This is a genomic window from Paenarthrobacter sp. NPDC057355 (genome assembly GCF_042667405.1).
GTDB lineage: Bacteria > Actinomycetota > Actinomycetes > Actinomycetales > Micrococcaceae > Arthrobacter.
The window spans coordinates 1-230686 of sequence record NZ_JBHVAL010000002.1; the positions used below are offsets into that span (position 1 = coordinate 1).

At 61.9% G+C, this 230686-nt stretch carries 203 protein-coding genes, 4 tRNA genes, 1 other RNA gene, 1 pseudogene and 1 riboswitch (1 of these 210 cut by a window edge); of the genes and pseudogenes, 90 read left to right on the plus strand and 119 right to left on the minus strand.

What is annotated here, in order from left to right; translation table 11 throughout:
• Positions 1-2: 2 nt before the first annotated feature.
• Positions 3-78 (plus strand) — tRNA-Lys (locus ACFUOZ_RS03915).
• Positions 79-248: 170 nt separating this feature from the next.
• A tRNA-Lys gene (locus ACFUOZ_RS03920) sits at positions 249-321 on the plus strand.
• Between the two features lie 99 nt (positions 322-420).
• Here ACFUOZ_RS03920 and ACFUOZ_RS03925 read toward each other — a convergent pair.
• A complete protein-coding gene (locus tag ACFUOZ_RS03925; protein WP_377544991.1) occupies positions 421-888 on the minus strand; it encodes a MarR family winged helix-turn-helix transcriptional regulator in 468 nt (155 codons plus the stop codon).
• A gap of 85 nt (positions 889-973) precedes the next feature.
• Between ACFUOZ_RS03925 and bcp the strand changes: the two genes are divergently transcribed.
• From bcp to ACFUOZ_RS03960, 7 genes are all read left to right on the plus strand, one after another.
• Positions 974-1447 (plus strand): thioredoxin-dependent thiol peroxidase, encoded by a 474-nt coding sequence (gene bcp / locus ACFUOZ_RS03930; RefSeq protein ID WP_377544993.1) that lies wholly within the window; start codon positions 974-976, stop codon positions 1445-1447.
• Between the two features lie 53 nt (positions 1448-1500).
• Positions 1501-1582: transfer RNA gene (locus ACFUOZ_RS03935), tRNA-Leu, on the plus strand.
• A 208-nt stretch (positions 1583-1790) separates the two neighbouring features.
• Positions 1791-3452, plus strand: coding sequence for an ABC transporter substrate-binding protein (locus ACFUOZ_RS03940; RefSeq protein ID WP_377545533.1), 1662 nt, complete (start codon positions 1791-1793; stop codon positions 3450-3452).
• Between the two features lie 79 nt (positions 3453-3531).
• Positions 3532-5037, plus strand: a complete 1506-nt coding sequence (locus ACFUOZ_RS03945) for a malate:quinone oxidoreductase (protein WP_377544995.1) — start codon at positions 3532-3534, stop codon at positions 5035-5037.
• Between the two features lie 66 nt (positions 5038-5103).
• Entirely contained in the window at positions 5104-8319 is a 3216-nt protein-coding gene (locus ACFUOZ_RS03950; RefSeq protein WP_377544997.1) for an efflux RND transporter permease subunit, read from the plus strand.
• A gap of 140 nt (positions 8320-8459) precedes the next feature.
• Positions 8460-9584: an LLM class flavin-dependent oxidoreductase gene (locus ACFUOZ_RS03955; RefSeq protein ID WP_144659928.1), complete on the plus strand. Its 1125-nt coding sequence runs from the start codon at positions 8460-8462 to the stop codon at positions 9582-9584.
• Positions 9584-10045 (plus strand): MarR family winged helix-turn-helix transcriptional regulator, encoded by a 462-nt coding sequence (locus ACFUOZ_RS03960; protein WP_262275304.1) that lies wholly within the window; start codon positions 9584-9586, stop codon positions 10043-10045. The genes ACFUOZ_RS03955 and ACFUOZ_RS03960 overlap by 1 nt, the downstream gene beginning before the upstream one ends.
• On the opposite strand, the gene ACFUOZ_RS03965 is transcribed toward ACFUOZ_RS03960, so the two are convergent.
• Both ACFUOZ_RS03965 and ACFUOZ_RS03970 read right to left on the minus strand, forming a co-directional pair.
• On the minus strand, positions 10042-10848 hold the full coding sequence (locus ACFUOZ_RS03965; RefSeq protein ID WP_377545000.1) for a transglutaminase family protein: 807 nt from the start codon (positions 10846-10848) through the stop codon (positions 10042-10044). The two genes, ACFUOZ_RS03960 and ACFUOZ_RS03965, sit on opposite strands and share 4 nt — an antisense overlap.
• A 72-nt stretch (positions 10849-10920) precedes the next feature.
• Positions 10921-11787, minus strand: coding sequence for a hypothetical protein (locus ACFUOZ_RS03970; RefSeq protein WP_377545002.1), 867 nt, complete (start codon positions 11785-11787; stop codon positions 10921-10923).
• Between the two features lie 54 nt (positions 11788-11841).
• Between ACFUOZ_RS03970 and ACFUOZ_RS03975 the strand changes: the two genes are divergently transcribed.
• Positions 11842-12510, plus strand: a complete 669-nt coding sequence (locus ACFUOZ_RS03975) for a DUF1684 domain-containing protein (RefSeq protein WP_377545004.1) — start codon at positions 11842-11844, stop codon at positions 12508-12510.
• On the opposite strand, the gene ACFUOZ_RS03980 is transcribed toward ACFUOZ_RS03975, so the two are convergent.
• Positions 12507-13700, minus strand: coding sequence for an SLC13 family permease (locus ACFUOZ_RS03980; RefSeq protein ID WP_377545006.1), 1194 nt, complete (start codon positions 13698-13700; stop codon positions 12507-12509). The two genes, ACFUOZ_RS03975 and ACFUOZ_RS03980, sit on opposite strands and share 4 nt — an antisense overlap.
• Before the next feature lie 115 nt (positions 13701-13815).
• Here ACFUOZ_RS03980 and ACFUOZ_RS03985 point away from each other — a divergent pair, with 115 nt between their 5' ends.
• The 3 genes from ACFUOZ_RS03985 (at position 13816) to ACFUOZ_RS03995 (ending at position 15845) form a co-directional block, all read left to right on the plus strand.
• Positions 13816-14403: a DM13 domain-containing protein gene (locus ACFUOZ_RS03985; protein ID WP_377545008.1), complete on the plus strand. Its 588-nt coding sequence runs from the start codon at positions 13816-13818 to the stop codon at positions 14401-14403.
• Between the two features lie 89 nt (positions 14404-14492).
• Positions 14493-15341, plus strand: a complete 849-nt coding sequence (locus ACFUOZ_RS03990) for a fumarylacetoacetate hydrolase family protein (protein ID WP_377545010.1) — start codon at positions 14493-14495, stop codon at positions 15339-15341.
• Positions 15342-15359: 18 nt separating this feature from the next.
• Positions 15360-15845: a GtrA family protein gene (locus ACFUOZ_RS03995; RefSeq protein ID WP_377545012.1), complete on the plus strand. Its 486-nt coding sequence runs from the start codon at positions 15360-15362 to the stop codon at positions 15843-15845.
• A gap of 9 nt (positions 15846-15854) precedes the next feature.
• Here ACFUOZ_RS03995 and ACFUOZ_RS04000 read toward each other — a convergent pair whose 3' ends face one another.
• The 6 genes from ACFUOZ_RS04000 to ACFUOZ_RS04025 all read right to left on the minus strand — a co-directional run bounded on the left by ACFUOZ_RS04000 (position 15855) and on the right by ACFUOZ_RS04025 (position 22225).
• Positions 15855-17021 carry a cysteine desulfurase family protein gene (locus tag ACFUOZ_RS04000; protein ID WP_377545014.1) on the minus strand — a complete coding sequence of 389 codons (1167 nt, stop codon included), beginning with the start codon at positions 17019-17021 and terminating at the stop codon, positions 15855-15857.
• Positions 17022-17036: 15 nt separating this feature from the next.
• A complete protein-coding gene (nadC, locus tag ACFUOZ_RS04005) occupies positions 17037-17915 on the minus strand; it encodes a carboxylating nicotinate-nucleotide diphosphorylase (protein ID WP_377545016.1) in 879 nt (292 codons plus the stop codon).
• Positions 17908-19578 (minus strand): L-aspartate oxidase, encoded by a 1671-nt coding sequence (gene nadB / locus ACFUOZ_RS04010; RefSeq protein WP_377545018.1) that lies wholly within the window; start codon positions 19576-19578, stop codon positions 17908-17910. The genes nadC and nadB overlap by 8 nt, the downstream gene beginning before the upstream one ends.
• A 37-nt stretch (positions 19579-19615) precedes the next feature.
• The gene (gene nadA / locus ACFUOZ_RS04015; protein WP_377545020.1) at positions 19616-20923 is read right to left on the minus strand and encodes a quinolinate synthase NadA; all 1308 of its coding nucleotides are present in this window, start codon (positions 20921-20923) and stop codon (positions 19616-19618) included.
• Positions 20920-21639, minus strand: coding sequence for an NUDIX domain-containing protein (locus ACFUOZ_RS04020; protein ID WP_377545022.1), 720 nt, complete (start codon positions 21637-21639; stop codon positions 20920-20922). Before ACFUOZ_RS04020 ends, nadA begins: the two co-directional genes overlap by 4 nt.
• A 112-nt stretch (positions 21640-21751) precedes the next feature.
• Positions 21752-22225, minus strand: coding sequence for an Lrp/AsnC family transcriptional regulator (locus ACFUOZ_RS04025; protein ID WP_377545024.1), 474 nt, complete (start codon positions 22223-22225; stop codon positions 21752-21754).
• A gap of 174 nt (positions 22226-22399) precedes the next feature.
• On the opposite strand from ACFUOZ_RS04025, the gene ACFUOZ_RS04030 reads away from it, so the two are divergent.
• From ACFUOZ_RS04030 to ACFUOZ_RS04050, 5 genes are all read left to right on the plus strand, one after another.
• The gene (locus tag ACFUOZ_RS04030; protein WP_377545026.1) at positions 22400-23785 is read left to right on the plus strand and encodes an amino acid permease; all 1386 of its coding nucleotides are present in this window, start codon (positions 22400-22402) and stop codon (positions 23783-23785) included.
• A 138-nt stretch (positions 23786-23923) separates the two neighbouring features.
• A complete protein-coding gene (locus ACFUOZ_RS04035) occupies positions 23924-24973 on the plus strand; it encodes a thiamine pyrophosphate-dependent enzyme (RefSeq protein ID WP_377545028.1) in 1050 nt (349 codons plus the stop codon).
• On the plus strand, positions 24966-26000 hold the full coding sequence (locus ACFUOZ_RS04040) for an alpha-ketoacid dehydrogenase subunit beta (protein ID WP_377545030.1): 1035 nt from the start codon (positions 24966-24968) through the stop codon (positions 25998-26000). Before ACFUOZ_RS04035 ends, ACFUOZ_RS04040 begins: the two co-directional genes overlap by 8 nt.
• A complete protein-coding gene (locus ACFUOZ_RS04045) occupies positions 25993-26322 on the plus strand; it encodes a biotin/lipoyl-containing protein (RefSeq protein ID WP_018776287.1) in 330 nt (109 codons plus the stop codon). Before ACFUOZ_RS04040 ends, ACFUOZ_RS04045 begins: the two co-directional genes overlap by 8 nt.
• Position 26323: 1 nt before the next feature.
• Positions 26324-27154, plus strand: a complete 831-nt coding sequence (locus ACFUOZ_RS04050) for an alpha/beta fold hydrolase (protein WP_377545033.1) — start codon at positions 26324-26326, stop codon at positions 27152-27154.
• Between the two features lie 27 nt (positions 27155-27181).
• On the opposite strand, the gene ACFUOZ_RS04055 is transcribed toward ACFUOZ_RS04050, so the two are convergent.
• Positions 27182-27595 carry a MarR family transcriptional regulator gene (locus ACFUOZ_RS04055; RefSeq protein ID WP_377545035.1) on the minus strand — a complete coding sequence of 138 codons (414 nt, stop codon included), beginning with the start codon at positions 27593-27595 and terminating at the stop codon, positions 27182-27184.
• 71 nt (positions 27596-27666) lie between these two features.
• Here ACFUOZ_RS04055 and ACFUOZ_RS04060 point away from each other — a divergent pair, with 71 nt between their 5' ends.
• Complete coding sequence (locus tag ACFUOZ_RS04060; protein WP_377545037.1) at positions 27667-28350, plus strand: phosphoribosyltransferase; 684 nt, start codon at positions 27667-27669, stop codon at positions 28348-28350.
• Positions 28351-28433: 83 nt separating this feature from the next.
• Here the strand turns inward: ACFUOZ_RS04060 and ACFUOZ_RS04065 are convergent, their stop codons facing one another.
• Positions 28434-29768, minus strand: coding sequence for an MFS transporter (locus ACFUOZ_RS04065; protein WP_377545039.1), 1335 nt, complete (start codon positions 29766-29768; stop codon positions 28434-28436).
• Between the two features lie 124 nt (positions 29769-29892).
• On the opposite strand from ACFUOZ_RS04065, the gene ACFUOZ_RS04070 reads away from it, so the two are divergent.
• Positions 29893-30636, plus strand: coding sequence for an IclR family transcriptional regulator (locus ACFUOZ_RS04070; protein WP_377545041.1), 744 nt, complete (start codon positions 29893-29895; stop codon positions 30634-30636).
• Between the two features lie 13 nt (positions 30637-30649).
• On the opposite strand, the gene ACFUOZ_RS04075 is transcribed toward ACFUOZ_RS04070, so the two are convergent.
• Positions 30650-32140: an APC family permease gene (locus ACFUOZ_RS04075; RefSeq protein WP_377545043.1), complete on the minus strand. Its 1491-nt coding sequence runs from the start codon at positions 32138-32140 to the stop codon at positions 30650-30652.
• Positions 32141-32326: 186 nt separating this feature from the next.
• Between ACFUOZ_RS04075 and ACFUOZ_RS04080 the strand changes: the two genes are divergently transcribed.
• Positions 32327-33286 carry a helix-turn-helix domain-containing protein gene (locus tag ACFUOZ_RS04080; RefSeq protein ID WP_377545045.1) on the plus strand — a complete coding sequence of 320 codons (960 nt, stop codon included), beginning with the start codon at positions 32327-32329 and terminating at the stop codon, positions 33284-33286.
• Between the two features lie 30 nt (positions 33287-33316).
• Here the strand turns inward: ACFUOZ_RS04080 and ACFUOZ_RS04085 are convergent, their stop codons facing one another.
• From ACFUOZ_RS04085 to ACFUOZ_RS04110, 6 genes are all read right to left on the minus strand, one after another.
• Positions 33317-34672 carry an MFS transporter gene (locus ACFUOZ_RS04085; protein WP_377545047.1) on the minus strand — a complete coding sequence of 452 codons (1356 nt, stop codon included), beginning with the start codon at positions 34670-34672 and terminating at the stop codon, positions 33317-33319.
• Between the two features lie 86 nt (positions 34673-34758).
• Complete coding sequence (locus ACFUOZ_RS04090) at positions 34759-37779, minus strand: AAA family ATPase (RefSeq protein WP_377545049.1); 3021 nt, start codon at positions 37777-37779, stop codon at positions 34759-34761.
• Positions 37776-38951, minus strand: coding sequence for an exonuclease SbcCD subunit D (locus ACFUOZ_RS04095; protein ID WP_377545051.1), 1176 nt, complete (start codon positions 38949-38951; stop codon positions 37776-37778). Before ACFUOZ_RS04095 ends, ACFUOZ_RS04090 begins: the two co-directional genes overlap by 4 nt.
• Positions 38952-39022: 71 nt before the next feature.
• Positions 39023-39928 carry an MIP/aquaporin family protein gene (locus ACFUOZ_RS04100; RefSeq protein ID WP_377545053.1) on the minus strand — a complete coding sequence of 302 codons (906 nt, stop codon included), beginning with the start codon at positions 39926-39928 and terminating at the stop codon, positions 39023-39025.
• 165 nt (positions 39929-40093) lie between these two features.
• Positions 40094-40456: a DUF202 domain-containing protein gene (locus ACFUOZ_RS04105; protein ID WP_377545055.1), complete on the minus strand. Its 363-nt coding sequence runs from the start codon at positions 40454-40456 to the stop codon at positions 40094-40096.
• A gap of 13 nt (positions 40457-40469) precedes the next feature.
• Positions 40470-40772: a YidH family protein gene (locus ACFUOZ_RS04110; RefSeq protein WP_377545057.1), complete on the minus strand. Its 303-nt coding sequence runs from the start codon at positions 40770-40772 to the stop codon at positions 40470-40472.
• A gap of 135 nt (positions 40773-40907) precedes the next feature.
• Here ACFUOZ_RS04110 and ACFUOZ_RS04115 point away from each other — a divergent pair, with 135 nt between their 5' ends.
• Positions 40908-41978 (plus strand): ADP-ribosylglycohydrolase family protein, encoded by a 1071-nt coding sequence (locus ACFUOZ_RS04115; protein ID WP_377545059.1) that lies wholly within the window; start codon positions 40908-40910, stop codon positions 41976-41978.
• A gap of 6 nt (positions 41979-41984) precedes the next feature.
• On the opposite strand, the gene ACFUOZ_RS04120 is transcribed toward ACFUOZ_RS04115, so the two are convergent.
• The 5 genes from ACFUOZ_RS04120 to ACFUOZ_RS04140 all read right to left on the minus strand — a co-directional run bounded on the left by ACFUOZ_RS04120 (position 41985) and on the right by ACFUOZ_RS04140 (position 45943).
• Entirely contained in the window at positions 41985-42536 is a 552-nt protein-coding gene (locus ACFUOZ_RS04120; protein WP_377545061.1) for a DUF4395 domain-containing protein, read from the minus strand.
• A gap of 288 nt (positions 42537-42824) precedes the next feature.
• Positions 42825-43832, minus strand: a complete 1008-nt coding sequence (locus ACFUOZ_RS04125; RefSeq protein ID WP_377545063.1) for an exonuclease domain-containing protein — start codon at positions 43830-43832, stop codon at positions 42825-42827.
• Between the two features lie 97 nt (positions 43833-43929).
• Entirely contained in the window at positions 43930-44616 is a 687-nt protein-coding gene (locus ACFUOZ_RS04130; RefSeq protein WP_377545065.1) for a hypothetical protein, read from the minus strand.
• Positions 44613-45545, minus strand: a complete 933-nt coding sequence (locus tag ACFUOZ_RS04135) for an ABC transporter ATP-binding protein (protein ID WP_377545067.1) — start codon at positions 45543-45545, stop codon at positions 44613-44615. The genes ACFUOZ_RS04130 and ACFUOZ_RS04135 overlap by 4 nt, the downstream gene beginning before the upstream one ends.
• A complete protein-coding gene (locus ACFUOZ_RS04140) occupies positions 45542-45943 on the minus strand; it encodes a GntR family transcriptional regulator (RefSeq protein WP_377545069.1) in 402 nt (133 codons plus the stop codon). The genes ACFUOZ_RS04135 and ACFUOZ_RS04140 overlap by 4 nt, the downstream gene beginning before the upstream one ends.
• A 131-nt stretch (positions 45944-46074) precedes the next feature.
• Here ACFUOZ_RS04140 and ACFUOZ_RS04145 point away from each other — a divergent pair, with 131 nt between their 5' ends.
• Positions 46075-46836, plus strand: a complete 762-nt coding sequence (locus ACFUOZ_RS04145; protein WP_377545535.1) for a DedA family protein — start codon at positions 46075-46077, stop codon at positions 46834-46836.
• 93 nt (positions 46837-46929) lie between these two features.
• Here the strand turns inward: ACFUOZ_RS04145 and rdgB are convergent, their stop codons facing one another.
• The 6 genes from rdgB to clpS form a co-directional block, all read right to left on the minus strand.
• On the minus strand, positions 46930-47598 hold the full coding sequence (gene rdgB / locus ACFUOZ_RS04150; protein ID WP_377545071.1) for an RdgB/HAM1 family non-canonical purine NTP pyrophosphatase: 669 nt from the start codon (positions 47596-47598) through the stop codon (positions 46930-46932).
• Positions 47595-48353: a ribonuclease PH gene (gene rph, locus ACFUOZ_RS04155; RefSeq protein WP_011775233.1), complete on the minus strand. Its 759-nt coding sequence runs from the start codon at positions 48351-48353 to the stop codon at positions 47595-47597. The genes rdgB and rph overlap by 4 nt, the downstream gene beginning before the upstream one ends.
• A 46-nt stretch (positions 48354-48399) precedes the next feature.
• Positions 48400-49197: an MBL fold metallo-hydrolase gene (locus ACFUOZ_RS04160; RefSeq protein ID WP_377545073.1), complete on the minus strand. Its 798-nt coding sequence runs from the start codon at positions 49195-49197 to the stop codon at positions 48400-48402.
• On the minus strand, positions 49194-50252 hold the full coding sequence (gene murI / locus ACFUOZ_RS04165; protein WP_377545075.1) for a glutamate racemase: 1059 nt from the start codon (positions 50250-50252) through the stop codon (positions 49194-49196). The genes ACFUOZ_RS04160 and murI overlap by 4 nt, the downstream gene beginning before the upstream one ends.
• Before the next feature lie 64 nt (positions 50253-50316).
• Entirely contained in the window at positions 50317-50883 is a 567-nt protein-coding gene (locus ACFUOZ_RS04170; RefSeq protein ID WP_377545077.1) for a DUF2017 domain-containing protein, read from the minus strand.
• Positions 50876-51238 carry an ATP-dependent Clp protease adapter ClpS gene (gene clpS, locus ACFUOZ_RS04175; RefSeq protein ID WP_018776321.1) on the minus strand — a complete coding sequence of 121 codons (363 nt, stop codon included), beginning with the start codon at positions 51236-51238 and terminating at the stop codon, positions 50876-50878. Before clpS ends, ACFUOZ_RS04170 begins: the two co-directional genes overlap by 8 nt.
• A gap of 37 nt (positions 51239-51275) precedes the next feature.
• Between clpS and ACFUOZ_RS04180 the strand changes: the two genes are divergently transcribed.
• Positions 51276-52604 (plus strand): nicotinate phosphoribosyltransferase, encoded by a 1329-nt coding sequence (locus tag ACFUOZ_RS04180; protein WP_377545080.1) that lies wholly within the window; start codon positions 51276-51278, stop codon positions 52602-52604.
• Positions 52604-53230 (plus strand): isochorismatase family protein, encoded by a 627-nt coding sequence (locus ACFUOZ_RS04185; RefSeq protein ID WP_377545082.1) that lies wholly within the window; start codon positions 52604-52606, stop codon positions 53228-53230. The genes ACFUOZ_RS04180 and ACFUOZ_RS04185 overlap by 1 nt, the downstream gene beginning before the upstream one ends.
• A gap of 76 nt (positions 53231-53306) precedes the next feature.
• Here the strand turns inward: ACFUOZ_RS04185 and ACFUOZ_RS04190 are convergent, their stop codons facing one another.
• The 8 genes from ACFUOZ_RS04190 to ACFUOZ_RS04225 form a co-directional block, all read right to left on the minus strand.
• On the minus strand, positions 53307-55082 hold the full coding sequence (locus ACFUOZ_RS04190) for a DEAD/DEAH box helicase (RefSeq protein ID WP_377545084.1): 1776 nt from the start codon (positions 55080-55082) through the stop codon (positions 53307-53309).
• Between the two features lie 112 nt (positions 55083-55194).
• Positions 55195-55533 carry a DUF3039 domain-containing protein gene (locus ACFUOZ_RS04195; RefSeq protein ID WP_377545086.1) on the minus strand — a complete coding sequence of 113 codons (339 nt, stop codon included), beginning with the start codon at positions 55531-55533 and terminating at the stop codon, positions 55195-55197.
• Positions 55534-55541: 8 nt separating this feature from the next.
• Positions 55542-56324, minus strand: a complete 783-nt coding sequence (gene nagB / locus ACFUOZ_RS04200) for a glucosamine-6-phosphate deaminase (RefSeq protein WP_377545537.1) — start codon at positions 56322-56324, stop codon at positions 55542-55544.
• A gap of 92 nt (positions 56325-56416) precedes the next feature.
• A complete protein-coding gene (locus ACFUOZ_RS04205) occupies positions 56417-57988 on the minus strand; it encodes a transporter (RefSeq protein ID WP_377545088.1) in 1572 nt (523 codons plus the stop codon).
• Positions 57970-58851: an ABC transporter ATP-binding protein gene (locus ACFUOZ_RS04210; RefSeq protein ID WP_377545090.1), complete on the minus strand. Its 882-nt coding sequence runs from the start codon at positions 58849-58851 to the stop codon at positions 57970-57972. Before ACFUOZ_RS04210 ends, ACFUOZ_RS04205 begins: the two co-directional genes overlap by 19 nt.
• 40 nt (positions 58852-58891) lie before the next feature.
• Positions 58892-59992: an NADH:flavin oxidoreductase/NADH oxidase gene (locus ACFUOZ_RS04215; protein ID WP_377545092.1), complete on the minus strand. Its 1101-nt coding sequence runs from the start codon at positions 59990-59992 to the stop codon at positions 58892-58894.
• Entirely contained in the window at positions 59992-60975 is a 984-nt protein-coding gene (locus ACFUOZ_RS04220) for a tetratricopeptide repeat protein (protein WP_377545094.1), read from the minus strand. The genes ACFUOZ_RS04215 and ACFUOZ_RS04220 overlap by 1 nt, the downstream gene beginning before the upstream one ends.
• 29 nt (positions 60976-61004) lie before the next feature.
• Positions 61005-62762: a hypothetical protein gene (locus ACFUOZ_RS04225; RefSeq protein ID WP_377545096.1), complete on the minus strand. Its 1758-nt coding sequence runs from the start codon at positions 62760-62762 to the stop codon at positions 61005-61007.
• Between the two features lie 202 nt (positions 62763-62964).
• Here ACFUOZ_RS04225 and ACFUOZ_RS04230 point away from each other — a divergent pair, with 202 nt between their 5' ends.
• Complete coding sequence (locus ACFUOZ_RS04230) at positions 62965-64269, plus strand: AI-2E family transporter (RefSeq protein ID WP_377545098.1); 1305 nt, start codon at positions 62965-62967, stop codon at positions 64267-64269.
• Between the two features lie 30 nt (positions 64270-64299).
• On the opposite strand, the gene ACFUOZ_RS04235 is transcribed toward ACFUOZ_RS04230, so the two are convergent.
• Positions 64300-65094: an alpha/beta hydrolase gene (locus ACFUOZ_RS04235; RefSeq protein WP_377545100.1), complete on the minus strand. Its 795-nt coding sequence runs from the start codon at positions 65092-65094 to the stop codon at positions 64300-64302.
• A 19-nt stretch (positions 65095-65113) separates the two neighbouring features.
• Positions 65114-65458 (minus strand): ATP/GTP-binding protein, encoded by a 345-nt coding sequence (locus ACFUOZ_RS04240; RefSeq protein ID WP_377545102.1) that lies wholly within the window; start codon positions 65456-65458, stop codon positions 65114-65116.
• A 49-nt stretch (positions 65459-65507) separates the two neighbouring features.
• Here ACFUOZ_RS04240 and nucS point away from each other — a divergent pair, with 49 nt between their 5' ends.
• From nucS to ACFUOZ_RS04255, 3 genes are all read left to right on the plus strand, one after another.
• The gene (gene nucS, locus ACFUOZ_RS04245; RefSeq protein WP_377545104.1) at positions 65508-66203 is read left to right on the plus strand and encodes an endonuclease NucS; all 696 of its coding nucleotides are present in this window, start codon (positions 65508-65510) and stop codon (positions 66201-66203) included.
• A 43-nt stretch (positions 66204-66246) separates the two neighbouring features.
• Positions 66247-67494 carry an N-acetylglucosamine-6-phosphate deacetylase gene (locus ACFUOZ_RS04250; RefSeq protein ID WP_377545106.1) on the plus strand — a complete coding sequence of 416 codons (1248 nt, stop codon included), beginning with the start codon at positions 66247-66249 and terminating at the stop codon, positions 67492-67494.
• A gap of 276 nt (positions 67495-67770) precedes the next feature.
• Positions 67771-67974 (plus strand): cold-shock protein, encoded by a 204-nt coding sequence (locus ACFUOZ_RS04255; protein ID WP_018776337.1) that lies wholly within the window; start codon positions 67771-67773, stop codon positions 67972-67974.
• A 185-nt stretch (positions 67975-68159) separates the two neighbouring features.
• Here ACFUOZ_RS04255 and ACFUOZ_RS04260 read toward each other — a convergent pair whose 3' ends face one another.
• From ACFUOZ_RS04260 to argS, 25 genes are all read right to left on the minus strand, one after another.
• The gene (locus ACFUOZ_RS04260) at positions 68160-70676 is read right to left on the minus strand and encodes a bifunctional lysylphosphatidylglycerol flippase/synthetase MprF (protein WP_377545109.1); all 2517 of its coding nucleotides are present in this window, start codon (positions 70674-70676) and stop codon (positions 68160-68162) included.
• Positions 70658-71956: an alpha/beta hydrolase gene (locus ACFUOZ_RS04265; RefSeq protein WP_377545111.1), complete on the minus strand. Its 1299-nt coding sequence runs from the start codon at positions 71954-71956 to the stop codon at positions 70658-70660. The genes ACFUOZ_RS04260 and ACFUOZ_RS04265 overlap by 19 nt, the downstream gene beginning before the upstream one ends.
• Before the next feature lie 5 nt (positions 71957-71961).
• Complete coding sequence (locus tag ACFUOZ_RS04270) at positions 71962-72393, minus strand: DUF2550 domain-containing protein (protein WP_377545113.1); 432 nt, start codon at positions 72391-72393, stop codon at positions 71962-71964.
• A gap of 10 nt (positions 72394-72403) precedes the next feature.
• Entirely contained in the window at positions 72404-72688 is a 285-nt protein-coding gene (locus ACFUOZ_RS04275) for a F0F1 ATP synthase subunit epsilon (RefSeq protein ID WP_018776341.1), read from the minus strand.
• A 1-nt stretch (position 72689) separates the two neighbouring features.
• On the minus strand, positions 72690-74141 hold the full coding sequence (gene atpD, locus ACFUOZ_RS04280) for a F0F1 ATP synthase subunit beta (protein ID WP_144659871.1): 1452 nt from the start codon (positions 74139-74141) through the stop codon (positions 72690-72692).
• Between the two features lie 84 nt (positions 74142-74225).
• On the minus strand, positions 74226-75116 hold the full coding sequence (locus ACFUOZ_RS04285) for a F0F1 ATP synthase subunit gamma (protein ID WP_262275353.1): 891 nt from the start codon (positions 75114-75116) through the stop codon (positions 74226-74228).
• A gap of 76 nt (positions 75117-75192) precedes the next feature.
• A complete protein-coding gene (gene atpA, locus ACFUOZ_RS04290) occupies positions 75193-76830 on the minus strand; it encodes a F0F1 ATP synthase subunit alpha (RefSeq protein ID WP_377545539.1) in 1638 nt (545 codons plus the stop codon).
• Between the two features lie 84 nt (positions 76831-76914).
• Positions 76915-77742, minus strand: a complete 828-nt coding sequence (locus ACFUOZ_RS04295; RefSeq protein ID WP_144659869.1) for a F0F1 ATP synthase subunit delta — start codon at positions 77740-77742, stop codon at positions 76915-76917.
• Positions 77742-78299 (minus strand): F0F1 ATP synthase subunit B, encoded by a 558-nt coding sequence (locus ACFUOZ_RS04300; protein WP_262275355.1) that lies wholly within the window; start codon positions 78297-78299, stop codon positions 77742-77744. Before ACFUOZ_RS04300 ends, ACFUOZ_RS04295 begins: the two co-directional genes overlap by 1 nt.
• A 49-nt stretch (positions 78300-78348) precedes the next feature.
• Positions 78349-78567 carry an ATP synthase F0 subunit C gene (gene atpE, locus ACFUOZ_RS04305; RefSeq protein ID WP_011775261.1) on the minus strand — a complete coding sequence of 73 codons (219 nt, stop codon included), beginning with the start codon at positions 78565-78567 and terminating at the stop codon, positions 78349-78351.
• An 80-nt stretch (positions 78568-78647) separates the two neighbouring features.
• Positions 78648-79448, minus strand: a complete 801-nt coding sequence (gene atpB / locus ACFUOZ_RS04310; RefSeq protein WP_144659867.1) for a F0F1 ATP synthase subunit A — start codon at positions 79446-79448, stop codon at positions 78648-78650.
• An 81-nt stretch (positions 79449-79529) separates the two neighbouring features.
• Positions 79530-79865, minus strand: coding sequence for a hypothetical protein (locus ACFUOZ_RS04315; RefSeq protein WP_377545117.1), 336 nt, complete (start codon positions 79863-79865; stop codon positions 79530-79532).
• Positions 79852-80343 carry a hypothetical protein gene (locus ACFUOZ_RS04320; protein ID WP_377545119.1) on the minus strand — a complete coding sequence of 164 codons (492 nt, stop codon included), beginning with the start codon at positions 80341-80343 and terminating at the stop codon, positions 79852-79854. Before ACFUOZ_RS04320 ends, ACFUOZ_RS04315 begins: the two co-directional genes overlap by 14 nt.
• A gap of 117 nt (positions 80344-80460) precedes the next feature.
• Positions 80461-81576, minus strand: a complete 1116-nt coding sequence (locus tag ACFUOZ_RS04325) for an MraY family glycosyltransferase (RefSeq protein WP_377545121.1) — start codon at positions 81574-81576, stop codon at positions 80461-80463.
• A 281-nt stretch (positions 81577-81857) separates the two neighbouring features.
• Positions 81858-82814, minus strand: a complete 957-nt coding sequence (locus ACFUOZ_RS04330; RefSeq protein WP_377545123.1) for a glycosyltransferase — start codon at positions 82812-82814, stop codon at positions 81858-81860.
• Positions 82815-83600: a WecB/TagA/CpsF family glycosyltransferase gene (locus ACFUOZ_RS04335; protein ID WP_377545125.1), complete on the minus strand. Its 786-nt coding sequence runs from the start codon at positions 83598-83600 to the stop codon at positions 82815-82817.
• Positions 83597-84394 (minus strand): L-threonylcarbamoyladenylate synthase, encoded by a 798-nt coding sequence (locus tag ACFUOZ_RS04340; RefSeq protein ID WP_377545127.1) that lies wholly within the window; start codon positions 84392-84394, stop codon positions 83597-83599. Before ACFUOZ_RS04340 ends, ACFUOZ_RS04335 begins: the two co-directional genes overlap by 4 nt.
• A 12-nt stretch (positions 84395-84406) precedes the next feature.
• Positions 84407-85279: a peptide chain release factor N(5)-glutamine methyltransferase gene (prmC, locus tag ACFUOZ_RS04345; RefSeq protein WP_377545129.1), complete on the minus strand. Its 873-nt coding sequence runs from the start codon at positions 85277-85279 to the stop codon at positions 84407-84409.
• 42 nt (positions 85280-85321) lie between these two features.
• Positions 85322-86395, minus strand: a complete 1074-nt coding sequence (gene prfA / locus ACFUOZ_RS04350; protein ID WP_377545131.1) for a peptide chain release factor 1 — start codon at positions 86393-86395, stop codon at positions 85322-85324.
• Between the two features lie 238 nt (positions 86396-86633).
• The gene (rho, locus tag ACFUOZ_RS04355; protein ID WP_377545133.1) at positions 86634-88769 is read right to left on the minus strand and encodes a transcription termination factor Rho; all 2136 of its coding nucleotides are present in this window, start codon (positions 88767-88769) and stop codon (positions 86634-86636) included.
• Positions 88770-89071: 302 nt separating this feature from the next.
• Positions 89072-90046 carry a homoserine kinase gene (gene thrB, locus ACFUOZ_RS04360; RefSeq protein WP_377545135.1) on the minus strand — a complete coding sequence of 325 codons (975 nt, stop codon included), beginning with the start codon at positions 90044-90046 and terminating at the stop codon, positions 89072-89074.
• 2 nt (positions 90047-90048) lie between these two features.
• Positions 90049-91152: a threonine synthase gene (thrC, locus tag ACFUOZ_RS04365; RefSeq protein WP_377545137.1), complete on the minus strand. Its 1104-nt coding sequence runs from the start codon at positions 91150-91152 to the stop codon at positions 90049-90051.
• Positions 91153-92469, minus strand: a complete 1317-nt coding sequence (locus ACFUOZ_RS04370) for a homoserine dehydrogenase (RefSeq protein WP_377545139.1) — start codon at positions 92467-92469, stop codon at positions 91153-91155.
• The gene (lysA, locus tag ACFUOZ_RS04375) at positions 92462-93934 is read right to left on the minus strand and encodes a diaminopimelate decarboxylase (protein WP_377545141.1); all 1473 of its coding nucleotides are present in this window, start codon (positions 93932-93934) and stop codon (positions 92462-92464) included. The genes ACFUOZ_RS04370 and lysA overlap by 8 nt, the downstream gene beginning before the upstream one ends.
• 4 nt (positions 93935-93938) lie before the next feature.
• The gene (gene argS, locus ACFUOZ_RS04380; protein WP_377545143.1) at positions 93939-95588 is read right to left on the minus strand and encodes an arginine--tRNA ligase; all 1650 of its coding nucleotides are present in this window, start codon (positions 95586-95588) and stop codon (positions 93939-93941) included.
• 246 nt (positions 95589-95834) lie between these two features.
• On the opposite strand from argS, the gene ACFUOZ_RS04385 reads away from it, so the two are divergent.
• From ACFUOZ_RS04385 to ACFUOZ_RS04410, 6 genes are all read left to right on the plus strand, one after another.
• Positions 95835-96326 (plus strand): hypothetical protein, encoded by a 492-nt coding sequence (locus tag ACFUOZ_RS04385; RefSeq protein WP_377545145.1) that lies wholly within the window; start codon positions 95835-95837, stop codon positions 96324-96326.
• A 5-nt stretch (positions 96327-96331) separates the two neighbouring features.
• Positions 96332-97204 (plus strand): FAD:protein FMN transferase, encoded by an 873-nt coding sequence (locus ACFUOZ_RS04390; RefSeq protein ID WP_377545146.1) that lies wholly within the window; start codon positions 96332-96334, stop codon positions 97202-97204.
• A complete protein-coding gene (locus ACFUOZ_RS04395) occupies positions 97201-98703 on the plus strand; it encodes an FAD-dependent oxidoreductase (protein ID WP_377545148.1) in 1503 nt (500 codons plus the stop codon). The genes ACFUOZ_RS04390 and ACFUOZ_RS04395 overlap by 4 nt, the downstream gene beginning before the upstream one ends.
• Before the next feature lie 95 nt (positions 98704-98798).
• Positions 98799-98871: transfer RNA gene (locus ACFUOZ_RS04400), tRNA-Arg, on the plus strand.
• Positions 98872-99027: 156 nt separating this feature from the next.
• Positions 99028-100068 carry a M4 family metallopeptidase gene (locus ACFUOZ_RS04405; protein WP_377545541.1) on the plus strand — a complete coding sequence of 347 codons (1041 nt, stop codon included), beginning with the start codon at positions 99028-99030 and terminating at the stop codon, positions 100066-100068.
• 86 nt (positions 100069-100154) lie between these two features.
• Complete coding sequence (locus tag ACFUOZ_RS04410) at positions 100155-100457, plus strand: protealysin inhibitor emfourin (RefSeq protein WP_377545150.1); 303 nt, start codon at positions 100155-100157, stop codon at positions 100455-100457.
• Between the two features lie 23 nt (positions 100458-100480).
• Here the strand turns inward: ACFUOZ_RS04410 and ACFUOZ_RS04415 are convergent, their stop codons facing one another.
• Positions 100481-101449, minus strand: a complete 969-nt coding sequence (locus ACFUOZ_RS04415; RefSeq protein ID WP_377545152.1) for a GlxA family transcriptional regulator — start codon at positions 101447-101449, stop codon at positions 100481-100483.
• An 81-nt stretch (positions 101450-101530) separates the two neighbouring features.
• Here ACFUOZ_RS04415 and ACFUOZ_RS04420 point away from each other — a divergent pair, with 81 nt between their 5' ends.
• From ACFUOZ_RS04420 to hrpA, 3 genes are all read left to right on the plus strand, one after another.
• Positions 101531-101701, plus strand: coding sequence for a hypothetical protein (locus ACFUOZ_RS04420; RefSeq protein ID WP_377545154.1), 171 nt, complete (start codon positions 101531-101533; stop codon positions 101699-101701).
• A gap of 147 nt (positions 101702-101848) precedes the next feature.
• Positions 101849-102829, plus strand: a complete 981-nt coding sequence (locus ACFUOZ_RS04425) for a helix-turn-helix transcriptional regulator (RefSeq protein WP_377545156.1) — start codon at positions 101849-101851, stop codon at positions 102827-102829.
• Entirely contained in the window at positions 102826-106785 is a 3960-nt protein-coding gene (gene hrpA / locus ACFUOZ_RS04430; RefSeq protein WP_377545158.1) for an ATP-dependent RNA helicase HrpA, read from the plus strand. The genes ACFUOZ_RS04425 and hrpA overlap by 4 nt, the downstream gene beginning before the upstream one ends.
• Positions 106786-106855: 70 nt before the next feature.
• Here hrpA and ACFUOZ_RS04435 read toward each other — a convergent pair whose 3' ends face one another.
• Genes ACFUOZ_RS04435 through ACFUOZ_RS04445 form a run of 3 tightly spaced genes read right to left on the minus strand, consistent with a single transcriptional unit; the run spans position 106856 to position 109325 of the window.
• On the minus strand, positions 106856-107284 hold the full coding sequence (locus ACFUOZ_RS04435) for an HIT family protein (RefSeq protein WP_377545160.1): 429 nt from the start codon (positions 107282-107284) through the stop codon (positions 106856-106858).
• Positions 107281-108429 (minus strand): NAD(P)-dependent alcohol dehydrogenase, encoded by a 1149-nt coding sequence (locus ACFUOZ_RS04440; RefSeq protein ID WP_377545162.1) that lies wholly within the window; start codon positions 108427-108429, stop codon positions 107281-107283. Before ACFUOZ_RS04440 ends, ACFUOZ_RS04435 begins: the two co-directional genes overlap by 4 nt.
• Complete coding sequence (locus tag ACFUOZ_RS04445; protein WP_377545164.1) at positions 108426-109325, minus strand: sulfurtransferase; 900 nt, start codon at positions 109323-109325, stop codon at positions 108426-108428. Before ACFUOZ_RS04445 ends, ACFUOZ_RS04440 begins: the two co-directional genes overlap by 4 nt.
• A 69-nt stretch (positions 109326-109394) precedes the next feature.
• Here ACFUOZ_RS04445 and ACFUOZ_RS04450 point away from each other — a divergent pair, with 69 nt between their 5' ends.
• The gene (locus ACFUOZ_RS04450) at positions 109395-110477 is read left to right on the plus strand and encodes a PLP-dependent cysteine synthase family protein (protein WP_377545166.1); all 1083 of its coding nucleotides are present in this window, start codon (positions 109395-109397) and stop codon (positions 110475-110477) included.
• On the opposite strand, the gene ACFUOZ_RS04455 is transcribed toward ACFUOZ_RS04450, so the two are convergent.
• Positions 110474-111127 carry an MBL fold metallo-hydrolase gene (locus ACFUOZ_RS04455; protein WP_377545168.1) on the minus strand — a complete coding sequence of 218 codons (654 nt, stop codon included), beginning with the start codon at positions 111125-111127 and terminating at the stop codon, positions 110474-110476. The two genes, ACFUOZ_RS04450 and ACFUOZ_RS04455, sit on opposite strands and share 4 nt — an antisense overlap.
• Positions 111128-111221: 94 nt before the next feature.
• On the opposite strand from ACFUOZ_RS04455, the gene ACFUOZ_RS04460 reads away from it, so the two are divergent.
• Complete coding sequence (locus tag ACFUOZ_RS04460) at positions 111222-111698, plus strand: Fur family transcriptional regulator (protein ID WP_377545543.1); 477 nt, start codon at positions 111222-111224, stop codon at positions 111696-111698.
• Here the strand turns inward: ACFUOZ_RS04460 and ACFUOZ_RS04465 are convergent.
• The 5 genes from ACFUOZ_RS04465 to ACFUOZ_RS04485 form a co-directional block, all read right to left on the minus strand.
• Positions 111695-112585 (minus strand): metal ABC transporter permease, encoded by an 891-nt coding sequence (locus tag ACFUOZ_RS04465; protein ID WP_377545170.1) that lies wholly within the window; start codon positions 112583-112585, stop codon positions 111695-111697. The two genes, ACFUOZ_RS04460 and ACFUOZ_RS04465, sit on opposite strands and share 4 nt — an antisense overlap.
• A complete protein-coding gene (locus ACFUOZ_RS04470) occupies positions 112586-113419 on the minus strand; it encodes a metal ABC transporter ATP-binding protein (RefSeq protein ID WP_377545172.1) in 834 nt (277 codons plus the stop codon).
• A gap of 155 nt (positions 113420-113574) precedes the next feature.
• Positions 113575-114576 (minus strand): metal ABC transporter solute-binding protein, Zn/Mn family, encoded by a 1002-nt coding sequence (locus ACFUOZ_RS04475; protein WP_377545174.1) that lies wholly within the window; start codon positions 114574-114576, stop codon positions 113575-113577.
• 117 nt (positions 114577-114693) lie between these two features.
• Positions 114694-115761, minus strand: a complete 1068-nt coding sequence (locus ACFUOZ_RS04480; protein ID WP_377545176.1) for a hemolysin family protein — start codon at positions 115759-115761, stop codon at positions 114694-114696.
• Entirely contained in the window at positions 115758-117107 is a 1350-nt protein-coding gene (locus ACFUOZ_RS04485) for a hemolysin family protein (RefSeq protein WP_377545178.1), read from the minus strand. The genes ACFUOZ_RS04480 and ACFUOZ_RS04485 overlap by 4 nt, the downstream gene beginning before the upstream one ends.
• A 490-nt stretch (positions 117108-117597) precedes the next feature.
• Between ACFUOZ_RS04485 and ACFUOZ_RS04490 the strand changes: the two genes are divergently transcribed.
• From ACFUOZ_RS04490 to ACFUOZ_RS04515, 6 genes are all read left to right on the plus strand, one after another.
• Positions 117598-121401: a multifunctional oxoglutarate decarboxylase/oxoglutarate dehydrogenase thiamine pyrophosphate-binding subunit/dihydrolipoyllysine-residue succinyltransferase subunit gene (locus ACFUOZ_RS04490; protein ID WP_377545180.1), complete on the plus strand. Its 3804-nt coding sequence runs from the start codon at positions 117598-117600 to the stop codon at positions 121399-121401.
• Positions 121402-121492: 91 nt separating this feature from the next.
• A complete protein-coding gene (locus ACFUOZ_RS04495) occupies positions 121493-122140 on the plus strand; it encodes a GDSL-type esterase/lipase family protein (RefSeq protein WP_144659834.1) in 648 nt (215 codons plus the stop codon).
• 2 nt (positions 122141-122142) lie between these two features.
• Complete coding sequence (locus ACFUOZ_RS04500) at positions 122143-123396, plus strand: serine hydrolase domain-containing protein (protein WP_377545182.1); 1254 nt, start codon at positions 122143-122145, stop codon at positions 123394-123396.
• A 79-nt stretch (positions 123397-123475) separates the two neighbouring features.
• Entirely contained in the window at positions 123476-124324 is an 849-nt protein-coding gene (locus ACFUOZ_RS04505) for a DUF4097 domain-containing protein (protein WP_377545184.1), read from the plus strand.
• Positions 124324-124938 carry a PadR family transcriptional regulator gene (locus ACFUOZ_RS04510; protein ID WP_377545186.1) on the plus strand — a complete coding sequence of 205 codons (615 nt, stop codon included), beginning with the start codon at positions 124324-124326 and terminating at the stop codon, positions 124936-124938. Before ACFUOZ_RS04505 ends, ACFUOZ_RS04510 begins: the two co-directional genes overlap by 1 nt.
• A 79-nt stretch (positions 124939-125017) precedes the next feature.
• Positions 125018-125092 carry a 50S ribosomal protein bL37 gene (locus tag ACFUOZ_RS04515; protein ID WP_369299106.1) on the plus strand — a complete coding sequence of 25 codons (75 nt, stop codon included), beginning with the start codon at positions 125018-125020 and terminating at the stop codon, positions 125090-125092.
• A 113-nt stretch (positions 125093-125205) separates the two neighbouring features.
• Here the strand turns inward: ACFUOZ_RS04515 and rsrA are convergent, their stop codons facing one another.
• Both rsrA and ACFUOZ_RS04525 read right to left on the minus strand, forming a co-directional pair.
• Complete coding sequence (gene rsrA, locus ACFUOZ_RS04520; RefSeq protein WP_377545188.1) at positions 125206-125466, minus strand: mycothiol system anti-sigma-R factor; 261 nt, start codon at positions 125464-125466, stop codon at positions 125206-125208.
• Entirely contained in the window at positions 125463-126266 is an 804-nt protein-coding gene (locus ACFUOZ_RS04525) for a sigma-70 family RNA polymerase sigma factor (RefSeq protein WP_377545190.1), read from the minus strand. Before ACFUOZ_RS04525 ends, rsrA begins: the two co-directional genes overlap by 4 nt.
• A gap of 180 nt (positions 126267-126446) precedes the next feature.
• On the opposite strand from ACFUOZ_RS04525, the gene ACFUOZ_RS04530 reads away from it, so the two are divergent.
• The 7 genes from ACFUOZ_RS04530 (at position 126447) to ACFUOZ_RS04560 (ending at position 133699) form a co-directional block, all read left to right on the plus strand.
• A complete protein-coding gene (locus tag ACFUOZ_RS04530) occupies positions 126447-126962 on the plus strand; it encodes a DoxX family membrane protein (protein WP_377545192.1) in 516 nt (171 codons plus the stop codon).
• A gap of 6 nt (positions 126963-126968) precedes the next feature.
• Positions 126969-128336: a 3-phosphoshikimate 1-carboxyvinyltransferase gene (gene aroA / locus ACFUOZ_RS04535; RefSeq protein WP_377545194.1), complete on the plus strand. Its 1368-nt coding sequence runs from the start codon at positions 126969-126971 to the stop codon at positions 128334-128336.
• Positions 128337-128338: 2 nt separating this feature from the next.
• Entirely contained in the window at positions 128339-129454 is a 1116-nt protein-coding gene (locus tag ACFUOZ_RS04540) for a ribosome small subunit-dependent GTPase A (protein WP_377545196.1), read from the plus strand.
• 54 nt (positions 129455-129508) lie between these two features.
• Positions 129509-130333 (plus strand): histidinol-phosphatase, encoded by an 825-nt coding sequence (hisN, locus tag ACFUOZ_RS04545; protein WP_144659826.1) that lies wholly within the window; start codon positions 129509-129511, stop codon positions 130331-130333.
• A gap of 170 nt (positions 130334-130503) precedes the next feature.
• Positions 130504-130617: riboswitch (SAM riboswitch) on the plus strand.
• Between the two features lie 32 nt (positions 130618-130649).
• Positions 130650-132053 (plus strand): aminotransferase class V-fold PLP-dependent enzyme, encoded by a 1404-nt coding sequence (locus tag ACFUOZ_RS04550; RefSeq protein WP_377545198.1) that lies wholly within the window; start codon positions 130650-130652, stop codon positions 132051-132053.
• A gap of 101 nt (positions 132054-132154) precedes the next feature.
• Positions 132155-132976, plus strand: coding sequence for a class I SAM-dependent methyltransferase (locus ACFUOZ_RS04555; RefSeq protein ID WP_377545200.1), 822 nt, complete (start codon positions 132155-132157; stop codon positions 132974-132976).
• 9 nt (positions 132977-132985) lie between these two features.
• Positions 132986-133699 (plus strand): metal-dependent transcriptional regulator, encoded by a 714-nt coding sequence (locus tag ACFUOZ_RS04560; RefSeq protein ID WP_377545202.1) that lies wholly within the window; start codon positions 132986-132988, stop codon positions 133697-133699.
• A gap of 18 nt (positions 133700-133717) precedes the next feature.
• On the opposite strand, the gene ACFUOZ_RS04565 is transcribed toward ACFUOZ_RS04560, so the two are convergent.
• Complete coding sequence (locus tag ACFUOZ_RS04565; protein ID WP_377545204.1) at positions 133718-135172, minus strand: MFS transporter; 1455 nt, start codon at positions 135170-135172, stop codon at positions 133718-133720.
• Between the two features lie 76 nt (positions 135173-135248).
• Here ACFUOZ_RS04565 and ACFUOZ_RS04570 point away from each other — a divergent pair, with 76 nt between their 5' ends.
• A complete protein-coding gene (locus tag ACFUOZ_RS04570) occupies positions 135249-135578 on the plus strand; it encodes a hypothetical protein (protein WP_377545545.1) in 330 nt (109 codons plus the stop codon).
• A 7-nt stretch (positions 135579-135585) separates the two neighbouring features.
• Here ACFUOZ_RS04570 and ACFUOZ_RS04575 read toward each other — a convergent pair whose 3' ends face one another.
• From ACFUOZ_RS04575 to ACFUOZ_RS04620, 10 genes are all read right to left on the minus strand, one after another.
• On the minus strand, positions 135586-136566 hold the full coding sequence (locus ACFUOZ_RS04575) for a S1C family serine protease (protein ID WP_377545206.1): 981 nt from the start codon (positions 136564-136566) through the stop codon (positions 135586-135588).
• Positions 136567-136754: 188 nt separating this feature from the next.
• Positions 136755-137123, minus strand: a transfer-messenger RNA (tmRNA) gene (gene ssrA / locus ACFUOZ_RS04580).
• A 105-nt stretch (positions 137124-137228) separates the two neighbouring features.
• A complete protein-coding gene (smpB, locus tag ACFUOZ_RS04585) occupies positions 137229-137699 on the minus strand; it encodes an SsrA-binding protein SmpB (protein ID WP_262275400.1) in 471 nt (156 codons plus the stop codon).
• Between the two features lie 65 nt (positions 137700-137764).
• Positions 137765-139180 carry a peptidoglycan DD-metalloendopeptidase family protein gene (locus tag ACFUOZ_RS04590; protein WP_377545209.1) on the minus strand — a complete coding sequence of 472 codons (1416 nt, stop codon included), beginning with the start codon at positions 139178-139180 and terminating at the stop codon, positions 137765-137767.
• A gap of 52 nt (positions 139181-139232) precedes the next feature.
• Positions 139233-140147, minus strand: coding sequence for a permease-like cell division protein FtsX (gene ftsX / locus ACFUOZ_RS04595; protein ID WP_377545211.1), 915 nt, complete (start codon positions 140145-140147; stop codon positions 139233-139235).
• Entirely contained in the window at positions 140144-140908 is a 765-nt protein-coding gene (gene ftsE / locus ACFUOZ_RS04600; RefSeq protein ID WP_144659817.1) for a cell division ATP-binding protein FtsE, read from the minus strand. Before ftsE ends, ftsX begins: the two co-directional genes overlap by 4 nt.
• Before the next feature lie 186 nt (positions 140909-141094).
• A complete protein-coding gene (gene prfB, locus ACFUOZ_RS04605) occupies positions 141095-142216 on the minus strand; it encodes a peptide chain release factor 2 (protein ID WP_377545213.1) in 1122 nt (373 codons plus the stop codon).
• A gap of 82 nt (positions 142217-142298) precedes the next feature.
• The gene (locus tag ACFUOZ_RS04610; protein ID WP_377545547.1) at positions 142299-142709 is read right to left on the minus strand and encodes a pilus assembly protein TadG-related protein; all 411 of its coding nucleotides are present in this window, start codon (positions 142707-142709) and stop codon (positions 142299-142301) included.
• 113 nt (positions 142710-142822) lie between these two features.
• A complete protein-coding gene (locus ACFUOZ_RS04615) occupies positions 142823-143356 on the minus strand; it encodes a hypothetical protein (RefSeq protein ID WP_377545218.1) in 534 nt (177 codons plus the stop codon).
• Positions 143337-143732 (minus strand): TadE/TadG family type IV pilus assembly protein, encoded by a 396-nt coding sequence (locus ACFUOZ_RS04620; RefSeq protein ID WP_377545549.1) that lies wholly within the window; start codon positions 143730-143732, stop codon positions 143337-143339. The genes ACFUOZ_RS04615 and ACFUOZ_RS04620 overlap by 20 nt, the downstream gene beginning before the upstream one ends.
• A gap of 227 nt (positions 143733-143959) precedes the next feature.
• Here ACFUOZ_RS04620 and ACFUOZ_RS04625 point away from each other — a divergent pair, with 227 nt between their 5' ends.
• From ACFUOZ_RS04625 to ACFUOZ_RS04695, 15 genes are all read left to right on the plus strand, one after another.
• Entirely contained in the window at positions 143960-145462 is a 1503-nt protein-coding gene (locus ACFUOZ_RS04625; protein ID WP_377545220.1) for a recombinase family protein, read from the plus strand.
• A 688-nt stretch (positions 145463-146150) separates the two neighbouring features.
• Positions 146151-147803 carry a phage/plasmid primase, P4 family gene (locus ACFUOZ_RS04630; protein ID WP_377545222.1) on the plus strand — a complete coding sequence of 551 codons (1653 nt, stop codon included), beginning with the start codon at positions 146151-146153 and terminating at the stop codon, positions 147801-147803.
• Between the two features lie 216 nt (positions 147804-148019).
• A complete protein-coding gene (locus ACFUOZ_RS04635) occupies positions 148020-148259 on the plus strand; it encodes a hypothetical protein (RefSeq protein ID WP_377545224.1) in 240 nt (79 codons plus the stop codon).
• Positions 148260-149417: 1158 nt separating this feature from the next.
• Positions 149418-150731, plus strand: a complete 1314-nt coding sequence (locus ACFUOZ_RS04640) for a hypothetical protein (RefSeq protein ID WP_377545226.1) — start codon at positions 149418-149420, stop codon at positions 150729-150731.
• 200 nt (positions 150732-150931) lie between these two features.
• Complete coding sequence (locus tag ACFUOZ_RS04645; RefSeq protein ID WP_377545228.1) at positions 150932-151975, plus strand: phage portal protein; 1044 nt, start codon at positions 150932-150934, stop codon at positions 151973-151975.
• Positions 151968-153473, plus strand: coding sequence for a hypothetical protein (locus ACFUOZ_RS04650; protein WP_377545230.1), 1506 nt, complete (start codon positions 151968-151970; stop codon positions 153471-153473). The genes ACFUOZ_RS04645 and ACFUOZ_RS04650 overlap by 8 nt, the downstream gene beginning before the upstream one ends.
• Positions 153474-153527: 54 nt before the next feature.
• Positions 153528-153854: a hypothetical protein gene (locus ACFUOZ_RS04655; RefSeq protein ID WP_377545232.1), complete on the plus strand. Its 327-nt coding sequence runs from the start codon at positions 153528-153530 to the stop codon at positions 153852-153854.
• The gene (locus ACFUOZ_RS04660; RefSeq protein ID WP_377545234.1) at positions 153851-154240 is read left to right on the plus strand and encodes a hypothetical protein; all 390 of its coding nucleotides are present in this window, start codon (positions 153851-153853) and stop codon (positions 154238-154240) included. Before ACFUOZ_RS04655 ends, ACFUOZ_RS04660 begins: the two co-directional genes overlap by 4 nt.
• Positions 154241-154252: 12 nt before the next feature.
• A complete protein-coding gene (locus ACFUOZ_RS04665; RefSeq protein ID WP_377545236.1) occupies positions 154253-154687 on the plus strand; it encodes a hypothetical protein in 435 nt (144 codons plus the stop codon).
• The gene (locus ACFUOZ_RS04670) at positions 154687-155193 is read left to right on the plus strand and encodes a hypothetical protein (RefSeq protein WP_377545238.1); all 507 of its coding nucleotides are present in this window, start codon (positions 154687-154689) and stop codon (positions 155191-155193) included. The genes ACFUOZ_RS04665 and ACFUOZ_RS04670 overlap by 1 nt, the downstream gene beginning before the upstream one ends.
• A gap of 2 nt (positions 155194-155195) precedes the next feature.
• The gene (locus ACFUOZ_RS04675) at positions 155196-156737 is read left to right on the plus strand and encodes a hypothetical protein (protein ID WP_377545240.1); all 1542 of its coding nucleotides are present in this window, start codon (positions 155196-155198) and stop codon (positions 156735-156737) included.
• Positions 156738-156740: 3 nt separating this feature from the next.
• Positions 156741-157496, plus strand: a complete 756-nt coding sequence (locus ACFUOZ_RS04680; RefSeq protein WP_377545242.1) for a hypothetical protein — start codon at positions 156741-156743, stop codon at positions 157494-157496.
• Between the two features lie 70 nt (positions 157497-157566).
• The gene (locus tag ACFUOZ_RS04685; protein WP_377545244.1) at positions 157567-158634 is read left to right on the plus strand and encodes a hypothetical protein; all 1068 of its coding nucleotides are present in this window, start codon (positions 157567-157569) and stop codon (positions 158632-158634) included.
• A gap of 9 nt (positions 158635-158643) precedes the next feature.
• Positions 158644-159129, plus strand: coding sequence for a hypothetical protein (locus tag ACFUOZ_RS04690; RefSeq protein WP_377545246.1), 486 nt, complete (start codon positions 158644-158646; stop codon positions 159127-159129).
• Positions 159130-159966: 837 nt separating this feature from the next.
• A complete protein-coding gene (locus tag ACFUOZ_RS04695; protein WP_377545248.1) occupies positions 159967-160434 on the plus strand; it encodes a hypothetical protein in 468 nt (155 codons plus the stop codon).
• 263 nt (positions 160435-160697) lie between these two features.
• On the opposite strand, the gene ACFUOZ_RS04700 is transcribed toward ACFUOZ_RS04695, so the two are convergent.
• Genes ACFUOZ_RS04700 through ACFUOZ_RS04710 form a run of 3 tightly spaced genes read right to left on the minus strand, consistent with a single transcriptional unit; the run spans position 160698 to position 163713 of the window.
• Positions 160698-161639, minus strand: coding sequence for a type II secretion system F family protein (locus tag ACFUOZ_RS04700; RefSeq protein ID WP_377545250.1), 942 nt, complete (start codon positions 161637-161639; stop codon positions 160698-160700).
• A complete protein-coding gene (locus ACFUOZ_RS04705; RefSeq protein WP_377545252.1) occupies positions 161636-162490 on the minus strand; it encodes a type II secretion system F family protein in 855 nt (284 codons plus the stop codon). The genes ACFUOZ_RS04700 and ACFUOZ_RS04705 overlap by 4 nt, the downstream gene beginning before the upstream one ends.
• Positions 162490-163713, minus strand: coding sequence for a CpaF family protein (locus ACFUOZ_RS04710; RefSeq protein WP_377545254.1), 1224 nt, complete (start codon positions 163711-163713; stop codon positions 162490-162492). The genes ACFUOZ_RS04705 and ACFUOZ_RS04710 overlap by 1 nt, the downstream gene beginning before the upstream one ends.
• A gap of 517 nt (positions 163714-164230) precedes the next feature.
• Here ACFUOZ_RS04710 and ACFUOZ_RS04715 point away from each other — a divergent pair.
• The 8 genes from ACFUOZ_RS04715 to ACFUOZ_RS04750 all read left to right on the plus strand — a co-directional run bounded on the left by ACFUOZ_RS04715 (position 164231) and on the right by ACFUOZ_RS04750 (position 177355).
• Positions 164231-166735, plus strand: coding sequence for a GH25 family lysozyme (locus tag ACFUOZ_RS04715; RefSeq protein ID WP_377545256.1), 2505 nt, complete (start codon positions 164231-164233; stop codon positions 166733-166735).
• Positions 166736-166997: 262 nt separating this feature from the next.
• The gene (locus ACFUOZ_RS04720) at positions 166998-168344 is read left to right on the plus strand and encodes a hypothetical protein (protein WP_377545258.1); all 1347 of its coding nucleotides are present in this window, start codon (positions 166998-167000) and stop codon (positions 168342-168344) included.
• Between the two features lie 159 nt (positions 168345-168503).
• A complete protein-coding gene (locus ACFUOZ_RS04725; RefSeq protein WP_377545260.1) occupies positions 168504-169310 on the plus strand; it encodes a hypothetical protein in 807 nt (268 codons plus the stop codon).
• 288 nt (positions 169311-169598) lie between these two features.
• The gene (locus ACFUOZ_RS04730) at positions 169599-169922 is read left to right on the plus strand and encodes a hypothetical protein (RefSeq protein WP_377545262.1); all 324 of its coding nucleotides are present in this window, start codon (positions 169599-169601) and stop codon (positions 169920-169922) included.
• Complete coding sequence (locus ACFUOZ_RS04735; RefSeq protein WP_377545551.1) at positions 169922-173017, plus strand: chitobiase/beta-hexosaminidase C-terminal domain-containing protein; 3096 nt, start codon at positions 169922-169924, stop codon at positions 173015-173017. Before ACFUOZ_RS04730 ends, ACFUOZ_RS04735 begins: the two co-directional genes overlap by 1 nt.
• 213 nt (positions 173018-173230) lie before the next feature.
• On the plus strand, positions 173231-173986 hold the full coding sequence (locus ACFUOZ_RS04740; RefSeq protein ID WP_377545264.1) for a glycosyltransferase: 756 nt from the start codon (positions 173231-173233) through the stop codon (positions 173984-173986).
• A complete protein-coding gene (locus tag ACFUOZ_RS04745; protein ID WP_377545266.1) occupies positions 173983-175011 on the plus strand; it encodes a UPF0104 family protein in 1029 nt (342 codons plus the stop codon). The genes ACFUOZ_RS04740 and ACFUOZ_RS04745 overlap by 4 nt, the downstream gene beginning before the upstream one ends.
• Before the next feature lie 100 nt (positions 175012-175111).
• Positions 175112-177355 carry a hypothetical protein gene (locus ACFUOZ_RS04750; protein WP_377545268.1) on the plus strand — a complete coding sequence of 748 codons (2244 nt, stop codon included), beginning with the start codon at positions 175112-175114 and terminating at the stop codon, positions 177353-177355.
• 218 nt (positions 177356-177573) lie between these two features.
• Here ACFUOZ_RS04750 and ACFUOZ_RS04755 read toward each other — a convergent pair whose 3' ends face one another.
• The 7 genes from ACFUOZ_RS04755 to ACFUOZ_RS04785 all read right to left on the minus strand — a co-directional run bounded on the left by ACFUOZ_RS04755 (position 177574) and on the right by ACFUOZ_RS04785 (position 185229).
• A complete protein-coding gene (locus ACFUOZ_RS04755) occupies positions 177574-178302 on the minus strand; it encodes an ABC transporter ATP-binding protein (RefSeq protein ID WP_377545270.1) in 729 nt (242 codons plus the stop codon).
• On the minus strand, positions 178303-179160 hold the full coding sequence (locus tag ACFUOZ_RS04760; protein ID WP_377545272.1) for an ABC transporter permease: 858 nt from the start codon (positions 179158-179160) through the stop codon (positions 178303-178305). It lies immediately after the preceding gene.
• A 2-nt stretch (positions 179161-179162) separates the two neighbouring features.
• Entirely contained in the window at positions 179163-181172 is a 2010-nt protein-coding gene (locus ACFUOZ_RS04765) for a glycosyltransferase (RefSeq protein WP_377545274.1), read from the minus strand.
• Complete coding sequence (gene glf, locus ACFUOZ_RS04770; protein WP_377545276.1) at positions 181169-182353, minus strand: UDP-galactopyranose mutase; 1185 nt, start codon at positions 182351-182353, stop codon at positions 181169-181171. Before glf ends, ACFUOZ_RS04765 begins: the two co-directional genes overlap by 4 nt.
• 184 nt (positions 182354-182537) lie before the next feature.
• Positions 182538-183524, minus strand: coding sequence for a Gfo/Idh/MocA family oxidoreductase (locus ACFUOZ_RS04775; protein WP_377545278.1), 987 nt, complete (start codon positions 183522-183524; stop codon positions 182538-182540).
• Positions 183524-184615: a DegT/DnrJ/EryC1/StrS family aminotransferase gene (locus ACFUOZ_RS04780; protein WP_377545280.1), complete on the minus strand. Its 1092-nt coding sequence runs from the start codon at positions 184613-184615 to the stop codon at positions 183524-183526. Before ACFUOZ_RS04780 ends, ACFUOZ_RS04775 begins: the two co-directional genes overlap by 1 nt.
• Positions 184612-185229: an acyltransferase gene (locus ACFUOZ_RS04785; protein ID WP_373458764.1), complete on the minus strand. Its 618-nt coding sequence runs from the start codon at positions 185227-185229 to the stop codon at positions 184612-184614. Before ACFUOZ_RS04785 ends, ACFUOZ_RS04780 begins: the two co-directional genes overlap by 4 nt.
• 420 nt (positions 185230-185649) lie before the next feature.
• On the opposite strand from ACFUOZ_RS04785, the pseudogene ACFUOZ_RS04790 reads away from it, so the two are divergent.
• Positions 185650-187656, plus strand: a pseudogene (locus tag ACFUOZ_RS04790) (FtsK/SpoIIIE domain-containing protein); the annotation flags it as partial.
• A gap of 1959 nt (positions 187657-189615) precedes the next feature.
• Here the strand turns inward: ACFUOZ_RS04790 and ACFUOZ_RS04795 are convergent.
• Positions 189616-190104 (minus strand): hypothetical protein, encoded by a 489-nt coding sequence (locus ACFUOZ_RS04795; protein ID WP_377545283.1) that lies wholly within the window; start codon positions 190102-190104, stop codon positions 189616-189618.
• 238 nt (positions 190105-190342) lie between these two features.
• Here ACFUOZ_RS04795 and ACFUOZ_RS04800 point away from each other — a divergent pair, with 238 nt between their 5' ends.
• Entirely contained in the window at positions 190343-190591 is a 249-nt protein-coding gene (locus ACFUOZ_RS04800) for a WhiB family transcriptional regulator (protein ID WP_003804966.1), read from the plus strand.
• 74 nt (positions 190592-190665) lie between these two features.
• Here the strand turns inward: ACFUOZ_RS04800 and ACFUOZ_RS04805 are convergent, their stop codons facing one another.
• The 4 genes from ACFUOZ_RS04805 to ACFUOZ_RS04820 are packed head-to-tail and all read right to left on the minus strand — an operon-like array spanning position 190666 to position 199031.
• Entirely contained in the window at positions 190666-192135 is a 1470-nt protein-coding gene (locus tag ACFUOZ_RS04805; protein WP_144659795.1) for a sensor histidine kinase, read from the minus strand.
• A 30-nt stretch (positions 192136-192165) separates the two neighbouring features.
• Complete coding sequence (locus ACFUOZ_RS04810) at positions 192166-197022, minus strand: NAD-glutamate dehydrogenase (protein WP_377545285.1); 4857 nt, start codon at positions 197020-197022, stop codon at positions 192166-192168.
• Between the two features lie 57 nt (positions 197023-197079).
• The gene (locus ACFUOZ_RS04815; protein WP_377545287.1) at positions 197080-198390 is read right to left on the minus strand and encodes a CpaE family protein; all 1311 of its coding nucleotides are present in this window, start codon (positions 198388-198390) and stop codon (positions 197080-197082) included.
• Positions 198387-199031, minus strand: a complete 645-nt coding sequence (locus tag ACFUOZ_RS04820) for an SAF domain-containing protein (RefSeq protein ID WP_377545289.1) — start codon at positions 199029-199031, stop codon at positions 198387-198389. Before ACFUOZ_RS04820 ends, ACFUOZ_RS04815 begins: the two co-directional genes overlap by 4 nt.
• Positions 199032-199188: 157 nt before the next feature.
• Here ACFUOZ_RS04820 and ACFUOZ_RS04825 point away from each other — a divergent pair, with 157 nt between their 5' ends.
• Positions 199189-199404: a helix-turn-helix domain-containing protein gene (locus ACFUOZ_RS04825; protein WP_377545291.1), complete on the plus strand. Its 216-nt coding sequence runs from the start codon at positions 199189-199191 to the stop codon at positions 199402-199404.
• A gap of 19 nt (positions 199405-199423) precedes the next feature.
• Here ACFUOZ_RS04825 and ACFUOZ_RS04830 read toward each other — a convergent pair whose 3' ends face one another.
• Positions 199424-199996 (minus strand): hypothetical protein, encoded by a 573-nt coding sequence (locus ACFUOZ_RS04830; protein ID WP_377545293.1) that lies wholly within the window; start codon positions 199994-199996, stop codon positions 199424-199426.
• A gap of 141 nt (positions 199997-200137) precedes the next feature.
• Here ACFUOZ_RS04830 and ACFUOZ_RS04835 point away from each other — a divergent pair, with 141 nt between their 5' ends.
• Together ACFUOZ_RS04835 and ACFUOZ_RS04840 are read left to right on the plus strand one after the other, a co-directional pair.
• Positions 200138-200899 (plus strand): LysM peptidoglycan-binding domain-containing protein, encoded by a 762-nt coding sequence (locus tag ACFUOZ_RS04835; RefSeq protein WP_377545295.1) that lies wholly within the window; start codon positions 200138-200140, stop codon positions 200897-200899.
• Between the two features lie 177 nt (positions 200900-201076).
• Positions 201077-201499, plus strand: a complete 423-nt coding sequence (locus ACFUOZ_RS04840) for an Rv3235 family protein (protein ID WP_377545297.1) — start codon at positions 201077-201079, stop codon at positions 201497-201499.
• Positions 201500-201620: 121 nt separating this feature from the next.
• Here ACFUOZ_RS04840 and secA read toward each other — a convergent pair whose 3' ends face one another.
• The 7 genes from secA to mtrA form a co-directional block, all read right to left on the minus strand.
• Positions 201621-204362, minus strand: a complete 2742-nt coding sequence (gene secA, locus ACFUOZ_RS04845) for a preprotein translocase subunit SecA (protein ID WP_377545299.1) — start codon at positions 204360-204362, stop codon at positions 201621-201623.
• 42 nt (positions 204363-204404) lie between these two features.
• Positions 204405-205694, minus strand: coding sequence for a winged helix-turn-helix domain-containing protein (locus ACFUOZ_RS04850; protein WP_377545301.1), 1290 nt, complete (start codon positions 205692-205694; stop codon positions 204405-204407).
• Between the two features lie 26 nt (positions 205695-205720).
• A complete protein-coding gene (gene hpf / locus ACFUOZ_RS04855; RefSeq protein WP_377545303.1) occupies positions 205721-206449 on the minus strand; it encodes a ribosome hibernation-promoting factor, HPF/YfiA family in 729 nt (242 codons plus the stop codon).
• Between the two features lie 189 nt (positions 206450-206638).
• Positions 206639-207301, minus strand: a complete 663-nt coding sequence (locus ACFUOZ_RS04860; protein WP_377545553.1) for a ComF family protein — start codon at positions 207299-207301, stop codon at positions 206639-206641.
• Between the two features lie 413 nt (positions 207302-207714).
• On the minus strand, positions 207715-209433 hold the full coding sequence (locus tag ACFUOZ_RS04865) for an LpqB family beta-propeller domain-containing protein (protein WP_377545305.1): 1719 nt from the start codon (positions 209431-209433) through the stop codon (positions 207715-207717).
• The gene (mtrB, locus tag ACFUOZ_RS04870) at positions 209430-211346 is read right to left on the minus strand and encodes an MtrAB system histidine kinase MtrB (RefSeq protein WP_377545307.1); all 1917 of its coding nucleotides are present in this window, start codon (positions 211344-211346) and stop codon (positions 209430-209432) included. Before mtrB ends, ACFUOZ_RS04865 begins: the two co-directional genes overlap by 4 nt.
• A gap of 67 nt (positions 211347-211413) precedes the next feature.
• Complete coding sequence (gene mtrA, locus ACFUOZ_RS04875; RefSeq protein WP_377545310.1) at positions 211414-212088, minus strand: MtrAB system response regulator MtrA; 675 nt, start codon at positions 212086-212088, stop codon at positions 211414-211416.
• Positions 212089-212309: 221 nt separating this feature from the next.
• Between mtrA and ACFUOZ_RS04880 the strand changes: the two genes are divergently transcribed.
• The 6 genes from ACFUOZ_RS04880 to ACFUOZ_RS04905 are packed head-to-tail and all read left to right on the plus strand — an operon-like array spanning position 212310 to position 218599.
• The gene (locus ACFUOZ_RS04880; protein ID WP_377545312.1) at positions 212310-213539 is read left to right on the plus strand and encodes a hypothetical protein; all 1230 of its coding nucleotides are present in this window, start codon (positions 212310-212312) and stop codon (positions 213537-213539) included.
• Complete coding sequence (locus ACFUOZ_RS04885; protein WP_377545314.1) at positions 213536-214228, plus strand: DUF4129 domain-containing protein; 693 nt, start codon at positions 213536-213538, stop codon at positions 214226-214228. Before ACFUOZ_RS04880 ends, ACFUOZ_RS04885 begins: the two co-directional genes overlap by 4 nt.
• Entirely contained in the window at positions 214225-215424 is a 1200-nt protein-coding gene (locus ACFUOZ_RS04890; RefSeq protein ID WP_377545316.1) for a DUF4350 domain-containing protein, read from the plus strand. Before ACFUOZ_RS04885 ends, ACFUOZ_RS04890 begins: the two co-directional genes overlap by 4 nt.
• Positions 215421-216533 carry an AAA family ATPase gene (locus ACFUOZ_RS04895; RefSeq protein ID WP_377545318.1) on the plus strand — a complete coding sequence of 371 codons (1113 nt, stop codon included), beginning with the start codon at positions 215421-215423 and terminating at the stop codon, positions 216531-216533. Before ACFUOZ_RS04890 ends, ACFUOZ_RS04895 begins: the two co-directional genes overlap by 4 nt.
• A 29-nt stretch (positions 216534-216562) precedes the next feature.
• Positions 216563-217855: a DUF58 domain-containing protein gene (locus tag ACFUOZ_RS04900; RefSeq protein ID WP_377545320.1), complete on the plus strand. Its 1293-nt coding sequence runs from the start codon at positions 216563-216565 to the stop codon at positions 217853-217855.
• Between the two features lie 24 nt (positions 217856-217879).
• Complete coding sequence (locus ACFUOZ_RS04905; protein WP_377545322.1) at positions 217880-218599, plus strand: DUF4166 domain-containing protein; 720 nt, start codon at positions 217880-217882, stop codon at positions 218597-218599.
• Between the two features lie 14 nt (positions 218600-218613).
• Here ACFUOZ_RS04905 and ACFUOZ_RS04910 read toward each other — a convergent pair whose 3' ends face one another.
• The 6 genes from ACFUOZ_RS04910 to ACFUOZ_RS04935 all read right to left on the minus strand — a co-directional run bounded on the left by ACFUOZ_RS04910 (position 218614) and on the right by ACFUOZ_RS04935 (position 225803).
• On the minus strand, positions 218614-219648 hold the full coding sequence (locus tag ACFUOZ_RS04910; protein ID WP_377545324.1) for a hypothetical protein: 1035 nt from the start codon (positions 219646-219648) through the stop codon (positions 218614-218616).
• Positions 219649-219651: 3 nt separating this feature from the next.
• Positions 219652-220041: a chorismate mutase gene (locus tag ACFUOZ_RS04915; RefSeq protein ID WP_377545326.1), complete on the minus strand. Its 390-nt coding sequence runs from the start codon at positions 220039-220041 to the stop codon at positions 219652-219654.
• A gap of 187 nt (positions 220042-220228) precedes the next feature.
• Positions 220229-221935, minus strand: coding sequence for a dipeptide ABC transporter ATP-binding protein (locus ACFUOZ_RS04920; RefSeq protein WP_377545328.1), 1707 nt, complete (start codon positions 221933-221935; stop codon positions 220229-220231).
• Entirely contained in the window at positions 221932-222939 is a 1008-nt protein-coding gene (locus ACFUOZ_RS04925; RefSeq protein WP_377545330.1) for an ABC transporter permease, read from the minus strand. Before ACFUOZ_RS04925 ends, ACFUOZ_RS04920 begins: the two co-directional genes overlap by 4 nt.
• 2 nt (positions 222940-222941) lie before the next feature.
• Complete coding sequence (locus ACFUOZ_RS04930) at positions 222942-224033, minus strand: ABC transporter permease (RefSeq protein WP_377545332.1); 1092 nt, start codon at positions 224031-224033, stop codon at positions 222942-222944.
• Between the two features lie 141 nt (positions 224034-224174).
• On the minus strand, positions 224175-225803 hold the full coding sequence (locus ACFUOZ_RS04935; RefSeq protein ID WP_377545334.1) for an ABC transporter substrate-binding protein: 1629 nt from the start codon (positions 225801-225803) through the stop codon (positions 224175-224177).
• A 246-nt stretch (positions 225804-226049) separates the two neighbouring features.
• Between ACFUOZ_RS04935 and ACFUOZ_RS04940 the strand changes: the two genes are divergently transcribed.
• A complete protein-coding gene (locus ACFUOZ_RS04940) occupies positions 226050-226877 on the plus strand; it encodes a caspase domain-containing protein (RefSeq protein ID WP_377545336.1) in 828 nt (275 codons plus the stop codon).
• Between the two features lie 11 nt (positions 226878-226888).
• Here ACFUOZ_RS04940 and ACFUOZ_RS04945 read toward each other — a convergent pair whose 3' ends face one another.
• Together ACFUOZ_RS04945 and mnmA are read right to left on the minus strand one after the other, a co-directional pair.
• Entirely contained in the window at positions 226889-228514 is a 1626-nt protein-coding gene (locus tag ACFUOZ_RS04945) for a hypothetical protein (protein ID WP_377545338.1), read from the minus strand.
• Between the two features lie 93 nt (positions 228515-228607).
• Positions 228608-229729: a tRNA 2-thiouridine(34) synthase MnmA gene (gene mnmA, locus ACFUOZ_RS04950; RefSeq protein ID WP_377545555.1), complete on the minus strand. Its 1122-nt coding sequence runs from the start codon at positions 229727-229729 to the stop codon at positions 228608-228610.
• 177 nt (positions 229730-229906) lie between these two features.
• Between mnmA and ACFUOZ_RS04955 the strand changes: the two genes are divergently transcribed.
• On the plus strand, positions 229907-230686 hold the 5' portion of the coding sequence (locus ACFUOZ_RS04955) for an NAD(P)/FAD-dependent oxidoreductase (protein WP_377545340.1). It continues 468 nt past the right edge of the window; the window shows 780 of its 1248 coding nt (coding positions 1-780); the start codon lies at positions 229907-229909; its stop codon lies off the right edge, out of view.

The following is a 230686-nucleotide window of genomic DNA, read 5'->3' on the forward strand; positions in this document are numbered from 1 at the left end:
CAGCACCTCTAGCTCAACTGGCAGAGCAATTGACTCTTAATCAATGGGTTCCGGGTTCGAGTCCCGGGGGGTGCACCAAAGAAAGACCCTGGAGTGTTCGCACTCCAGGGTCTTTTGTTTATCCCGGGGAATGCAATCACCGGCTTCCTGGGCCTGGTTTTGACACAGCGAATTGTGGTGTAGAGTTATTTGTCGTTGCGGAGGTCGACAAGGAATGCGAATTCCTCGGAAGCCACCAAACAATAGCTGCACCTCTAGCTCAACTGGCAGAGCAATTGACTCTTAATCAATGGGTTCCGGGTTCGAGTCCCGGGGGGTGCACTAACGCAAAAGGCCCCGGATCGTGATGAACGATCCGGGGCCTTTTCTTTTGCCTGGCAGGAATTCCCGGAACGGGAACCTGCCAGGCTGCTTTCTACATCACGCTTGCGGAATGTCGGTTTCGAGTCCAGAGGATTCCTGCTCCGGGGCGGGCAAGCCTGCAAGCCCGCGGACAACAATCCTGAGTTCTTCCCGCAACCTGGCCGTGTCCACTGCGACGGGCGACAACACTTCCTGCTCAAGCTTCACAGCTTCTGCAAGGGCTGCACTGCCTGCTTCCGTCAAGGTAACAACGTGGCTCCTGCGATCGGAGTCGCTGCGCTGGCGGGTGACATGCCCGTGCAGCTCAAGCCTTGCAAGGGTGGTTCCCATGGTCTGGGCCTTGACCCGCGCAACCTCGGCCAAAGCCGCCTGGGTAATTGCACCCTTGGCTGCAAGTACTTGCATGGCAATGACACCGGCGTGGGTAAGGCCGATGGACTTCAATTTTTCGTTCCACGAGATTTCCACCAGGCGCGCAGCTGTCGAAAGCAATCGGGTAGTGGGCCATCTCTCCATATCTGGCATGCCGACAGTATATGCGCGCAAGGGCCGGAGACGCGGCTTTTGCGGTCTAAAATGGGAAATCGCGACCCAAACCAAGGAGCATATTTTGGCCGAACGACTTATCCCGGGCGAGGCGGCACCGGACTTCACCCTGCAGGACGCCACGGGCAAAAGCGTCAGCTTGTCCGACTTCCGCGGCCGCAAAACCATCGTCTATTTCTACCCGGCAGCTTCGACACCCGGATGCACGAAGGAAGCATGCGACTTCCGCGACACGTTGGGATCCCTTCAGGCCGCCGGCTATGAGGTTGTAGGGATCTCGCCCGATCCCGTTAAGGCCCTGGCCAAGTTTGCCGCTGAGGAGCAACTCACCTTCCCGCTGTTGTCCGACGAGGAACATGCCGTGGCCGATGCCTACGGGGCATGGGGGGAAAAGAAGAACTACGGCCGAACCTACGAAGGACTCATCCGCTCCACCGTTGTGGTGGACCCTGACGGCAAGGTCTCCTTGGCCCAGTACAACGTCCGCGCAACCGGCCATGTGGCCAAGCTCCGCCGCGACCTGAAGCTGGACAAGTAGCGGGTACACTGGAGGCCGTACGGCACCCGGCTGGATAAGCCGCGTGCCAGTCAGCGCGAGTGGTGAAATTGGCAGACACGCAGGATTTAGGTTCCTGTGCCTTCGGGCGTGGGGGTTCAAGTCCCCCCTTGCGCACACTGTGGAACACCGTGGCTGCAAGCCACGCAGAGCCCCCGGCTGCACACCTGCAGATCGGGGGTTTTCCGTGTCGGCAACAATCCTGGTTGGCTGGAAAAGCGCTGGGAGGCGCATTCAGGACGTTCAACTAGACTGGAACGCGGTCTGGCCTAAGCCGGCCACGGCATTCACACCGGCTGAGGGGACAAGAGTGGCAAGCAGCAAAATGCGGAGCCTGACCGTGCAGTTGCTCAAGGCGGGTTCTGTCTTTGCCGTTTTGGCGTTGACGGCCTGCACCGGAGCGCCTGGTCCTGCTCCGTCGTCGTCGGCCAGCAGCACCGCGGCTGCCGAGCCCACTGCCACGTTCAACTTCGGCACCGGCTCGATGCCTTTGGGCCTTGACCCGGCCATGACAGCCGACTCCGAGTCCGCCCGCGTTACTCGCCAGGTCCTTGAAGGGCTCGTGGGTGTTGACGGATCTACAGGGGAAACGACTCCCCTGCTGGCCACTGAGTGGAAGGACAGCAACAACGGGCTGAGCTATGACTTCACTCTCCGCTCCAAGGTGACCTTCCACGACGGAACGCCCTTCGACTCCGCCGCAGTCTGCGCCAACTTCAACCGCTGGTTCACCTTCCCCGCCGAGCTCCGCAAGCAGGCGCCGGGGATCTCGTTCCAGAGCGTTTTCAAGGCGTATTCGGATGAACCGGTTTTTTCCATCTTCAAGGACTGCAAAGTGATCTCGGCCACCGATGTGCAGATCAACCTGACACGGCCCTTCACGGGATTCCTGCAGGCCCTGACACTCCCGGCCTTCGCCATTTCCTCGCCCGCCGCCCTCGAGTCGCAGCGCGCCAACGTCCTGGACCAAACACGGAACGGCCTGGCCGTCTCCGCCTACGCCGGCCACCCGGTTGGGACCGGCCCGTACCAGTTTGGAACCTGGGACGAAAACAAGATCACCCTTCAAAGCTACAAAGGATACTGGGGCAACAGGGGCCAGATAGCCACCATCAACTTCATTCCCTACGACCACGCCGAGACGCGGCAGCAGGCCCTCTTGGATGGAAAGATCGACGCCTATGACCTGGTGACGCCAGCTACGTTCGATCAGCTGGTCAAGAAGGGCGTCCAGATCATCCAGCGGGATCCGTTCTCGGTCATGTACTTGGGTATCAACCAGGCAGTTGCTCCCTTGGACAAGCTTGAGGTCCGCCAAGCGATAGAGATGGCCGTGGACAAGGAATCGTTGATCCGCAAGTTCTTCATCGACAACACTGCCCAGGCTTCCCAGTTCGTGCCACCGAAACTCAGCGGCTTCAACAACAACGCACCCTCACTGGGCTACAACCCGGAAAAAGCCAAGCAACTGCTTGAAAAGGCCGGGTACAAAGGCGAGGAACTGAAGTTCTACTACCCGCTGAACGCCACTCGGGCCTACATGCCCACTCCGGAGAAAATTTACGCCGAAATCAGCCGCCAGCTTGTAGCAGTGGGCCTCAACATCAAACCAGTGCCCATCGACTGGGAAAACGGCTACCTGCAAAAGGTCCAGTCAGCCGGTGACCGTGGCCTGCACCTGCTCGGATGGAACGGCTCCTATGCCGATGCCGACAACTTCCTGGGGCCGCTGTTCGGCGAAACCCGGGCCGAGTTCGGCTATACGGACTCTGAGGTGTTCCACAAAATCGAGCGGGCCCGTGCCATGCCCAACGGCGATGAGCGCAATGCCCAGTACCAGGCCATCAATGCCGAGATCGCGGCCTCCGTCCCGGCCGTCCCCATTGCCTTCCCCATCTCGGCATTGGCGTTGTCCAACAAGGTGGAAAGGTACCCGGCCTCACCGGTCCTCAACGAAGTTTTCACGAACGTCCGCTTAAAGTCTTGACGAACCCCCACAATTTCAGTATTGGGTCTGCGCGGGGATATTCTGTGACAGCCAGTGCCGCCGCTAACGGAGATTGATCGTGACCTTCATTTCCAAGACTCAACATGCCGACGTCGTCCTTATTGGCGGCGGAATCATGAGTGCCACCCTTGGTGCGTTCATCAAGCAACTTGAACCCACCTGGACCATCTCCCTGTTCGAACGACTCGACGAAGCAGGGCTCGAGAGCTCTGGACCGTGGAACAACGCCGGCACCGGACACGCTGCCCTGTGTGAGCTTAACTACTCCCCCGCAGCCAAGGACGGCTCCGTGGACCCGGCCAAGGCGCTCCACATCAACGAGCAGTTTCAGCTCTCCCGCCAGTTCTGGTCCCACTTGGTGGACACGAATGTGATCGGCTCCCCCAAGGGCTTCATCAACACCGTTCCGCACATGAGCTTCGTCATTGGCGATGACCACGCCACATTCCTCAAAACCCGCTACGAGGCCCTCAAGCCCAACACGCTCTTCCGCAGCATGGAGTACACCGAGGACCAGGACCAGATCGCCAAATGGGCACCCCTGATCGTCAAGGGCCGCGACCGTAAGCAGCGTGTAGCCGCCACCCGCGCAGCAGAAGGCACCGACGTCGACTTCGGAGCCCTGACCCGTGAACTGACCGGCTACCTGCAGAGCAGCGGCGCCGAGGTCAACTACGGCCACGACGTCACCAACATCAACCGTGCAGCAGGCGGCGGCTGGGATCTGTCCATCAAGCACGCCAAGTCGGGTGAGCACGGGCGCATCCACGCCAAGTTCGTTTTCGTTGGCGCCGGCGGCGGAGCGCTCCACCTCCTGCAGGCTTCAGGCATCCCGGAAAGCAAGGGCTACGGAGGCTTCCCGGTTTCGGGCCAGTTCTTCCGCTGCACGGACGAAGCCATCACAACCCAGCACAGTGCCAAGGTATATGGTCAGGCCTCGGTGGGCGCTCCTCCCATGTCCGTCCCCCACCTGGACACCAGGTTCGTTGACGGCAAGCGTTCGCTCCTGTTCGGCCCGTACGCCGGCTTCTCCACCAACTTCTTGAAGACCTCCAGCTATCTGGACCTTCCGCTGTCCATCCGGCCGAGCAACATCATCCCCATGCTGGCAGTAGCCAAGGACAACATGGACCTCACGGCCTACCTCATCAAAGAGGTCGCCAAGCGGCACGAGGCCAAGGTGGAATCCCTGCGTGAGTACTACCCCGAGGCCGTCGGCAGCAACTGGGAACTGATTACTGCCGGCCAGCGTGTGCAGATCATCAAGAAGCATCCGCAAAAGGGCGGAATCCTGCAGTTCGGCACCGAAGTCATCGCCTCCCGCGACGGCTCCATCGGCGCCCTGCTGGGTGCTTCGCCAGGTGCTTCCACGGCTGTGCCGATCATGATCGAGCTCCTGCAGAAGTCCTTCCCCAAGAACTTCAAGGGCTGGCAGTCCAAGCTCAAGGACATGATGCCCGGCTACGGCGTCAAGCTCAACGACAACCCCGACCTCGCCGCCGAACTCGAGGCCAGCACGGCCAGGTCCCTTCAACTGGAAGTGGCCAGCGCCGTCCAGAGCTAGGCCACACCGGGGCTGCGGCCGGTTCCCGTCAGACGAATCGTTTCGTAGACCACAGGAGTCGATGCAATGTTCCGCCTGGCCAAGCTGTCCCTGGGGAACCGGGCCCTGATCGCGCTGATCACCGTCTTTGCGGCGGTGTTCGGCGTGATCACCATGGGCTCGCTTAAGCAGGAACTCATTCCGTCCATCGAGTTCCCCCAGATCACTGTTGTCACCTCCATGCCAGGCGCCTCCCCCGAGGTGGTGGACAAACAGCTGAGCCGGCCGCTTGAGACCGCACTGAACAGCGTTGAAGGACTTGAATCAACCTCGTCCACTTCACGCAATGGCGTTTCGCAGATCACCATGGTGTTCACCTATGGTTCCAACCTTGACCGGGCACGCAACCAGATCGACCGGGCCATTTCCAACGCAAAACGCCTGCTGCCTGCCAACGTCGAACCACAGTCCATCGCGGGAAACATCAGTGACTTCCCGATCGTCTACCTGGCCGTTTCCTCGGACAAACCCCTGAGCGAACTCAACGCTGACCTCCTGCGCCTCAGCGTTCCGCGCCTCCAGAAGATCGACGGCGTTCGCGGCGCCGATGTGACCGGCGGTGCCAGCCAGCACATCCTCATCAAGCCCCGGCAGGCGGATCTCGCGGCCACGGGCGCCTCCGTCCAATCCATTAGCTCCGCACTGAAGAACAACGGGACCCTGGTTCCGGTCGGCACCATCGAGGACCAAGGCAAGACGTTGTCCCTGCAGCTCGGCAGTCCCGTGGACTCCCTGGATGTCATCAAGGGACTGCCTCTGGCGGGAACCAGCAAGGCCGCCACCATTGGAGCCGTGGCCGAGGTCAGCATCGAAGACGATGCCGCTACTTCCATTACACGCACCAATGGAAAGCCGACGCTGGCGCTGTCCGTGACCAAGAAACCCGACGGCGATACCGTCGCGATCTCGCACGCTGTCCGTGATGCCATCGGAGCGATGCAGGACGAGCTGGGCAACGACGCCACGTTTACGCCTGTTTTCGACCAGGCCCCCTTCATTGAGAAATCCATCAAGGACCTCACCACCGAAGGGCTCCTGGGCTTGGGCTTCGCGGTGGCCGTCATCCTGGTTTTCCTGCTGTCCGTCCGCTCTACTTTGGTCACGGCCGTGTCCATTCCGCTGTCCCTGCTGATAACGTTCATCGGCATTTATGCCACCGGGTACTCGCTGAACATCCTTACCCTGGGCGCCCTCACCATAGCCATCGGCCGCGTGGTTGACGATTCCATCGTGGTCATCGAGAACATCAAAAGGCACCTCAGTTATGGCGAAGCCAAACTTACTGCAATCCTGACGTCCATCCGTGAGGTCGCCGGGGCAATTACGGCCTCGACGCTTACAACCGTGGCCGTGTTCCTCCCGATCGCGTTCGTTGGCGACCTCGCAGGTGAGCTCTTCCGTCCGTTCGCACTGACGGTGACCATCGCGCTGCTGTCCTCGCTCCTGGTTTCCCTGACCATCGTCCCGGTCCTGGCCTACTGGTTCCTGTCATCCCCCGCCAAGGGTGCTGATCCGGCCTCCAGCAAGGAAGCCGCGGATAAGGCACGCGAAGCCGAGCAACGGAGCCGGCTCCAGCGCGGCTACCTTCCCATCCTGACCAAGACCCAAAAGCACCCGGTCATCACCTTGTCCGCAGCTGCGGTAATCCTGGTGGCCACCGTCGCCGTGGCACCGCTGCTGAACACGGACCTGCTTGGCCGCTCCGGTGAGAACAGCATGACCGTCCGGCAGGTACTTCCTGCCGGCACGAGTCTGCAGGCCACCAGCGACGAGGCAGCAAAGGTGGAGGATTCCCTCAAGGGAATCCAGGGCATCAAGGATGTCCAGGTCACCTCCGGCAACGCCCAGACAGGCTTTGCCGCCCTGACATCGACGGGGGCATCAAACTCCACCTTCACGATCGTCACCGATGAGAAGGTCAACCAGGGCAAGCTCCAGGACGAAGTCCGCAGCAAGTTGGCAGGGGCTGCCGGCAAGATCACGGTTGGCTCCCAGCAAGGCGGCTTCGGGACGTCCTCCACAGTGGACATCACCATCAAGGCCGCCACCTCGTCCGACCTGAAGACAGCCAGCGATGCGATGGTCAAGGCCATGGACGGTGTTCCCGGCAGCTCGGAGGTTGCGACGAATCTGGCCTCCACGCAGTCCGTGGTCCAGGTCCGTGTGGACCGCGCCAAGGCTGTGGCCGCAGGCCTGACGGAAGAGCAGGTGGGTGCCTTCCTGGCCTCCACCGTCAGCCCAATCCCGGCCGGTACCGTCCGCATAGACACCGACGACTACCCTGTCCAGATCGGCGAAGGAACGCGTTTCACCAGCATCGCGGCCGTCAAAGCACTCCAGCTCCCCACGGCCCGTGGCGGGATCGCGCTCGAGACCATTGCCGCCGTCGAACAAGTGGACGTTCCTGTATCCATCACCAGCAGCAACGGTCAACGGACAGCGCGCGTGACCGTCACGCCGTCGGGCTCCAACCTCGGCAGCGTCAGCAGCGCCGTGCAGGAGCGGCTGAAGTCCGTGCAGCTGCCTGCGGGCGTCACGGCCACCATCGGCGGCGCCACCACCCAACAGGCCGAGTCCTTCCGCCAGCTGGGCCTGGCCCTCCTGGCGGCGATCGCCATTGTCTACGTGATCATGGTGGCCGCGTTCAAGTCCCTCATCCAACCCCTGATCCTGTTGGTTTCGGTACCGTTCGCGGCCACAGGCGCCGTCGGACTCCTCCTGCTGACCGGCGTCCCGCTTGGCCTGCCATCCCTGATTGGCATGCTGATGCTGGTGGGTATCGTCGTCACCAACGCAATCGTCCTGATCGACCTCATCAACCAATACCGGAAGCCGCATGACGGCCGCCCGGGGATGAGCGTGGCTGATGCCATCACGCACGGCGCCCGGCAGCGTCTGCGCCCCATCCTGATGACCGCCCTGGCCACAGTATTTGCCTTGACGCCCATGGCGTTGGGCCTGACCGGCGGCGGGGGCTTCATCTCCCAGCCACTGGCGATAGTGGTGATTGGCGGGCTGGTTTCCTCCACTGCCCTGACGTTGGTGCTGGTTCCCGTGCTCTACAAGCTCGTGGAAGGGCGCCGGGAAAAGAAGCAACTGCTGAAGGACTTGCAGGCGAAGCCAACACCGGGTCCTGGAAGCAATGGCCGGGGATCCAGTGGAACGGATGAGTTCCAGGACTGGACCACAGGCATGATTCCCCGGGTCAAGGGCCGGCGCGCCGCCCATAATCCGGGCGAGTAGGCAGAAGACAAAACCTCTAAGCAGGGCCGGGAACATTTCCCGGCCCTGCTCTGTTACAGGCACTGATACATGCAAATGCATCTAGTTTGAGGTACACTGTTTACAGAGCCCGGCACCACGGGCAGGGAGAAAGGCACATCATGCAGATCGGCGTATTCAGCGTCAGCGACATCACGACTGACCCCACAACGGGCCGCACGCCCACCGAAAACGAACGCATCAAGGCGTCCGTTGCCATCGCCAAGAAGGTCGAAGAGATCGGCATGGACGTCTACGCCCTGGGCGAGCACCACAACCGGCCGTTCTTCTCCTCCTCCCCCACCACCACGTTGGCTTACATCGCGGCACAGACCGAGCGCATCACGCTCTCCACAGCCACCACGCTGATCACCACCAACGACCCCGTGAAGATCGCCGAAGACTTCGCCATGCTTCAGCACCTCTCCGACGGCCGCGTTGACCTGGTCCTCGGACGCGGCAACACCGCTCCCGTCTACCCCTGGTTCGGCAAGAACATCCAGGACGGCATCGAACTGGCGATCGAAAACTACAGCCTGCTCCGCAAGCTGTGGGACGAGGACACCGTCAACTGGTCCGGCAAGTTCCGCACGCCGCTGCAGAACTTCACCTCCACGCCGAGGCCGCTCGACGACGTCGCCCCCTTTGTCTGGCACGGTTCCATCCGTACTCCCCAGATCGCCGAAGTGGCTGCCTACTACGGTGACGGCTTCTTCGCCAACAACATCTTCTGGCCGAAGGAGCACTACCAGCAGCTGATCGGCCTTTACCGTGAGCGCTACGAGCACTACGGGCACGGCAAGGCCGACCAGGCGATCGTGGGCCTCGGTGGCCAGTTCTTCATGAGGAAGAACTCACAGGACGCCGTGAAGGAATTCCGCCCCTACTTCGACAACGCCCCGGTGTACGGCCACGGCCCGTCGCTTGAGGACTTCACGTCCCAGACGCCACTGACCGTAGGCAGCCCGCAGGAGGTCATCGAGAAGACGCTCACCTTCCGTGAGTTCTTTGGCGACTACCAGCGCCAGCTGTTCCTGATCGACCACGCCGGACTTCCCCTGAAGACGGTTCTGGAGCAGCTGGACCTCTTTGGCGAGGAAGTCCTGCCCGTCCTGCGCAAGGAGTACGCAGCCATGAAGCCCGCCCACGTGCCGGACGCCCCCACGCACGCTTCCCGCGTGGCAGCCGCGCTCGAGGCCAAGGTCAGCGAATCAGCAGCGGCAGGTGCTGCGGGGCAGGACGCCTGATGTCCACGCCCCCGGCATCATCTGCCGTCCGCCTCGCCGCCGAAACCTGGGAGTCCTTGTTCCGCTCCCAGGTGGCGGTGATGCGGAAACTCCAGTCCGGGCCGGCCTTCAAGGCACTGCCCGTCAAGGAGTACGACGTCCTGTTCACCTTGTCCCGGTGCCCTTCGGGACAGCTTCGCCTGAACGAAATCAACGACAAGGTACTGCTCAGCCAATCCAGCTTGAGCCGTTTGGTTGACCGTTTGGAGAAGCGCGGGCTGGTGGAGCGTACAACCGCCCCCGACGACGGCCGCGGGGTCCTGCTGGCCCTCACCGAAGCCGGGCGCGAACTACAGAAGACGATCGGGCGCGAACACGTGCGCGACATCGCCACATTGGTGGCGCCCGCGCTCACGGCCGACGAGCAGCGGGAGCTGCTGCGCCTGACGGAGAAGCTCCGCGCCTCCGTAGCCGGGCACTAGCGCAGGGTGAGAAGCTCCCGGTGGTTTTCCGCCGGGAGCTCTCCATTGACTGAAGCACTGACCTTGAGGGTCTTCAGCGACAGGCTGCCGCCCACCGTGGAGAGGAATGCAGTATCGGAGGAATCCCGCCCGGCGGTAATGCGGACCATGGATTCGCGGGGGGCCAGGCCGGTGGGGTCGATGATCCGCCATGAACCGTCAACATACGCCTCCGCAACGGCATGGAAGTCCATGGGAGTCAGTCCAGGTGCATAGACGGCAGCCAGGCGTGCAGGCACATCCTTGGACCTCAACAGCGCAATGGCCAGGTGGGCAAAGTCCCTGCACACTCCCTTGCGGTGCAGCAGCGTTTCGACAGCTCCGTCCGTTCCCCGTGAGGAACCGCTGACGTAGCGGAGTTCACCGTGGACCCAGTCACGGACTGCATGGAGCAGTTCTTCGCCCTTCAGGCTGCCGAACTCTGCGTAGGAGGTGGGCAGCAGACGGTCGGATTCGGCGTAGCGGCTGGGCCTGACATAGCGGATAAGTTCCATCGGGGTGGACGTATCGGGCAGCGCTTGGCCCTGGACCGTTGCCGCGTACTCCACGGTCACCTCACTGGGCTCGGCCAACTCAAGATAGTGGAACCGGCCTCCGTGGTGGTCGCTGAGTTCAGCAACGGGAAGTTCCTCCCCCGCCACTGTGACCGACAGGTTTTCGGTGACGGAGTCATAGCCGGGGTTGTTGGCTACGGCAATGGCCATGGCCACCTTGGTGTTGGCTGCGGTCTTGAAAACGAGCGTGGCAGAAACGTTGCGTTCCATTGATCTCCGACAGTGGGTTTGCGGCGGGCAGCCCCCATCGCCGCCGAATGTTTGAGTCAGCCAATCCGAGGACTACAGATTGACCTTCAGAGACAGTAGCATCCGCTGGACGTTGGCGAATTCAGAATCGTGGGCCACATACTTTGCAGCGAGGTCCAAAGTGTCGAAGGACTTTGCCGGGGCGACCTTCTCGTCTGCGGCGAAGGCATGCAGGGCTAGGACGTCCCCAAAAGAAAAATCGCCCTTTCCTGTCGGCCCCTGCACGCGGTTTGCCAGTTCACACGACTGGCCGTCAGTACCAGCCACCTTGTTGGTGATGCCGTAGGAGCCGAAGAACTTATAGCCCTGGACTACACGGAAGACGACGCGCGGATCGATGGTGTCAGGTCCGTCGGAGTGCGGTACGTCCAAGGGCGTGCTGCTGATCACCACGTAGGGCTTTCCTTGTCCGGCCGGGCAAGGAGCCGCAGTGGCGGGCGCCAATCCTGTCTGGAGCGTGGCGATGTACTTCCCTGCCCCGTCCTTGACTTCCACCTTCACTGCCCCGGCCAAAGAACCGGCGTCCGGGGCGGCAGACTGGGCAATCCAGTCCTTGGGAAGCTCGAAGCTGACGCTCTTGGCCGGATCCGTATAGGTTTTCCACGAAAGGGCGGTGGGGACCGGTTCCGGCCCCGCACTTGCAGATCCCGAAGGCGCGTCCGTGCCGCTCGAAGCAGCCGAAGATGAAGGCTGGCCAGCGTCGCTGCCGGGACTCGTCGTCGTGCTTTCCGCGGTGCCTGTCCCCGATTCGGAACTGTTGGGGCTCGACGATACCGTGGAGGTCACTTGGGGACCCTTGTTCTGCGATGAGCATGAGGTCGCACCGGCCACCAGGCAACCTGCCAGGGCTGCCGCAGCAAGTTTCAGCGGAATACCTTTGAGGTTCCTCGTGCCAGTCATGAGCACAGCCTAGCTGCGGGCGAGCCACGACACGCACAGGGCTAGGCTGGGTCCATGGCTCCCACCGAGAACGACGAATTTGAGGACACCCTCCCGACGATGTCCGCGGTAGATATCGCGGACTGGCGCCTGAAGACCTTCGCCCTCTACGACAAAGTGCGTCAACTCGCGGACAAAAATCCGCGGGAGGCCCACGACTACTGGCGCCAGGAGCGGGACCTGATGTTCGCCTCGCATCCTGCCTCCGCCCTGACACAGGAAATGAAGGCTTCCTTTTCGGGACTGCGGACCGCCGGGTACGATCCCGCCTACCGCTTCCACGCCGTACTTCTCCCCGAGGGTGTGGGCCAGGAGATGAACGTCCAGACCGGGACGGACGGCGTTGTTCCGTTCACCCGGATCGGCACCTTCGAACTGGCCGGGTTGGGTTCCCTGGCGGTGTGGCGGTTGAGAAGCTACGGCGGCGGAATCTTCGTGCCGTTCCGTGACGCGACCGCCGGGAAACCCGGCGGCAGCTACGGGGCGGGCCGCTACTTGCTGGATACCGTCAAAGGCTCCTTCCATGGCACCAGGGAAACGGAGGCCGGGCAGGAGTTCATCCTGGACTTCAACTTCGCCTACAACCCGTCCTGCGCTTACAACGAAGCCTGGGCCTGCCCGCTTGCAGGTCCAGCCAACAGGTTGGCGTCAGAGGTGCCCGTCGGCGAGTTGTACGCTGGCTAGCCGAACACCCCACCCGGTCCAAACACAGCGAGCGCCCCGATGGCTGCGATGATGGTAAGTGGTGCCACCAGCAGACCCATTACCGCGTAGCCCTGCCATTTCACCAGCACGTTCATGCGCATCAGCCGGTCATGCCAAAGCAAAGTGGCCAGTGATGCCCACGGCGCAATCAATGGGCCGGCATTGACGCCCACCAGCAGAGCCGCCATCCTTTCCGGCGTTCCCGCCAGAGGTTCAGCCAGGAGATAGGCCGGCAGGTTGTTGACGATGTTCGAACCCAGGGCGCCGGTCAAAGCCAGCCTCAGCAGCTCAAGGAAGCCATCCCCTTGGCCTGCCACCTGGCCGAGCAACGCCGACGCGCCCAGGTATTGGGTCGCCTCGACCACCAGGAAAAGCCCACAGGTGAACAGCAAAAGGGACCAGGGAATGAGCGTGATTTTCAGGACGGTCGGCCGGCGGATGATGAACAGGATGGCCAGGACCACCGCGGCCACTGCAGCGGGAATCCAGATGGCGACTCCAGAGACCAATGCCGGCAGGAGCAGCACCAGGACCGCCCCACTGCCTGCCAGCAGCAACCGGTCGGGAGCCTTTGCCGTGGAAACGGCTGGCGGTCTCGAAGCATCCAGGCCGTAGCTCTTCCTGAGCTCGCGCCGGAACACCACCGCAATGAAGGCCAACGGCACAAGGATGGCCGCCAGCGAAGGCGCCCACATCAGTTGCGCAAACTGCGCCGGAGTAATGCCACCAAGGTTGTGCTGGGCAAGGAGGTTGGTGAGGTTGGAGATCGGGAGCAGCAGACTGGCTGTGTTGGCCAGCCATACCGTTGTCAGGGCAAAGGGCAGGACCGGGAGCCCTGCCTGACGGGCCACGGTGACAACCACCGGTGTGAGCAGGACCGCCGTCGTGTCCAGGGAGAGGAAAATCGTGCTCAGGGTCGCAAACAATGCCAGCAGCAACCACAGCAGGACGCTTCGCCCGCGCCCCCACCGGCGCAAGCGCCGTGCGATCCACTGAAACGTGCCGGCTTCACTGACGAGTTCGGTCACCACGGTCATGGCAACGACAAAGGCCAAAATTGGGGCGACCCGGTCCACGAGCACCATGACTTCGTGCCACGGAAGCACACCCGTAGCCACGGTCACCCCACCCGCTACGAGGAGAATCAATCCAATTATCGCCAGACGCATGAGCAGGATTCTAAGCCCCACTCCTGAGGGGACTCCTGCGCACCGCGGGAACAGCGTCACGGTATCGTAAGCAATAAGGCTCCCAACCGGTTCCCGCGATGCCTAGCCTTGAATCATGAACAGAATCCGGAGGTCGATCCGGTCCCACAAGGCCCTGGCATCCGCTGCGGGAGTGGTGGTCCTCGTCTTTCTTGTGCTCGGGGCCTTCCTGTTTCAGCCGTGGAGGCTCTTCACCAGCAGCAGCCTGAATGAGGCCCTGCCGGTTGCCACAGCGTCCGGGGTTACCACGCCGGAGCATGCATCGCCGGATGCAACCCCGCCGGACGCAACCCCACCGGACAGCGGTCCAGCCACGGTGGCCGGACCGATTGTTGTGCGAACGGGCATGTTCGGGTCGCAGGAACACCAGACCACCGGTACAGCACAGGTGCTCCAACTCCCCGACGGAAGCCAGGTGCTCCGCTTGGAAGATCTGGCCAGCAGTGACGGTCCCGACGTCAAAGTGTGGCTGAGCAGCCTGGAGGCAGGAGGCGATTGGTACAAGTACCGCTCCGGACGATACGTGGACTTGGGGGCCGTGAAGGCCACACACGGCAACCAGAACTATGCCATCCCGGCCGGAACTGACCTCTCGGGCCTGGTTTCGGTGGTCCTGTGGTGTGATCGCTTCAGCGTGGCGTTCGGCTCTGCCCCACTCGCCTAGCGCTTTGCGAGGCCTGCTCTGCGCGTCATGGACGACTCTTGGGACGTAAAGCGGGCCTCGCAACGGATGGGAGGACGTAGGATGTCATCATGACTTCCCCACTTCCGCGTCGTATCGCCCGCGTCCGCCCCCTTGATCCAACCTCCCCGGACGAGCACTTCTTCGTCGCGAACGACGCAACGGACTTCACCTCGGACGAAGGAAAGTCGTGGACAGTCATCGACTCCCCTTTCCCATCCTCGCGGGCCAACGCCGCCAGCCCTGGGCGCCCGGGCTGGGAGCGGGCTGCAACCAACACCGAAGACGCCTTCACGTTCCTTGCGCCCTCGGCGCCGGTCAATGTCCTTGGCATGGCTCACAACACCGGCCAACCGGGCCGCGATCTTCCCCCGCAGGCGTTCCACAAAGCGGCCTCCAGCGTGGTGGGTCCAGGCGAGGCGATCCAACTCCCGGCGAACGTTGGACACGTGGATCCGGAGGCTGAACTGACGATCGTCATAGGCCGTGCGGCGCGTGCGTTAACCCTGGAAACGGCGGGCTCGGCGATTCTCGGCTACACGATAGGCAATGACGTCTCGGCGCGGGACCTCCAAAAAACCGATGAACTCTGGATAAGTGCCAAGAGCCAGGACACCTTCACCCCGGCAGGACCTTGGATAGTCACCCAGTTGGACCCAACGGACCTGGAAATCGGGATCGCCCACAACGGCCGCAAGCTCAAGCCTGCCGGTTCTGCGGACCTCGGCTGGAAGGTCGACGAGATCCTGGTGTACCTCACGTCGTTCATGACCCTCCAGCCCGGCGATCTGGTCCTCACCGGGTTCCCGGCAGAGACCGCACGCATCCAGCCCGGCGACACCGTGACGTGCCGTGTGGAGGGAATCGGCGAACTCACCAACCCCGTGCGCGGCGCTTCGTGGGAGGACCTGCCTGCGTAGTGTGTCAGGCTTAAGACCATGGAGATAGCTGCGGACGCCACACGCCTACTGCCATCTCCCCCTCATAAATCTCCCCGCAAACGGCATCGCGGCATCCTCAAGTACCCTGTGGTGCGGCAATTGATCCGCTTCACCGGCGTCGGAGTCATCTGCACGGGAAGCTCGCTGGCCATCTACGCGCTGCTCCGTCCCTTGATCGATCCCCAGTTGGCCAACGCGGTGGCATTGATTCTGACCTCGTTGATGAACACAGCATTGAATCGGCGCCTGACGTTCAAGATCACCGGCAGCAGGAAACGTGCCCGCGACCACTTCAGTGGAGTGATCGTTATCGGTATCGCACTGCTCATCACCGGCGGCAGCCTGGGTGTGCTGCATCTGTTCAAGCCCGACGCCAGCGTGGCTAAGGAGCTGTGGACCACAACGTTGTCCGGTTTCGTGGCCACGGCCGTGCGCTTCACCCTGCTCCGCCACTGGATTTTCCGCCGCGCCCGGCACGTTTAGCCCGGCCGGTCAGCCGGCTTGCGGCGCGGCAAGGCGTTTGACAAGCCCGACGGCGGTTTCCACGGCAGCGGCGGCAGCCTCCAGGTCGACGTCGGAGATGGTGGAGGTGAAACTGAAACGGACGGCCGTCTGGGCCGTTTCGGGGGCAATGCCCAAGGCAAGCAAGACCGGTGACGGCGCGTCGGAGCCGGCAGCGCACGCCGATCCGCTGGAACACACAACGCCCAACCGCTCCAGTTCGAGCAACACAGATTCACCGCTTGTTCCAGGGAAGCAGAAGGACGCAACAGAGGGCAGGCGTTGGCTTCGGTGGCCGGTAAGGGAAGCATCCGGCACCGTATCCAGAACCCGGTCAATGAAGCGGTCCCGCAGCTGTGCGACGCGCTGCGCCTGTGCCGGCTGTTCAGCATCGGCGAGCGCCAAGGCCGTTGACAACGCCACGGCTCCGGCCACGTTCTCGGTTCCGGAGCGCTTACCGCGTTCCTGCCCACCCCCGTGGATGAGCGGCTCCACACGCAGCCGTCCTTTGGTGAAAAGGGCACCGGATCCTTTGGGGGCGCCCAGCTTATGTGCCGAAATGCTCATGGCGTCGATGCCAAGGGCTTTGACATCCAGCGGACACCACCCGGCGGCCTGGACCGCGTCGGTGTGGAAAGGGATCCCCGCGGCGCGGGCCACTGCAGCGAGCTCGGCAATGGGCTGAACAGTGCCGATTTCGTTGTTGGCATACATGATGCTCACCAGGGCCGTCTCCGGCCGCAGGACGCGGCGCAGCGCGTCCACGGTGACCAGTCCGTCGCCGTCGACCGGGACGATGTCCACAGCGAAGCCGTGGACCCGTTCGAGGTAGCGGGCTGATTCTTCAACGGCAGGATGCTCGACGGCGCCGATCACCACGCGGTTGAGCGCCGGATCCGCAGCCTGCCGCGCAAGGGCGATGCCCTTGACGGCCATGTTGTCGGACTCTGTGCCGCCCGAGGTGAACGTCACCTCGCCAGCACGGCAATTGAACACTTTCGCGACGCCGGTACGCGCCTCTGCGAGCGCCGCCGCGGCTGCTTCACCAAGGGTGTGATGGCTGGAGGGGTTGCCGAACTCACCGCTCAAGTAGGGCCACATTGCCTCCAGTACCTCACGGCGCACGGGTGTGGTGGCCGCAGCATCCAGGAAGATCATCTCAGGACACGGCTTTCAGTTCAGGCCTGGAGTGAGTTCGATGTCCAGGCCGAGGTCCAGCGCGTTCACGCTGTGGGTCAGCCCGCCGATTGAGATTACATCGACTCCTGCTGCGGCGATGCCGGTGACGGTGTCGAGGTTGACGTTGCCGCTTGCTTCCACGATCGCCCTCCCGTCCACCTGCTTGACTCCGGCTCGCAGTTCCTCCAGGGAGAAGTTGTCCAGCATGATGGTGTCCACCCCCGCAGCCAGTACGGGTTCGATTTGTTCGGCACTGTCCACTTCGACCTCGAAGTGCGTGGTGTGGCCAAGCTGGGCTTTGGCTGCGATGAGCAGTTCGGTCAGCTTGCTGGCGTCACCACCAGTCATGACGGCCAGATGATTGTCCTTGGCCAGTACGGCGTCGGAAAGACTGTAGCGGTGGTTTGCGCCCCCGCCGCAGCGCACAGCGTAGCGTTCCAGCACGCGCAGCCCTGGAGTGGTCTTGCGCGTATCAGTAATTCGCGCACGCGTTCCTTCCACCAAGCGGACGAACTCTGCGGTCTTCGTGGCAATCGCGCTCATGCGCTGCACCAGGTTCAGGCCCACCCGTTCGGCCATCAGTACCGACCGTGCGCTGCCGCTGACGCGCGCGAGGTGCGTTCCGGCGTCGAAGGTTTCACCGTCGGCGAGCAGCAATTCGACCTCGGTGTCGGAGTCAACGATCTTCATGGCGTCGCGGAAAACAGTGCCGCCGCTGAAGACGCCCGGCACCCGGGCGTTGAGGACGGCGACTGCCCGCGCCTCGGCCGGGATGAGCAGCTGGGATGTGATGTCGCCGCTGGGCGCGTCCTCAGCAAAGGCCCGCTCCAGGATGTCCCGCACGGGTGCGGCAGGAAGGGTCAGGTTAGTCATGGACGAGGCTCGCTTTCCGGCTCATGGTGTAACTCTTGTCAAAATCGACGACGGCGGCTGTTTGGGTCAGGTTGTCGCTGCGGTAGTGCGCCCCCAGCGACTCCCGCCGCTCCCGGGCGGCACGCACAAGCAGCTGGGCTGCCAGCAACAGATTGGCATCCTCATGCTCCCGCACTTCCAGGGAACCAGGAACATCCAAGGGCAGCACGTCCTCAGCCCACGCCTCAAGCGCAGCCTCAGCCTCGGCAAGCAACACCCCACTCCGAAGCACCCCGGCCTTGGCAGTCATAAGCCGCCGCAACGCACCCCTGGAGAACCCATCATGAGCACCCGGCCCAGCGGACAGGTCCTCCACCGCACCGAGCGCAGGCGCCAAGGGGGCTGTGGCGCTGCGGTCGTCACCAAGGAACGCTTCCACAGCCCGCCGCCCGAACACGAGTCCCTCAAGCAACGAGTTACTGGCCAACCGGTTGGCCCCCTGCACGCCGGTGCACGCAACCTCGCCCGCCGCGTACAGGCCAGGAACACTGGTCCGGCCATGGAGGTCGGTCACCACGCCGCCCATCCAGTAGTGCGCGGCCGGCGCCACGGGCACAAGTTCCTTGGTCCAGTCCACGCCTGCCTGCCGGGTGTGACGGCTTAGTGTCGGGAAGCGCTTCTCCAGGAAGCCCGCACCGCGCAGTTCCTCAATGACCGTGGCATCAAGATAGACATGGCCGTTGGGGTCACCCAGCGCGGCAAGGTGCAGGGCGATACTGCGGGAGACGACGTCCCGGGGCGCCAGTTCGGCGTCGGGGTGGTAGCCGGGCATGAAACGGTAGCCGTTGGCGTCAACAAGGAGTGCACCTTCACCGCGGACGGCCTCGGAAATAAGCAGGGGGTGCGCATCGCCGCCGGCTGCGCCTGCTTCCGGCCCGGAGACCATGCAGGTGGGGTGGAACTGGAAGAATTCGAGATCGGCCACGGCAGCTCCGACCCGCCACGCAAGTGCCAGGCCGTCCGCCGTCGCGACGGAGGGGTTGGTGGTTTGGGCGAACAGTTGGCCGGCACCACCGGTGGCGAGGAGCACGGCGTCGCCGCGGAGGCTTTGGGGGCGTCCTTCGTGAAGGAAGTCGACGCCGGCCACGCGACCGGCGTTGGAAGCAAGGGAAGTGACCTGGGCGTGCCCGACCACCGTGATCCTGCCCTGTGCCTGGAAATCCAGCACGGAGGAGATCAATGCCGCCGCCACTCCCGCACCGGTGGCGTCCCCTCCCGTGTGGAGAATACGTGGAGCTGAATGCGCCGCTTCGAGCCCCAGCGCCGTGCCGCCGTCGTCGTCGAGGTCGAAACGAACGCCGAACCGCTCAAGCCCCGCGATGTCCATCCGCGCTTCCGAGCACAGCACCCGCACCGCTTCTTCATTGCAGTGCCCGGCGCCTGCACGCAGGGTGTCAGCGACGTGGGCGGCCACGGTGTCACCGGGTGCAGGTTCGTCCAGTACGGCTGAAATCCCGCCCTGAGCGTAGTAGGTGTTGCTGTCCGCGAGCGCACCTTTGGTCAGCAGCACCACCTCCGCGCCGGCCTCAGCGGCGAGCAGGGCAGAGTACAGGCCGGCGATGCCGCTTCCGACGACGATCAAGCGTCCGGGGGCGGGCCTTGCGGCCGGGCTCTCTGTAGTCATGTGGGGCTCGATTCGAACTAGGTGGGGTGCCTTGTGGCTATGCCGGCTTGGCGGCCAGCATGCGCTCCAGGGCAATCTTGGCGTTGTCCTGGACGGTGTCGTCCACAGTGATGCGGTTGACGATGCGGCCCTCGACGAGCTCCTCAAGAACCCAGGCAAGGTAGCCAGGGTGGATGCGGTACATCGTGGAGCACGGGCAGATGACGGGATCCAGGCAGAAGATGGTGTGCTGCGGGTTCTCGGCGGCCAGCCTGTTCACCATGTTGATCTCGGTGCCGATGGCGAAGGTTGTGGGTTCGGTGGCCGCGGCAATCGCCTTCTTGATGAAATCGGTGGAGCCCGCCGAATCGGCGGCGTCCACTACCTCCATGGGGCACTCCGGGTGCACGATGACGTTGACGCCCGGGAAATCCTGGCGGGCTTTTTCGATCTGGCCCACGTTGAAGCGCTTGTGGACGGAGCAGAAGCCGTGCCAGAGGATGACCCGTGAATCCAGCAGCGCCTGTTCGTCGTTTCCGCCCAGTTCCTTGCGCGGGTTCCACATCGGCATCTGCTCCAACGGAACACCCAGAGCCTTTGCGGTGTTGCGGCCCAGGTGCTGGTCGGGGAAAAACAGGACGCGCTGGCCGCGTTCGAAGGCCCATTCGAGGACCACTTTGGCGTTGGACGAGGTGCAGACGATGCCGCCGTTGCGTCCGCAGAATGCCTTCAGCGCGGCGGAAGAGTTCATGTAGGTCACCGGGATGACCGGAACCCGGCCTGCCGCATCGGGTTCCGTGCCGAAGATTTCCTCAAGCTGCTCCCAGCACTCCTCCACGGAGTCCTCATCGGCCATGTCGGCCATTGAGCAGCCGGCGGCAAGGTTGGGCAGGATCACCGCCTGCTCCGGGGTGGAGAGGATGTCGGCGGTTTCGGCCATGAAGTGCACGCCGCAGAAGATGATCGCTTCGGCGTCAGGCTTGGTCAGCGCAGCGTTGGCCAGCTGGAACGAGTCACCCACGAAATCCGCGTACTGGATGACCTCGTCACGCTGGTAGAAGTGGCCGAGGATGACGGCACGGTCCCCGAGTGCCGCCTTGGCGGCCCGGATGCGGGCGTCAAGTTCGGCGTCGCTGGCCTTTTTGTACTCTTCCGGCAGCTGGCCTTGGCGCGGCGTTGCCGGCGGTGCGACGTCTTCGCTCGACGCGCCCGGACCGTAGGCGGGTGCTCCGGAGAGGGCTTCGGCGAGGTCGTACTCCCATGGGCCCCTTGCCAGGGCCGGGCTGCAGGTTGATCCCGCGCGGGAGAGGCCCTTCTCGGCTTCTTCGCGGGTGATCAGCTGGACGGCGGTGTTGACGCTGCTCATGGTGTACTCCTGTTGTCTGGCCCGAGGCCGGGTGTTCCGGTGAAGCGGTAGAGGCGTGGGGGACGGTGTTTTCCGCCCTGGAGATATTCACCGGTTTCTTCGATTTCCGGTGTGGCTTTGATGTGGCGGCGGAAGTTCGCGGGATCGAGCTGGCGGTCCAGGACCGCTTCATAGACTTCACGGACCTGCGCCAAAGTGAAGTACTCCCCCAGCAGGTGGTAGGCAATGGATCCGTAGGCCATCTTGTTGCGCAGGCGCCAGAGGGCGTAGTCCACGATCGCCTTGTGGTCGAAGGCGAGGTCTCCGACCTTGTCAGCCCGGAACCACCGCACATTCTCGGATTCGTCGGCGAGCGCCGCCTCGGTTGGCTGTACCAGGGCCCAATAGACGATTGAGACAACACGCTGGCTGGGCGAGCGATGCAGGCCACCGAAGGCGTAGAGCTGCTCCAGGTAGTGCGGCGTGAGGCCCGTGGTCTCGCGGAGGTTGCGGGAGGCTGCGTCCTGCAGTGACTCGTCGTGGGCCAAAGGGCCTCCGGGGAGGGCCCACATGTCTTTATAGGGTTCCCGGATCCGGCGGACCAACGGGAGCCAGAGGGTGGGCCTGCCGGATTTTTCGCTGGGGCGGAGGGCGAAAATCACCGTGGAAATAGCCAACGACGGCGGTGCGAGCCGCCTTTCGGCGACGTTGGCGGAGCTTGGATTCACGGCGTACACCTCGCTTCATCGCCGCTTGGAGCAGCCCCTGCGGTGCGGACTGCGCTAGTTAAAGTCATATTGACTAGAACTAATGGTACGACTCTGCGGTCCTCCAGCAAAATGCCATGCGTCACATGGACTTGGCGGCAGCCTCCATCAGCGGCAGGGTCCGGCCCTGGATGTGGCTGTTCAGCACTATCACCGAGGAGCACCGCACCACGGATTTGGTGGCGATCATGGCGTCCAGGACCCGCTGCATGTCGGGATTGGACCGTGCCGCGATCCGCACCATCAGGTCCGAATTGCCTGTCACGGTGTGCACTTCGATGATCTCGGGGATGGCGCTCAAGCTCTGGATAATGGCGTCATGGCCGATCTCCTGGGTGATGGTGACCGAGCAGAACGCAACCACCGGGAAGCCGAAGTTGGCCGGATCCGGCTGCGGAACCCAGGAACCAATGACTCCGTTTTCGATCATCCTGTCGATCCGGGACTGCACCGTGGCGCGCGCAACTTTGAGCACCCGGGATGCCTCCAGCACGGAAGATCGCGGCGAATCAGTGAAAAAACGTACAATTTTTGCATCAAGCGCATCGACCAGCATCAAAGTTCCTGTCCCCGGGGATCCCTACCCATCACATCGCCTAAGCAAAAAGTGATGTATCTTACAAACTGCGAGAATTATTCCACGGCTCTTGCTGCGTCGTCGACGCCCGCTTGCCCAGCCCACGAGGCGGGCACGCCAAACCCGTTTGCAATCCATAGAAGGTAGACACGTATGACAACGAAGTCCATCGCGGCTCCTGCCCCAACCTCAGGCCTTGGGCATTCGCTCAAACCGAGGCAACTGACCATGATGGGGCTCGGCAGCGCAATCGGCGCCGGCCTCTTCCTCGGTTCCGGCGCAGGCGTGCAGGCCGCGGGGCCGGCAGTCCTGATCTCGTATCTCATTGCCGGAACCTTGATCATCCTGGTGATGTGGGCCCTGGGCGAAATGGCGGCAGCCAACCCCAACAGCGGCGCCTTCTCGGTCTACGCAGAGAAGGCCATGGGCAAAACCGCAGGCGGAACCATCGGCTGGCTGTGGTGGCTGCAATTGGTGGTAGTCATTGCCGCCGAAGCCCTGGGAGCTGCGGGGCTGCTCTTCTCCGTATGGCCGGTCATCCCCGTGTGGATCCTTGCATTGGTCTTCATGGTGGTCTTCACCGGAATCAACCTGGTGGGAGTGCGGAACTTCGGCGAATTCGAATTCTGGTTCGCCATCCTCAAGGTCGCAGCGATCGTCATCTTCCTGCTCATCGGCGCCGCCCTGCTCTTCGGCTGGCTTCCGAACGTCCCCTCCCCCGGACTCTCCGCCTTCGGCGACTTCGCACCCCACGGCATCGGTGGCATGGCCGCCGCCCTGTTCGTCGTGATCTTCGCTTTCGGCGGCACGGAAATTGTCAGCGTCGCAGCAGCCGAAACAGAGAACCCCGCGCAGAGCGTGGGCAAGGCGATCCGCACGGTGGTGTGGCGCATCCTGGTCTTCTACATCGGTTCGGTCTTTGTTATCGCCGCCGTTCTGCCCGTGGGCTCGGATGGCCTGAAGTCCCCCTTCGCCGGAGTTCTCGACATCGCCGGAATTCCCGGCGCCGGAACCGCCATCACTCTGGTGGCCGTCGTAGCGCTGCTTTCGGCCTTGAACGCCAACCTTTACGGCGCGTCCCGCATGATCTTCTCCCTCTCCGAGCGCGGCGAAGCTCCACGGCTCCTGTCGAAGCTGAGCGGCGCCAAGGTGCCCGTAGCCGCCGTCGGAATCTCGGTGGCCTTCGGCTTCGTCGCCACGATCCTGGAATTGCTGTTCCCGGAGAAAATCCTGCCCGCCCTCCTGAACCTCGTCGGCTCGACCTGCCTGGTGGTGTGGGGCACCGCGCTGGTTTCACAGTTCATCCTGCGCCGCCGGGCAGACCGCGAAGGCGTTGAGCTGCCCCTGCGCATGAAGGGCTTCCCCTACCTCACCATCGTGGGACTGGTCCTGCTGGGCATCATCTTCGTCGTCGGCTTCGCCAACCCGGAGAGCGCCGGCCAGCTCATAGGCACGTTCCTCCTTATCCTGGTGATTGCCGCCGGATGCTTCCTCAACGCCAGGGCAAAAGCCGGCAAGGAAACGCACCGCGTCGGCTAGTCTTCTGTCAGCAACATCCTGGAAGCCCTGCACAGTTTGTACCGTGCAGGGCTTCTTTGCTTGTTCAACTTGTACAAAGTGTTTGCTTGACACTGAGCTTATTGCGAAGAGGCCATGTCGGTGACTAGGGTCACAGCCATGACGACCAAACCCACGCTGGCCGCCGTCGACGAGGACGCCGCCCCGCTCACCCACCACCAACTCCGCGAGCTCTACACGCTGATGGCAGTGGTCCGGCACCTGGACACCTCAGCGGTGGCATGGCAACGCCAAGGAATCATCCCCGGATACGCGCCCGAACTCGGGCAGGAAGCAGCCCAGGTGGGCAGCGGATACGCCGTGGACCGGAGCCGGGACTTCGTGTTCCCCACCTACCGTGAAATGGGTGTGGCTCGAGCCATGGAGCTCGACATGGTGGGCTATATGTCCACCCACAAGGCGACGTGGCACGGCGGGATGTACAACCCCATGGAGTCCAGGTTCGCGCCTATCCAGGCCGTCGTGGCCGGCTCGGTACTGCACGCCGTCGGCTGGGCCCACGGCCAGACGCTCTCCCGCCCTGACGGGGAATCGGGCGTGGCCATGACCTACTTCGGCGACGGCGCTTCCTCCCAGGGCGACGTACACGAAGCCATGAACTTCGCAGCTGTCATGAAGGCACCGGTGGTGTTCTTCATCCAGAACAACGGCTGGGCCATCTCTGTCCCCACCGAACGCCAGGTGGCAGGAGGATCCGTGGCAGCCCGGGCCGCCGGCTACGGCATTCCGGCACTGCAGGTCGATGGCAACGACGTCGTCGCCGTGTACGAGGCCACCCGGTCCGCCTTCGCCCACTGCCGGAACGGCAACGGTCCGGTGGTGATCGAGGCCATGACGTATCGGCGCGGACCACACTCCACCGCCGATGACCCCGGCCGCTACCGCAGCCTGGAGGAGGAACGCCTGGACGCCGGCGAGGACCCCCTGGCGCGGTTCAAGCAGCGGTTGCTCGGCGACGGCGTGGCAGACGAGGCCTTCTTTGCCGGGGCCCAACGCCAGGCAGAGGAAGAAGTGGAAACCATCCGCGCAGGAATCCAGGACCTCGGCCCCCGCCCGGGCGCCGAAATGTTCGGCCTGGTTTTCCAGGAGCCAACTCCCGCCCTTCAATCCCAGGCCACCGCGTGGCGCGAGGAGTCAGAACATGTCTGAGACCATCACCGCAATGCCCTCCACGAACACTGACGTGGCCGGCACCGAACAACTGTCCATGCAGCAGGCCCTGAACCTCGCCCTCGATGAGGTACTGGCCGATAACCCCAAGTCCCTCATCTTCGGCGAGGACTGCGGGCGCCTCGGGGGCGTCTTCCGTATCACGGACGGCCTCCAGGCCAAGCATGGCGAAGACCGCGTCTTTGACACCCCGCTCGCCGAATCGGGCATCCTGGGCATGTCCGTGGGGCTGGCCATGGCCGGTTTCCACCCCATTCCCGAGGTCCAGTTCGATGGCTTCGCCTATCCGGCCATCAACCAGATTGTTTGCCAGATCGCCCGGATGAACTACCGAAGCCGCGGCACCATGCCCATGCCCATCACCCTGCGCGTGCCCAGCTTCGGCGGTATCCGCGCTCCCGAGCACCACGGCGAGAGCCTGGAAGCCCTCTTTGCCCACGTACCAGGGCTCAAGGTGGTCTCACCTTCGAACCCGCACGACGCCTATCACCTGCTCAAGTACGCGGCCACGCGCCCGGATCCGGCCATCTTCATGGAACCAAAGTCCCGCTACTGGCAGAAGGGACCGGTGGATACGACGTCCGACGACGACCGGCTCACCGGAGCCCGCGTGGCGAGGGAAGGCCGGCACCTGACGCTCGTTGCCTGGGGCGCCATGGTGTCCCGCTGCCTCCAAGTGGCCGAGCTCGCCGCGGAGGACGGTATTGACGTCGAAGTCCTCGACCTGCGCTGGCTGAAGCCGATCGACACCGAGGCCTTGGCAAGGTCCGTGGGAAAGACGCGGCGCGCCGTCGTCGTGCATGAAGCGCCACTGACCTCAGGCCTTGGCGCCGAAGTCTCCCAGCTCATCACCCAACAGTGCTTCGACACGTTGAAGGCCCCGGTGGAACGGGTCACCGGCTTTGACGTGCCCTACCCCTCCGGCGACCTGGAGGACGAATACATTCCCAACATCGACCGCATCCTCTTTGGGATCCAACGAGTACTGGAGTACCGCCGTGGCTGAAATTTCCTTCCCTCTTCCGGATTTGGGCGAAGGCCTCATCGAGGCCACCGTGCTGGACTGGCTGGTGGAACCGGGACAGCAGGTGGAACGCAACCAACCCATCGTTGAGCTGGAAACAAGCAAGTCCGCACTCGAATTGCCGAGCCCCCAGGCGGGTAAAGTTGTCCGTATTCACGGAGCGCCCGGGGAAACCATCAACGTGGGCGCTCCGCTGATCGTGTTCGAGGTTCCGGACGATACCGCCGGAATCGTGGGCACTGTTCCGAAGGACGAAGCACCCAAGCGCCGGGTCCGCCTGAGCGCCGTACTCGATGAGGACTGACATGATGACCGGCAGGCACACCGTGGAACAGCACAGACACACCGTGGAAGGTACGGATCCCGGACTGTTCGTGGAAGTTCATGAGCCGGCTGCCGACGCCGGGCTCCGACCCGTCCTGCTGATTCATGGCTTCTCCTCCTCCAGCAAACTGAACTGGGCAGACAGCGGCTGGATCACCACTCTTCAGGAGGCCGGGCGCCGGATCATCACCGTGGACCTTCCTGGACACGGCCGGAGCCACTCCCCCGAAGACCTGGATTCCTACACGCCAAGCCGGATCCGTGCGGACCTCCTGCAAATAGTGACCGACGCCGGAGCCCGGCCCCTGCGGGACGGCGACCCCTCCACCGGGCTGGATGTCATCGGCTACTCGCTGGGATCCCGGCTGGCGTGGGAATTCGGTGCCACGCAGCCGGACCTCGTCCACAGGGTCGTCCTGGGCGGTCCAAGCTCAGCTGACCCCTTGGCCGCTTTCGACCTGGCTGCCGCCCAACGGCACCTCGCTGACGGCACTCCCATCGAGGACGAATCCACCAACGGGCTGTTGAAGATGGCCCAGCTGCTGCCCAGCAACAACCTGTTCGCCATGTTGTCCCTCATTGAGGCCATCAAGGGCGAGCCGTTCGATCCTGCCGAGGCAGCCCCGCACATGCCGCTTCTGCTGGTCGCCGGTGAAAAGGACGAACGGGCAGCAACCATGCCTGAGCTTGCCTCGCTGGCCGCCAAACGCGGTGGGATGGTCGAATCCCTGGTCATTCCGGGGCGCACCCACACCAACGTGATCACCAGCAGGGCCTTCAAGGAGGCCGCCATCGAATTCCTGGGAGTTTAGGCCTCAAACTGCCGATCGGCTGGTCCCTTAGCGGGCCAGCCGTTCGGCGTTAATGCTCATGCGCTCCAGGACACTGACGGCCATGGCGTATTCGTCGATGCCGATTCCCATCGAGAGATCCTGGCGTGCATCTTCCACCAGCTGCTGCGCCTGGTGGTACCTTTCCCGCCCACGCTCACTCAGTGCCAGGCGGTCATCGATCATGGTGATCATTCCGTGCCCCACCAAAGCAGCCAGTTCACGCTCACGCAGGCGGTCATCGCCACCCCACAAAGGCTTCAGCACTTCTTCGAGCTGGTCCGGAATCATGGCACCATCTGCCAGGGCGGCCAGGGTCTGCCATTGACGGCGGGTGAGCCTGATCCGCGCCAGCGTGCGATCCAACTGGACCTCCAGTGCAGCGTCCAGCCTCTTGATCCAATATCCGATGGGCTTGTTCACAAGGCCATGCTTTCAGTGGAGGGGGCGGTGGGCAAGGTGCGGAAGGTAGGCTTGGGAGAGCACTGGAAGACGTGGAAGTGGAGCAGATGGGCATGCGTTTCAAGGACCGGCCGGAAGCCGGTCGGCGCTTGGCTGAAGCACTCCCTCAGCTGAGGGAGCGTCCCGATACCATCGTCCTGGGGCTCGCCCGGGGAGGTGTCCCGGTGGCCGCCGCAGCAGCCGCTGAGCTCTACTTGCCCTTCGGCGCCGTGCTGGTGCGCAAACTGGGTATCCCGGGCAGGGATGAAACTGCTTTTGGCGCACTGGCGTGGGCCGGTGGCGACGTGCTCCGGATCATCAACAGGCCGCTCAAGGAGCTCATCCTCGCCCGCGGTATCCCGCAGTCCGCACTGGACTCCGTGGAAGCCCAGGAACGCTCGGAGCTGCTGCGCCGGGCCAAGGAGTACCCCGGCACAGACCACGATCTCCGCGGGAAGACAGTGGTCTTGGCAGACGATGGCCTCGCTACCGGAGCCACCATGCGTGCCGCCGTCGAAGCCGTCAGGGCCAGCGGTGCGAAGACCGTGATTGCTGCCGTTCCCGTTGCATCCTTGGAGGCGTCCTCATCGCTGGCGCGGGTGTGCGACGTCGTCATGGCCCTGCACACTCCGGGCAAGTTTCACGCGGTGGGTGCTTTCTACCAGCACTTCGAGCAGCTATCCGACGCCGATGTGGTGGTCCAGCTGCAAGGCGCCGGAGTCAGCAGCGGCAAGTAGCGCCGTCGGACCTTAGTCTTTGCAGGTGTTAAAACAGCAGCGGGTGCGGTCCGAACCGGACCGCACCCGCTGTTCTTATTCTTCTAGTGGTGGGCGCTGTAGCCCAGCGGCCGGCCCCGGGTTTCCTTGGCAAGGATAACGCCGACGGCGGAGATGACGCACAGGCCCATGATGTAGAGGCCCACGGACCCGGACCACTTGGTGGAATCCAGAAGTGCCTGGGCGATCAACGGCGCAAATGCACCACCCAGGATCGCACCCAGTGCGTAACCGATGGAGATTCCCGAGTAGCGCACCTGGGCCGGGAACATTTCGGCGTACATGGCGGACATCGGACCATAGGAAAGGCCGAGGCCGATGGTCAGCACGAACAGCGCGGTTCCATAGAGGAGGATGTCCTTGCTGTCGATCAGTACGAACATCGGGATCATCCACGCAAACACCAGGGCATAGCCAATCAGGAACGTCTTCACGCGGCCGATCTTGTCGGAGAGCCAGCCACCCACCATGGTGAAGATGAGCCAACCGAAGGACGCGATGGTGGTTGCCAGCAGAACCTGGGGTGCCGGCATCTTCAGTGCCTTCGTGGCGTAGGAGATGAAGAAGGCAATAAGCAGGTAGCCGGCGGCGTTGTTGGCGATGAAGATCAACGCAGCGAGGACAACTTCCTTCTTGTTCTTGCGGAAAAGCTCGCCCAGGGGCGCTTTGCTTTCAGCCTTGCGCTGCGCCAGTTCCTTGAAGACCGGGCTCTCACCAACCGCGCGACGGATCAGGTAGCCCACCACGATCAGGACCACGGACAGCAGGAACGGCACCCGCCAACCCCAGGCAGTGAAAGCCTCTTTCGACATACCCGACTGCAGGAAGAACAACAGCCCCGTGGCGAGGATCATGCCGATCGGCACGCCAATCTGGGGGTAGGCGCCAAAGAGCCCGCGCTTCTTGATGGGGGCGTGCTCCACGGCCATGAGGGCAGCCCCACCCCATTCGCCGCCGGCCGAGAAGCCCTGGACCACGCGGAGGAAAATCAGCAGCACCGGCGCCCAAAGACCAATCGTCTCGTACGTCGGAAGGACGCCGATCAGCGCAGTAGCCGCCCCCATCATCACCAAGGTCATGACCAGTACGGCCTTGCGTCCCATCTTGTCGCCCAAGTGGCCTGCCACGAACGCGCCGAGAGGGCGGAAAAGGAAGCTGATGCCGATGGTGGCAAAGGACAGAAGTTGGGCGACTCCCGGGTTGGACTTTTCCAGGGGAGACAGGAACAACGGTGCCAGCAGGGTGGCGGTGAGCTGGGCGAAGATGAAGAAGTCGTACCACTCGATGGTGGTGCCCACCAGGGTTCCCGCCAGAACCCGGCGCTCTTCGCGCTTGCTGCTTGGGCCCGTCGGCGAGTCGACAGTGGAAGTTGCGGTCATTGGAACTCCATTGGGGTGAAGGTGCGATGCGAGACGTGCATAAACCGACAGAACGGTCAGTTAGGAAACCATACTACAAGCTGTGACTCAAAGCACAGCCCTGTCAACACGCCGCCAACATAGGATGGGTCGCATGAATCCACGCAGCGGCGTCAACGGCCAGCCGACGGCGACCCAAGTCCCGCCGTCGCAAACACTCTCCCGGGGAATCCGCGCCCTGGAGATCCTCGCCGCAGCCGACCGGCCCCTCAGCATCGGAGAACTCACCGAAGCCCTGGGCGTGCACCGCTCTGTCGCCTACCGCATACTCAGGACCCTGGAGGACCATTCCCTGGTGGTCCGCGACGACTCCGGGCGGGTCCAGCCCGGCCCCGGCCTCTCAGTCCTGGCCAGCGGAGTCTCCAGGAACCTGCAAACCGCCGCCCTGCCCGAGCTCACTCAATTGGCAAACACGCTGCACATGACAGCCTTCATCGCTGTGTGGGACCACCAGGAATGCGTCACCCTGGTGACGGTTGAACCGCGCCACACAGGCGCGGCCCTCGCGCAACATCCCGGGAGCCGGCACCCCGTCAGCACCGGCGCCCCCGGCATTGCCATTCAATCAACCATGACCGAAGAACGTTGGCAGCAGGTGGGAGCAGGCAACCCGTACCGGCCTGAAGCCCATGAAGCCCGCCGGATCGGCTACGCCACCAGCCATGACGAAGTAGTCGCCGGATTGTCCTCCATTGCCGCCCCCATCAAGGTTCCCGGCGGTCGACCGGCCGCGATCGCCGTCGTCTATATCCGCCTGGACCAGGACGCCGACGAGGTGGGCCAGGCGTTGGCAGCCAGTGCCGCCCGCATCGAAAGCCAACTGGCCTGAGCCCGCGGCGCAGTCACTGATCCTGCCAGCCATTCTCCGAGCCGTGGCCAATCCGTGCATACAACGCCGGCTGCGAGCGCCGCAGGCGCAAGCCCCAGATGATGCCCGCAACCCCCGGAAGCAGGACCAACAGGGGCAGGACAAAGCTGGCAGCCGTGGACTCCGACTGGCCCAGCAACACGTTGAAGTTGGACACAATCAGCACCAGGACGAGGGTCAGCAGGGCGAAGCCCAAGCCCGGCGCAACCAACCGTACCCAGAGGCTTGCGCCGTGCCCGTTCTTTCGGAAGAAGCCGATCACGGCCACGGATACAACTGTCATCAGCAGCACCAGCCCCAGGGCACCGCTGTTGGTCAGCCACGTGAACATGGTCAGGACGGGGTACAGTTCGCCGAGTTCGGAACCGGAGCCCGCGATGGCAAAACCAACAGTCACGACGACGGCGATCACCGTCTGCGCGAGCGAACCCGCGAACGGCGCGCCGCTGTCCGCACGCACCTTGGCCAGCGCTCCCGGAAGTACACGTTCGCGGCCAAGGGAGAAGAAGTACCGCGCCACCGCGTTATGGAAGCTCACGAGGGCCGCAAAAAGGCTGGTGACAAAAAGGAGTTGGGCGATGTCGCTCAGGAGCAACCCACCGTGTTCGCCGAGGAAGGCGAAAATCATGTCCGGGCCGCTGTTGGCAGCGGTCTCGACCACCGCGGAGGGGCCCGTTCCCACAGTCATGGCCCAGGCTGAAACGGCATAGAAAACAGCGATAATGCCCACCGCCGCAAAGGTGGCCCGGGCGACGGTGCGCTGGGGGTCTTTGGACTCTTCGCCGTAAATTGCGGCGGATTCAAATCCCATGAAGGCGGCAATGCCGAAGGACAGGACCGCCCCAACACCTGGAACGAACAGAGTTTCCGGGCTGAAGGTCGCTGCGCTGACACCTTCGGGAGCCACTGCCAGGCTCATGACGTCGTAAACAATGACCACCAGGAACTCCAGGGCTACCAGGACGCCAAGGACCTTCGCAGACAGATCCACCCTGTTGACCCCGAGCCACCCCACGATGGCGATGCACACCAGCACCGGGATCCACCACGGCACGCTGATGCCAAGCCGCGCCGACAACAGGGATGAGACCGTGAAGCCGAACAACCCGTAGATGCCTACCTGCATCAGGTTGTACGCCATCAGGGCTATCAACGAAGCCCCGACACCGGCCGGCCGCGAAATGCCTTGGGCGATGTAGGCGTAGAAGGCGCCCGCGTTGGTGACGTAGCGGCTCATGGCCGCATACCCCACGGCGAACAGCGCCAGGATCCCGCCCAACACCAGGAACGACAACGGCACGCCGGTCACTGCGGTCACGCCGAATGTGGTGGTCACTCCCCCCGCCAGAACGGTCAGCGGCGCAGAGGCCGCGATAATCATGAAGGTCACTGCCGGTACGCCCAGCCGCCGCTCTGTGCTGACGGTGCCAGCGGTCCTGCCTTTGACGGGGTTGTCCACGCTCATAGTGTGCTCCTGCTCCTGCCTTGGTGCCGCGGGAGAAGGGCGCGGCACGTGGTGTTTCCGCAATCTTCCACCGCAGGAACACTGCGTGACTTGTCTCACACGGCAGGGTATTTGTCGGAGCACGCACGCCGCTTCCGGCAGGGGTGACCGGTGTAGAATCGTGGGCAAGCTCACGAAGGGAGTCCGATGACCATCGCAGCTCACACGGACCCCGCAACCGTTCAAACCATCGTCGCGGAGTCGTTCCAGGAGTGGAGCCGGGCCATCTCTGCGTCCTTCGTTCCCTTGGCTGCAACCGGCCCGAGGGACTCGGCTTTCCACGGCCTGATGCGGGCCCGGGTACTGGGCCAGATCTCGGTGGTGGAAGTTACCGCGGGACCGCATACTGTCCTGCGCACTCCGGAGTTGATCGCCGGATCCACGGGCCGCTTCTTCAAGCTCAGCATCCAACTGGCTGGCTCGGGCCGGCTGGTCCAGGACGAACGGGAGGCGGTGCTTCGCCCGGGCGATCTGTCCATCTACGACACCTCCCGCCCTTACCAGCTCACTTTCGACGACGACTTCCGCACCTTGGTGCTGATGTTCCCGCACGTGCTGCTCGACTTGCCGGCGGAGGCCATGGGGCACGTTACGGCGCTTCGGATACCGGGCGATCAAGGCCTGGGGGAACTCATCAGCCCGTTCCTGGTGAAGCTCGCTGACAACCTTGAGGCCCTCTCCGGCACCAATGGCCTGCGCCTGGTTCATAACGCCCTGGACCTGGTAACTACGCTTTTCAACGGCGAACTCGACCAACTCATCGAAACCGGCAGGGACCCGCATCTTCTGCTGCTGGGCCGCATCCACGACTACATCGAAGCCAATCTCGGAGATCCCGAACTCTCCCCCGGCACCATCGCCGCAGCGCACTATATCTCCACTCGGCACCTGCACGACCTCTTCCAGGAAATCGGCACCACCGTGGCATCGTCCATCCGGCAGCGGCGCCTTGAGCGGTGCAGGCGCGACCTGAGGGACCCGGTCCTCGCGGACCGTCCCGTCACCGCCATCGCTGCACGCTGGGGCTTCACCGACGCCGCCCACTTCAGCAGGATCTTCCGGGCGGCCTTCGGCAACTCCCCCACTGGCTACCGGAACAGCGCGTAGCATCAGTAGATCTGCCGGTTGTGGGTGCGGCTACGCCTGGGGCCGGCGCTTCATGACCAGCCACGTGACGGCACCCAGCAGCAGAAGACCAGCTGCGGCGCCCATGGAGACCGAGAACGCAGCCGCCGGCCCCTGGGTCTGAGCAAGTTGGCCCGACAGGTAGGACCCCAGGGCGGTGCCCGCCACGATCCCACTGGCCAGGGCCGTCATGACCGTCGCCATGCGACCAGCCGGCGCTACCACCCCTCCGATGCTGAAGACCGTGACCATCACCGGGCCCACGGGGATACCGAGGAGCAGCAGCACGAAGACCATCGGCCAGATGCCCGACGGCAGAAGCAGCAGCACCGACAGGCCCGTCATGGCCAGTGCGGCGGCAACCCACCGTGAGGCGAGGCTGAAACGCTGCGGCCAGAAAGCCACGGACAGGGCCGCAACGGCCGAGCTAAGGCCCATCACCGCGTACAGGAGTCCAGCGATCTCGGCCGTCGCGTACTGGGCGGAATAGGCGCTGAGCGCATTCTGGGTGGCACCGAAGAACGTGCCCATGCACACCATCGCCACCACGGGAACTGCCACCACGGCACCGGACCATCGGCGGCGGCGCGTAGGTGCCGTTCTCTGTTCTCCGGAACTTTCGACGCCGCCACCCGGTACCCGCGGTGCGGGCATCACAGCAAGCTGGCTGGGGTGCACGGCAAAGGCGGGAACCAGCGTGATGGTCATAACGGCCGCCAAGGCGAGCGGCAACCAAGGCGCTACGAGGCTTGCAAGCAGACCCACCAAAGCCGGTCCCAGGACAAAGGTGATTTCGTCGGCGGTGCCTTCATAGGACAGGGCCGTGTCCAGGTCGGCCCTGTTGGAGGCCACGCTTCTGCTGCCTCCGGTTGCGGCCGGTGAGAGGTTCCTGGTGGTCAATGCCATCCACCGGACACGGGCCATTGGACCGACCTGCGGGCAGCTGGCGCCGGCCAGGAAGGCCGCGATGAGCACTCCCACAGCGTCTGCCGGCGAGCCGTAAGCCGGGGTGAGGTAGGCCGTAGCCAAGAGGGCGGCCACGGCGAGGGTGTTGACCACTGCTGCGATAAGGAGCACTACTCGCTGGCCTGCGCGGTCTGCCAGTGAACCAAGGACCGGTGCTCCGAGGGCCGACCCGATGCCAACAGCTCCGGCGGCCATGCCACCGATAGCGTAGGAGTGGCTGACTGCCGTCACCAGGGTCAGGGTGCCCACGGTCAGCATGGCCAGAGGCAGGCGGGCGAACAGCCCCAAAGGCAGGAACCCCGGGCCTGCCAGTTCGGGAAGCCGGGCGAAGCGGCCTGGCAATCGTGAGCGCCGGGGGGTTGCGTGTGAAGCGGGCTCAGTGGCCACAGTAGATTTTTCCATTAATCCGGGTTCGCTAAAGTGTGCGCATCGTCCCTCCTCCCGATGCGCGCGACCCGGTGTAACGCAATAAGTCTATCGGACGAGGCTCAGGCGGGAACAGCTTCAGCGAACCGCACGCTGGAGCCGTTGCGTCCCTTGACCACCTGAAGTTGACTCGTGATGCGCTGCTTCATCTCCGCAACGTGGCTGACCAGACCAACCACCCTGCCGCCGTCGCGCAGTCCTTCCAAGGCGTCCATCACCTGTTCGAGCGCCTGCTCGTCAAGGCTACCGAAGCCCTCATCCACGAACAGGGTCTCGATGTCGACGCCGCCTGCCTCCTGTTGCACAACGTCGGCCAAGCCCAAGGCCAACGCCAACGACGCCATGAAGGACTCCCCTCCGGAGAGAGTGGACGTGTCACGACGCTGACCGGTCCATTCATCCACGACTTCCAGACCCAGGCCTGACTTCGCACCCCGGGCCGCCTTGGCGTCTGTGTGCTGCAGCGTGTAGCGGCCATCGCTCATGGATACGAGCCGTTCGGATGCAGCGAGGGCGACTTGCTCCAGTCGTGCTGCCAGGACGTAGGTGTTCAAGCTCATCCGGTACCCGTTGTCGCCGGATCCGCGGGCAGTATCGGCCAAGCCGGCCAGCATCAAGGCGCGCATCCGGGGTTCCTTGCCGGCTTCGGCGAGAGCCTCATAGTCTGTACGCACCCGACGGACGGTTTCGGCAGACTTTCCCGCAAGGCCTGCTGCCAGCGCCGCCGCCTGTGAATCCTCGGCCGCGACTGATGCCGCGCGCTGTGCCTCGGCAAGACCAGCTTCGGACAGGGGAAGGGTGCCAATACTGGCTTCCTTTGCGGCCAAGACAAGGTCCTCGTTGGCAAACAACTCATCCACCCGAGCGGTCTCTGCGTCGAAGTCAGCGATGTCCTTCTCAAGACCCACCACATCAGCGGCCGAGAGGATGTCGTGGCGGGCTTCCTCGGCAGAGGAAAATCCCGCTGCCAGGAGCGCCTTCTCCAACGATTCCTCGGCTTCGAGGCGCGCTTCTGTTGCACGGGCGAGCTCTGTCCCGGCGTCAGCGGCCGCCTGAAGCAGCGCACAATCGGCCGACGCAGCCCCCAAGCGATCGCGCAAGCTGGGGAAATCGGCCCGCAACGTGGCAAGCCCTGATTCCAGGAGTTCATGTTGTTCCTGGAGCAGCAGAACGCTCGATGATGCCTGCCCTTCGGCCTGCAAGCACTCTGCATGCTGCTGTTGCGCAGTGAGCAGCCGCTGGGCGACCTTTTCCTGGCGTGCCCGCAGTTCGTCCAGCAAAGCGGCGGCTTGCTTGGCGGCAGAAGCGGCAGCCTCGGCTTCGGCCAAACGATCCTCCGCTTCGGCCGGATCCGTTGATCCGCCTTGGGCTTGAAGACCGGCAACCATTTGGGCAGCGGCGGACAGTTTTTCTCCCAGCTTTCCCTGCGCTTCCTCACTGGCTTCGAAGCGGGCCTTGGCTTCTTCTTCTTCCTGGGCAAGGGACAGGGCTGTACGGACCGCCGAGGCAGGATTCGGGTGCTCCGTGCTCCCACACACGGCACAGGGTTCTCCGCTCTCCAACGCGGCAGCCAGTTCGCCCGCCGCATTCGCGAGCCGCTGTTCCCGCACGTCCAGCCACTTGTCCCTGAAATCCTGCGAGGTGGCCCGGGCTTCAAGGTGCCTGGCGGTGAGCTCCTCCAGCTCAGCGGCGGCCACTGAGTGGCGGGACACAACGCCCACCAGTTCTGCCGCTGCCAATGCTGCCTGTTCCGTCGCAGCCACGTCAGCGGCAACGGACACCAGGGGTTCCATCCGGGTCTCCAGCTGCGTGGCGTCCTCGCGCAGTTGCGTCAGGGCAGCAGCGAAGGACTCCGCCGCAAGCTGCTGACGGGCGACTTCCTTTTGCTGCGCGGCGAGCCGTGCGGCAACTTCCCCGAGGCGTTGCTCATCAGGGAGCTTCGCTTGAAGGACGGCAATCGAGGTCTTGACGCTCTCCAGCGCGGCTGCGGGATTTTCAGCGTTCAGGCCCGATACGGATAACTTCTCACGGAGCTGCGCCACCCGGGTCTCAGCAGAGGCGTATTTGCGCCCGGCAGCATCAACGGCGTCCAGTTGTCCGCTGAGCACAGCAGCACGGCGGTGCTTTTGGAGCAGCTCCTTGTTTTCCAGAGCACGCGGAGCAGCCAATTCAAGAAGGACTTTGCGTTGCATTGCTGCTCGCAGCCGCTGGTGCCGCAGCGTTTTCTCCTGCTCCTCCCGGAGCTCGCCAGTCAAACGGGTGGACAGGGCCTCAGCGGCTGTGGCCCGTTCCTGCCGCCGCTTCGCTTCGTCGTCTACCTGCACTTGGACTTCAGCGAGCCACAGTCCAGGATCAGCAGCGGTATCCAAGGGAGAACCGTCATCAGCGGTGCCGGCTTCCGTCAGACCAAGCTGATCGCGTTCGGAGGCTGCCTTGTCCAGGAGCATTTTGAGCTCGGCGGCATTCTCTTCCACGGCTTTGGCAGCTTCTGCGGCCTGGCGGGCCAGTTGCTGTTCCACTGCTTCAAAGCGCTGGGTGCCGAACAGTTTCTGGAGCAGATCAAGCCGGTCGCCGGCCTTGGACCTCAGGAAGGCCGCGAAGTCGCCCTGCGGCAGCATCACTACCCGGGTGAACTGGTCCCTGTCCATGCCAAGGACATCGGAAAGTTCGGCGCCAACTTCGTCATTCCTTGATGATTTTTCTTCCCACTGCCCGGCTACTCTCTCGCGCAGGAGCGTCTTTGCCTGCTGGGTGGTGAAGCCCTTGCGACCACGTGCGCTGGGGCGTTCCCACGCCGGTGAGCGGGTGACCTCGAAGCGCCTCCCGCGTGCGGAAAATTCGCAGACCACCCGAGGTTCGGCGCCGGGCAGGGCATGATCGCTGCGAAGCCGCTTGCCTTCCTGCCGGGCGCCGGGCACTGAACCGTACAGGGCAAAGCAGATGGCATCCAGGATGCTCGTTTTGCCTGCGCCGGTTGCGCCGTTGAGAAGGAACAAGCCCTGCGCGCTCAAAAGGTCAAAATTGATGTGCTGTGGGGTGGCGAAAGGCCCGAACGCTTCAATGTCCAGCCGGTGGATCCTCATAGTTCGGCTTCCTCCAAACGGACGGCCTCGAGTGCTTCGCACAGTGCCGCTGCCTCGGAGTCCGCCGGTCCCCTGCCCCGGACGTGCTCGAGGAAGCCACAACAAATGTCCAGGTCGCTTTCGGCCTCGGCGAGGCGGCTGCTGTAACTTGTCTGAGGCTTGGATTCGGCGCCTTCGGGATCAAAGGCAAGAACCAGCGTTTCGGGGAATCGCGTGCGCAACTTCTCCATGGCCTGGGGCGGACGTTCCGCATCCGTCAGGGTGACCTGGCAGTAGGCGCTCTCTGCCCAGGCGAACTCCTCGGAGGCCAGGAGATCACTCAGCTTTCCGCGCAGGACCGCCAGCGCCTTGGGCGGTTCCCAGTGGACTTCCTGAACGCTGGCTGCTCCGTCGGTTCCGATTTCCAGCAACCACGCGCCCTTGTGGTGCTTGGCCTCGGAGAAGGAGTAGGCCAACGGAGAACCTGAGTATCGGACGTTGGGTGCCAGCACCTGACGGCCGTGAAGATGGCCCAATGCCGTATACGTGAAGCCTTCAAACAGGTCCAGTGGAACCGCGCCCAGACCTCCGATGCTGATATCCCGCTCGCTTTCGGAGGTGATGCCTCCGCTGGCGAAAGTGTGCGCCAGGACGACGGGATGGACGGGGCCGGATTCGCGCCGGCGCTCAACGTCCCGTCGGATCCGGTCCAATGCCTCCTTTGTGACATCGAAGTGGTTGGCGTTATCGACTGCCAGCCGCTCTGCCACCAGCCGGGGCTCAAGGTAGGGAATCCCGTAGATGGCGACCTCGGCAGATGGATCCCCTCCGGGATCCAGCGGCAGGAGGACCGGGGCGTCAAGTTCCTCCACGCGCGTCCGGACGTGGACTCCGCCGCGCTCCAGAAGCCGGGCTGCGAAGCCCAACCTGATCGCGGAATCGTGATTGCCGCTGGTCAGGACGACGGCGGCTCCAGCCTGGGTAATGCGGAACAGGGCGTCATCGAGCAGCTTTACTACGTCCAACCCGGGCAGCGCACGGTCATAGACGTCTCCGGCAATGAGCACCGCGTCCACTGATTCGGCCTGGACGAAAGCCACCAGCTGGTCCACGAAGCCACGCTGGGCTTCCAGCATTCCTACGCCGTGGAATGACCGGCCCAAATGCCAATCCGATGTGTGGAGTAACCGCATATTTCCAAGCTAACCGCGGGCACCGACAAAAAAGCGCAGACAAGCCGTCCGCCGTCGGCCCTTACGGCTTGCTAGCCCTTCTTGTTGTCGAAAAAGTCCCGGGCGTCATCGTGTGCCGGCTTCACTGGAAGCGGCTGCGGAGCGGCCTCCGTTCCGGAGTCCAAAGCCTCCTCAGAGGTACCGGCATCAAATTCGTCGTTGATGGCATCCGAACGGCTTTGGGGTTCGGCAGCTGCGTCAGAGCCTGCGGACAGACCCTGGAAGCCACGGAAAGCCAGCCCCGTCAACGCCGCGCCCATGAGCGGAGCCACCCAGAACAGCCACAGGCCGTCCAAGGCCCATGAGGGGCCGAAGAATGCCTGGGCGGTTGCGCGTGCGGGGTTGAACGGGAGGTTGCCAAGAACCTGGCTGAACTGCAGAAGCACGGCTACCGAAAGGCCCACTGCGAAGGGGGCCAAGGACGGAAGAGCCCGGCGTCCGGCCGTGGCGCCGAGGAACACGGCAACGAGGAGGGCGGAACCAACAACTTCCACCAGCAGCACACCGGCCAGTTGGGTTTGTGCCGCTGCGTGCTCGCCGTAGCCGGCAACTACCGAGCCGAAAGCGGCCCGCGGATCCGTAATCACCGGCACAGTGGTCACCACTATGAAGACAAGCGCTGCACCGACCACGCTGCCGATGATCTGCGCCACAACGTACGCCAGCGCTGCAGCAGCCCGGATACGTCCGGCGATAAGGCTACCCAAGGTGATCACTGGGTTGAAATGGCCACTGGACACGTAGCCGAACGCCAGCATCGCGACGGTAACAGTCAGCCCCGTAGCCAAGGCTGACGGTAGTGGCTGCCCTGAACGGTCTGAGAAAATCAAAGTGGCCACAGCGACCAGGACGATGAACAACGATCCCAAGGCTTCGGCCCCCAACCTGGCCAGGAGTCCCGGTTGGGGTTCGGCAGTGGCCTGAACAGAAGAGGTCATGGGGAACGGGTCCTTACGATCGGGGTGGAAAGTGGTACGGGTGCCCAAGCACGTGGGGATCGAACGAGGCGACTCGTGGACGCCCCGGGACCCTTGAGCATTTTGCCAGCCGAATCTGGACAGTTGCTGGGTTAAGGCTGGTGGTGCTTCGGCCCACCCTCGAGCTTATCCGCCCAACGCAATGGCCGCGATCGCGGCGGCACCCAGTCCCATGACGGCCAGCGTGCTGGCCAGGATCAGCCGTGCCGAGGACGCTGCGATGCCGGCCTGCAGCTGCCGGGACCGGACCCACACAACGGAAGCGAGAACAACGGTGGCTGCTGCAGCCATGAGGGCGCAGATTCCTTGATAATCGAGTCCCGGCAGGCCGTTGATGAGACTGACCGGGGATGGCTCCGAGGTCAGCCAGCTGCGCCAAATGAACAGATCCACCACCACCAGGGAGATCAAGGTCCTGCGCCACGCCAGAGTGGTTCGTTCCGGCTGCAGCCCGGGATCCCGGGCAGCTTCCGGACCAAGGCTGGTCACAGGTCTTTCCCGCTCAACGGGCCACCAGGATCAACACTGCGAAGGCAAAAGCCGCCACGGCAACAACGATGGTCATGAACAACATCACACGGGAGAAGGGCAGGGCCTCGTCGTTGCGCATGGCTGCTTCCATCCGGCCCCACCTGCGGTAGGACAGGGCCGCAAGGCCGGCCCCCACAAGGGCGAGCAACACGCACAAAACCAGGCGGACCGGCGTCGGCGCGATATTTGGCGCCAGCTGATCGACGGCCACTGCGCCGGCAAGCAAAGCGAGCGAGGTTCGGATCCAGGCCAGGAAGGTCCGTTCATTGGCCATGGAAAACCTGTAGTCAGGAGTTTTGCCCGTTTGTCGCCAAGCAGGTTCACGCACGTTGTCTCTCCAAGTTTCTCAGCGCCGCACAGCCTCACCACCATATCAGCGGGGGCGTCCCGGGCACGGTAAGTTACTGGCATGAGTGCTGAAGCTACCTCCCTTGCCGTGCCTTCCTTCACCTCCCGCGTCCATGGCTCCCTGTTGGGCGGAGCCCTGGGCGATTCCCTGGGTTATGCCGTGGAGTTCGACTCCATTGCCGCGATCCGCGCGCACTACGGACCAGACGGCCTCACCTCCTTTGGACAGATCGACGGCGGCAGCCACTTTTCGGACGACACCCAGATGACGCTCTATACGGTGGATGGCCTGGTGGAGGCCCTGGAATGGGCGAACGACGGCGTCGCCGCCGATGAAATCGCCTGCCTCTGGCTCGCCTATCTGCGGTGGCTTGCAACGCAGGACGTGGAAATTTCTTCCTCTGCGCCCGTCCCACAGCCCCGGTGGATCGACGCCCAGGAGGTGCTCCGGCACCGGCGGGCCCCCGGCAACGCGTGCCTGAGCGGGCTCGCTTCGGGCGAGATGGGAACAGTGGCGCGTCCGGTCAACCCCGACTCCAAAGGCTGCGGCACGGTAATGCGCTCGGCACCGTTCGGCCTGATCCCCCACATTTCACCGGATGCGGTCTACAAGCTCAGCTCGGATGCGGCTTCGCTGACTCACGGCCACCCTTCGGCGCGGCTGAGCGCTGCGGCGTTCAGCCTGCTGATCCACAACATCGTCGCGGGAAGGAGCATCCGCGAGGCAGCGCAGGAGGCACTGGCCTACACGGACGGCGTATCCACCCAGGCGCCCGAGCTGCGTGAGCGGTTGCAGGCGGCGTTGCAACTGTCCGCCCGGAGCACTGTGTTGGGCCCGGAGGAGCTGACTGCAGCGCTCGGCGAGGGATGGGTCGCCGAGGAGGCCCTCGCCGTCGGGCTTTATGCCGTCCTGTCCACCACCGGAGAGGACCCCAAAGAGCATTTCCGCAGGGCCATCGCAGTTGCCATCAACCACAGCGGTGACAGCGACTCCACCGGATCCGTTGCCGGAAACATCCTGGGAGCCTACTACGGTGAGGAAGGCCTTCCCGCGGACTGGCTCGCTGCGCTGGAAGCCCCTGAAGTGATTCGTGGCATGGCGGAGCGGCTGATTGCCGTCACTGCGGGCTGAGGGTCCCTACGAGCGGCGAAGCGTGACGTTGTTGCAGGCTTCGCAGATATCCTCGGGAATCAGTCCGCGGCGCTGCAGGAGGCCGAAGATCGCGCAGCCAAGGCAGTAGCCAGCAAACGATTCCAAAGACGCAGCCGCGATCAGCAGGGCCAGTACGACCCACGCGGCCGGCTGGAGGCCGGTGAAATACAGAACGACGGCGGCACTCGTCATGGCGGCCCCCAGCCCCTGCGCGAATCGCTTGGGAGGACCGGCAACGAGCCTGGCATGTCCGATGCGGGGCGCCAGCACCTTGACCGACAGCAGCGCAAGCGGGGAGATGCGGGGACCAAACAGCACGCGGAGCCAGAATCCTGCTGCCAGGACCACCAAGCCCCAGCCCCAACCCGTCACCAAGGTCGCAACCGCCAGCAGCACCACCAGTCCGGCAGTAATACGGGCGGCATACTCGTTGACGGGGTTGGGGAACGCGAAGACAGCCCGCCAATCAACCGTGCGGTTCACACGCGCCCCCACTTTCTGACGCGCCGGCGCTGCAGGAACGGTTGGCTTTGTCATGCACCTAGGCTAGGAGCCGCGCTTGGCCAGCGGAAAGCAATGTTGCGGACTATGACTCCCACGCTCTCTCACTTCCCCCGCTCATTCCCCCAACCGTCAATCACATCCCACCACCAAAACAAAAACCCTCCCTCCCCTGCGGGTGGTAGATCTGCCCAAATGCCAATCCGGTGTCGCGACAGTCCTGCCAGCCCGCGGGAGGTGAGATAGCGTCGGGGAAAACGGGTGGAAATGTGAACGAGCGTATGCAGGAAACCCGCGGGATGTGGGAGAGCGCCAGGGACGCGCTCAGGCGCCGCCCACCATTTGCAGGAACTCGCCCTCTGATACGACTTCGATCTGCTGGCCCTTGGCGTGAAGTTCCAAGACGCGTTTTGCCTTGCCGGTGAGCCGTCCGGCGCGAAGGTCGCCTGCGACGAATCCGTCGCCAACGATCAAAACAGTCGTCCGTGCGGTGACGCGGCTTTCCGGGCGGGCTCCCAGATCAGCTGCCCGCGACTTGGCCTCAGGCCTGGTGATGGCAAGATCGCCCGTAAACACCACAGTCTGACCGAAGAGCGGATGCCCGGGTTCGGCTGCAGGGTTCGGCAAAGGATTGGGGCCTTCTTCGGGCCACGCAGACCAACCGGGGGCTTCCGCAGTCCGTGCAGGGCCGGCTGCGAATGCGCCGCCGGTCCGGGCCGCGAGGGCGGACATGGTGGCCTTTGACAAGCCATCGGCAGGATCGAATGCCGGCTGTTTGGGCAGGCTCAGGCCCAAGGAAAGGTAGAGTTCGGCGATGCTGTTGGCGTTGTTGCGCCGGGCAATATCCACCAGGATTCCGGCACAGGCACGGGCATCCTCCGCGGCATCGTGATGGTTCACCAGCGGAACACCGGCTTCTTCGGCCGCATAGGGCAGCGAGTTGGACACCAGCGAATAGCAGCGCCGGGAAAGCATCACGGTGCAGACGTAGTCGTAGGCCGGGCCGGGAAGCCCTGAGACTTCCAAACCGGACCTGATGACACCGAGGTCGAAGGCGGCGTTGTGGGCTGCGAGGATATCGTCACCGATGAAGGCGCCGATCTCCGGGAAAAGCTCCCCGAACCTGGGCTGTCCTGCGACATCCTCGGCCCTGATCCCGTGAATGCGGGTGTTGTGGAATTCGAAGTGGTCGTGGTTCTCCGGCGGGCGCATCAGCCATGAGGCTTCCTCCACGACGACTCCCCCACGGACCTTGCTCAGCCCCACCGAACACGGGGACCCCCTGAAGCCGTTGGCTGTTTCGAAGTCGATCGCCGTAAAGTCCAATGCCACTGGACAAGATTACAGCCGGGAAGGACCGCCCCTGGCCGATTTCGACGGCGGGGCGGCCCTTCCGGCCTGCATTGTGGGCAACGCTACATTTTCGATGTCACGGTGTTGCCCGCCGCAATGTTGCATAGGAGCCGGCCGCGAGCACTACGCACAACAAAGCCATCCACCCGCTGATGCTGAGGGGCGTTTGTTGGGCGGCCCAGCTTCCCACTGCGCCCCACCAGTCCAGCAGCGTAGCCAAGGCTGCAAGACCGATCAGGACAATGCCTGTTCCCAGGGTGGAGACCAGCGTTCCGCTGGTGCCCCAGCGCTTGAAGATAGTGGCGAACCAAAATCCGATGATGAACATCAACATCATCACCACGAAGAAGAATGCGGCAGTGGAATACCATGGGCCATCCGTTACCCAAGGGACTTTGAAGTAGTAGCCATATACGCCCCAACCGTTGGTGGCTCCTTCAATTGCACCGCCCAGCAAATAGAGCGCCGTCATGCCGAGGGCAATGAGGGAGAACAGTCCCAGCGTGCCAAGGTAGAAGGCTTTGCGGCTGATGCTCAGGCCCTGCGAAAACGGGAAAACCAGGGTCATGCTTTGGATTCCCAGGACCAGGAAGTACCACATGGGTGCCTGGCTTCCGCCGCCGTATTTGCCCTCGTTGACGGGGATGAGCGCGAAAATCGCGAGCGACATCAGGAAGGATGCCGCCAGGATGGTCAAAGGCCATCCGATGTATGTCCATTTGTTGATCAGTTGCATCCGGGCAACTGCTACCGTCCTGCTCATCGCCTTGCCTCCATCGTGTCATCGGCGAAGTCCGCACCGCCTGTTCCGCTGGCGCCCGACCCGGCCATGGTCTTGCGGACCACCAACTGCTGCAGGGACACAGGGGATAACTCGAGTCCCAGTTCCCGGGCCTCCGCCCGCTCCCTGCTGGTGAGTGCCTCGTCCACCGTCACCGAGGCCAGCGAGCCCAGCGTTTCCCGATGCAGGATCCTGCGGCCCGCCAGGAAGGCGTCCACTTTGTCGGCGGAACCGGACACGGTTACCGCCGAACCCCGGATGTCCTCCGCATCCGCGTCCATGATGATTCGGCCGCGATCAATGACCACCACGTGCTCCAGCAGGTTGGCAACCTCATCGATCAGGTGCGAGGAAAGGATGATGGTCCGCGGGTGCTCGGCGTAGTCCTCCACAAGGCGGTCATAGAACAGCTGGCGGGCCACGGCATCGAGGCCCAGATACGGCTCATCGAAGAACGTCAGTTCCGCCCGCGACGCGAGGCCGATAATGACTCCGACGGCGGACAGCTGGCCTCGGGAGAGTTTCTTGATCCGTCGTTTGACGGGAAGCTGGAAGTCTTCTGCCAGCCGGTCCGCGAAGCCCTGGTCCCAGTTCTTGTAAAAGAGCGCGGCGGACCGGAAGGCGTGCCGCGGCTGGAAGTCATCCGGATACTTCTGGGATTCGCGGATGAAACAGATCCGGGACAGCACTGACTCGTTCTCGTAGGCGCTGGCACCGAAGACGAGCGCCGCGCCCGAGCTGGCGAAGGCTTGCGCGGTGAGGATGGACATCAACGTGGTTTTGCCTGCGCCGTTACGTCCAAGCAGGCCGTAGATGCGGTTGGCCGACAGACTCAGGTTGACGTTGTCCAGCGCGTTGAGGTCTTTGTAATGCTTGAACAGGTTACGGGCCTCGACGATGGTGTCGTTCACAGGGCCGCGCTCCTTTCCTTGTCTGTTCCGGACTCCGTCGCGAGTGTGGAACTGCGTTCGATCATGGTGTTCAGCTGCTCCGCCGAGATACCCAGCTTCCGGGCCTCCAGAGCCAGCGGCTTGACGTACTGTTCGAAGAATTCCTCGGTGCGGCGCGCGATCAACTGGGCGCGGGCCCCTGTGGCGACGAACATCCCTATCCCCCTGCGTTTGTAGAGAATTCCTGAATCCACCAGCACATTGACGCCCTTGGCAGCAGTCGCCGGGTTGATGCGATGAAACGCCGCGAACTCATTGGTGGAGGGCACCTGGGACTCTTCGGCCATGCTGCCGTCCACAATTCCGTTCTCGATGAGTTCGGCGATCTGCATGAAGATCGGCTTGCTGTCATCGATCATGCGCACCACCGCCTTGTTGGTTCATTACTCATGTAACTAACCATATAACCCCCTCAAATTGAGTCAAGAGCCTGGCACAGGAATTTACGACGGCGGCGGTCCAGTAGGCTTGATGGGTGATCTTTTCTGCAATGAGCGACCTTGCCGTATCCACTTTTGGGGGCGCTGGCCCCGTGCAGCCGGCCATGGCGTCGTTCCTGCCGGACTGGCTGAACCCCGATGTCTTCCTCCGCGACTCACCGCTGGGACCGTGGGTGGTTCTCCTGGTGTGCGCCATCGTCTTCGCAGAGACCGGGTTGCTGGTGGGGTTCTTCCTGCCTGGCGACTCCATGCTCTTCACTGCCGGGCTGCTGGTCTCCACGGGGGCCATCGAGTTCAACCTGTGGGCCATGTGCGGCTTGATTATCGTCTCTGCCATCGTGGGCAACCAGACGGGCTACCTGATCGGCTCCAAAGCGGGACCTGCGATCTTCAACAAACCCGACTCCCGCCTCTTCAAGCGGGAGAACGTCGAAAGCGCCCACGCTTTCTTCGAGAAGCATGGCGGCAAGGCACTGATCCTTGCACGTTTCGTTCCCATCATCCGCACCTTCGTACCGGTCATCGTGGGCGTTGCACAGATGGACAAGCGCAAGTTCTTCCTCTACAACGTCATCGGCGCCGTCCTGTGGGGTGGCGGGGTCACCCTGCTTGGCGCCTGGCTTGGCCAGTTTGAGTGGGTGGGCAAGAACATCGACATCATCTTCATCGTGATCGTCCTGATCTCCGTCATTCCGATCATGGTCGAGGTCGCCCGTGGTTTCATGGCCAAGCGCAAGGCGGCAGCCCTAGGCACCGACCCCGTCGAGGAGTTCATCGAAGAGCACGAGGGCGGTAAGCACGGCGAGCACTAGGGCCCCAGAGCGCACATAGCCAAAAGTGCCACTGCAGAGAAAAGGCACCCCCGCATCGCGGGGGTGCCTTTTGCTTGGTCGTTGCGTGCCGGACTAGGACCGCTCTGAACCGTTACCGGAGAGCGCAGAGACTATGGCTGGAAGCAAGGCCCGGAACGCCTGGCCGCGGTGGCTGATGGCGTTCTTTTCCTCGGAACTCAACTCCGCACAGCTGCGGTCCATGCCGGCGGGCTGCAGTATGGGATCGTAACCGAAGCCGCCTTCGCCCCGGGGCTCACGCAGAAGCATCCCCTCAAGTTGGCCGTACTCCACGGTCTCGTGGGCAACGCCATCGGGTCCCGGCACAGCCAAGGCCGCGGCGCACACGAAGGCCGCCCCACGGAAGCCCTCCGGGACATCGGAGAGCTGGGCCAGCAGCAGGTTCAGGTTTGCTTCATCGTCGCCATGCCGTCCGGACCAACGGGCTGAGAAGATGCCCGGCGCACCGCCCAGAACATCAACCGCCAGCCCGGAGTCGTCGGCGATGGCCACCAAGCCTGTCGCCTCTGCCACTGCGCGGGCTTTGAGGAGTGAGTTCTCGGCAAAGGTGACTCCGGTTTCCGCGACGTCCGGGGCACCTGCCGCGGCGGCGTCAACTACCTGGGTATCGACGTCGAGACCGGGCACCTGGCCCCGGAGGAGTTCGCGGAGTTCCTTCAGTTTGCCCTTGTTGTGCGTGGCAAGAACCAGGCGTGGCGTGCCGGCTGCGGTCCCGGCGCTCACGGAGCTTCTGCCAGCGTTTCGCGCTGGATCGCGGACAGCTGGGTGGTACCCAGGAGAGCGAGGTCCAGCAGGGCGTTCAGTTCATCGCGGTCGAAGGGTGCGCCTTCGGCCGTGCCCTGCACCTCCACGAACTTGCCGGAACCTGTCACCACTACGTTCATGTCCGTCTCAGCACGGACGTCTTCGACGTAGGGCAGGTCAAGCATGGGAACGCCGTCGATGATGCCAACAGAGACCGCCGCGATGGTGTCCACCAGGGGCTCGGCATTGCGGGCGATGAGCTTGTTCTCGCGCGCAAAGCGGATGGCCTCGGCCAGCGCCACGTAGGCGCCCGTAATTGCAGCTGTGCGCGTGCCGCCGTCGGCCTGGAGGACGTCACAGTCCAGGACGATGGTGTTCTCGCCGAGCGCCTTGGTGTCGATGATCGAACGCAGGGAGCGGCCGATGAGGCGCGAAATTTCGTGGGTGCGTCCGCCGATCTTGCCCTTCACGGACTCACGGTCCGAGCGGGTGTTCGTTGCGCGGGGCAGCATGGCGTACTCGGCGGTTACCCAGCCGCGGCCTTCGCCTTTGAGCCAGCGGGGCACGCCCTCGGTCAGGGAAGCGGTGCACAGAACCCGGGTGTTTCCGAACTCGATCAATGCCGAGCCCTCTGCCTGCTTGGACCAGCCACGGGTGATGCTGATGGGTCGCAGTTGGTCGGGGGTCCGGCCATCGGCGCGGATGACGGGTGTTGCTGTAGCTTCAGAAGTCATGCTCCAAGCTTAGCCACGATGGTGGTCATGCCTGCGCCGGTCCTTGCTAGATGCTGTAGTGGACCCCGGCTACGGCAACAGCAACGTCTCCGGCGAAAACGGGTTTGGCCTCGGACATCACCTTCGTCTGGGAGGTCCAGACCGGGATGTGGGTCAGCAGCAACCGCTTTGCGCCGGCGTTCACCGCAGCCTCCGCGGCGCGTTTGCCCGTAAGGTGAACGTCTTTGATAGCGTCATCGCGGCCTTCCTCGAATGCCGCTTCGCAGAGGAATAGGTCTGCCCCCTGGGCGGCGTCTTCCAGGCCCTGGCAGGAGTCGGTGTCCCCGGAGTATGTCAGGACCCTGGTCACCGGCGCGCCGTCCTTGCCCGGCTCGGTTGCAGTCACGCGCAAGGCGTAGCACTCTTCTACCGGATGGTTGACGCCGTAGGGAGTAACGGTGAACGGTCCAACCGTGACAGGCTTCTGTTCCGCCCAGTTGGTGAAGTCGAATTCCTCATGCATCCCCGGATCCAGGTCCAGCCCATAGGCGGTGGCCATCCTGTCGGCAGTGGCCGCTGGACCCCACACGGGAATGCGGTCGCGTCCCCAGCCGCCGGGCTTCCAGCGCACTGCTACGTGAAGGCCACAGAGATCCATGCAGTGGTCCGGATGCAGGTGGGTGAGGAAAATCGCGTCGATGTCCTCCAGGTCCGTATACCGCTGGATCGCACCCAGGGCGCCGCTTCCGAGGTCCATGACGATCTTCCATTCGCGTTCGCCGTCATGCGCTGTTACCAGATAGCACGACGCCGGCGAACCCGGCCCGGGGAATGAACCCGTACAACCCACGATGGTCAGCTTCACAAGCCACGCCCCATGGCCGCATCCGCGGTATCGGCAGGGTTCACGAAGTACGAGCGCCGTGACAGGCCCGCCCCTGATTTAGCCGCTTCGAGCATTTCGGGGGTGATCCGGGCGAGGCTGCCGGTAGGATATTGCGCCGCGACATGGTCCACATGCTTCACGGACAGCACTTCCGGTCCCAGGAACCGGCGCGCCAGCGTTTCAAATTGGACGGCATCTCCCGTGGCGATGAATTCGTGGCTTGGAGCACCCGACCCGATCCGCTGGATGCCGTGGGTGGCCAGGGCACGGTAGACGTCCTTGGCTGTTTCTTCGGCACTGGAAACCAGCGTGACGTCTTCACCCATGACGTAGGAGATGACGCCTGTCAGCAGCGGGTAGTGCGTGCATCCGAGGACCACGGTGTCCACACCGGCTTCCTTGAGGGGGGCCAAGTACTCGTTGGCGGCCGCCAAAAGTTCGGGGCCAGTGGTGACACCGGCTTCGACAAAGCTCACGAAGGCTGGGCACGCTACGGACGTGATGGTGAGGTCCGGGGCTGCGGCAAAGGTGTCATCGTAGGCCCGCGAACCCACCGTGGCGGAGGTTCCAATGACCCCGATCCTGCCCGAGCGCGTCGCAGCAACGGCACGGCGGACAGCGGGTTGAATGACCTCGATCACCGGTATCCCGTACCTGGCCGTATATCTTTCCCGGGCGTCGCGGAGAACAGCGGCCGACGCCGAGTTGCAGGCTATGGTGAGGAGCTTGACGCCGGAGTCCACCAGTTCGTCCATCACACCGAGGGCATTGGCGCGCACTTCGGCGATGGGGAGGGGTCCGTAGGGGCCGTTGGCGGTGTCGCCCACATAGAGGATCGACTCGTTGGGCAGTTGGTCGATGATGGCCCGCGCCACTGTCAATCCGCCTACGCCGGAGTCGAAAATACCGATCGGGCGCGTTCCCACGATCTCCCCCGTGCTGATGGGGGCGCCACTGCCCGGAGCGCCGCTTGGTGAACCCGATGCTGATGTCATGATTATTCGAGAATAAGGCCTCCCGTGGGGTGCGGCCATCAGGTGTGTCCTCCGCCTCGTGTCTTATGTGTCACAAGGGCGGGGCGGCACAGGGCCCCCACGATCAGGATTTCGCCTGCCGGGCGGAGATCATTGCCTGGACCAGGGACTCCTGGAGCCAGGTGGTGAAGTTGTAGACCAACGCCAAATAGCTCTCCACGTCTTCGGCCTGGCTCCAATCCTGCATGCTGTGGATGTGCTCGGCGTCCGCTTCATCGCGGATGTCCAGCCGTTCGGCCAGGACCAACCTGACGTCATTGAGCGCCATGGACCAGCGGGCTGCTTCTTCCGGCGTCAGGACCAGGTCCTCCCGGTCCAAGCCCATTGCGGTGGCCCGGAGCGCCCCGATCTTGTTCTCCCGGACAGAGCGTTCGGTGAGCTGCCGGAACTCCAGCGAGCCGCCGTCGTTGTCCTTCAAAACGTTCGGCAACAGCCGCAGGAGGGCCCGGTCGCTTGGCTGCTTGACGTCCATGTCCAGGCCAATGAGGGCCGCCAGGGGGTCTTCGTTTTCCCGGACCTCGGGGTCGAGCATCGAGATGACGTCGTCCAGCAAACCGCGCAGGAGATCTCGTTCGGCCGGCTCAAGGAACCCTGTAATGCCTTTGAGTCCGTATTTGAATGCCTTAGCCACGCTGGCGGCCGCCCTTTCCGGGTGTTTCGTTGCCGCTTGCGGCCTTCTCCACGGTGGCCCACAGGCCGAAACCATGCATGGCCACAGCGTGCTGCTCCACTTGTTCCTTGCTTCCGAACGCCACGATGGAACGGCCTTTCTTGTGGACCTCCATCATCAACTTGTGCGCCTTCGACTCCGAGTAGCCGAAATAGCTCTGGAAAACGTAGCTCACATAGCTCATCAGGTTGACGGGATCGTTCCAGATCACCAGGTTCCAAGGGACATCGGGGGCCGTCAGGACATCGGTGGACGTCTGCTCTGCAGCTTCGGTCCGCTCGTCGATGTCCGTGCCAAACGCAACGCTAGGGCTCATCTGTCCATTCTATGGCGGCTCGCACTAGAGTGAATTCGTGAGTAGAGCCGCGTCGTGGGACCATCCCGCAACTTCCTTGTACACAGACCACTACGAACTGACCATGCTGCAGGCCGCCCTGCACTCGGGCGCCGCGCACCGGCGTTCGGTGTTTGAAGCCTTCGCCCGCCGGCTCCCGGACGGACGCCGGTACGGAGTCGTGGGCGGTACGGGACGCCTTCTCGAAGGCATCGCGGACTTCAGGTTTGGCGACGCCGAACTCGCCTTCCTGGAACAGAACAAGGTGGTCAACAAGGAGACCCTGGACTACCTCGCCGACTACAAGTTCAGCGGCGACATCTGGGGCTACGCCGAAGGGGACGCTTATTTCCCCAACTCCCCCATCCTGATTGTTGAGTCGACTTTCGCTGAGGCCTGCATCCTCGAGACGTTCATCCTCTCGGTCCTCAACCACGACAGCGCCATCGCTTCGGCCGCGTCCCGCATGACCTCGGCGGCGGGGAACCGCCCCTGCATCGAGATGGGCTCCCGGCGCACCCAGGAGGAATCAGCGACGGCGGCGGCCCGCGCCGCTGTCATCGCCGGCTTCGCCAGCACCTCCAATCTTGAGGCCGGCCGGCGCTACGGGATCAAGACCGTCGGCACGGCGGCACACTCCTTCACCCTTCTGCACGACACCGAACGCGAAGCGTTCGAAGCCCAGATTGCGGCCTTCGGCCCGGGGACTTCCCTGTTGGTGGACACCTACGACGTCGAAACGGCAGTGCGGACCGCCGTCGAACTCGCCGGCAACAAGCTCGGTGCGGTCCGTCTGGACTCCGGCGACCTCATCGCCCAGGCGCAGTGGGTCCGCCAGTTGCTCGATGACCTCGGCAATGTGGACACCCGGATCGTGGTGACATCGGACCTGGACGAGTTCGCCATCGCAGCCCTGCAGTCCGCGCCCGTGGATTCCTATGGCGTGGGGACCTCGCTGGTTACGGGCTCCGGCGCCCCGACGGCGAGCATGGTCTACAAACTGGTCAGTCGAACCAACGACGCCGGCGAATTCATCTCCGTCGCCAAGGCTGCCAAGAACAAGGCCAGTGTTGGTGGCCGCAAGTACGCCCTGCGCAAGCTCAATGAGCGCGGGCGGGCCACCCACGAAGTGGTGGGCATCGGACACCGTCCCGAAGACGACGGCAACGATCGCCCCCTGCTCCACCAGTTCGTCAAGAACGGTGAGGTCCTGCCGGGGTGGACCGGCCCCGAGGGTGTCATCCGGGCGAAGGAACGCCATGCGGCAACCATGGCCGAGCTGCCCCCTGTCGTGAACCGTTTGCAACGCGGCGAGGCCGCCATCCCCACCGTTTACGAGGAGAACTGATGTCCAGGGCCTTGATCATCGTTGATGTCCAGAACGATTTCTGCGAGGGCGGAACCTTGGCAGTCGAAGGAGGCGCCGATGTTGCCGGTGCCATCACCGAATACGTTGATGCCAACCAGCAGCACTTCGATCACATCGTGGCGACACAGGATTGGCACATTGAACCCGGAGACCATTTCTCCGACAACCCGGACATGGTGGATTCATGGCCGCCGCACTGCCGGGCCCGCACCAAAGGCGCTGAGCTGCATGAGGACCTGGACCCCGAGTACATCCAGGCCTACTTCCGCAAGGGACAGTACACGGCTGCCTACTCGGGTTTCGAAGGGGTCCTGGCGCCGGAAGATGACGTTCCTTCGGGAGATCTGAAAGCCGGCGCCACGGTAGCCGAGGTGATCGACGAGGACGCGATTGGACTCGATGACTGGCTCCAGAGCCATGATGTCGAAGATGTGGTGATCGTAGGCATTGCCACCGACTACTGCGTCAAAGCCACAGCACTGGATGCCGTCCAGGCCGGGTACAACACCACCGTGATTGCCGACCTCACCGCCGGGATCTCCGAAGACCTCAGCGATGTCTTCGACGACTTGGAAGCGGCCGGCGTCGAGGTCGAGCACGGCTGACCCCGCTTGAGACCAAACGCCACAGGGCGCCGCATTTGCGGCGCCCTGTGGCGTATCAGGCAGGGTCCAGGGCCGGTTACTTCCGGCCGATGAACCAATCCTGGAGCTTTCGAAGGCGTGCCTGCAGTTGCTCTTCGTTGGCTTGGGCCACGGCTGGACCACCGCAGACCTCGCGCAGCTTGGTGTGGACAACCCCGTGCGGGGTTCCCGTACGGGCAGCCCACGCGGCGACGTTCTTGGCGAGCTCGTTGCGCAGATCCATCAGCATGCGGTGGTCCGGAATCGCCGGGGACGCCGCGGCGGCCAAGGGCGACTGGCGCTTCTTTCGCGACTGCTGCTCGTGTTGCCGCTGCCGAAGCAGGGTACCCACCTGCTCGGCGTCCAGAAGTCCGGGGATACCGAGGAAGTCCAATTCCTCGTCCGAGCCGATGTCTGCTCCGGTACCGAACTCACCGCCGTCGAACAGGACACGGTCGAATGAGGCCTGGGAGTCCAGCGCTTCAAACTTGCCCTTTGTGAGCTCCTCTGATGCCTTGTCTTCCCGGTTGGCCTCGGCCATCAGGTTTTCCTCGGGGCTGAACAGCCCGTCGTCGTCCTTTTCGGGCCGGTCCAGCGCGTGGTCGCGCTCGGCTTCCATGGTGTTGGCGAGGATCATCAACGGCGGTACCGACGGCAGGAAGACCGACGCCGTCTCTCCCCTTTTGCGTGCACGCACGAAACGGCCAACGGCTTGGGCAAAGAACAAGGGTGTCGAGGTTGACGTGGCGTAGACACCCACCGACAGGCGGGGCACGTCGACACCTTCGGACACCATGCGCACGGCCACCATCCAGCGCTTATCCCCTGCCGAGAACTCCTCGATCTTGCTGGAGGCTTTAGAGTCGTCCGAGAGAATCACCGTGGGCGACTGACCAGTGATTTTCTTCAACTGTCCAGCATAGGCACGGGCGTCGTCGTGGTCGGTCGCGATCACCAGGCCACCGGCATCCGGCACCGTTCGGCGTACTTCACTGAGGCGTTTGTCCGCAGCTGCCAGAACAGCGGGGATCCACTCACCGGTGGGATTGAGCGCCGTCCGCCAAGCCTGGGAGGTGATGTCCTTGGTCACGGCGGCTTCGCCCAGGGACGCCGCCATTTCGTCACCTGCACTGGTGCGCCACCGCATTTGACCGGAATAGGCCATGAACAGCACGGGGCGAACTACGTGGTCCCGCAACGCGTTGCCGTAGCCGTAGGTGTAATCGGCCTTGGAACGGCGGATCCCGTCCCGGTCCTCAGCGTATTCAACGAAAGGAATGGGCGAGGTGTCCGACCGGAACGGAGTTCCCGTCAGGGACAGGCGACGCGCGGCAGGATCGAAAGCCTCCCGAAGACCATCACCCCAAGACAGCGCTTCACCACCGTGGTGGATCTCATCGAGAATCACCAGGGTCCGGGCTGCTTCGGTCTTGGCACGGTGCAGCATGGGCTTGCTGGCCACCTGTGCATAGGTGACGGCGACACCCACGAAGCCCCTGCCGTGCTGGCCATCCGAGTTCTTGAAGTTGGGGTCAATGGCGATGCCCACCTTGGCAGCAGCATCTGCCCACTGCCTTTTGAGGTGGTCGGTTGGTGCCACGATCGTGACGCGGTTGACCACCCCGCTGTCCAGCAGCGTGGTGGCAATACGCAGGGCGAAGGTGGTCTTACCGGCGCCGGGCGTTGCCACAGCGAGGAAGTCCTTCGGGTTGCGGGTCATGTAGAGGTCAAGTGCCTCCTGCTGCCAGGCACGCAGCTTGGGGGCAGTACCCCAGGCAGCGCGCTCCGGGTATGCGGGAGGCAGGGAGGGACCACCGAAAAGTGTTTCTGTCATGCTGACTCCCCCGGCCTGATGGCAGTTGCAGTTACGGCACTTTCTGCGCGCACGCCGAAGCGGACCGCGCAGCGGTGTCGAACAGAGGGGGCCTGTGTTCTCTTCCCACCCACTACTTGGAGTTGCCCGGACCGTCGCCGTTTCCACCGTCATTGCCTGGGCGGAGACCCTCATAGATCTCCTTGCACTCCGGGCAAACCGGGAACTTCTGGGGATCCCGGCCCGGGGTCCAGACTTTTCCACACAAAGCAATGACGGGCTCGCCTGTCATTGCCGATTCCATGATCTTTTCCTTGCGGACGTAGTGCGCAAACCGCTCACGGTCGCCGGGTTCCACGTCCTGGCGTGTTTCTTCACGCTCGATGGTGGAGGTGGACGTTCCGGCTCCGGAAAGTTCGCGCATGGGGTCGTTTTCGAATGGATCCGGAGGAAGCGTAGTCATGCCAAACATCTTACCGTCTACAGGCCCTGCCACTTCGGCTTGTTGTCGTAGGTGTGCCGGTAGTAGTCGGCCAGCTTCAGTGATGACGCGGCAGCTTCGTCCACCAGGATGGTGGCGTGGGGGTGCATCTGGAGGATGGATGCGGCACAGATGGCAGCCACTGGCCCTTCCACGAAATCCCGGACCGCCTGGGCCTTCTGCGCGCCCGTGGCCACAAGCACCACATGCTTTGCATCCATGATGGTGCCCAGCCCCTGGGTCACTACATGGTGCGGAACGTCGTCGATGCTGTCAAAGAAGCGGGCGTTGTCCTTGCGTGTTTGCTCAATCAAGGTTTTGATCCGCGTGCGGGAAGCCAGCGAGGAACCCGGTTCATTGAAGCCGATGTGCCCATCCGTCCCCACCCCCAGGATTTGGAGGTCCACACCACCTACGGCCTTGATGGCGTCCTCGTAGGCCTGGCAGGCTGCTTCCAGGTCTTCAGCAGCACCGTCAGGACCATGGACGTTTTCCGGCTTGATGTTGACCCGGTTGGTGAACTCCCGCCGGATGACTTCCCGGTAGGACTCCGGGTGACCGGCCGCCAGGCCGACATACTCATCCAAGGCGAAGCCGTGGGCCTGGCTGAAGTCCAGGCCCCCGGCTTCGTAACGACTCGCCAATTCATCGTAGATCGGCAGAGGGGAGGAACCCGTGGCGAGGCCCAGGACCGCATTGGGCTTGCGCCGCACCAATGCCTCGATGGCATCGGCTGCAAGCGCACCGATCTGCTTGGTGCCAGGGAGAATGACAACTTCCATCGTCACGGCCTTTCTTTCTGAGGATCATCTACTGTCAGAGAGGTTATCCCATGTCCCACCTGCAGGCCACGGTAATCACACTTGTTACGGAATCAGCGGTTCACACTGAGTTGGGCGAACATCTCAGGCCCACGCGCATCCAGCCACTTACCCCCGAGTCGAACGCCCACGATGAAGAGGACCCCGCCCAGCAGTGGACCAACAACCAGGTTGATCCATCCTGCTTCAGGCCCCCCGCTGAAGGCCTGAACAGCTACCAAAGCGAGTTCCGGAACCAACAGCAGGGCCAAAACAACCATTCCGACTCCCTGCACCGCGAGCGTTTGCGCTACGTTTCCCGGCGGCTTCTTGAAAGGGCTGTCGCCGGGCAAGGGTACGGCAATGTTATACCGGGCCGAGATCACCGAGGACAGGCCCAGTCCGGTAAAGAGTGTCCCGAGTGACAACCCCAGAAGATTGGGCAGCCATTGCCATTCCCCGGTGAGGAACAACGGTGCCACAGTGAAGACCAAGACCACCGGAAGTGATATCGCCAGGCAAGCCAAAGCCCGCCCCAAGCGGTCATCCATACCCCGGACACCGGCGGCGAGGTGTAGCGCAAAGGCCGTGTTGTCATAGGAAACATCAGCACAGATGGACCACGCCATGACGAATGCGGTGAGCGGTCCCAGGATCATGAATAGCCCGTAGCTGCCGCTTTGCGAACTGCTGAAGAAGAAAAGGACCGGGAACAGCGGGACGATGACCAACGACGCCGCATACCGCGGATCCTTTAGCCAATAGATCAGGGCCCGCGCCATCACGGCTCCCGCCGGGGTCCCAGGGAGACGGCCAAAGAGTCCGAGCTTCCCACCCTTCCTCGCCGAGCCGCCGGAATACGTGGGCGTCACCAGAGCCCGCCGCAGCAGCAGGTGCCAGCCCAGCAGCAGCGCGGCAATGCTTGCTGCCGCGATCAGGAACTTGAGACCGGCTGCGGCTACCTGCCCTGATTCCAGGTCCCCACCCAGCGACCACGCCGCTCCAAGCGGTGTCCAGGACAAGGTACGTGCCAGCCCGGGAAGGTAGTCGGCGCTGTTGCGGACCCCCTCCACGATTCCCATCATGATCGGCCCCAGCAGCACCAGGGGGATGAAGACAATGATGCTGCTGACATCCTTGAACCGCCGCGAGGCGGCAAGGCCGGCAGTCGCCGTCGTCACCACCTTGGACAACACAATGCAGGTCAGCGTCCCCAGGACGGCACCCACGAATGCGCCAAGAACCGATGGAACACTCCGCCACCACGTGCCAACGGTTCCCAAGGCCGCGATCAGCGTGGCGAGGCCGGGGATGCCGATGAGCCCGGCGAGCGCCAGGCCCGCGAGCAGTTGCTTGGGCGGGATCGCAAAGGTGGTGAAGCGGGCCGGATCCAACGTCATGTCGGCCGCCGACGCTACCAGGGGGATGATAGCCCATCCCAGAACAGTGGCCACTCCACCCAATACCACCACGGTGTGGGCGATCTCAGGATCAGCCCACCGCAGTGCTATGAGGCCTCCAACCAGGAGGACCAGCATTCCCAAGGCGTACAGCAATCCCAAGGCCATCCCAACCAATTGCCAAGGACTGCGTTTGAATCCGTTTAGAAGCAGTTGCCACTTCAGGCCTAGAAGGTGCGCAACCATTCCAGCCCCTCCGTCCGGTGTCCGCCGCCCACCAACTGCACGAAGCGCTCTTCAAGGGTGGAACCGTTCCGCACCTCGTCCACTGAGCCAGCAGCCAGGACCCGGCCGCCCGCAACAACGGCAACGTGGCTGCACATCCGCTGTACCAGGTCCATTACGTGGCTGGAGACGATAACCGTTCCTCCGGAGGCCACATAACTTTCCAGGATGCCCCGGATATTGGCTGCCGATACGGGATCCACCGATTCAAAGGGCTCATCCAGGACAAGGAGCCGCGGCGCATGGATCAGCGCTGATGCCAAGGCGATCTTCTTGGTCATGCCGGCGGAATAATCGACCACCAGGGATCCGGCGTCGCCTTCAAGGTCAAGGGCGGCCAGCAGCTCCGATACCCTTGAGCCCACAACGTCCCGGTCCATGCCGCGCAACAGCCCGGAATAGGTGACCAGTTGTTCACCGGTCAGGCGGTCGAACAGGCGGACGCCATCGGGCAGGACGCCCATGAGTTTCTTGGCGGCCAACGGCTCTGCCCAGACGTCGACACCATGGACCACGGCCGTTCCGAAGTCAGGACGCAGCAGGCCGGTGGCCATGGACAGGGTTGTGGTCTTTCCGGCACCGTTGGGTCCCACCATTCCGTAGAAGGAGCCGGCAGGCACTTCCAGGTTGATTCCGTCAACTGCGATCTTGTCGCCAAAACGCTTGGCCAGGCCGCGGATGGACAGCGCCGACAAGGGGACTTCAGCCGGTGGCTGCGGTGCCTGTTGCGGTGTTTGGGTGGCATCCGGAGCGGCCGACGGCGGGGACTCGGAAGCTTGTGTGGGAATGGATAAGGGCATGGATTCATGGCGTGGTTCCGTCATGGGACCAGCCTAGCCGCGCTGGCGCGGGCATGCGGGAGTTCTAGAATCCGTGGCGGGGCACGGCCCTCTGGTACTGCGGAACCCACGGCAAATCGTGGCCCAATTCGTAGGCCGCACGCAACCACCAATGCGGATCGCGCAAGGCGGCCCGGGCCATAAACACCGCATCGGCCCTGCCGTTGGCAACGATGTCCTCGACCTGGGCGGGACTGGTCAGCAGACCCACAGCGGCGGTGGGGACACCGGCGTCGCGCTTTACCTGCTCGGCGAACCCGGCCTGGTAACCGGGCACCGCCTTGATTTTTTGATGGGCCACAGCACCACCGCTGGAGACATCCACCAGATCGACGCCGAGGTCGGTGGCTGCGCGCGCCAACCTGGCGGAGGCGTCCACGTCCACACCCCCCTCTGCCCAGTCGGAGGCGGAGATCCGCAGCAACAGCGGCATGGAGTCGGGGATGACGGCCCTGACGGCCTCCACGACTGTGAGCATGAGCCGGTTCCGGCCTTCCTCGCTCCCGCCCCAGGCATCCGTGCGCGTATTGATGAGCGGGCTCTGGAACTGGTGCAAAAGATAACCGTGCGCGCCGTGGATCTCGACGGTGTCAAAGCCAACGTCCACGGCACGGGTCGCAGCTGCGGCGAAATCTGCCACCACGGCCTGGATATCCTCTTCACTCATGGCGGACGGCGCCGCGTAGCCGTCGAAGGGCTCCTCCGTAGGGCCAACGGTGGGCCAACCGCCGTCGGACTCCGGGACCGAACCCGAGTGGTCGGCGAATGGCCAGTAGGTGGAGGCCTTCCGCCCCGCATGCGCCAGTTGGGCGCCGATCCTGCAATCCACGGCGCCGTGCTGGTGGACGAAGTGCACAATGCGACCCCAAGCAGCGGCCTGTTCATCGGTGTAGAGTCCTGCGTCCCGCGGGCTGATGCGACCCTCCGGGTTCACCGCCGCGGCCTCACTCATGATCAGCGCGGCTCCTCCGGCGGCGAAAGAGCCCAGGTGCACGAGGTGCCAGTCGTTCGGGACGCCCTCCCCTGTTTCGGGCCGGCAACTGTACTGGCACATCGGCGAGACCCAACCCCGGTGCGGAATCGTGAGCGAACGAAGCTTCAGCGGGGAAAAGAGCGCCGACGCCACTAGAAGAGAACCCTTGCCAAACCCTGACGGGCCTTGGCTACGCGCTCGTCTTTGATGCCCACGACTTCGAAGAGCTCAAGGAGCCGCACACGGGCTGTCTCCCGCTCGGGACCGAAATTCCTGCCAATGAAGGCGATGATCCGGTTGAAGGCGTCCTCAATGTGTCCGCCCGAAACGTCGAGGTCGGCGACGCCCAATTGGGCCTGGAGATCATCGGGTTCCCTGGCGGCCACGTCTCGGAGAGCCTCAGCCTCGGGCGCTGTGAGCTTTTCCAGCCTGGCCATCAGTTCCACCTGGGCCAGTCCTGCTTTGGCCTCAGCGTCCGCGGGCTGCTCGAGAAGGGCCTGCTTATAAGCGGCCACCGCAGCGTCGTAGTCGCCGGCCTCGATCGCGTCCACGGCGGCTTGGTGCAGCGGCGGCAATGGTGCGGGCTCGGCGTCGTCCGCCTGTCCGGCATCGCCAATGCTTCCAGTGACGCCATTGGCGGCGGCCACCTTGAGGAGTTCTTCAATGAGGTTGCGGATCTGCGCGTCGTCGGCCGGGCCCTGGAACAGCGGCACGGGCTGGCCCTTGATCACTGCGACGGCGGTGGGCACGGCCTCTACCTGGAAGGCCTGGGCCAATTGGGGGAAGGCATCGACGTCGGCAGCGGCCAGCACGAGGCGGCCACCGTAGCTTTCAACGACGCGTTGTGCTGTATCAAGTACACCGGGAGATTCGGCCGCATACCGCGACCAAAGGAGGAACAGCACGGGAATCTGGGCGGACAACTGCACCAGGTCCTGGAAGTTTGTTTCCGTCGCATCCACACGAAGCGGCGCCTTGCCGGCGCCACCGCCTTGGGGTGCCTCTCCGTCCGCGGACACGGGAGCCGGTGGGCCCTGCGGCGGATTGGGGCGGCGCAACGACGAGAGGTCGACGGCGCCGCGCAGGTTGAGCTGGCTGGCAGCGGCTGGAGTGGGTCGGTATCCGGGCGAACTCATACCGTCCACTCTAGCCGCTGCCTGCCTGGCTACTTGAAGCTGGCCCCAACCAGGCCGCGGGTGGCTGCCACCAGCTTCATGGGATCGGACGATCCGGCGGGCGGGATGTACACGGCCACGGATTCAGCGAAGTTCAACACCATGCCAGTGGTTGTCTCCTTGCCGCCGGCAAAGACAGCGGAGTCATCCTCAAGGATGAGCTTGTCACCTGCCGCCTTCGGGGTTCCTTCAAAGGAGAAGTCCAGGCGTCCCACTACCAAAGCTCCGCCGTCGGCTGTCTTCAGCACAACAGTCTGGTTGGTTACCGGAGTGTGCGTGAATTTGAAGTTGGCGCTGGTTCCGTTCTTGACGGTATCGGCCTGGTAAGCGAGCGCCCCTGCAATGTACGGGGATGACTGGCCGTCGGCGAGCTTGCTCCGGTTGGGTGACTCCGGGTTGGTGAGCATTTCACTCAGGATCTCCAGCGCCTGGTTGCCGCTGTAGGCCAAGCCGTCCTTGTCGCTGGCAGCCACGGGTGTGGTGCCCTTGCGCGGGACCGGGAAGGACGGGAAGTTGGTGCCGGGCTGGAGCGGGGCGGTGCCCCACAGCTTGTAGTTTTCGCGGGGCGAAAGCTGCACGAGGGTCAGGACCTGCGGAACCACGTTTCCCTCACCCTGGGTCAAGGCGTAAACGGTCCTTGGCCAGTCCTTCTTGGTGCTGATAACGCTGCTCTGGAGCTTGGTTGCCCGGACCGGCATGCGCGGTTCGTAAGCCGAGACAGTCGACCGGATCTTGTAGTTCTGCGTCCGGATCTGAAGTTCCATCTTGTCCACGCGCGGGGCGAGCTTGGCTGCATCCTTCGCGGCGTCGGCTGCATCAACGGTGCTGGCTACCTGCTCCAGGATGCGTTGCAGCTGGGATTCGAGCATGACCGGTGTTCCGGCGTCGTCCCCGGCAGCCGCGGACGACGACGCAGAGGGGCTCGCGTCCGGAGACGACGTGGCCTGGGCAGCCACTGCCGTGCCGCCAACCATTACTGCTGCAAGCGCGGCAGCTACCGCAGTGACACGCAGCGCGGGACCCTCGGCTCCCCCGGTACGACGGCGGCCCTCATCACCCGCGGGCGACTGGACAGGCAGCGTTGTGGTTGCGTCGCCGTCGTGCGGGCCATCTCCCTCGCCGTCCTTGCGGCGGCTGCCCAATGCTTTGGCGATGAACGGAAGGGCCGCTCCCACCAGGATGATGATGATGCCCAGAACGATCAGCGGTACGGCCCAGGGCGTGGTCGCTTTGTTCGGGAAGGTCATGGATATCGCTGTCGGTGCGGGCTTGGTACCGTCGGCTGCCACGAGGAGTGACCATTCGCCGTCAGCGGGAGGGTTCCAGGTGTATTCGAAGTCGCCGCTGGCGTCCTCCGTGCTGACCCAGAGATCCGATCCGGCCGGGGACGGAGCTGTTGCTTCACCGTCGGCAGAGGCCACTTCGAGCGACTTCTGGTCTGCGGAGACGCCAGTCAGCGTGGTGTGGGCTGTTTTCCCCACCCAGGCATCGACATCGTCCGGGCGGCCGGTGGCAATGGTGTAGTTGCCCTCGCCCTGGATCTTGATCTTCACTGGTCCGTCATGGAGGTCAATCAGTTTTTGATCGATTACGGTCAGGGGGGAAGCTTTGGTATCGCCGGGAACTGAAGCCGTCACGGTTTCAGCGGGGGCCCAAAAAGTCAGCTGGCCAATGCCGGCCAGCATCGTCAGCAGGCCCAGCAGCACCAGCAAGGCTGCAGTCTTCAAACGCACAGGATCACCTATCATCAGCGGTCGTTGAACTTCAAGGGTAACCGTTTTGTTATCAAGGAGTCAGATCGTGGTGACGGCGGCGACACCCTGAAAAGCCTGCGGTGGCGCCGCCACGGCCCGATTCCGCCCTCCTGATAGTGTGGCGATGATCATGATATCCGGGCAGTAAAGAGCCTGAATTGACCCTGCACCACCAATGAAAAGGCTGTACAACCCCGTGAAAGACCACATGGAGTCCCATTCCGTCGATGAGCCCGGGTCAGCTTCCGGCTCGGCAGCGGTGGATGCCTCGTCGGAAGGGTCTGCCGCCGCTGTTCCTGTACGTACTGGAAGACTTGCCGCCATCAGCCGCCGGCTCAGGCAACCCATTCCGGGTGCCCGCAACCGCGTCCGCTTCGAGATGCCCCCGGAAGATGTCGGCGAAGGTGACCGGGATGGCTTCCGGCCCGAAGACGATCATGGTTTTGGCTCTCCCGGTCCCCGGATGTCATCCCAGCACCCCCTCTATGTCGGCTTCATGGGAACCGCAGGCGTGGGGGTGGCCCTGGCCGTGTTCTACATTGCCAGCAACACCACCCAGCTCATCCTGTGGATCGTGGCGGCCCTCTTCATTGCACTTGGACTCGATCCCGTAGTCCGCTGGCTCGAGGCACACAGGGTGCCGAGGCCTGCGGGCATCCTGATTTCCGTCTCGGCTCTGGTGCTGGCGGTGGCGGGCTTCTTTGCAACCCTGATACCGACCATCGTTGAACAGGTGTCGGAGATCGTTCGGCAAGCTCCGGACTGGATCCGCAACTTCCTCGACTCAGACTTCTTCCGCACCGTGGACAGCCAATTCGGCGTGCGCGACAGGATCACGACAGAGTTGGACAAGTTCGTCAAGGATCCTGAAACCATGGGTGGCATCTTTGGCGGTGTTGTCGGATTCGGTTCCACCGTGGCAAACGGCCTGTTCGGATCGCTGATTGTCCTTGTCCTGAGCCTTTACTTCCTGGCAGCGCTGCCTTCCATGAAGAAGTGGGCTTACCGGCTTGCTCCCCGTTCACGCCGGCCCAGGGTCGAAGCCCTGTCGGAGGCCATCACCGATTCCGTAGGCAACTACGTGATCGGCCAGGCGTGTGTAGCCCTGCTGAACGCTGTCTTCGCCTTCATCGTCATGACCATCCTGGGCATTCCGTTCAGCGTCCTGCTGGCCTTCGTCGTTGCATTGCTGGCCTTCATCCCCCTGGTGGGCGGAATGATCGCGGCAGTCGTCGTCATCCTGGTGGCACTCACAGCAGGCTGGCAGACCGCCGTCATCTACGCGATCGCATATTTCGCCTACCTCCAGTTCGAGGCGTACTTCATCTCGCCGCGCATCATGCAGCGTGCCGTGGCCGTGCCGGGTGCCGTAGCAGTTATCTCCGTCATTGCCGGCGGCAGCCTGCTGGGCGTGCTCGGTGCGCTGATAGCCATCCCGACCGCCGCTGCCATCATGTTGCTGATCAAGGAAGTCTTCATCGTCCGGCAGGACAGGCACTAGGACGTCCTCCCCTCCCTCGCCTACCCCGGGTCAGGCGCTCGCTACGGGTCCCGCCCACCGGCGTGGCAGGCCGTCGACGCCGGCACCTGCGGGAGTTACGTCGTCGACGATTTCGTCAAGGACCCGCGCGGCGTACTTCTCCCCCACCCAGAGGTGCTTCGCGCCGTCGACGCCGACAACCCGGGCCTGCGGGACCAGGCTGAAGCGCTTGGCGGCCTCGTCCGGCTGCAGGTAATCGTCATGTTCCGGGACCAAAACAGTCAACGGTTTGCCGGAAGCAGCCCACTCCTTGAGGTGGACGTCCGTTGCCCGGTGCAGCGGCGGGGACAGGAGCACGGCCCCTTCGATCTGGCTCGCTACCGGCTCCACAGCGCCGTACATCAGTGCAAGCTCGGTTCCAAAAGACCAACCCACCAGCCAGCGGTTGGGCAGGCCCCGCTCGACGGCGAACCGCACAGCTGCCTCGACGTCGTACCGCTCACCGATGCCCTCTTCGAACTCCCCCTCGCTGGTCCCTCGCGGAGATGACGTGCCCCTGGTGTTGAAGCGAAGGACGGCGACGCCGGAGAGCGCGGGAAGCCTGTAGGACGCCTTTCGGTAAACGTGGGAATCCATGAATCCACCGTGGGTCGGCAGGGGGTGGAGGGTAATCAGCGTTGCCGTGACCTCACCTGAATCGGGAAGCGCGAGCTCGCCCAGCAGGACCTTGCCGTCCTCCGTGATGATCTCCACATTTTCGCGTTTCGCTGGAAGGACCGTGGAAGCCCGGATCTCCGAGGGCGTGTCCTGCGGAGTGAAAACGAACGAGGCGGGGTCGAAAGTCATGCTTCCTAGCCTAAGCGCATCAGCGGTAGCGGTACGTCCGCGATGTCCAGCAGTTGGTGTGCCAGTGGCGGCGTTCTGCCAAGCCGGCGGCCTGGCCAAAGAGGTGGTTGTCGGACCACACCACCAAATGCGCGATGCCGGGCAGGATGGCCGTGGAGCAACCCGGGCAGATGTATTGTTTCTCAGCCTTCTTGGCCGTCATGGTGCGGACCATCCAGTCACCGTCCGGAGCGCTCTCCCGACGGGCAATTCCCGCCCGGGCCCGCTCAAGGTCAAGTTCGGGCACCGGTTCGGCCCACTTGCCTCCAGCGTTGCCTGAGCGTGCGCTGGACGCATTGCGGCGAGGACGGTTGGAGCGGGGCATACCTCCATTCTGCCCCAAACCACCGGACCCAGACGGTAATGTGGAGCGGGTGCGACTCGTGATAGCCCGTTGTTCTGTTGATTATGTTGGCCGCCTCAAGGCCCACCTCCCCCTCGCCACCAGACTACTGTTGGTCAAAGCGGACGGCTCTGTGCTGGTGCACTCCGATGGCGGCTCCTACAAGCCGCTGAACTGGATGAGTCCTCCTGCCACTTTGCGGGTGACCTCCCCGGAGGAGACCGACATCGAAGAAGGCGTGGTGGAGCAGTGGACGGTCCAGTCTGCCAAAACCGATGACCGCCTCATCATCAACATCTACGAACAACTCCACGACACCTCCCACGATCTCGGCGTCGACCCCGGCCTGATCAAAGATGGAGTGGAGGCGGACCTTCAGCGTCTTCTGGCCGAGCAGATCGAGACACTGGGCCCCGGCTACTCGCTGATCCGCCGCGAATACTTCACCGCCATCGGCCCCGTGGACATCCTGGCCCGCGACGCCAGCGGCGCCACTGTCGCCGTCGAACTCAAGCGCCGTGGTGACATCGACGGCGTCGAACAGCTCACCCGCTACCTGGAGTTGCTCAACCGCGACCCCCTGCTGGCTCCTGTACGTGGCATTTTCGCAGCACAGCAGATCAAGCCCCAAGCCAAAGTCCTGGCCAATGATCGCGGAATCGACTGTGTCACCTTGGATTATGACGCCATGCGCGGAGTGGATGACAGCGAGTCCCGCCTCTTCTGAGACAGCCACGGGCCAGTGTGCCGCAGGCCACTAGAATCAGATCATGACTGCCCCAACCCACTTTCCTTCCTCGTCCGCGCCAAGCCATCAGATCATCAAAGGAACGCTTGTCAGCGACGGCGAGGTGGTTGAAGACGGCTTGCTGGCAATCGAAGGCGACCGGATTGCCTACGCGGGGCCGGCAGGGGACTTCGACCCCGAAGCCTTTGATGGCTTCGAGGGGGCGATCCGCCTCGGCGTCCCCAGTGGAAGCTACCTGATTCCAGGCCTTGTGGACGTGCACTGCCACGGCGGCAACGGGGGCGATTTCCCAGGTGGTGAAGAGACGTCCGCGCGCAAGGCAGTTGAATTCCTGCACCGCTCAGGAACCACCACCTTCCTCGCCAGCATGGTCACTGCTCCTCGGGAAGACCTCCTCCGAGGCATACAGCTTTACGTGAAGCTGGTGGAAGAAGGACTCGTAGCCGGGATCCATCTTGAGGGACCGTTCCTCTCCCATGCGCGCTGCGGAGCGCAGAATCCGGAGTACCTGCTTGATCCGGATCTTGACCTCATGACCGAATTGGTCGGCGCTGCCGAGGGCAAGCTGGCCACCATGACATACGCACCCGAACTCCCGGGCGCCGCCGCCCTGGTGGACCTCATGACCTCGCATGGCGTAACGCCCTCGTTGGGCCACACCGACTGCGACGACGCTACAGCGGCGGCCTCGCTGGCAGCAGCCCGCGAAGGGCTGGAGTCAGCAGGGTTCGACGGCGTGAGCTCACTTCCGACCGTCACGCACCTTTTCAATGGGATGCCTCCGATGCACCACCGCGCACCTGGGCCCGTCGCCGCCTGCTTGCGCATGGCACAGGAAGGCAAGGCGGTAGTGGAACTCATCGCAGATGGGACACATCTGGCACCCAGCACTGTTGCCACCGTCTTCCAGTTGGTGGGTGCAAGCAACATCGTCCTGGTGACCGACTCCATGGCTGCGGCTGGCCTGTCCGACGGCAATTACATGCTGGGCCCTTCCCCAGTGACCGTCAGCAACGGTGTAGCGACACTGGATGCCACAGGATCGATCGCAGGCGGTACCGACACACTCTTGGATGTTGTCCGCAAAACAGTAGCGGCCGGCGTCGCACTTCCCGATGTCGTTTGTTCCGCAACTGCGGTTCCTGCCGCCGTTCTGGGCCTTTCCGACGAAATAGGCGGGCTTCGACGCGGACTCCGCGCCGACGTCGTTGTAACCAATGAAGACCTGGAGCTGACCGGCGTGATGCGCAATGGGCAATGGCTGTCCTAGGCAGGCACTTCAAGAGAATTCCGGCGGTGCCGCGTTACCTTCTTTTTACCTAAATTTTTCTCGAATTACCCAAAACACCGTTGACCTCCGGCAGAGCACATGAAAGTGTTGTAGCAGTCTTTGTGTAGGTGGTTTTCATGCTCGCAAGACGAGTTGCGAGCGTGAGGCTCCTGCGAATCCAGCCAGGCCATCTGGAAGGAATTCCAGGTCTTCCCGCGGAGTAACAAGGCCGGTACGAAGTGTATCGGACTGAAGTTCCATAATGAGGAGATATACATGGCACTGGGAACCGTAAAGTGGTTCAACGCTGAAAAGGGCTTCGGCTTCATTACCCCGGACGACTCGGATGGGGACGTCTTCGTTCACTACTCCGAGATCCAGACAGGTGGATTCAAGACCCTCGATGAGAACCAGCGCGTTCAGTTCGAGATCGGCCAGGGCGCCAAGGGCCCCCAGGCCACCGGCGTTACCGTCGTCTAGTCTTACCCGTTGATTCTGCGCTGATTCGACATGGCGCAGGAACGACAAACAGCTTGACCCCGGCCTGCGAGCCGGGGTCAAGCTGTTTAAGCTGCGAACAGCGTTTATGCGGTCCGTTCTGTCATATTCCGATTGTGACTGTTACTAAACGTGAAGAAATGCACGCTCATAAAAGGATTGACAATTCAACCAACCAAAGTCCGAAGCAGCCTGGCGGAATGACGAACTGACAACCCCGGGAGGTAAGCGCGGCTGAGGGCGCGCCCCATTGCCGGAAGATGCAGCGGGTCTTGGTAATACATGTACAACGTCCGGTACTCGGGTTGGAATCGCGACTTAAAGGACGCCAGGGACCTAAACCCATAAACAGGTTCCAGGGCCTGGCCCACCACGTCCAGCAGACCTGCCAGGCCTTTGGCTTGCTGTTCGATCTCGCCCTTCTCCTGGGCCAGCGGCGAACCCGAGAGTGATATCACCTCCACGGATTCCCGCAAATGGAGAACAGCTGAGGCAATAAGAAACTCCATCACCCCTGGGAACGCATCCCCACGCCGGCGCATGAAGTCCAGGGTCCAGCTGACCACCGTGCCGTCCTCGAAGACCGGCAGCCAACTGGTCACCCCATGGACGAAGCCGGAGTCATCCACTGCTACGCCGCACAACACCTCGTCATCCATCAGTTCATCCAGGCCACCCAGGGTAAAGCCCATCTCCGGAATCTCTTTCTGGGCTGCCCATTCCTCCGAAACCTCGCTGATCTGGGCACGGATTCCGTGCGGCATCCCGGAGAACGTGCCCCATCGAACTGTGACGCCCATCTTGGCAGCACGGTTCAGAGACGTTCGGACGTTTTGCCACTCCTTGCCCCTGAATTCCAGGCCACGGATGCGCAAGCGCGTCTCCTGGGCGACTGCCACGCGGCGGAAGCCCCGACCCTGCAGCATCGGCCAGAGTTCGTCCGTGCAGGAATACAAGCACGGGATCAACGCATGCTCGGAGCAGTACCCAAGAAAGCCTTCGGCGGTTGCCACATGATGCGCTGCCGGCCCGAAAGGACCCGCCATCGTCAGCGCCACATGCCCGTGCTGCTGGTATGCGATTCCCCCTGCCTGGTGGGGGGCGAACCAGTACTTGTTCGGCTCCCACAGCGCCATCCAGGACAGGGAGTCACCACCGGACTTCACCAGGCTGCGGGCACGCTCACGCGCCTGGTGATCCCTGCCGCCGGTGTGGTGACCGCGAACAAAAAGTATCCATACGCCCACCAACGCCACCAGCCAGAACACGGTGCCGGAGTAGGAGAACAGGAAGACTTCCAGAACATCGCGCTCCGCAAAGACCTTCCGGTAGGAACCCGGAAGCGGAACAGGAAGGTACTGCCGGGCAAGTTCCGCGGCGAGGCCGAGCAGCCCGCCGTCCCTGGACATTCCCCCGGAGGAGAACCAGACAATGCAGTAGCTGATGCCAAGACCTGCGCCCGTCAGGCCGACAAGCCAGAACACCCGGCGTCGGATATGATCCGAGGACACAACCCTGAAATGTCCTCGATAGACAAAAAGAAGTACCGCCAGGACCAAGGGAACCAGTACCAAGGGGATGAGGTGGACTACTGCCGAATTCATCATCCCCACATGCGAACGCCCCTGTGGCCTCGGGATGTTGGCAAAAAGACCAAGATAAATGGCCGAGAGCGCAACCACCACCAACTGCACGCCAATGGCAATCCCCAATGCGAGCCGGCGGCCTCGCCGCATTCCATCGGCACAAATCAAAAGAAGCACCACAGGCACCACGGCAAGCGCCAGGCCGAACGGGCCGGTATAGCCCTGCCGTCCAACCTCCAGGCAAGAAACGTCGATGCTGCCGCCGCAGTTGCTCTCAAGCTGGCCCAGCGTGGGGATTGGATTAAGAATGACGTCCCGCAGCAATGCCAGAGGACCGGATGGACTCTTTGCAGCGGCGGTCACAATGGGGCCTACTGCAAAAATTGCCATCGTCAGCGCCAGCAGATTCCGCACTTCCCTGCCCGTGGACCTGTGCAGACGCAGGTGCCCCTGGCTGCTTTGCATCCACCACCCGGCCGCCAAGCCGATCAACGCTCCCAGGAAGCCCACTACGGTTTCCGCATGGCCCACGTACAGCACCAGGAGCAAGGAAATCGACAGCGCCACTGTCCGCAGGCGTCGTTGCCACAACGTAGGAAGGAGTGCGCTGGCCGCCAAACACGTCGACAGGATTGCTGCGTAGGGCCCTATCAAGCGGGTTTCGGCCATCCGGGCCAGCCAGCCGTCGTCGGAAGCTTGCGCCACCTGGGTAACCAGCAGAAAGGCCGAAACGGCCGCAAACTGACTTCCGAACAGGACCGCAGCTGTCTTCAAGGACCCGAAGCGCCGCTCCGCAAGGCCCAGGAGAAACAAGATCATCAACACTGCGGTGACATATGCCAAGGGGTTGGTGGTGAAGAACAGCGACGTCCAAATCGACCACCAATCCCCCGATTTGAGGCCTGCCAGGCTGACACCAGCCACCCTCAGCCAACCATCGGGAGGGCCCGCGACAAAGCTCCCCGAGATGATCGACATGGCAACGAACAACCCCAGCACGCCGACTGTGAAGGGCGTGGCCCTTACGTGTTCTCCGGCTTGCCTTAATACCGGCAGGACGACGCCCTTGAGAGCAAGGCTCACTTGGGAAGCCCCCATCGACCAGCAAGGAAATCGAGGCCCGCCGGCATTCCCTTCACCACAGCATCCCAGGAGTGGCCGGCCTTCCGGATCGTGTGCTCTTCGGTCTGGAAGCCCGCGTTCCTGGCGGCTTCGCCGAGCTCATGCATGTAGCTAATGAACTCGTTGTCCGTTTCACCAGCCGCGAAATAGACACTGCTGCCGGCATAATTGCGGTCCCGCATCAACACCAGTGGCGTCCTTGATTCGAAAGCGGCGACATCCCCTTCGAACGAGTCCCCAATGGTCTTGTTTCTGTCTTTGGCCAGGGCAGGTTCCCGTTCCGCCGAAAAGGCGAGCACCGAAGAGTAGATGTCAGGGTGTGCAGTTCCCATCTGCAGGGCACACGTACCCCCGAAGGAGAATCCACCCACAGCCCACTGTTTGTGATCGGTTGAAACGTCCAGGGTGTCGGAGATCCACGCGGGAACATCCTGGGAAAGGTAGGTATCAGCCGGGGCGATCCGGCTGTCCATGCACAAAGTGTTGGCACTGCCGGATCCATTCGGATCAACTACCACAGTGACTGGCGCAAGACCTCCGTGGGCCTCAGCGAAGCGGTCCATTTGTGCGCGGAGTTGTCCTCCGGTCAACCAGTCAGCGGGAGCTCCAGGCTGCCCGGCGAAAAGCACCAGCACCGGCAGACTCGGCCGGAGCTCAGTCTGGTAGGCAGGGGGGAAGTAGACGAACGCATCCCGGGCGCTGAATCCGGATACAGTCCCGGGGATCGCTGCTTTGCGCAAAATGCCATGGGAAGGCATGGAATCGGGAGCTTTCCACGCCGATGGCAGGGGTCCGGGCGTGGGGTTTGCAGAGCGTTTGAGGCTCTGCTCAAGCGGCTGGATTCGTGCAACAGCCGTGCCCAGCAGGTCAGCTACGGTGTTGTTCAGTCCGAAGTACAGGTTTACCTGGACGACACTCAGCAGGATGACGCCCAGCATGGCCATAACACCAAGTACCCGCCCTTTGGCTGGAGTTCGGGGCAAGCGTGCAATGCAGAGCAGGATGGCCGCAACCGCCGGGACAGACCATGCCACGGTCTCGAACGGGAGGTTCTCCGAGAAGACGGCCATGAGGTCCACCAGGATCCAGTGCACCAGGGCAACCACGGCAATGGCTACCAGCACGGTGCCTGCTACCACTAGTAACCAGGACAGTCGTCGTCGCCAAATCAGGTACGCTCCCCCAACGATCCCGCAGGCAATACTGAACCAAAGGAACGGTCCAGCCACGAGGCTGACATCCAAAAGGAAGTCCATAACGCCTAACGCCAGGTACCGACGCCGATAACCGGGCCGGCCTCAAGCCAGGAGGAGAGCCCCGCGTAGGCATCGAAGTTCATGGCCAGCATAAACTTTCTGTCTTCGTATTGCAGTTCAACCACCACGACGCCGGGCTGCACCCTGACCAACTCTTCCTCTGTCGGTTGGCGGCGGCCCAGCAATTCCAGCGAGCTGCGTTTGAACTTGTACTTGGGAACAACGCTCAGGGACATCAGGCGAAACCACTCAAGATCATTGTCCTGATAACGACAAACCCCCATCTGCCAGCTGTTTCCAGCCGTGCAAATGGAGGCGTCGATCGTGCCGAGGGCGCGCCGCAGATTGAAACGGCGCACCCCCAGAAGGCACAGTGAAATGATCAGCAACGTGAACGCTGTTGCCAAGGCGATGAACGGAATAAGGGAATCGTCCATCAAGGTCGTGCTATCGGATCCCCGCTGTAGCCGCTTCGCCCAATTTGGCGTTGTCAGCAACAATGACCACGCGATCGTTGTCCACGGAGAAGAATCCACCATCAACAACTACTGCAATCCGGTCACCGGAAACCGGCTGGATTGCCAGCTCGCCTTCGGCCATGATGGCCAACAGGGGCGAGTGGCCCGGCAGGATTCCGATTTCACCATCGCTGGTGCGGGCCTTCACCATCTTGGCCGCTCCGGACCACACGAAGTGGTCCGCCGCGACAATCTCAACCTCGAGCTCAGCCATATTACTTGGTCTGTTCCTGGATCTTGGCCCAGTTGCGCTCGACGTCATCCAGGCCGCCGACGTTGAAGAACGCCTGCTCTGCGATGTGGTCCAGCTCGCCGTCGCAGATAGCGGTGAAGCCTTCAACGGTGTCCTTGATGGACACGGTGGAACCTTCGACGCCGGTGAACTGCTTTGCGGTGTAGGTGTTCTGGGAAAGGAACTGCTGGATACGACGTGCGCGCGACACGACGATCTTGTCCTCTTCAGAAAGTTCGTCAACACCGAGGATGGCGATGATGTCCTGGAGTTCCTTGTTCTTCTGCAGGATCTGCTTAACACGGACAGCCGTGTTGTAGTGGTCCTTGCCGATGTACTGGGGGTCCAGGATACGGGAGGTCGACGTCAGCGGGTCAACGGCCGGGTACAGACCACGGGAGGCGATTTCACGGGAAAGTTCCGTGGTCGCGTCGAGGTGTGCGAAGGTCGTGGCCGGAGCCGGGTCGGTGTAGTCATCAGCAGGCACGTAGATGGCCTGCATCGACGTGATGGAGTGACCCTTGGTGGAGGTGATGCGCTCCTGGAGCAGACCCATCTCGTCAGCCAGGTTGGGCTGGTAGCCCACGGCGGACGGCATACGGCCGAGCAGCGTGGAAACTTCCGAACCTGCCTGCGTGAAGCGGAAGATGTTGTCGATGAAGAGCAGCACGTCCTGGTTCTGGACATCGCGGAAGTACTCCGCCATGGTCAGTGCGGACAGTGCCACGCGCAGACGCGTTCCCGGCGGCTCATCCATCTGGCCGAAGACAAGGGCGGTGTCCTTCAGAACGCCGGCCTCTTCCATTTCAACCCAGAGGTCGTTACCTTCACGGGTACGCTCGCCAACACCGGCGAATACAGAAGTACCACCGAAGTTACGGGCAACACGGGTGATCATTTCCTGGATCAGAACGGTCTTGCCCACGCCGGCGCCGCCGAAGAGGCCGATCTTTCCACCCTTGATGTAGGGGGTGAGAAGGTCGATGACCTTGATGCCGGTCTCGAGCATCTCCGTGGAGCCCTCGAGGGAAGCAAAGTTCGGAGCCTTGCGGTGGATGGGCCAGTAGGCGTCAGCCTTGATCTCGGACTCTTCGACGTCCAGCGGCTTGCCGAGGACGTTGAAGATGTGGCCCTTGACGCCGTCGCCAACGGGCACGGAGATCGGAGCTCCGGTGTCCTGCACCGTGGTGCCGCGGACAAGTCCGTCAGTAGCCTGCAGGGAGATGGCGCGGACGAGGTTGTCACCCAGGTGCTGGGAGGTCTCGAACGTGATGGTCTTGGTCTGGCCATTGAGGGTGATCTCAGTGGTCAGTGCGTTGTAAATCGAGGGGATTGCGTCAGCCGGGAATTCGACGTCGACAACCGGACCAATAACACGGGCAATGCGGCCGGTGGCACCGGCCGTTGCTACGTGTTCGGTAGCAGTGGCAGTCATCTCTCTCACTTCACTCAGTAGATGGCGTGGGGTTAAGTTTATCTGTTTATTGCAGGTGCGGCTTGGAACCGACTCCGGTGCAGGCTAGGACGCGAGTGCGTCAGCGCCGGCAACGATTTCGGAAAGCTCCTGCGTAATCTCGGCCTGGCGGGCCGTGTTGCGAAGGCGCGTGTACTTCTTGATCAGTTCCGTAGCGTTGTCACCGGCCGACTTCATGGCACGCTGGCGTGCTGCGAGCTCGGAAGCAGCAGCCTGCAGCATCGCCGCGAAGATGCGGGACTCAATGTAACGCGGAAGCAGGGCGTCGAGGACCTGCTCCGTTTCCGGTTCGAATTCGTACAACGGCAGCAGCTCGGTTTCCGAGGCTGCTTCCTCTTCGACGACCTCGAGCGGGAGCAAACGGATCACCGTGGGCTCCTGCGTCACCATCGACTTGAAGCGGGTGTAAACAACATGGATTTCATCCACGCCACCCTCTTCGTAATCGGTGGAGAAGTCTTCAAGAAGAGCAGCTCCGACTTCCTGCGCGGTTTCGAATTCCGGTGCATCCGTGCCGCCGGTCCATACGCGGGCGTAGGACCGGTTGCGGAAATCGAAGTACGCCTGCGCCTTGCGGCCAACAAGGTACGCCTTGACTTCCTTGCCTTCTGCGTGAAGAAGCTCGGTGAGACCTTCAGCCTGCTTGAGCACACTGGCCGAGTAGGATCCTGCGAGGCCGCGGTCCGATGTGATGATCAGGACTGCGGCGCGACGGATCTGCTCCGGCTCGGTGGTCAGCGGGTGGTCGATTTCGCTCTGAGTTGCGACAGCAGAAACGGCGCGGGTAATCGCGTTCGCGTAGGGCAGTGAAGCTGCTACGCGGGCGCGGGCCTTACCAATGCGCGAGGTAGCGATCAGTTCCATCGCCTTGAAGATCTTGCGCATCGACGTCGTCGAGCTGATCTTCTGACGGTAGACCCGAATCTGGGCTCCCATACTTATCCTTTCCTAAGTTCCCGATGTGCTGCCCTGCCGGGGCCCTTGCGGACCCCGGCAGGGCAGGTTTTCGGAACTAGCGCTTCTGCTTGACGATCTTTTCCTGGTCGACGTCGCCGCCGGAGATCGCTGCGTGCTCTTCGTGGCCGGCTCCAACCAAACGGTTGTCGCCTTCGCCGAAGAAGCCCTTCTTGAAGGAAACGATGGCTTCCTTCAAGGCCGCAACGGTGTCGTCATCCAGGACGTTGGTCTGTGCCAGCGTGGTCAGGATGGAGGACTTGTGCGTGAGGTGCTCCAGGAACTCGGACTCGAAGCGGTTGATGTCCTCAACCGGAACGTCGTCCAGGTAACCGTTGGTGCCGGCCCAGATGGATACAACCTGGTTCTCGACCGGGAACGGCGAGTACTGGCCCTGCTTCAGCAGTTCCATCAGGCGCGCGCCACGGGTCAGCTGCTGACGGGAAGCAGCATCGAGGTCGGAAGCGAACATGGCGAAGGCCTGCATGTCGCGGTACTGGGCCAGGTCCAGCTTCAAGGTACCGGAGACCTTCTTCATGGACTTGACCTGTGCAGCACCACCAACGCGGGAGACGGACACACCAACGTCAACAGCGGGGCGCTGGTTGGCGTTGAAGAGGTCCGACTGGAGGAAGATCTGGCCATCGGTAATGGAGATCACGTTGGTCGGGATGTAGGCGGAAACGTCGTTTGCCTTGGTCTCGACGATCGGCAGACCGGTCATCGAACCTGCACCGAGCTCGTCGGAGAGCTTGGCACAACGCTCCAGCAGGCGGGAGTGCAAGTAGAAGACGTCACCCGGGTACGCTTCGCGTCCCGGCGGACGGCGCAGCAACAGGGACACGGCGCGGTAGGCTTCAGCCTGCTTGGACAGGTCATCGAAGATCACCAGAACGTGCTTGCCGCCGTACATCCAGTGCTGGCCGATGGCCGAACCGGCGTACGGTGCGAGGTACTTGAAGCCGGCGGGGTCAGAAGCCGGGGACGCCACGATGGTGGTGTACTCCAGTGCGCCGTGGTCCTCAAGGGTCTGACGGACGGCTGCGATGGTGGAAGCCTTCTGGCCAACACCGACGTAGACGCAACGTACCTGCTTGGTGACATCTCCCGAAGCCCAGTTGGCCTTCTGGTTGATGATGGTGTCGACGGCGATTGCCGTCTTACCGGTCTGACGGTCACCAATGATCAGCTGACGCTGGCCACGGCCGATCGGGATCATGGCGTCGATAGCCTTGAGGCCGGTCTGCATCGGTTCGTGGACCGACTTGCGTTCGGTAACGCCCGGAGCCTGGAGTTCCAGTGCACGGGTGGTTTCGGCCTTGATCTCGCCAAGGTCGTCGATGGGCTGGCCCAGGGGGTCAACAACGCGACCCAGGAAGGCGTCGCCCACCGGAACGGACAGGATCTCACCGGTGCGGTGAACTTCCTGGCCTTCTTCAATACCGGTGAAGTCACCGAGGATAATGACACCGATCTCGCGGACGTCAAGGTTCTGGGCAAGGCCCAGCGTGCCATCTTCGAAGCGAAGCAGCTCGTTCGCCATGACCGAGGGAAGACCCTCAACACGGGCGATGCCGTCACTTGCGGTGGTCACACGACCAACCTCTACGCGCTCTGCGTTACCGGGTTCGTAGGACGCCGCGAACTCGTTCAACGCATTACGGACGTCGTCGGCGTTGATGGTCAATTCGGCCATCTGCAGTCCCTGCTCTCCTGTTTCGTGATCATCGTTGCTCACGATGACCGGGTTTTATATCAGTTAAGTTGTGCTGTGTCTTCGCTAGCCGGCAAGCTGACGGCGGAGCTCGGTCAGGCGGGCGATAACCGAAGCATCGAGTACTTCGTCACCTACCTGGACGCGGATTCCACCGATCAATGCCGGGTCAACGTTGACATTGACCTTCAGCTCGCGACCGTACAGGGCGTCAAGCCCGGCCTGCAGACGGCTGGCCTGCGTTTCCGTCAACGGACGGGTAACGCTGACAGTTGCAATCCAGCGCTGCTGACGCTTGGCTGCAAGCTTGGCGAATGACTCGACGAGCTTGCTCGGCTTGACACCGCGCGGCTGCGTCACTGCCTGGCTGATGAGAATCTTGGCTTCCTCGCTGATGCCAGGAACCAGTTTCTCGGCCAGTGCAATCTTCGCCGCAGGGGACGCCTGCGGCTCGGACAAAGCACGTTGTACTTCGTGGCTGGAGGCGACGGCCTGATTGAAGGCAAACAGGTCGTTTTCCAGCTCTTCCAGCCCCGTGATACCGGAGGCAGAAACGGCCGACTTGTTTTCAGCTACGGCAATGACCACCGTTGCGGCAAGCGTCTCGAGTGCATCGCCGATATCGCGTGCCGAAGCCCAGCGTGAGCTGGCCAATCCGCCCGCAATTTCAGCTGCATCAGCGGAGACTTTCCCGCCAACCAGCTGCTTGACCAGCGCCGACTTCTCGTCTCCGGTACGGGACGGGTCAGTCAGGGCGCGGCGCAAGCCAGCCGAGCTGTCCACCGTTCCCAGGATTCCGAAGAGGTCCTTAGCCAACTGCAGCGAGGCCAGAGGAAGCTTGGCTTCCAGCTGCGCCAGTGCTGTGGTCAGCGATTCGCTCGATATACCTGCCATTACTTAGCTGCACCTGCGCTCTGGGTCTCCAGATCTGCCAGGAAACGGTCAACAACGCGGGCAGCGCGCTCGTCGTCGGTGAGTGCCTCGCCAACGATGCGGCCAGCCAGCGTGGTGGCCAGGGTACCGACCTCGGAACGAAGCGAGACAACAGCTGCCTGGCGCTCCGATTCGATGGCGGCATGTGCCTGCTCGGTGATGCGTGCAGACTCGGCTGCAGCCTTTGCCTTCAGGTCCGCGAGGATCTGGGCGCCTTCGGCGCGTGCTTCTTCACGGATGCGGTTGGCTTCGGCACGGGCATCGGTGAGCTGCTGCTTGTACTCTTCAAGAGCCGCAGAAGCTTCTGCCTGAGCCGCTTCGGCCTTTGCAATGCCACCTTCGATTGCTTCGGCACGCTCTGCGAAGGTCTTCTCGAACATCGGGACAACAAACTTGACCACGATGTACATGAGGACCGCAAAGCCGACGAGGACAACGCCCATTTCCCAAATATTGGGAACAAGCGGGTTCGCGGCCGCTTCGCCTTCAGTGGCGGCTGAGATGATCAGCTGATTCATATTTCACCCGTCCTATCTACTCGTGCTTGGATTCGCTTGGTTCTTAGGACTAGGAAAGAACGAAAGCGAAGACCAGGCCGAGGATGGCAAGAGCTTCAGTCAGTGCCAGACCAAGGAACGCGATCGGCTGCAGCACGCGCTGAGCTTCCGGCTGACGTGCAACACCGTTGATGTAAGCGGCGAACACGAGACCCACACCGATACCACCGCCGATGGCCGAAAGACCGTAGCCGATGAGGTTGAGGGAGCCGTTGATGGTGCCTTCCATTTTTTCTTCCTTTCAAGATGCCGCCCGTGCGGCAGGTTGTTTGGGTTGCTTCATCCCCGCGAGGGGAAGTGTTGGGAGCCTTAGTGGCTGTCGGCGTGCAGGGCGCCTTCGATGTAGATCGCGGTCAGCAGGGTGAACACGTATGCCTGCAGCGCCATGATCAGTGCTTCAAGCATGTACATGGCGATGGCGCCTACGAGGACCAGGACCGATGCGCCCTTGAGCAGAACGTTCTCCTGCATGACCAGGAACTCGATGCCGGAACCGGCGAGCATCACGATCAAGTGGCCGGCCAGCATGGTCGCGAACAGACGGAGGCTGTGCGTGACGGGGCGGACCAGGAAGTTGGAAATGATTTCGATCGGAACAACGATCGGGAGGATGTACCACGGCACGCCGGACGGAACCGTTGCGAGCTTGAAGTACTTGAGGCCGTTCTTCTTCAGACCGATCGCGATCCAGGTGACGTACACGATGCCTGCCATCACGTAGGCGCCGCCTACATGGGAGAAGCTCGGGAGCTGGATCAGCGGGATGGCACCGTAGATGTTGTTCACCAGAATGAAGAAGAACAGGCTGAACAACAGCGGAACGTACTTGATGAAGTCCTTGCCGCCGATGATGTCCTTGGCGATGCTGTTACGGACAAAGCCATAGGCCATCTCACCGGCGAACTGCAGCTTGCCGGGAACCAGCTGCTGCTTGCGTGCAGCGAGGATGAAGAATGTAGCGATAATGACGACCGAAAGGATCACCAGCAGCATCTGCTTGGAGAATCCGTCGTGCGCACCCCAAGGCAGGATTGCCGGCAGGTGCATTTCGTCGATTCCGGGTGGGGTGAAGGACCCCGAATCCTGGGCGGGGAGCGCAAGCGCGATCAACGCGTTTCCTCTCTGCTGTGTCCATCATTGGGCATTGGTTGAAATCCGGAAGCGCTGAACGCATCCACATTCCTTGTGAAATTATTTGGCATTACTGTCCCCGTCCGTGGACGGACCGCTGTCTGCGTTGCTCTCGCCAGAAGAGGAGCTTTGCCTGGTGAGGCCGTGCATATGGGAAAGATAGAACCCTCCTGCGGCTCCCAGCAGAGCGCCAAGGAGCACAATCCAGCGGGTCCCCCACAGATTATCCAGACCCCAGCCTATCAAACTCCAGACAATGATCCCGCCAATGATGTAGCTGAAGACTGCGATGCCGGCGTTGTAACCGCCGTCGTTTCCGGCTTCAGCGGGCTCATTGCGGTTGGCAGGTTGCTGAGCACCGAGGGACTGGCGCGAATAGCGCTTACGCGGAGACATCCGGACCACCCTTCGGCTCGGAAGGATCGTTGTAGATCTGGAGGCGCGCTTTGCTGAAACCGTAGATTTCAGCGGCTTGCCAGAAGACCACCGTGACGACTGCCCCGATGAGGAACCAGCGGGCATGCAGCCACTCCGGTGCTCCGAGCACGAACAGCACTACGGCGAAGCCAACGACCTTGATGAAGTATGTAGCCACAAAGAGGCCGACTGCGCCGGAGGGGTTGTTCCGGCCGACAAAGTGGCCGATCAGGAGGCTGATTCCAAAGAAGAGCATGACCAACGCGGCACCGAACGCGGCCGAGAGCGCGCCTTGCCCGCCGTTCATGAAGGCAGCGATCACGCAGGTAAGCGCCGTTGCAGCAGCAGCCGCGGCAGCGCTGAGGGCAAGCAGCCTTAGCCACAGAGAGGACTGGCCTCCCAAAGATCCAACAACACGTTTACCGGACGGGCGTCCGGAATCGGCGTTGGATGTCATGGGGATACCAATCCTCGTGGCACAGGTGCCAAATTCTCAAAGTGGGGTTACGGGCGAGTGACTGTCCGCAGTAAGAATTCTACATGAGATAGAACTGTGACGATAACCGGCTGTCATCTACTGTTCCCGTGGTCCTGAAGTTTTCCGCGTGAAGTATGGCCAGGCGGTTACCGCAGCCATGACCAGCGCGGCCGCGATGACCACAATCAGCACTACTTGCCAGGGGAAGACGGCGAAAGCGACGCCGCCGAAGGCCAGGATGCACGTCCAGACATACAACATCACGACGGCGGTGCGGTGCGAGTATCCGAGGTCCACCAGCTTGTGGTGGAGGTGCCCACGGTCAGCAGACCAGGGAGACTGGCCCCGCGCGGTCCGCCGGACGACGGCCATGCCCAAATCCAGAAGCGGTAGGGACAGCACAGCGAAGGGCAGCAGAATAGGAACGATGGTCGGGATGCCGTTGGCACGGTCGTAGAGTCCTGAACCGATTTGTCCTGTCGCTACGACACCTGCCGAGGCCATGAGCAATCCGATCAGCATTGCCCCTGAGTCTCCCATGAAGATCTTCGCGGGGAACCAGTTATGGGGCAGGAAGCCAATGCAGCTGCCCCCGAGGATGGCCATCAGGAGGGTTGCGAGGTCCGAGTTATCGGTGGACGGGTTGTTGCGGTGGACCCAGTAGGCAGTGAGGAAGAAGGCTCCCCCACCGATAATGGCCACCCCGGCCGCCAGACCGTCCAGGCCGTCGATGAAATTCACGGCATTCATGGTGGTCACGATCAACCCCGCCGTGAGCACGATCTGGACTACTTCAGAGTCAAGAACGATGGGCTCCGGGATGAACGGCACGACGGACATCCGCACGCCCCAGATCGCCACGATGAAGGCCGCTGTCCCCTGACCGAGGAGTTTGATCCACCACCGGATATCCAGGATGTCGTCGGCAACCCCCACCGCAACAATGACCACAGCACCGGCCAGTATGCCCCACGGGGCATCGTTATGCCTGAAGATGTCCTTCACAAAGAAGGAATTGGACGCCACGACGAGCGCAGCAAAAAAGCCCACGAAGATGCCCAATCCCCCGAGTTTGGAGATCAGGGCGGAGTGCATATCGCGGCTTCGGATGGGTTGGTACAGGCGAAGCTTGTTTCCAAGCACGCGCGCTCCCCACGTCCCGCCGTATGCCACTACGGCGGCCGTCAGCGCCATCAGCAGATACATGATCATGGGGCGACTCCCTGGACCGGCCGCTTGGCCGACGCCGGCACCGGAGCCGGTGCACGCCGCCCGGGCGCTGCAATGAGGGGCAACTCAGGGCAGCTCAGGGTGTGGAATTCTGTCAGTGGATAAATGGAACTACTCCGTCGCCATGCCTGCACCGGCTGTGCCAAATGATGCGGGATTTTTCGTGGACTCTAGTCACGATACTAATGCCAATGGGCGTGACCACCCTGTGACGCAGCCGCAGGGCCCCAGCTTGTTTTGGCCGGGCCCAGGCTGTCCGGCTGTTACCGGACAGGCGCCTTTACCTCTCTCAGGGCGTATATTCCGTGCAGTACTTGAGTGTTGGAACGTGGTGCTTTCAGGCTGTGGCGCAGGCCCTTGAGAAGCCCTCCCAGCAGGACTTTCCGGTTGGAGGAGGCAGCAATGGTCCGTGTCCAATTGCGCAGCGAAGCTCCCGTGAACAGGATCTTCTCCCAAGGAGCCAAAGCGTTCGAGCGGGTGTAGACCCAGAGCTTGTTCCGGACCTCGTAATAGAACCGGGGGCCCGGATCCGCCCCGGCGTCGCCAAAGACTTTCGTGTGATGGTTGGCCACGGATGCCTCGGTGGTCAGGGCTGTGCCGTCACGGGAAATCCTGGCTGTGTACTCCAGATCGTCGTTCCAAATGAAGTAGTCGGCGATCGGAAGCCCATGCTGCTTGATTTCTTCAGCGCGGATCAGCACGGACACGAATGAAGCGCTCCGGATCTGGGTGGCGCCGATCCTGGCAGCAGCGGTGCGTGCCGCCTCACTGGCCCCCATCCGCGGCCGCATCCGGTTCATCGGGTGGTCGCGGCCATCGGTCCAAACGACACGGCTGGCGATGAATGAAGGGGCCTTCCCTGTTTCCTGCCTGTAGGCCTCGGAAACGTCCAGGGCCTCGCGAAGTGCGGCTGGTTGCGGCTCTGTGTCATCGTCCATGATCCAAACATGGTCCGCCTTGTGGTCCAGGACGGCACGTTCCATGCCGACGACGAATCCCCCGGCACCGCCGACGTTGGTGTTCAAACGAACGACGTCGGTAGTCACCGGACCTTGGTATTGATCCAGGAATGCGGCGGTGTCATCGGTGGACGCGTTGTCCACGATGACGATGGCGTCCGGTATTCGGGTGCCGGCCGTGATGCCCGCCAAAGTGGTTTGGAGGAGTTCACGCCGGTTGAAGGTCACTACGACAGCGACCACGACAGCTTGCGACGTCATTTAATTGCCTTTGGTCTTGGATGGTCGGAAACGGCGCCTGAGCAGCAGGCCGGCCAGCTTCCACGGTTCTATGAAAACCCTGTAGGCGACCCTGCCCGGATGCAGCACCAGGCGCCAGGCCCATTCAAGTCCCAGGCGGCCCAACCAACGCGGTGCCAGCTTTTGGATGCCGGCAAGCTGTTCTATCGCTCCCCCGACGGCGCAGTAAACTGCGGGTGGGAATTGCTCGAGCCTGCGGTGCAGGACCGTCTCCTGAAGAGGCATTCCCAGTCCCAACAAAACGAGTTGGGGACGGAACGCGGCCAACCAGTCCACCACGGCGCTTTCCAGGGCTTCATCCCAGGCCTCGCCAGGCATGCCGTCCACGGTCGCACCTGGAACGATGGCCCGCAGGCTGACGACTGCCTTGTTATTGGCCTCGCGCCCGGCCCCAATGACGGCGATGCGCTGCAATCCGGGAAGCTTTCCCAGTCCCGGAATCCAGTCCATGGAACCAAGTCTGTAGGCCATGGTTCCCTCGCCGGCCGGCTGCAGTTCCCTCTTGTGCGCCACCCCCCACAACATTGCAACCGGAGCACCATCCAGAAGGACGATGGAGCTGTTTTCGTAGACCGAACGCACATCCGGGCGCGAATGCACCAAGGTGACGCTGTGGAGGTTGTGACCCACGACAGTGCTGGTGGTTCCGGCCTCAAGGAGGCCGGACATCGCATCAAGAAGCTCCTGGACGCGCATGGGAGTGGCATCCACGTCGAGGACGGGGATGCGTTGGCGTGCAGGAATCATTCGGGCTGGTTTTCGCTTGCGGGCTGGTTTTCGCTTGCGGGCAGGGTTTCGTCCGCCGGCTGGATTGGGTTCCCGCTTACGGCTTGGGGCTCCGTCGCTTCGGGAACGGCCTCCGGTTCGGCCGCAGCCGCTGTCTCGCCGATGCCGAGTATCGACGGCACGATTTCGCGGAGTCGCTCCAATTCGATGGCACCCTGGCGCACCACCCGGAAGGGAGTGGACGTGGCGTCAACGATCGTGGACGGAAGTGCTGCGGTCCCCTTGACCGGGCGGAAGCCGCCCTCCAGATAAACCTCAACTGATTCGGCCAGCTGAAGGCGGGCTTCCGACGCTGTCTGCGCCGCTTCCTGCCCCGTGCGGTTGGCCGAAGATACAGCCAACGGGCCTGTCATGCCCAAGAGGTCCAGGGCAAGGTGGTCATCAGGCATACGGAGGGCAACAGTGCCCTTGGTTTCCCCAAGATCCCAGTCAAGCGAAGGCTGGGCATGCAGGATCAATGTCAGCCCGCCAGGCCAAAACGCCTGCGCCAAGGCCCGTGCATCAGCTGGCACGTCAGTTGCCAGCCCGTCCAAGGCGTTGATCCGTGGAATCAACACCGGAGGGGGCATCTGCCGGCTGCGGCCCTTGGAAGCCAGCAACATCGTCACCGCAAGTGGCGAAAAGGCATCAGCAGCAATGCCGTAGACGGTGTCTGTGGGGATCACGATGCACTTCTTTTCACTGATGGCGCGCTGGGCATGCTGAAGTCCCTCAGCGCGCTGATCCTCGGAAGTGCAGTTGTAGGTTGTGGTCACAGCGCTATTCTTTCACTCATCAGGCGCGATGCTTGCCAGTATCGCGCTGGTTGCACGTTCTTTGCCGTTCAGGTCAAAGTGCGTGGTGATCTCTTTCCAACGTCCCATCCGCCGCAACATGCCGGCGATCCATTCTGCCTGGACTTCGGCGTGTTCCATCACGAAGTAGCCCCCCGGCTTCAAGAGCCGCGCCGCTGAGGCAGCGGCCGCCGTCGGGAGTTCCATCCCGTCCGCTCCCCCGCCGTACAACGCCTCCGGTGGATCGTGGAGCGCAACTTCGGGCTCGGAAGGAATTGCCTCGGCGGGAATGTAAGGCGGATTTGAGACGACGACGTCGAAAGTTCCGTTGTGCTCGGGCAGGGCATCCCGGAGGTCACCCTGGACCAGCGATACGCCGAGCGGTTCAAGGTTCCGCGCGGCCCAAGCATGGGCAAAGGTGCTGTATTCCACGGCATGGACCTCAGCGCCGGGCACCTCGTGGGCGATGGAGCCTGCAATGGCCCCGGAACCTGTTCCCAGGTCCACGACTTTGGGTTCATGCACTCCGGCCACATTGTCTATGACCAGCTGGACCACCGACTCGGTTTCCGGACGCGGGATAAACACGCCGGGGCCCACACGGAGTTCAAGATGACGGAAATACGCGATGCCTGTGATGTGCTGCAGAGGTACACGCTCCGCCCGTTCCCGCACCAGTTCTTCGTATCCGTCGGGAGCAGGAGCATCACCCAGCAGCATTGCGCGGAGCCGGCCCAGCCCGACACCCAGCAAGTGGTCGGCAAGGATTTCGGCATCCACCCGCGGACTTGGAACACCTGCGTTGGACAAAACGGCAGTAGCCTCGCGGACAGCGTCCGCGAGGCTTTGGCCGGGGTGAAACGTCATGGATTACCCTGCTTGCTGAAGGTGGAAATGCGTTGCTGGCGGCTATTCGCCAATAGCATCCAGGCGCGATTGCTCGTCCATCTCGATGGCCGACTGGATCACCGGCTCTAGATCCCCGTTCATCACGGCGTCAAGGTTGTAGGCCTTATAACCGGTTCGGTGATCCGCAATGCGGTTCTCCGGGAAGTTGTATGTGCGGATGCGCTCCGAGCGGTCCATGGTACGGATCTGCGACTTGCGCTGTTCTGAGTTGGCAGCGTCAATCTGTTCCTGCTGGTGCGCCAGAAGGCGGGCACGGAGGACGCGCATGCCGGCTTCACGGTTCTGCAGCTGCGACTTTTCGTTCTGCATCGCCACAACAATGCCCGTGGGCAAGTGGGTGATGCGGACGGCGGAGTCGGTGGTGTTCACGGACTGGCCGCCGGGACCGGATGAGCGGTAGACGTCGATCTTGAGATCGTTCTGGTTGATTTCCAGCTCTTCCGGCTCATCAACTTCGGGAAGCACCAGGACGCCGGCAGCCGAGGTGTGGATCCGGCCCTGCGACTCGGTCACGGGAACACGCTGCACGCGGTGTACGCCGCCTTCGAACTTCAACCGGGCAAAAACACCCTGTGCCGGGTCATTCGAGCTGCCCTTGATGGCCACGGAAACATCCTTGTAGCCGCCAAGGTCCGACTCCGTGGCAGAGATCATTTCGGTCTTCCAGCCGCGTGATTCGGCGTAGCGCATGTACATGCGCAGCAGGTCACCGGCGAACAAAGCAGCCTCATCGCCGCCTTCGCCACCCTTCACTTCAAGGATCACATTACGGGCATCGTCCGGATCACGCGGGATCAGCAAACGGCGCAAACGTTCCTGGGCCGCAGGGATCTGCTCCTCCAGTTGCTCCACCTCCGCGGCGAACTCCGGATCCTCGTCAGCCATTTCCTTGGCCGCTTCAAGGTCGTCATTGAGCCCGCGCCACTTGTTGTACGCCTCCACGATGCCCTGGAGCTCAGCGGAGCGCCGCCCCAACTTCCTGGCAGCAGACTGATCGGCATAAACAGCAGGATCACTCAACTGCGCCTGAATAGCAGCATGCTCATCAAGCAATCCCTGAACGGACTCAAACATTTAGAACAACCTTTCAACGCTGCGCTCAAGTTTAGTGGCGCAAACAGCGGAAGGTGACACGACCGCCGTCGAGTATTAACAACCGGCCCGCGAAGGCGAGCCGAAAACGGAACGAGCCGCTGATTCTGCTGCCCCGGGAGTGGCTTCGGGCCTGCCGGAGCGTGGTGGCAAAGTCCGTTAGGACTTGGCCACCACGCGTAGGGGCGGGGGCAGCAGAATCAGCGGCTCAGAAAAGCAGCTACTTGTCGTTGTCCGACTTTGCTCCAAGCGTCGTCTTCTGAACCTGCATGAGGAACTCGACGTTGCTTTGGGTTTCCCGGATCTTGTTGGTCAGCAGCTCAAGGCTCTGCTGCTGCTCCAGGCCGGAGAGGACGCGCCGCAGCTTCCACATGATCTTTACTTCTTCAGGCGAGAGCAGGTTTTCTTCGCGACGGGTACCCGAAGCGTTGACGTCCACGGCCGGGAAGATGCGCTTGTCTGCCAGCTGGCGGGACAGGCGGAGCTCCATGTTGCCGGTGCCCTTGAACTCTTCGAAGATGACTTCGTCCATCTTGGAGCCGGTCTCTACCAGAGCCGTTGCCAGGATGGTGAGCGAGCCACCGTTTTCGATGTTGCGGGCAGCACCGAAGAAGCGCTTGGGCGGGTACAGGGCTGCGGAGTCCACACCACCGGACAGGATGCGGCCCGAGGCCGGTGCTGCCAGGTTGTAGGCACGGCCCAGACGGGTCATGGAGTCAAGGAGGACCACCACGTCCATGCCCATTTCCACAAGACGCTTGGCGCGCTCGATGGAGAGCTCGGCAACCGTGGTGTGGTCATCTGCGGGACGGTCGAAGGTCGAGGCAATGACCTCGCCCTTGACCGTGCGCTGCATGTCCGTGACTTCTTCGGGGCGTTCGTCAACCAACACCATCATGAGGTGGACCTCAGGGTTGTTGGTGGTGATGGCGTTCGCGATGGACTGCAGGATGAGCGTCTTGCCTGCCTTCGGCGGGGAGACGATCAAACCACGCTGGCCCTTGCCGATCGGAGCCACGAGGTCGATGACACGGGGGCCGATCTTCTTGGGGTCGGTTTCCAGGCGGAGGCGCTCTGAGGGGTACAGCGGAACGAGCTTTGCGAACTCGACGCGGTCCTTGAGTTCCTCGGGGGTCTTGCCATTGACAGACGTGACCCGAACCAGCGCGTTGAACTTTTGGCGGGCCGACTGCTGTCCACGGTCCTCGCCTTCGCGCGGTGCGCGGATGGCACCTACGACGGCGTCGCCCTTGCGGAGGTTGTACTTCTTGACCTGGGCCAAGGAGACGTAAACGTCATTGGCGCCGGGGAGGTAACCGGAGGTGCGGATGAACGCGTAGTTCTCCAGGACATCGAGGATACCTGCCACGGGGAGCAGGACGTCATCCTCGGTGACCTCGACGTCGTCGACGTCCGGTCCTTGGGCGCGTCCACGACGACGTTCGTTGCGGTCACGGAAACGGTCGCTGCGGGAGTTTCCGTCACGGCTGTCCTGGCCGCCCCGGCGGTCGTTCCTGTCATTCTGGTCGTTGCGGTCACGACGGTTGCGGCGGTTGCGGCGGTTGCCGGTGTCGTCGCCGTCGTTGTTCTCTTCACGACGCCCGCGGTTGTTGTCGCGGCGTTCACGCTGCTGATCGCCCGAGTCGGACTGCTCGCGCTGCTCACGCTGTTCCGTACGTTCGGTGCGCTGCTCACGCTGCTCACGCTGTTCCGTACGTTCGGTGCGCTGCTCACGCTGTTCCGTACGCTGCTCGGCGGCCGGCGCTTCCGTTGCTTCAGCAGGAGCTGCGGCAGCTTCGCCGCGGCGGCGGTTGCGAGTACGCGGCTGGCGGCGCTCAGTACCGGCGTCTGTTGCTTCGGCTGCTGCCGGAGTTTCGACGGCGGGTGCTTCGGCAGCCTCTGCAGCAGGCGCAGCAGTGGCTGAGGCAGCCGTTGTTGCGGCTGCCTCAGCAGCTGCTACGACGCCATCGCTCGTTGCCCGGCGGCTGCGGCCACGGCCGCGGCCGCGGGGTGCTTCCTGGGCCGGGGCCTCTACGGCGGCCTCAACGGGCGCGCTCTTCTCCGGGGCCTTGGCCTCGGCAACCGGGGCTTCCTTGGCCACGGCAGGAGCCTTGGCCGCAGTGGCCTTGGCAGGAGCCTTGGTCGTGGAGGTGCCTGCGCGGTGGGCAGAGATGGCCGTGACCAAATCTCCCTTGCGCATGCGGGATCCCCCCGAAATACCCAGCTGGCTCGCGAGAGCCTGGAGCTGGGCGAGCTTGAGGCCGGCGAGGCCGCTGCTCTTGGTTGCTGCCGTTGACGACTCAGCAGCAGAAGATGATGTGTCCACAGCTGAAGCCAGCTCAGTGGTTTCTGTCACGAAGGATCCTTCCCCCTCGACGGCGTCCAGAGCGAGAGCTGGACGCGATGATTGTTCTGGGCTGCAGTTCAGATCTGCAACCGGTGAATTTGGCCGTGCCCGATGGTTATGGCCAACAGGGCCGGATACTGATCGCCTTCACTGGAACCGGTTACCCGGACAGCCAGCCTGAAATTCAGGAAACAGAGAGAGTTCTGCGGACCTGATGCAGGCCGGAAAGAGACGACACCACCAACGTTGGCACAGTTGACGAAAGGTACGGCGAAACACCGAAGTCCAAAATCAGGGAACTGCCCGCGGCTTTACCGGCGGTGCACTTCCACTCTAGCACCTTGAACGTCAACAGCCAGTGTCATCACGCGCCAACCAACGTGCGGTGTGTTGGCGGAGGTAAACGAATTGATGAAATCAACCACCGCCACGGCGTCATCCTCCCCGTCGGCGAGTACCAGCACCGTGGGTCCTGCACCCGAAACGACGGCCGCGTGCCCTGCTGAACGCAAAGCTCCGATGAGGTCGGCGCTGGGCCTCATGGCCTGCGCACGGTAGCTCTGGTGCAGATAGTCTTCGGTGCCAGGCAACAACAAAGCAGGTTCTGCAGTCAGTGCGTGAATCAGCAGGGCAGCCCGCCCGGAATTCATCGCCGCAGCGTGATGGCCAATCGATGCCGGGAGCAATCCGCGGGCAGTCTCGGTGGAGAGCTCGTAGTCCGGTACAGCCACGATGGGAATCACCGACGGTGACACCTCGGCCCGGGTGGTGCTGTACTGCTCGCTGTCCTGCCAGGACAGCGCCAGTCCGCCAAAAATCGCGGGTGCGACGTTGTCCGGGTGGCCTTCCATCTCACTGGTGAGCTGGAGAATCCACTGGCGATCCTGTTGGGCTTCCGCCGGCACCATGGCATTCGCAGCCGTAACTGCGGCAACCACTGCAGAGGCCGAAGATCCCAATCCCCGTCCGTGGGGATTGACATTCTCTGCGATGATCCGCAGTCCGCCGTGCTGGAAGCCGAGACGTTCCAAGGCGAGGTCGATTGCCCGCACCACCAGGTGGCTGGCATCGCGTGGAAGGGAGTCGGCGCCCTCACCGGAGAGCTCGAACTTGAGCTCTCCGGTACTGAGGGTTTCCACCGTCAAGGTGTCGTAAATGGACAGTGCCAGGCCCAGGCTGTCGTAGCCCGGGCCCAGGTTGGCACTTGTACCCGGGACCTTAACGGTCAGCCGTTGGCCTGCCGCGACGAGGACACGATCAGTCGCGGTGGGCTGTGTTGATTCCACTCTTAGTTTTCTTCCAGTCCCAGTTCTGCTGCAACGGTGACGACATCGTTCGGCACCTTGACGGGCTGCACATCGCTGCCGTCTTCGGTCCGGAGGGCCCACTGGGGGTCCTTGAGTCCGTGTCCGGTGACGGTGATGACGATGGTCTTACCCGAGGGAACCTGGCCGGCAGCGTGCTTCTTGATCAGTCCGGCGACGCCGGCAGCGGAGCCGGGTTCGACGAAGACGCCTTCCTTTGAAGACAGCCAACGGTGGGCGTCCAGGATTTCCTCGTCTGTGACCGCTTCGATCAGTCCACCCGATTCGTCCCGTGCTGCCACGGCAGTGTCCCACGACGCGGGGTTGCCGATGCGGATGGCGGTGGCGATGGTGTCGGGCTCGGTGATGGGGTGGCCGGCGACGAACGGTGCTGCGCCGGCAGCCTGGAAGCCCCACATGGTGGGAGTCTTGGTGGAAACGGCCGGAAGGGTGCCGTTGACGCTCTCGAACGGAGCAGCGTATTCCTTGTAGCCCTTCCAGTAAGCGCTGATGTTGCCGGCATTGCCGACGGGCAGGACGTGGATATCCGGGGCATCACCCAATGAATCGACAACTTCGAAAGCGCCAGTCTTCTGGCCCTGGATGCGTGCAGGGTTGACTGAGTTCACCAGGAACACCGGGTAGGACTCGCCAAGCTTGCGGGCAATGTCCAGGCAGTTGTCGAAGTTGCCGTCGACCTGCAGCAGGGTGGCGCCGTGGGCGATCGCCTGGCTCAACTTGCCCATGGAGATCTTGCCTTCAGGAACCAGCACTGCACACTTCAAACCTGCGGCCGTGGCATAAGCTGCGGCGGACGCGGAAGTGTTTCCCGTCGACGCGCAAACCACGGCCTTGGCGCCGGCCTCGACAGCTGCCGTCATGGCCATGGTCATGCCGCGGTCTTTGAAGGATCCCGTGGGGTTCATGCCTTCGACCTTGAGGTAAACCTCTGATCCGGTCAGCTCGGAAAGCTTCTGAGCGTGAACCAGCGGAGTGCCGCCCTCGCCGAGGGTGATGACCTTGGTGGCTTCCGTTACAGGCAAACGATCAGCATACTCGCGGATTACTCCGCGCCATTGGTGAGCCACTTAGACCCCTTCTACCCGCAGTACGGATGTGACGGAATTGATGACGTCAAGGCCCTTGACGGCCTCGACGGTTGCTGCGAGTGCAGCTTCGGATGCACGGTGCGTTACGATCTTCAGCTCCGCCGACTCAACCTTCGAGGCAGAGTCGCGGTGGATCGTTTGACGCATGATTTCGATGGAAACGCCGTTCTCCGCAAAGATGTGGGCGATACGGGCAAGAACCCCGGCCTGGTCAGCGACATCCAAGCCGATGTAATAGCTGGTGTTGGAGGCGTCGATGGTGAGTGCCGGCACGTGGCCGGTGGTGGTCTCGGTTCGGCCCGGTCCACCCAGGACCAAGCGGCGGGCGGCTGAGACGAGGTCACCGAGCACTGCGGACGCCGTAGGCGTTCCCCCTGCGCCCTGGCCGTAGAACATCAGCTCGCCGGCATTTTCTGCCTCGATGAACACCGCATTGAAGGCACCGCGGACCGCCGCGAGGGGGTGTTCACGCGGGAGCAAGGTGGGGTGCACCCGCACCGAGATGCCGTTGCCGTGGTCTTCGGAGTCAATCTTCTCCGCAATCGCCAGCAGTTTGATGACAAATCCGGCTTCCTTGGCAGAGGCAATGTCTGAGGCACTGACTTTGGTGATGCCCTCGCAATAGACATCGTCCAGGGAGAAGCGGGTGTGGAAGGACAGTGACGCGAGGATGGCGGCCTTGGCTGCGGCGTCGTGTCCTTCGACGTCAGCTGTCGGGTCGGCTTCGGCATAACCGAGGCGCTGGGCCTCTAGCAGTGCGTCAGCGAACTGCGCACCCGTGCTGTCCATTTGGTCGAGGATGAAATTGGTGGTGCCGTTGACGATACCCAGGACGCGCGTGATGCGATCGCCGGAAAGGCTGTCACGGATGGGACGCAGGATGGGGATGGCGCCAGCGACGGCGGCCTCGTAGGACAACTGCACCCCGGCCTTATCGGCCTCTTCGTACAGGGTAGGTCCGTCCTGTGCCAGCAGGGCCTTGTTGCCGGTGACGACGCACGCACCGTTCTGGATTGCGGTAAGGATCAACGACCGGGCAGGTTCGATACCGCCCATGAGTTCGATGACAAGGTCCGCACCCTTGACGAGAGTGTCGGCGTCCGTGGTGAACAGCTCGCGCGGCAGGTCGACGTCACGCGGGGAGTCGATGTTGCGGACCGCGATACCGGAGAGTTCAAGGCGGGCACCGCTGCGGGCGGCCAGTGCCTCGGCGTCGTCAATCAGAATCCGCGCGACCTGGGCCCCAACGTTGCCACAGCCCAGCAGGGCCACTTTCAAGGTTCGCACTTCAGACATTCGCCACTCCCATGTCGCGGTTCAAGAGATCTTCTTCGGTTTCCCCGCGGACAATAAGCCTGGCGGCTCCGTCGCGTACAGCGACAACGCCAGGCCGGGCCAGGTAGTTGTAATTGCTGGAGAGGGCCCAGCAGTAGGCGCCGGTACCCGGTACTGCGAGCAAATCACCGGCTGCCACGTCCGCGGGCAGATATACATCTCTAACAACTATGTCGCCGCTCTCGCAATGTTTGCCCACTACTCGGGACAGCTGTGGAGCGGCATCCGAATCACGGGAAGCCAAAATTGCCGAATAATCCGCGTCATACAGCACCGGACGGGCGTTATCGCTCATCCCTCCGTCCACCGACACATACCGGCGCGGATACGTAACGTTCTCCTGCCCTTCCGCTTCCCCGGGAGCATCAACCCGGACAGTCTTGAGGGTGCCGACTTCGTAGAGGGTAAACGTTGTGCTGCCAACGATCGCGCGGCCGGGCTCGATGGAGATGCGCGGCGCGGTGATCCCCAGTTCGTCGCAGGTGGAACGCACGACGGCGGCCATCGCCTGTGCCACTTCGGCCGGCGGACGCGGGGTGTCGACCGGGGTATAGGCGATACCGTAACCGCCGCCGAGGTCCAGTTCAGGGAGGACGATGGAGTACTTGCTCTGCATGGCTGCAAGGAAACGCAGAAGCTTCTCTCCTGCCACGGCGAAGCCGTCAGGCTCGAAGATCTGCGAACCGATGTGGCAGTGCAGGCCCAGGAGTTCAACGCTGGCATACGACGTCGCTGCTGCCACCGCTTCTTCGGCAGCGGACAGGCCGGCTTCCTCGGTCGAATCTTCAGCCATGGAGAGCCCAAATTTCTGGTCCTCATGGGCCGTGGCGATGAACTCATGCGTGTGCGCGTGGACACCGGGGGTCAGTCGGAGCATGACCTTGGCAATCTCTCCCCTGCCCGAGGCAATCTTGGCGACCCGCTCTAGTTCGTCGAGGCTGTCCACCACGATCCTGCCCACCTGCATGTCCAACGCACGATTGATTTCGGCGTCCGACTTGTTGTTTCCATGTAGGCCCAGGTTGGGCCCGGCAATGCCTGCGCGCGCTGCGACCGCGAGCTCGCCTCCGGAACACGTGTCGAGTCGGAGGCCTTCCTCTGCCACCCAGCTCGCAACCGCAGTGCACAAGAACGATTTACCGGCGTAGTAGACGTCCACTCCCCCGCAAATGTCCGCGAAAGCGGCGTCGAAGGAGTCCTTGAAGTCCCGGGCGCGTGAACGGAAGTCGGACTCACTCATGACGAAGAGTGGAGTACCAAACTGTTCCTTGAGGTCACTGACGGCAATGCCGTCAATGGTGAGAACACCTGCGTCGTTCTTCTCCACCCCGGCAGCCCACATGGGCGACTGCAAGGCATTGAGGTCATCCGGAAGGGCCAACCATTCCGGCGCGAGGGGAGAGACGTGATTGGCTTCTGTGGTCATTTCCCTACATCCGTTCCGGCGCCGAAACGCCGAGCAGTTCGAGTCCGTTGGCAAGTACCTGGCTGGTTGCATCGTTCAGCCACAAACGTGTCCGGTTCACGTCCTGGACAGGCTCGTCGCCCTGGGGCGACACGCGGCAGGCGTCATACCAGCGGTGGTAGGCCCCGGCGATGACCTCAAGGTGGCGCGCCACCCGGTGCGGCTCACGCAGTTCAGCGGCCTTGGCCACAATGGAGGGGTAACTGCCCAAGTAGGACAGCAGCTCGTTTTCAGTGGCGTGGTCCAGGAGCGCCGCGTCAAAGACCGAGCGGTCCACACCTGCCTCCGCTGCGTTGCGGGCCGTGCCGCGGGACCTGGCATGCGCGTACTGCACGTAGAACACCGGGTTCTCATTGCTGTTCTTCTTGAGCAGTTCAGGATCCAGCGTCAGCGGGGAGTCGGCAGGGAAGCGCGCCAGGGAATAGCGGACCGCATCCTTGCCGAGCCAGGAAATGAGGTCCTTCAGCTCGATGATGTTGCCGGCGCGCTTGGACAGCTTGGCACCGTTGACGGACACCAGCTGGCCGATGAGGACCTCGATATTGACCTCCGGGTCATCGCCGGCACATGCCGCAATGGCCTTGAGGCGGTTGATGTATCCGTGGTGGTCCGCGCCGAGCAGATAGATCTTCTCGGTAAATCCACGGTCCTTTTTGGACAGGTAGTACGCGGCGTCTGCGGCGAAGTAGGTGGGTTCACCGTTGGCGCGGATCATGACACGGTCCTTGTCGTCACCGAAGTCGGTGGTGCGCAGCCAGACCGCGCCGCCGTCGTCGAAGACGTGCCCTTGCTCGCGGAGGCGCGCAACAGCGGATTCAATGGCACCGGCGTCGTGAAGTTCCTTCTCCGAGAAGAAGACATCAAACTCCACGCCGAAGTCGGCCAGGGTGGCTTTGATGTCTGCCATCTGGGCCTCGTAGGCGGCAGCGCGGATCACCGGAAGGGCAGCCTCGTCGGTGAGTTCACGGATATCCGGATGCGCCTTCAGGACCTCGTCACCGAGTTCACGGATGTATTCGCCGGGGTAGCCGCCCTCCGGAACGCCCCTGCCGTGAAGGCGGGAGAGCACGGAGTTTGCGAAGACGTTCATCTGCGAGCCGGCATCGTTGATGTAGTACTCGGCAGTGACGTCCGCGCCGGAGGCACGCAGGACCCGGGCGATGGCATCGCCAAGTGCTGCCCAGCGGGTGTGGCCGATGTGCAGGGGCCCGGTGGGGTTTGCCGAAACGAATTCCATGTTGACCACACGGCCTGCGAGCGCCTGGTTGGTGCCATACGCCGCACCGGCCTCGACGATTGTCTTGGCCAGCGTCCCTGCGGTAGCTGCGTCCACGGTGATGTTGAGGAAGCCCGGTCCCGCGATTTCGACGCCGGTTACCCCGGGGATGCCCTGGAGATGGGTGCTCAGGATGCCGGCGAATTCACGCGGATTCATTCCGGCCTGCTTGGACAGCTGGAGGGCAATGTTGGTGGCCCAATCCCCATGGTCCCGGTTCTTGGGTCGCTCCACGCGCACGGCGTCGGGGACGGCAGATTCCGTCAAGGCGATTTCGCCAGTGGAGACAGCGTCCTTAAGGCAGGCGGATATGGCAGCAGAGAGTTCTTCGGGAGTCACGGATCTAGCCTACCGGTGGCCCGCAAAGACGCGGAATTCGAGGACCCGTATGTGGATAATTTGACCACAGCAGTTGCTCAGCTATGGCTGGCTGCCAGCACAGACTGAACCATTACGCTGATTTCAACGTTGTGAAGAACATGGGCACTGGCCGAATCCCTGACCGGGAGCTCGTCCAGGTCCCTGACGAACAAGCCCCAGACCACATACTCCAGTTGAACTTGTCCAGTTGAAACGAGCAGAACCATGACTACGCCACTTCGCAAGAGCATCTTTGTCGGCATCGCCGGCCTTTCCGTCGCCGGAACAGCCGCGGGATGCGCGCCCAGCACCCAGGCGCCCAGCACCCAGGCCCCCGCTACCCAGGAAGGCGGCCAGGCATCGACCGGCAGCCCGACGTCCTCAAGTCAGTCCTCTGCCCCGATCGCCTCTGCAGGATCCAGCACTTACAAGGACGGAACGTACAGTGCGGACGGAACGTACACCTCCCCCAATGGGCAGGAGACAGTGGGCGTTGAACTGACGCTTGCCGCCGACAAGGTCTCTGCGGTGAACATCACGGTGCATCCCTCCAACCCCAACACCAAGAAGTTCCAGGGTGAGTTTGCCAGTGGCATCGCGGCCCAGATTGTCGGGAAGGACGTGGACGAACTCAACGTCTCCAAGGTGGCAGGCTCTTCCCTGACGTCTGGAGGGTTCAACGACGCCCTCCAGCAGATCAAATCCCAGGCGAAGTAGCCATCATGGCCCTTCCTGGCTGGAGCACGTTCCGCTTCGAAGGGATCGGTACGAAGTGGGAAATCTCGACCCCTGGCCAGCTGGCTCCTGCACTTTCCACGGAGTTGCTCGATACCGTGGAGGCCTACGACCGGACGTGGTCGCGGTTCAGGGCCGACTCGCTGGTGTCGACCCTGTCCCGCGCCCCAGGCAGCATCACGCTGCCGGAGCACGCGGCCGGGCTCCAGGAGCTTTACTCGGCACTGCACCGCCTGAGCCAAGGGGCAGTGACCCCCCTCATCGGAAGCAGCCTCGAACAGCTGGGCTACGACGCCGAATACTCCCTTAGCCCTGTTGGAATGCCCCAAGCACCGCCCCGTTGGGAGGACGTTCTTGAGTGGACGGGCACGGCAATGATTGCCACGGAACCTTTGGTCCTGGACATCGGAGCGGCCGGGAAGGGCCAGCTGGTGGACCTTTTGGGGGGCGTCCTCCTTGCAGCAGGCCACGGTGACTTCCTGGTGGACGGCAGCGGAGACATGCTGCATTCCGGGAGCCACCCGATCACAGTTGCCCTGGAGCATCCTTACAATCCCAAGCAGGCCATTGGAACCGTGGAGCTGGATAACGCAGCATTGTGCGCTTCGGCGTCCAACCGCCGGGCATGGGGTGACGGGCTCCACCACGTTCTGGACGGGACCACCGGCAGGCCGATCCACACCACAGTGGCTACCTGGACCATGGCCGCGAGTGCACTGGTGGCGGACGGCCTGGCTACGGCCTTGTTCATGATGGAACCAGCGCCGCTTGAAGAGGAGTTCGATTTTTCGTGGCTCCGCGTATCCTCTGCGGGCACTGCCACGTTTTCGGCCGGTTTTGAGGGGAGACTGTTCACATGATTGCTGCCAAGTCCCGCATCGACACCTGGTTGGGCCGCTTCACCATGTACCGCTTGATCCTGTGGGTCCTGGGCGTGCTGGTGGTCTACAGCATGGTCCTCAACGTCCTGGGCTGGCTGACGTTTGGCCTGCCGGAGATGCTGGTGCACCTGACCCTCTGCCTCGGCGTCACCTATGGGTCGAACCGTTTGCTTGCCGCGGTTTTCGGCGTCAAGCCGCACACCGAATCCTCGCTCATCACGGCCCTGCTGCTGTATTTCCTGTTCTGGCCCACTTTTGGGCTTACCGATATGGCCGGTGTGGCGTTGGCTTGCGTGCTGGCGAGTGCATCCAAATACGCATTGGCCTTCAGGGGCAGGCACATTTTCAATCCGGCAGCTGCAGGGGCATTCATTACCGGTTTGACCGGGCTGAACATCGCCACTTGGTGGGCTGCCACTCCCGCGATGCTTTGGTTGCTTGTTCCGGGAGTGCTGCTGGTCCTCTACCGCACCCGCAAGTTGCTGATGGCCACCGTTTTCCTGGTGGTGGCAACCAGCATCATTACCCTGGAGCTGCTGAGCCGGAGCATGACCCTGGGGCAGGCTTTGTGGCAGACGCTGGCCCAACGCCCCCTGTTGTTCTTCGTCGGGTTCATGCTGTCCGAGCCGCTTACGCTTCCTCCCCGCCGCTGGCAGCAGCTGGCGCTTGCCGCCGTCGTTGGTTTTGTTTTCGCGGTTCCCTACAACTTTGGCTTCGTGGCCAATTCCCCGGAATTGGCGCTGCTTCTGGGTAATCTGATCGCTTTCTTCCTGGGCCAGCGGGGTGGGGTTGAGCTGACTTTCAAGGGTTCGCGTGCCCTGACGCCGCTGAGCACGGAATTCAGGTTCGAGCCAGCGCGACCCGTCCGCTTCGCTGCCGGCCAGTTCATGGAGCTCAACCTGCCGCACTCAGGCTCCGATGGAAAGGGCCGACGGCGGATTTTCAGCATCACCAGCCCTCCAGGGGCCGCCGAAGTGACTTTTGGTGTGGGAACAGCGGAGCCGTTGTCGACCGCCAAGAAGGCATTGCTCGCACTTCGGCCAGGCGATACTGTTTCCGCCACCGCCGTGGGCGGCGACTTTCTATTGCCGCACGACGCCGGCAAGCCGGTTTTGTTGATAGCGGCCGGCATCGGCATCACGCCGTTCCTGTCGCAGCTGGCAGCCGACGGCAGCTCACGCGACACCGTGGTGTTGTACCTGGCGAAAAGCCGTGGCGACATGGCGTGGCTGGACCAGCTGGAGGCCTCTGGCGCAACGGTGATTGCCCGGCTTGCGGACGGTTCCACTCCCCCGGACTTTATGCTCGACGCCGGAACTTCCCGAATCGATGGCGCCCGCCTTAGGGAATTGGTACCGGACATCGCGGACAGGGAGGTGTTCGTCTCCGGTTCACCGGCGAGCGTTGATTCCCTTCGTTCTGCGGCGCGTGGCGCTGGGGCCCGGCGTGTTCACGTGGATTCTTTCGCGGGCTACTGAGCCATTTGCACGGCATGGAGCAGCCGTTTTCCTTTGCGGCGTCACGGCTGCTAAGCTCTAGGACGTCCCACCGGCAACGGAGGGATACCCTGGATGCCCTCGTAGCTCAGGGGATAGAGCGTCTGCCTCCGGAGCAGAAGGCCGTAGGTTCGAATCCTATCGAGGGCACAACGAAGACCCCGCCAGCACTGCTGGCGGGGTCTTCTGCGTGCCGGCTACGGACTATCAGTTACGGGCTTGCCGGGACCACGCCGCAAAATTGTCTGCCCTTGCTTCTAGGCTGATTCCAGTTGGTCTTTCCGATAGCAAAAGGGGTTTGCCGTGATGTGTTCCATCGTCCCGCCGTACATGCTTCGCAGGATTGCCGCCCAGGACGAACCCCGGCTCCGCGCTGTCGCGCGTGCTGCCAAGGAGTCCCTCCTGCAGATCAAGGGCCTGCAGGCGATCCGAACGGCCACCCTCCCCGCAGCGCCGCCGAGTGCCCGCCAGGCCAAACCCGGGCCTCCCAAACGGACCATTTACGACGCCGGCTCGTTGGAGGATCTTCCGGGGCACCTTGTTCGCAAGGAAGGAGCAGCACCCGTGGGTGATGCCGCCGCCGATGAAGCCTATGACGGCCTCGGCGGTACGCACCGCTTGTATGGCGAAGTTTTCGGGCGGGATTCAATTGACGACGCCGGGCTGCCGCTGGATGCGACTGTTCACTACGGAAAGCTTTACGACAATGCCTTCTGGAATGGCAGCCAGATGGTCTTCGGTGACGGGGACGGACAGATCTTCCAGCGGTTCACCAAGTCCGTCAGCGTCATCGGCCACGAGCTGGCCCACGGTGTCACCCAGTACACAGCCAACCTGGCCTACCGCAACCAGGCCGGAGCGCTGAATGAATCGATGTCGGATGTGTTTGGCGTGCTGGTGGAGCAGTACACCAAACAGCAGACCGCGGAACAGGCCAGCTGGTTGATCGGGCAGGGCTTGTTCACTGACCAGGTGCAGGGTGAGGCACTGCGGTCCATGAAAGCACCGGGCACTGCCTACGATGACGACGTCCTGGGCAAGGATCCACAACCGGATTCGATGGACTCCTATGTCCGGACCAGCGCGGACAACGGCGGCGTCCACATCAACTCCGGCATTCCCAACAGGGCTTTCTATGTGGTCGCCGCTGAGCTTGGGGGCCACGCGTGGGAGGCTCCGGGCCAGATCTGGTACGGGACCCTGACCAGTGGAGCGCTCCCCACCACGTGCACTTTCGGCAAATTCGCCAGGACCACGCTGGCAACGGCCGAGGAACTGTTCGGGAGCGGTTCACCGGAGCATGACGCCGTCCGGAAGGCGTGGGACACTGTGAAGGTCAAGGTTTAGTCGCGCGGCGGGGCCTGTTGCCGGGCCACCTGCGCGCTGAGGCAACAGTGGCAGGACGAGAAGCAACGGCTCATGAAAATCGGCTCATGAAAATCACAGTCCAACGCAGTGGGGGTATCGCCGCGATGACGCGTGTTTGGAGCGTGGACGCGGTGTCCCCCGACGACAAGGAGCGTTGGCTCCCTATCGTCGAGGCCTGCCCCTGGGATGAAGCCAAGAACCAGGCCCGGGCAGTCAATGAGCCGGACCGGTTCATGTACTCCATCAGGGCGGGCCAGCGCAGGGCCACGCTTCCGGACCGTGCTGTCACCGGACCGTGGCAGGAACTGATCGAGTGCGCCAAGGCAGAAGGCTCCGAGTCCCGGGGAACTCCAGGCCGACGACGCTAAGCCTGCGCCCGGGCAGGCCAGACCTAGATGGCCTCGGCCAGTTGCCCTCGAAACGCCCGCCGGTAGCTTTGAGGACTGGTATCCAGCACTTTCGCGAAGTGGTGCCTGAGCAGGACCGAATGCCCAAATCCCGCCTCGCGGGCGATTTCGTCAATGTTCAGTTCGGTGGTCTCCAACAGCTCTTGTGCCCGCAGCACCCTCTGCGAGTTCAACCACGCAGCAGGAGTGGTACCCGTTTCCGCCCGGAAACGCCGGGCGAAGGTACGCGGTGACATGTGCAGCCGCGCGGCCAGTTCGTTCACGCTGTGTTCTTCGTCGAGGTGCTCCACCATCCACCGGAGCAGCGCCTCCATGGGCGCCGATCCACAGCTCGGCATCGGCCGATCAATGAACTGGGCCTGGCCGCCATCCCGATGCGGCGGCACCACCATGTCGCGGGCTATGGCAGCGGCTACGTTCGCGCCGAGCTCCACACGGACGAGGTGCAAGCAGGCATCTATTCCGGCAGCAGTGCCAGCGCTGGTGATGATGGTTCCATCCTGTACGTAGAGGACATTCTCATCAACGATGACCGAGGGATACCGGCTGGCCAGGTCCTGGGAGTAGTGCCAGTGGGTAGTGCAGCGCCGCCCGTCCAGCAATCCTGCGCGAGCCAACGCGTAGGCCCCTGAACAAATGGACATCACCCAGGCTCCCCTGGCATGCGCCGCACGCAGGGCTTCCAGGACGGACTCGGGGACATCTTTGTCCCGGCCAAACGGAGCCATGATGACGAGGTCGGCGTCCGCGGCGGCCTCAAGTCCGAGGTTCACGTGGAGGGAGAGCCCTGACTTCATGCGGATGTCTCCGGGCTCCGGGGTGACTACCCGGAAGTCGAAGGCCGGAACTCCGGCTCCACGGTCGGATCTGTCGATGCCGAAGACCTCAAAAGCCGTGCCGAACTCGAACACGGAGAAGTCCGGAACCACTATCACTGCCACTGATTTCAACATATCTCCAGTGTGGCAGAAAATTGTCTATATGGGGCATTTCTGCCACTGTTTCTTGGACCCGCCGGGGAGCAGTCTTGAGACATGGAAATCTTCGGAATCATCCTCTTCATCATCCTCATCACCGCCGTCGCAGCTACCGTCTCAGCACTCTTGAAGGACGGGCGGGGCCACAACCCGCCCGTAACCTCCAAAGAACCTTGGACCGCTTTCGAAGCGCCCAGCGGCCCGTACTGGAATCCCCGCATCTACTAGGGCATGCCGGGCCACTGCAAGGTCAGCACATTTCATCCAACCGACGCCCGCCGGTTCAGGGTTCACTGCAGGAATCCTTGAACCGGTGGGCGTCCTTCTGTGTCCTTGCCACTACCCCAGAACTGCTGATGGGCTAGATTCACATGCATGATTCAAACCTCCGCCCGGCTGCTGCAGCTGTTGTCGCTGTTGCAGGTCCGCCGGGAATGGACGGGCCCCGATCTCGCCCACCGCATGGGAGTGACCGAGCGGACGGTGCGCCGGGACATCCACAAACTGCGGAACCTTGGGTATCCCATTCACGCCTCCCCCGGCATCGCCGGCGGCTACCAGCTGGGTGCCGGCGCGCAATTGCCCCCGCTGCTCCTTGACGACAACGAAGCCCTAGCCGTGGCCTTGGGCCTGAACTCCGTGGCTGCAGGCCCTGTCGCGGGGATCGGCGAAGCCTCCGTCCGCGCCCTGGCCAAAGTGGAGCAGGTCCTCCCCTCCCGGCTCCGGCCCAGGTTCGCGATGCTCAAGGCAGCGGTCACCTCGCTTCCCAGCAATGCTGCAAACGTTGATCCCCAACAACTGACCGTGGTCTCAGCGGCGATATCGGATCGTCGCCAGATTTCCTTTGAGTACGTCAGGTCCGATGGCGATGCCTCCCGCCGCTTGGTGGAACCGTACCGGCTCGTGGACACGGGGCGACGCTGGTACCTCGTTGCCTGGGACGTCGATCGTGAGGACTGGCGAACGTTCAGGGCCGATAGGTTCGCTTCCCTCCCAACCGAACGAAAGAAGTACGCTCCCCGCCCGCTCCCAGCGGAGGACCTGGCGGCCTACGTCCAGCAGTCCATTACGCGCTCGCCCTACAAGTTCGACGTCGTGGTGCGGCTCCGCGCCCCACTCGCCGAGGTAGCCGCCGTCGTCAGTTCCCAGTACGCGACGCTGACCGCTGACGGACCGACAGCCACGATTCTGCGCTCCGGCTGGGATAACCTCGCCGCGCCAGCTGCCTACCTGGCGGCGCTGGACCTGGACTTCGAAATTCTTGAACCGGAGGAATTCCGCTCCTTCGCCCGGCACCTTTCGCACCGGCTCGACGCCGCCGCCGGTCCGGCCACAGTAGACTGGCAGCAGCCATGACACTTCACATTTCCTATCCCGCAGAGCTGCCGGTATCCGAGCGCCGCGAGGATCTGATGGCGGCCATTGCCGCGAACCAGGTAACCATCATCGCCGGTGAGACCGGTTCCGGTAAGACGACACAGATTCCCAAGATGTGCCTCGAACTGGGCCTTGGCGACAAAGGACTGATCGGGCACACCCAGCCGCGCCGCCTGGCAGCCCGCACCGTCGCCGAACGCATTGCCTCCGAGCTCGACGTGGAAATCGGCCAGGAGGTTGGCTTCCAGGTCCGTTTTACCGGTGAGGTCAGCGCCGCCACCAAGATCAAGCTCATGACGGACGGCATCCTGCTGGCGGAGATCCAGCGGGACAAACTTCTCCGGAAGTACAGCACCATCATCATCGACGAGGCCCATGAACGAAGCCTCAACATCGACTTCATCCTGGGCTACCTCAAACGGATCCTGCCGCAACGCCCCGACCTCAAGATCATCATCACCTCGGCCACCATCGATCCCGAGCGCTTTGCCAAGCACTTCGGCAGCGATGACGAGCCTGCGCCCATCATCGAGGTCTCCGGCCGTACGTATCCCGTGGAGATCAGGTACCGGCCTCTTTCGCAGCCCGTCGACCCCGACGATGAGGACTCCGACGACGAACTCGAGGAGGACCGCGATCCCCTCGACGCCGTCTGCGACGCAGTGGACGAGCTCGCTCAGGAGGTCCCGGGAGACATCCTCATCTTCTTCTCCGGCGAGCGTGAAATCCGCGACGCCGCAGAGGCCATCAACGGCCGCATCCAAAGCAACCGGCGCCTGGCAGGCACGGAAGTCCTTCCCCTCTTTGCCCGGTTGAGCCTCCAGGAGCAGCACCGCGTCTTCAACCCCGGAGGCAAGCGCCGCATCATCCTGGCCACCAACGTGGCGGAGACCTCGCTCACCGTTCCCGGCATCAAGTACGTCATCGACACCGGCACGGCCCGCATCTCCCGGTATTCGCACCGGACCAAAGTCCAGCGACTGCCCATTGAGCGGGTGTCACAGGCATCGGCCAACCAGCGTTCAGGGCGTTGCGGCCGCGTGTCGGAGGGCATCGCCATCCGCCTGTACTCGGAAGAGGACTTCGATTCACGCCCGCAGTTCACGGATCCGGAAATCCTGCGGACCAACCTCGCCGCGGTCATCCTGCAAATGACCGCCATGGGAGTGGCCCGCGGCCCCAAGGACGTGGAGAACTTCCCGTTCGTGGAACCTCCGGAAACCAGGGCCATCAACGACGGCGTGACGCTGCTCCGTGAACTCGGCGCCTTGAGCGCGCAAAAGTCGGCTGACGGCCGCGGCAACGGCCGCAGCGGCGGTGGACTGACCGCCGTCGGACAGAAACTCGCCCAACTTCCCGTCGATCCCCGGCTTGGCAGGATGATCGTCGAGGCAGGAAAGCGTGGATGCGTCCGGGAAGTCATGATCCTTGCCGCAGCATTGACCATCCAGGACCCCAGGGAACGCCCCACCGACAAGCAGCAGCTTGCCGCAGAAAAGCATGCACGATTCCGCGACGAAATCTCCGACTTCACCGGGTACCTCAACCTCTGGAACTACCTTCAGGAAAAGCAGCGCGAGCTCTCTTCCACGCAGTTCCGCAGGCTGTGCCGCAACGAATTCATCAACTACCTGCGCGTGCGGGAGTGGCAGGACCTGTTCACACAGCTCCGCCAACTGGCCAAGCCCTTGGGCATCAGCCTGGACAACAAACGCGAGGCCGACCCCGTAGGAAACTACGAGGGCATCCACATCAGCTTGTTGTCCGGCCTGCTCAGCCACATTGGCCTGCTGGACGAGCGCAAGCGCGAATACGCTGGTGCCCGTGGAAGCCGGTTCGCGATCTTCCCCGGTTCGGCATTGTTCAAGAAGTCACCTACGTACGTCATGGCCGCTGAGCTCGTGGAGACCAGCAGGCTGTGGGCCCGCGTGGCCGCAAAGTTCGATCCCCTCTGGGCAGAGCAAGTCGCCCCGGAGCTGGTGAAGCGTACCTACAGCGAACCCCATTGGTCATCGCGACAGGGCGCAGTACTGGCCCACGAGAAAGTCACCCTGTACGGCGTTCCCATCATTCCGAACCGTCGGGTGAATTACGGGCGCATCGACCCCGAGCTCTCCCGTGAGTTGTTCATCCGCCATGCGCTGGTGGAGGGTGAGTGGAGGACGCACCACAAGTTCTTCCATCGCAACCGGGCCCTGCTGCAGGAGATCGAGGAACTCGAAACCCGCATGCGTCGCCGGGACATCCTGGTTGACGACCAGACCCTGTTCGAATTCTACGATGCCCGCGTAGGCAAGGACGTGGTCTCCGAAAGGCACTTCGACAAGTGGTGGAAGGACGCGCGACAGTCGGACCCCCATCTGCTGGACTTCGACCAGTCGCTGCTGATGAGCGAAGACGCCGAGGCCCTGGACGACTCCGCGTACCCGAAGACCTGGGTCCATAAGGGCTTTGAACTGCCCCTGAGCTATGAATTCCACCCCGTGGCGCCGGGCTCGGCTCCCAATCCCTCCGATGGCGTGACTGCCGAGGTTCCGGTGCTTTTCCTGAACCAACTGGATGACGCCCCGTTCCGTTGGCAGATTCCGGGCCAGCGGGTGGACCTTGTCACTGCCCTGATCAAGTCGCTCCCCAAGCAGGTACGGAAGAACTTCGTGCCCGCGCCGGACGTCGCCAGGCAGGCTACCGAAGCGTTGGAAGCCGGCTTCGATCCCGAAGTGGATGAGCTGGAACCGTCCTTGGAGCTGGTGCTGCGGAGGCTTCGCGGGCACATCATCCCGCCAGGCTCGTGGAACTGGGAGGCAGTACCACCCCACTTGCGTGTCAGCTTCAAAGTGGTGGACAGCAAGGGCAAGGTCCTGGACGAAGGCAAGGACCTCGCCCAATTGCAGGAAAAACTTGCTCCGGCCATCCGCCGCGCCATTGCCGAGTCGTTGGGAGCAACACCCGCGACGACGTCCCGCGCCTCACGTGGGAACGGTACGGCTGCGCCGGGCGGCCAAGGGGCCCCGTCCGCTGGCACCGCCGCACCCACCGGCAACTCGACATCAGCCGAGGGCATTGTGGCAGAACGGACCGGCATCACAGAATGGGATTTCGGCACCGTGGAGCGCCAGGTCAGCAGGACCATCAAGGGCCACGCCGTCACAGGGTTTCCGGCCGTGATGGATGAGGGCAAGTCCGTGGCATTGCGGGTATTCCAGACCAAGGCCGAACAGGAATCAGCCATGCGTGGCGGCGTTATCCGGTTGCTGGCCTTGCGGATCCCATCTCCGGACCGCTATGTGCTGGAACACCTCAGCAACACCGAAAAACTGACCTTCAGCCAGAATCCCCATGGTTCGGTCAGCGCCCTGATCGCTGACTGTGCGTTGGCTGCGATCGACAAGCTGGTTCCCCAGGAACTGCCGTGGGACAGGGAGTCGTTTGATGCGCTCTACGAAGTAGTCAGGGCAGAACTGATCGATACCGTCTTCACGGTGACCGCCGTCGTCGAACGCATCCTGGCCAGTACCCGCCGCATCCATAAGGCGCTCAAGTCCAACGCAAGCCTGCCGCTGATCAGTGCGCTCAACGACATGAAGAGCCAACTGGAGCAGCTGGTCTTCCCGGGTTTTGTGGCACAAACGGGCTACGCCCAGCTCAGCCAGTTGCCCAGGTATCTGCAGGCCATGGAGAAGCGCTTGGAAAAGCTGCCCGGCAATGTGCAGCGTGACAGCCTCAACATGGGCATTGTCCAGGCCTTGGAAGATGACTACGACGACGCTGTGTCCGCGCTGCTCCCCGGACGTCGGGCGGGCACTGAGTTAACCCGGGTGCGCTGGATGATCGAGGAGCTGCGGGTCAGTCTCTTCGCAGTGGAACTCGGGACGGCATACTCCGTATCGGAGAAGCGGATCCGTACAGCACTGAACCAGGCGCTGGCTCCCGCCTAGCCGTATGGCTGGAGATGCAGAAAACCCGGCGATGCCTTTCACAGCATCGCCGGGTTAACACGCACGGAAATCAGTCTTCCGGGACAGCCTCGCCGTGTCCGGCCGCCCTCAGCGCCGCACGAAGCTTCACAGCCGTCGCATCCATCACGGCCGGGTCCGGGTTGTGGTCGACATTGTGGATCTCAAAATCCGCGGTGGAATACGCGGGCCACACATGCACATGGAGATGGTCCACCTCGAAGCCTTCCATCAGGACGCCCACGCGCTTGGCGGAGAACAACTCTTCCTGGACCTTGCCGATGCTTTGGGAGACGTCCATGACCTTGGCCAAGAGCTCCGGGGTGGCGTGCGTCCAGGAGTCGACTTCCTCCCTCGGGACCACAAGGGTATGGCCTTGGGTGATGGGGGCGATGGTCAGGAACGCCACCACGTCCGCGTCCTTCCACACAAAGCGGCCCGGGATCTCCCCGTTGATGATCCTGGTGAACAAGGTACTCATGCGTCTGCCCTTTCAGCTGGTTCCTGAAGTGTTGCGGTGTCCAGCACAAAACGGTACTTCACGTCGCCGGCCACCATGCGGTCATAAGCCTCGTTGAGCTGGTCCGCGCGGACAATTTCGATGTCGCTGGCTACCCCGTGCTCTGCACAGAAGTCCAGCATCTCCTGTGTCTCCTCAATGCCGCCGATCAACGAGCCCGCGTAGGCGAGGCGGCGGCGGATGAGCAGGCCCGGGCTGACCGGAGGCATGTCGTCGGCGGGAAGACCCAGCTGGAAGAGCGCCCCATCGAGCCGGAGGGTGCGGAAGTACGGGTTGAGGTCGTGGGGTGCGGCAACGGTATCGATGATGACGTCGATGCTACGGTTGGCGGCCTCCATCGCGTCGGCATCCTTGGAGAGCACCACGTGGTCCGCTCCGAGTTCACGGGCGGCATCGAATTTGGACTCGGAAGTAGTGAAGACCGTGACCTCCGCGCCCATGGCCTTGGCGATCTTGACGGCCATATGCCCCAGTCCGCCCAATCCCACCACTCCTACGGAGTCGCCCTCTTCGACATCGAAGTACCTCAACGGTGAGTAGGTGGTGATTCCCGCGCACAAAAGCGGTGCCGCTGCTGCCGGGTCCAGCGACTCGGGCACCCGCAGCACGAAGCCCTTGTCCACCACTACCGACGTCGAATAGCCGCCCTGGGTGATGGCATCGGCATGGCGGGGATCGGCAGCGCCGTAAGTACCGACGTTGCCACGCTCGCAATACTGTTCCAGGCCTTCAAGGCAGCTGTCGCACTCGCGGCACGAGTCAACCATGCATCCGACCCCCACACGGTCACCTACGGAGAAGGCCGAAACCGAGGCTCCCACGCGGGTTACGTGGCCAACAATTTCGTGGCCCGGCACCAGCGGATACGGGGGCACCCGCCACTCTCCCCGGGTCGCGTGGACATCCGAGTGGCACAAACCGCAGAATTCGATGGCGATCACCACGTCGTCCTCACCTGGCTCGCGGCGTGCCACTGTCAACGGCACCAGGCCGCTTTCGGGCGAGGTGGCGCCATACGCCGCTGCCAGCACTCCGGCGGAGGCTTCGGAGGTGTCGAGGGTGATGGTCTTCGCGAGGGGTGGGGGCACCGGGCGTCCAGGATTCATGCTTCGACGCTACTCCCGTCGGCGCGACTCATGCTACTTGGGCCTCCAGCACCGGCTTCGAACGGCGCGTCACCGACGGCGACGTCGTTCGCTGCGTTGTTCGACCACTGCGAAAAGGATCCGGGGTACAGGGCCGCCTTGAAGCCTGCGATCTCCAGTGCGGCAATCTCGTGGGAGGCCGTAACGCCGGAGCCGCAGTAGACGGCAACGTTGGAGTTTTCATCCAGGCCGAGGGCCACAAAACGGCGTCGCAGCTCCCCAGCCGGGAGGAAGGTACCGTCCGAAGATACGTTCTGCGTCGTCGGGGCGCTCAGGGCACCCGGGATATGGCCGGCCCTGGGATCGATGGGTTCCACTTCGCCCCTGTACCGTTCTCCGGCCCGGGCGTCCAGCAGCACACCTTCGCGGCTCCACTGCGAGGCCTCCTGCTCGGTGATGGACGGCATCCGCCCATCGCTCAGGGAAACATTGCCGACGACGGCGGTCACTTCCCCTGCCTCCAGCGGGTAGCCGGCGGCCCGCCAGGCGGCCAGGCCGCCGTCGAGCAGGTAAACGGACTCGACTCCCGCATTCCGAAGCATCCACCAGGCGCGCGCTGCCGCCATGCTGCCGCTGTCGTCGTACGCAACGACCGTGTCGCCGTCGTTGATGCCCCACTGCCGCGCAGCTTCCTGGAAACGTTCCGGGGATGGCAAGGGGTGGCGGCCCCGTCCTGCCTCGGCATGCTCTGCCAGCTCGGTGGGGAGGTCCACAAACACCGCACCCGGCACGTGGGCGGCGAGGTAGTTCCCGTGCCCGTCATCCCGGCCAAGGACCCACCGAACGTCCAGAAGTACGGTCCGCTCCCCTGTTTCAAGGCGCTGGTGCAGTTCCGGGACAGTCATCAGGGTGGCCATGCGTTCTCCTTCATTGGGGATGCGGGCGCCGGTGCTGCCGGAACCACGTTTCCAGCCTAGGCTTATCCGGTGAGCAATTCGTGTATTCAGGACAGGACCTGGGCCAGCGAGGCCATCCGTACCATCGAGGCCGAAAACAACCGCTCGGCGGACACGCACCTATACGCCGTTCCACTTCCCGAGCACTGGGGCGTGCAGCTGTACCTGAAGGATGAGTCCACCCACCGTTCGGGCAGCCTGAAACACCGCTTGGCGAGGTCGTTGTTCCTGTACGGCCTGGTCAACGGGTGGATTACCGAGGGAACCACCATCGTGGAAGCCTCCAGCGGCAGCACTGCCGTCTCAGAAGCCTACTTTGCCCGGCTGATCGGATTGCCGTTCATCGCTGTCATGACCAAAACCACGAGCCCCGAGAAGATCGCCTTGATCGAGGACTTCGGAGGCTCTTGCTTGCTGGTGGACCATGCCTCGGAGGTCTACGCCGTCGCTGAAGAAACCGCCCGGACCTCCGGCGGCCACTACATGGACCAGTTCACCTACGCTGAGCGGGCCACGGACTGGCGCGGGAACAACAACATCGCAGAATCGATCTTCGAACAGCTCGCGCTCGAAGAGCACCCCGTGCCGGAATGGATCGTCGTGGGGGCCGGGACCGGCGGAACCAGCGCAACCATTGGCCGCTACCTTCGCTACAACAGGTACGCTACCCGCCTCGCCGTGGTTGATCCGGAAAACTCCGCCTTCTACCCGGCGTGGCGGGATGGCAACGCAGCTACTGCTGCCGGACTCCCCTCACGTATCGAGGGCATCGGCCGCCCCCGGTCCGAACCAAGCTTCGTGCCGGCAGTTATCGACCACATGATCCAAGTGCCTGACGCCGCCTCCGTTGCGGCCATGCGGCACCTCCGCAAACTCGCCGGCCTCCATGCCGGGCCTTCCACAGGAACCAACCTGTGGGGTGTCTGGCAACTGGTGGCACAAATGGTGGCGGAGGGCCGCAAGGGCAGCATCGTTTCGCTCATGTGCGACGCCGGTGACCGTTACGTGGGCAGCTATTACGACGCCGGGTGGCTGGCTGCCCATGGCCTGGACCCGGTTCCGCACGAGCAAGTCCTGAACCGCTTCCACGACACAGGAGTCTGGACGGGCTAAACCTCCACAGAGTCCCGCGGGGCAAGTTTGGTGTAGGTGGTCCCGTAGCGGGCACCGATCCTCGTGACATGGCCTTCGACGATTCCGCGTCCGAGCTCGTTGAGCAGTCCGTCATGGACAGGGAAGGCCTTCGGCGCGCGCACCGAGATCACGAAGTCCACCACCTCCCTTACCTTGGACCATGGCGCATTAATGGGAACGAGGAGCGTCCGGACATTGATCCCGTCCGGCACCACGAACGAGTCGCCGGGGTGGAACACGTTTTCATCCACGAGGTACCCGATGTTGGCCACCACCGGAATCTGCGGGTGGATCACAGCGTGCTGTCCCCCAAACGTCCGGATGCCGAAACCAGCTACGTCAAAGGCCGAACCCGGGTCGACCGAATGCACGCGTGCGGCCACGTCACTGTCTTCCCGCAATGCGGCCGCCACTCCAGAAGGCGCGTACACTTCCAGGGCTGTATTGCTTCGAAGGGCCGCCAGCACTACGGGACGGTCGATGTGGTCGTTGTGCTCGTGGGTGACAAGCACCGCGCTGGCTCCCTCCAGGGCCTCCTCCGATTCGGAGAAGGTGCCGGGATCGATGACCAGGACTTTTTGGTCCTTCTCCAACCGGACACAGGCATGGGTGTACTTGGTGAGCTTCATGGGGACAGCCTATGGGCGGCCGTTGACAGTTTCCAAGCATCGCCAACTGGTAAAATCGTAGTTTGCCAGCATCCCCACGGAAGTGAGCCTTTCCATGCCACACGGCACCAATTCCGCCGCGACCGAGCCGGGCAGGCCGGCTGCTCCGGCCACAGGCGGAGTCAAGGAGCAGCGCGTCACCAAGCAGCGCTTAGCCGTCAGCGCCGCGCTGGACGAATTGGACGACTTCGTCAGCACCCAGGAGTTGTACCGCCTGATGCAGAACAAGGGCATCTCGGTCTCCTTGGCCACCAGCTACCGCATTCTGCAGTCCCTGGCCGACGACGGCCTTATTGACGTCCTCCGCAACGGCGAGGGCGAAGCCGTCTACCGTCGTTGCGCCGTCACCGGACACCACCACCACCTGCTGTGCCGGAACTGCGGCAAGGCCGTGGAAGTCGAAGCACCCGCCGTCGAGACCTGGGCAGCCCGCACTGCCTCGGAGCACGGCTTCACGGAAGTAGCGCACACGGTGGAAATCTTTGGCCTGTGCCCCGAGTGCACCGCCAAGAAGGCAGCAGGAAAGCTCTAGAGCGCCCGGGCCGGCTGGTCCCGCGTCACGCGGCCGTTCATGCCCCGGTCCACCCGCAGCCGGCCAATGATCCTGCAGACCACGTAGATCAGGAACGACAACGTTGTCACGTAGGGGCTGATCGGGATGCGGCTGCCGAGGGCAAGGAGGATGCCTCCCACCGTCGAGGTCAGGGCAAAGGCAACACTCAACATGACCACCAGTTTGGGCGAGGTTGTCACCCGCAAGGCTGCGGCCGCAGGCGTGATCAGCAAAGCCAGCACCAACAGCGCGCCAACGATTTGGATGGACAGGGCCACACTGACGCCCAGCAGCACCATGAAACCGATCGCCAGGCCACGCACGGGAACGCCGCGGGCTTCTGCCATTTCAGGGTCAACGCTGGCGAAGCTGAGGGGACGCCAGATCATGGCCAAGGCAATCATGACCACCACGGCTGTTCCTGCGAGGGCCTGCAACTGGACGGTATCCACTGAGACAATCTGGCCGGTCAGCAGACCGAATTTGTTCGCTGCACGGCCTTCGTAGAGCGCCAGGAAGAGAATTCCGAGGCCCAGCCCGAAGGGCATGATGACGCCGATGATCGAGTTCTTGTCCCGCGCCCTGACGCCCATGAAGCCAAGCAGGACGGCGGCCGCCACCGAGCCGATCAGGGAACCGAGGATGATATCGGCTCCGATCAAGAGTGCGAAAGCGGCACCGGCAAAGGACAGTTCGGAAATCCCGTGGACGGCGAAAGCCAGGTCCCGTTTCATCACGAACGTCCCCACGAGGCCGCCGAGCAGCCCAAGGACAGCGCCTGCCCAGAGCGAATTCTGGACGAGGACGAGCAATTCGCCGTAGTTCTCGAAGTTGAAAATGGTCTGCAGAATCCCGTCCAGGTCCACTTAGAGCTCCTCCCCGGCGGTCGCGTGGGCATCATCATGGAAGTGCGTAGTGGCGTCCGGAAGACCGACGACGACGATCCTTCCGTTGGTGTGGATAACCTCCACATGGCTGTTGTACAGTTCGGACAAAACTTCCGTGGTCATGACTTCCTGCGGGGTTCCCACCCGGAACTGGCCGCCGGCCAGATAGAGCACACGGTCCACGTACTCAATGACGGGATTGATCTCGTGCGTCACGAAGACCACGGCGCTGTTCCGTTCGTGGCATTGTTTGTTGATCAAGGAGCTGACGCCCTGTTGGTGGTGGAGGTCAAGGGAGAGCAACGGCTCATCGCAGAGCAGCACCCGCGGCTCGGTAGCCAGCGCCTGGGCCACCCTCAGCCGCTGCTGTTCGCCTCCGGAAAGCTGGCCAACCGGCACTTTTGCGTAGTCCGATGCCCCCACCAGCTCAAGCAATTCGTCGATGCGCTGATTGACTTTGCCTGAAGCGAGCCGCATCCCCCAGCGATGGCCGTCGATGCCCAGGCCCACCAGGTCGCGGGCACGCAAGGGGGTGTCCGGTGCGAAGGACTTTTGCTGGGGAATGTAACCGATCTGCTTGCTGCCGCGTTCCACCGGATGCCCGGCAAGGGAGACCGTTCCGGCGTGAAGTTCCTGCAACCCCAGGAGGACCTTCAGGAAGCTGGTCTTGCCGCTGCCGTTCGGACCCAGGACGGCAAAGAACTCACCCGGGTTGATGTCGAGGTCAAGGTCCTTCCAGAGTGTCCTCTTGCCGAACTGCAGACTGGCTCCGCGGAGGCTCACTACGGGTGTCAAAAGTTGTCCTCTATCCATACGTTGCTGGAACGTAGTTCGTTGGGTGCCGGCCCGGGGCATCCGGCGCGGGCGATTGCAGGCCTGGGTGGCGGCAAGCAAAAAGCCCCGCAGCCATCCTGAACATCTTAGGACGCCGGCGGGGCCCTTCACCGCATTCCGGAAGCTGGAAAGTACTACTTCTTGAGCGCGGAGGAGACCGACTCCACGTTGTCCGTCATCCACTGGACGTAGTCCTTGCCATCGGGCAGGGTCTCAGTGAAGTTCACCACCGGCACCTTTGCGGACTCGGCGGCCCGCTTGACGGTTTCTGTCTGGGGGCCGGCGGTCTGCTCGTTGTAGGCGAGGAACCGGACGGAACCGGCACTGAGAAGGTCCGTGGCCTCCTTCATGACGGCAGGCGGAACGTCAGAGCCCTCTTCGACCGCGGCGCTGTAGGCCTCGGGAGTCTTGTTCTCCAAACCCGCGGCTTCCAGGAGGTAGAGGGGTACGGGCTCGGTGATCGCCACCGGGGCATGTTCGTTTGCCGCCTTCACGGCATCGAGCTTGCCGGTCAGGTCTTTGAGCTTTGCCTTGAAGGCATCGGCGTTGCTCGTGAAGGTCGGGGCGGATGCCGAGTCCAGGCTGCCGAGCTTGCTTGCCACGGCGTCGGCAACCTTGCCCATGACGTCCAGGTTGTACCAAACGTGCTCGTTGAAGTCGCCGTGGCTGTGGCTGTGGCCTTCTTCGGAGTGCGCGTCTTCGCTGTGGCTTGCCTCGGCGGGAGCAAGCCCGGAAATGTCCACGGCGCTGATCATGTTGTCGTGGCCGACCTTGGTTTCATCGGCGATCTTGTGCAGGAATTCGTCGTAGCCCCCACCGTTCTCCACCACGAGCTTGGCCTTGGAGATCACGAGTTTGTCCTGGGCGCTGGCCTCGTAGGAGTGCGGGTCCTGGCTGGTTTTGGTGATGATGGAGCTGACGTTGACCTTGTCGCCGCCGACGGCCTTCACGATGTCGCCGTAGACGTTGGTGGAAGTGACAACCTCAATGGCTCCTGCGGCCGAGGAACTGTTGGCCCCGGCGGTACCGGCGCAGGACGAAAGCAGGAGCGCTGCGATTCCTGCGGAAGCGGCTACGGACAGGCGGGCGGCGGTACGACGCACGAAGACCTCGGATCTACTCAAAATGAGAATCAAACACAATTGCTGGCAGGAACCAGTGTAGCCCTAAATAGGAATCATTCCTATTTAGGAGAAAGGGCGGGCATCGGTTTGCCACCGATGCCCGCCCGTAACAGCTATCCGCCTCCGACCTTAGGCTTCCTGTGCGCCCAAGCGCCGGATGCCTGTCGCCTGCGTAGCGTCGCGGATCTCGCCGACCAACTGTTCGATGACGTCCTCGAGGAACAGGACACCTTGGGTGTCACCGCCCGCGCCCACAACGCGGGCCAGGTGCGAACCGGTGCGCTGCATGACGGACATTGCCCGCTCGATTTCGTCGTCCGGAGACAGGTTGGCCAATGAACGGATGCGCCCCTCGGCAATGGGGTGCCGGCGGCCCTCCTCAGGGATGGAAAGGATGTCCTTGACGTGGAGATATCCGGCGAGTTCGCCGTCGTCGTCCACCATCGGGAAGCGGGAGAAGCCGGTACGGCTGACCGCTTTCTCCAGGTCCACCGGCGTCGAGGCCGTCTTGAGCACTACGAGCTTGTCCAACGGAACCATGATGTGGGACGCCGTGTGCTCCGAGAACTCCAGCGCGCCGCTCAGCAGGCCGGTTTCGTCATCCACCAGGCCGTGCCGGGTGGACTCCTGGACGATCGACTGCACTTCCTCGAGCGTAAAGGAAGAAGAGACCTCGTCCTTCGGCTCGATTTTCATCAACCTCAGGATGTGGTTCGCCAGCCAGTTGAGGCTCCAGATGACCGGGTTGACTACCCGGGCTATGAACATCAGCGGTGGCGCCAGCAGGAGGGCCGCCTTGTCTGCCACGGATACCGAAATGTTCTTGGGGACCATCTCACCGAACGTGACATGCAGGAACGTCACGAACAGCAACGCGATCACGAAGGCCAGAACGTCCGCCAACTCGACCGGCACGCCGACAAGCTCCAACGGCTCGGCCAGCAGATGGTGGATTGCGGGCTCGGCAACCTGAAGGATCAGGAGCGAGCAGACGGTAATGCCCAACTGCGCGCAGGCGAGCATCAAGGACACATTCTCCATGGCGCGAAGGGTTGTCTGCGCGCGTTTGGAGCCGGCCTCGGCCAGGGGCTCGATCTGGCTGCGGCGCGCGGACATGACGGCGAATTCGGCGCCCACAAAGAAGGCATTGCCGATCAGGAGGATGACAAGCCAAACAATTCCTGCCCAGTCACTCATACGGCACCTGCCTCGTGATGGGTGGTATCGGCATCGTTCTGACCGTCATCGCGTGCAACGTGGTGGAAACAGATCCGGTCGATCCTGCGGCCGTCCATCCTGGTGACCGTCAGGGTCCCATCCGGGGTTTCGACGACGTCGCCCACCTTGGCAATCCTGCCCAGCTGGCTCATGACGTAGCCACCCACAGTTTCATAGGCGGATTCATCCGGAACAGTGAGGTTCGGAATCTGCTCGGATACTTCGTCCGGCCGAAGCAAGCCAGGGAAGTACCAATCGCCGGTGGCGCTTTGCAGCACTCCGGGGCGCACTTTGTCGTGCTCGTCCGCAACCTCACCGACGATCTCTTCCACCAGGTCCTCAAGGGTGGCGATGCCGGCGGTGCCGCCGTATTCGTCAAGCACGACGGCGAGTTGCAGGTTCCCCTCTCGGAGTTCAGACAGCAGGGCGTCAAGGTGGATTGTCTCGGGGACTTGCAGGACATCGGTCATGATGGCGCCGGCCTGGAGATTGGCACGACGCTCCGCGGGTACTGCAACAGCCTTCTTCACGTGGACCACACCGCGGATATCATCCGTGGAATCGCCGATGATCGGAAAACGCGAATACCCAGTGCGCCGTGCGGCGTCGAGGATGTCAGTCACAGGCTGGTCCGCGTCGATGGTCTCCATACGGATGCGGGGCGTCATGACATCGGCTGCAGTACGCCCGGAGAAATTAAGGGTCCGGGCAACGAAGTTCGCCGTGCCGGCATCCAAGGTGCCAAGCTCAGCCGAGCGCCGCACCAAGGAGGCGAGCTCGGCGGGCGTACGTGCCCCGGAGATCTCCTCTTTGGCCTCAAGACCGAACAGGTTCAAGACCTTGTTGGAGAATCCGTTCAGCACCACGATGGCCGGCTTGAAGACGGCGGTGAACATCAGCTGCGGGCGGGCGAGCCGCTTTCCCAAGGGGAAGGCCAAGGCGATGGCCATGTTTTTGGGGACCAGTTCGCCAAGAAGCATCGACAACAATGTGGCGAAGGCCATCGCCACGATCAACGCAATTGAGTGCACGGCCTCACTCGGAAGCCCCAGCAGGCCGAGTGGCCCCAGGAGCAGCTGCCCAACAGAGGGCTCCATGACAAAACCCGTCAAGAGCGTGGTCAGCGTGATACCGAGCTGACAGCTGGAGAGTTGGGTGGAGAGCGACTTGAGGCACTTCAGCAAGGGAGCCGCAGCATGGTCGCCGTCGTCTACAGCGCGCTGAACGCTTGCCTGGTCAAGGGCGACAAGGGAAAACTCAACCGCGACAAAGAAGCCGGTCCCGAGAATCAGGGCAAAGCCGGCCAGGAGAAGAATCCATTCCACTTAGCGCATCCCTCCAAGGGCAGGCACGTGCAATGGGGTCAAGGCCTTCGGCGCGGGGTTTCGCCCCGGCGGAGGCTGGTCGGGTGCTGCGGACGCCTGGTCCGCGGCACCACCGGCAGTGAACGCCGGCGCATGATGGGCATGTGAACGGGTATTGCCGGCTCGACGGGCACGCTGTGCGGAGTTGCCAGTTTGGCTCCCCCGACAGTTCCCAGGCCGGCACCTAGATTTACTGTCCATAAGGACTTCAGTCTACAGTCCGCCTGCTCCGGCCTCCCCATGTAAGGATTTAATTCGCACCACGAAAAGCTGGTTCAACGCACTGAGTCGACAGCAACATGATTTAGGTCACCACTATTGGCAGTTAACCAACGATCCTAACTAGACTGTCAGGGGTCTGAGTTCGCGGGACCCGGACCCTGTCCCATCGTTGCGGAAAAGCAACTTTGGCCAGCGGGAAAACAACACTCATGGAAGAGGCGTATTTCAAGTGCCAGAGCAGCCCAGCCACCGTCTACCAGAGGAATTTGGCGGAAACGAGTGGCTCGTTGACGAACTGTACGAGCGGTACCAGCAGGACAAGAACTCGGTGGACACCAAGTGGTGGCCCCTCTTCGAATCCTTTGCTTCCGCTGACGGCACTTCTTCCAACGGAACCTCTGCAGCTCCAGCAGCTGCCAATCCCCCTACCCAAGTACTTCCCGTCGTAGCTCCGGCTGCAGCGGCTCCGGCACCGGCGCCGGCAGCCCCCGCAGCGGCACCGGCCGCCGCCCCTGCGGCTCCGGAAGCTCCCGCTCCGGCGAAGAAAGAACCTGCAACGGTTGCCCGGGACGGTGCAAAGAAGCCCGCCGCCGGCAGCACTGCGCAGCCGATCCCTGCCCAGCTGCCCAAGAGCAACAAGGCCCCCACGGCACCGGAAGAGGATGTCGTTTCCGTCCTCCGCGGTCCGGCCAAGGCCATCGCCACCAACATGGTGACCAGCCTGGAAGTTCCCACCGCTACCAGCGTCCGGGCCGTACCCGCCAAGTTGCTCATCGACAACCGTGTTGTCATCAACTCGAACCTTGCCCGTGCCCGCGGTGGCAAGGTTTCGTTTACCCACCTCATCGGCTACGCCGTGGTCCGCGCGCTGTCCCAGTTCCCGTCGATGAACGTCTACTACGACGAGATTGACGGCAAGCCCAGCGCCGTGCAGCCCGCACACGTCAACTTCGGCATCGCCATCGACATGCCCAAGCCAGATGGCACCCGCCTCCTGATGGTTCCGAACATCAAGAAGGCCGAAACCATGGACTTCGCGGAGTTCTGGCACACGTACGAAGACCTCATCAAGCGCGCCCGCAACGGCAAGCTCACGGCTGACGACCACGCAGGGACCACCGTTTCGCTGACCAACCCCGGCGGCATCGGCACCGTCCACTCGGTTCCGCGCCTGTCCAAGGGCCAGGCCGCCATCATCGGCGTCGGGGCCCTTGACTACCCGGCAGAGTTCCAGGGTGCGAGCGAGAAGATCATCGCCCAGAACGCCATCAGCAAGATCCTCACGCTGACCTCCACCTACGACCACCGCGTGATCCAGGGGGCAGGCAGCGGCGAGTTCCTGAAGCTCGTCCACCAGCTGCTGCTCGGTGCGCAGAACTTCTACGATGAAATCTTCGAAGCCCTCCGCATTCCGTACGAGCCCGTTCGCTGGAGCCCGGACCTTCAGGTGGATCCGGCTGACGAGATCAACAAGGTTGCCCGCATCCAGCAACTGATCCACTCCTACCGTGTGCGTGGCCACCTCATGGCGGACACCGATCCCCTTGAGTACGTCCAGCGCAAGCACCCGGACCTCGATGTCCTGACCTACGGCCTCACGCTCTGGGACTTGGACCGCGAGTGGCCCACCGGCGGTTTCGGCGGCAAGCCGATGCTGAAGTTCCGTGACATCCTCGGTGTCCTGCGCGATGCCTACTGCCGCACCACGGGCATCGAGTACATGCACATCCAGGAGCCGGCCGAGCGCAAGTGGTTCCAAGACCAGCTGGAGCACCCCTACTCCAAGCCCAGCCGTGAAGAGCAGCTGCGCATCGTCTCCAAGCTGAACGCAGCCGAAGCTTTCGAGACCTTCCTGCAGACCAAGTTCGTGGGCCAGAAGCGCTTCTCGCTCGAAGGCGGCGAATCGCTGATCCCGCTGCTGGATGCCATCATCTCCGATGCCGCCGACGACGGACTGGATGAAGTCGCGATCGGCATGGCCCACCGTGGCCGCCTCAACGTGCTGACCAACATCGCGGGCAAGACCTACGCCCAGGTGTTCCGCGAATTCGAAGGCACCCAGGACCCGCGCTCCGTCCAGGGCTCGGGCGACGTCAAGTACCACCTTGGCACCGAGGGAACCTTCACCTCGGACAACGGCAAGCAGACCAAGGTGTACCTGGCCGCGAACCCGTCCCACCTCGAAGCTGTGGACTCCGTCCTTGAAGGCATCGTCCGCGCCAAGCAGGACCGCCTCGACCAGGGCGAATCCTTCCCCGTGCTTCCGATCATGGTCCACGGTGACGCAGCCTTCGCCGGCCAGGGCGTGGTGGCGGAAACGCTGAACCTCTCCCAACTGCGCGGCTACCGTACCGGTGGCACGATCCACGTGATCGTGAACAACCAAGTTGGCTTCACCACCGCACCTTCGTCCTCGCGTTCGTCCACGTACTCCACGGACGTTGCCAAGATGATCCAGGCACCGGTCTTTCACGTAAACGGCGACGACCCCGAGGCCGTGGTGCGTATCGCGCAGCTCGCCTACGAGTTCCGCCAGCGCTTCCACAAGGACGTCGTCATCGACATGGTGTGCTACCGCCGTCGTGGCCACAACGAGGGCGACGACCCCTCGATGACCCAGCCGCTGATGTACAACCTCATCGAGGCGAAACGCTCGGTCCGCAAGCTGTACACCGAGTCCCTCATCGGCCGTGGCGACATCACCGAAGAGGAAGCCGAGCAGCTGCTGCGCGACTACCAGGAACGCCTGGAGCGGGTCTTCGCCGAGACCCACGCCGCGCAGACCTCTCCGATTCCGATCATCACCGCAGACTCCGCAGCAGTTTCGGACATCGAGCGCCCGATTGCCCAGCAGGCTGACTTCGGTACCAACTCGCCCGCTTCAACCGCTATCTCCGCCGAGACCCTTGCCCGCATCGGCAAGGCACACCTGGAGATTCCGGAAGGCTTCACCGTCCACTCCAAGCTCAAGCAGCTTCTGGAAAAGCGCGAGCAGATGTCCCGCGAAGGCGGCATCGACTGGGGCTTCGGCGAGATCGCGGCCTTTGGTTCCCTGATCATGGAAGGCGTTCCCGTGCGCCTTGCTGGCCAGGACTCCCGCCGCGGCACCTTCGTCCAGCGCCACGCTGTCTTCCACGACCGCGCCAATGGCAACGAGTGGCTGCCCCTGGGCAACCTCTCCGATAACCAGGCCAAGCTGTGGATCTACGACTCCTTGCTCTCCGAATACGCGGCCATGGGCTTCGAATACGGATACTCGGTGGAGCGTCCCGACGCCCTGGTTCTCTGGGAAGCCCAGTTCGGCGACTTCGTCAACGGCGCCCAGACGATCATCGATGAGTTCATCTCTTCGGCCGAACAGAAGTGGGGCCAGCGCTCCTCGCTGGTCCTGATGCTGCCTCACGGCTACGAAGGCCAGGGACCGGACCACTCCTCTGCCCGCATCGAGCGATTCCTGCAGCTGTGTGCCGAAGACAACATGATCGTCGCCAACCCGACGACTGCTGCTTCGCACTTCCACCTGCTGCGCCGCCAGGCGTACAGCCGTCCGCGCAAGCCGCTGATCATCTTCACGCCCAAGCAGCTGCTGCGCCTCAAGGGTGCCGCGTCCGCCGTCGAGGATTTCACCACGGGCGGCTTCAAGCCGGTCATCGGGGATCCGGAAGTCCAGCCGGCAAATGTGGATAAGGTCATCCTGGTCTCGGGCCGTTTGTACTACGACCTCCTGTCCAACCGTCAGAAGTCCGGCGATACCTCCACCGCCATCATCCGCGTGGAGCAGCTCTACCCGCTGCCGAAGGCTGAGATTGAGGCAGAGCTCGCCAAGTACCCCAACGCCGAGGTCATCTGGGCACAGGACGAACCCGCCAACCAGGGGCCGTGGCCGTTCATGGGCCTGAACCTGGCACCGGAACTCGACCGCAAGCTGCGTCTGGTGTCGCGTCCGGCGTCGGCCTCCACGGCCGCCGGTTCCATGAAGCGCCACGCCGCAGAACAGGATGCCCTGATCAAGCAGGCATTCGAGCGTAAGTAAAACGAAACAGCCCGGCCTGAGGAGCGATAAACACACCTCAGGCCGGGCTGTTCTGTTTAATGGGACTGAACCCCGGTCCTGAAACCGGCTGATGATCCGGACATTGTGCAAGGACCGCAACGAGTGTGAAGAGGTAACCGTGGAAGACAGGAAGCTGCGCATCGCAGCTGTTGGAGATGAACTGCTTGCGGGCCTGGGGGATCCCCGCGCCCTGGGCTGGCTCGGAAGAGTCCTTGCCCGCACACCCCAGGACTCCGTCGTGGTGGAAAGCTTTGCGCTCCCCTGTCCCATGGAAGGTACCGAGGGCCTGGCCGCCCGTTGGCAGGACGAGGCCGGCCGGCGCTTCAGCGACACCCACGAAAACCGCTTGGTGATTGGCCTGTCCGGACGCGACCTCGAGTTTGGACTTTCCACGGCCCGGAGCCGGTTGAACCTGGCGAACATCCTTGACGGTGCTTCCCACAGCAGCGTCGAGGTCTTCGTCGTGGGTCCGCCGCCCACTCTTGACCCCGCTCGCAACAAGCGGCTCGCTGAACTCAATACGGCCTTCGCGGACGTGACTACAAGAAGGAACCATCACTACGTTGACACCTTCTCCCCGTTGCTCAATCATGAGCAGTGGAGGACGGACCTCGCAGCCAATGGGGGAACACCGGGCCAGGCAGGCTACGGATTGATTGCGTGGCTGGTACTGCACCGGGGCTGGTTCCAGTGGCTTAATATCGCCCAACCGGAGTAGCCATGACGCGGAACGCGCAGCTTCCTGTAAGAGCATCGTTGGCAGCCACCTTCGCTGCCGTCCTCCTCGCCACAGTTTCCTGCAGTTCCCCTCCCCCAACCCCGTCGGCAGGGTCTTCCAGCGGCACCGCCTCTGCCTCGGCAAACGCTGCCATGCAGCCGTTCGACGCCGGCACGTTACGCACCGAGTTCGAACGTGCCGCCAAGGAAGTCATGGTGCCCGGCGCCGTGGTCCTCTTGCAGACGCCGGATGGGAACCTCTCCTCGTCCTTCGGGACAGGGGTGCGCGGCTCCGATCGTCCGGTGTCGGCGGAGGACCACATCCGCGTCGGTTCCGTCACCAAGACCTGGACCACCACTGTGGTCCTCCAATTGGTCCAGGAGGGCAAGCTGGCCCTGACCGACCCCGTGTCCAGGTTTCGTCCTGATGTCCCCAACGGTGACGCCATCACCCTTGAGCAGATGATGACCATGCGAAGCGGCCTCTTCAACTACACCGAAACCCTTGAGCTCAACACGGCCTTGGACAATCAGCCGCAGAGGCAGTGGAAGCCCGAGGAACTCCTCGCTTTGGCCTTTGCCCATCCGCCGTATTTCGCACCCGGGCAAGGGTTCCACTACTCGAACACGAATACAGTGCTTCTGGGCCTGGTTGCCGAGAAGGTCGAAGGCAAGCCCCTGGGACAGTTGTTCAAGGAACGCATTTTCGGGCCCCTTGGCTTGAAGGGCACGCTCTTCCCGGACAGCTCGTCCAACAGCATTCCGGAACCGCACCCGAAGGGCTACTTTTACGGCGACAACGTACTGACGATGACCAATCCCGCCCTCCCTGAGGACATGCAGAAGGAAGCGTCCACGGGCACACTGGCGCCCAACGACGTCACTGACGTGAACCCATCCTGGGCATGGGCCGCCGGCTCGGGAATTTCCACCGCCGCTGATTTGAAAACCTTGGGCGAAGCGATGGTCAACGGGAAGCTCCTCAATGCGGAGCTGCAGAAAAAGCGCCTCGAGACCTTCTTCCCCACCAAACCTGAGGACCCCAACGGCGCCTCCTACGGCTTGGGAATAGCGAAGTTCGGGAAGCTGTACGGCCACACGGGCGAGCTGCCGGGGTTCAACACCTTCATGGGCAGCGACCCCACCAACGGCGTCACGCTGATTGTTTGGACCAACCTGGCGCCGGCAGCCGACGGGCGCGATCCCGCTGTGGTGATCGCCCGCGCCCTGATCGGCAAGCTGTACCGCGCTTCCTGACGCTGGAAGCCCTTGCCTTCCCACAAGACGCGATATATCGTGATTTTATCAACGCGATATATCGCAACTTGGAGGGATCATGTCAGAGGAACTATGGACCGTGACGGGCCCGCAAACCATCGAAGTAGACAACGTCCGCTCCCTGAAGCTGGGCATCGTCAAAGGTCGCTTCGACATCGTTACGCACGAGGAACCTTTTGTGCGCATCGAAATCAGTGAAATCACGGGCGACCCCCTCACGGTGACGCTGGTGGACGGACGCCTGGAAGTGCGCCACCAGCTGCAGGGCCCCCAGGGGTGGTTCCGCAACCTGATGGGAACGGTCAACAACACCAGCACCAACTCGGTGGTGGTCGGGATTGCGCTGCCACCTGGCGTCGACGTCGAAGCCGGAACGGTGAGCGGCGACGGCATGGTCTCCGGCATCGGTGGCCGCACCCGCCTAAACACCGTGTCCGGTTCGGTCATGGCGGACGGCACCACCGGCGAACTGCACGTGAATACGGTCAGTGGTGAGGTTATCGCCAGGAACCACGACGGCGTCCTGACCGCCAAGAGCGTCTCCGGTGAGGTCACGGCGTCGGGAACCTTCACCAACGTCCGCGCCAGTACGGTCAGCGGCGACCTCAGCTTCGATCTCCAGGACTACACGAACGACCTTGGAGCCAACTCAGTCTCTGGCGACTTGACCATCAGGCTCCCCCACGATGTGGGGCTGGATATCGTGGCCAAGTCGGCAAGCGGAGCTGTGGTGATCGACGACCAGTTGTACGCCCAACCCGGAAGTAATGTGCACACCATCGTGGGACCGGACGAGCGGCTCATGCTTGTCCGCACGAATACGGTGTCCGGCAAGACGTACATCATCCACGGCTCCGCGCCTGCGGCGGGCAACCGCCCGCACCCGCCAGGGGAAGCAGGTCTGTGATGCCTCCGGTGTTCGCCCATGGTGCCCTGCGGCTGTATCTGCTGGCGCTGCTGGAGTCCGGCCCAAAGCATGGCTATGAGCTGATCAAGGCCCTCGGTGACCGCTTCGGCGGGACCTACTCCCCCAGCGCCGGAACCATCTATCCCCGCCTGGGAAAGCTGGAGGAGGAAGGACTCGTCGCCACTGAGACCGAAGGCCGCCGCACCAAGTACTCCATCACTGCAGCCGGGCGCGCTGAACTGGACAGCCGCAGGGAGGAACTTGCTGACGTGGAAGACACCATCTCCGCCTCCGTCAGGCGACTGGCGGACAACTTGCGGGCCGACATACGCAGCAATATGCGTGGTCTTCGAGCCGATCTGGCCGCGACCGCGGAAGCAGCCCGCAGCAGCGCTTCCTCCGCCACGTTCAGGAGCCATACATCGGGCCACACGCCCGAAGGCCAGCGGATCCTGAAGGAAGCAGAATTGATGGTGCAGGCCTTCCGGGACGATATCCGGGTGGAACTGAGACAGCACGGAGCAACCCGGCCCCTGACCCCGGTGGCATTGGAGACCGTGCGGGCGGTGCTGGACCAGGCACGTATCTCCATCCGGAATTCACTGAACAGCTGACCGGTTCGCGGCGCGGCACCCTGATGTGCGAAACTGGAGGGCAGCTCTATTGAGTATCAATCATTGAAGGAGGCCAGCTATGAGCAAGCGTGCACGTAAGCGTCGTGACCGTAAGCGCGGCGGCGCGAACCACGGCAAGCGTCCCAACACCTAAGCCAGCGGCTTAGCGTCAAGGCTTAAAGAGCGGGGGCCCCGGAAACCATGCGGTTTCCGGGGCCCTTGGCGTTAAGCACTCATCAGCAGGGGTGCTGCGAACCAGTCCCTGGATCAGGCATCTACAGGCTTGATGGAATGGATCCTGTCCAGGATGGAGTTCTTGAGGTTCTCGGGCGCGGATTCCGTGCACGAGCGCTTGACCATGGTGCGGATGAGGCACTCCAGGTCGTACTGCTCAGCACACTCATCACACGTGTCCAGGTGCTGCTTGATCTCCGTGAGGTCCTCACGGGTCAAGGCACCATCGAGGTACTCATAGATCCGCTGCATTCGCGTATCGTCGCAATCGCCCAATCCCTGGCAGTCGCTCATTTCTCTTTCTCCTGATTGTTGCTTCCGGCCGCGGCCTGATCTTCGGTGTGGGCCTTGAAGCCCCGTTCGGCGGCGTAGTCCGCCAGCATGTCCCGGAGCATCTTCCTGCCGCGGTGCAATCGCGACATGACAGTGCCGATCGGGGTGTTCATAATCTCCGAGATTTGCTTGTAGGCATATCCCTCAACGTCTGCGAAATAAACAGCCAGCCTGAACTCCTCAGGAATTGCCTGCAACGCATTCTTGACGTCGGAATCCGGCAGATGGTCAAGCGCCTCAGCTTCCGCCGAGCGCAGGCCCGCCGAGGTGTGCGACTCGGCCTTGGCCAGCTGCCAATCCTCGATCGTGTCCGAATTGGACTGCAGCGGTTCACGTTGCCGCTTCCGATAGAGGTTGATGTAGGTGTTGGTCAGGATCCGGTACAGCCACGCCTTGAGGTTGGTTCCTGGCTTGTACTGATGGAAAGCCGAGAATGCCTTGGTGTAGGCCTCCTGGACCAGGTCCTCAGCGTCCGATGGGTTCCGCGCCATCCGCATGGCAGCCGAGTACAGCTGGTCCACATACTGCATGGCGTCGCGCTCAAAACGCTCGCGCCGCTGCTCAGGGCTCTCCGCTGCGATATCGACGGCGGCCTGTTCCGGACCGTTGTCGCCATCGGTCGCTTCGGCTGCTTCGTACATGGCCGCTGCGGCCGGTTCAATGGTGCTCATCGTTGCCAAGTCTACTGTCAGCTTGGGAGAATCCGGCTGCACTCCATACCCGGCCTCCGGTAGAACCATGCGGTCCTTCACCAAAGTCAAAAAACCAACTCCGTTCAGCGAGCGGCAACGCCGTGCCGCAGTCCGGTCTTCACCGCACCTGAAACTCACAACGGTCGCTGCTGGGTAAATATTCCGCAAAGGTGCAAGACTAGAACCCGACTGCACCCCGTGAACACAACAATCATCGAACAGTGTGGCAAGCCACCCAGGAGGCACACCATGTCTTTTATCCGTTTTCTCGCGCGGCCCATGCTCGCGTCCAGCTTTGTCGTTGCAGGTCTGGACAAGCTCAAGAACGCCGATGACACCGCGAAGCAGCTCTCTCCGGTCCTTCGACGTGCCTCGGAATCACTTCCCTTCCGAACCGACGAGAAGACCCTCGCCCGTGTTCTCGGCGGTGCGCAGCTTGGGGCAGGGGTCCTGCTCGGGCTGGGCAAACTGTCGCGTTTTTCGGCCACGGTTCTTGCGTTGACCTCGGCCCTGAACTCCTACGTCGAGTGGCGTTCAGCGGACATCAGCACCAAAGAAGCCCGTAGCGCACGGAAAGCCCAGCTCCTGAAGAACATCTCGCTGACCGGCGGTGTGCTCCTGGCATCGGTGGACACTGAAGGGCGGCCAAGCATTGCCTGGCGCGCAGAGCACCTGGCAGCCGATGCCCGCAAGGTGACCGGCAAGCAGATCAAGAAGGCAGACAAAGCAGTTCGCAAGGCCGTAGACAACGCAGTTGGAGCATAAGGAAGCATGACAGGAACCACCGCCGCCAATACCGAAACAGGCAAAGCCGCCGACCTTCCGCTGTGGCCGGCCCCTTATGCCAAAGGGCCAGTCGATGCCACAGTGACTGTCCCCGGTTCAAAGTCGCTGACCAACCGGTTCCTCGTGTTGGCAGCTTTGGCGGATGGGCCCTCGCGCCTGCGGGCTCCCCTGCATTCGCGTGATTCTGCGCTGATGATCCAGGCCCTGCGCCAATTGGGCGCAACGGTAACAGAGGTCCCCGGTGACGGCGATTACGGACCCGACCTCGAAATCATTCCCCTTGATCCCACGGCCTCCAGCACGGAAACTGCCATCGACTGCGGTTTGGCCGGCACTGTCATGAGGTTCGTGCCCCCGCTGGCTGCTTTGCGCAGCGGTGCCACGATCTTCGACGGCGACCCCCATGCGCGCAACCGTCCGATGGGGACCATCATCGAGGCACTGATTGCTTTGGGAGTGCCGGTTGCAGCGGAAGGCGGCAGGACGCCGTCGGCCCTTCCCTTCACTGTGGAAGGCACCGGCGAGGTGCGTGGCGGGCACCTCGTCATCGATGCCAGCGCTTCTTCCCAGTTTGTCTCGGCCCTGCTGTTGGTGGGCGCGCGCTTTACTGAGGGCCTTCACCTGGAGCACGTGGGCAAACCCGTTCCCAGCCTCGACCACATCGCCATGACCGTCGAGGTTCTCCGGAGTGTTGGCGTGACGGTGGATGACTCGGTACCCAACCACTGGCGCGTCGCTCCCGGCACCATCAGGGCCTTCGACGAGCGCATCGAGCAGGACCTGTCCAATGCCGGGCCGTTCCTGGCTGCCGCACTGGCTACCCGCGGCACAGTCCGAATCCCGAACTGGCCAACAGGCACCACGCAGGTGGGCGATATGTGGCGCACCATCCTGGCAGCCATGGGGGCCACGGTGAGCCTGCATGAGGGAACCTTGACCGTGACCGGCGGAGCATCCATCCATGGCGCCGACTTCGACGAAACCAGCGAACTTGCACCCACGGTCGCCGCTTTGTGCGCCTTGGCCGAAAGCCCCTCGCGGTTGACCGGCATTGCCCACCTGCGCGGCCACGAAACCGACCGACTCGCAGCGCTGGTCACCGAGATCAACCGGCTTGGCGGAGACGCCGAGGAGACTGCCGATGGCTTGGTAATCCGCCCTGCGGCCCTTCATGGCGGGGTGGTGCACAGCTACGCGGACCACCGGATGGCAACCGCCGGCGCCATCCTGGGACTCGCCGTCGAAGGCGTTGAGGTGGAGGACATTGCCACCACGTCCAAAACCATGCCCGAGTTCCCCGAAATGTGGACGCGGATGCTCGAATCCGCCACTGCGGACGGGCACAGCAACTGACCATGGGACGCGACGCACGTTCATGGGATGAATCCGACGTCCGGATCCGGCCGAACAAAAAGGGCACCAGGCCAAGGACAAAGGATCGCCCCAGCCACGACGACGCTGTCATCGGGCGCATCATCACCGTTGACCGCGGACGCTACCGGGCGATCGTGGATGAGGACACTCCCAACGAGCGCGTCGTCATCGCAGCCCGCGCCCGTGAGCTTCGGCGGAACCCCGTAGTGCCAGGCGACTTCGTGGCACTGGTTGGCGACGTCTCCGGGTCACCCGACACCCTGGCACGCCTGGTCCGGGTGGAGGAACGCAGGACGCTGCTTCGGCGCAGCGCGGACGATACAGATCCGATCGAACGCGTAGTGGTAGCCAACGCCGACCAACTGGTGGTGGTGGTTGCAGCGGCCAATCCCGAGCCGCGCACCGGTTTCATCGACCGCGCGTTGGTTGCAGCGTACGACGCCGGCATTGAGCCCTTGCTGCTGATCACAAAGGCCGACGTCAAGGATCCCACGGCGTTGCTGGCGAACTACCTCAGCCTCGATTTCCCCGTGATCATCAGCCGCACCGCCGATTCTGAAGCAAGCGGCATCGATGCCCGTTCCGATGACGGCCTGTCAGCCCGCTTGGACCGGGAAGCAGTGTCCCAACTCCGCTCCTACCTGGGCGGGAAAGTGACGGTCATGCTGGGCCACTCCGGCGTCGGAAAGTCCACGATGGTCAACGCCCTGACCGGAGCTGAACGTGCCACCGGCGGCGTGAACGCAGTCACCGGCCGGGGCCGTCACACGTCCTCTTCAGCCCTGGCCCTCAAGTTGGACGATGCACCGTCCGGCAGTTGGATCATCGACACCCCGGGCATCCGTTCCTTCGGCCTGGCCCACGTGGATCCTGACCGGATACTCCACTCCTTCCCGGATCTTGAGCCTGGCACCGAGACCTGCGACCGCGGCTGCAAGCACGACGCAACCGCCGTGAACTGCGGATTGGATGCTTGGGTCAACGACGGTCATGCCGGACCATCCGGTGTAGCGCGTTTGGCGTCCCTTCGACGCCTTCTGGGCGCGGACCCCCGCCTGGAAGCCAAGGAAGCCAAAGAGCTGGGCACTGTTAACTGACGGTAAGGCCTTAACGTCCCCACCGCCGCCCACGTTTCAGGATAGTTTGGTGGCATGACCCAACCCGCTTCCACCTACAACGACGACCTGCGCCTTGCCCATGTCCTCGCCGATTCCGTCGACGCCCAAACCATGGATCGCTTCAAGGCCCTGGACCTGCAGATCGAAACCAAGCCCGACCTCACACCGGTCACCGATGCAGACAAGGCCGCTGAGGAAGCCATTCGCGGTCAATTGTCGCGCTCGCGTCCCCGTGATGCGGTCCTGGGGGAAGAGTTCGGAAGCAGCGGGCACGGCTCACGACGTTGGATCATCGATCCCATCGACGGCACAAAGAATTTTGTCCGGGGCGTTCCTGTGTGGGCGACGCTGATCGCACTCGTTGATGAAGGTGAACCAGTTGTAGGCGTGGTCAGCGCTCCTGCCCTGGGCAAACGTTGGTGGGCGGCCAAGGACATGGGTGCTTACATGGGCCGGTCCCTGGCATCGGCAACCCGCTTGAAGGTCTCCAACGTCTCCCGCCTTGCCGACGCGTCCATGTCCTACTCCAGCCTGTCCGGCTGGAAAGAGCGGGGCAACCTGGACGAGTTCCTGGGGCTCACCGAGGATCTCTGGCGCACGCGCGCCTACGGCGACTTCTGGTCCTATTGCATGGTGGCCGAGGGCGCGGTGGACATCGCCTGCGAACCTGAGCTGAACCTCTACGACATGGCCGCTCTCGTTCCCATCGTGACCGAAGCCGGTGGACGCTTTACCTCCCTGGAAGGTGAAGACGGCCCCTTCGGCGGCAACGCCCTGGCCACAAACTCCATCCTCCACTCGGAGGTCCTGAAGCGCCTCAACCCTGGTTTGGACGATCTCCTACAGCCTCCTGCCTAAGTCGTGGCACCTTAAGGTTCATCGAATTTTCGACGGCGGTTGCCCCCTTTTTGGGGCAACCGCCGCTTTTTATTCGCAGGAAGGCCCGTTTTCCAACTCACGTAACAAACGGCTTAACAAAAGTCCGCGGCTTTGGACCCTTCCACGGACGTGCCTTAGCCTTTTTTACAGGTCACGAGTGCCAGCGCTAAACCCCGGTTAGCTGGCCGGCAACCCTCCATTCGCGGTGGGGTGCCCCGGGTGACGACCCGGCCGGTCCGGAACGGATGCGGCAAGCGCGGATCCCCCTGAGGGGGTCCCTCTTGAGTGAGGTCCCATGAGCACTGTCACGTTCAACTCAAACATCATTCCTTCCTTCATCGAAGACTCCCCCACTGCTGCCGCGGCCCGTCCGCTCGCTGCCGTTACCGGCGCGGAACTGCAGGCCCCTCTGATTCAGGGCGGCCACGTCCGCTATGCGAACCTCGACTATGGCGCCTCGGCTCCAGCATTGACGATCGTTTCCGCCTACCTCAACGAGGTCCTGCCTTACTACGCCAGCGTCCACCGCGGGGCGGGATTCGCCTCGCAGATCAGCACCTCCGTGTATGAAAATTCGCGGAACATTGTCCGTGAGTTCGTTGGCGGACGTGCCGATGACTCCGTCATCTTCACCCGGAACACCACGGACTCGCTGAACCTGTTGGCCGGCTGCCTTCCCCAGGAGGACGGGCAGTTCGCCGGGGAGGTCCTGTACTTGGACATTGAGCATCACGCGAACCTGTTGCCTTGGCAGGGAGTCCCGCACCGCAGCGTAGTTGCAGAGTCCACCTTGGCCGGCACCGTAGCCAAAATCGAAGCCGAACTGGCCCAGGGCGGCGTCAGCCTGCTTGCGGTAACCGGCGCTTCGAATGTCACCGGTGAGATCCTGCCCATCGCCCAGCTGGCGTCCTTGGCGCACCAGTACGGTGCGAGGATCGTCGTGGATGCCGCCCAACTCGCTCCGCACCGCCGCGTTAATATCGCAGAAGCGGACGTCGACTACATCGTCTTCTCCGGACACAAGCTCTATGCGCCATTCGGTGCAGGAGTTGTCGTGGGCCGCCCGGATTGGCTCGACGCCGGCATCCCGCACCTGGCAGGTGGCGGCGCTGTCCGCGAAGCCCGCCTGGATTCGGTGAGCTGGGCCACGGGCCCGGCCCGGCACGAAGGTGGCTCCCCCAACGTCCTCGGAGCTGCGACACTCGCCCGTGCTACCCAAGTCCTCGCGGCCTTGGACGAGGACGCCTGGCACGCTCACGAAGCCGGCATCCGCAGCTACCTGGTTGAGGGCCTCGAGGCCATCGACGGCGTAACGGTCCACCGGATCTTCAGCGACTCCGAGGACACCATCGGTGTGGTCAACTTCTCCGTTGAAGGATTCGACGCCGGGCTGGTCGCCGCGTATCTGGCCGCCGAGCACGGAGTGGGCCTCCGCGATGGCCGCTTCTGTGCCCACCCGTTGCTCAAGCGCCTGGGGCTGCCCTCTGGTTCCCTGCGGGCAAGCTTCGGCGTCGGCTCCCGGTTGGAGGACGCCACCAGGCTGCTTGCGGGCATCCAGGAACTCAAGCGCAACGGTTTGGGCTGGGACTACGTCGTGGACGAAGGCCGCTGGGTACCTGCCAACGACCACCGCAGCTACCCGGAGTGGGCGCCAAACACCCCGGGAACCGCAGGCGCAGCTCCCTGCACTGTCGACTAAAGAGCGCACCGTCGACCAACGGCGCAGCTGACCAAGCGCAAATCCCGGACTGAGGGTAAATTCGTAGGGTATCTTTTGGCTACCCCGTGAAGGAGTTCTGCGTGTCCCTGCGCACACCGGAAGGCGCTCCCGGCATACCCGGTCCCGCCGGGCCCCGTGGCCCCAAGCTCCATGCCTCGCGTCGGCATGAGCTTGGCCAGAGCTTCCAGGACGGCGGGGAGCACTATGACCGTGTGCGGCCCGGCTATCCGCTGGACTCCGTGGACTGGCTCGTACCCGAGGGGTCAGCAACCGCCGCAGATCTCGGCGCAGGTACGGGGAAGTTCAGTGCCCTTTTGGCCGAACGCGGACTTAGGGTCGTCGCCGTCGATCCTTCCACCGACATGTTGGAGCAACTGCGCAAGTCATATCCCGATATTCACGCATCGGAGGGAACGGCCGAGGCAACAGGGCTGGCGGACTCAGCATTCGACGTCGTCAGCGTTGCCCAGGCCTGGCACTGGTGTGAACCGCTCAAAGCCAGCACGGAAATTGCACGAATCCTCAGGCCCCACGGCGTACTGGGCTTGATCTGGAACCAACTGGACACTTCCGTTCCGTGGGTCCACCGGCTCTCCCGCATCATGCACGCCGGAGACGTCCACAAGCCGGGATTCCGGCCAATTATCGGTCCGGAATTCCAAGGGTTGGAGCGCCACCTCACTGAGTGGGCGGATCCGTTGACGCCCGAGGACATCATGGAGCTGACCAAGTCGCGCAGTTACTACCTTCGCGCCAACGAAGCCACCCGCGCCAAAGTCATGGGCAACCTGCAGTGGTACCTTTACGAACACCTCGGCCATGCGCCGGGCGACACTGTACAGCTTCCCTACCTGACGCAGACCTGGCGGGCATATAAAGTCCACGATGCCTCGCCACGGTAGGCTTGGACTGTGAAGACCAGTACGCCCTCCTCCTCGATCGAGGACTACGTCAAGGTCATTTACTCCTATACGGAGTGGCAGGACAAGCCGATCACGTCCTCGCAGCTCGCCCTGCGCCTTGGCGTCGCCAATTCGTCAGTGTCCGAGATGGTGCGCAAGCTCAAGGACCAGGGCCTGGTTGACCATCAGCCCTACAGCGCAATCCGCCTTACCCCGGAAGGCATGCGCCTGGCCCTTTCCATGGTCCGCAGGCACCGCCTCATCGAAACGTACTTGGTGGAGGAACTCGGTTACAGCTGGGACGAAGTCCATGACGAGGCCGAGATGTTGGAGCACGCGGTGTCCGATACTTTCATCGAACGCATGGCTGCGAAGCTTGGCCACCCTGCGCGCGACCCGCACGGTGATCCCATCCCCTCTGCTGACGGCACCGTGGAACTGCCGCATGCTTACCGCATGATCGAACTCGACCAGGGACACTCTGGCCGCATCACCCGTATCAGCGACGACAACCCCGATCTCCTGAGGTACCTGGCCGCAGAGGACATCCCGCTGGACGCGCCCGTTGAGGTAATGGGCCGCAAGCCTTTCGGTGGAGCGTTGGTGGTCCGGATCGGAAGCGGTCTAAACGGCCGCGAATTTGATCTCGCCGATGAAGTCGCCTCCGCTCTATGGGTTCAGAGCGCAGGCTCCCACCCAGGCTGCGTGCTTCCGGCCCGCTGACCCGGGCGGCACCCATGGTCAGCTGCGCTGCCCGGCGGGACCGCCGTCGTCCGACGCTGCGCCGGATTCACGGTCAGCGGCGGCTGGCGCTGGTGCGGGCGGGTTGCGGATCCCGACGGCGGACGCAACGGCGCCGGCCAGGAAAAGAACCGCCGTGGCCACCAAGGCGTTGTAGAGTCCTTGCCTGTTGAAGGCCGGCCCTACAATCACTCCCGCGAAAGCGATGGCGATCAACCCTGCGATACGGGCGACGGCATTGTTGACGGCTGATCCGATTCCGGCTTCTGCCTGCGGGACAGCCCCAAGGATTGCTGCCGTCAGCGGCGCTACCAGCGTCGCAAGTCCAACGCCGAAGACGATCTGGCCCGGCAGCACCTGCGTCCAGTAGTTGAGGGGCTCCTGCACTGACAGCGACATCAGGAAACCCACACCGCATAGCAGCGGACCCGCAGTCATGAACCAGCGGGGACCGTACTTACCGGCAAGCCCGCCGAAGTACGACGCCCCAACCATCAGAATGACAGTTCCCGGCAGCAAGGCCATGCCCGCGACCGTGGCGCCCAGTCCTCCCACCTGTTGCAGATAGATTCCCATCACGAAGAAACCAAGCGATATCCCGGCGTAGATTGCCAGCGTTGCCAGATTCCCCCAGGCGAAATTTCGTATGGCGAACAACCCCAGCGGCAACATGGGATCGGCTGTTCGACCCTCATGGACCAGGAACAGGATCATGGCCAGCACCCACAGCGCCAAGGGCACCCACACCTGCGGGCTCCCCCACCCCAGGCGTCCCTGCTCGATGAACGCGAACACCGGTCCACCGAGGCCGGCCATGGCCAGGAAAGCGCCAAGATAATCGATCCGCTTTGTCTTGTCCCGGGCTTCGTCTGAGGCGCGAAGGCCCGCAAGGACCGGCCAGATTGCCACTGCGGGGACCACATTAATGAAGAATATGACCCGCCAGGAAAGAAGGTCCACGGCAGCGCCGCCGATCAGGGGGGCAACGATTGCCGCAGCGCTGGTCCATCCCGACCATTGTCCGATGGCTTTCGACTGTGCAGGCCCGGAAAACGAAGTAATGATCATCGCCAATGAACTTGGCACCAGCAGTGCACCGGCAATCCCCTGCAGGGCCCGCGAAACCACCAGGATTTCTCCTGTCCACGCCAAACCGCAGAGCATCGAGGTCACTGCAAAGCCTGCCAGGCCCCACTCAAGGATCCGAGCCCTCCCAAAATGGTCGGATAAGGAACCCGCCACCAGGATCAGCGCCCCCAGCGTCAAAAGATAGGAGTCCACCACCCACTGCTGGATCACCAGGCCGCCACCCAGTTCCCGGCCGATGGCCGGCAGTGCGAGATTGACCACAAAACCGTCCAGTATGGCGATGAAGGACGCCACGATTGCCACGACAAGAACCCGTTTTTGCAGGGGGGTACTCGGCGGCAGGGCAGGAGCGTCAGTCATGAGCACAGCCTACGCCCGCCAAGTCCCGTATCGTTGTATGGTGATCAGCAGACGTGATGCCGCTTTGGCTCTTGATATTCCGATGGAAATGGCCCAACGCCACGGCATTCCGTCCCGCCTCTCCGAGGCCGATCTTCGGCAGTTGCAGGACAATCCTCCGGCATGGCTGGTGCAGTCGCGAGCCAACCGGACAGGAAAGCGACCGGTCTGGGTCCACCTCAGCTGTGCCGTATGCGGCTACACCGAGGCTGTCCGCCCCAAGAAATGGTGGCCCGACTTTTCCTTCGTCTACTGCGGAACCCACAGAAATAGTGAGCTGCCCAAGCTCTTCCTTGGTGAAGTCCGAAGTGAGTACGACGGAGTGGGCAGCCGCTTCGTCGGCGTCGTGGATGTGCCGGAGAGCAAAGCCTGACCTGCCCTCACTGCCGGCTCATTTCCGATGGGAAAGCGGTCAGCTGGACGGTCTTGCCGTCCCGAAGTACCGTCAAGGGGAAGGGCTGGCCGATGGCTCCTTCAAAGAGCAATTTCTGAAGGCTTTCCGCACTGGATACTGCCCGGCCCTGCGCGCGAAGCACCAGGTCCCCGGGCAGCAACCCGGACTTCTCGGCAGGAGAGCCGGCAATGACCTCGACCACCCGCAAACCTTCTTTCTGGCCCGTCCTCACCACAGCACTGGCGTCGAGCGGAATAGGAGTGCTCACCAGTCCCAGATAAGCGCGGCGGACGCGGCCATCCCTGAGGAGCGAGCCGATGATGCGTTGGGTTGTTGCATTGATGGGCACGGCCAGGCCGAGTCCCAAGCCTGCAACAGCGGTGTTGATCCCTACGATCCGGCCCTTGGTGTCCGCCAACGCACCTCCTGAGTTCCCGGGATTGAGGGCTGCATCGGTTTGTATGACGTCCTCGATGACCCGACGGTGCTCACCGGACCGGACGGGGATGGACCGCCCCAAACCGCTCACCACTCCGGCGGTCACGGAACCGGCGAGTCCCAGTGGATTTCCCACGGCAATCACCAGTTGGCCCACGCGCAAGGTATCGGCATCGCCCAGCAGGGCCGGTGCAGGGGTGGACTTGAGCCCACGTACTACGGCAAGGTCAGACAAGGGATCCGCTCCCACCAATTCAACGTCCGTCTGCTTGCCATCGGCGAAGACAGCCCTGCCGGATTGGAGACCGGCAACCACGTGGGCGTTGGTCAGCATGTAACCGTCCGCGGTGAAGACCACTGCGGAGCCGCTGCCGACGCGGACTTGGCCCCGGCGCCCCGTACTCATCATTTCGATGGCGGCAACATGGGGCGTTACGGACTCCGCCACCCTGATCACCACCCGTGAGTAGTCGTCGAGGGCCTGCCCCTCGTCCGGGTCCTCCATCGCGAAATCCGGCTCGATGCTCATCCTGTGCCTCCCGCTGCCTGACCAGCGCTGCCTGCCGTCACACCCGGCGAAGCGCCTATCCACTTCAACGGTCGAGGCCGCGCCCGTAGTCCTGTGCGCGCTACGCCGTGGGTGAACGCCTGGATCGCGGCACTTGGCCCGGAGCACGGCAAAGCCCCTGGACCGCGAGGGTCCAGGGGCTTTGCCAAGGGTGGAGATGGGGGGAATTGAACCCCCGTCCGATGTCGTGTTGTCAGGGCTTCTCCGGGCGCAGTTCGCGTCGGATTTTCTCGGCCCCAGCCATCCTGCGAACAGGTGGCTGATCCGGGCCCAGTCATCTAAAAGTCCCGTTTACCTCAATGACGAAGGCAAACAGCAGTGGCTATCTAAATGACGCCAGGAACCGGGGCGATAGCAACCCCGGGCTGACGGACTGTCTTACTGCTTAGGCAGCGAGAGCGAAGTCAGTGCGCTTAGATTCGGCACTTATTGGTTTGCAGACAGCGTTTACGAGATAATTCTGCATCCTCGGCCCGCTTCACCTGTCGCGACTAACATCGTCGAAACCGATCATCCCCGTATTTTGTTACCAAACCCGGCAGGAACCACGTGGGTCCCTGTCGGACTACCAATCATAACGCATTCAGGCGGCTTGTCATTCCCGTTGGCGCCGTGCGTCTTTTTTAGCGTCGGTTGCGCTCACGCAGCTCGCGAAGGGATTCGCGCTTGTCCTGCTGCTCGCGCAGCGTCTGCCGCTTGTCGTAGTCCTTCTTACCTCGGGCGATGGCGATTTCCACCTTGGCCCGTCCGTCCAGGAAGTACAGCTGGAGGGGCACGACAGTAAAGCCCGACTCACGGATCTTGTGCGAGATCTTGTTCAGTTCCTCGCGGTGCAGCAGGAGCTTACGACGACGGCGGGCGGCGTGGTTGGTCCAGCTCCCCTGGTTGTATTCGGGAATGTGGATACCTTCCATCCACAGCTCGTCGTTGTAGAAGGTGCAGAAGCCATCGACCATGGAGGCATGGCCTTCACGGAGGGATTTCACCTCCGTACCCATCAACGCGATGCCGGCCTCGTAGGTATCGAGGACATGGTAGTCATGCCGGGCCTTCCGATTGGTGGCCACTACCTTACGGCCACTTTCCTTGGGCACGGTAGAACTCCTTAGTAGATGCGGATTTGAACCAGTGTACGCCAGCGGAGGCGCATTTTCGGACCCTAGAGGAGGGTCATGGGATCCACCGCTGTGCCATTGAGCCACGTCTCGAAGTGCGCGTGGCAACCCGTGGAGTTACCGGTGCTCCCGGAATAGGCAATGAGCTGGCCCTGTGCCACCCTCTGTCCGTTCGCCACCACGATGCTGCTGTTGTGGTAATAAATGGTGGTCAACGAGTTTCCTTGCACGACGCCGTGGGATAGCTTGACGCGCCACCCGCCGCCATCGGCGGAGTTCCATCCTGAGTTGAAAACCTCGCCCGCTGCGGCGGCGTAGACAGGCGTTCCACACGCGGCGCCGAAGTCGATGCCGGTGTGCATGTAACCGCCGGTGCCGTAGAAATCGATGGTTCCTGGCGGCGTCGCACGCCATCCGAAGCCGGAAGTGATCGGAACGTAACTGGCGAAGGGATGACGCAAGCCAAATGCCGACGGCGAGCCGGCAGCAGGCGGGACGTACGGCGTCTCGGGAGGTGCCGGCCGGCCGGCGGCAGCTGCTGCTGCTGCGGCCGCTGCTTCTGCTTCTGCGGCGAGGCGGCGCTGTTCTGCTTCCCATGCTTCGCGCAGCTTCCGGTCACGCTCAACAATTTCGGCGGCAACTGTGTCCTGCTCTGCCTTTACCCGGGCAAGGTTTGCTTCAATCCCGGGCTTGGCTGCCTGCAGCTGTCCATTAAGGCGCGTTGTGTCCTCGATCAGCTTGTCCACTTCGGCCTTTTTGCTGGCGGCCTCGTCCCTCGCGGATTTCTCCCTTTCAAGCGCGGCGTCAGCCTTGGCCTTCAGATCCTGGATTTCTTCCTCGACTGCCACGAGCCTCGCCTGCGAGTTTACGTTGGTCGCATTCTGCTGGGTCAGCTTGGTCATTGCCGCGTTTTGGCTTCGCATGGCCTGGTCCGCCAGGTCCATGGACTCGGTCAAATTGCCGTTCTCACTGGAGCCGAACAAGAGGGCAACGTTGGTAGGCACGCCACCGGACTTGTAGGCCTGGGAAGCGATCTGCCCAATCAGTTTCTTGGTATCGCTGATTTTCTGCTTGTCGTTTTCCAGCTGTTCGGTGATCTTAGCCTTGTTCTGCTGTGCCAGCTCAACGCGGGCGGCCAAGGCTTCCACTTCCTTGACGGCGCTGGCGACCCGGCCCTGAGCCTCCAAAAGGGCCTGCTGGGCACCCGGAAGGCGGCCCTGGTAGATCACAAGGTCTCCGGCGGCTTTGGCGATGTTTGCGTCAACGAACTCCAAGGATGCCTGGACGCGCGCTGCTTCTGCTTCCAGTGCTGCTTGCTGGTCCTCCAGGTTGTCCGCATGGGCAACCGGCGCCCCGGACAGGAGACTGACGGCCAGCCCGACGGCGAGGACGGCACCCATCATCCGCGCCTGGCCCGACGCCAAGCGCCGCCGCAGGGAAATCCGGTCCAACGTGGTCATCAGGAATCCTTTTCGATTGCAACAGTGGAAAGTCCAGGGAACGGGGGCACGGCTAGACCTTCAGGTACTTCCGGAGAGTCAGCAACGACGAGATCCCCGCCAGCCCGGCACCAAGCGCGATCAGGACGGGCGCAATCACCAGGACCTGGGTGGAGGAGATAAATGGTGTGTTCAGGAATTGCTTTGAGAGGTCCCCATTGAGCCAGAAGTGGGCCATAAGCCATAGCGTCACGGAAGCCAGAACCGCTCCAACGACGGCGGCAATGATGCCTTCGAGGATGAACGGCAGTTGGATCACGGTCTTGGAAGCACCCACGAGCCGCATGATCCCGGTTTCCCGCCGTCGGCTGAAGGCAGACAGCCGGATGGTGGTGGTTATCAGGAGCACCGCGCAGAAGATCATCACAGCGGCTACGCCCACAGCAGCCACAGAGGCCCCGTTCATCCAGGAGAAGATGCGCTCCAAGACCTGCCTCTGGTCACTGACTGTCTCTACCCCGGGCTGGGAGGAGAACGTTTCGCTGATGATCTGGTATTTTTCAGGGTTCTTCATGTTGATGCGGAACGAGGCCGGCAACTGGTCCTCGGACACCGAATCAACGATCGGAGAATTGGAGAACTGTTCTTTGAAGTGCTTGTACGCCTCGGACTGGGACTCGAATTGGAAGTCATTGATGTACTGCTTCACCGCCGGTGACTCCAGCATGGTCCGTATGTTGTCCTGCTGCTCCTTCGTCGCTGGGCCCGAAGCGCAACCGACCGCCGTCGAGCCGTCATTGCAGAGGAACACGGCCACCTGGACTTTGTCGTACCAGTAGCCTTTCATCTGGTTGATCTGCATCTGCAGCATTCCCGCTGCACCAACAAAGGTCAGGGACACAAAGGTCACCAGGACCACGGAAATCACCATGGAAAGGTTCCGGCGCAGACCGCTGCCGATTTCCCCGAGGATAAAAAGGAGCCTCACAGCTGTGCCCCCTGGGCGCGGTCGAGTTCCTCGCCACTGGCATCCTTGAGCCTGCGCGACTCGCCAACTACGGGAATCATCGACGTGTACAGGGCTTTCGCTTCGTCGCGAATGACTTTTCCATTCTTCAGTTCCACCACGCGTCGACGCATTTCGTTCACGATGTCGTCGTCGTGGGTGGCCATGACCACCGTGGTGCCGTTTTGGTTGATCTTGTCCAGGACGCCCATGATTCCCATCGAGGTAATGGGGTCCAGGTTTCCGGTCGGCTCGTCTGCGAGGAGAATCCCGGGGCGGTTTACGACGGCGCGGGCGATCGCCACACGCTGTTGCTCACCACCAGAGAGTTCGTGCGGCATACGCCGTTCCTTGCCTTCGAGGCCAACTGTCTTCAAGACCTCGGGAACGGTTTCGCGGATGATGGAGCGGCTCTTGCCTATGACCTGCATGGCGAAAGCAACGTTGGCGAAGACATTCTTCTGCGGCAGCAGGCGGAAATCCTGGAATACCACACCGATGCCGCGGCGCAACTTGGGAACGCGCCAGCTCGAAATGTTGGCAACGTTCTGGCCAGCGACATAGACGGACCCTGCGGAGGCTTTGTCTTCCTTGAGGATCAACCGGAGGAAAGTGGATTTGCCTGAGCCCGAGGCGCCCACAAGGAACGTGAATTCGCCGCGGTTGATCTCAAGGCTGACAGAATCGAGCGCCGGTCGGGCATTCTGCTCGTAGACCTTGGTGACATTCTCAAATCTGATCATGGCCCTTAGTACCCCGCCGGACATGACATGAGTCGCCCAGTCCAACAGCCGGAGCGCGGGCTTTCGATGGGGGAAGTGAGAGCACCGGCCTTTCGACTATACGCACGGGTATGTCAGCATCCTGCTGCTTTCGGGGGCGTGTCGCCGAATAAAGGCGAGCCTGACAAGCTGCTGGCAGTCGTCTGCTTACGAGCTTGCCGCGGCGTTGCGGTTGCCGGTCCGCCAACGGATGCCGGCGTCGATGAAGTCATCGATGTCCCCGTCGAGAACAGCCGAGGTGTTACCCACCTCGTGTTCGGTCCGCAGGTCCTTGACCATCTGGTAGGGGTTCAAGACGTAGGAGCGCATCTGATCGCCCCATGATGCCTTGACGTCTCCTGCAAGCGCCTTTTTCTCGGCGTCCTGCTGTTCCTTCTTAAGCAGCAACAACCGGGACTGCAGCACCCTCATCGCGGCGGCGCGGTTTTGGAGCTGCGACTTTTCGTTCTGCATGGAGACCACGATGCCCGTAGGAATGTGCGTCAACCGCACTGCGGAGTCGGTGGTGTTGACCGACTGCCCGCCCGGACCAGAGGAGCGGAACACATCGACGCGGATCTCGTTGTCAGGAATTTCGATGGAGTCGGTCTGCTCAATCAGTGGGATGACTTCGACTGCCGCAAAGGAGGTCTGCCTGCGGCCTTGGTTGTCGAAAGGACTGATGCGTACCAAGCGGTGGGTACCCGCTTCCACGCTCAGCGTGCCGAAGGCATAAGGGGCCTTGACTTCGAATGTGGCCGATTTCAGGCCTGCTTCTTCGGCGTAGGAGGTGTCCATCACCGTGGTGGGGTAGCCATGACGCTCCGCCCATCGCAGATACATCCGCATGAGCATTTCGGCAAAGTCCGCTGCATCCACGCCGCCTGCTCCCGCCCGGATGGTCACCACGGCCTCGCGTTCGTCGTACTCCCCGGAGAGCAACGTGACAACTTCAAGCTCGGCCAGGGCCTTGCGGATGGATTCCAGCTCCTTGGCAGCTTCTGCCATTGATGCTTCGTCGCCCTCATCCTGGCCCAGTTCCACCAAGACCTCGAGATCGTCAATCCTGGCCTCAAGCTTCTCCAGGCGTTCGACTTCCGACTGCCGGTGGGACAGGCGAGATGTCACCACCTGCGCCGAAGCGGGGTCATCCCAAAGGTCCGGGGCTCCGGCTTGCTCGCTCAGTTCAGCGATTTCAGCTTTGAGGGCATCGACGTCAGTGACGTTTTCGATGGAGCCATAGGTTGCTCGGAGTGCGCGGATTTCTGCGGGAAAATCTATTTCAGCCATGGTTATCCCAGCGTACGCTATCGGTCGGGCTCCCCTGGCGGATCCACATCTGCCTGCCCCATCATTACTGCGTTAGCCGTTATTACTGCGTCAGCCTCGAGCGCGCAGTGGCCTTCGCTTCGATGACGATCCCGTCTGGAACCAGGAAACTGATCACCGGCGGATGTGCCACTGCCTTCAGGACCACTACGGCCGTGCCACCCGGTTCGCCCCCGGTTCCCTCCGTCACTTCCAAGTTCTCATGATGGTCAAAAGCTTCGCTCTTTTGCAGATAGGACCCTGCTGCTGCCAGGACCCGGTCATCGGCCAGCAACACGGCAGGCACGCTCCCGCCTTGCAGCTCGTCCACCAGATACGAGTCCGCAGCCGCGAGCGCAGCGCCGTCCGCCAGCGACAACAGTTTCTTGTGCTCCAAATACATAGCAGAGGCGGCCATCACCACTGTGGCCAGAAGCAGGGCCAAGATGACGTATCCCAGAATGAGCACGGTGATTTGTCCGTCATCTCCGGGCCTGTATGGTTCGCGAAGTTGGTGGCCAGTCCGCTCGGCATTGCAAGACCTGAATACATGGGCAAGTCCAGCATTACGGCGTATTCCTGCCCTGCTCACTGAAAACGTCCCACGATTTGCGTCGCCGAGGCAGTCAGTCTGCTGGCGCTTAGGTGCAGTGTGTCTCCGAAGGGAACCATCGGAAGAGGTACGTCCAGCCCCACCGTCACAGTAACGCTGGCCCCGGACGCCAGGCAGTTTTCCTGATCGCAGGTGATCTGGACGGTTGCCTGTTCAGGTGTGTGTCCGTAGTCAGCCAAGGCAACCACCACGGACTGCTCCGCCGCCAGCTTTGCTCCCGCCGGATCCGACTGAGTCACGAAAACCTTTGCGGCTTGGTCTGCTGCCCCGACCACGCCGAACGATGCCCCTTGAATTTGCCCAATCGTCACTACGAAGTAGATCAGGGGCACCAACAACAGGGTGGCCAAGAACGTAAACTCCACGACGGCACTGCCCCGCTGACCGTCGAGGCTCCGGGAACCCGGGTGGGCATCGCTCGTCGCTTCGGCCACGCACAGTGCCTTGCGCGCCCTGTGCCGGAGGGCTCGCCCGAAGGACCTCGCGGGTTCACCCAGCGAGCGCAGCATGTCCGCGTACCTCCATCGACCCACCAGGTCCCAGCAGCCCAAGAACCGGCATTGGAGCCCGGACGGAAACCTCCAGGGTGCGGATGCCGTCCATGTCCACTTCGCTGGTGGTGATGTCTTGGGCGAAGCCTGGGTTTAACGCCGAAGTGATCAGCTCTGCGGTCCGGGCTTCGGCATCCGAGGACGTGCGGTCGGCCAGTGAACCATACCGCGCTCCCGACGCCGCGGCATCAATGAGTGTATTGCGGACATGAAGAATCAGCATGAGCTGAATGACAGACATGCAAAACACGGTCAACAGTGCTCCTACAAGCACAAAGTCCACCACTGCCGACCCTCGTTCCTCGACGGCCCGGTTCACCGATGCCCGCCTAATGGCTGAGCGGTTCGCAGCTGAGCAGTTCGCGGTGAGCGGTTCCTGGCCCGGTGGTGGAGGACTTCCCGGGACGTCCGCCGGCCCGGAATTACTTGCCCACCTTTGCCATGGCTTGATTGAACATCTCATTCAATGCGGGCGTAGCCAGAGCGAGAAGGCCGGCAACCAGCGCGGCGGACATTAATGTGATCATGACCCAACTGAGGATATTTGGATACTCTTTACCTATGACCAAGCCTGTAGCCGCAATATACGCCCGACTCTCAAGGGACAAGAAGAAGGGCAGCGCCGATGAGGGCCTGTCAATCGCCCAGCAGATCAAGGCGTGCGAAGAGTTCATCCAGCGCCAAGGCTGGACCCAAGGTAAGACCTATCAGGACAACGACGTCAGCGCGAAGAACGTCAAGTTCCGCGACGGCTTTGAGCAGATGCTTGAGGACAAGCCGGAGGTTGTTATTGTCTGGAATCAGGACCGCCTTGAGCGCGGCTTCCATGACGCGCTGGCACGCTTCTTCTTCGCTGGCCTCACCGGCTACGAATCCTCAGGCATGCCTATCAGCGCCGAGACAGCTTCCGGAGAGTTTCAAGCTGGCATCAAGTCGCTTGTCTCCCGCTATGAGGTCAAGCTCAAGGCCGAACGTCAGAAGCTCGCGTACAAGAGGGATGCAGAAGCGAACAAGTGGCACTATGCCCGTCCGGTGTTCGGCAATGACCGCAAGACCGGCAAGCTCATCCCGGATGAGGCTGAGGCTATCCGTAAGTCAGCGAAGGCTCTGGCCGCTGAGGAAACCACATTCTTCAAGGTCTCCAAGGACTGGAACGCCCAAGGCTTTCGGACTCCGGAGAGCAAGGGCGCTGGTGGCCGTCACTGGGAGCCAGGAACAGTGCGAAACTTTTTCACAGCACCCCGGCTTATCGGGAAGCGCGTCTACGACGGCAAGACTTACGACATGACAGCCAACGGCTGGGAGCCTGTACTTGATGAGGACACCTTCAACACCATTCAAGACCTCATCAACGCAGCTAAGACAGGAAGGCGTGGCGTACAGGGAAGCCGGAACATGCCGCACCTCCTGACAGGGATTGCTACCTGTGAGGTTTGCGGCAAGGGCATGAATGTTCAATACCGTGGCGGCGCTGGCTCTACCAAGGCTTATCGGTGCACTACTCCCGGCCATGTCTCCCGCGTGGCGGCACCCCTTGAGAAGTGGGTTGTTGAGAAGTTCCTGTACCTCCTGATGCATGATGGAGCAGAAAAGGTGGTCAGCCCTGATACCCATGGCTCCGCTACCAAGCTCCGACTTGAGCGCGTGGAAGCTACCAAGGCTCATGAGGCGTGGCTTGATGAGGCTGTAGAGGCAAGCCTGTCCCCTACCCTCATCGGCAAGAAGGTAGCAGCGCACACTGCCAAGCTCGCGGAGATTGACGCTCGACTGTTGGAGGTCTTGCGGGAAACGTCCTTTGCTGGCTTGCTGCCTGAGTTGGCTTCCGAAGGCCCAGCGGCCATGTGGAAGCGCTGGGAGTCGGTTCCGATGGACAAGAAGCGTGCCGTGATTCAGTCCCTCTTTGCGGAGATCGTTGTAAAGAAGTGCCCTCAGGGTCGCAAGTTCCGGCCTGAGTACATCAAGCTCAAGGCAACGGATCTCATGCTTCAACTGGTGGACTTGAACGCTGACGCAGAGCCATTACCCGCTGGAATGCTGGAATCGCTGGTTCCGCAGGAAGCCTGATTTGAGAAAAGACCTTCGAACTGATAGACTGAAGAACTCAGGAATTCCTAGGAAGCCCTCACCGTCTGGTGGGGGCTTCCTCCCGTATCAGGGACCGTCTTAGACTAAAGCCGTTTATCAAAAACCATATAGATATACCCCTAGGGGTAATGCATATAAAGCTTGGTTGACATTGTTTGATAAACGGTATGTTGGGAATTCAATTAACACCCATGCCGTTTTATGGTGTATAATTGGATAATAAGCAAACAACGAAAGTAGGACCCATGCAAGGACGCCCAAGAACGGAACTAGAAAAACTACGTCAGTCGCGAACAGCTACGGAACGCAGCCTAGATAGGCTCACCCGCGTGCACGTTGCCGAGATGACAGCAAGGCAGATGAAGATCGCCAGACTGAACGCTGAGATTGAAGAACTAGAGAAAGCTGTACCTCAGATCAGCGTCAACAACTGAGGACATAGAAAAACCCCCGAGCCTGTGACAACAACGGGGGCTTCTCAAACCAATTCACTTGAAAGTAGGAAACCGATGTAAGCGTAACGACAAAGAGACAAAAAATACGGTAACCCAATACATATATTATAGCAGAAAATGCAGGGTATGTGTTAGTTGGGGCCAAGCTAAATAGAAGACAAAACGACATGAAAGGGGTCCGATGACCTCAACTACAACCCGAAGGATTTACTTTGAACACTCAGTACGACATTGCCCAGACCATCGAGAAGTGGCGTCTGGCCGAACTCAACAAGCACACCCTTACCGAAAAGGCTGACTACTACCGCCTTGCAGGGTCACTGCCCCTCACTGATCTGGACGCAGCTAGCAAGCTGGCTGAGATCTTTGAAGATCACCTGACATTTATCCCCTACTCTGCCAACGGTGGAGATTGGTACGTCTGGAACGGCGTAATCCATGCCAAGGATGACCGAAGCCTTGTGGATGACTACCTTGCTACTGGCTTTGCAAATGCCCTGAAAGGCATTGCCGAGTATGCCGGAGATTACCTTGCTGGCTCCACGATGAGCGACGACGACAAGACCGCAGCCCGTAAGGGAATGGCTGAACTCTTCCGCTATGCCAAGAACATCCGTTCTGCCTCCGGCCTCAGCAACCTCAAGAAGCGCATCCGCCTTGAGTTCCAAGAAGCACCTGACTACTTCGATCAAGATCAGCGTTGGGCCGTCATGTCCGATGGGCGCGTGATCGACCTTGAGAACATCGACGCGCAGCCGCTGGACGCCTCCCCCAAACGTCCGGTATCCCGTCACCTTGGAGTCACTCAGTCCGGTTCCTGGCCTTCCCCTGATGTCCTCCCGATGAAGTGGGCGCAGGCTCTCAATGACTGGACTCCGGACACGGAAGTACAGGACTACCTCCGCATTGCAGCCGGGGCCGCGCTGTTGGGTAAGGGAGACGCCAAGAACATCGTGACGCTGGTAGGACTCAGCCACACCGGCAAGTCAACATACATCAACGTCCTCCGTGAAGTGTTCGGAACGTATGCCGGTGAACTTCCGCCAACTGCCATCGTGCAGAAGTACGGGGGCGCTACCAACTTCGAACAGCACAAGGCCCGTGGCAAGCGCTTCCTGTACCTCTCAGAGCCGCAGAAGCAGCGCACAGACGATGCATTCCTCAAAGCCCTTGCTGGCGGTGGTGACACGATCACAACCTCTAAGAAGGGACAGGACGGCGTTGAGTGGCAAGCACAGTGTGTCCTCCACATTGCCGCCAACCACATCCCTGAGTTCGACACGACAGACAATGCGATTGTTGGCCGAATGAACATCGTTGGATTCGATCACGTATTCAGCCCTGACTCCATGGACCGCAACAAGAACCTAGTCCGCGACCTGATCAACGATGAGGGCGCAGGAATCATGTTCTGGATCCTGGACGGCGCACGCGAGTACCTGAGGGTTGGTCACATCCCGGTTCCGGAGTCCATCCGCAAGCGTGGATCTCAGAACGTTGTGGAGTCATCCGCAGCCCTGACATGGCTGACAGAGATGGTGGAGACGGATGAGTACGTCATCGATCCGGATTGCTACATGAAGGACATGATCACTCCGAAGGACGGCTACGCGATCTTCTCCCGCTGGTGCTTCGAGAACGGTGAGAGGCTCCTGACGCAGAAGCGCTGGCTGAAGGACATTGAGGCCTATAACAACATGCCTGCCGACCGTAGGGGGAAGCGCTCCAATGGTCATGCTCGCGTCTGGGGTGTCCGTGAAAGTGCACGCCGCGAAGAAAGAAAACTGCACCTCGGTTCTTCGACTGGTGGCACGGATTTCGCCGACATCGTGAAGCAGCTTGAAACTGCTCCTCCGGTGCAGTGACGTGCTCACCGAGTGCGGACCAAAAATCCCTAGATCTAGAGGCTAAATAGCCTATAAGTGCCTAAGTGCAATTATTATTTATGTAAGTAGTAGTAATTAATACTTACGTAGTAAGTACCCTATATGGCTATAGCGGCTACTGGAAAAAAAATTATTGCACTTAGGTACGGACCAACTTTTCAGTGACTCAAGTCACCACATACCTAAGGAATCATCATGAACGCAATTACACCGGAACCAACACCCATCTACTGGGGAACATCGGAAGCCACGAAGCCCCTCTACGATCAGGAAGCCCTGACCCGAACAGACCTCTACCGACTCCCGACAGAACACGGTGGATTCACCTACCCCAAGGAATGGGACGGGGAACGTGTCTTGATCGTTGGACTTGACCCGATCACCGGACTTCCATGGTTCCTCAACCCTGCCGATGAAAAGGATGCCACCCGATGATTAGCGTCCTCCTACTTATCGGAATCGTTGGCTGGATCATCAAGGACCACAGGGCGGTAATGAAGGAACTCCGAACACTCCGCACCAAGGCCAAGCTTGCTGAGAATGGTTCTCAAATAACTGGTATAATAGTAGTGGGGGACAAATAGGGAAGTCCGTTCGAATTGAATGCCTTTCCGAATACCTTGTGACGCTTGAACCATTAGGCGGACAGGGAGAACGGAATACACGACAATGGACCCCACAACACTCATCACCTCAGCACCTCCGGAGTATGTGCCCCTGCTAATCCTTGTAGCTCTAGGGATCAAGGCTTGGCAATGGTGGATACTCAGGAATGCTGATAACAATGACACCCCCGCTACCGGGTAATAGGTAAGCGTGACAGCCGGGAATAGACCGGCCTTTGTCATTTAACGAACACGTTAGGAATAGCCGTGGAAGAACAACCATCAATGCCCTGTCCTGTATGTGGCAATCATTGGGTAACGGACGTAGCCGACCCATGCACGGACCCGGTACGCGGTAACACCGCAGAGTAAGCGCATCACTTCAGACTGTCGCTGAGTAACTAACGACAGAAGGGCAAGCGGCCCAACCGGATGCTGACCGGCGAAACAGGTTCACGACGTAATGACGAAAGCCAAGAAAGGGCTGACTCGTCATGCCGTCTAACCGTAAGTACACCAGCACCCGCAGTGGTGCAGCACGCAAGATAGTAGCTGCCTCACTCCCCGCACCCTGCTTCCGATGTGGCCGTGTGGTCACAGCAGATATGAAGTGGGAAGCAGACCATCCCATCTCCCGCGTACAGGCTGAGGCACTGGGTATCCCACAGTCAGAGCAGGATGCATCGGTCGTTGCTGCTCACGCTTCGTGCAACCACAAGCACGGCGCATCATTGGGCAACAAGCTCAGGACAAAGCGTGCAGAATTTCGCAGAGTCACGCCGATCAAACGCGAAATAAATTTTTCCAGCGACGGCCTTGAGAGTCTCGGGGGAGCCCCTCAAGTTTTCTCTCCGGAGGCCTCAGAATGACCGCTGAGACCTTTAGAGCCATCCCCCGTCACATCTCCCCCACTCCTGAGAACACGCCCATTACAGCGGCTCTCAGAGGCTCCAAAGAGACCGGCCTTGAGCTACTGCCGCAGGGAATTATGGTCGCTCGCGTCCTTGAAGCAAAGGACGAAGACGGCGAGTTCCTTTACCCCGAAGTTGTCATCCAGATTCCCCGCCGTGCCACTAAGACAACCACCATCACCAATGTCCTCCTAGGTCGCTGCTTCAGCATTCCTGGCTACAAGGTCGTCCAGACCGGACAGGACGGCGCACGCGCTAGGCAGGCCTTCAACAACATGGCCTCCGCACTGGAATACGCCTACCCCGATGAGGCCACACGCCCATTCCGCTACTACCGCGCAAACGGCACAGAGCGTCTGGTGTGGGACAACGGCTCTGTGTGGTGGGTTGTACCGCCTCAGGCGCGTGCTTTCCGTGGTGCATCGGCCAACGTGATTTGGGCAGACGAAGCCGGAGAGTATGACGCCGCCATCACCGCCCAGCTCATCGAGGGCGCTCTCCCCTTGCTGGACACCGTGAAGAATTCGCAGGTCATCATCTCCGGAACCTCCCCGGCAACCCGTGAGGGTCTGCTGTGGGACTACCTAGTGACAGGCCGCAAGGGCACAGAAGGCATCGGAATCGTGGACTTCTCCATGAGGCCTGACGATGACCCCACAGATGAGGATGTTTGGTACCGCGTGCATCCTGGCCTTGCCGCTGGACTCACCAGTATCAAGACAATCCGCAAGCGCTTCGAGACCATGAAGCTCATCTCTTTCCAGCGTGAGTATCTATGTGCAGATCCTCAGGCCGCGAACATTGCCGCCATTGATCCGGAGGACTGGCTAGCTACACAGGTAGACAAGATGCCGGAGATCCCAAGAGGAAACTTCACACTCTCCTATGACGTGCATCCGGATGGACAGTCAGCCGCTATAGCGCTCGCCTACTACACAGAGGCCGGCCTGCCACACATCCAGATTGTTGACTACCGCGCTGGCTTCTCATGGGTGCCCGGTGAGCTAGCCAAGTGGATGAAGGAACACCGAGGGCTTGAGGTTGTCTTCGACTCCATCGGACATAACAACGCTGTGTTCCAGACTGTCCAGAGAATGCGCGGAGTACCTTCACAAGGCCTGAGGCCCATCACCATGAAGGATTCCTCAGGCGGCGTATCCCTGCTAACCGGAGCAATTGCAGACCGCGCCATTGTGCACGCGGAGGACAGGGATCTAGACGCAGCCGTGGAGGGTGCAAACTTCCGTTTCGTAAATGACTCCCGACTATTCGGAAGGCGTACGAGTTTGGAAGATGTATCCCCGTTGGTGGCTTGCGCTAATGCGCTCTACGTTGCCGCAGGAAATACCTACAAGGCTCCACGCAAACGACGTGAGGCAATTCTCTTGTAGACATATGCGTCAACTCATGGTAGTGAATTCATGGTATAATAGATATAACGCAATCGGCTTCTGCGTTATTACGTGAGTCCGCTGAGGCAGATGGTTCCTTAGAATCTTCCCATCTGCCTCAGTGTTCGTAATTAAGTGCCAATGAAAAATCAAAACAAAACCTGTAGTACGTCATGTCTTGATTTTTCATTGGAGCCAGTTTGGGAATTTTTACAAAGAGCACGAAGCTCAACGACTTCGCCACTCAGAGCGCTTACTCTGGTGAGCCACTAATCCAGTCCATTTGGTCGCCGAACACTCTTCAAAAAGTCCTCTTCCCTAACGTTGATTCCAACGCCTACCCCGTCACCGTTGACGAGGCCATCAGTATTCCTGCCGTAAACGCAGCCCTTGGAATCTATTGCGGTGTTTGCTCCCGCTTCCCACTCACGGCTACCAACAATGCCGCTTGGCTCACCACCACCACACAGGCGTCTGTCACTCCGCAGCTCCGCATTGCCAAGCTTGTTGAAGATCTCATCTTCTTCAACGCCGCCGTCCTCTACGTCACACGCGACGAAGCCGGATACGTCAACGACGCTGTCCGCGTACCGCCTCACCGCTGGAGCACTGACGACAAGGGCAATGTCCTTATTGATCAGAAGCCACTGGATCAGAACTCCATCGTCTTTATCGCAGGCCTCAAGACTGCTGGCTTCCTAACAGCCGCACGCGGAACCGTACGCCACGCCGCAGCTCTGGAACGCACAGCACTCAACCGCTCAGTCAACCCTTCACCCATCACGGTTATTGCCGAGACAGAGAAGAGTGTTGCCTCTGAGGAAGAGATTGACGAAATGCTTGCCGACTACGGCAATGCACGCCGACAGGAGAACGGTGGCCTTGTCTTCCAGCCATTCGGCCTAGAGGTCAAGGACTATGGCGGATCTGATTCCGCTTCTCAAATGCTGACATCCGCACGCATGCAGGCACGTACAGACCTGGCTAACCACCTCAACATTTCATCCAGCTACCTAGATGGATTGACCGGCAATTCAGATGTGTATTCAAACAGCCTTCAAACCAAGTCGGAGCTTCTCCACTTGAGTTTGATGCTCTTCACAGAACCAATTGCTAACCGCCTATCTCAAGACGACGTAACCCCTCCCGGCGTCAAAGTGACCTTCGACTATTCAGAGTTTGAAGTCAGTACGGATGCCAAGGGAAACATCGGAACCGCAGTAGAAAGCACTCCAAATGACTAACACTATTCATGCATACGGAGAGCTACTTAAAGCCTCCGAGTCTGACAGAACACTCCGCTACAAACTTCTCCCATTCGGTGAGAAATCCGGAGTCACCAATCAGGGAAGCTTTACCGCCCGCAAAGGCGCGGTCAAGATCCCGTCAGATATCTCTCACCTCATCGTCAACACAGACCACAAGCAGGAAAACCCTATTGGGCGCTTCGTATCTGTAGAGGAAGCCGACGACGCACTATACGCAACTATCCACATCTCAGAGTTTGAGCGCGGAGACGAAGCCCTACACGCCGCCCTGACCGGCGAGATGTCCGGGATCTCTATTGAGGTTCGCCGTCCCGTCATCCGATCAGGCGTCCTTGTCTCCGGCGAGATGACCGGAGCCGCACTGACCCCAACACCCTCCATGGCATCGGCCCTACTGATGGCCGCCGAAATCGGAGAGCTACCCGATACCGAAGATTCCGAAGCTCAGGAGATCCCTGACGCCGAGGCAACAACCGCAGAAGCCGAAGAGGCGGAAGCAACAACTATCACTCCCGAAAAGGAAGACAACATGTCTGAAAACACCGCTGCTCCCGCAGCAGAATTTCTTGCCGCTTCAGCTAGCGGTGCTACTTCTAAGTCCGCTCTTGAAGAGTTCTCCGAGATGCTTGCGGAAGGTGCCTCCTTCGGTGCCCCGGCTGCTCTCCACGCTGCTCTGACCGATATCACCAAGGCGAACAGCTACGACAAGACCGCAGTTCCCGCCTACGTCGGCGAGCTGTACCAGACAGGCCGCAACTACTCTGCCAAGTACTCTGTACTTCTCGGTCAGAAGCCGCTCGTAGCTACAACCATCAAGGGCTGGAAGTTCAATGTCCTTCCCCAGGTCGCTTACGACTACGCAGGATTCCCGGCTGAAATCGGAACCAACTCCCCTACCGTCACTGAGGTAACAGCTACCGCTGCTCAGCTTGCCGGTGGTCACACCCTTGACCGCCTAACACTCACCCTCAACGACGGTGGATACGTTGCCGCTTACCTCCGTGAGTGCACAGACGACTTCGAGCGCAAGCTTGATACGAAGGCTCTTGACTTCATTGACACCACAGCAACCGCTGTGACCGGTGTTGGTGGAACCGCTTACGACAAGCTTCTCAAGGGCGCTCAGCTCATTGCTGAGACCGGTACTCCTGAGTGGGCAATCGTTGGCGCGGATCTGTGGCTTGAACTCATGAAGACCACGGACACCAACAAGCTTGCTCTTATCGGCGCATCCATCGGACTTTCCGAAGGTGCATTTGCAAACTTCCGCCTTGTACCGGCCCCGCTTTCCCGCACCTCGCTCAACGGCAAGATCATCATCGGTACTTCCAAGGCCGCTGAGATGTACACCCTTCCCGGTGGCCCTGTCCGCGTGAACGCTGCTGACGTATCTCGCAACGGTGAGGTCAACGGCGTATGGGGTGCGTACGCATTCCTTGAACACGACAAGCGCGAACTCATCAAGGTCTCCTAATTTTTTTAACTCGGTTAATGCGAATGACACTCACTCTCAGAAAGGACGGGATCAATGTACTGGAACGAAAGCGACTACGACTACGTAACTGCTATCTGGCAGGACGCGCCGGATGTCACTGACACCGAATACAGCGCGTACATGGAAGCATCCAACGCTCTCTGTGTGGCATATGCTCCCGCCCTTTCTGAGGGTGCGGAGATCCCCACCAACTACCGCATGGCTGAGGTCTATTGGGCCATGCATCTTTGGGCCGGAACCCGAGCGGATGCCAACGGCTCCATGGGCGCTCCTGACTACTCCATCCCGGTAGCTCGCTATGACCTCAAAGCCCAGGATCTCTTGAGGCCTAAGTCATCAGCACTTCGGAGGCTCCGATGAATCCACGCAAGGAAGTAGCGGAGCAAATCAAAGCTGACAATTCGGCATTCACGGTTCTGGATTACCCGGCGACCCTGCCGCTCAACATCAACAACGGCAAGGTTCGCGTTTCCGTCTATCGCACCAGCTTTGAAGTCAATGACAACAACTCGCAGATTACCCACAATCTCAAAGTTGAAATCCTCATCTCCCGAGCTTCAAGCGCTCAGGCAGAAGACGAGCTAGATGCCGTCGTGGACAAAGTAATGCTCTCACTGGAACGCATGCCGGATGTCTATTGGCAGGAAGCCAAACGGTACACGGAATCGGAGAAATTCGACGCCTATGAAATCAGCCTAATTGCAATCCGCAAGCAGGTTTATAAATCACAAACGCTTAGCTCTTAGAAAGGCTAGACAATGGCTTCTGTAGTCAACAACATTCTTACGCTCAAGAACACCATCGTAAAGATCACCAACACCCGCACAGGCACACCAACCTTCACTGAGTTCTCGGACGCAACAAACTCAGCAGTCCTCAACATGGCCTACGACATCATCGAGCACAAGCCGGTATCCGGCGTGAACCAAACTCAGGTTGGGACCATCACGTGGAGTGCAACGCTTGAAATCTCCCAGGATCTCAAGACCGGTTCCTTCTGGCTCTACTGCCTCAACAACCACGGTGCAGCCGGAAAGATCGAGTTCTACCCCAAGGGCGGAACCCTTCCTAAGGTAACCGGAGACATCATCATTGGTGCACCTTCACAGGTCGGTGGATCTGCTGGCTCAGCACTCTACGCAACCGTGACTTTCAGCTTCGACGGCGCTGCAACGGTAACCCCTGAGGCCTAATGGCAAAGTTCTACGTCGATGGGAAGGGTTTCAACAAAGCAGAGCGCATCTTTCGTCAGCTTCCAAATGAGCTAAAGAAAGATTTGCGTCGTGTGCAGCGATCCGAAACCCTTCCCATTTGGCGAGAAGAAATCAATGCACGTAAGTCGATTAGCCCTATTGCCGAGCGCGTATACAAGTCCGGTATATCGGTGAAGACCGGAGCAAATCTGGTTCTTGTGGCTAGAGGCTCAAGCCGCAAAATCGGTTCCCGCCGAATACCGCAGTACGTACTTCAAGGTGCAGCGGAATTCGGTTCTAAGCCGACCAACTACACCAAGTACAACCGCGTCTCCCCAAAGGGTAAGCGCCACACGGTTACACGCCGCACACGTGCTGGCCTGTCTCAGAACAGGCGTACAGGCTACGTCGCTGTACCCGCAGCAAAGGCCGCAGTGAGCCGCATTCAATCACTAAACATTCAGACAACAATGCGCAGGATTCACCTAGCAGCAGAAGGAAAGTAGCCATGGCCGGAGGAAAGCCAATTGAGACAGTCATTGACCTAGATGTTGATGGCGTCGTTTCAGGCGCCGAAAAGGTTGCTGACTCTTTCGACGATATACAAGACTCCCTCAAGGACACCGGCAAGGCCGGTGAGAAGTCCCTAGAGCAGCTAGAAGACTCAGCCAAGGACGCGGCCAAAGTCATCGACCGTGACCTAACCAAGGCTCTGGACGAAGTTGAGGACAAAGCCAAGGCCTCCGGCAAGCGCATGGGAGACGGTGTAAAGGCCGGAACGGACAAGGCCGGTGAAGGCCTCAGCAACTTCAAGGAAGAGACCGCAAGCACAGCCCGTGAGGCCGGTGCTTCGTTCGGTTCCATTGAAGACGGCGCGGACGCTATGCAAGAGATCCTGGCTAACGCTCTAGGCGGCTTTGGTCCGCTAGGTGCTGCCGCTGGTATCGGCCTTGCTGTTGGTCTAGGTGCCGCCTTTACAGCCATGCAGGAAGGCGCTGAAAAGGCTACGGCCATGAAGGAAGCCGCTGTTGAGCTTGCCGGGAAGATCGAGGAAGCCGGTGGCCGCATTGAGAATGTGGACATCGGAAGCATCATCTCCGACTGGGGCCGTGAGGTTAAGGAAGACAACTGGCTAACCTTTTGGGCCGATGAGTCCAGCACCAACTTTCAGGACGTAGCCAAGAAGGCTGAGAAGACCGGTGTAACCGCCAAGGATGCCATCCGTGGCATGAAGGGCACTGCTGAGGATTCCCAAGGCTTCCTAGATGCCACAAAGGATGAGTGGGAACGCCTCTCCGGCGTCATCAAAGAAGGAACCATCACCACAGACCGTGGCGGATTGTCCTTCACTGAAGCGGCCAAAGACGCCATGGAGAAAAAGAAGGCTCTGGAAGAGCTTCGTAAGGGTGCCGAAGACAACATTGCAACCACCAAAGATGCAATCCAAATCTACGACATTGAAAAAGACGCAATTGAGGGAACCACACAGTCCCTTACTGACAACATTGCAGCCCTTGAGGAACGCGCCGATTCCGTCCGTAGCTCCATCTCTTCCGAGATTGCTTACTTGGATTCAGTTGATGACGTGACAGCCAAGTTTGAGGAAAACGGCCAAACTCTGGACCGCGCCACCAAGGCAGGCCGCGAGAACGAATCCGCCGTACTGGATCAGGCCGCAGCTATCGCCCAGCTTGCACAGGACTCTCTCAACGCCGGAACTGACACGGAGCTTGTGACAAGCAAGTTCCAAGCACAGAAAGACGCGCTGATCAATCAGGTTATGCCTGCCTTTGGCGGATCTCGTGAGGCCGCACGCCTATACATCGAGCAAATCCTGAAAACCCCTCCGACGGCGACAACCAAAGTCCAGTTGGAAGGCGTACAGGCGGCTAAGACCGAGCTTGACGAGCTAGGCCGCGCACGCACGGTTCCGCTCCACATCAACCCTGACGGCACCGCCGTAGAGAACTGGTACATGAGCCAGCAGGGCCGAAAGATCTTCGTTGACTTCGCACCTAGAGGAGGTGGGCAAGCGGCAACCCTGCCGTAGCTCATGACTACATTTACAGCTACTCCGGACACTGCCACAGGCTCTGTCCTACTTGAGATCACACAGACCGCAGCCGTTACCCGCGTCGTACGCACTGACGCCAACGGAATTGCTGATGTGCGCTTTGCTGACGGTCAGCTCCCCTCTGCCTCCACCGGAACAACCATCGTGTCTGACTATGAGGCCGCTCACGGCTTCGTCTCCTACTTGGTGTACACCTCCGCTGGCACCGTCAGCGGAAGCACAACCCTTGTTTTGGCGAACCCCTGGCTCACTGTCCCGATCATGCCGCAGTACTCCGAGACCGTGCAGACCGTTACCCAGTACAGCTCAAACCGAGCCACAAACAACACGGTTCACCGTCCCATCGGACGCGCTGACTCTCTCGTTGTCATGGGAAAACTGGGAGACCGTACCGGAAGTCTTGAAATCTTCTGCAACGACTACTCCACAACCCGCAAGCTTGAGCGCGTATTTGAACGTGGGGAAATCGTCATGCTCCGTCAGCGCGTGGAGGGTCTGGATCAGTACTTTACGGTCACGGACATTCCCGTAGCGCCCTATGCCGTGAATGGGGAAAAGGGCACTCAGTGGGCAATGACCATCAACTACGTGGAAGTCCGCAGACCTCTCGGAGATCTGGCCGGAAACCTCGGATGGACCTTCGACGCGCTGGCCGCTGCCTACCCGTCCTTTGATGCCGTCGCCGCAGCCTATGTGGACTTCGACGCGTTGACGCTGGGAGAAGCAATTGCCTAACCCATACGCGCCATATAGGGAAGACGCTGAGACCCAACACCGCTACAGCCTCCGTCACGTCTGGAAGGTCATGGCTCACCCCAAGACCGGAGACCCATTTGAGCTTGACATTGATGACCTGTCAGTTGGCTTCGACGCAACATGGTCTCCCTACGTACAGGCTCAGCTCACAGCCAAACTCATCAGCGATCAAGCACAACTAGACAGGCTTGATCCGCGCTATGGATGCCGCCTGAAGGTCTACGCCGGTTACATCTACGACGGCATGCAGGATGACTTGCAACTCCTAGCGGACCTTCACCTTCGCAGCCGCATTGTGAGCCGTCCGGAGAACGTCATCAAGCTTGTTGCCGAGTCTGACGACAGGCTCACACACGACTACCGCCGTTTGAGCTGGCATGCCCAAGCTCCGACAACGGGACTCAATGCCTTCGTGAAGCATCACGCGGACATTGCAGCGCTTCCCGGCACCGCAACTGTCCTGTCAGACTTCCCGACTGTCTACGGCGCTTCAGCGCTCTCCGGCCTTGTCCAGGAGCCGGGACAGACGAGTGCAGACATGCTCAATGAAGCTTCCCAGCGTCTAGGCGTGAGGATCTTCTGTGATGAGTACCGCGTCTGGCACGTACAGAAGCCGGATGCACTCAAGTCGGTTACGTCCCTCAAGCTCTTCACCGGAGCTGAATCAACCCTGCTATCCGCCGAGACCGCACTAAATCGCGGTGAAAGCAATGAGGACGGGTTCAAGAATGCCGCGTGCATCAAATACGCGTGGACCGATGGAGCCGGAAACGAACAGGTGATCTACGGGAACGCCAACGTTGTTACCGGTGCTGAGTCCGTCTACGCCGTTGGCTACATGACCGCTTACGAAGAGCGCGACTTCCCGACTACGCAGACTAACGCGGACTCCGCAGCTTCGACGCTGGTAGCTGGCCGCATGTCTCGTGGTCAGACGGTCTCCGTCTCCGCTGTGTCGGCCTACTGGCTACGTCCGGGAATGACCGTCACCGTCCAACTCCCGATTGGCACTCAGCAGCGCTACATCGTCTCCGGCGTCAACTTCTCATCACTATCCGGCCTCATGAGCCTGTCACTTCGTCAACCAATGTCCGCTGTTATCAGCACTACCGCATAAGGAAATCCCATGCCATCAACACTCAATTTCGGCATCACTTACCCGGCTGGATCAGTCGCGCCCAACGTCCCGCTCGTGCTTCAGAACACCGCTGAGAGCGTCGATGCCGCACTGACCGCTATTCAGGCGTCTACAACTTCGAATGTGGCCCTTGGTGGCCTGTACAACCAATACACCTCAACCGGCGCGTACGGCGTTCCCAAGTTCACTAAGGCCTTCAACAAGACCATCTCCACCACGGGCATGATTGGCACGACCGGAACAACCATCACAATGAACGCTGGAACGCAATACCTTGTGGCAACCCTTCCCGTTGGTAGCCGTCCCGCTTTTGATCAGATCATCCGTCCCGTCACGTCGAACACCATGGGACCGGGAACACTCTACGTCCGTGCGAATGGTGACGTGCAGTTCGAAACAACAACCACGTTCACCAACCTTGCCAAGGGATCTTTCTTCATCTCGCTGGACAACATCCAATGGCAGGCGGTTTAACGCTCTATCTGACCATCGGCCCTGGCCTATCTCATGCACCGGGTGTGCTTCGTACGGGCGAAGCATCCACTAGGCGCGCGGTATCGCCAACGCGACACGCCGTCAGAGGGACGACGCGCAAAAAAATTTTCAACAGCAAAGTACTCCACAGGGTGTGGACAGACTATCGAAAAACCTTGAAAAATCAAGGGTTTGACGCTGTGTGACCTGTGGAGTACTTCGCTTGCCCTGTGGATTGAAGGGCAGTGTCTTACACGAGTGTCATTTCCGAGTCGAAATTGTCCGGAGTGGCCAGTAGGCTTGTACTACAGGCAAAGACGCTCAGGAGACGCACGGTCACCTGAGAACTAGGCAAGACCTCTTGTAAGGGTTTACTTATCTTGGCGGATATGTTTACACGTTACAGGTGTTCGAAGCGTTGCAACAAACCGTTGCGGCGTGTCGAAACCATTTTGAGATCTCGCTGGCTGTCTGTAGATGGGTTACAGAAATGACTGCTAACAAAAAGCAGACAAGCAGTAAGGCCGCAACAGCCGCAAGCAAGGTTCTGCGGGACGGACGCACAAGCGCCGCCTCAAAGACCGCAGCAGCTAGCGCACTCTCCCAGAAGGGCAGGGGCAAGAAGTGAGGGGCCGTAGGGAGCGGGAGACTCCCAGCGACGGTGAAGAACGCTTCTTTTGGGGCGGGAACGGTAATACGCAGCCCTATACGGAGACTTACAGCTCCGAGAAGGGTAAGTGGCTTCGTGACCTCTAGCTAGATCCAGGGAAGGCCTCATCCGAAAGGGTGGGGTCTTCTCTCGTTAAGGGAGCCGGGACAGTTATGTAAGTTGTTGGCATGGACGCGGACACTCTCAAGATCCTCATTGGCGCTATTGCTGTCATCACATCTGGCTTGGGTGGTCAGTGGTTGGCGGGGCGAAACAGCAGGCTTTCCGCTCAGGCGGCTCACGAGCGAGATAAGGAGAAGTGGGCTAACGAACTCAGATACAAGACGTACCTGAACCTAGTTGAGCAGGTTGAAGTCTCGTTCGTTCTCCTGTCAAAGGCCGGAAGAGGCGACATTGAGGCCATAGGGGAAGCCATTGTCAGCATCAATAGTTGGAAGGCTCCTGATTTACGGCTTGTCGGCAGTAAGGAAGTTCGAAACTTGGCGAACGAGCTAAGTACAGAACTCAGGACGTGGCACCGCGCCTTGCATAAGGGTGAAGTCTCGACAGAAGAAGCAGAAGCTCTCCGCGACAAGAATCTTGTTAAGTTTCAAGGTCTTGTGGACCGCATTCGACTTGAAATCGCCCCTGAGTAGGGCTGCTCGCAACATGGGTATCCAAATATCCTTGGTCACCCGGGCACGTCTCCACGTTCCCGCCCGGCAGGCCCAGGGACTGCCCGAACGACAACGCTCATGAACAGGCCCCGGGCCTCGAGGGTCCGGACCGATGCAGTGGACGCAATGGACGACATTCTTGACATGAATTTCATGGTTCTCCCCGGTATTGGTGGTGGTCTGAAGACTTTGTTGCTTGAGCGGACAGCGGACAGGACCCGGTGGGTGCGACGCCGCTGGCGTCAGAGGTTCAGCTGCAGGGCCGCGATGGCTGGAAATGCAGCGAATAAAACTGTCAGTGGCAGGACGCCGAAGACGAGTGGCACCATCATGGCGATCTCTTTCCGACCGGCAGATTCCATTAGTTCGCGTTTGGCGGCATCCCGGACATCGGCAGCTTGCGCCCGAAGGACGTCAGCCAGTGGCGTTCCACGTTCCACAGCAACCACCAGGCCATCGAAGAACCTGACCAGCGGAGGTAACTCCGTGCGGCTGGAAAAGGACTGCAGCGCTTCGACAAGTGGCATCCCCGACCGGGCATCCGCGAGGATCAAGCTGAACTCATTGGAGAGTTCCCCTTGGGAGCTGCGGCTCACACGGTCCATGGCCCCCAACGCGCTTTCCCCCGCGGCAACGGCAAGCGCCATAAGCTCTGCGAGGCTGGGAAATTCCGACAACATTCTTCTTTCACGTCGTCGCATTTGCTGGCCCAGCACGTAGTCGCGGAGCATGTACCCTCCGAGGGCGCCCCCGATCACGCCAATGAATGAAATGAAAGGGCTGAACTGCCCGGACGCTGCACGGGCCGCGATGACGAGCAATGCAAGGACCAGGCCTCCACCTGCCCAGAGGACTTGCTCTACCCTGAAATCAAGGATTGATTTCGTGGACCCTGAACGCGCAAGCCGCTTTGACGCAGCCGTTGACCCAACGTTCAAGCGTGATATAGAGGACATGGCATCGCGGAAAAAGGGCCGAATAATCCGTTCCAACGGCCCAAATGGCGTGAGGTCCTGCTCCGGGGCGGCCAGCAGCCGCGATTCGAGACTCCTGGCCTTCAGCTGCGGGCTGACGCGCTGCGAGAAAGTCATTCGACGCATGAACGGCAGACGCGTCAGGATCAACCAGCATCCGGTTCCAAGGAGCACTCCAGCAAGTACGGCCAAGGTCAATGACGTGCTCATCGAAGAACACGTTCATCGTCAGGCAATGCACCAACGCGAAGCATCAACGAATAGCAGAGCACCGATACCAGCAGGCCCCCCACGAGCACCATGGCGCCCGCTGCGGAGTTATAAGCCAGCATCGCCTCAGCTCGGCTGGCCATCACCGCCAGGACTATCCATGGTGCAGCGACTGCCAACCTGGCGGCATTGACTGTCCATGATTGTCTGGCCTCCAGCTCACTCCGTGTCCGGGCGTCGTCCCTGAGGAAGTCCGATAAGGTGCCCAACATACGGCCAAGGTCGGATCCGCCCACCTCGCGGGTCATCCGCAGAGCTTCAAGGATGCGGTCTGCCACTGGATCGGCGAGACGGTCTTTCAGCCTGTTAAGAGCTGCCTCGAAGTGCCCAACGGCGCGGTAGTCTGTGCCGAAGTCAAGGAAGAGCGTTCTCAGCTCCCCGGGGCCTTTGTATCCCAGCTGGATGAGGGCTTCGGGCAAAGCAAGGCCGGCGCGAATGGCTGAGCGCAGGTGATCCACGACGTCAGGCCAGAGCAAGCGAAGCGCCGCACGCCGCTTGCGCGCCCTCCACCGCACAATGCCCACAGGTACCCAGGATCCGAACAACCCGAAACACAGTGAAACTGCAGGCGATCCCGTAACGATCTGGAACACGATCGCAACGGCCAGGCCGAAGCCCCCGCAACTGAGAAGCAACGCAGGTCCTGTCACCCTCTCAATCCCTGCCGACAGAAGCAGCTGGTCCAAGCGACGCCGCTTGTCTTTTCCGGGCCTTTGGTTCGGCTCGTCCCATGTGGACCACCAAATAAGGAATAGCCCGAAGCCACACAGAACACCCAGGAGCGGTGCCATCAGTTCACCTCGAGCAGAGCGGCCACATCGAAGCCAGCGCGGGCGAATTTTTCCGCGGCCGGCATCGCATTGGGTCTGGGCTGGAGCTGGCCCGCCGTCATCCCAAATACGCTGGAGGACTCGATGATTCCGTTTTCAACCCGCCGGCCCAAGGCAAGCACCTCGGTGACTTGCCTTCGCCCCGATGGATGCCGGCCACAGTGGACCACCAGGTCGATGCATGAGGCCACAGTGGGAACCACGAAAGCACTGGCGATGTTGGCTCCGGCCAGAAGGGGCAACGTGCAGATCTTGGTGACGGCGTCATGGGCTGAATTGGCGTGCACCGTACACATCCCTGGAAGGCCCGAGTTAAGGGCGATCAGCATATCCAGGCTTTCAGCTTCACGGACTTCGCCCACAATCAATCTGTCCGGCCGCATTCGAAGGGCTTCCTTGACCAGTCGGCGGAGCGGAATTTCGCCTTCACCCTCCAAATTCGGTTGACGGCATTGAAGTCCGATGACATCGCGCAAAGGAAGCTGCAGTTCAAAGATCTCTTCAACGGTGATGACCCGTTCCCGTGAACCAATGTGGGCCCCAAGGCAGTTAAGCATGGTGGTCTTTCCAGCCTGCGTGGCCCCTGAGACAAGAATGTTCAGGCCGCTGGCAACTGCTGCGCCGAGAAACCTTGCGGCTTGGTGCGACAGGCTCCCAAGCTCAACCAGGTGCTCGAGCCTGCTGGCGCGGGCGGTGAACTTCCTGATGTTCACGGCCCAGTACTTCCTGGTGATGTCGGGAATGGCGACATGGAGCCTTGATCCGTCGGGGAGCGCCGCGTCGACGAAGGGCGAAGACAAGTCCAGCCGACGTCCGGAAGTCTTCAGCATGCGCTCGACCAGATCACGGACCTGCTGCTCAGTCAGACTCACAGCGGTTAGTTCGGACTCCCCGTTACGGGCTACGTAGACCTCATGGGGTGCATTGATCCAGATCTCTTCGATTGAATCGTCATCAAGGAGCGGCTGCAGCGGCCCCAAGCCCGCAACGGCGTCGAAGATACGGCGGCGGGCAGTCTCAAGATGACCCAGCGGAGGAAGCGGCGCAACGAGGGCCCGTTCGTCATAGTCGCTGACCGCCTCTTCAACGAGGCTCCGGACATCACCCGCCTGTTGGAGCGGATCCAGGCCACGACGCCGGATCAGCTCCCGGACCTCTCCTTCGACGATCCTTACTGCATCCACAGTTCTCCCCACGGGTCATGATGGCGTAAACGAGAGGCGCATCTCGAGTCACTTACGCTAAGTGAGCCATGGGTCCGCCTCAAGTCAGTCACGGCGGTATGTGGATAACTCGACTTCTCCAGTCACGGCAGCACCGTGAATCCCACTAGTCACTCCTGTTTCAGGATGTTAGGGTAAAGCCCGTTAGGAGCTGGCCTATGGTCTCACGCGCAGGCGCCCGAAGCTTGTCCCTAAGCCACACCATGCACCGCTGAGCCGCGGTACAGGGCCGGATGTGATGATGAAACATAAATTGATGGTCCCGGCGGGACGAATTCCCTTGGCGCGCGTAGGGCTGGCGCTGGCCGTAGCCCTCACGGCAGGCGGCTTCCTCGGAGCGCCTGCCTGGGCCCAAACCCCGGTCCCTCAACCGGCCCCAGCTTCAGGGACTCCGTCACCAGGATCACCACAGGGCCCCAAACCAGCAGGTAACGGCCCCGCGTCGACTCCGGCCGAAAACAGCCCTCCCCCCGGAAAGTTGCCTGACCAGCAAGCGCCGATCACCGGCGTCGAACTTTCTCCTGGCGGCGCGACCACGCCCGCGCCCGACACCGACAGCAAAGCCGAAGCGCAGCCCGCAAAGCCCAAGGCGATGCCGGGCAATGCCCCGGACGCCGAGACCATGAAAGCCGCGATGCGGGCGGCCATTCCGGCCGGCGGCGCAGAAATGGGCCAGCGCTCCCCCAGGGTCGTCACTGCAAAACAGGGCAAGGAGGCGGCTGGCCCTGCCCGCGCCAAAACCATAGGTGGGGCGGTCCAAGCCGTGGTGCCGATGGCAGCTGACCCGGACCACTGGCGCCCTACCATCGGAATCCAAGGCCAGGACGTCAGCGCGCACCAAGGCAATGTCAACTGGCAAAGCCAATGGAGCCAAGGCTCGCGGTGGGCTTACGTGAAAGCTTCCGAAGGCAACTACTACCTCAACGAAAACTACGCCCAGCAGTACAACGGTTCCCGAAATGTTGGCATGGTCCGCGGCGCATACCACTTCGCCATCCCGAACTGGTCATCCGGTGCTGACCAGGCCCGGTACTTCGTGGCAAACGGGGGCGGCTGGTCGGCAGATGGCTACACTCTCCCGCCGGTCCTCGACATTGAGTACAACCCCTACGCCGGACGAACCATCAACGGCTTCTATTTCGGGAACACCTGCTATGACATGTCGAAGGCACAACTGGGCCAGTGGGCGGCCGACTTCGGCAACACGGTCAAGGCCTTGACCGGCAGATTCCCGGTCATCTACAGCACCACCGACTGGTGGAACACCTGCGTTGGCAACAGCACCTTTGGAAGCTACCCGCTCTGGATCGCCTCATATTGGAACAATCCCACCAACTCGCCCGGGTCTTTGCCAGCCAGTTGGAACGACTACTCCATGTGGCAGTACAGCAGCACCGGCCCCTTCGAAGGTGACTCCAACATCTTCAACGGCACTTACGACGAGCTCCGTACCTTCGCCCGCGGCGTACCTGCCCCTTCGAATCCCTCGATCCGGTCCGGAGCGGATGTACTGGCAGCAATGCCGTCCGGACGACTCGATAACTTTCCCGCCGACGGCCAAGGACGGATCTCCGGCCCGGTGACCATCGGCTCCGGCTGGGGCAATGCCCTGTCGGTCCATGTCGTCGACTGGAACCAGGACGGTGTCCAGGACATTCTGGCCCAATGGGCCGACGGAACGTTGCAGGTCTATCGCGGCGCCTCCGGCGGTGGCTTCAGTGCACCGATCCAGGTGGGCAGCGGCTGGCAGGAAATGTCACTGGCGGCCGGATGGTGGAACTCGAGGGATCCCTTCCCCGGGGTCATCGGCCAGGACGGCGACGGCAACCTCTACCGGTATCAAAACGCCTCGGGAGGTGCACTGAGCGGCGGCGTCCAGATCGGCACCGGATTCGGCGGGCATCAGTTCAATCTTTTGGATTTCGACGGCGACGGCAACCAGGACCTTGTCTCCAGGACCAACGACGGTACTATGCGGCTGTTCCGCAGCAATGGGCTCGGTTCGTTCCTTTCAGAACCCGCACGGGCCATAGGTAACGGGTGGTCCGCCATGACTTCGGTCAGTTCATCCGCTGGCTTCAACGGCGCGGGTTCGCAGGGGCTGCAGGCTCGGGCGGCCAACGGCGATCTCTACTATTACCCGGCCGTGGGCGGCTCTTGGGGCAACCGCTTCCTGACCGGTTTGGGGTGGAACGACGCCATGCTCATCGGCGGCGCTCCGGTCAATGTTGATTCCACCTTGGGCGTTGACGAACCCGATGTCCTGGCCATTCGGCAGGACGGGAACCTGTATCGGTACGCCGGCTCGGGCTCCGGCTCCCTGGACTCCGCGGAGCTGATCGGTACGCAATGGACCGGGCTGAAAGCCGGCTTCCTCACCGACTGGAACGGTGACGGCGCCTTGGACATCCTGGCGCAGTGGAGCGATGGAAGGCTCAGCCTGTACCCGGGCCTCCAAGGCCCCGGCTTCGGTGCACCCATCAGTCTCGGCACAGGGTGGCAGGACTGGACCCTCACTGTGGGACGGTGGAAAAAGACTGATACCCGGCCAGGCATCGTGGGATACGACCCCTCCGGGCGCTTGTTCCAGATCGCCAACCCCTCCGGGCGTGCCTTGGGAACCCGGACCCAGATCGGAACTGGCTGGTCTGGCCTGGACATAGTGCAGATGGACTTCGATAAGGACTCCAACGCCGACCTTCTGGCGAAAAATGCCACGGGCAACCTCGTGCTGTACCGATCGAACGGCAACGGGACGTTCATCATGGAAGCTCCGGCAACCATCGGTACGGGGTGGAATGCCATTAACAGCTTCGGAGCCATTCGAGGATTCGCAGGAGCGAGCTCAACGGGAATCATAGGTCGAACAACAGGCGGCGAACTTCGGTACTACCCCGTGGGGCAAAACCGGGCCTGGGGTTCGCCACGTGTGATCGGATCTGGATGGAGCGGCCTGAAAATCCTCTCACCAGCAGCACGATAACCGGGCAGGCAACTCCGGAACGCCCGGTTCGGAAGGGCCCGCAAACTCCAAAATGGAGCGTGCGGGCCCTTTCCGCTTTTTCGCCACAAAGCGTCGGAATTGAAACAAATGGTATTCGCTCCAATGGATAGGCGTCATATCCGGGTTTGCGTGGTCTAATGAAGGTGGTCTCACGTTTTGGCTGTTCAGCGCAATGGGAAACGGGCTTTGTTTGGGGGCAAACGAAGGTCACCATTGGCGCACAATCAAGGAGTGATCTTTCATGGCGTTTACCGTTTCTACGGCCAAGGTCAGCATTTCCCCGTCCCTCGATGTCAATCCGTACATGGCGGGGTACGGGACCCTCGACGGTGGACGTGAGGCCACCAGCAGTGCACCCTATGAATCCCTGTGGGTTCGGGCGATCGTGCTGTGGGAAAACGGTTCGCCGAACCTCATCATGAGTGTGGACATTCTTGCTTTGCCGCACTCAATCCATCAAAGTGCCAGGGCAAGGATCCTTCAGCTCGCAAGCTGGACCAACGGAGACATCCTGATCCAGGCGACCCACACACATAACGGGCCAGTAGTGGTTGACACGCTTCACCCCTTCATGTGTTACGGGTTGTCGGACTTGTCCATGGTGGAGACGTACAGCAAGCATCTGGAGGACGACCTCGTGGATGCGGCCCAGCAAGCGCTTAATAACGCGCAGACAGCCGTCACGCTCGACTACAAGGTCACCACGGCGAGCATCGCCTACAACAGGGCCGGCTTGCCGTACCTGGAGAACACGGTTCCCGTCATCGTCGCCCGCCGCTCGAACGGCCAGGCACGAGCTGTCATCTTCAACTACGCGTGCCACCCCGTAGCTGCCGGCATGCGAACTCTCTTTGACGGCGATTTCCCGGCAGGGGCTTGCAACTACATAGAAAACAACAACACGAATTGTTTTGCCCTCTTCCTCCAGGGAGCGGCAGGCGACCAGAATCCCATGGGTGAACCCAGCTGGGACCTTCGCGACGAATATGCCACCAAACTGGGCTCAGCCGTGTCGATCGCGATGCAGACTCCCGGTCGAACCATCGGCAGTCCGCTGCAGACCAGCTACAGGGAGATCCAGATACCGCTGGACATTACGCCCACGGCTGGAAACCTCGCAGCGGTCAGGGCAGCGTACGCTTCGCGCCTGCCGAACCTCGACGGAAACCCTGCCTGGTACGGCCGCCACGCGCAGGTGATGATAGGACGGATCGACAGCGGTAGCTATGCCACCACGGTCACATGCCCGTTCCAGGTGTGGAAATTCGGCGGAAGTCCGCAACTGAAAATCGGTATTGTCGGCGGTGAGCTGGTCAGCGGCTACGCGGCATATTTCCGGTCGAAGTACGGCGGAGCAAACGCGGTCATTGTGGGCGGCTACGGAAATGAGTCCTGCTACTACCTGCCGAGCGCCCAGTTCCTGCCCCCGTACTCGGTGGGCGGAAGCTATGAGGGTGGATGGGATCCCGACTATCCCGGTATTGCCGGTGGGTCAATGACCGTCTACGGGCACATCGCCCACTTCCTGGGTGGCACCGGCGGCGTGGAAGCCACGGTCATCAACACCCTGAACTCAATGCTCGCTTAGAAAGCGAATCTGTTCGAGGGCCTTGGCCGAGTGCCAAGGCCCTCGACGTTATTCCTGCGTCACCTGCCGCACAAACCGTAGCGGTATCGATACCCGATTCGCCGGGCATTCCATTGACCCGGCCAAGCGCTCCGGAGAACCATGGAGCTGGAGGCCAAGATGCGATTCCACTACCTTTCAGCAGCTGCAGTTGTGCTTTTGCTTGTCTCTGGCTGCACCTCAGCGCCCGGAGCCACACCCGCTACGTCTGCGTCGTCGACTCCTCCTGCCGGCTCGGCGTCGCCGTCGAAGTCCGCGTCGCCGTCGGAAACTACTGCGGCTCCCACCAGTGAACCAGGCGAGGGAAGCGGCCAGGGCGCCGGAGACCCGGACGATTCAGGCCGTTTCTCATACTCCTGCACCAGCCTCAATGCAGTACCCGACACCACTTTCTCGAGCCTGGCCGAGGTCTGGGCCTCGTCAGGCTACTTGCGATTGGACTCCTGCACAGCCAATTACCAAGGTCCACAGCCCTACGAGCCTACAGATGATGAAGCCAGAATCATCGGCATCGCTGAGCCAGGAACGGACCCCGCCCAAGGCCTGGAGTCTTACCTGGCGGCGCTGGGACTCTGTACCCGGGTCAGCGACGATTCCGCTTCGCAGGTCTTTGGCGGCAGCAGCCGCCAGCTCTTGCAGGCCGCCAGCGAGCTGTGCCCTAAAGCGCCCCAAGGAAAAATCATTGCTCTTTGGGCGGTTGGGGCCCGCGCCGGTGACGGTCAATATGCAGTGGGCGACGGCGGCCTGGCCGCCGGCAGGTTCCACCTCCGGAAAACGCCGCCCGAAGGCTGCACGTGGAGCGTCATAGGTTCCGATGGCGCCCAAAAGGCCGGTGGCGGCGCCGTCGAGGGACAGAGCGGAATTCTTCTTGCAGAAAAAGACGTCTTAAGTAGTGACAAATGCGGAATTTGGGAGAAGATGGAGTAATGCAGCCGGCAACGGCTGGGGCGAACATCCAACTGCATGCGGAGCTGGGGAGCATCCGAATGAAGTGGGGATCCCTCGGTGGATATGCCAAGACGCGCTGTCGTCCAGTTTGGCCTTGCCGGTCTCGTTCTTACGGGCTGCTCTGTCCAAGTCACGCAAAATGTTGAGCCGTTTCGGCTGGGCGTAACGAATGCCGGCGATGCCGACACTCCTCGTCCCGAAAGACCGGAACCGGTAAAAAGGTACAAGTTTGACTGCCGAGGGGCGGATGGAAATTCTCTCGCAGTCTTGTCAAGCCTTCCGGAAGTCTGGGCCAATACCCAGTACAAGAAATTCGCCGACGTCCGCGTCGCCTACGTCGGTCCGCAGCCCCAGGTTCTTGAAGCCGAGGAAAACGCTGCCGTCAATGTTGCGATTGAAGCCGGGGCTTCCGGTAACCGGGCGGATATCTGCCTGGCAATAGTCAAGGCATGCACCCGCAGCAATCCCCCCACCATCAGTACCGCGCTCTATGGGCTCGGTGGACCGCCGGTCGTCAAGGGTGCCCTGACCCTGGCACCCATGGCACCACAGTCGGCAGTCCTGACCAAGTGGCTGAAGGAAGTGGCGTGATGGAACAGCCCAAAGCCCCGAACTTCACCGGAGGCCTGCTGCGCGGGAAGAAACTGACAACTATCGTCGCGGCGGCGGCTTTGGCCGTTGCCGGGATGACCGCCGTCGTTTCCAGCACCCCTGCCTTCGCTGACCAACAACGCCAGGTAGTCGGTACCGGCCTTACCAAGGCGGCCGGTACAATCGTGGACCCTATCGGCAGAATTTGGGTTTCGGACAGCGTCGCAGGCTTCTGCCGCATGACCGAGCCCGTCAACGGACAACCCGGCACCCTGGAAGAGGACACCTGCCTGGGCGGTAGCCTGTCCGGATCAGGGCAAGGTGCCAAGGTGCCCGGAGTCGCAAGCCTTTACGATCCCACGCCTTCCTCGGTAGGCAGCGGTGACGAAATAGCGTTCATCCCGGATTCATCGGTGGGAAGCTCGCATTTGGTACGCGCTCAATGGAACCCGCCCCTGGACCTTTTCGAGTACAGCAGCACGCTCTCCATTCTTGACGGCGATGTCCGGCCGAACGCGGTCAGCGACGGCCCCGACGGCAATATCTACCTTTCATTCGCGAATGCACGGTCAATCATCAAGATCGTTGACCCGACCATCAAGCATCCGAGTATCGAATCCATTGCCTCGGTTACAACAAAGGCCTTGGGCCTCGTGGCCGCAGGGTGGGACAGCAACGGACACGTCAGCGTCTACGTGTTGGAAACCACCGGGCTCCGGGCCTTCTCGGCTCCTGACGACGGCGAGATGACCAACTACGTGCCGTTGGCGTCCTACAACGTTGGCGTCGCCTCGTCGATTTACTACGACTACGACGCCCACATCATCTACACGGGCACGAGCACTGGCACCACCGCGGCCGATGCAGGAAAAGACAAAGTCTCGCGCCTGAATCTCGACACCGGTGTTGTCGACAACTCCTGGGCTCTGGGCTTCAGCAAGATCGGTGGCCTGGGCATGCGCGGAGGCCAGTTGTTGGTACTGGATGACCCCGGTCAATTGAACGCAACACCTGCTACAGGCCAAGGCAAGATGAGCCTCCTGGGCGGTGTCGTGGCCCAGATCACTTCCGGTCCGACACTGGCCAGTGGGGCCCAGTCACCCAATCCCGCCTTCACCAATGACACAACACCGACGTTCGGTGTAAGCGCGGAGCCGAGCGGCAGCGCTCTGGAATGCTCCGTCGGCGGGGCATGGACGAATTGCACGGGCGGCACCTACACCTCGGCTGTCCTGGCCAACGGTCTGCAGACATTCTCGGTAAGGCCGGCGCCCGGAGGCGTTCCCGTTTCCCGGACGTTCACAGTCGACACTGTTGCACCTGCTGCTCCTGTCTTCACCGCACCAAACAGCGGGCAAGTGGTGAACGGCAAACCGGTACTGGGCGCGACCTTCGAAGCCGGAAGCACGCTGAGTTGCTCGGTTGATTCCACGGCGGACGCTGACTTCAAGGCCTGTGCGCCGGGAGACACCTTCACCCTGACCACTGCCGGTGCGCACACCTTGCGGATCAGGAGCACGGATCCTGCCGGAAACGTCAGTCCTGCCGCTTCCTTGAGCGTGACTGCGGATCTGACAGCCCCACAGGTGGCCATTACCGCTCCGGCCAGTGGCGCGACAGTGGGCGCCGGATATCAGTTCCAGTTCGCTTCCACTTCACCGGACGTGGCTGGATTCCGATGCCGGCTGGGGACAGATGCGTTCACAGCATGCACCTCCCCCAAGGTTTACGCGGACATCGCCAACGGCCCGAACAGGTTCGAAGTTGAAGCCCGGGACGCTGCGGGGAACACCACGGTGGCCGGTGTGAACTTCACGGTCTTCGTCGCTGATACGACACCACCGACTGTGACGGCGGATCCCGTCGCCGGCACCTACGGACCCTCGCGCAAGATTGCCCTCACGGCCAATGAAGCAGGCGCGAAAATCTACTACACGGAAGATGGCAGCACGCCCACTACGGCCAGCACGCTCTACACGGCTCCCATCGAGATGGGCACCAAGACGCTGAAGTACATCGCAGTGGATGCGGCCAACAACGCCTCTGCACCGCAGTCGCAGGCGTACGTGCTGGACAACGTGGCACCGGCTGTCACGCCCAGCCCCCAGAGCGGCAGCATCACTTTGGGACAAAGCGTCACGCTGACGACAGAGGCCGGGGCAAAGATCTACTACACCACCGATAACTCCACCCCGACGGTGGCCAGCCAGGTCGGCACCACAACGGTGACGATCACGCCTACGGCAACAACTACGGTTAAGTACTTTGCCGTTGACACCGCAGGGAACCAGTCGGCGGTTGCCTCGCAGACCTACACCCTGCCTGCAGCCCCTGCCAATACCTGGAAGGACTACAACTCGGACGCCAAGAATGACGTCCTGGCCCGCGATGCAGCCGGGACATTGTGGCTCTACCCCGGCAATGGCACAGGCGGATGGTTGGGCAAGGTCAACACGGGTACGTCCTGGAACAACTACAACCTGATTATTCCCACAAAGGACTTCAGCGGCGATGGGCGCAGCGATGTCTTTGCCCGGGATGCCGCCGGTCAGCTGTGGCTCTTCAAGGGCAACGGAACAGGCGGTTGGCAGCCGGCGGTAGCCGTGGGAAGTGGTTGGAGTGGGATGACATCGGTCCTCGCTCCAGGGGACTTCAGCGGAGACGGAAAATCCGACCTTCTTGCCAGGGATGGGTCAGGCGTGCTTTGGCTCTACAAGGGCGACGGCCTGGGTAAGTTTACCGCCGGGGCAACGCAGGTCGGGGCCGGCTGGAACGTCATGAATGCCATCTTCAGCACCGGGGATTTCAACGGTGATGGCAAGACTGACGTGATCGCCCGGGATACCGGCGGCGCCCTCTGGCTCTATCCGGGCAATGGCACCGGCGGCTGGGGTACCCGGACCCAGATCGGCAGCGGCTGGGGCGGCATGACGGCCCTCCTCGGTCCAGGCGATTTCAATGGCAACGGCAAGTCAGATGTCCTCGCCAGGGATGCCAATGGCAATCTGTGGCTCTACCCAGGCAACGGCACCGGTGGGTGGCTTGCCTGGGGCCAGGTAGGAACGGGATGGCAAGGTTTTACGTCGCTCCCGTAGTGGAGTAAACCGCCGGCTTGCCGTTTGGAGGGGTGCATCGGAGAATATCCGGTGCACCCCTTTCGTTGTCTGGGTTCCATGGGCGCATCCTTGCTTCCACGGAACGTTTGCACTCATGAACTAGACTGAGGGTTTGCAAGGACCTCGTGACGCCAGCGTTGCGGGCTGCGGCTGGCGTCAAGAATTCGTCGGCAGGAACTACCGAGGAGAGTCTTGACTTTCGACCAGGCAGGCCAACCGGATCTCTCCGTTGTGATCCCGGTCTATAACGGAGAACGGATATTGGCGGCAACCATGGCGCGCCTTTCCGGCTATCTAACCAGTGGCAACTCCGAGATCATCATCGTGGAGAACGGATCTTCCGACAACACACTTCAGGTTGCGCGCGAGCACGCGGTGGACACTCCGAATGTGACGTTCCATGTTCTCCAAAGCGAAAAAGGGATGGGAAACGCTTACCGGAAGGGCATCGAAGCCAGCTCCGGTCGGCGGGTCCTCCTCACCGCAGATGATCTCCCCTTCGGGACGGATGATCTTGACGAAGACGCAAAGCTCACAGCCAAGCCGCACGTGGTCATTGGTTCCAAAGCACACAAGAATTCGAACATCCAGCGCAGCCCCCTGCGGGGCCTCACTACTTTCGGCTTCAAGACGCTCCGACAAGTGATTCTTGGATCTAAGGTTGGCGATTCCCAGGGCACCCTGATAGTCGACGGCGGCTGGTTGCGGAGCATGGTCCACCGCTTTGACGATCCTGGCTTCCTCTTCAGCACGCAGGTTGTCTACGCCGCTGAGAAGCAGGGATTCGACATCGTGGAAGTCCCTGTCACCTTGGCCCCCGACGACGAACCTGGCGAAACCACCATCCGGACGGCCGACGTCGTCAAGATGTTCAAGGGCCTGGTGGCGATGCGCCGCCGGAAGAGTGAACTCGCAGCGGCTCCCAGCGCAGGGACGCACGCCCCATGACGGGATCCATCGCGGAAACACCTTCGAACGACAACGACGTGAACCTGGAGCAGCCACCCGCGAAATCCACCAAAGCAAAGCTGGTGGATTTCGCCCGGCGCGCCCTCGTGGTCATCGTTTTTGCTGCTGCTGTCTACTTCATTGCAGTCCAATGGCCTCAAGTTCAAGCCACAGTCTTCGCCTTGGAATGGTGGCAAATCCTGCTATCCCTGCTGGCCCTCATTCCGGGAGTTCTTCTCGGCATGTACATGTGGCGGGTCGTCATGACCAGCTTGCTGAGGGCAGTGGACGTCGAGCCCCCGGGATTGGTCCTTAACCAGATCTACCTCGTAGGGCAGATCGGCAAATACCTGCCGGGTTCCGTCTGGGCATTCGTCCTCCAGATGGAGCTGGGCCGCAAGCACGGGATTGCGAGGGCCCAGGTCTTCGTAGCCTCCTTGGTAAGCACCGGCATAACCATCGGTGCGGCATTGGTGGTCGGAGCTTCAGCGTTGCCAATCCTTGTACAGCGCGAGCCCAATCTGCAATGGCTGTACGTCATCCTGCCCGTCGTAATCCTGGCGATGAACCCGAACGTCGTAACCTTCCTGGTCAACCTCGTGCTCAAGGTGTTCCGCCGGCCGCCGCTTCCCGAGCGCATCCAGGCCAACACCATGGTCAAGGCCTTCATCCTTGGCGTCCTCATGTACCTCTGCTTCGGTCTGCACCTCTGGATTCTGGTGGGTCACGAGGCAACCTTGGATCTTGCAACGTTCCTCGTCCTCACCGGAGCACTCGCGCTCGGAATGACCTTGGGCGTCCTCGCGTTCCTGCTTCCCGCCGGTGTGGGTGCGCGGGAGGCCATCCTCATCCTCGCGTTGGCTGGCATGATGACGGCCGGTGCCGCAACGGCAATTGCCGCGCTTTCCCGGATCATGTTTACCGTAGCGGACCTGCTCTGCGTCGGAATCGCTTTTATACATTTCCGGTGGCGCCAGCAGTCAGCTGCCAAGACAGCAGAAGAAACCACCTCAGAGCCCAGCTGATGCAGTGGGTACTTGCCGCGCCCGGGTGTTTCAGGATTCCCGGGCGTTCTTCTGGCCAATATTCAAACTCATGCCGCGCGCTAAGGAGCAAGGTACGACCATGACAGCAGTAACCTCCGGGGCCACTGCCCAGCGCCAGCCGGTCACCAGACGGCGCTATTTCATGCAGCACGACTGGCATTGGGGCATCGTTACCGCCGCCATCGCAGCAATCTCCTCCATCATCCCCAGGCTGTTCAATCCCACGTTCTACTACTGGGATGACATGATGCAGTCGTTCCTTCCCCTGTGGCGGCACATGGGTGAGGAAATCCGCTCCGGCCGCTTCCCGTTGATGGAACCCGGTGGCTGGGTTGGCGGCAACATTGTTGCCGAAGTGGGCTATGGAATCTTCAACCCCGTCAACATCGTAAACTCCGTCATCGTCTCCAACTTCGAGAACCTGTCGCTGGCGAGCTATTTCATCATCGTCCAGTTCATCGCGTTGCTGGCCTTTGGCACCTACATGCTCGCCCGCGATTACGGCTCCAACAGGCCACTGGCCCTTGCCGCCGGCGTAGCCATTCCGTTCAGCGGCTTTACCCTCTTCTATGAAGCGGCCCGTTGGCCGGGCGGCTTGATGGCGTTTGCCTGGATCACGGTCTTCTGGTGGTCCGTGCGCCGTTATGCGCGCCGAAACACCTCACCGTTCCTGCCGTTCCTTCTTGGCTTCATGACCATGACGGCGGGAAATCCCTATGGCGCTATCGGCGTGATCCTGGTTCTCGCTGCGGTTGCCATCGAGCTGATGCTGATGCGGCACTGGCGCCGCCTGATTCCCATCGTCATCGTGGGCGCGCTGGTTGGTCTGACCGCCGTCCTGGTGTACTTCCCGTTGCCCCTGAGCTCCGCAGTTACAGTGCGCCAGCAGAGCGAGATTCTCAACGATCTGTTCCTCTCGCCTGACATGTCTTCCCTCTTGACGATGAGTACCTCCTCCATGAGGCCCCGGATCAACAACTTCTGGGCCCCCATCGACAACGTTCCGTCGAGCTACCTGGCCTGGTTCGTCCTGCCGTTGCTTCCTTGGCTTGACTTCCGGAGCTTCCGCAACCGGTCCCGCCAGATCTTCAGCATCTACATCATCACGGGAATCTATTTCCTCCTGACGTTTGCTCCTTCCCAGGTTCTGGTCTTCCGCTGGCCCATCCGTCTTATCGAGTACGTGTACCTGGGTGTCATTGTCCTGGTGGCTGTTGTCGCATCGGCGGGCCTGAAAACGACTGCCTGGAAGAAGCGCCTGGTCATCACCGTGGCCATTCTCGGCTTCGGCACTTACCGCGCGTGGTCCATGGTGCCGGAGGGCGGCAAGTGGCAGATCTTCACGCTCGCCGTGACGTTGGTCCTTGTTGCGCTTGCTGTCCTTGGTTGGAAGCGGTTCGGATACCGTGGCCTTGCCGCCGTGATGGTCATCGGCACCATAGCCACCTTGGGCATGCAGTCCCGGCAGTTCGTACCCAACAACGCAGTGGCCGGCATCGGCTCTCCCGTGGATGCTGATACCCTGCGGGACTCGACCAGCAACTACAAGGGCAATACCATCCAGATTTTCAACACCATGAAGATCACTGGTGAGGAATTCACCGAGGGACGCCTCCTCTACGGCAACCAGATCCTCAATGCCGACGTCAACAACAGCATGGGCCGCTACAGCGGAATCAGCTTCACTACGTACGTCAATGCCCTGTGCATGAACTACCGCGGTGAAACGTGCCCGCTGGCCTACACGGAGTTGTTCAAGCAGGCATCACCGGAAATCAATGCGACTCTGGCCGACGTCCTCCAGGTTGAGACCGTCGCCGTCCAGAAGACCCTGATCGCTCCGGATCAGCTGAACATTGCACCGGGTTGGTCAATTGTGGCATCGGACGAGACTCGGACGATCCTCCAGCGCCAGAACCCCCTGCCGCACCCCGGCACGGTGTCGTGGGTGTCTGACGGCATTACAGTCCAGGACGCCACGAGGAACGGTAATGACGAGCACGTCCAGTTGTCTGGCAATGGCAGCGGCGGGAAGCTTACCTTCGCACGGCTCGCCTGGCCCGGTTACACCGTCAAGGTAGATGGCCAGACGCAGCAACTGACCCAGGGCCCAGCCGGCGTCATCATGGTGGACCTCCCCGCGGGTGCCAAGACCGTGGACATCTCCTTCACGACGCCGGGACTCACCATGGGACTGGCAGCACAGGCTGCCGCGTGGTTCGGAATTCTGCTCTTCACCGTATTCCACTACGTACGGCGCCACCGCCGCGGGAAGCCTGCCGGGCAGGTTGTCGAAGAACCTGCCGAGAGGGTTACCGTGTAGCCCGCTGGCAGTCTGCAGCACGAAAGAGCGTCCACTCCAAAGGGGGTTGGACGCTCTTTTCGTATGCTTGGTGACACTGACGCCCCTACCCACCATTCACGGTAGGGCGGGCGGTCCGGGGCGGGCGGTCCGACAACAAAAGGCCGTTGTACCTCCTTGAACAGGGGTGCAACGGCCTTTTGGACTCCTATGACAGGCGTATTCCGCCCCTTAGGTAATCAGCGCTCCCGTAGCCAAGCCACGGCTTCCTCGGCAGGACCTTCGAACTGTACAGTGCCCGAGGAGAGCACTACTCCCCTGTCGCAGATCCTGGAGATCATGTCGAGGTCGTGGCTGACAACCACAAGCGTTCGTCCCTCGTCCGAAAGCTGCTTGATCTTGGCGAGGCACTTCCGCTGGAACGGCTCATCGCCCACGGCCAGGATTTCGTCCACGAGGAAGATATCCGGCTGGGTATGCACCGCCACTGCAAAGGCGAGGCGCAAAAACATACCGGAGGAATAGAACTTGACCTCGGTGTCGATGAACTGTTCAATCTCGGAGAAGGCTACGATGTCTTCGAACTTCTCGTTGATCTCCTGTTCCGTCATGCCAAGAATGGCCGCATTCAGAAACACGTTCTCGCGCCCGGACAGGTCAGGGTGGAAACCCGCGCCCACCTCGATCAGTCCGGCCACGCGACCCTTGGTGCGAACCGTGCCTTTGTCAGGCAAAATGACGCCGGAAATGAGCTTCAGGAGAGTTGATTTGCCTGAACCATTGAAGCCCAGCAGGGCAACAGTTTCTCCCGGCTGAATTTCAAAGCTGACGTCATGGAGGGCATCGAATTTCTTGGTGAGCTCGCCTCGACGTCCCTTAACAAGCCAAACAAGCGTCTCCTTCAAGGAGTGCGAGTGGCGTAGGTTGAATGTTTTCTTCAGGTCCTTGACTATTACAGCAGCACCCATTTAGACCTCCTGCGCAAAATGGCCCTCAAGTCGTCGGAAGACGAGCTGGCCGATGATGAGGAACAATGCAGCCATCCCGAGCCCGAGTAGTCCCGTCCACATCAGGTGTGGAGGCAGTTCAACAGGCCGGTTGACTGTGGGGTACCAGAACGCCCAGTGGAAGAGCTCGACGGCGACGGTGATGGGATTCAGCTGGTAGATCACCAGCACCCATTCCGGGGCCAGGCGGCGGATCATGGTCCAGTCGTATAGAACGGGTGAGGTCCACGTGACGATCATCATCAGCATGTCGACGATGTTCTCCGCGTCCCTGAAGAAGACGTTGATGGCACCAGCCAGCAAACCGAGACCGGTAGCCGTCACTGCCACAATGACAAAGCCCAATGCCGCACCAATAAGCTGGAAAACGTCCGGGTGCCAGCCCGTCAGCAATGCAGCGGCCAGCAACACCACCAGCTGCGGCAGGAAGTGAACCGCAGCTACCCACACCGAAGCAACCGGGAAGAGCTCACGCGGCAGGTAGATCTTCTTCACCAAGGCAGCATTGGAAACAATGGAGCGCGTGGCGTTCGAGAACGCTTCGGAGAAAAAGTTGATCACGATGACGCCGGAGAACATGTACAGCGCGTAATTGGGGATCTGGTCCCCAACACGCAGCACAATGCCCAGGGCGAAGAACAGCACCACGTACTGGACCAAGGGCTTGACATAGGACCAGGCCAGGCCGAGGACCGAACCACGGTAGCGGACCCGGAGTTCCTTACGGACAATCAACTTCAGGAGGTACCGGCGTCGGTAAACGTCCAGCAGACCGGCGCCTACCCCCGGAACAGCATATGTATCAGTGGAAGTGGCCATTGCTACTTGTTAGGCTCCGATGCTTCGAACGTCTTGCGCCAGGATTCCATCGAGGTAATCTCCGGAAGTGCATCGCGGTACTGCGTGCGGAGGGTCTCCCAGTTGGAGAAAAGCTGCGCGTGCAGCCTGGCGGATTCGACCACAAGTTGGCGGGCCATTTTGGGATCCCTCAAGTGCCAGGATGCGCCGGTGCCATCTGCGTTCGAGACCACCGCGCTGTCCAGGTGCGCCAGGCTCCACCATTTTCCGTCCTGGTGGGCCACCTGGGCCTCCGGGTTGGCCTTGGCGGTGTCCCGCACAGGAGCCAGCGTCTGCTTCAAGACTGTCTTGACAGCCCACGGAAGAAGGCCCAGGGCACCAGGCTGCTTGTAGGACTGGGGCTTCTTCGGCGGACGCTTCCGGAAGACCTCCGGGAAGGCGGCAGGGTCCGTCTTGATCTGGGAGTCCGGGAATTCATCACGCATGGCACGAAGCTTCGGCATGGTGGTGGGCAGTTGCTTGTGAAGATCGCCTGGTCCGGCCAGGACATCACGCAGGGCCATAACGCGGGCCTGCTCAGGGTAGTACTGCATCGAGACCAGGTGCTTGATGTCCGCGTTCAGGCTCTCCCGGAGGATTCGACCACCCTTGGGGAACGGCGAGTGCAGGAGAGTCGCGATGAGGCGGTTCCGCTCGTGGTAGTAAGCCTGCCAGTCCACAGAGTCGTCTTTATCGGCCCAGGAAACGTGCCAGACTGCCGCACCAGGAAGGGTTACAGTCGGGAAGCCGGCGGCGCGGGCACGAAGCGAGTACTCGGCGTCGTCCCATTTGATGAACACAGGCAGTGAGAGCCCGATGGTCTCAACCACGGCCTTCGGGATGAGGCACATCCACCAACCGTTGTAGTCGGCGTCCCAGCGGCGGTGCAGCTGCGGCGTTGAGCGCAGACCCGCCTGCGAGAAGTCGTGGTTCCCCAGACCTTCTACCGGACCCCAGAGGAACCGGTAGAAGTTGATCACCTCGGAGTAGGCGTGCAGAACCGACTTGTTGTACATGTCGAACATGTGACCGCCAACAATGGTCGGCTTCCTGCAAAGGTCGGCGAACGCTACCGCGCGCATCACGCCCTCTGTCTCCAGTTCGATGTCGTCATCGAGCAGCATGACGTAATCGCTCTTGTCGGACACGAGCATCTCGTACATGTTCCGGGCGAAACCACCCGAACCCCCAAGGTTGCCTTGGTTGATGATCCGCAGCTGGTCACCCATGGATTCAGCGACGGCGTTAAAGCCGGCTTCGTCGGCGACCTTCTTGTTGCCTTGGTCGACGATGATCAGTTCGGCAAGGATTTCCCGGAGCCCGGCATCGCCATCAATGGCTTTGATGGTTTCCAGGCAGTAGTCCGCACGGTTGAAGGTAGTGACACCCAAGGTGACACGGCCGTGGGGGCGACCCTCGTCGGGCACGGCCCAGTGGGCGCTTTTCAGCGCCATGCCCTCGCCGCCGGCGATGAGGTCGAACCAGTACCAGCCGCCGTCGCCAAACGGTGCCAGCGTCAATTCGAAATCGTTGGCAGCGGACCCTTCAACCAGTACGGAATCCACGCGCTGGGAAGCTCCACGGGCGTTGGAGCGGTAGACGATGATGGTGCCTTCGCCCTCGGTTTCGAGGTGGAGGACGGTCTTCGTGGCAATCGTCCACTTACGCCAGTAGCTGGCAGGGAAGGCATTGAAGTAGGAACCGAATGAGAGGCGTTCTCCGCGGCGGACCTGGACGGAACCACGGTCAAGGATGTCTTCGGGGTGAAGCTGCCGGGCGATGCCTACTGCCTGCACTTCCGAGCTTCCTTGGCTGCCCTTCTGGACCGTGCTCGTGTCGGGATCCACGTAGAGGGGAAGGGTGTCAAGGTCGCGGTTCGCCGGGAAAATGACCCGCTGAACAATCCGCAGGTTTTCTTCCGTTGAACCGGGAACATCCGCGGCGGTAGCAGCCGTCATGGCGATCTCCTGGCTTTCATTTGTTGTGGCGGTCACGCGTCCACTCCCCCACTTTCAAGCTTTGCGCCGCCGGTGAAGTGCGGCTTGATCTTGTTGTCGTACATTGACAGTGCCGAGCCGATGGCCATGTGCATGTCAAGGTACTTGTAGGTACCAAGGCGTCCACCGAACAGCACCGATTTCTCACCCTTGGCGAGATCGCGGTAGGCAAGAAGCTTCTGGCGGTCGTCGGAGGTGTTGATGGGGTAGTAAGGCTCATCGCCCTTCTCAGCAAAACGCGAGAACTCGCGCATGATGACCGTAGCGTCCTTGGTGTAGTCGCGCTCCGGGTGGAAGTGGCGGAATTCGTGGATGCGGGTGTACTTTTCCTCGGCATCGGGGTAGTTCATAACGGCACAACCCTGGAAGTCCTGGATGGGCAGGACCTCTTCCTCAAGGTCGATCGTGCGCCAGGAAAGGTCTCCCTCGGCGTAGTCGAAGTAGCGGTCCACCGGGCCGGTGTAGATAACAGGCACCTGGCCAAGGACAGAGGAGCGGCCGAACTCGCCGTCGTCGAAGAAGTCCGTGTTGAGGACAACTTCAATGTTGGGATTATCCGCCATACGCTCAATCCAGGCGGTGTAGCCGTCAACGGGCAGCCCCTCATGGGTGTCATTGAAGTAGCGGTTGTCGTAGTTGTAGCGCACGGGAAGGCGGGAAATGATCTCCGCCGGCAGGTCCTTGGGATCCGTCTGCCATTGCTTGCCCGTGTAGTGCTTGATGAACGCCTCGTACAGCGGGCGTCCGATCAGCTGGATGCCCTTGTCATTCAGGTTCTGGGGATCCGTTCCGGCAAGTTCGCCGGCCTGTTCGGCAATAAGCGCCTTCGCTTCCGAGGGGCTCATGGCCGAGCGGAAGAACTGGTTGATGGTGCCCAGGTTGATGGGCATGGGGTACACCTCGCCCTTGTGGCTGGTGTACACCTTGTGTTGGTAGTTGGTGAACTTGGTGAACCGGTTCACGTACTCCCAAACGCGTTCGTTGGACGTGTGGAAGAGGTGGGCTCCATAGCGGTGCACCTCGATTCCCGTCTTTGCTTCGTTCTCGCTGTAGGCGTTTCCACCAATGTGGTGACGGCGATCAAGCACCGCAACCTTCAGCCCCAACTCGGTAGCGGCGCGTTCTGCAATGGTCAGGCCAAAGAAACCCGAGCCGACGACGACGAGATCAGCGTTCACAAACTCTCCTGTGTATTGGCGTGCGGGCACAGAAATGCCCACGTCTACTGGTCAAGGCTACCCGACGTTACGATCTAATCCCGATTCGGGGGCGCGCGGAAGGACGGCAGCGATTGACCTGAAAAACGAACGGGAGGCTTGGCCAGCGCCAGCCTCCCGTTCAAATGTGCGAAGTATCCTTCGGCTAAAGCGCGACGACGGCGCCGGTTTCGGCCGACTTGAGCACGGCCTCAGCGACGCGGAGGGTCTCAAGCCCTTCAGCCATTGTGACAATGTTCATGGACTTGCCGAGGACCGCGTCGCGGAAAGCCTCGTGTTCCATCTTCAATGGTTCACGCTTGGCCAAAGCAAAGCGGGTCGAAGAACCTTCGGAGACGCCACGGAAGGCCGCGATGGAGTCCCAGTCCGTCTGGAAAGTGCCGTTCTCGACAAACGTCAGGTCTGCCGAAATCGTGTCGGCAATGAACGCACCGCGCTCGCCCAGAACAACAGTGGTGCGTTCCTTCATGGGAGAGAGCCAGTTGACGATGTGGTTGGTAACGACCCCATCCTTGAGGTGCCCAATGGCTGTGACCATGTCTTCGTGTTCGCGTCCGCTGCGGGAAGTGGTGTGCGCCACCACGTTGACGAAGTTGCTTTGAGCCAACCATGCCGTGAGGTCGATGTCGTGGGTCGCGAGGTCCTTGACCACACCAACATCGGCGATCCGCGAGGGGAAGGGACCCTGGCGGCGCGTGGAGATCTGGTAAACCTCGCCGAGATCGCCATTGCCAAGGCGGTCGCGAAGGCTCTGCAGGGATGGGTTGAAGCGTTCAATATGCCCCACGGCACCGATCAAGCCCTTGGCATCGAAAGCCTCGGCGATGCGACGGCCCGACACCGAGTCATTGGCGATGGGCTTTTCCACCAGGCAGTGCACTCCGGCTTCGGCAAGCTGCAAGGCAACTTCCTCGTGCAGGATTGTCGGCACGGCTGCAACAGCCATATCGATGCCCTGCTCGATGAGCTGCTCAACGGTGCTGCACACCTCCAAGCCACTGGCTACGTTGTGGGGGTCCCCAAAGGAATCAGCAACGGCAACAAGGTCGACACCGTCAAGCTCGCGGATAACGCGTGCGTGGTGACGGCCCATCATGCCAAGTCCGATGAGGCCAGCGCGCAGATTAGCCACTAGCTACCTGCCTTTGCCACAGCGTTGACAGCCGCAACGATCCTGTCCAGGTCATCCTGGCTCAACGACGGGTGCACAGGAAGGGACAGCACGGTGGACGCTGCTTCTTCGGTGACCGGCAGGTCATCAGAGGTCTGGAACGGGGCGAGACGGTGGTTGGGGATCGGGTAGTACACGCCGCAGCCCACGTTGTACTCCTCGCGCAGAGCCTTGGCGAAACCATCACGATCCTCGGCGATGCGGATGGTGTACTGGTGATAGACGTGCTCGTAGCCCTCTACAACCTTCGGGGTAACGACACCTTCGACGTTTGCATCGAAGAACGCCGCGTTCTCCTGACGGGTCTTCGTCCAGCCCTCGACCTTGGTCAACTGAACGCGGCCAATCGCTGCGTGGATGTTGGTCATGCGGGCGTTGAAGCCAACCAGCTCATTTTCGTACTGGCGTTCCATGCCCTGGTTCCGCAGCAACCGAAGCCGCCGTTCGACGTCGGCCAAACCGGTGCTGACCATGCCGCCTTCGCCGGAGGTCATGTTCTTGGTGGGGTACAGGCTGAACATTGCAAAGTCGCCGAAGGTACCCACCTTGCGGCCGTTGGCTGCGGCACCGTGGGCTTGGGCAGCATCTTCAAAGACTTTTACGCCGTGCTTGGCAGCGACTGCGCCGATTCCGTCCACGTCAAAAGGGTGGCCGTAGAGGTGAACCGGCATGATGGCGGCCGTCCGGTCAGTGATTTTCGACTCGACCGACGCGGGATCCAGCGTGTAGTGGTTGATGTCCACATCGGCGAAGACAGGGGTTGCGCCCGTCAATGCCACGGAGTTGGCTGTAGCGGCAAAGGTGAATGACGGAACAATGACTTCGTCGCCGGGACCAATGCCTGCGGCAAGGAGCCCGAGGTGCAAGCCGGACGTTCCGGAATTGACTGCCACAGCCGCCCGGCCGTCCAAGAGGACCTGCGAGAATTCCTGTTCAAAGGACGCAACCTCCGAACCCTGTGCAAGTTGGCCGGAGGCCAGAACAGCCTCTACTGCCTTGCGCTCATCATCACCGATGATGGGCTTGGCGGGGGGAATGAATTCGGGGCTCATGCCTCTACCTCTCGAAGGGTCTCGTTCTGTTCAACATATGTGGCGCCGGTTTCCGGGCATACCCAGTTATCGCCGCTGCGCTGCAGCGGGAAGCCGGCCTTGCCGACCCAACCATGGCGCTTGGCCGGCACTCCGACCATCAAAGCAAAATCCGGAACGTCCTTGGCCACAACGGCGCCCGCTGCCACGGTGGCCCACCGGCCAATAGTCACGGGAGCAACGCATACAGCTCGGGCTCCAATGGATGCGCCTTCACGGATGGTGACGCCCACTGGCTCCCAATCATGGGCACTCTTCAACGTTCCGTCCGGGGCAACCGCCCGGGGGTAGGTGTCGTTCGTCAGGACTACGGCGGGACCAATGAAGACCCCGGCTTCCAGTTCCGCGGGCTCGTAGACAAGTGCATAGTTCTGGACTTTGCAGTTGTCCCCCATCTTGACTCCGGAGCCGATGTAGGCCCCGCGTCCGACGATGCAATTGACGCCTAATTCGGCCTGCTCGCGGACTTGGGCCAGATGCCAGATCTTTGATCCATCACCAATTACCGCCTCGTCTGAAACATCGGCGCTCTCAGCAACCACTATCACCGGTGAAGGTCCTTCCTCATTGAGCACACGCGACAACGAGTTTCATCTTAGCCGAGACACAAAGCCATAGCGTCAAAGCCTGGTCTGCCGTTGAGCGGCCGGAGTTATCCACATACGGCCGATCGGACACTGCGGCCCCCTCCAGCCGTCCACGACGATGGTGGTGGAAAGGGAGGAAAAGGCATGACGTTGGAGTGCACACTGGTTCGAAGTCCTACTGCGTCCACAGCCGCAGATCCAGAGGAATTATCCATCGCTGTACCGCCGGGCACGTCAGGTGCCCACTTGGCTTCCCTCCTTAAGACGGCCCGCAAAACTGGCCGGCTTTCAGTCGGAGGAGAGGATATTGCCGCGCTCACAGTTGGGATACCGCCCCTTGTTTCAGGGGCTGTCCTGGTGGACAGCTGCACAACGCAGCCACCGGCATCCTCCATACCCTTACCACTGATGTTGCTGCTCCATACCGGCCCTAGTGCAGGATCCGCCTACCCGATTCGGCGGGGGCAGCACCTTATCGGCAGGGCTGCTGCGGACGTTTCAATACCCGATCCAACGTTGTCGAGACACCATGCAGTGCTGGAGGTGTCCGGGGAACATCTTGAGATAGTCGCCGTCTCGGCATCGAATCCCGTTCGTGTAGGCGGACGGTCCACCCGCCGCTCCTTGATCACGTCCGGGTCCACGTTCCTTTGCGGCCGAACAACGTTCACCCTCATCTCCGGCAGCGAAGCCTTTCCAGCCCTCGCGACGGATGCAGGCCGCTCGGTGAAGAGCCCCATTGATGTACCCCGCACCAGAAGCCACGGGGGCCGTGCAGCCATTGTCCTTGCGGCTGGTTTGCCGCTGCTTGCCGGAGCAGGTCTCGCTGTGGCCACCGGGATGTGGATGTACTTGGCCTGTACTTCCCTGTCGGCCCTCAGTGTGCTTTTCCCAATAATGTGGGGCAGGAGGGGCCGGCAGGAGTACCGCCGGGCCCTTGACGCCGCGATCCAAACAGATGCCATCAGGCGGCGTCGGTGTGCTCCTTCTGCTGCGGAGATCTTGGTCGCCACGCTGTCCCAGGAGCCAGGTGCCAGCAGTTTCGAGCCTGGCGGGGCTGGTCCACGACCGCGTCCCGATTCCAAACCCGGTCCAGGACTGGAGAACCACCCGGTCTGGTTAAGATTGGGCAGCACCGAGTCCTCAGCGAACATCCGCCTGGTTCCGGAGGACGCGCACTTCACTCCACCGCTTCTCGGCCCGTGTCCCGTCACGCTGGACCCGGACCACCGGGACGTGGCGATTCTTGGCGATGACGGACACGTGGAATCGATGCTTCGGTTCGTCCTCATGCAGCTCGCGAGTTTCCCTGCCTCTGCCGACGCTCCGGTCCTGGTTCTGGGCCCCGCCGGCAGGCTCCCCCTGAGCGCCCGGTTCCTCCCCCAAGTGACACTGACTTCAAACACAACGGCGGCCCTGGCCGCACTAAGCAGGTTGCGGCATAATCCCCACGGCAGGCTCGTGGTGATTGGACGCCACATGCTTCATGATGATGAGGTCCTGCGCAGAACCATGCAGGCCGCCCACCGAGCGCAATGGCAGGTACTGCATTGCCACGATTCAGCTGGCACGCCAGCGTGCACCATCAGTATCGGGCCCGCCGGAATAACTGCGTCTTTCGAGTCCGACGGCGAGCGCTTGGACTTCATACCCGACCTCGTCCCAGCCGATGTTTTCGACCGCTTCTGCCGTGCCGTGGCTGCCGCAGCCAGCAATGCGGAGACCCGCTTCCAGGGCGATGTTCCCCATGGTTCTTCCTTGGCTGCGCTACTTCCTTATGGTCAGCGCCGGATCCTGAACCGGTGGCGCTCTGACTCGTGGACGGACGGCGTGACAGCTGTGCTGGGAGAAAGCCGGGATGGACCACTCACCTTCAACTTCAAGCTGGACGGTCCGCATCTCCTGGTTGCAGGTACTACCGGCTCAGGAAAGTCGGAGCTCTTAAGGACGCTCGTTGCTTCCATCGCGCTAACTGTCCCGCCAGAGCAGGCAACCTTTCTGTTCCTGGATTTCAAGGGCGGTTCAGGCTTGGGTCCGTTGGCGGGGCTGCCGCATTGTGTTGGCCTGCTGACAGATCTCAACCAGCAGAATATTGATCGGGCCCTGGAGTCGTTGCGTGCGGAAATCAAGTACCGGGAGCGGCTCTTCGCTGTCCACAGGACAGCTGATTTGGCTGAATACCAAAAAACCCTTGGCACCGAAGGGGTCAGGCTTGCGCACCTGATACTGGTCATTGACGAGTTCCGGATTCTTGTCGATGAGGCGCCCGCGGCCCTTCGAGAGCTCATGCGCGTCGCCACTATAGGTCGTTCGCTGGGAATCCATTTGGTGATGGCCACGCAGAGACCGCAGGGTGCGCTGACCGCCGACATCCGGGCCAACGTCACCTCCAGCATCGCTCTTCGGGTCCAGTCGGAAATGGAATCAATGGACATCATCAATTCCAAGGATGCTGCGTCCATAGGCGTTGATTTTCCTGGCAGGGCCTTCCTTGCGACGGCAGCCAAGGAGCCTGAGGAGTTCCAGGCAGCATCGTTGAATGACCTGAATCCGGCCGTCGGACCTTCAAGCTCTGGAGCAGTGGCCCGCAGAACAGGCCTTCCGCTTCGACCAGTGGTTCACTCCGCTACCCAAGCTCTAGGTGAATCCCTCGCCAACCTCACCCCCGGCGGGCACGAGAACACCCGCAACGCTCCTGAAACGGGCGTCGAGCAGGTGGTGTCCGTCATCGGGGAAGCCTGGCACTACCTCGGTACGCCCCTTCCGCGGCGTCCCATCGCCGCTCCGCTGCCACAGCGCATCCAATGGGATGCCGAGCTTGCCCTAATGGAGGAACCTTCGGGAACAATCGAAGGCGATCCGGAATCATGGCGGGTAGGACCCGTTGCGCTCCTCGACAAACCCACCATGCAGCGTGTGGAATGCCTTTACTGGTTGCCCGCCAAGCATGGACATCTTGCGATGGTTGGTGGCCCCTCCAGCGGCATGCACCACAGCTTCCGGGCTGTCGCCGCGATGCTGGCAACCCAGACGCCCCAACCCCACCTGTACATACTGGACGCGAATCGGCTGCTGGGCCACCTTAAAGCTCTTGAAGGAATCGGCGCTTCCGCAGGCCTGGACCAGCTGGGCTTCGCGGCACGGATCCTGTCGCGGGTGGCAGCTGAGATGGAAACGAGGCGCGCCGCCTACGATACGCCTGGCGCTTGCCCGCCTCTGGTGCTCATAGTCGCTGGCTGGTGTTCATGGATATCGGCATTGCGAGGCGGGCCCTACGAGTGGGCGGAGGGCGTCCTGCACGATATCGCCAGGGACGGAAGCCACCTGGGTATCACGTTGCTGATATCAGGTGACCGGGAATTGGTCAGATCCCGCATGTTCGTGGCCATTCCAAATCGCGCATACTTCCCCCTGGGTACCACTGAGGAGTCGCGGATCCACTGGCCTCGTCTGCCTGAGCTGGAAGCCGTTCCAGGCCGCGCTTTCGTATCGGGGAACATTGTCGAAGACCAGCCATCAGCGGCGCAATTCAGGGAGGCTCCAACATCGGGTACCTGGCCCTTTGCTAAGCGCACTCCTAGTGAACCGCCATTTTGCTTACGCCCACTCCCCTTGATGCTCACGCGCGAAGACCTCCTCTCCCGCAAAGCAGCATCCGCACATACTGGAGATGCCGCAGGGACGACGCACCAGCGCGATTTCGGTGCCACCCCCGTCAACAGGCCATCCCAGGCCGTGGCGCCGCATGGCGTTGCAGCAGCTTTTGGAGAGTTCGAAGAACAATCCCGGGAGCCACTGTGGATCGGACTTGCCGGCGACGACGCTTCGCCGGCCGCGCTCCCTCTAAGGAGCAGTGGCGTCAGCATCGTCCTCGGCAGCCCAAGGTCCGGCAAGACCACCATTCTCCGGTCACTGGTGAACCTGAACCCGGAGATCCCATGGCTCTTCCCGCCGGACGGGTCAGCAGCGGGAGCTTTCTGGGCTTCAATGGCGTCGGCGGCAGTCGAAGGAACCCTGAACCCTAAGAGCATCCTGCTGGTGGACGACGCGGACTCTCTGGACGCCACGGGCCGACGGGCGCTGGACGCATTGGCCGGGCAAGTCGCCGGCATCGTCCTGACGGCGACCCCCGGTCCGGCCCTGCACCACCTTCCCTTGGCCAAAGAAGTGCGGGCGTCAGGTATTGGCTTGCTCCTGGCGCCTGGGAGCCCGATTGATGGGGAGCTGCTGGGTGTACGGCTCCCCGCCGATCCCTCACGCCGTCCGGGCAGTGGTTACATCATTGATCGAGGAGAAGCGACTCCCGTTCAGGGGGTATTTTCCGCAGGCTTTCCGCCACGCGAGGCAGAAACTGCGACGACGCCCGCCCATTGGTCAGAGGGCGCCCGCGCTGCCACCAGTACGCGAGGCATAGGAGATGACATCCCTCTGGAAAAGGAAGATGATCGCGGCCAACGCTGGAAGGATCATGGCCAGGCCTTGGAGCACGAGGCCGCCTGTCATCGTGGGAAAGCCAATAGTGAGGACGAACAGTTGGGCCACTAAGGCAGCCGCACGCGTCCATCGGAAGCCGCGGAAAAGGAAATGCCCTACCGCGAACAGCCAGGCCGAGAAAGCCAGGAGCAGGACCAACGTGAAAACGGCTCCCCAAAAAGTCAGTACGGGAGCACCAGTAAGGAGTTCAAAACCGTACCAAGCGGCAGCAGCGAGCAAGGCTGTGGCTTCGAGGGCAACGACGATGGAAATAATGACTATCCCGCGAGGTCGCGAAGTCCCGACGTTGCCTGGACCACGGCGGTCGGATTCGTCGTCTCCATCAGGGCCGGAGTGTGGCTGGGCAGGGTTTACAGGAGGTCTTGACACACTGGCACACTACCGGACATAGTCATCTAGCAGTGAGGGCACTGGCGGCTGATGTGATGCATCGCTCACGGATTCCGAGCATTTCGACCACTAACACCCCTTGTTTACAAGGCGTTAACATGAAACGCTTGACTCAGACGACCAAGGGGGCCCATGCGGGCCCCTTTCCTTTGGAGCCTCTCGTGAATGTTTTCACAAAAGGCCTTTCTAGTTCTCACGAATGGAGTGACTGATCAGCATGGATTGGCGTAATCGCGCAGCCTGCCTCGACAAGGACCCGGAGCTCTTCTTCCCAGTCGGCAACACGGGACCCGCACTTCTCCAGATCGAGGAAGCCAAGAGCGTTTGCCGCCGCTGCCCCGTCGTGGACACCTGCCTGCAGTGGGCATTGGAGTCCGGGCAGGATGCAGGCGTTTGGGGCGGAATGAGTGAAGACGAACGGCGTGCCCTCAAGCGTCGCGCAGCACGCGCACGTCGCGCCTCCTAAGAAGCAGCAGCGAAAGAGGCCGCGGACCATCCGGTCCGCGGCCTCTGCTTTTTAACTCCGGCAGTGCAGGCGCGCTATGCGCGTGCGAGATTCAGTACGATCTGCACTGCTGTCCCGCCGCCTTCCCGCGGGCTCCACTGAATGGTTCCTCCGAGTTCGCTGGTGACCAGAGTGCGGACAATCTGCAAGCCCAGCCCCTCGGTGTATTGTCCATCCGGCAGCCCGACGCCGTCGTCGGCGATCGTTACTGTCAGGAATTCGTCCTTGCCGTCCCCCTCAGCGCGGTCCGCCACAAGCCACACTGTGCCTGTGCGGCCCTCAAGTCCGTGCTCAACGGCGTTGGTAACGAGTTCATTGATGACCAAGGCCAACGGGGTCGCAAAATCACTGGGCAATTCCCCGAACAGACCTGAACGTTCAGTTCTGACCTGTTGGGATGGTGATGCCACCTCCGCCGAAAGCCGGAATTGGCGCCCGATCAACTCGTCGAAATCGACACTCTGCGTCAGGCCCTGGGACAGGGTCTCATGCACCAATGCAATGGTTGCCACCCGCCGCATCGCTTGTTCGAGGCCCTGCTTCGCCTCATCGCTGACCATTCGCCGTGACTGCATACGCAGGAGGGCGGCCACCGTTTGCAGGTTGTTCTTGACCCGGTGGTGGATCTCGCGGATCGTGGCGTCCTTGGTGACAAGTTCCATCTCCCGACGCCTGAGTTCGGAGACGTCGCGGCACAGCACCAAGGCGCCGAACCGATGTTGTTCATCGCGCAAAGGGATGGCACGCAGGGACAGGCTGACGCCCCTCGATTCGATCTCGCTTCGCCAGGGCATGCGGCCGGTCACTACCAGGGGCAGTGTCTCATCCACCATCCGGCGGTCCTTCAGCAGACCTGCGGTGACCTCCGCCAGCGACCTGCCTTCCAGGGACTCAACTTCGCCGAGCCTGCGGAACGCGGAGACCCCGTTCGGGCTTGCGTATTGGACGATACCGTCTGCGTCGAGCCGGATCAGCCCGTCACCGACGCGGGGCGCGCCACGGCGCGAGCCTGTCGGGGAAGCGAAGTCCGGCCAGAGCCCGAGGGTGCCCATGCGGAGCAGATCGTAGGCACATTGCCGATATGTCAGTTCCAACCTCGACGGCATGCGGGAGCTGGAGAGATCCATATGTGATGTGACGACGGCGAGAGTTCTTCCGTTGCGCACCATCGGGACCGCTTCGACACGCAACGCCATCTCGCTGCTCCAGCTGGTCTCGCTGGAACGTTCGATGGCCCTGCTGTTCCAGGCCTTCTCCACCAGTGGACGAAGGTCCGAGCGAATGCCCTCGCCCACGAAGTCCGCGTGGAACACCGTATGCGATGTCGACGGACGGACGTGGGCGAGGGCTATGTAGCCAAACTCGGGGTGCGGAAACCAAAGAGCCAGGTCGGCGAAAGCCAGATCAGCGACCATTTGCCAGTCACCAACCAGGAGGTGCAGCCATTCGGCATCTCCAGGCCCGAAATCAGCGTGTTCCCTGATGGGGTCTGTAAAGATTGCCACTGCACCTCCATTTGCGACGCGGAGAACTTCCTAGCGTCGGACGATTGACCTCAAGAGCCTTAATGCTACCGACAGTGAGGCCATGTCGTCGGCCTCGAGGGCGTTGACCTCATCGAACATGGTCTTCGCCCTGCCGAGTTGCTCGGCGTTCAGCTCCTCCCATTCCTTCAACCGGTCTTCCGCGGTTGCGTTGGACTCCGTTGCTTCAAGGACCGAAGTAGTCATGTCGGCAACTGTTGAGTACAGGTCATCCCGAAGGGCTGCGCGGGCCAGCGCCTGCCAGCGGTCATCGCGCGGCAGGGAACTGATGCGCTCCAGCAGCGAATCCACGTGGAAGCGGTTGAACACCGTGTAGTACACGTGGGCCACGTTCTCAACGCTCTCCTTGCCTGTCTGGGCAATCCGCGCGATGTCCAGAAGGGCATAGCTTTCGAAGAGCTCCGCCCACCTGCGGGCAAGGTGTTCGGGAAGGTGCCATCCCAGCGCCTTGTCGAGCCAGCCGCTGATGCGGACCTTGTCTTCTCCACGCAGGTAGTCCAAGAGCTTGGCGCGCAAGGGCGCCATCATTGGCTTGAACGCGTCCACGACGCTGGCGATGGGCTGCGAGGCAATTCCTTGCCCCAGCACCCAACGCACGGCCCGGTCAAGCAGTCGCCTGATGTCCAGGTGGATTTCGCTCCAGTGTTCGGTCGGGAAGGAGGCCGGCAGCGCATTCAGCTCCGCCACCATGGGGTCGAGGTCGTAGATTTCGCGCAAAGCTACGAACGCCTTCGCTACCGCGACCTCGTTGGCCGAGGTTTCCTCAATGGCCCTGAACGCGAACGTGATGCCACCGAGGTTGATGATGTCGTTGGCCACCACGGTTGCGATGATCTCGCGCCGCAGCGGGTGGGTGTCCAAATCGGCGTCGAACTTCTCGCGCAACTGCTTCGGGAAGTAGTTGCGGATCGTGTCCGAGAACCAAGGATCATCAGCCAGGTTGCTGTCGCGCAGCGCAGTACTGAGCTCAATTTTCGCGTAGGCCGAAAGGACCGCCAGTTCCGGCGACGTCAGGCCTTGACCTTGTTCCAGGCGGGCACGAAGTGTGTCGGTGGTCGGCAAGGCTTCAAGGTCCCGCTTGAGGTCGGCGGACTTCTCCAGCCAGTCCATGAGCCGCTCGTAGCTGGGGCTCCACTCGGCAACCCGTGTGCGGTCGTTGAGCAGCAGGATGTTCTGGTCGATGTTGTCCTGGAGCACCAGGCGGCCTACTTCGTCGGTCATGTCGGCGAGGAATGCAGCCCGCTCAGTCTCCTGGAGCTTGCCTGCCGCCACCATCCGGTCCACGAAGATCTTGATGTTGACCTCATGGTCCGAGCAATCCACACCCGCGGAGTTGTCAATGGCGTCGGTGTTGAGGATGACGCCCTGCAAGGCGGCCTCAATACGTCCCCGCTGGGTCAAACCAAGGTTTCCGCCTTCCCCGACAACCTTGACCCGCAAGTCACGCCCGTCAACGCGGATGGCGTCGTTGGCCTTGTCCCCCACAGCTGCATGGGTTTCCGTGCTGGCCTTGACGTAGGTGCCGATGCCGCCGTTGTAAAGGAGGTCCGCCGGAGCCAGCAGGATCGCCCGCAGCAGTTCCGGTGGGCTGAGTTGTGTCGTGCCGTCGGGCAGGCCCAGGGACTTCCGTACCTGTTCCGAAACCGGGATGGTCTTGGCCTGGCGGGCATAAACTCCGCCGCCCTCGCTGATGAGCGAACGGTCGTAGTCGTCCCAGGAAGAGCGGGGCAGCTCAAAGAGACGCTGCCGCTCAGCAAAGGACACTGCAGCATCGGGTGTCGGATCGAGGAAGATGTGGCGGTGGTCGAAGGCTGCCACCAAGCGGATGTGCCGTGAGAGCAGCATGCCGTTCCCGAAGACGTCTCCTGACATATCGCCCACGCCCACCACGGTGAACTCTTCGGTCTGGGTGTCCAGGTCGAGCTCGCTGAAGTGACGCTTGACCGATTCCCAGGCGCCGCGGGCCGTAATGCCCATCGCCTTGTGGTCGTAGCCTACTGAACCACCGGAAGCGAAGGCGTCGCCCAGCCAGAAGCCGTACTCGGCCGCGAGCCCGTTGGCCGTGTCCGAGAAGGTAGCGGTGCCCTTATCGGCCGCCACCACAAGGTAGGAATCGTCGCCGTCGTGCCGCACGACGTCCGACGGCGGGACGAGCCTTTCGCCGTCGCCCGACGTCACGAGGTTGTCGGTGATGTCCAGCAGGCCCCGGATGAATGTCTTGTAACTTTCGATGCCTTCTGCCATCCATGCGGCGCGGTCCACGGCGGGGTTGGGCAGTTTCTTGGCGAAGAACCCGCCCTTGGCACCCGTCGGAACAATGACGGCGTTCTTGACCGTCTGGGCCTTGACCAGCCCGAGAATCTCGGTGCGGAAATCCTCCCTGCGGTCCGACCAACGGAGACCGCCACGGGCCACCTTGCCGAAGCGAAGGTGGACGCCTTCAACGCGTGGCGAGTAGACCCAGATTTCGAACATCGGGCGCGGGAACGGCAGTCCCTCTATGGAGGTCGGGTCCAGCTTGAAGCTGAGGTACTCCTTGTTTTGGAAGTAGTTGGTCCGCAGGGTGGATTCAATGAGGTTGATGAAGGTGCGCAGGACTCGGTCAGCGTCCAAAGTAGCAACCTGCTCTACGGCCTCGGCCAGGGAGGTCCGTGCTGCATCCTGGCGTTCAACGCGTACATCGTCCGCCACGGATGGGTCGAACCGTGCCGAGAAGAGGTCAATGAGTCCACGTGCCACATCCGGGTTGCCCAGGAGGGTATCGGCAATGAAGCCGAAGGAATTCGTGTTTCCCATTTGGCGCATGTACTTGGCGTAAGCCCGGAGCATGACTACCTGGCGCCAGTGCATGCCTTCACGCAGCACCAAGCGGTCGAAGTTGTCCGACTCCACAGCACCGGTTACCGCAGCGCCGAAGGAATCGGCCAAGAGGCTGCCGGTGGCAAGGGGATCGACTCCCGCAGGGTACTTCAGCCCGAGGTCGTAGAGGAAGAAGTCGCGGTGATCGGCGGTTTCGATCTCGAACGGCCGCTCGTCCAGCACTTCCAGGCCAAGGTTGTGGAAATAGGGCAGGATCTGGCTGAGGCTCTTCGGCTCCATCAGGTAAAGCTTGACGCGGGCGTCCTCTTCCAATGCCTCGCCGGCACCTTCAGGAAGATAGACGTGGACCCCGGGCTTGACGTTCCTGATGGGCTCGCCGGTCCGCTCTGCTTGGGCACCGTACTTCTCGAAGCGTTCGATGTCCTGCAGCGCGTCTTCAACTTCATAATCCACGCGGTATCCAGCGGGAAAGGCTTCTGCCCAAAGGGCCGACAGGGCATCGGCGGTTTCGGCCGGGTGGTGTTCGCGGAGGACCTCGGTGATGCCCTCGCTCCAGGACCTCGAAGCCCGCATAAGCCGGTGCTCAAGCTCCTGTGCATTGACCTCGGCCAGCTCGGCGGTGCGCGGAAGCCTGATCCGGAAGAAGACACGGGCAAGGGCGGATTCAGTTATCCGGGCCTCGTAGTCGATGGTCTCGGCCTGGAAAGTCTCCCGAAGTTCCTGCTCGATCCTGAGACGGACGCTGGTGGTGTAGCGGTCGCGGGGCAGGTAGACGACGGCGGACATGAAACGGCCGTATATGTCCGGCCGTAGGAACAGCTTCGTCCTGCGGCGCTCTTGCAGGCGCTGGATTCCCATGGCCGTCGCGGCCAGGTCCGGTACCTCGATTTGGAACAGTTCATCCCTGGGGTAGGTCTCTAGGATGCCGAGGAGGTCCTTGCCGGAGTGCGAATCAATCGGGAATCCGGCATTGCGCAGTACTGCATCCACCTTGTCCCGAACAATGGGGATGCTGCGGACAGAACCGGTGTAGGCACTTGTGGCAAACAACCCGATAAAGCGGCGTTCACCGTTGACGTTGCCTTGGGCGTCGAAGCTCTTGACGCCAATGTAGTCAAGGTACGCCGGCCGGTGGACTGTCGAGCGGGAATTGGCCTTGGTGATCACCAGGGCGCGTTTCTCCCTGGCCTTCTTGCGGCCGGCGTCTGTCAGGTGTTGGACCTGACGGGTGGCGTCTCCGGCGCGCAGGAGCCCCAGGCCGCTATCCTCACGAAGCTGCAGCACGTCCTCGCCGTCTTCATTCACGAGGTCGTATTCGCGGTATCCCAGGAAGGTGAAGTTACCGTTATCCAGCCAACGGAGAAGGTCCTGCGCCTGGCGCAGTTCTGCGATTTGTTCGGGATGGGAAACTCCCCCTAGCGCTTCGGCCAGCTCCAGCGCCTTGCTGCGCATTTTCGGCCAGTCTTCGACGGCGGCCCGCACGTCTCCTAGGACGCGGTGCAGTCCTTCGATCAACTGCTCGCGCGTCTCATCACTGACGCGGTCGATTTCGACCGCAATCCATGACTCCATGTGGGATGCGTTGTCCCCATCGCCAAGAAGATGGGCGATGCTGGGCAGGGCAGCGGTGTCACCACTGGAAATTCCCACAGTGGAAGGAACGCGCGAAACGCTGCTCATCTCACCGGTGACCCGGTCCCGGGTGACGACGAACAAGGGGTGCATGACCATGCGGATGGCGCAATTCTGGCGCACGAGCTCCGCGTTGACCGAGTCAACCAGGAAGGGCATGTCGTCGGTAACAATGTAAACAACGTTCCGGTCAGACTCGCTGCCGATCTCAACCACGGCATTGCCTGGTCGTCGGGACTGCGCAACGGCCTTGTGCTTGTTGGCCCTGGATATCAGCAGTTCCGGGGTGTAGGCCCGGGCGTCCTCCTCTGCGAGGTGCTCGTAGTAGTCACCGAAGAACCCTTCACGGACAACTGCTGCATCGGACCGATCCTCCACGCTGGATCCTGACGACATCGACAAACGCCTCCATCACAAGTTGATTGCTGCGACTCTGCAGCCCACATGCCGAGCCTAGCGCTTAAGGCGACGGAGAGCTCTGGTACTTCGTCCAAAGGATCGGCGTTTTTGATGGACAGGAGCACATACGAGTCCGGCGATGGCATGTCGGATGTCCGATTCGGGCGCCGTTTCCAGGAGGACGGAGCCTGAAAGCAAGGCAGCATCGCAACTTTCCGGATCCGAAGGAATGTACGCCTCGATGCTGATGCCCGGGCCGTACCGGTTCCACGCATCATCCAACTGTTTCTCCGGAGCGTACCCAACGGCTGAGCGTTTGACCTTGTTGAGCACCACCCGCGGCGATGCTTGCGGAACAGCCACTTCGAGTTCAGCCAGGCCCCTTACAAGCCGCGGCACTCCGATGGCGTCCGCGGATCCCACAGCGAAAACAACGTCAGCCAACTCCAGGCTGCGGAGGGTGGATGCATTGCGCCGGGGAGCCAACGTGTCAAAGCTCAACTCTTCGTCAGCTTCGAGGCAGAAGCCAGTGTCAACCACCACGACGTCCGCCAGTTGCCTGGCCCTTTCCAGCACAAGGGTGAGAGCAGCGGCCCGCAGTTCGGTCCAACGATCGGCCCGCGTGGTGCCGGTCAATACGCGGAAGGAGCCCGCCTTCGTGTAAACCTCACTGGCCGCGGTCGTCAAAGCTTCAAGATCGAGGAGTCCTTGGTCGGCAAGCCTGCATGCTTGCGCCAACCCGGCCGACTCATCCAGGAGGCCCAGCATCGCCGACACGCTGGCGCCGTAGCTGTCAGCATCAACCAATATGACCGACTGGCCATCGGCGGCGAGCTCCGCGGCCATGTTCACGGCAAGCAGCGTCCGCCCAGGGGCACCCGCCGGTCCCCACACAGCAAAGATCCGACCCGACCCGCATGGTTCTCCCTGGCCCGCCTCCGGCTGATGCGGCAAGTGCAAGTCCACGCCTGGATCAGCAAAGCTTGCGCTGCGCCCACTGTCACCCTGACCACACCGGCTCGAGCGTCCCACTGCCTGGGAGATCTCGGCTGCGAGTTCAAGAGGCTCAATGTCCGCAGACGCAACGACTACTCCAATGGAACGGAGCCGCCTGGCCTCTTCCGGGTTTTCGGTCAAGGCAACAACGGTTACGCCCACGGCTCCCAGCCTGTCCACCAACGTAGTGGTGAGCTCTTCCGAGCCGTCGCCGATGACAGCCGCCAGCGCCAGGCCACTTTGGCAGGCAGCCAGCAGTTCGGTAAGTTCCGAACAACGGCGGACAACGGTTACCGGCCCGTGTAAGCGCTCCAGGCCATCGACGACAGTTTCATCGGCAGCACAGACCGTAACGACCGGGATGTTCACGAGGTAAGGCCCGACGGGTTCCAGACCACCGAAACCCTGGCCTTATTGGCTTGGGCTCCCAGCAGTTTTGGCATTTGCGCGTCCGTGACCAGGACGAGCACGGTTGTGGTTTTTGACGCCCCGAGAGTGGTTGAGCCGTGGGCGATCTGGGCAATTTCCGCACCGGGTAACAGCAACTGTGGATCTTCGTAGGCCGTGCCCGTTCCCCGCATGGCAACCCAGACATCCACGCGCGCCCCGGGAGCAGCCTGGCTGGGCAGCTCTTCCTCCATGGAGATGGCCACAGGTTTTCTGTTCAATGCATCGGCAGTTCCGAGACTGTCACGGGGCAACAGCTGGTTTCTGGCCACCCGCTGCAGTGCGACTTTGCCTGCGGACAGACCACCTTCAACCGTTACATAACCTGACTCAACGTCATCCAACCGCACCTTGACGATGGAAAGGTTTTCGGGAGTTACCAGTTGGCCCACAGCAATGTCTTCCCGGGCGGCGTACACCTGGGTCGTCCTGTCGGCACTTCCCAGCAGGGCAACCACCCCGGCCACGGACAGGAAAACCAGCAAGATACCCACCAACAGCCGTGGATCCCTCCACGAGGGCTTGCTGATTCGCGCGGCGGCAAGAGGTGAGCTTGGGCCCATGATTTTTATTCCCCCGGATTTGGCTGAAAGGCATGGTCGGCGGACCTGCCTCCTCATTCTTACCGGCGGGTTACATCCAGCCAAAGCGTTCAGCAGCAAAGAGGGCAAAGCTGTGGATAACTACACCAAATGCACACAGGAGTGGCAATATGGATCCATGCCCCGATTCCTGACATTGGCCGATGTCGCCGAACAGCTCCAGATAAATTCCCCCCAAGCGTATGCCTTGGTCCGCAGTGGAGAGCTCAAGGCGATCCAGGTGGGAGGCCGCGGGCAATGGCGTATCGAAGAAACCATGCTTGAGCAATATATTCAGGACCGATACGCGGAAGCCAGCCGGATGATTGAAGAATCCAGGTCCAAGTCCCGCTAACGGTCTTGTCGGCCAACGGCTACAGTTCCGGGCCGCTGGCTGAACTTACCGCCACAAGTGCTCCGAAGGGGACTGTCACAACACTGGCTACGTTGCCTATCCTCCGCACTTCGCCTTCTTGCACGACAGCGATATCAAAGTGGTCCCGCCCTACCCGGTCGATGACTCCCCTTACTTCAAGGCCTTCCGTTGCCTGTGAGCGTAAATGCACAACCACCGGTGCGCGGTCTCGGGCCAGCGCCCTCAACGCCGTAGCCAAGCCCAACGGCTGGCGAAACCGCGGAGTGGCCCTCATCGCCAACCGTCCCACGCCTTGATAGGAAACGATCGACGAAGAGGGAATCACCCACTGCCGGGCACCTTCGTCCAGGACCAACCACTCGTTCCCCAGATGACTGATGCTTCCGAGAAGAGCGGTTCCGCTGGACAGGACAACTTTTAGCCGGGCAGCGCCAGCAGCGCGCAACCGATCCACCAGCTCGATACCGGCCAGTTCCACCCTTGCCCGCTCGGTGATCTCCGATTCCTTCTCCAGCGAGCGTTCTGCCGAAAATTGTGCTTCCAAATCGTTGAAGAGAGAGTCCCATCTCATGTGGTCAGACTAGGCTGCATAACGGAGCCAAGACAATCCTGCCCTTCGGGCCGGCGCTGCGATTGGACACGAGTGCATAAGTGTGTTCAGAATTGACTCCAAGTAGGTCAAAGTACATCAAACGAAGCTTGGGGGCTTTGAATGGCACGATCTTTGCGCCGGGACACCGGACTGGCTGTAACTATTTTGGGGCTTGGACTTCTCCTGGCCTTGATGGGAAACACTCTTGTCTCCCAGTTGGAGAACGCCCAGCGGCACAATCAGAATTTTGCATTCGACCTGCTGGCCGGTTTTGCTGCCAGCACCGCTGGAACCGCGATAGTTGCTTGGTGGGCTCTTTCCGTGACAGTGGCGTTTGTGGCTGCGCTCCTGCACCGCTCGGGGGCAAGCAAGTTGGCCAAGACCCTCTCCAGATACAGCCCCGCGTTCATGGTCAGGCTCGCCGCAGCCGTGCTCGGCATCAACCTTCTTGGCGGTGGGTTGGCGCACGCCGACGTCGCACCAACCCCGGAGTGGCTTCCTACTTCGACGCACAGCAGCACACTGCTCCGCGCCGCGGCTCCGCCCTCCGCCAACGGCTCTTCACTTTCCCTCACCGATGGAGAGAGTCCAGCAAACACCGCGCCCGATCCAAGCTGGCGACCCAAGCCGCCGGTAATTGCTCCCGGGTTGCTCAGCCGGCCTGGCACCAGGGAAGCACCGGCAGCAGGTGGGTCCGGCGTCGAGGTGAAAGCCGGCGACACGCTGTGGTCAATTGCAGCGGCTGGACTTGCACCGTTTTCGACTGACGTGGATGTAGCCATGGCATGGCCAAAGTGGTACGCCGCGAACCGCTCCATCATTGGGGCCGATCCCTCGGTGCTCATCCCAGGGCAGATCCTTCACCCTCCAGAACCCGCCTAGCGGCGCCAGAACCAACGCAACACAAGGCTGTATCCAGACTCTGTGAAAAAGCAACCGCCCGCTCAGGGGCGGAGCCGAGCCTCACCTCCAAAACCCAGCGTCATCCCAGCAGAAGCCACCCGAGCATGAGCGTTCCCCGCGCTTTGGCTCTAAGTAGTGAATGCCAGAGGTATGACCATGTCCGTTGTTACAGCAGGCCGGCCACCGATCCGCCAAAGAGCCCAACGTGCCGCTCCGTCCGGCACCAAGAGTAGCGCCGATACAGACATCCGGTTGGTGGTACGGAGTATTGCCCAAGCCGCCGTAGAAGTCCTCGCCGGCACTCGTCCGCTCGCTCAACTATCCGGTTCATTACACCCCGACTGTTATCTGGCCCTGCAGCACCGGGCTGTCCTGACACGCAAACACGCAGCGCGGAGCAAAGGGAACCCCCAGCCACACCTTAGCCCGATGGTCCGGTCGGTGCGCGCATGTTCGATCAGTGAATCAATTTGTGAGGCAAGCATCGTTGTCGCGGAGGAAGGCCGTTGCCGGGCCGTCGCAATGCGACTCGAACGAACCGATGGCGTGTGGCAAGTTACGGTACTGGAGATCGGGTAGGTTCATCCGTCAGCCGATGTCCCCAGCCCGTATGTATCAAAAGGGGCGATCCCGGGGACCGTTGAGTCCCCGGGATCGCCCCTCTTGTTGGCGATAATTACCGGTTGGTTCCGGATTCGGGCTAGCGGCGCTTCTTCTTCGCGGGTTTGCGCTGCTCCTGGCTTGCCGCCTTTGCAGGGTTTCCGGAACGACCCGACGCGCGGCCCTCAATCCGGGTTTGCGTAGCGCCGTCCTCGCCTGGCGCTGTGTATTGCAGTTGAGCCGGCTTCTCCGGTGCCTCGAGGCCTGCGGCCCGGATCTGCGGATCGTGATGCTCGGTGTGGCCCCCAGCGGCAGAACCATCCGGCACGACGACGTCTTCGGCCGGTGTCACTTCCACCTCAAGGTTGTAAAGGAACCCGATGCTTTCTTCACGGATGGCTTCCATCATGCTCTGGAACATGACAAAGCCTTCACGCTGGTATTCAACCAAGGGGTCGCGCTGCGCCATGGCCCGGAGGCCGATGCCCTCCTTGAGGTAGTCCATCTCGTAAAGGTGTTCCTGCCACTTGCGTCCAAGGACTGACAGGACAACGCGCCGCTCGAGTTCCCGCATGCTTTCCGAGCCGATGGCTTCCTCGCGGGCCTTGTAGACGAGGCGGGCGTCGGAAAGGATTTCTTCCCGCAGGAAGTCAGCGGTGATCCGGGACTTTCCGCCTGCTTCTTCGATCACTTCTTCAGGTGTGACCGTAGCCGGGTACAGGGTCTTCAGGTTGGTCCACAGCTGGTTGAAGTCCCAATCGTCGCCGTTGCCCTCTGCGGTTGCAGCATCGATCAGGGCGTTGATGGTGTCTTCAAGGAAGTACTGGACTTTCTCGTGGAGGTCATCACCTTCAAGAATCCGACGGCGGTCGCCGTAGATCGCTTCACGCTGCCGGTTCAGGACGTCATCGTATTTGAGGACGTTCTTGCGCTGTTCGGCGTTACGCGCCTCCACCTGTCCCTGTGCGGAAGCAATTGCACGGGAAACAAGCTTGGACTCAAGAGCGACGTCGTCCGGCACCGAGCTGTTCATGAGCCGTTCTGCGGCCCCCGAATTGAACAGCCTCATGAGGTCGTCGGTCAGGGACAGATAGAAGCGGGATTCACCGGGGTCGCCTTGACGTCCGGAGCGGCCGCGCAACTGGTTGTCGATCCGGCGGGATTCGTGTCGTTCCGTGCCCAGGACGTAGAGCCCACCCAGGTTCAGCACTTCTTCGTGTTCATCCTTGACGGCCTGCTTGGCTGCAGCGAGTGCCTCGGGCCACGCGGCCTCATATTCCTCGGAGTTCTCCTCGGGATCGAGTCCACGCTTGGCGAGCTCGGCGATGGCGGTGAATTCCGCGTTGCCGCCCAGCATGATGTCAGTACCACGGCCGGCCATGTTGGTGGCAACAGTCACGGCGCCCTTGCGGCCGGCCTGGGCAACAATGGACGCTTCACGCGCGTGGTTCTTTGCGTTCAGGACTTCGTGGCGGATGCCCTCCTTGGCCAGCAGCTTGGAGAGATATTCGCTCTTCTCAACGCTCGTGGTACCGACCAGTACAGGTTGGCCTGCTTCGTGCCGCTCTGCGATGTCTTCTACAACGGCGTCGAACTTCACGACCTCGTTCTTGTAGACAAGGTCCGGCTGGTCGATGCGTTGCATGTCGCGGTTGGTGGGAATGGGTACCACGCCGAGCTTGTAGGTGCTCATGAACTCGGCGGCCTCAGTCTCCGCCGTACCGGTCATGCCGGAGAGCTTGGAGTACATACGGAAGTAGTTCTGCAGCGTTACGGTGGCCAGGGTCTGGTTTTCCGCCTTGATCTCGACATTTTCCTTGGCCTCAATAGCCTGGTGCATGCCCTCGTTGTAGCGGCGGCCGGCCAGGATACGGCCGGTGTGCTCGTCAACGATCAGGACCTCGCCGTCGAGGATGACGTAGTCTTTGTCCCGCTTGAACAGTTCCTTGGCCTTGATGGCGTTGTTCAGGAAACCAATGAGGGGGGTGTTGGCGGATTCGTAGAGGTTCTGGATGCCCAGGTAGTCCTCCACCTTTTCGATACCGGATTCGAGGACTCCGACAGTCCGCTTCTTCTCGTCCACTTCATAATCGACATCAGGCTGGAGCCGAAGGACCACCTTGGCGAACTCGCTGTACCAGCGGTTGGTGTCGCCCTGCGCAGGACCGGAGATGATGAGCGGGGTCCTGGCCTCGTCGATGAGGATGGAGTCCACTTCATCAACAATCGCGAAGTTGTGTCCGCGCTGCACGAGCTCACTGGCATCCCAGGCCATGTTGTCGCGGAGGTAGTCGAAGCCGAATTCGTTGTTTGTTCCATAGGTGATGTCGGCAGCGTACTGTTCCCGACGCACGGCGGGGTCCTGGTTTGCCAGGATGCAGCCGCTGGTCAGGCCGAGGAAGCGGTAGACGCGGCCCATGAGTTCAGACTGGTATTCGGCGAGATAGTCGTTCACCGTGACCACGTGGACGCCCTTGCCGGTGAGCGCGTTCAAGTACGCCGGCGCGGTCGCAACGAGGGTTTTGCCTTCACCGGTCTTCATTTCAGCGATGTTGCCAAGGTGCAGTGCAGCACCGCCCATCAGCTGCACATCGAAGTGGCGCATGCCCAAAGTGCGGGATGAGGCTTCACGAACGGCAGCGAAGGATTCGGGAAGCAAAGCATCCAGCGACTCGCCGTCTTGGTGCCGGGTCCGGAGACGATCCGTCTCAGCTCGCAGTTCGGCATCTGTGAAGGACTTGAACGAGTCTTCCAGGGCATTGATGGAATCGGCATAGTTCCGCAGTTGCTTCAGGGTCTTTTTGTCACCTGTGCGGAGAAGTTTTTCGATTAGTGATGCCACGTGAAAGTGCTCCCAGTCTCATGCTGCCGAATTCTGGCTGTTTCAGTCTACGGGAGAGACCAAGGCGGCGTGTCCGGGTTCACCTCTGAGCGGACTGAGGTTTTGCGGCTCCGCTGTGGGACTGTCCGCGTACCCGGTGACAGACGCAGCCAGATCGCCGGCGAGATTCCCTACCGGCCAGACCACCACCTCCCGCAGGCCAAGCCATGTTGCCATGAGCTCCAGTTCAGCGGCAAGCTCGACGGCGGTATCAGCCGGAGCGTCCGGCTCGCTGTATGCAGAACGCACCAGCAGCTGGCCGGCCGTCCGGTCGGCCTTCAGGTCGACCCTGGCCACTATGCGCTCCCTCAGCAGGAACGGCAGCACGTAGTACCCGAAACGGCGTTTGGCAGCGGGGGTGTAGATCTCGATCCTGTAGTGGAAGCCAAACAGCTCCTCAAGACGCCGACGCTCAAAGACGAGGGAGTCAAAGGGGCTCAGCAGGGCCCGCCCTTCGGCCTTCCGAGGGAGCTTTGCGGTGACATGCCGGAAAATCTCCCGGTCCCATCCTCGAACTGACACGGGTTCCAGGAGGCCGGCGCCCACAAGCCATTGTACAGACTCTGCTCCAGCCTTGAGCGGCGTACGGAAGTAGTCCGAAAAACACCGGACCGTGCCGATGCCATGGGCTTGGGCAGCTGCGTCGATAAGCCGGTCGAGGGCTGGGCCAGGGTCCACGGCAGGAGTCGGGTGGTAAGGGACCACCTTTGAAGTCAGTGTGTACTTGCGTTCGAACTGCGATGTTCGCGAAGCAGCTGAAACCCTGCCTTCTTCAAAGAGATGTTCCAGCACCCTCTTGACGATGTTCCAGTTCCAACCCCAGTTGTCCCGGTCTGCCGTGGGGGCATGCCCCAACTTCGCTGTGAGTTCCGCCGCCGTCATTGGAGGGCCACCCGCCAGTGCGGACAGTATTCTGTCCTCCATGTCGCGGCGGATACCGGGATCCAGGCGGTGCGCCCCTACCCATGCCCGCTTCTGCCACAAGAGCAAGTCAGGGAAGTGCTCCGGGCGGATGAAGCTGGCCTCGTGCGCCCAGTACTCCATCATTTTGCGCGGCTTCCGGCCGGCCATGGTGGAAAGAATGCCGGGGTCGTAGTTCCCAAGCCGGGAGAAGAAAGGAAGATAGTGGCTTCGCGCCACCACATTTACAGAATCGATCTGGACAAGCTGCAAGCGGTCAAAAGTCCGGCCCACTGCCCGTGGTGTCACGGGGCCAGTGGGCCGGACTTTGGCCAATCCTTGAGCTGCCAATGCGATCCGCCGTGCCTGGGACAGGCTCAGCGAAGCGGTCATCGGGATCCCTTCGTCAGATAAAGGCCTTACTTTGCGTTGGCGGCCTGATCGTCGGAGCGATAGGCGATGATCTTCTCCTCGACGGCTTCTTCGCCGGGCTCACAGGTGGAATCGAGGCTGATCACACCGTAGGTCCAACCACTGCGCCGGTAAACGACCGACGGCGCGTTGGTTTCCTTGTCCAGGAACAAATAGAAGTTGTGTCCCACCAGTTCCATGTTGTCCACTGCGTCATCCAATGTCAGGGATGCAGCGGGAAACACCTTACGACGGATCAGGACCGGTGAATCTCCGGCCGGGATGTCGTTCTCGATCTCATACGGCGAACGCTCTTCTGCCTGTCCGTCGGCTTCCTGGTGGTTGCTGGCCTCGACATAAAGAGGCGCATTGGTGCTTGCGGGTTCAAGGGTGGCAGTAGCCTCCCGCACGGCCTTGGGTGTGTGACGGCCGTGGTGCACCTTTTTCCGGTCCTTCGCGCGACGAAGCCTCTCGAGCAGCTTGTTGTACGCGAGATCGAAGGCAGCGAATTTGTCAGCGGCTGTGGCCTCGGCACGGATAACGGGGCCACGGCCCAGGACGGTTACTTCGACGGTGAGCTCACCCGGCGTCTGCCGGGGGTTGGTTTCCTTGGAAACCTTGGCGTCTACTCGCTGGACCTTGTCCCCCAGCGACTCAATCTTTGAGATTTTCTCGCCGGCATATTCGCGAAAGCGGTCTGAAACTGTCAGATTTCGTCCGCTGATCATGAACTCCATGGTGCCCTCCAAATAACTCAGGTGACACGACAACGGCACTGTTGGGGGCTGGTCTGACGGACAGTCGAGCCCCTTTCCGAGCCGCTATCGACAGGTACATCTTTTCTTGGTACCCACAACCGACGTTAGTTCATCGCCACGCGTTATTCATCCTTTGGCCACTTATTTTTTGATTGAGTCTTAACGACTTCATGGCTGGTCGCCGGGCGCCCTCATTGAGGCGTAGGCTGGTGGCCTCGTGGCCGCCAGAACAATGGCTCCGCAAACCACTCCGCCGGCCGCCTCCACGGCCCGCGCCGCCTCCGAGAGAGTTGCCCCGGTGGTCAGAACATCGTCTACGAGGATGCATCGCCTGCCCCTGACCACTCCCGCACGTCGGGGCGCGACGCGCATGGATCCCCTGACTTTCCTGGCGCGTTCACCCTGCCCCAGGCCTTTCTGGCCTGATGTTCCAAGGGTGCTTTCCCGGGCGGGCACCACGTTCAAGTACCTTTGCACCAATGCCAGCAGCGACGTCATGCTGTCTTGTCGGGTCAGTGGAATCCTGACCTTTTCCAAGACGTCGAGATGTCGGTGTTGAGGCTCTATGCGGCGTAAACGCAGGATGAGCAGGATCAGGTGGACCGGACTGAAGCCTCGTCTGCGGTAAGCACTGCCGCTGGTTGGAACCGGAACAAGAGAAAAGCCCGCCTGATTGCCGAGTGCTGCTTTCAAAGCCTTGCCAAGGCAGCTTGCGAGCACGCCGCCCGCGCGCCATTGGCCAAAATGCTTGAACGAGAGCAGACATTGCGCCAGTTCGTCACGGTACGGCCCTGCCGCAACAACCCCGATTCCAACCGTGCCATCCACCATGACCAAACGAGGTGATTGATGCTCTGCACGGAAAGGCTGGGCACACATCCGGCGGACGCGTTTGGAACACTCCGCGCAAAGCACTGTGTCTTCTGCGCCGCAACACATGCATTCGACAGGAACCAGGACTGCCCGAAGATCTTGCATCGTTCCTTCCAATGCCGCAGCCAGCCTCCCAAGCCGGTTGCTGTCCCTTCCACGGCGGCGGGCGCTGACGGGATCAGGCGCAGCGAGGTCAGGATCCCTTCCCGTGCGCTTCCGCTGTCCCCGAAAGAAGGCGCTGATGAGTGGATCGGTCATGAAGCCAGCTTCCGCCCGTGCATGCCAGGAAAGAAGCCGCTTTGGATGCTATGTGGATATCCTGGCCACATCACCAGCCGGGCTGTCTTTCCCGGCCTGGCCGGGAAACAACCTCAGCCGGGAAAGGCCGGTTCCGTAGGGCCCTTCAATTGAAGCTCCCAACCGTTTCCCACGCGTTGGAAGACTCCGGCCTCGGACTGGCCATAGATCTGCTCCGGTCCATTGCCCGCGCTGATGCTGGTGAGGCCATCCCACGGCGCGAGTTGCTGCGCCTCACCCGATGCCAAGGATAAAAGCTCAGGGACAACAGTCGACGTCGCAGAACCGGTCATCACGGCCACGGTGGACGCGTTAACCCACACGCCCTGATTCGCTGCTGCGGTGGTAAGGAGCGTGATGGGAGCGGTGAGATCCTTGGGCACGCCATCGGGATTGCGGACAATTCCTGCGATCTGCACCGTGGATTTTCCTGCGGATTCGGAAATAACCAGTGCCCTGGTCCCTTCCCTGGAGACCCTGAAGTCCTTCACCGTGCGGCCCGAAAGCCATGCTGGAGTGATGGTGACGTTGGGTATGGCCATTCCCGGCGCAATGCCGGTGGGTTTGTAGGCCACCACCTCTGCGGCACCATTGGCCCCGGGACCTGCTGTCCAAACCCAGTCCTGGGGGCTGAAGGAAGGCCCCGTGAGCGTACTTCTGGTAGTAAGCTGGCGGGCCGCCTGACCCGGTTCGATCGAGTAGAGGGTGGTCTTGTCGCCGTTCAGGAAAGCAGCCGTCTGGGAGGCGGGTGACTCAGCAGGCGAATGCGGGCCAAGCCCGGCGACCGACTGGATGTCGGGCAGGGGCGTGATCCGGTTGTTTTCGTAGCGGACCAATTCACCGTTGTTCACTGCGATCTGATGGGCAGGCACTGTCTTGTCCACCACCGGTGGCAGGACTGTTCCGTTGTCCTCCACGCGGACCAGGTCCTGGTCGGCGCGCAATTGCACGTTGATGACATCCGGCTGGCTCCGAAAGGTCAGCGCCAGCTGGTTTTGCATCCTTTGCCGGTCCTCCGCGGATGCGTCAAACAATTCCTTGGCGGACAGATCCACCTGGGCTGCTCCTGAGACCACGGGGACGGATTCCCGCGCGAGCTTCATCCCCGAGGGGAACGCGCTGACAACCGCGCCACGAAGGTATGGTGCCGGGCCGGCGAGCAAGGCACTGGTCATGGATTTGACTGTGTTTTTCTTGATGAACCAGCGGTAGTCGGGGACAGCGTACGTGAAAGTTGGATCATAGAAGTAGATGGGAAACGCCCCGTAGATCACTTTGAACGTTTCTTCCGGAATGGCCGTTCCGTCCGGGACCTTGGAGATCCGCCACTCCCCCTCCACCTGTTCAAGCGTCAGCGGGATGGTCTCCTTGGTCCCCGGAGGGTACTGGGTTGCCACGCCGTCGGCGTCCACGGAGTAGGCGAGGTCGAGAACGTAAAGGTACCCATTCTCAGCAGGAGACTTCACCACTTCCGCCGAGCGGAAAACGAGCGCCCTCTTATCCGGCTTCCACGTGACCGACTGCGCTTGCGTCAAGTACTGGCGAGCCACGGGGTAGTCGTCCTCGTAGCCGCTGCCGGCCATGTAGAAGTCTTCAATGATCGACTCAGGGCTGGATCCTGCCCGGGGCGCGGCTGGAAAGAATACCGGCGCGTTGGGGTTTCCTGCGCCTTCATCCTTGCTCTTGCCCACCGGACCGGAGCGGGGAATCTGAGCACAGGAGGACAGGAGGAGCATGAGCACCGCAAGCAATGCCACGATCGCCCTCCGCTGCCGGGATCCAGGCTGGTTCATGACTTATCCCCCGCTTCAAGATCCTTGGCAGTGGCTTCATCGTTCTTGCCTGGGGAAGCGGGACCGGTACTTGAGGATTCCGTGCCCAGGACCAATACCTGGCGCTCGCTGGCCGAGCCAGGAAATTCTATGTCTGCAGGCTCCAGCTGAAGCGGGGACTTGGCGATGGTCTCTCCTTGGCGAAGGGGCAGCGTCAACCGGAAGTTGGATCCCGAACCCTTGCGGCCCCACGCTTGCAGCCAGCCGTTGTGGAGTTTGGTGTCCTCGGCCGCAATGGACAATCCCAGGCCGCTGCCGCCGGTTGTGCGGGCCCGGGCAGGGTCCGCGCGCCAGAAGCGGTCGAACACCCGGGCGGCTTCTGCCTGGCTCATCCCGATGCCGTGGTCCCTCACGGAGACGGCAACGGCGTCGTGGTTGGCCGCGACGGAGATATGGACCGGTTTGCCTTCGCCGTGTTCAAGGGCGTTGAGCAAGAGATTGCGGAGGATCCTTTCGATCCTCCTCGAATCCATCTCGACGATGATGCTCTTTTGCCTGGCGTTGAGGCGGACTTCCGATCCATATTCCTCGGCCACGGGTGCCGCGCCTTCCATGACCTGTGCCACCACCTGGAAGATGTCCTGCGGCTCGGCGTCGAGGACGGCGGCACCGGCGTCGAAGCGCGAAATTTCCAACAGGTCCGACAACAAGGACTGGAAACGCTCAACCTGGTAGTAGAGCAGCTCCGCCGATCTCTTGTTCATGGGGTCGAATTCATCACGGGCGTCGAAGAGAACCTCCGCCGCCATCCTCACCGTTGTCAGTGGGGTACGCAGTTCGTGGGACACATCGGAGACGAACCGTTGCTGCATCTGCGACAACGTGGCCAGCTGGGTGATCTGTTCCTGGAGGCTCGCTGCCATGTGGTTGAAGGATGCCCCCAGCCGGGCGACCTCGTCCTCCCCCTTTACGACCATCCGTTCCTGCAGCTGCCCTGCGGCCAGCTTCTCGGACACGACGGCGGCATGGCTCACCGGACTGACGACGTTCCGGGTCACGTACCAGGCAATCGCCCCGATCATCAGGACAAGGGCTGCGCCACCGGCCCACAGAACGTTCTGAATCTCATCCAATGTCTGCTGTGCGGTATTGAGGTCATAGATCAGGTACAGCTCATAAACGGTGCCGTTGAAGGTCACTTTGTTTCCCACCGCAATTCCGGGACGGTCCTCGTTGCCCACGGGGAATTGGGTGGGGGCCCAGAATTGTTGCTTGCCGCCTTCTTGAACGGCTTTGCGGAGATCCGGGGGAATCACCCGGATGGTCAGCTGGTCCGAGGCCCGCGACTCCACCCAGCGGTTGCGGGGCTTGGTCTGTTCCGGCGCGGCTTCAAAAACGTACCTCCGCTGGATGACCGAGCCACGGCCCTCTACAGCCGTCAAGGTGTCGTAGACGAGGGTAATGACGCTGGATTGGTCGGTGACCTGAGCGCCGTCGAACGTGTCCTGGACCTGCTTGACGTTGTACCGCGACTCGGACTCGGCCTGGGCAAGGCGTTCCTGGAACAGGTTGTTGGCGATCTGGTTGGAAAGGTACGCGCCGACGATGGCAAACGATGTCACAGCCAGGAGCAGGGTGGTCAACACCGTGCGAAACTCCAGGGACCGCCGCCAGCGGCGAAGGATCGAACGCCACAGGAAGCGCATGCCCGGCCTGATTTGGCGTACGCCGATGGTTACAAGGCGGGAAACCCGAAGAATCAGGATCAGTCCACGTCGGGTCCAGATCCTGGCACGGGTCAGGAACCACCGCAGATCCCGGACCTTGCGCGGCGGTGTTGGGGTAATGGAGCCGGACTGAGCAGGTGCGTCAGACTGCGCGGGCACGTCGGACTGCGCGGGTGCGTCAGACTGAACAGCGGTCCCACTGCCCATGCCCCCTGCGTCGGCGTTCGTTGGCCCCGTTGGGCTGTCTGCCTTGCCGGTTTCTCCGGCTGGAGACTCAGGAACCTGCTTTATATCCGACACCACGCACCGTCAAAACGACCTCGGGCGCCTCAGGATCGCGTTCAATCTTGGAGCGCAGACGCTGGACGTGCACATTGACCAGACGGGTGTCAGCAGCGTGCCGGTATCCCCATACCTGTTCCAGGAGCAATTCGCGGGTGAAAACCTGCCACGGCTTGCGCGCAAGGGCCACCAAAAGGTCGAATTCGAGGGGCGTCAACGAAATACGCTCTCCGCCCCGGGTCACCAAGTGGCCGGCGACGTCGATGGTCACGTCCGCAATACGCAGGGTTTCCGGGGGCTTCTGTTCGCCCGGACGGAGCCGCGCACGGACGCGGGCCACAAGTTCGGCGGGTTTGAAGGGCTTGGGCACGTAGTCGTCCGCGCCGGACTCGAGTCCCCTGACCACATCCGAGGTATCGGACTTCGCGGTGAGCATGACAATCGGTACATCCGATTCCCCGCGGATCTGGCGGCAGACCTCGATCCCATCGGAGCCCGGCAACATGAGATCCAGAAGCACCAGGTCCGGCTTGGACGAGCGAAATACCTCAAGAGCCTGGCCGCCATCTGCGCAGAACACCGGCTCGAAGCCATCATTCCGCAGGACGATGCCAATCATCTCTGCGAGCGCTTCGTCGTCGTCAACTACCAGAATGCGTGCCTTCATAGTTATATATTCCCTTATCACCAAGTCTTTGTCCTGTTGGGCGCCGCTCACGGCATGGCGCCCAATGGGCAATTCCACCGTACTGCACTACACCGCGGCCCTGCCGCAAACGCCAGCCGTGCGCCGGGCTATGAGGGACGACGGAGGGACTATAGGCTGGGTGCGAAGGTCCGCATGGGGGACGTCGAATGTCGGCGGACAGGACCTCATGGGGAGGAAACGTGTCACAGCCTGAGCACGGCCACAATCCGCCACCCGGCGGCCAGCCGGCGTGGGGAAACCAGCCGCAGAACAGCCAGCCGGCATGGGGGAACCAGCCGCAGTGGGGCGGACCATCGGCGTGGCCACCTCCGCAAGGCTACGGGCAGGGTCCGCAAGGCCCACGGGCTCCCGGATGGCCGGCAGGTGCCCCCTACGGCCAGCCCCAGTACATTGCTCCTCCCAAGCCCGGTGTTATTCCGCTGCGACCGTTGCAGTTCGGCGAAATCCTGGACGGCTCTTTCCAGACCATCCGTCGCAATGCTGCGTCGATGTTTGGCTCCGCCCTGATTGTTCAGGCCCTTGGTGCGGTGTTCGTCGGAGTTGTCACGTTCTTCATGTTCCAGATGACTATTTCGCTGGACTCCGTGAATTCCAGGGCAGAATTCGAACAGGCGATGGGGCCCATCATTGCTTTGGTGGCGGGGGCGATGGGCGTCTCCGTCCTGCTCGGCCTACTGGGATCGGTGCTGCAGGGGGTGTTGGCAGTCCCGGTGGCCCGTTCCGTCCTCAACCGGCGGACAGGTTTCAAGCAAATGTGGAAGCTTGCCGGGAAACGGATCCTGCCGCTGTTGGGCGTTGCGGGTCTGCTCACCATCGGCGGACTGCTGGCCCTGGCTGCTGTGGTGGGCATCGCCGTGTTGCTGATAACGGCCATGGGACCCGGAGCCGTGCTGATAGTTCTGCCCTTGGGGCTCGGCTCATTGGTTGTTCTTGTGTGGATCGGCCTGAAATTGATGCTTGCACCTGCGGTGATCGTGGTGGAGCACAAAGGCATCTACGATGGATTGCTGCGTTCATGGCAACTGACCCGGAACAATTGGTGGCGCATCTTCGGGATCACCCTCGTGGTGATCCTCATGCTGTGGTTTATCTCCCAGATCGTGCAGATCCCTGCGTCCCTGGCAGTCGGCTTCATCGGTGAAACCGTTGCGCCCCACCCTGATGAGGAAACCACAGCGTCCCTGCTGGTGGTCACCACGGTTGTTTCGGCGGCAGTACAAGCACTGGTGGGGTCTGTGACGTTCGCCTTCCAGTCTTCCGTCTCCGCACTGATCTATATGGATCTCCGCATGCGACGCGAAGGCCTGGATGTCGAACTGATGCGGATGTTGGAAACGGGTGCCAACCCTGACGGAGTACCTGGTGGTCCTTCGGTCCCGCCGCGCACTTCCCCCTGGCCTCCGGCATGACAGCAATCCCCGCCGACGTCATCGGTCCCATTCTTTCAATGGAACCCCCCGTGACCCCGGACCGCGAGGAGGCCCGGCGATGGGCCATCGAGGAGCTCTCCAAGCCCCAGTACCCTGACGCCACGCCCGGATGGCTGGAGCAGCTTTGGCGGGATTTCCTTGACTGGTTGTCCTCGCTGGAGGGAGACGGCACAGGTGCGGACACCAATTTTGCCCTGCCCCTGATAGTCATCCTGGCTGTGGCACTCATTGTCGTTGCCATCTTCGTGGTCCGGCCCCGGCTGAACGCACGCCGGGCATCGCGGCATGAGGATATTTATGGCCAGGACAGCACCATGGATGCCGACGGTTACCGGACGCGTGCGTCAGCGGCTGCCGACGACGGCGACTGGGCGGCCGCCGTCGTCGATCAGTTCCGCGCTTTGGTCCGCTCGGCAGAAGAGCGCGAGGTCATCGATGTCCGTGCCGGCAGGACCGCCGACGAAGCGTCGGCACAACTGGGGCAGGTATTCGGGGCAGCGCAGCAACGGCTGGACGCGGCGGCCCGCCTCTTCGATGCCGTGCGTTACGGCGAACAGGGCGCTACGCGCGAAGACTTCGGGTCCATCCGGGATCTGGATGCCGAACTGCTGACCTCGAAGCCTGACTTCGCAGGATCCGCTCACCAAGGATTCGCGGCGCCTCGATGACGATGACCGCCCAGGACACAGCCCTGCACGTAAAGCCGGACCCGGCCGGGCGAACCAATGAGCCGGGACTCTCCAGCTGGTTCCGGAAGCACCTCACGTGGATGGCCCTCGCAGCTTTGCTCGTGGGCCTGGTGACTTATCTTGCAGTGACCAGTATGTCCGGAGCAACGGATCCCCGCACTTTGTCTGCGCGCAACCCGGCCCCTGATGGAGCCATGGCTGCGGCTGGGATCCTCGGCAACCACGGAGTCAACGTGACCGTCACCGACTCCTTCGACCAAACTATGTCCGCCTTGTCGGGCAATGACCGGGCCACAGTCCTCCTCTACGATCCCCGCGGATACCTGGACCGGTCCCAGGTGGAGGACCTCGCTGCTGCCTCAGACCGGGTGGTGGTGGTCAAGCCCCGACTCAAGACCCTCAACGGGCTCGGGCCCGGTTTCAGGCCCGGCGGGGTAATTCCGGGAGACCAGACCGTCGTCGAGCCTGCCTGTTCCGTGGAAGATGCGACGGCGGCTGGCTCCCTCTCCGCGCAGGGCTCCATCTTTTCGGGGCCCAAGGTTTGCTACACCGGCCGTGCAGAGAGCACAGGCCTGTATGCGGCGTCAGCCGACGGTGGGGTCATCGTTCTTGGCAGTACGGACATCCTGGACAACGAGCACCTTGCCCTTGAAGGCAACGCCGCCTTGGCCCTCCGGAGCCTCGGGAACAACCCGGATCTGCTCTGGTACCTGCCCGGGGTCAAGGATGTGGCCGCAACAGATACGACTCCAACGCTCAGCGAACTTGCCCCCGCATGGTTGGCGTACGCCGGGCCGTGGTTGGGCGCAGTGACGCTGCTGGCGATCCTCTGGCGCGGCCGCCGTATGGGACCTCTGGTGTTCGAGCCCCTCCCGGTTGTGGTCAAAGCGGCCGAGACTGCCGAGGGAAGGGCACGCCTGTACCAGGACGCACGGGCCATCAATCGCGCAGCCGGGAACCTGAGGGCAGGTACCCTGACCCGTTTGGCACGGCACTTCAACCTCGGAGCGGACGCCACCGCGGATGCGGTGGTGGACGCGGCCGCCCGCCGCCTGGAACGGCCAGGACCCGAAGTCCGCTCCGTCCTGGTCGACTTCATGCCGGGGACCGAAGGACAACTGGTGCAATGGGCACAAGAACTTGAACGAATGGAAGAGGAGGCGAAGAACCGATGAGCAGCCAGCCGAACAGCTACACGGACACAAACGGCCAGTACGCAGGTGGAGCGATGCCAGTGCCACAAGACCAGTCGCGACAGCAGCATCCCCAACAGCCCCAACCCACACAGCACGGTGCAACGGCCAGCGCCGGCAACGGATACCGCCAGCAGGCCGGCGATCCGGCGCGACAGTCACTGCTGAACGTCCGCGCCGAAGTGGGCAAGGCAGTGGTTGGCCAGGATCCGACGGTCACGGGAATGCTGATTGCCCTGCTCTGTGGCGGACATGTCCTGTTGGAAGGCGTCCCGGGTGTGGCCAAAACGCTCCTGGTGAGGGCGTTGTCCACTGCCCTGAGCCTGGACACCAAGCGGGTGCAGTTCACTCCGGACCTCATGCCCGGTGACGTCACCGGGTCCCTGGTCTACGACTCCCACTCATCCGAATTCACGTTCCGCGAAGGCCCGGTCTTCACCAACATCATGTTGGCTGACGAGATCAACCGGACACCTCCGAAGACCCAGGCCTCGCTGCTGGAAGCCATGGAAGAGCGGCAGGTTTCCGTAGACGGTGTTTCGCGTCCGCTGCCGGTTCCCTTCATCGTGGCAGCGACACAGAACCCGGTGGAGTACGAAGGCACCTATCCCCTTCCTGAGGCACAGCTTGACCGGTTCCTCCTGAAGCTGACCATGCCCCTTCCTGGACGTTCGGAGGAGATCGAGGTTATCCGGCGCCACGCCAACGGATTCGATCCCCGGGACCTGGCTGCGGCCGGTGTTCGGCCTGTGGCAGGAGCCTCGGACCTTTCGACGGCGCAAGCGGCTGTGGCGCAGGTTGCCGTGGCTCCGGAGCTGTTGTCGTACATCGTCGACATCGTCCGGGCGACGCGGTCCGCACCGTCCTTCCAACTTGGTGTTTCCCCCCGTGGTGCCACGGCGCTGCTCAACACGGCCAGGGCGTGGGCCTGGCTGTCCGGCAGGACCTTCGTGACCCCTGACGACGTCAAGGCATTGTCACTTCCCTGCCTCCGGCACAGGGTGGGCTTGCGGCCTGAAGCCCAGATGGACGGCATTCACGTAGACGATGTCCTCGGGAGCATCCTCGCCTCGGTTCCGGTGCCGCGATGATTTCTGCTTGCCCGATCCGGGGAGCCTGAATGGCCATCACGGGTCGCTTCGTAGCCCTTGCCCTTGCCGGGTTGGTGCCACTGGTGGTGTTTCCGGCCTGGCTGACTGTCCTGTTGGTGTGTGTGGTCCTGCTGCTTGCGCTGGTCCTCGATCTTGTGCTGGCGGCGTCCCCCGCCAAGCTCCTCGTGGAGCGCCGGCACCCGGGTAATGTCACTTTGTCGGGCACCGCGGAGTCCGTAGTAACGGTGAACAATGCAAGGGGGCGGAAACTGAGGGCCATCATCAGGGATGCATGGCAGCCATCGGCCGGAGCCACCAATGCTGTTCAGCGGTTGACAGTGCCCTCCGGCGAGCGCCGTCGGATGACTGTGACGCTGATACCCAGGAGACGGGGCGACCTGCACAGCCCGCACATCACCATCCGGTCCCTGGGGCCCATGGGATTGGCGGCCAGGCAGCGGACACGGCCACTCCCCGGGCACGTGCGGGTCCTGCCTCCCTTCCATGCAAAACGCCATCTTCCCTCCAAGCTCAGGAAGCTCAGGGAGCTCGATGGCAAGGCGGCCGTGCAGATCCGTGGCGCGGGAACCGAGTTCGATTCATTGCGCGACTACGTCCGCGGCGATGACGTCCGGTCCATTGATTGGCGCGCGACGGCCCGCCGCACCTCCGTGGTGGTCCGGACCTGGCGACCGGAACGCGACCGTCGCGTCGTCGTCGTGCTTGATACGTCCCGTACAGCAGCCGCCCGGATCGATGACGAACCGCGGCTCGATACCGGAATCGAGGCAGCGTTGCTGCTGGCGGTGCTGGCAGAGCGCGGCGGAGACCGCGTCGACTTCCTCGCCTACGACCGGAGGCTGCGTGCCCGGGTGGAGTCGGCGTCGAAAGGCAACCTGCTGGGCCAGCTTGTCCAGGCCATGGCTCCCCTGGAAGCGGAGCTCATCGAACTGGACTGGCAGCAGATCCCCGGCCAGGTCCGGGCCGTCTCGGCGCACCGCTCGCTGGTGGTGCTGTTGACGGCGCTCGACGGCGGCGCCCCCGAAGAGGGCCTGCTCCCCACAGTGGCGCAACTGTCCCGCCAGCACGTGGTGATTGTGGTTTCGGTCCGCGATCCCCTGCTTGCGGCGATGAAGGCCGAACGAACCACTGCCAGCCAGGTTTTCCGGGCTGCCGCGGCAGAACGCGCACTTCTTGAGCGTGCCGCAGTGACTGCCCAGCTCCGGCAGCTGGGAGCCGAAGTGGTGGACGCCGAGCCTCTGGAAGTTCCACCCCTGCTGGCAGATACCTACATCCGGCTTAAAGCTGCCGGACGCCTCTGATTCCCACCTCCGGAAAGGATGTCCATGAATATCCCCATTTACCAGATGGCCCTCGGCGAAGACTACGGCAAGCTGGCGCCGGAGCTTCAGGACTACTTTTCCCTTGCGGCTGGATCCGGGTCGTATGGGATTGGCCAGGGCGTCTTTGATGTCGTGGGTTGCCGCCAGAAATGGCTGCGGCCGTTGCTCGCCCTCACAGGGAGCGAAGAGGCCTTCTTTCCGGAATACGGCGAGGGAATCCCCTTCCGGATTGAAAACCACGCCCACATCGATCCCTTCGGCCGCCAGGCCCTGACGGCCAGGCGGGAGATCTACTTCCCCACCGGCACACGGCTGTTCCATGACACCACCAGCGCCATCTTGCCGTCCGGCCACGATGATGGCGGGCGTGCACGGCTCGTGGACCATGTTGGCCGTTATCGCCGCCTCGTCACGGACCTCGACGTCAGCGTCACGGCCGACGGCCGGCTTCGCGGTGTTTCGCAGGCAAGCCGCTTGTTCCTCGGCCCGCTGCGAATCCCCCTGCCAGCAGCACTGGATGCCAAGGCCTATGCCGAACAATGGTGGGACGCGGCTGAGGGCAAGCACCGCATCCAGGTGAAGGTGATTCAGCCGCAGATCGGCCTGGTACTGGTGTACGCCGGAAGATTCGACTACCGGCTTGCTCCGTACCTGCCGGGAGCCGCACCGGGCACGGCACTTCCGCGCTATGCCGAACCGGACCGTTGGGAACAGCGGATCTAGCGCTCCGCCGTTTGCTAGCCCTGCGCCAACTGGTCCAAGCCGTCGGCGACGTGGGTCAGCTTGGTCAGCACGGACTTCGCAGCGGCAGGAGTGAAGTCCTCAAGACCGGTGGACGGGGTGACGCGGAGCCCTGACAGGCCCGATGCCTGAAGGCCCAGCTGGCGCCAGGGCTTCCAGATGCTTTCCACTATCGCAGCAGTCCGGGGAAGCGTTGCCCCCGGATCCTCGGCGGGCAAGGCACCGACCCACAGCCTCTTGCCGCTTTCCACGGCACCGGCCAACTGCTCCCATTGACGGGTGGTGAGCGCCCTGAGCGGAACCGCAAGGCCATCGGCACCAGCGGCGAGGATACGATCGATCGGGGCCTCAATCTCAGGAACGGAGATGACGGTTTCGACGGCGCCCGCGGCCTTAAGCGCGTCAATCACCAGCCGCCAGGCTCCCGTTACTTCCTCGCCCCGGATGGATCGCAGGGTCCTGTACCCGCTCGCCGTCGGAATGGTTCCCGCCATCACCGCAGCGATGTCCGGCTCGTCCACCTGGACCACAATCCGCGCACCTGGCACCGCAGTCGAGACATTGCGAAGGTGTTCTGCCACGCCCGCTGCCAAAGACTCCGCAATATCCCGCCTGGCTCCGTAGTCCAGGAGGGCACGTTCACCGTTGTGCAGGTGAAGGTTTGCGGCAAGGGTCAACGGTCCCATGAGCTGCAGTTTGAGCTCTGTCGCCGACACATCTTCGGTTCCGGCGACGTCGGCCAGGATGTTGATGTCGGTTGCCATCGCCGAAGCGGCACGACGCGAATCTTTGCCCGGCCTGTCAACGAGGCGCCAGCCGTAGGGTTGGACATCGATATCGAGGTCCACCAGCAGCGAGCCCGTTCGTCCGGCGGCATCCGACCCCACTCCCCGGGCCGGCAGCTCCGGGAGGAAGGGAAGATGGGGATCGCCCAGTTCGCCGCGGATCGTCCGGATGGCTTCGGCGGGATCAGTACCCGGCCATGGCCCCAACGTGGTCGCACTTGCGCGCAGCTCAGTCACTGAGGACATGGATCAGGCCTGCTGGCTGGAAATCTGGTGATCCTCGGCGATTGCCTCGTGGTGGCGGATCACTTCACTGATGATGAAGTTCAGGAATTTCTCGGCAAAGGCCGGGTCCAGGTTGGCATCCTCCGCAAGGCGGCGAAGCCGGGCAATCTGCGCAGCCTCGCGGCCGGGGTCCCCGGCCGGCAGTCTGTGGGTTGCCTTGAGTACTCCCACTTTCTGGGTGGCCTTGAAACGCTCCGCGAGCAGGAACACCAGGGTCGCATCAATGTTGTCGATGCTGGACCTGATGGACAACAGCTCATCCATGACTGTGCGGTCAACGTGGCCGGCCAGGGAGCTGGCAGCCGGGTTGAAGGAATCGGCATCATGGGGAAGGGCGTTGTTCTGCTCGGTCATGCATCCCAGTCTATTGGGTGGGGCGCAGTGTTTTCCGCGAATGAAGCGGAGCTCAATGGCAGCTTCTTTACTGTTTCAGCAAAGGACCCTTCATGAAAATCGCGGTTCCAGGTACGGGGAATGGTGGTCCCATACAGGAAGGCACGCCCCCGTATGGGGACGTGCCTTCCTGATGTGGCTTCGGGACTCAGCTGCCCAGAAGCGAACGGTGCGCTTCCCGCCGTCGTGCTTGTTCTTCCGGGTCCGGAACCGGCAAGGAGGCGATCAGCCGCTTGGTGTAATCGTGCTGCGGCGAGCCCATCACCTGGTTGCCGATCCCTTGCTCCACCAAGTGCCCCTTGTAGAGGACGCCTACCCAGTGGGACAGCATGTCCACCACCGCGAGGTCGTGGCTGATGAACAGGGCAGCGAAGCCGAACTGCTCCTGGATGTCCTTGAACAGGTCCAGGACTTTCGCCTGCACCGATACATCCAGCGCCGATGTCGGCTCGTCGGCGATGAGCAGCCGGGGATTCAGCGCCAAGGACCGCGCGAGGGAAGCTCGCTGACGCTGCCCGCCGGAGAGCTCGTGCGGGTAGCGCTGCGCGTACGACGCCGGCAACTGGACTGACTCAAGCAGTTCGCCAACCTTTTTCCGCGCCTCCGCCGCGCCCGGTTTGGTGTGGATCATCAGCGGCTCGGCGACGCACTCGCCGATGGTCAGGTGCGGGTTGAAGGACGCTGCCGGGTCCTGGAAGACGAATCCGATCTCCTTGCGCAGGGGGCGGAAGGATCGTTCCTTAAAGTCGAGCATCTCGTAGCCCAGGACCTTGAGGCTTCCGCCCGTCGTCCGGTTCAAACCGGCAATGGCCCGGCCGATGGTGGACTTGCCGGAGCCGGATTCTCCCACCAGGCCAAAGACCTCGTTCTCCGAAATAGTGAAACTGACGTTGTCCACGGCTCTGAATCCGTGACTGCCGAAACGGCCCGGGTATTCGATGGTGAGGTTCTTGGCTTCCACCAGGACCTTGCCGTCCTGGTGCAACCTGCCGCGGGCACCTTCGGAGGCGGAGTGGCGGCCCAGGTGGGGCACCGCTGCGAGGAGCTTGCGCGTGTACTCCTGGCGCGGTTCGGCGAAAAGGACCTTGGCAGGGGCTTCTTCAACCACGTCGCCCTGGTACATCACCACCACCCTGTCCGCGAGGTCGGCTACCACGCCCATGTTGTGGGTGATGAGCACGATCGAGGTGCCGTAGTTGTCCCTGAGGTCCCTCAGCAGTTGGAGAATCTCCGCCTGGACTGTGACATCAAGGGCGGTAGTAGGCTCGTCGGCAACGATCAGGCCCGGATCCAGGGCGAGCGCGGCAGCGATCACCACGCGTTGTTTCTGCCCGCCGGAGAACTGGTGCGGATAGTAGTTGACCCGTGTCTCGGGGTCGGGGATGCCTACTTTGCGGAGAGCTTCGGTGGCCCGCTGCTTTGCCTCCTTGGCGGAGATCCGACGACCATCGCTGGCGTGGGCCCTGATGCCTTCGGCGATCTGCCAGCCAACGGTGAAAACGGGGTTCAACGCGGTGGACGGCTCCTGGAAGACCATGGCGACGTCGCGGCCGCGAATGGAACGCAGCGTTGACTTGCTGACGCTGATCACGTTGTTTCCCTTGATCACCACAGCACCTGAGCTGATGGCTGTTTCCGGGAGCAAGCCGAGGATGGTCTTTGCCGTGACCGTCTTACCGGAACCGGACTCCCCCACGATCGCAACGACCTCGGCAGGGTTCACCTCCAGGCTGACGTCCTTGACGGCGTGGACATCTCCGCCGTCCGTGGCGAAAGTGACCTGGAGTCGGTCGATGGTGAGAACAGGCTGCCCTGTGGGGGCCTGGTCCGAAACATGTCCAAGGTTGGTGGTCATGGCTTACCTGCCTCTGCCGGGGCGGCCGGCGTTCCTGGTGATGCCGGAGTACCGGCAGCTCCTCCTGCACGTTTGCGTCCGCGGATCCGGGGGTCGTTAAGGTCGTTGATGCTCTCGCCTACCAGCGTGAGCCCAAGGACCGTGAGGACTATCGCGATACCGGGGAAAATGCCGGTCCACCAGATACCGGAGGAGGTATCTGCCAGTGCTTTGTTAAGGTCAAAGCCCCATTCCGCTGCGGAGGTGGGCTCGATACCGAAGCCGAGGAAGCCCAGGCCGGCCAGGGTGAGGATCGCTTCGGACGCGTTGAGGGTGAACATGAGCGGCAGTGTCCGGGTGGCGTTCTTGAAAATGTGGCGGGCAATGATGCGCATGCTGGAGGCGCCGAGCACCTTGGCCGATTCAACGAACGGCTCCGCCTTGAGCCTGATCGTCTCCGCGCGGATCACCCGGAAGTACTGGGGCACGAAGACCACAGTGATGGAGAACGCACAGGCGAAAATGCCGCCCCAGAAACTCGACTGTCCACGGCTGATGACAATGGAGATGACGATCGCCAGGAGCAGGGTGGGGAAGGCGTAGATGGCATCGGCCACCACAACCAGGATCCGGTCGAGCCACCCGCCGAAGTACCCGCTGAGCAGGCCCAGTGCCACACCCAGGAACAGCGACATCGCCACCGAGACTACGATGACTGTCACTGCGGTTTGCGAACCCCAGATTACCCGCGAGAGGACGTCGTAGCCGCCGACGGTGGTGCCGAGCAGGTGCTTGCCGCCCGGGGGTTCCTGTGTTGGGAAGGATCCTGAGGCGTCGCTGAGCTGGGAGTACCCGTAAGGTGCCAGCAGGGGTGCAAAGATGCTCGTGAGGATAAACAAGCCGCTCAGGACGACGCCCACTATAAGCATGCCCCGCTGGAGGCCTACGCTTTTCCTCAGGTGTGAAATCACCGGGAGCCGGAAGAAGAGTGGCTGCTTGGGAGCGGTGAGTGTTGGGGTGCTCATGGTCAGTACCTCACTCGGGGGTCGATGAGCGCGGCGATGATGTCCACGATGAAGTTGGTGACGGCCACGATGATGGCCAGCAAGACCACGATGCCCTGCACGGCGACGAAGTCTCGGGCGTTCAGGTACTGCACCATCTGGTAGCCCAGTCCCTTCCATTCGAAGGTTGTCTCCGTCAGGACCGCGCCACCGAGCATGAGCGCGATCTGCAGGCCCATGACCGTAATGACGGGGATTAGCGCCGGTTTGTAGGCGTGCTTGGTCACCAGGCGGAACTCGCTGACGCCCCTCGACCGGCCGGCCTCCACGTAGTCCTTGCCGAGGGTTCCGATGACGTTCGTTCGGACCAGCCGGAGGAACACGCCCGCGGTGAGGAGGCCCAGGGTCGCTGCGGGGAGGATGGCGTGGGAAACAATGTCGCCGAAAGCGGTCATGTTGCCGCGGCGCAGGGCGTCCAGCCAGTAGATGCCCGACGGCGCGGCCAGGTTGCCCATGGCCAGTTCTGTCCGGGTGGAGGCACGCCCGGCGACCGGCAGCCAACCCAGCCACGTGGAGAACGTGAGTTTGAGCAGGAGGCCTGAAAAGAACGGTGGGGTGGCGTAGCAAAGGATGGCAAAGAAACGCAGCGATGCATCCGCGGCCTTGTCCCGGCGGTAAGCGGCGACGAGGCCCAGCGGGATACCCACCATGAGGGCCACGACGACGGCGTTGAGGCTGAGTTCCAGGGTGGCTGCCCCGAAGGTCGTGAAGACCTCAGTTACCGGGCGCCGGTCCGTGATGGTGGTGCCGAAGTTGCCGGTGATCAGCTGGCCAAGATATTCGAAGTACTGCACCAGTACCGGCCGGTCATAACCGGCGTCGTGGATTCTTTGGGCAAGGACATCCGGGGGAAGCCGGCCGCCTTGTGCCGCCGTGATGGGGTCGCCGATGACCCTCATCAGGAAGAACACGAGTGTCACGAGAATAAAGACGGTGGGGATGATCAGGAAGAACCGGATCACGATGTACCTGCCGAGGCCTCCCCCGCCTTTGGATTTGCTCTTGGGAGCAAGTACTCCGGGCTCAGCCTCGGGTACTTCTATAGCTGTTGTCATTGTTACCTGTATTTCCTGCCCATGGATTACGCGGGCTTGGCTGATGCGTGCCGGCCACGATAGTGGTCAGCAAGGGAGGCGGGACACTGGATCAGTGGCCCGCCTCCCCCATCGCAGAGTCCGTTTCTACATGGACATCTGTTACTTGGACACTGTTCCGAGACGGAACTTGAACGACGGGTCCAGCGTCTTGTCGACGCCGTTCACGCCGCTTCCGACGACGGCCACCTGGGCGCCCTGGAGCAGGGGCAGGGTGGAGATGTCCTTGGCCAGGGCGTTCTGGACGTCCTTGATGGCCGCTTCACGCTTGGTCTTGTCGGCTTCGGTCAGCTGCTTGGAGATGAGGTCGTTGACCGTCGGGTTGTTGTAGTGGTTCTTGAGGAAACCGCCTTCGGGGAAGAACGGAGTCAGGTAGTTGTCCGCATCGCTGAAGTCGGGGAACCAGCCAAACTGGAACACCGGGTACTCGTCCGCACGGCTTGCCTTGCTGTAGGTGACCCATTCGGTGGACTGCAGGTTCACGGTGAAGAGGCCGGACTTTTCCAGTTGCTCCTTGACCATGGCGTATTCGTCGCCGGAGGATCCGCCGTAGTGGTCCGGGTTGTACTGGAGGTTCAGGGCAACCTTCTCATTGATTCCCGCATCAGCGAGGACCTTCTTGGCTTTGTCCAGGCTTGGCTTGCCGGCGTCGCCGTAGGCGTCCTTGAACGACTCGTTGGCGCCGAGGAAGCCGTTGGGAACGTTGGAGTACAGGGGAAGGTAGGTGCCCTTGTACACCTGGTCTGCGATGGCCTGGCGGTCCACGAGGTTGGCCACGGCCTGGCGGACTGCCAGTGCCTTGGCCGGCTCTGCGCCTGCAGCCTTGGTGCCATACGGCATGGTGTCAAAGTTGAAGGTGATGTAACGGATCTCGCCACCGGGACCCGTCAGCACCTTGACTTTGGAATCCTTGCGGAGGTCGTCGATGTCCGTTGCGCTCAGGCTGCGGAAGGCAACGTCGATGGCACCTTGCTGGATTTCAAGCTTGAGGTTGGTGGGGCTGGCGTAGTACTTGATCGTGGCAGCATCGTTGGCAGGCTTCCCCAGGACGCCCTTGTAGTCGGCGAAAGCCTTGAAGCTGATGAGCTCGTTCTTCTTGTAGCTGTCGATGGTGTACTGGCCGTAGAAAGCGTTCGCTTTGATGATCTCGTCATCGGAGAGGATCTTGTCTGCCGGGAAGACCTCGTCATCGACGATCGGGGCGGCAGGGCTGCTGAGGATCTGGCTGAACGTCTGGTCGTTGGCATTCTTGAGCTTGAACACCACGGTGGTGGCATCGGGAGCGCTGACACTGTCGATGTTCGTCAGCAGGGATGCCGGCCCGGCTGGGTCGTTGATGGCCACCTGGCGGTCAAAGGAGAACTTCACGTCCTTGGAATCCAGGGTGTGGCCGTTGGCCCACTTGAGCCCTGGCTTGAGCTTGACCGTGTACTCCGAAGGTGCCGTAAAGGACGACGATTCGGCGAGGTCCGGTACCGGTTCCGCGCTGCCGGGCTTGGAGTTGAGGAGGAAGGAGTAGATCTGGTTCATCACCATGAATGAACCGTTGTCGTAGGAGCCTGCGGGATCCAATGACGTGACCTTGTCCGTTGTGCCGTAGGCGACAGGGCCTGCGGCGGCCGGAGCGGATGAGGATCCGCCGCCGGAGGGGCCCGTGCATGCCGTTAAGGCGAGTGCGGAGATGCCCGCCAGCGCGATAACGCCATGCAGGGCCTTCTTGTTCAGTGCCATCTGGTGAACCTTCTGTTCGATGGATTCGGCGCTCCGCCGTGGGATATTTGTGACGGAGCGCACTCTTAGTGCCTCGATTCAACCAGACTTCGAAGCCTTCGAACCCCCAATCAGGTGATTTGAGACACAAAATTTACTTTCCAGTAGCTTCCACAAAGGAGTACAGGAGCATTGTCCGAAGGGGGCGACAGGAATATGGTGTATCCCGGGTGTCAAGCGGTGGAACACACATCGAAAGTCAGGCTCATGGACAAAGCAGCCCTGTGTGTGGGGATCAACAAGTTCAAGTACCTTCCGCAGTCCAGTTGGCTCCAAGGCTGCGTCAACGACGCCGAGGACCTGGCGGCCCTGTTAACTGAAAGCTACGGATTCCCGGCATCCCGGATCACCGTGTTGAGGGACGCCAAGGCCACTAAGAAGGCGGTTTTGGCCGAAATCAACGCCTTGGTGGGCGCTGCTGTTGCTGGCACTGTCCAACAGCTTGTCTTCACTTTTTCCAGCCACGGCACACAGATCCCCGATACCAACGGGGACGAAGAGGACAGCCTCGATGAGGCCTTCGCCTGCTACGACATCAACAATTCCGGTGACGCCTGGGATGCCGGCACGGTCATTTCCGACGACGAATTGGCCGAGGTGTTCTCCCGCCTTCCCGATGCCGTCCTGATGGATGTGGTACTTGATACCTGCCACAGTGGGACAGGATTGAAGTCGCTGGACCTGATTCCCGGGCGCCGTCCGCGCTTCCTCCCGGCACCAACGCCCCGGGCGGTCATGGCGAACGAAGACCTGGAAACGCGAACATTGCGCGACTTGGTGAAAACGGCAAAATTGTCCGCTCCCGTCCTCATGGCCGCCTGCAGATCCGACCAAACGGCAGCCGATGCCCTGATGGACGGCCGGTACAACGGCGCGTTCACCTACAACCTGGTCAAGAGCCTGCGCAGTGATGGAACCTTGGGACGCGCAGATTTGCTCAAGCAGGTCAGCAAAGGGCTCAAGGCCGGCGGCTTCGACCAGGTAGCGCAGCTGGAGGCATCACGGACTGCCCGCAAGGCTGCCTGGGGAGCCTGAAAACCAGCAGGCTAATCGCCGGTGCCGTGGAATTTGTCACGCACTCCCGATGAGGCCGCTTCTTCGGCTTCGTGGTGTTCGTCCGAACCGAACAACTGTCCCTGGCGGTCCCTGTCCATCACAGGCTTGAGTGCGGCATAGACGAGGCGGCCGCCGGCGTCGAACCTCAACAACCCTCCCCCACGCACGTCGATGTAGTCCCTCCCGGTCTTCACGCCGAGGCGCACATAGGCTTCCCTCCGGCTCATCCGGACAGTCTGGATGAAGGAAGCTCCGATCTCGGAAATGATGAACCCGTCCGGCGAGACTCGCTCGGAGGTGCGGACCCGGGTTGAGCTCAGTGGCGTGCGCCGCTCCAAGCGGGCCGCCTCCAGAAGCCGGGGGTTCTCCCAGACGAAGCGCTGCACTTCCTGGGGGTCGGATCCAAGCGCCGAGAGGCGGATGGGGTAGCGAAGCCCCTGGTAAAAGTCCACGCCGCTGATGTTGTCCAGTGAGACCCGGCGGATGCCGATGGCGGAAAACTCATCCTGGAGTGCTTCGCGGTAGCCGTAGACATCGTCGGGCACCATGTCGAGGTCGGCGGCGATGATGCCCCGCAGGAGATCACGCCAGGAAACGTCCACAGGCGGCATGTAGGAGAGTCCACGGATCACCATCTTGAGAATCCTCGTGGCCACAATCGAGCCGGACTCGGCTATCTGCTGCAGGTTGCGGCCTCCCCCGTAACGGGCGTTCCGTTCGGACCACAAATGGTGAACAGCGCGAAGCACTGCCCCGACCACCACGGCACCGCGCGCATGAGGCTCAGGAAAGACTTGCCACCCTGGCGGTACGGCCCCCACGAACGGTTCGCGCAGCGGCCCCCGGGCAAAGAGGTCGCGGGCGAAATCGAAAAGGGAACGCATCAGGACGGGGTCATCGGTGGACTGCCCGGGCCCCAACCCCCCGGCCGCGGCTTCGAGTTGGCGGTAGACGACATCCTTGGAGGAGAACACGGAGAGGATGGCCACGATGTCGGCCAGTGCCTCGTGCATGGCCAGTTGTTCCATGGTTGCCATGTGGTCCGCCCACGCCGGCCTGAAACCGTCCAGGATGGCGTGGGTGACCTCGTGGGCAACAATGTCCCGGTACAAGGCCGTTGGAACCTTGTACCCCATGCGGTCCACCGAACCGAAGCGGATGATGTTGGTTCCGCGCTCGTACCCGGTATCGGTGGCCGTCACGAGGTCGCGGGCTTTGAGCACCACCCGCCCCTCGGGATTCCACGGCATGCGTCTTCCGAGCGTGGATTCGAAGATGTCCAGGGTGCTCATGGCCACGCCGTAGACGTGCTGGGCCAGGAAACGGGTGTCGTCCAGGAGTTCGCGCAGTCCGGCAGGGGGTGGCTCGGAAATCAACCGCCACGGATCGCCGGGCTGCGTCAGGGTTACCGGCGATACAGTAGTTCCCCGCCATTTCCGGATGTGGATCGCATAACGATGGCCGGTGGGGCCACGCCGCAATCGTTCGACCGGAATGCGGACCTGCGCCGTCAAGGGCGGTTCCCCGCCTGTGCCGATTGGGCCCTCAGCCAGGATCGTCACAGAAACCATCTGCCCGGCTTTGATGTCTCCCGGACCCTTTTTTGGAAATGCCACAGTCATCGCCGTCCCGAGCGCGGACCCCACACACCGCAGCGGAATAGCTGCTTAGCCCAGTATGGAGGCGGGGCATTACGGAGGCAATGACTCCTAGAGGGCTACCCGCTGAAGTGAGCGCGCGGCGTCGATGGTTGCCTGTCCCAAAACCCGGCTGCCCTGGTAAAGGACAACAGTCTGGCCGGGAGCCACACCACGCAACGGGTCCGTCAAAGTAACCACCAGCTGTGCCCGTTCCACGCCGGACCCGTCGTCGACGGACTCAACCCGCGCAACTGCCGGCACGGGATCGCCGTGGGCACGGACCTGGGCGTAGCAATCGAATTCTTCACCCGTGGCAACCTCGGAGATGGGCAGGCCGGCCCAGGAAACCTTGATCCCGCGGATCTCATCGATCGCCAGGAGGGCTTCCGGACCCACAACAACCTTGTTTTCCTTGGGACGGATCTCGAGGACAAACCGGGGCTTGCCATCGGCGGCAGGAGTTCCCAGCTTGAGGCCACGCCGCTGCCCCACGGTGAAGGCGTTGGCTCCCGGGTGCTCGCCGACCTTGGCGCCGGTCTCATCAACGATGTCGCCGGAGGTCATCTCGATCTTTTCGGCCAGCCAGCCGCGGGTGTCGCCGTCGGAAATAAAGCAGATGTCGTGACTGTCAGGCTTGTTCGCCACTGACAGGCCACGCCGCTCGGCTTCTGCGCGGACCTCGGCCTTGGAGGGGGTGTCCGCCAGCGGGAACATGGAGTGCTTGAGCTGCTCGTGAGTCAGCACGCCCAGGACGTAGCTCTGGTCCTTCGCCCAGTCTGCAGCACGGTGGAGTTCACGGTTGCCGTCGGCGTCCTCGATCACCTTGGCGTAGTGCCCTGTGCAGACCGCGTCAAAGCCAAGCGCTACGGCCTTTTCAAGCAAAGCGGCGAACTTGATGCGCTCGTTGCAGCGCATGCAGGGGTTGGGCGTTCGACCGGCGGCGTATTCGTCGATGAAGTCCTGGACAACGTCTTCCTTGAAGCGCTCGGAAAAGTCCCAGACGAAGTAGGGAATTCCGAGGACATCGCAGGCACGCCATGCATCGCGGGAGTCCTCGATGGTGCAGCAACCGCGGCTTCCGGTGCGCAGGGTGCCCGGCATGCGGGACAACGCGAGGTGGACCCCCACGACGTCGTGCCCGGCCTCGACGGCCCGGGCGGCGGCAACGGCGGAGTCCACTCCGCCGCTCATTGCTGCAAGTACTCGCATGCTGGCTTTCTGTAGGAAGGGATTGGGCGTACAACGGCTTCTGACGGCCGTGGTCGCCCATCCATTCTAGCGTGCGATACCACGCCCACGGGAAATCCCCTTGACGGACCCACCGGAGGATTCTAAAGTCAAGATTATTGCTTTTAGAATCGAGCAGACATGGCACACGAAGCAATCGTCATCGTCGGCGGTGGACTGGCAGGCGCCACCGCCGCGAGGACCCTAAGAACCGAGGGATTCGCAGGGGCGCTCACCCTCCTCGCCGCTGAAGCGCGGACCCCCTACATCCGCCCTCCCCTCTCCAAGGAATTCCTCCTCGGAAAAGCGGACGAAGAATCCGTGGAGGTGGTCCCCGAGGACTGGTACCGGGAGAACGACGTCGAACTCCTCCTTGGTGCCACGGCCACCGGCCTTGATCCCGGCAGCCACGCCGTTACACTGGCCGACGGAAGGACGCTTCAGTACAGCAAACTGCTGCTCGCCACAGGAGCCCAGCCCCGCAGGATCCCCCTGCCCGGGGCGGAGCTGGAGGGCGTCATGACCTTCCGGACCTTCCAGGACAGCCTGAAACTCAAGTCGCTCCTGGCCGACGGGGGCCGCAAGGTGGTCATGGTCGGATCCGGTTGGATCGGCATGGAACTCGCTGCCGCTGCGCGCACTTACCGAAACGACGTGACCCTGCTCGGCCTCGAAGACATCCCGCTGAGCGCGGCCATCGGACCCGAGCTCGGCAGTTACTTCCGAGGTGTGCATGAAGAACAGGGCGTCAGCTTCCGCCTGCCAGCGAGCGCGGCCGCCATTGAAGGCCGGGACGGGCGGGCCACAGCGGTCCGTACCGATTCCGGCGAAACCCTGCCCGCCGACGTCGTGATCATCGCCGTGGGCGTCGCCCCGGACACGGCGCTCGCAGAGGATGCCGGTCTGGAACTGCGCAACGGG

Bases quoted from the DNA above. Each gene is read 5' to 3' on its own strand.
- ACFUOZ_RS03925 (WP_377544991.1), bottom strand. From the start codon at position 888: ATGCCAGATATGGAGAGATGGCCCACTACCCGATTGCTTTCGACAGCT.
- ACFUOZ_RS03940 (WP_377545533.1), top strand. From the start codon at position 1,791: ATGCGGAGCCTGACCGTGCAGTTGCTCAAGGCGGGTTCTGTCTTTGCC.
- ACFUOZ_RS03950 (WP_377544997.1), top strand. From the start codon at position 5,104: ATGTTCCGCCTGGCCAAGCTGTCCCTGGGGAACCGGGCCCTGATCGCG.
- ACFUOZ_RS03955 (WP_144659928.1), top strand. From the start codon at position 8,460: ATGCAGATCGGCGTATTCAGCGTCAGCGACATCACGACTGACCCCACA.
- ACFUOZ_RS03960 (WP_262275304.1), top strand. From the start codon at position 9,584: ATGTCCACGCCCCCGGCATCATCTGCCGTCCGCCTCGCCGCCGAAACC.
- ACFUOZ_RS03965 (WP_377545000.1), bottom strand. From the start codon at position 10,848: ATGGAACGCAACGTTTCTGCCACGCTCGTTTTCAAGACCGCAGCCAAC.
- ACFUOZ_RS03970 (WP_377545002.1), bottom strand. From the start codon at position 11,787: ATGACTGGCACGAGGAACCTCAAAGGTATTCCGCTGAAACTTGCTGCG.
- ACFUOZ_RS03975 (WP_377545004.1), top strand. From the start codon at position 11,842: ATGGCTCCCACCGAGAACGACGAATTTGAGGACACCCTCCCGACGATG.
- ACFUOZ_RS03980 (WP_377545006.1), bottom strand. From the start codon at position 13,700: ATGCGTCTGGCGATAATTGGATTGATTCTCCTCGTAGCGGGTGGGGTG.
- ACFUOZ_RS03985 (WP_377545008.1), top strand. From the start codon at position 13,816: ATGAACAGAATCCGGAGGTCGATCCGGTCCCACAAGGCCCTGGCATCC.
- ACFUOZ_RS03990 (WP_377545010.1), top strand. From the start codon at position 14,493: ATGACTTCCCCACTTCCGCGTCGTATCGCCCGCGTCCGCCCCCTTGAT.
- ACFUOZ_RS03995 (WP_377545012.1), top strand. From the start codon at position 15,360: ATGGAGATAGCTGCGGACGCCACACGCCTACTGCCATCTCCCCCTCAT.
- ACFUOZ_RS04000 (WP_377545014.1), bottom strand. From the start codon at position 17,021: ATGATCTTCCTGGATGCTGCGGCCACCACACCCGTGCGCCGTGAGGTA.
- nadC (WP_377545016.1), bottom strand. From the start codon at position 17,915: ATGACTAACCTGACCCTTCCTGCCGCACCCGTGCGGGACATCCTGGAG.
- nadB (WP_377545018.1), bottom strand. From the start codon at position 19,578: ATGACTACAGAGAGCCCGGCCGCAAGGCCCGCCCCCGGACGCTTGATC.
- nadA (WP_377545020.1), bottom strand. From the start codon at position 20,923: ATGAGCAGCGTCAACACCGCCGTCCAGCTGATCACCCGCGAAGAAGCC.
- ACFUOZ_RS04025 (WP_377545024.1), bottom strand. From the start codon at position 22,225: ATGCTGGTCGATGCGCTTGATGCAAAAATTGTACGTTTTTTCACTGAT.
- ACFUOZ_RS04030 (WP_377545026.1), top strand. From the start codon at position 22,400: ATGACAACGAAGTCCATCGCGGCTCCTGCCCCAACCTCAGGCCTTGGG.
- ACFUOZ_RS04035 (WP_377545028.1), top strand. From the start codon at position 23,924: ATGACGACCAAACCCACGCTGGCCGCCGTCGACGAGGACGCCGCCCCG.
- ACFUOZ_RS04040 (WP_377545030.1), top strand. From the start codon at position 24,966: ATGTCTGAGACCATCACCGCAATGCCCTCCACGAACACTGACGTGGCC.
- ACFUOZ_RS04050 (WP_377545033.1), top strand. From the start codon at position 26,324: ATGATGACCGGCAGGCACACCGTGGAACAGCACAGACACACCGTGGAA.
- ACFUOZ_RS04065 (WP_377545039.1), bottom strand. From the start codon at position 29,768: ATGACCGCAACTTCCACTGTCGACTCGCCGACGGGCCCAAGCAGCAAG.
- ACFUOZ_RS04070 (WP_377545041.1), top strand. From the start codon at position 29,893: ATGGGTCGCATGAATCCACGCAGCGGCGTCAACGGCCAGCCGACGGCG.
- ACFUOZ_RS04075 (WP_377545043.1), bottom strand. From the start codon at position 32,140: ATGAGCGTGGACAACCCCGTCAAAGGCAGGACCGCTGGCACCGTCAGC.
- ACFUOZ_RS04080 (WP_377545045.1), top strand. From the start codon at position 32,327: ATGACCATCGCAGCTCACACGGACCCCGCAACCGTTCAAACCATCGTC.
- ACFUOZ_RS04085 (WP_377545047.1), bottom strand. From the start codon at position 34,672: ATGGAAAAATCTACTGTGGCCACTGAGCCCGCTTCACACGCAACCCCC.
- ACFUOZ_RS04090 (WP_377545049.1), bottom strand. From the start codon at position 37,779: ATGAGGATCCACCGGCTGGACATTGAAGCGTTCGGGCCTTTCGCCACC.
- ACFUOZ_RS04095 (WP_377545051.1), bottom strand. From the start codon at position 38,951: ATGCGGTTACTCCACACATCGGATTGGCATTTGGGCCGGTCATTCCAC.
- ACFUOZ_RS04100 (WP_377545053.1), bottom strand. From the start codon at position 39,928: ATGACCTCTTCTGTTCAGGCCACTGCCGAACCCCAACCGGGACTCCTG.
- ACFUOZ_RS04110 (WP_377545057.1), bottom strand. From the start codon at position 40,772: ATGGCCAATGAACGGACCTTCCTGGCCTGGATCCGAACCTCGCTCGCT.
- ACFUOZ_RS04115 (WP_377545059.1), top strand. From the start codon at position 40,908: ATGAGTGCTGAAGCTACCTCCCTTGCCGTGCCTTCCTTCACCTCCCGC.
- ACFUOZ_RS04120 (WP_377545061.1), bottom strand. From the start codon at position 42,536: ATGACAAAGCCAACCGTTCCTGCAGCGCCGGCGCGTCAGAAAGTGGGG.
- ACFUOZ_RS04130 (WP_377545065.1), bottom strand. From the start codon at position 44,616: ATGAGCAGGACGGTAGCAGTTGCCCGGATGCAACTGATCAACAAATGG.
- ACFUOZ_RS04140 (WP_377545069.1), bottom strand. From the start codon at position 45,943: ATGATCGATGACAGCAAGCCGATCTTCATGCAGATCGCCGAACTCATC.
- ACFUOZ_RS04145 (WP_377545535.1), top strand. From the start codon at position 46,075: ATGAGCGACCTTGCCGTATCCACTTTTGGGGGCGCTGGCCCCGTGCAG.
- rph (WP_011775233.1), bottom strand. From the start codon at position 48,353: ATGACTTCTGAAGCTACAGCAACACCCGTCATCCGCGCCGATGGCCGG.
- murI (WP_377545075.1), bottom strand. From the start codon at position 50,252: ATGGCCGCACCCCACGGGAGGCCTTATTCTCGAATAATCATGACATCA.
- clpS (WP_018776321.1), bottom strand. From the start codon at position 51,238: ATGAGCCCTAGCGTTGCGTTTGGCACGGACATCGACGAGCGGACCGAA.
- ACFUOZ_RS04185 (WP_377545082.1), top strand. From the start codon at position 52,604: ATGTCCAGGGCCTTGATCATCGTTGATGTCCAGAACGATTTCTGCGAG.
- ACFUOZ_RS04190 (WP_377545084.1), bottom strand. From the start codon at position 55,082: ATGACAGAAACACTTTTCGGTGGTCCCTCCCTGCCTCCCGCATACCCG.
- ACFUOZ_RS04195 (WP_377545086.1), bottom strand. From the start codon at position 55,533: ATGTTTGGCATGACTACGCTTCCTCCGGATCCATTCGAAAACGACCCC.
- nagB (WP_377545537.1), bottom strand. From the start codon at position 56,324: ATGGAAGTTGTCATTCTCCCTGGCACCAAGCAGATCGGTGCGCTTGCA.
- ACFUOZ_RS04205 (WP_377545088.1), bottom strand. From the start codon at position 57,988: ATGGTTGCGCACCTTCTAGGCCTGAAGTGGCAACTGCTTCTAAACGGA.
- ACFUOZ_RS04210 (WP_377545090.1), bottom strand. From the start codon at position 58,851: ATGACGGAACCACGCCATGAATCCATGCCCTTATCCATTCCCACACAA.
- ACFUOZ_RS04220 (WP_377545094.1), bottom strand. From the start codon at position 60,975: ATGAGTTCGCCCGGATACCGACCCACTCCAGCCGCTGCCAGCCAGCTC.
- ACFUOZ_RS04225 (WP_377545096.1), bottom strand. From the start codon at position 62,762: ATGATAGGTGATCCTGTGCGTTTGAAGACTGCAGCCTTGCTGGTGCTG.
- ACFUOZ_RS04235 (WP_377545100.1), bottom strand. From the start codon at position 65,094: ATGACTTTCGACCCCGCCTCGTTCGTTTTCACTCCGCAGGACACGCCC.
- ACFUOZ_RS04240 (WP_377545102.1), bottom strand. From the start codon at position 65,458: ATGCCCCGCTCCAACCGTCCTCGCCGCAATGCGTCCAGCGCACGCTCA.
- ACFUOZ_RS04250 (WP_377545106.1), top strand. From the start codon at position 66,247: ATGACTGCCCCAACCCACTTTCCTTCCTCGTCCGCGCCAAGCCATCAG.
- ACFUOZ_RS04255 (WP_018776337.1), top strand. From the start codon at position 67,771: ATGGCACTGGGAACCGTAAAGTGGTTCAACGCTGAAAAGGGCTTCGGC.
- ACFUOZ_RS04260 (WP_377545109.1), bottom strand. From the start codon at position 70,676: ATGGGGGCTTCCCAAGTGAGCCTTGCTCTCAAGGGCGTCGTCCTGCCG.
- ACFUOZ_RS04265 (WP_377545111.1), bottom strand. From the start codon at position 71,956: ATGGACTTCCTTTTGGATGTCAGCCTCGTGGCTGGACCGTTCCTTTGG.
- ACFUOZ_RS04270 (WP_377545113.1), bottom strand. From the start codon at position 72,393: ATGGACGATTCCCTTATTCCGTTCATCGCCTTGGCAACAGCGTTCACG.
- ACFUOZ_RS04275 (WP_018776341.1), bottom strand. From the start codon at position 72,688: ATGGCTGAGCTCGAGGTTGAGATTGTCGCGGCGGACCACTTCGTGTGG.
- atpD (WP_144659871.1), bottom strand. From the start codon at position 74,141: ATGACTGCCACTGCTACCGAACACGTAGCAACGGCCGGTGCCACCGGC.
- ACFUOZ_RS04285 (WP_262275353.1), bottom strand. From the start codon at position 75,116: ATGGGAGCCCAGATTCGGGTCTACCGTCAGAAGATCAGCTCGACGACG.
- atpA (WP_377545539.1), bottom strand. From the start codon at position 76,830: ATGGCCGAATTGACCATCAACGCCGACGACGTCCGTAATGCGTTGAAC.
- ACFUOZ_RS04295 (WP_144659869.1), bottom strand. From the start codon at position 77,742: ATGGCAGGTATATCGAGCGAATCGCTGACCACAGCACTGGCGCAGCTG.
- ACFUOZ_RS04300 (WP_262275355.1), bottom strand. From the start codon at position 78,299: ATGAATCAGCTGATCATCTCAGCCGCCACTGAAGGCGAAGCGGCCGCG.
- atpE (WP_011775261.1), bottom strand. From the start codon at position 78,567: ATGGAAGGCACCATCAACGGCTCCCTCAACCTCATCGGCTACGGTCTT.
- ACFUOZ_RS04315 (WP_377545117.1), bottom strand. From the start codon at position 79,865: ATGTCTCCGCGTAAGCGCTATTCGCGCCAGTCCCTCGGTGCTCAGCAA.
- ACFUOZ_RS04320 (WP_377545119.1), bottom strand. From the start codon at position 80,343: ATGACATCCAACGCCGATTCCGGACGCCCGTCCGGTAAACGTGTTGTT.
- ACFUOZ_RS04325 (WP_377545121.1), bottom strand. From the start codon at position 81,576: ATGATCATGTATCTGCTGATGGCGCTGACGGCCGCCGTAGTGGCATAC.
- ACFUOZ_RS04330 (WP_377545123.1), bottom strand. From the start codon at position 82,814: ATGACGTCGCAAGCTGTCGTGGTCGCTGTCGTAGTGACCTTCAACCGG.
- ACFUOZ_RS04335 (WP_377545125.1), bottom strand. From the start codon at position 83,600: ATGATTCCTGCACGCCAACGCATCCCCGTCCTCGACGTGGATGCCACT.
- prmC (WP_377545129.1), bottom strand. From the start codon at position 85,279: ATGACGTTTCACCCCGGCCAAAGCCTCGCGGACGCTGTCCGCGAGGCT.
- prfA (WP_377545131.1), bottom strand. From the start codon at position 86,395: ATGTTTGAGTCCGTTCAGGGATTGCTTGATGAGCATGCTGCTATTCAG.
- ACFUOZ_RS04370 (WP_377545139.1), bottom strand. From the start codon at position 92,469: ATGTCTGAAGTGCGAACCTTGAAAGTGGCCCTGCTGGGCTGTGGCAAC.
- lysA (WP_377545141.1), bottom strand. From the start codon at position 93,934: ATGACCACAGAAGCCAATCACGTCTCTCCCCTCGCGCCGGAATGGTTG.
- ACFUOZ_RS04385 (WP_377545145.1), top strand. From the start codon at position 95,835: ATGACTACGCCACTTCGCAAGAGCATCTTTGTCGGCATCGCCGGCCTT.
- ACFUOZ_RS04390 (WP_377545146.1), top strand. From the start codon at position 96,332: ATGGCCCTTCCTGGCTGGAGCACGTTCCGCTTCGAAGGGATCGGTACG.
- ACFUOZ_RS04395 (WP_377545148.1), top strand. From the start codon at position 97,201: ATGATTGCTGCCAAGTCCCGCATCGACACCTGGTTGGGCCGCTTCACC.
- ACFUOZ_RS04405 (WP_377545541.1), top strand. From the start codon at position 99,028: ATGTGTTCCATCGTCCCGCCGTACATGCTTCGCAGGATTGCCGCCCAG.
- ACFUOZ_RS04410 (WP_377545150.1), top strand. From the start codon at position 100,155: ATGAAAATCACAGTCCAACGCAGTGGGGGTATCGCCGCGATGACGCGT.
- ACFUOZ_RS04415 (WP_377545152.1), bottom strand. From the start codon at position 101,449: ATGTTGAAATCAGTGGCAGTGATAGTGGTTCCGGACTTCTCCGTGTTC.
- ACFUOZ_RS04420 (WP_377545154.1), top strand. From the start codon at position 101,531: ATGGAAATCTTCGGAATCATCCTCTTCATCATCCTCATCACCGCCGTC.
- ACFUOZ_RS04425 (WP_377545156.1), top strand. From the start codon at position 101,849: ATGATTCAAACCTCCGCCCGGCTGCTGCAGCTGTTGTCGCTGTTGCAG.
- hrpA (WP_377545158.1), top strand. From the start codon at position 102,826: ATGACACTTCACATTTCCTATCCCGCAGAGCTGCCGGTATCCGAGCGC.
- ACFUOZ_RS04435 (WP_377545160.1), bottom strand. From the start codon at position 107,284: ATGAGTACCTTGTTCACCAGGATCATCAACGGGGAGATCCCGGGCCGC.
- ACFUOZ_RS04440 (WP_377545162.1), bottom strand. From the start codon at position 108,429: ATGAATCCTGGACGCCCGGTGCCCCCACCCCTCGCGAAGACCATCACC.
- ACFUOZ_RS04445 (WP_377545164.1), bottom strand. From the start codon at position 109,325: ATGGCCACCCTGATGACTGTCCCGGAACTGCACCAGCGCCTTGAAACA.
- ACFUOZ_RS04455 (WP_377545168.1), bottom strand. From the start codon at position 111,127: ATGAAGCTCACCAAGTACACCCATGCCTGTGTCCGGTTGGAGAAGGAC.
- ACFUOZ_RS04460 (WP_377545543.1), top strand. From the start codon at position 111,222: ATGCCACACGGCACCAATTCCGCCGCGACCGAGCCGGGCAGGCCGGCT.
- ACFUOZ_RS04470 (WP_377545172.1), bottom strand. From the start codon at position 113,419: ATGGATAGAGGACAACTTTTGACACCCGTAGTGAGCCTCCGCGGAGCC.
- ACFUOZ_RS04480 (WP_377545176.1), bottom strand. From the start codon at position 115,761: ATGAGTGACTGGGCAGGAATTGTTTGGCTTGTCATCCTCCTGATCGGC.
- ACFUOZ_RS04495 (WP_144659834.1), top strand. From the start codon at position 121,493: ATGATCCGGACATTGTGCAAGGACCGCAACGAGTGTGAAGAGGTAACC.
- ACFUOZ_RS04500 (WP_377545182.1), top strand. From the start codon at position 122,143: ATGACGCGGAACGCGCAGCTTCCTGTAAGAGCATCGTTGGCAGCCACC.
- ACFUOZ_RS04505 (WP_377545184.1), top strand. From the start codon at position 123,476: ATGTCAGAGGAACTATGGACCGTGACGGGCCCGCAAACCATCGAAGTA.
- ACFUOZ_RS04510 (WP_377545186.1), top strand. From the start codon at position 124,324: ATGCCTCCGGTGTTCGCCCATGGTGCCCTGCGGCTGTATCTGCTGGCG.
- rsrA (WP_377545188.1), bottom strand. From the start codon at position 125,466: ATGAGCGACTGCCAGGGATTGGGCGATTGCGACGATACGCGAATGCAG.
- ACFUOZ_RS04530 (WP_377545192.1), top strand. From the start codon at position 126,447: ATGTCTTTTATCCGTTTTCTCGCGCGGCCCATGCTCGCGTCCAGCTTT.
- aroA (WP_377545194.1), top strand. From the start codon at position 126,969: ATGACAGGAACCACCGCCGCCAATACCGAAACAGGCAAAGCCGCCGAC.
- ACFUOZ_RS04540 (WP_377545196.1), top strand. From the start codon at position 128,339: ATGGGACGCGACGCACGTTCATGGGATGAATCCGACGTCCGGATCCGG.
- hisN (WP_144659826.1), top strand. From the start codon at position 129,509: ATGACCCAACCCGCTTCCACCTACAACGACGACCTGCGCCTTGCCCAT.
- ACFUOZ_RS04550 (WP_377545198.1), top strand. From the start codon at position 130,650: ATGAGCACTGTCACGTTCAACTCAAACATCATTCCTTCCTTCATCGAA.
- ACFUOZ_RS04570 (WP_377545545.1), top strand. From the start codon at position 135,249: ATGGAAATGGCCCAACGCCACGGCATTCCGTCCCGCCTCTCCGAGGCC.
- ACFUOZ_RS04575 (WP_377545206.1), bottom strand. From the start codon at position 136,566: ATGAGCATCGAGCCGGATTTCGCGATGGAGGACCCGGACGAGGGGCAG.
- ACFUOZ_RS04590 (WP_377545209.1), bottom strand. From the start codon at position 139,180: ATGACCACGTTGGACCGGATTTCCCTGCGGCGGCGCTTGGCGTCGGGC.
- ftsE (WP_144659817.1), bottom strand. From the start codon at position 140,908: ATGATCAGATTTGAGAATGTCACCAAGGTCTACGAGCAGAATGCCCGA.
- prfB (WP_377545213.1), bottom strand. From the start codon at position 142,216: ATGGCTGAAATAGATTTTCCCGCAGAAATCCGCGCACTCCGAGCAACC.
- ACFUOZ_RS04615 (WP_377545218.1), bottom strand. From the start codon at position 143,356: ATGCTGCGCTCGCTGGGTGAACCCGCGAGGTCCTTCGGGCGAGCCCTC.
- ACFUOZ_RS04625 (WP_377545220.1), top strand. From the start codon at position 143,960: ATGACCAAGCCTGTAGCCGCAATATACGCCCGACTCTCAAGGGACAAG.
- ACFUOZ_RS04635 (WP_377545224.1), top strand. From the start codon at position 148,020: ATGAACGCAATTACACCGGAACCAACACCCATCTACTGGGGAACATCG.
- ACFUOZ_RS04640 (WP_377545226.1), top strand. From the start codon at position 149,418: ATGGTCGCTCGCGTCCTTGAAGCAAAGGACGAAGACGGCGAGTTCCTT.
- ACFUOZ_RS04650 (WP_377545230.1), top strand. From the start codon at position 151,968: ATGACTAACACTATTCATGCATACGGAGAGCTACTTAAAGCCTCCGAG.
- ACFUOZ_RS04655 (WP_377545232.1), top strand. From the start codon at position 153,528: ATGTACTGGAACGAAAGCGACTACGACTACGTAACTGCTATCTGGCAG.
- ACFUOZ_RS04660 (WP_377545234.1), top strand. From the start codon at position 153,851: ATGAATCCACGCAAGGAAGTAGCGGAGCAAATCAAAGCTGACAATTCG.
- ACFUOZ_RS04665 (WP_377545236.1), top strand. From the start codon at position 154,253: ATGGCTTCTGTAGTCAACAACATTCTTACGCTCAAGAACACCATCGTA.
- ACFUOZ_RS04670 (WP_377545238.1), top strand. From the start codon at position 154,687: ATGGCAAAGTTCTACGTCGATGGGAAGGGTTTCAACAAAGCAGAGCGC.
- ACFUOZ_RS04675 (WP_377545240.1), top strand. From the start codon at position 155,196: ATGGCCGGAGGAAAGCCAATTGAGACAGTCATTGACCTAGATGTTGAT.
- ACFUOZ_RS04680 (WP_377545242.1), top strand. From the start codon at position 156,741: ATGACTACATTTACAGCTACTCCGGACACTGCCACAGGCTCTGTCCTA.
- ACFUOZ_RS04685 (WP_377545244.1), top strand. From the start codon at position 157,567: ATGGCTCACCCCAAGACCGGAGACCCATTTGAGCTTGACATTGATGAC.
- ACFUOZ_RS04690 (WP_377545246.1), top strand. From the start codon at position 158,644: ATGCCATCAACACTCAATTTCGGCATCACTTACCCGGCTGGATCAGTC.
- ACFUOZ_RS04695 (WP_377545248.1), top strand. From the start codon at position 159,967: ATGGACGCGGACACTCTCAAGATCCTCATTGGCGCTATTGCTGTCATC.
- ACFUOZ_RS04700 (WP_377545250.1), bottom strand. From the start codon at position 161,639: ATGAGCACGTCATTGACCTTGGCCGTACTTGCTGGAGTGCTCCTTGGA.
- ACFUOZ_RS04705 (WP_377545252.1), bottom strand. From the start codon at position 162,490: ATGGCACCGCTCCTGGGTGTTCTGTGTGGCTTCGGGCTATTCCTTATT.
- ACFUOZ_RS04720 (WP_377545258.1), top strand. From the start codon at position 166,998: ATGGCGTTTACCGTTTCTACGGCCAAGGTCAGCATTTCCCCGTCCCTC.
- ACFUOZ_RS04725 (WP_377545260.1), top strand. From the start codon at position 168,504: ATGCGATTCCACTACCTTTCAGCAGCTGCAGTTGTGCTTTTGCTTGTC.
- ACFUOZ_RS04735 (WP_377545551.1), top strand. From the start codon at position 169,922: ATGGAACAGCCCAAAGCCCCGAACTTCACCGGAGGCCTGCTGCGCGGG.
- ACFUOZ_RS04745 (WP_377545266.1), top strand. From the start codon at position 173,983: ATGACGGGATCCATCGCGGAAACACCTTCGAACGACAACGACGTGAAC.
- ACFUOZ_RS04750 (WP_377545268.1), top strand. From the start codon at position 175,112: ATGACAGCAGTAACCTCCGGGGCCACTGCCCAGCGCCAGCCGGTCACC.
- ACFUOZ_RS04755 (WP_377545270.1), bottom strand. From the start codon at position 178,302: ATGGGTGCTGCTGTAATAGTCAAGGACCTGAAGAAAACATTCAACCTA.
- ACFUOZ_RS04760 (WP_377545272.1), bottom strand. From the start codon at position 179,160: ATGGCCACTTCCACTGATACATATGCTGTTCCGGGGGTAGGCGCCGGT.
- ACFUOZ_RS04780 (WP_377545280.1), bottom strand. From the start codon at position 184,615: ATGAGCCCCGAATTCATTCCCCCCGCCAAGCCCATCATCGGTGATGAT.
- ACFUOZ_RS04800 (WP_003804966.1), top strand. From the start codon at position 190,343: ATGGATTGGCGTAATCGCGCAGCCTGCCTCGACAAGGACCCGGAGCTC.
- ACFUOZ_RS04810 (WP_377545285.1), bottom strand. From the start codon at position 197,022: ATGTCGTCAGGATCCAGCGTGGAGGATCGGTCCGATGCAGCAGTTGTC.
- ACFUOZ_RS04820 (WP_377545289.1), bottom strand. From the start codon at position 199,031: ATGGGCCCAAGCTCACCTCTTGCCGCCGCGCGAATCAGCAAGCCCTCG.
- ACFUOZ_RS04825 (WP_377545291.1), top strand. From the start codon at position 199,189: ATGCCCCGATTCCTGACATTGGCCGATGTCGCCGAACAGCTCCAGATA.
- ACFUOZ_RS04830 (WP_377545293.1), bottom strand. From the start codon at position 199,996: ATGAGATGGGACTCTCTCTTCAACGATTTGGAAGCACAATTTTCGGCA.
- ACFUOZ_RS04835 (WP_377545295.1), top strand. From the start codon at position 200,138: ATGGCACGATCTTTGCGCCGGGACACCGGACTGGCTGTAACTATTTTG.
- ACFUOZ_RS04840 (WP_377545297.1), top strand. From the start codon at position 201,077: ATGTCCGTTGTTACAGCAGGCCGGCCACCGATCCGCCAAAGAGCCCAA.
- ACFUOZ_RS04850 (WP_377545301.1), bottom strand. From the start codon at position 205,694: ATGACCGCTTCGCTGAGCCTGTCCCAGGCACGGCGGATCGCATTGGCA.
- hpf (WP_377545303.1), bottom strand. From the start codon at position 206,449: ATGGAGTTCATGATCAGCGGACGAAATCTGACAGTTTCAGACCGCTTT.
- ACFUOZ_RS04860 (WP_377545553.1), bottom strand. From the start codon at position 207,301: ATGGTGGATGGCACGGTTGGAATCGGGGTTGTTGCGGCAGGGCCGTAC.
- ACFUOZ_RS04865 (WP_377545305.1), bottom strand. From the start codon at position 209,433: ATGAACCAGCCTGGATCCCGGCAGCGGAGGGCGATCGTGGCATTGCTT.
- mtrB (WP_377545307.1), bottom strand. From the start codon at position 211,346: ATGGGCAGTGGGACCGCTGTTCAGTCTGACGCACCCGCGCAGTCCGAC.
- mtrA (WP_377545310.1), bottom strand. From the start codon at position 212,088: ATGAAGGCACGCATTCTGGTAGTTGACGACGACGAAGCGCTCGCAGAG.
- ACFUOZ_RS04885 (WP_377545314.1), top strand. From the start codon at position 213,536: ATGACAGCAATCCCCGCCGACGTCATCGGTCCCATTCTTTCAATGGAA.
- ACFUOZ_RS04890 (WP_377545316.1), top strand. From the start codon at position 214,225: ATGACGATGACCGCCCAGGACACAGCCCTGCACGTAAAGCCGGACCCG.
- ACFUOZ_RS04895 (WP_377545318.1), top strand. From the start codon at position 215,421: ATGAGCAGCCAGCCGAACAGCTACACGGACACAAACGGCCAGTACGCA.
- ACFUOZ_RS04900 (WP_377545320.1), top strand. From the start codon at position 216,563: ATGGCCATCACGGGTCGCTTCGTAGCCCTTGCCCTTGCCGGGTTGGTG.
- ACFUOZ_RS04905 (WP_377545322.1), top strand. From the start codon at position 217,880: ATGAATATCCCCATTTACCAGATGGCCCTCGGCGAAGACTACGGCAAG.
- ACFUOZ_RS04910 (WP_377545324.1), bottom strand. From the start codon at position 219,648: ATGTCCTCAGTGACTGAGCTGCGCGCAAGTGCGACCACGTTGGGGCCA.
- ACFUOZ_RS04915 (WP_377545326.1), bottom strand. From the start codon at position 220,041: ATGACCGAGCAGAACAACGCCCTTCCCCATGATGCCGATTCCTTCAAC.
- ACFUOZ_RS04920 (WP_377545328.1), bottom strand. From the start codon at position 221,935: ATGACCACCAACCTTGGACATGTTTCGGACCAGGCCCCCACAGGGCAG.
- ACFUOZ_RS04925 (WP_377545330.1), bottom strand. From the start codon at position 222,939: ATGAGCACCCCAACACTCACCGCTCCCAAGCAGCCACTCTTCTTCCGG.
- ACFUOZ_RS04930 (WP_377545332.1), bottom strand. From the start codon at position 224,033: ATGACAACAGCTATAGAAGTACCCGAGGCTGAGCCCGGAGTACTTGCT.
- ACFUOZ_RS04935 (WP_377545334.1), bottom strand. From the start codon at position 225,803: ATGGCACTGAACAAGAAGGCCCTGCATGGCGTTATCGCGCTGGCGGGC.
- ACFUOZ_RS04940 (WP_377545336.1), top strand. From the start codon at position 226,050: ATGGACAAAGCAGCCCTGTGTGTGGGGATCAACAAGTTCAAGTACCTT.
- mnmA (WP_377545555.1), bottom strand. From the start codon at position 229,729: ATGAGCGGCGGAGTGGACTCCGCCGTTGCCGCCGCCCGGGCCGTCGAG.